The organism is Pseudomonas sp. GT1P32 (genome assembly GCF_054897805.1).
The window spans coordinates 2208954-2438053 of sequence record NZ_CM142704.1 but is presented as its reverse complement, the minus strand read 5'-3'; the positions used below and the strand labels follow the sequence as shown (position 1 = coordinate 2438053).

The 229100-nt window shown below is 58.6% G+C and carries 205 protein-coding genes, 2 other RNA genes and 7 pseudogenes (1 of these 214 only partly in view); 121 read left to right on the top strand and 93 right to left on the bottom strand.

The window, feature by feature from the left end; translation table 11 throughout:
• The 4 genes from ACYZUC_RS11150 to ACYZUC_RS11135 form a co-directional block, all read right to left on the bottom strand.
• Window positions 1-54: the 5' portion of a toprim domain-containing protein gene (locus ACYZUC_RS11150; RefSeq protein ID WP_461995705.1), read on the bottom strand. Its footprint begins 2742 nt before the window's first position; 54 of the gene's 2796 nt are visible here — the first part of the coding sequence; the start codon lies at window positions 52-54; the stop codon falls past the left edge of the window.
• A gap of 2 nt (window positions 55-56) precedes the next feature.
• A complete protein-coding gene (locus ACYZUC_RS11145) occupies window positions 57-302 on the bottom strand; it encodes a hypothetical protein (RefSeq protein WP_008042212.1) in 246 nt (81 codons plus the stop codon).
• Between the two features lie 73 nt (window positions 303-375).
• A complete protein-coding gene (locus ACYZUC_RS11140) occupies window positions 376-741 on the bottom strand; it encodes a hypothetical protein (protein ID WP_461995703.1) in 366 nt (121 codons plus the stop codon).
• Between the two features lie 16 nt (window positions 742-757).
• Entirely contained in the window at window positions 758-949 is a 192-nt protein-coding gene (locus ACYZUC_RS11135) for a hypothetical protein (protein ID WP_461995702.1), read from the bottom strand.
• Here ACYZUC_RS11135 and ACYZUC_RS11130 point away from each other — a divergent pair.
• Window positions 948-1166, top strand: coding sequence for a hypothetical protein (locus ACYZUC_RS11130; protein WP_461995700.1), 219 nt, complete (start codon window positions 948-950; stop codon window positions 1164-1166). The two genes, ACYZUC_RS11135 and ACYZUC_RS11130, sit on opposite strands and share 2 nt — an antisense overlap.
• A 13-nt stretch (window positions 1167-1179) precedes the next feature.
• Here ACYZUC_RS11130 and ACYZUC_RS11125 read toward each other — a convergent pair whose 3' ends face one another.
• Together ACYZUC_RS11125 and ACYZUC_RS11120 are read right to left on the bottom strand one after the other, a co-directional pair.
• Window positions 1180-1656, bottom strand: a complete 477-nt coding sequence (locus ACYZUC_RS11125) for a YmfL family putative regulatory protein (protein ID WP_461995698.1) — start codon at window positions 1654-1656, stop codon at window positions 1180-1182.
• A 29-nt stretch (window positions 1657-1685) separates the two neighbouring features.
• Entirely contained in the window at window positions 1686-1886 is a 201-nt protein-coding gene (locus ACYZUC_RS11120; RefSeq protein ID WP_461995696.1) for a DNA-binding protein, read from the bottom strand.
• Window positions 1887-1973: 87 nt separating this feature from the next.
• Here ACYZUC_RS11120 and ACYZUC_RS11115 point away from each other — a divergent pair, with 87 nt between their 5' ends.
• Both ACYZUC_RS11115 and ACYZUC_RS11110 read left to right on the top strand, forming a co-directional pair.
• Window positions 1974-2342: a helix-turn-helix domain-containing protein gene (locus ACYZUC_RS11115; protein ID WP_414911074.1), complete on the top strand. Its 369-nt coding sequence runs from the start codon at window positions 1974-1976 to the stop codon at window positions 2340-2342.
• 104 nt (window positions 2343-2446) lie between these two features.
• A complete protein-coding gene (locus ACYZUC_RS11110; RefSeq protein ID WP_461995694.1) occupies window positions 2447-2632 on the top strand; it encodes a hypothetical protein in 186 nt (61 codons plus the stop codon).
• Between the two features lie 52 nt (window positions 2633-2684).
• Here ACYZUC_RS11110 and ACYZUC_RS11105 read toward each other — a convergent pair whose 3' ends face one another.
• From ACYZUC_RS11105 to ACYZUC_RS11095, 3 genes are all read right to left on the bottom strand, one after another.
• The gene (locus tag ACYZUC_RS11105) at window positions 2685-2942 is read right to left on the bottom strand and encodes an Ogr/Delta-like zinc finger protein (RefSeq protein WP_461995692.1); all 258 of its coding nucleotides are present in this window, start codon (window positions 2940-2942) and stop codon (window positions 2685-2687) included.
• 74 nt (window positions 2943-3016) lie between these two features.
• On the bottom strand, window positions 3017-3859 hold the full coding sequence (locus ACYZUC_RS11100; RefSeq protein ID WP_461996701.1) for a phage portal protein: 843 nt from the start codon (window positions 3857-3859) through the stop codon (window positions 3017-3019).
• Window positions 3798-5855: a terminase large subunit domain-containing protein gene (locus ACYZUC_RS11095; protein WP_461995690.1), complete on the bottom strand. Its 2058-nt coding sequence runs from the start codon at window positions 5853-5855 to the stop codon at window positions 3798-3800. The genes ACYZUC_RS11100 and ACYZUC_RS11095 overlap by 62 nt, the downstream gene beginning before the upstream one ends.
• A gap of 162 nt (window positions 5856-6017) precedes the next feature.
• Here ACYZUC_RS11095 and ACYZUC_RS11090 point away from each other — a divergent pair, with 162 nt between their 5' ends.
• The 25 genes from ACYZUC_RS11090 (at window position 6018) to ACYZUC_RS10970 (ending at window position 23492) form a co-directional block, all read left to right on the top strand.
• Window positions 6018-6938 (top strand): GPO family capsid scaffolding protein, encoded by a 921-nt coding sequence (locus ACYZUC_RS11090; RefSeq protein ID WP_461995688.1) that lies wholly within the window; start codon window positions 6018-6020, stop codon window positions 6936-6938.
• Window position 6939: 1 nt separating this feature from the next.
• Window positions 6940-7959 (top strand): phage major capsid protein, P2 family, encoded by a 1020-nt coding sequence (locus tag ACYZUC_RS11085; RefSeq protein ID WP_461995686.1) that lies wholly within the window; start codon window positions 6940-6942, stop codon window positions 7957-7959.
• Window positions 7956-8681, top strand: a complete 726-nt coding sequence (gene gpM / locus ACYZUC_RS11080; protein ID WP_461995684.1) for a phage terminase small subunit — start codon at window positions 7956-7958, stop codon at window positions 8679-8681. The genes ACYZUC_RS11085 and gpM overlap by 4 nt, the downstream gene beginning before the upstream one ends.
• A gap of 97 nt (window positions 8682-8778) precedes the next feature.
• Entirely contained in the window at window positions 8779-9240 is a 462-nt protein-coding gene (locus ACYZUC_RS11075; protein ID WP_461996700.1) for a head completion/stabilization protein, read from the top strand.
• On the top strand, window positions 9237-9680 hold the full coding sequence (locus ACYZUC_RS11070) for a phage tail protein (RefSeq protein ID WP_461995682.1): 444 nt from the start codon (window positions 9237-9239) through the stop codon (window positions 9678-9680). The genes ACYZUC_RS11075 and ACYZUC_RS11070 overlap by 4 nt, the downstream gene beginning before the upstream one ends.
• Window positions 9670-10350, top strand: a complete 681-nt coding sequence (locus ACYZUC_RS11065) for a phage virion morphogenesis protein (protein WP_461995680.1) — start codon at window positions 9670-9672, stop codon at window positions 10348-10350. Before ACYZUC_RS11070 ends, ACYZUC_RS11065 begins: the two co-directional genes overlap by 11 nt.
• An 11-nt stretch (window positions 10351-10361) precedes the next feature.
• A complete protein-coding gene (locus ACYZUC_RS11060; protein ID WP_461995678.1) occupies window positions 10362-11477 on the top strand; it encodes a DUF2586 domain-containing protein in 1116 nt (371 codons plus the stop codon).
• Between the two features lie 6 nt (window positions 11478-11483).
• The gene (locus ACYZUC_RS11055; protein ID WP_461995676.1) at window positions 11484-11933 is read left to right on the top strand and encodes a phage protein; all 450 of its coding nucleotides are present in this window, start codon (window positions 11484-11486) and stop codon (window positions 11931-11933) included.
• A complete protein-coding gene (locus ACYZUC_RS11050) occupies window positions 11933-12145 on the top strand; it encodes a TraR/DksA C4-type zinc finger protein (RefSeq protein WP_461995674.1) in 213 nt (70 codons plus the stop codon). The genes ACYZUC_RS11055 and ACYZUC_RS11050 overlap by 1 nt, the downstream gene beginning before the upstream one ends.
• Window positions 12142-12534 (top strand): D-Ala-D-Ala carboxypeptidase family metallohydrolase, encoded by a 393-nt coding sequence (locus ACYZUC_RS11045; protein ID WP_461995672.1) that lies wholly within the window; start codon window positions 12142-12144, stop codon window positions 12532-12534. The genes ACYZUC_RS11050 and ACYZUC_RS11045 overlap by 4 nt, the downstream gene beginning before the upstream one ends.
• Entirely contained in the window at window positions 12535-12765 is a 231-nt protein-coding gene (locus tag ACYZUC_RS11040) for a hypothetical protein (protein WP_461995670.1), read from the top strand.
• Window positions 12755-13117 carry a DUF1353 domain-containing protein gene (locus tag ACYZUC_RS11035; protein WP_461995669.1) on the top strand — a complete coding sequence of 121 codons (363 nt, stop codon included), beginning with the start codon at window positions 12755-12757 and terminating at the stop codon, window positions 13115-13117. The genes ACYZUC_RS11040 and ACYZUC_RS11035 overlap by 11 nt, the downstream gene beginning before the upstream one ends.
• Window position 13118: 1 nt before the next feature.
• Complete coding sequence (locus ACYZUC_RS11030; protein WP_008042257.1) at window positions 13119-13388, top strand: hypothetical protein; 270 nt, start codon at window positions 13119-13121, stop codon at window positions 13386-13388.
• Window positions 13385-13672 carry a putative phage tail assembly chaperone gene (locus ACYZUC_RS11025; protein ID WP_461995668.1) on the top strand — a complete coding sequence of 96 codons (288 nt, stop codon included), beginning with the start codon at window positions 13385-13387 and terminating at the stop codon, window positions 13670-13672. Before ACYZUC_RS11030 ends, ACYZUC_RS11025 begins: the two co-directional genes overlap by 4 nt.
• Window positions 13673-13692: 20 nt before the next feature.
• Entirely contained in the window at window positions 13693-13836 is a 144-nt protein-coding gene (locus ACYZUC_RS11020) for a DUF6890 family protein (protein ID WP_154401798.1), read from the top strand.
• Window positions 13837-13842: 6 nt separating this feature from the next.
• Window positions 13843-15828, top strand: coding sequence for a phage tail tape measure protein (locus ACYZUC_RS11015; RefSeq protein ID WP_461995667.1), 1986 nt, complete (start codon window positions 13843-13845; stop codon window positions 15826-15828).
• The gene (locus tag ACYZUC_RS11010) at window positions 15825-16142 is read left to right on the top strand and encodes a DUF2590 family protein (protein WP_461995666.1); all 318 of its coding nucleotides are present in this window, start codon (window positions 15825-15827) and stop codon (window positions 16140-16142) included. Before ACYZUC_RS11015 ends, ACYZUC_RS11010 begins: the two co-directional genes overlap by 4 nt.
• Window positions 16139-17314: a baseplate J/gp47 family protein gene (locus ACYZUC_RS11005; protein WP_461995665.1), complete on the top strand. Its 1176-nt coding sequence runs from the start codon at window positions 16139-16141 to the stop codon at window positions 17312-17314. The genes ACYZUC_RS11010 and ACYZUC_RS11005 overlap by 4 nt, the downstream gene beginning before the upstream one ends.
• Entirely contained in the window at window positions 17307-17831 is a 525-nt protein-coding gene (locus tag ACYZUC_RS11000) for a phage tail protein (protein ID WP_008042270.1), read from the top strand. Before ACYZUC_RS11005 ends, ACYZUC_RS11000 begins: the two co-directional genes overlap by 8 nt.
• A 9-nt stretch (window positions 17832-17840) precedes the next feature.
• Window positions 17841-19679, top strand: a complete 1839-nt coding sequence (locus tag ACYZUC_RS10995; RefSeq protein WP_461995663.1) for a phage tail-collar fiber domain-containing protein — start codon at window positions 17841-17843, stop codon at window positions 19677-19679.
• Window positions 19680-19686: 7 nt separating this feature from the next.
• On the top strand, window positions 19687-20373 hold the full coding sequence (locus ACYZUC_RS10990; RefSeq protein WP_461995661.1) for a DUF4376 domain-containing protein: 687 nt from the start codon (window positions 19687-19689) through the stop codon (window positions 20371-20373).
• Window positions 20355-21296: a hypothetical protein gene (locus ACYZUC_RS10985; protein WP_461995660.1), complete on the top strand. Its 942-nt coding sequence runs from the start codon at window positions 20355-20357 to the stop codon at window positions 21294-21296. The genes ACYZUC_RS10990 and ACYZUC_RS10985 overlap by 19 nt, the downstream gene beginning before the upstream one ends.
• Entirely contained in the window at window positions 21293-21835 is a 543-nt protein-coding gene (locus ACYZUC_RS10980; RefSeq protein WP_461995659.1) for a baseplate complex protein, read from the top strand. Before ACYZUC_RS10985 ends, ACYZUC_RS10980 begins: the two co-directional genes overlap by 4 nt.
• Window positions 21832-22536: a hypothetical protein gene (locus tag ACYZUC_RS10975; protein ID WP_461995657.1), complete on the top strand. Its 705-nt coding sequence runs from the start codon at window positions 21832-21834 to the stop codon at window positions 22534-22536. The genes ACYZUC_RS10980 and ACYZUC_RS10975 overlap by 4 nt, the downstream gene beginning before the upstream one ends.
• Entirely contained in the window at window positions 22509-23492 is a 984-nt protein-coding gene (locus ACYZUC_RS10970; RefSeq protein WP_461995655.1) for a hypothetical protein, read from the top strand. Before ACYZUC_RS10975 ends, ACYZUC_RS10970 begins: the two co-directional genes overlap by 28 nt.
• Here the strand turns inward: ACYZUC_RS10970 and ACYZUC_RS10965 are convergent.
• Window positions 23482-24930, bottom strand: coding sequence for a hypothetical protein (locus tag ACYZUC_RS10965; protein WP_461995653.1), 1449 nt, complete (start codon window positions 24928-24930; stop codon window positions 23482-23484). The two genes, ACYZUC_RS10970 and ACYZUC_RS10965, sit on opposite strands and share 11 nt — an antisense overlap.
• 1728 nt (window positions 24931-26658) lie before the next feature.
• Between ACYZUC_RS10965 and ACYZUC_RS10960 the strand changes: the two genes are divergently transcribed.
• The 12 genes from ACYZUC_RS10960 (at window position 26659) to ACYZUC_RS10905 (ending at window position 36538) form a co-directional block, all read left to right on the top strand.
• Entirely contained in the window at window positions 26659-27849 is a 1191-nt protein-coding gene (locus ACYZUC_RS10960) for a hypothetical protein (protein ID WP_461995651.1), read from the top strand.
• Window positions 27846-28427: an adenylyl-sulfate kinase gene (locus ACYZUC_RS10955; RefSeq protein ID WP_461995649.1), complete on the top strand. Its 582-nt coding sequence runs from the start codon at window positions 27846-27848 to the stop codon at window positions 28425-28427. The genes ACYZUC_RS10960 and ACYZUC_RS10955 overlap by 4 nt, the downstream gene beginning before the upstream one ends.
• On the top strand, window positions 28424-29173 hold the full coding sequence (locus tag ACYZUC_RS10950) for a class I SAM-dependent methyltransferase (RefSeq protein ID WP_461995648.1): 750 nt from the start codon (window positions 28424-28426) through the stop codon (window positions 29171-29173). Before ACYZUC_RS10955 ends, ACYZUC_RS10950 begins: the two co-directional genes overlap by 4 nt.
• 5 nt (window positions 29174-29178) lie before the next feature.
• Complete coding sequence (locus ACYZUC_RS10945; RefSeq protein WP_461995646.1) at window positions 29179-31494, top strand: PEP-utilizing enzyme; 2316 nt, start codon at window positions 29179-29181, stop codon at window positions 31492-31494.
• Window positions 31491-32105: a gamma-glutamyl-gamma-aminobutyrate hydrolase family protein gene (locus ACYZUC_RS10940; protein ID WP_461995644.1), complete on the top strand. Its 615-nt coding sequence runs from the start codon at window positions 31491-31493 to the stop codon at window positions 32103-32105. The genes ACYZUC_RS10945 and ACYZUC_RS10940 overlap by 4 nt, the downstream gene beginning before the upstream one ends.
• A 28-nt stretch (window positions 32106-32133) precedes the next feature.
• The gene (locus tag ACYZUC_RS10935; protein ID WP_461995642.1) at window positions 32134-32847 is read left to right on the top strand and encodes a phosphocholine cytidylyltransferase family protein; all 714 of its coding nucleotides are present in this window, start codon (window positions 32134-32136) and stop codon (window positions 32845-32847) included.
• A gap of 119 nt (window positions 32848-32966) precedes the next feature.
• Entirely contained in the window at window positions 32967-34253 is a 1287-nt protein-coding gene (locus ACYZUC_RS10930) for a serine hydrolase domain-containing protein (RefSeq protein ID WP_461996699.1), read from the top strand.
• A gap of 27 nt (window positions 34254-34280) precedes the next feature.
• Window positions 34281-34601, top strand: a complete 321-nt coding sequence (locus tag ACYZUC_RS10925) for a YbjQ family protein (protein WP_008027329.1) — start codon at window positions 34281-34283, stop codon at window positions 34599-34601.
• Between the two features lie 178 nt (window positions 34602-34779).
• A complete protein-coding gene (locus tag ACYZUC_RS10920) occupies window positions 34780-34968 on the top strand; it encodes a hypothetical protein (protein ID WP_032828671.1) in 189 nt (62 codons plus the stop codon).
• A gap of 312 nt (window positions 34969-35280) precedes the next feature.
• Window positions 35281-35652: a bacteriocin gene (locus tag ACYZUC_RS10915; protein ID WP_461995640.1), complete on the top strand. Its 372-nt coding sequence runs from the start codon at window positions 35281-35283 to the stop codon at window positions 35650-35652.
• Window positions 35653-35842: 190 nt separating this feature from the next.
• Window positions 35843-36265, top strand: coding sequence for a glycine zipper domain-containing protein (locus ACYZUC_RS10910; RefSeq protein ID WP_461995639.1), 423 nt, complete (start codon window positions 35843-35845; stop codon window positions 36263-36265).
• 123 nt (window positions 36266-36388) lie between these two features.
• A complete protein-coding gene (locus ACYZUC_RS10905) occupies window positions 36389-36538 on the top strand; it encodes a hypothetical protein (RefSeq protein ID WP_461995637.1) in 150 nt (49 codons plus the stop codon).
• Between the two features lie 95 nt (window positions 36539-36633).
• Here ACYZUC_RS10905 and ACYZUC_RS10900 read toward each other — a convergent pair whose 3' ends face one another.
• Both ACYZUC_RS10900 and ACYZUC_RS10895 read right to left on the bottom strand, forming a co-directional pair.
• Window positions 36634-37059, bottom strand: coding sequence for a DUF6896 domain-containing protein (locus tag ACYZUC_RS10900; RefSeq protein ID WP_461995635.1), 426 nt, complete (start codon window positions 37057-37059; stop codon window positions 36634-36636).
• Window positions 37056-41852: an RHS repeat-associated core domain-containing protein gene (locus ACYZUC_RS10895; protein WP_461995634.1), complete on the bottom strand. Its 4797-nt coding sequence runs from the start codon at window positions 41850-41852 to the stop codon at window positions 37056-37058. Before ACYZUC_RS10895 ends, ACYZUC_RS10900 begins: the two co-directional genes overlap by 4 nt.
• A 261-nt stretch (window positions 41853-42113) precedes the next feature.
• On the opposite strand from ACYZUC_RS10895, the gene ACYZUC_RS10890 reads away from it, so the two are divergent.
• On the top strand, window positions 42114-42809 hold the full coding sequence (locus ACYZUC_RS10890; protein WP_461995632.1) for an HAD-IA family hydrolase: 696 nt from the start codon (window positions 42114-42116) through the stop codon (window positions 42807-42809).
• Between the two features lie 142 nt (window positions 42810-42951).
• Here the strand turns inward: ACYZUC_RS10890 and ACYZUC_RS10885 are convergent, their stop codons facing one another.
• On the bottom strand, window positions 42952-43698 hold the full coding sequence (locus ACYZUC_RS10885) for a 3-oxoacyl-ACP reductase family protein (RefSeq protein ID WP_008042294.1): 747 nt from the start codon (window positions 43696-43698) through the stop codon (window positions 42952-42954).
• 126 nt (window positions 43699-43824) lie between these two features.
• On the opposite strand from ACYZUC_RS10885, the gene ACYZUC_RS10880 reads away from it, so the two are divergent.
• Window positions 43825-44748, top strand: a complete 924-nt coding sequence (locus ACYZUC_RS10880) for a LysR family transcriptional regulator (RefSeq protein ID WP_461995630.1) — start codon at window positions 43825-43827, stop codon at window positions 44746-44748.
• 107 nt (window positions 44749-44855) lie between these two features.
• Here the strand turns inward: ACYZUC_RS10880 and ACYZUC_RS10875 are convergent, their stop codons facing one another.
• The 3 genes from ACYZUC_RS10875 to ACYZUC_RS10865 all read right to left on the bottom strand — a co-directional run bounded on the left by ACYZUC_RS10875 (window position 44856) and on the right by ACYZUC_RS10865 (window position 48474).
• Entirely contained in the window at window positions 44856-45584 is a 729-nt protein-coding gene (locus tag ACYZUC_RS10875; protein WP_008027338.1) for an aspartate/glutamate racemase family protein, read from the bottom strand.
• A gap of 57 nt (window positions 45585-45641) precedes the next feature.
• Window positions 45642-47168, bottom strand: coding sequence for an NCS1 family nucleobase:cation symporter-1 (locus ACYZUC_RS10870; protein WP_461995629.1), 1527 nt, complete (start codon window positions 47166-47168; stop codon window positions 45642-45644).
• A 565-nt stretch (window positions 47169-47733) separates the two neighbouring features.
• Window positions 47734-48474 carry a phosphoadenylyl-sulfate reductase gene (locus ACYZUC_RS10865; RefSeq protein WP_461995628.1) on the bottom strand — a complete coding sequence of 247 codons (741 nt, stop codon included), beginning with the start codon at window positions 48472-48474 and terminating at the stop codon, window positions 47734-47736.
• Between the two features lie 173 nt (window positions 48475-48647).
• On the opposite strand from ACYZUC_RS10865, the gene thrH reads away from it, so the two are divergent.
• Window positions 48648-49265, top strand: a complete 618-nt coding sequence (gene thrH / locus ACYZUC_RS10860; protein ID WP_407010626.1) for a bifunctional phosphoserine phosphatase/homoserine phosphotransferase ThrH — start codon at window positions 48648-48650, stop codon at window positions 49263-49265.
• Window positions 49266-49377: 112 nt separating this feature from the next.
• On the opposite strand, the gene pabB is transcribed toward thrH, so the two are convergent.
• From pabB to rloA, 4 genes are all read right to left on the bottom strand, one after another.
• On the bottom strand, window positions 49378-50715 hold the full coding sequence (gene pabB / locus ACYZUC_RS10855; protein ID WP_461995626.1) for an aminodeoxychorismate synthase component I: 1338 nt from the start codon (window positions 50713-50715) through the stop codon (window positions 49378-49380).
• A gap of 215 nt (window positions 50716-50930) precedes the next feature.
• Complete coding sequence (locus tag ACYZUC_RS10850; RefSeq protein ID WP_008027343.1) at window positions 50931-51917, bottom strand: alpha-L-glutamate ligase-like protein; 987 nt, start codon at window positions 51915-51917, stop codon at window positions 50931-50933.
• Window positions 51917-53452, bottom strand: a complete 1536-nt coding sequence (gene rloB / locus ACYZUC_RS10845) for an osmotic stress tolerance membrane protein RloB (protein ID WP_280163380.1) — start codon at window positions 53450-53452, stop codon at window positions 51917-51919. The genes ACYZUC_RS10850 and rloB overlap by 1 nt, the downstream gene beginning before the upstream one ends.
• 5 nt (window positions 53453-53457) lie before the next feature.
• Window positions 53458-53994, bottom strand: a complete 537-nt coding sequence (gene rloA / locus ACYZUC_RS10840) for a retropepsin-like aspartic peptidase RloA (protein ID WP_008042313.1) — start codon at window positions 53992-53994, stop codon at window positions 53458-53460.
• A 1127-nt stretch (window positions 53995-55121) separates the two neighbouring features.
• Between rloA and ACYZUC_RS10835 the strand changes: the two genes are divergently transcribed.
• From ACYZUC_RS10835 to prpD, 6 genes are all read left to right on the top strand, one after another.
• Complete coding sequence (locus ACYZUC_RS10835; protein ID WP_177318157.1) at window positions 55122-55841, top strand: GntR family transcriptional regulator; 720 nt, start codon at window positions 55122-55124, stop codon at window positions 55839-55841.
• Complete coding sequence (gene prpB, locus ACYZUC_RS10830) at window positions 55838-56728, top strand: methylisocitrate lyase (RefSeq protein WP_008027432.1); 891 nt, start codon at window positions 55838-55840, stop codon at window positions 56726-56728. The genes ACYZUC_RS10835 and prpB overlap by 4 nt, the downstream gene beginning before the upstream one ends.
• A gap of 136 nt (window positions 56729-56864) precedes the next feature.
• Window positions 56865-57992: a bifunctional 2-methylcitrate synthase/citrate synthase gene (gene prpC, locus ACYZUC_RS10825; protein ID WP_008027431.1), complete on the top strand. Its 1128-nt coding sequence runs from the start codon at window positions 56865-56867 to the stop codon at window positions 57990-57992.
• A 194-nt stretch (window positions 57993-58186) separates the two neighbouring features.
• Window positions 58187-60784 carry a Fe/S-dependent 2-methylisocitrate dehydratase AcnD gene (gene acnD, locus ACYZUC_RS10820; protein WP_461995622.1) on the top strand — a complete coding sequence of 866 codons (2598 nt, stop codon included), beginning with the start codon at window positions 58187-58189 and terminating at the stop codon, window positions 60782-60784.
• A 56-nt stretch (window positions 60785-60840) separates the two neighbouring features.
• The gene (gene prpF, locus ACYZUC_RS10815; RefSeq protein ID WP_461995620.1) at window positions 60841-62031 is read left to right on the top strand and encodes a 2-methylaconitate cis-trans isomerase PrpF; all 1191 of its coding nucleotides are present in this window, start codon (window positions 60841-60843) and stop codon (window positions 62029-62031) included.
• A gap of 197 nt (window positions 62032-62228) precedes the next feature.
• The gene (gene prpD, locus ACYZUC_RS10810; protein ID WP_461995618.1) at window positions 62229-63713 is read left to right on the top strand and encodes a 2-methylcitrate dehydratase; all 1485 of its coding nucleotides are present in this window, start codon (window positions 62229-62231) and stop codon (window positions 63711-63713) included.
• Window positions 63714-63786: 73 nt separating this feature from the next.
• Here prpD and ACYZUC_RS10805 read toward each other — a convergent pair whose 3' ends face one another.
• Window positions 63787-64725: a DMT family transporter gene (locus ACYZUC_RS10805; RefSeq protein WP_461995616.1), complete on the bottom strand. Its 939-nt coding sequence runs from the start codon at window positions 64723-64725 to the stop codon at window positions 63787-63789.
• Window positions 64726-64819: 94 nt separating this feature from the next.
• On the opposite strand from ACYZUC_RS10805, the gene ACYZUC_RS10800 reads away from it, so the two are divergent.
• Complete coding sequence (locus ACYZUC_RS10800; RefSeq protein ID WP_461995615.1) at window positions 64820-66229, top strand: aminotransferase-like domain-containing protein; 1410 nt, start codon at window positions 64820-64822, stop codon at window positions 66227-66229.
• A 96-nt stretch (window positions 66230-66325) separates the two neighbouring features.
• On the opposite strand, the gene ppsR is transcribed toward ACYZUC_RS10800, so the two are convergent.
• Entirely contained in the window at window positions 66326-67144 is an 819-nt protein-coding gene (gene ppsR, locus ACYZUC_RS10795) for a posphoenolpyruvate synthetase regulatory kinase/phosphorylase PpsR (RefSeq protein ID WP_008027418.1), read from the bottom strand.
• 174 nt (window positions 67145-67318) lie between these two features.
• On the opposite strand from ppsR, the gene ppsA reads away from it, so the two are divergent.
• From ppsA to ACYZUC_RS10755, 8 genes are all read left to right on the top strand, one after another.
• Window positions 67319-69694: a phosphoenolpyruvate synthase gene (gene ppsA / locus ACYZUC_RS10790; RefSeq protein ID WP_461995613.1), complete on the top strand. Its 2376-nt coding sequence runs from the start codon at window positions 67319-67321 to the stop codon at window positions 69692-69694.
• 163 nt (window positions 69695-69857) lie between these two features.
• On the top strand, window positions 69858-70847 hold the full coding sequence (locus ACYZUC_RS10785) for an alpha/beta fold hydrolase (RefSeq protein ID WP_032832384.1): 990 nt from the start codon (window positions 69858-69860) through the stop codon (window positions 70845-70847).
• Window positions 70848-70968: 121 nt separating this feature from the next.
• A complete protein-coding gene (gene rraA / locus ACYZUC_RS10780) occupies window positions 70969-71460 on the top strand; it encodes a ribonuclease E activity regulator RraA (protein WP_461995611.1) in 492 nt (163 codons plus the stop codon).
• Between the two features lie 26 nt (window positions 71461-71486).
• Window positions 71487-72482: a zinc transporter ZntB gene (locus ACYZUC_RS10775; protein WP_461995609.1), complete on the top strand. Its 996-nt coding sequence runs from the start codon at window positions 71487-71489 to the stop codon at window positions 72480-72482.
• A gap of 63 nt (window positions 72483-72545) precedes the next feature.
• Entirely contained in the window at window positions 72546-72794 is a 249-nt protein-coding gene (locus ACYZUC_RS10770) for a hypothetical protein (protein WP_007944521.1), read from the top strand.
• A 2-nt stretch (window positions 72795-72796) separates the two neighbouring features.
• Window positions 72797-73621: a mechanosensitive ion channel family protein gene (locus ACYZUC_RS10765; protein ID WP_008027407.1), complete on the top strand. Its 825-nt coding sequence runs from the start codon at window positions 72797-72799 to the stop codon at window positions 73619-73621.
• Between the two features lie 86 nt (window positions 73622-73707).
• Entirely contained in the window at window positions 73708-74298 is a 591-nt protein-coding gene (gene sigX / locus ACYZUC_RS10760) for an RNA polymerase sigma factor SigX (RefSeq protein WP_461995607.1), read from the top strand.
• A 107-nt stretch (window positions 74299-74405) separates the two neighbouring features.
• Window positions 74406-75440: an OmpA family protein gene (locus ACYZUC_RS10755; RefSeq protein ID WP_008027405.1), complete on the top strand. Its 1035-nt coding sequence runs from the start codon at window positions 74406-74408 to the stop codon at window positions 75438-75440.
• A gap of 125 nt (window positions 75441-75565) precedes the next feature.
• Here ACYZUC_RS10755 and cobA read toward each other — a convergent pair whose 3' ends face one another.
• The 7 genes and pseudogenes from cobA to ACYZUC_RS10720 all read right to left on the bottom strand — a co-directional run bounded on the left by cobA (window position 75566) and on the right by ACYZUC_RS10720 (window position 85705).
• Window positions 75566-76336 carry a uroporphyrinogen-III C-methyltransferase gene (cobA, locus tag ACYZUC_RS10750; protein ID WP_461995605.1) on the bottom strand — a complete coding sequence of 257 codons (771 nt, stop codon included), beginning with the start codon at window positions 76334-76336 and terminating at the stop codon, window positions 75566-75568.
• 10 nt (window positions 76337-76346) lie between these two features.
• Entirely contained in the window at window positions 76347-79064 is a 2718-nt protein-coding gene (locus tag ACYZUC_RS10745) for a nitrate reductase (protein ID WP_461995603.1), read from the bottom strand.
• 20 nt (window positions 79065-79084) lie between these two features.
• Window positions 79085-80284, bottom strand: a pseudogene (locus ACYZUC_RS10740) (NAD(P)/FAD-dependent oxidoreductase); the annotation flags it as partial.
• A 413-nt stretch (window positions 80285-80697) separates the two neighbouring features.
• Window positions 80698-82368, bottom strand: coding sequence for a protein kinase domain-containing protein (locus tag ACYZUC_RS10735; protein WP_461995601.1), 1671 nt, complete (start codon window positions 82366-82368; stop codon window positions 80698-80700).
• Between the two features lie 7 nt (window positions 82369-82375).
• A complete protein-coding gene (locus tag ACYZUC_RS10730) occupies window positions 82376-83587 on the bottom strand; it encodes a nitrate/nitrite transporter (RefSeq protein WP_461995599.1) in 1212 nt (403 codons plus the stop codon).
• A gap of 315 nt (window positions 83588-83902) precedes the next feature.
• Window positions 83903-84478, bottom strand: coding sequence for an ANTAR domain-containing response regulator (locus ACYZUC_RS10725; protein ID WP_008027390.1), 576 nt, complete (start codon window positions 84476-84478; stop codon window positions 83903-83905).
• A 15-nt stretch (window positions 84479-84493) separates the two neighbouring features.
• Window positions 84494-85705 (bottom strand): CmpA/NrtA family ABC transporter substrate-binding protein, encoded by a 1212-nt coding sequence (locus ACYZUC_RS10720; RefSeq protein ID WP_461995597.1) that lies wholly within the window; start codon window positions 85703-85705, stop codon window positions 84494-84496.
• A gap of 229 nt (window positions 85706-85934) precedes the next feature.
• On the opposite strand from ACYZUC_RS10720, the gene ACYZUC_RS10715 reads away from it, so the two are divergent.
• The gene (locus tag ACYZUC_RS10715) at window positions 85935-86954 is read left to right on the top strand and encodes a quinone-dependent dihydroorotate dehydrogenase (protein WP_032832392.1); all 1020 of its coding nucleotides are present in this window, start codon (window positions 85935-85937) and stop codon (window positions 86952-86954) included.
• Window positions 86955-87317: 363 nt separating this feature from the next.
• Here the strand turns inward: ACYZUC_RS10715 and rmf are convergent, their stop codons facing one another.
• A complete protein-coding gene (rmf, locus tag ACYZUC_RS10710; RefSeq protein WP_003223300.1) occupies window positions 87318-87533 on the bottom strand; it encodes a ribosome modulation factor in 216 nt (71 codons plus the stop codon).
• 531 nt (window positions 87534-88064) lie between these two features.
• Between rmf and rlmKL the strand changes: the two genes are divergently transcribed.
• Together rlmKL and ACYZUC_RS10700 are read left to right on the top strand one after the other, a co-directional pair.
• Window positions 88065-90335, top strand: a complete 2271-nt coding sequence (rlmKL, locus tag ACYZUC_RS10705) for a bifunctional 23S rRNA (guanine(2069)-N(7))-methyltransferase RlmK/23S rRNA (guanine(2445)-N(2))-methyltransferase RlmL (protein WP_461995595.1) — start codon at window positions 88065-88067, stop codon at window positions 90333-90335.
• Window positions 90336-90478: 143 nt separating this feature from the next.
• The gene (locus tag ACYZUC_RS10700; protein ID WP_461995592.1) at window positions 90479-92869 is read left to right on the top strand and encodes a sensor domain-containing diguanylate cyclase; all 2391 of its coding nucleotides are present in this window, start codon (window positions 90479-90481) and stop codon (window positions 92867-92869) included.
• 143 nt (window positions 92870-93012) lie between these two features.
• Here the strand turns inward: ACYZUC_RS10700 and dacB are convergent, their stop codons facing one another.
• Window positions 93013-94473 (bottom strand): D-alanyl-D-alanine carboxypeptidase/D-alanyl-D-alanine endopeptidase, encoded by a 1461-nt coding sequence (dacB, locus tag ACYZUC_RS10695; RefSeq protein ID WP_461995591.1) that lies wholly within the window; start codon window positions 94471-94473, stop codon window positions 93013-93015.
• A gap of 233 nt (window positions 94474-94706) precedes the next feature.
• On the opposite strand from dacB, the gene ACYZUC_RS10690 reads away from it, so the two are divergent.
• Window positions 94707-95051, top strand: a complete 345-nt coding sequence (locus ACYZUC_RS10690) for a YggL family protein (protein WP_008027379.1) — start codon at window positions 94707-94709, stop codon at window positions 95049-95051.
• Window positions 95052-95235: 184 nt separating this feature from the next.
• Here the strand turns inward: ACYZUC_RS10690 and ACYZUC_RS10685 are convergent, their stop codons facing one another.
• Window positions 95236-96426: a benzoate/H(+) symporter BenE family transporter gene (locus ACYZUC_RS10685; RefSeq protein ID WP_461995589.1), complete on the bottom strand. Its 1191-nt coding sequence runs from the start codon at window positions 96424-96426 to the stop codon at window positions 95236-95238.
• Between the two features lie 374 nt (window positions 96427-96800).
• Here ACYZUC_RS10685 and ACYZUC_RS10680 point away from each other — a divergent pair, with 374 nt between their 5' ends.
• Window positions 96801-97565 (top strand): GntR family transcriptional regulator, encoded by a 765-nt coding sequence (locus tag ACYZUC_RS10680; RefSeq protein WP_008027375.1) that lies wholly within the window; start codon window positions 96801-96803, stop codon window positions 97563-97565.
• 180 nt (window positions 97566-97745) lie between these two features.
• On the opposite strand, the gene guaD is transcribed toward ACYZUC_RS10680, so the two are convergent.
• The 4 genes from guaD to xdhA all read right to left on the bottom strand — a co-directional run bounded on the left by guaD (window position 97746) and on the right by xdhA (window position 103895).
• Window positions 97746-99050 (bottom strand): guanine deaminase, encoded by a 1305-nt coding sequence (gene guaD, locus ACYZUC_RS10675; RefSeq protein ID WP_461995587.1) that lies wholly within the window; start codon window positions 99048-99050, stop codon window positions 97746-97748.
• A gap of 8 nt (window positions 99051-99058) precedes the next feature.
• Window positions 99059-99904, bottom strand: coding sequence for a xanthine dehydrogenase accessory protein XdhC (xdhC, locus tag ACYZUC_RS10670; protein ID WP_461995585.1), 846 nt, complete (start codon window positions 99902-99904; stop codon window positions 99059-99061).
• A 144-nt stretch (window positions 99905-100048) separates the two neighbouring features.
• Window positions 100049-102448 (bottom strand): xanthine dehydrogenase molybdopterin binding subunit, encoded by a 2400-nt coding sequence (xdhB, locus tag ACYZUC_RS10665; RefSeq protein ID WP_461995583.1) that lies wholly within the window; start codon window positions 102446-102448, stop codon window positions 100049-100051.
• Window positions 102441-103895, bottom strand: a complete 1455-nt coding sequence (gene xdhA, locus ACYZUC_RS10660) for a xanthine dehydrogenase small subunit (RefSeq protein WP_461995582.1) — start codon at window positions 103893-103895, stop codon at window positions 102441-102443. Before xdhA ends, xdhB begins: the two co-directional genes overlap by 8 nt.
• 266 nt (window positions 103896-104161) lie before the next feature.
• Between xdhA and ACYZUC_RS10655 the strand changes: the two genes are divergently transcribed.
• From ACYZUC_RS10655 to ACYZUC_RS10625, 7 genes are all read left to right on the top strand, one after another.
• A complete protein-coding gene (locus tag ACYZUC_RS10655; RefSeq protein ID WP_461995580.1) occupies window positions 104162-104821 on the top strand; it encodes a GntR family transcriptional regulator in 660 nt (219 codons plus the stop codon).
• A gap of 2 nt (window positions 104822-104823) precedes the next feature.
• Window positions 104824-108312 carry a chromosome segregation protein SMC gene (smc, locus tag ACYZUC_RS10650; protein ID WP_461995578.1) on the top strand — a complete coding sequence of 1163 codons (3489 nt, stop codon included), beginning with the start codon at window positions 104824-104826 and terminating at the stop codon, window positions 108310-108312.
• A 258-nt stretch (window positions 108313-108570) separates the two neighbouring features.
• Window positions 108571-109425, top strand: a complete 855-nt coding sequence (gene zipA, locus ACYZUC_RS10645) for a cell division protein ZipA (protein WP_461995576.1) — start codon at window positions 108571-108573, stop codon at window positions 109423-109425.
• A gap of 179 nt (window positions 109426-109604) precedes the next feature.
• Window positions 109605-111962, top strand: coding sequence for an NAD-dependent DNA ligase LigA (ligA, locus tag ACYZUC_RS10640; protein ID WP_461995574.1), 2358 nt, complete (start codon window positions 109605-109607; stop codon window positions 111960-111962).
• Window positions 111963-112134: 172 nt separating this feature from the next.
• Window positions 112135-113301, top strand: coding sequence for a zinc-binding metallopeptidase family protein (locus ACYZUC_RS10635; protein ID WP_461995572.1), 1167 nt, complete (start codon window positions 112135-112137; stop codon window positions 113299-113301).
• A 137-nt stretch (window positions 113302-113438) separates the two neighbouring features.
• An RNA gene (gene ffs, locus ACYZUC_RS10630) (signal recognition particle sRNA small type) lies at window positions 113439-113535 on the top strand.
• Between the two features lie 80 nt (window positions 113536-113615).
• Window positions 113616-115022 (top strand): tyrosine-type recombinase/integrase, encoded by a 1407-nt coding sequence (locus tag ACYZUC_RS10625; protein ID WP_461995570.1) that lies wholly within the window; start codon window positions 113616-113618, stop codon window positions 115020-115022.
• Between the two features lie 274 nt (window positions 115023-115296).
• Here ACYZUC_RS10625 and ACYZUC_RS10620 read toward each other — a convergent pair whose 3' ends face one another.
• From ACYZUC_RS10620 to ACYZUC_RS10600, 5 genes are all read right to left on the bottom strand, one after another.
• Window positions 115297-115911: an HNH endonuclease signature motif containing protein gene (locus tag ACYZUC_RS10620; RefSeq protein ID WP_461995568.1), complete on the bottom strand. Its 615-nt coding sequence runs from the start codon at window positions 115909-115911 to the stop codon at window positions 115297-115299.
• 540 nt (window positions 115912-116451) lie between these two features.
• Window positions 116452-117186, bottom strand: coding sequence for a hypothetical protein (locus tag ACYZUC_RS10615; protein ID WP_461995566.1), 735 nt, complete (start codon window positions 117184-117186; stop codon window positions 116452-116454).
• 7 nt (window positions 117187-117193) lie between these two features.
• Window positions 117194-117439, bottom strand: coding sequence for a hypothetical protein (locus ACYZUC_RS10610; RefSeq protein WP_461995565.1), 246 nt, complete (start codon window positions 117437-117439; stop codon window positions 117194-117196).
• 512 nt (window positions 117440-117951) lie between these two features.
• A complete protein-coding gene (locus ACYZUC_RS10605; RefSeq protein WP_461995563.1) occupies window positions 117952-118521 on the bottom strand; it encodes a recombinase family protein in 570 nt (189 codons plus the stop codon).
• 445 nt (window positions 118522-118966) lie between these two features.
• Complete coding sequence (locus tag ACYZUC_RS10600; RefSeq protein WP_461995561.1) at window positions 118967-119200, bottom strand: hypothetical protein; 234 nt, start codon at window positions 119198-119200, stop codon at window positions 118967-118969.
• A gap of 68 nt (window positions 119201-119268) precedes the next feature.
• Between ACYZUC_RS10600 and ACYZUC_RS10595 the strand changes: the two genes are divergently transcribed.
• Complete coding sequence (locus tag ACYZUC_RS10595; protein WP_461995559.1) at window positions 119269-119571, top strand: hypothetical protein; 303 nt, start codon at window positions 119269-119271, stop codon at window positions 119569-119571.
• 1921 nt (window positions 119572-121492) lie between these two features.
• An RNA gene (gene ffs, locus ACYZUC_RS10590) (signal recognition particle sRNA small type) lies at window positions 121493-121589 on the top strand.
• 183 nt (window positions 121590-121772) lie between these two features.
• On the opposite strand, the gene ACYZUC_RS10585 is transcribed toward ffs (ACYZUC_RS10590), so the two are convergent.
• The gene (locus ACYZUC_RS10585) at window positions 121773-122087 is read right to left on the bottom strand and encodes a helix-turn-helix domain-containing protein (RefSeq protein WP_008028568.1); all 315 of its coding nucleotides are present in this window, start codon (window positions 122085-122087) and stop codon (window positions 121773-121775) included.
• 416 nt (window positions 122088-122503) lie between these two features.
• Between ACYZUC_RS10585 and ACYZUC_RS10580 the strand changes: the two genes are divergently transcribed.
• The gene (locus ACYZUC_RS10580; protein ID WP_461995558.1) at window positions 122504-124204 is read left to right on the top strand and encodes a putative bifunctional diguanylate cyclase/phosphodiesterase; all 1701 of its coding nucleotides are present in this window, start codon (window positions 122504-122506) and stop codon (window positions 124202-124204) included.
• A gap of 117 nt (window positions 124205-124321) precedes the next feature.
• Here ACYZUC_RS10580 and ACYZUC_RS10575 read toward each other — a convergent pair whose 3' ends face one another.
• On the bottom strand, window positions 124322-125059 hold the full coding sequence (locus ACYZUC_RS10575; protein ID WP_461995556.1) for a substrate-binding periplasmic protein: 738 nt from the start codon (window positions 125057-125059) through the stop codon (window positions 124322-124324).
• A gap of 144 nt (window positions 125060-125203) precedes the next feature.
• Between ACYZUC_RS10575 and dnaX the strand changes: the two genes are divergently transcribed.
• The 5 genes from dnaX to ACYZUC_RS10550 all read left to right on the top strand — a co-directional run bounded on the left by dnaX (window position 125204) and on the right by ACYZUC_RS10550 (window position 131000).
• Complete coding sequence (gene dnaX, locus ACYZUC_RS10570; RefSeq protein WP_461995555.1) at window positions 125204-127294, top strand: DNA polymerase III subunit gamma/tau; 2091 nt, start codon at window positions 125204-125206, stop codon at window positions 127292-127294.
• Window positions 127295-127360: 66 nt separating this feature from the next.
• Window positions 127361-127699, top strand: a complete 339-nt coding sequence (locus tag ACYZUC_RS10565) for a YbaB/EbfC family nucleoid-associated protein (RefSeq protein ID WP_008028561.1) — start codon at window positions 127361-127363, stop codon at window positions 127697-127699.
• Between the two features lie 261 nt (window positions 127700-127960).
• Window positions 127961-128995, top strand: coding sequence for an NADP-dependent oxidoreductase (locus ACYZUC_RS10560; RefSeq protein WP_461995553.1), 1035 nt, complete (start codon window positions 127961-127963; stop codon window positions 128993-128995).
• Window positions 128996-129060: 65 nt separating this feature from the next.
• On the top strand, window positions 129061-129663 hold the full coding sequence (recR, locus tag ACYZUC_RS10555; RefSeq protein WP_223434374.1) for a recombination mediator RecR: 603 nt from the start codon (window positions 129061-129063) through the stop codon (window positions 129661-129663).
• A 188-nt stretch (window positions 129664-129851) separates the two neighbouring features.
• Window positions 129852-131000: an acyl-CoA dehydrogenase family protein gene (locus ACYZUC_RS10550; protein WP_223555453.1), complete on the top strand. Its 1149-nt coding sequence runs from the start codon at window positions 129852-129854 to the stop codon at window positions 130998-131000.
• A gap of 111 nt (window positions 131001-131111) precedes the next feature.
• Here ACYZUC_RS10550 and ACYZUC_RS10545 read toward each other — a convergent pair whose 3' ends face one another.
• Together ACYZUC_RS10545 and fnr are read right to left on the bottom strand one after the other, a co-directional pair.
• Complete coding sequence (locus ACYZUC_RS10545; RefSeq protein WP_008028553.1) at window positions 131112-131660, bottom strand: adenine phosphoribosyltransferase; 549 nt, start codon at window positions 131658-131660, stop codon at window positions 131112-131114.
• Window positions 131661-131739: 79 nt separating this feature from the next.
• Window positions 131740-132474 (bottom strand): fumarate/nitrate reduction transcriptional regulator Fnr, encoded by a 735-nt coding sequence (gene fnr, locus ACYZUC_RS10540; protein WP_008028550.1) that lies wholly within the window; start codon window positions 132472-132474, stop codon window positions 131740-131742.
• A 154-nt stretch (window positions 132475-132628) separates the two neighbouring features.
• Here fnr and ACYZUC_RS10535 point away from each other — a divergent pair, with 154 nt between their 5' ends.
• On the top strand, window positions 132629-133108 hold the full coding sequence (locus ACYZUC_RS10535) for a hypothetical protein (RefSeq protein ID WP_461995549.1): 480 nt from the start codon (window positions 132629-132631) through the stop codon (window positions 133106-133108).
• On the opposite strand, the gene hemN is transcribed toward ACYZUC_RS10535, so the two are convergent.
• From hemN to ACYZUC_RS10495, 8 genes are all read right to left on the bottom strand, one after another.
• Window positions 133105-134487, bottom strand: coding sequence for an oxygen-independent coproporphyrinogen III oxidase (gene hemN / locus ACYZUC_RS10530; RefSeq protein ID WP_461996698.1), 1383 nt, complete (start codon window positions 134485-134487; stop codon window positions 133105-133107). The two genes, ACYZUC_RS10535 and hemN, sit on opposite strands and share 4 nt — an antisense overlap.
• Before the next feature lie 194 nt (window positions 134488-134681).
• The gene (locus ACYZUC_RS10525) at window positions 134682-135365 is read right to left on the bottom strand and encodes a sulfite exporter TauE/SafE family protein (RefSeq protein ID WP_008028545.1); all 684 of its coding nucleotides are present in this window, start codon (window positions 135363-135365) and stop codon (window positions 134682-134684) included.
• Complete coding sequence (gene ccoS, locus ACYZUC_RS10520) at window positions 135358-135576, bottom strand: cbb3-type cytochrome oxidase assembly protein CcoS (protein WP_008028543.1); 219 nt, start codon at window positions 135574-135576, stop codon at window positions 135358-135360. The genes ACYZUC_RS10525 and ccoS overlap by 8 nt, the downstream gene beginning before the upstream one ends.
• Window positions 135577-135600: 24 nt before the next feature.
• Window positions 135601-138051 (bottom strand): heavy metal translocating P-type ATPase, encoded by a 2451-nt coding sequence (locus tag ACYZUC_RS10515; RefSeq protein ID WP_461995546.1) that lies wholly within the window; start codon window positions 138049-138051, stop codon window positions 135601-135603.
• A gap of 128 nt (window positions 138052-138179) precedes the next feature.
• Window positions 138180-138719 carry a FixH family protein gene (locus ACYZUC_RS10510; RefSeq protein WP_008028539.1) on the bottom strand — a complete coding sequence of 180 codons (540 nt, stop codon included), beginning with the start codon at window positions 138717-138719 and terminating at the stop codon, window positions 138180-138182.
• A gap of 11 nt (window positions 138720-138730) precedes the next feature.
• Window positions 138731-140146, bottom strand: a complete 1416-nt coding sequence (ccoG, locus tag ACYZUC_RS10505; RefSeq protein WP_207285061.1) for a cytochrome c oxidase accessory protein CcoG — start codon at window positions 140144-140146, stop codon at window positions 138731-138733.
• Between the two features lie 207 nt (window positions 140147-140353).
• Window positions 140354-140764 carry a PIN domain-containing protein gene (locus ACYZUC_RS10500; RefSeq protein ID WP_461995543.1) on the bottom strand — a complete coding sequence of 137 codons (411 nt, stop codon included), beginning with the start codon at window positions 140762-140764 and terminating at the stop codon, window positions 140354-140356.
• Window positions 140764-141018 carry a type II toxin-antitoxin system Phd/YefM family antitoxin gene (locus ACYZUC_RS10495; protein WP_192226576.1) on the bottom strand — a complete coding sequence of 85 codons (255 nt, stop codon included), beginning with the start codon at window positions 141016-141018 and terminating at the stop codon, window positions 140764-140766. Before ACYZUC_RS10495 ends, ACYZUC_RS10500 begins: the two co-directional genes overlap by 1 nt.
• A gap of 412 nt (window positions 141019-141430) precedes the next feature.
• Between ACYZUC_RS10495 and ACYZUC_RS10490 the strand changes: the two genes are divergently transcribed.
• Entirely contained in the window at window positions 141431-142426 is a 996-nt protein-coding gene (locus ACYZUC_RS10490) for a metallophosphoesterase family protein (RefSeq protein ID WP_461995541.1), read from the top strand.
• Between the two features lie 77 nt (window positions 142427-142503).
• Here the strand turns inward: ACYZUC_RS10490 and ccoP (ACYZUC_RS10485) are convergent, their stop codons facing one another.
• From ccoP (ACYZUC_RS10485) to ccoN (ACYZUC_RS10450), 8 genes are all read right to left on the bottom strand, one after another.
• Window positions 142504-143487, bottom strand: coding sequence for a cytochrome-c oxidase, cbb3-type subunit III (gene ccoP / locus ACYZUC_RS10485; RefSeq protein WP_461995539.1), 984 nt, complete (start codon window positions 143485-143487; stop codon window positions 142504-142506).
• Window positions 143484-143669: a CcoQ/FixQ family Cbb3-type cytochrome c oxidase assembly chaperone gene (locus ACYZUC_RS10480; RefSeq protein ID WP_003175465.1), complete on the bottom strand. Its 186-nt coding sequence runs from the start codon at window positions 143667-143669 to the stop codon at window positions 143484-143486. The genes ccoP (ACYZUC_RS10485) and ACYZUC_RS10480 overlap by 4 nt, the downstream gene beginning before the upstream one ends.
• Window positions 143670-143674: 5 nt before the next feature.
• Window positions 143675-144283, bottom strand: a complete 609-nt coding sequence (gene ccoO, locus ACYZUC_RS10475) for a cytochrome-c oxidase, cbb3-type subunit II (RefSeq protein WP_008028530.1) — start codon at window positions 144281-144283, stop codon at window positions 143675-143677.
• Entirely contained in the window at window positions 144283-145725 is a 1443-nt protein-coding gene (ccoN, locus tag ACYZUC_RS10470) for a cytochrome-c oxidase, cbb3-type subunit I (RefSeq protein WP_461995537.1), read from the bottom strand. Before ccoN (ACYZUC_RS10470) ends, ccoO (ACYZUC_RS10475) begins: the two co-directional genes overlap by 1 nt.
• Before the next feature lie 483 nt (window positions 145726-146208).
• Complete coding sequence (gene ccoP, locus ACYZUC_RS10465) at window positions 146209-147162, bottom strand: cytochrome-c oxidase, cbb3-type subunit III (RefSeq protein ID WP_207285065.1); 954 nt, start codon at window positions 147160-147162, stop codon at window positions 146209-146211.
• Entirely contained in the window at window positions 147159-147356 is a 198-nt protein-coding gene (locus tag ACYZUC_RS10460) for a cbb3-type cytochrome oxidase subunit 3 (RefSeq protein ID WP_461996697.1), read from the bottom strand. Before ACYZUC_RS10460 ends, ccoP (ACYZUC_RS10465) begins: the two co-directional genes overlap by 4 nt.
• 21 nt (window positions 147357-147377) lie before the next feature.
• Window positions 147378-147986 (bottom strand): cytochrome-c oxidase, cbb3-type subunit II, encoded by a 609-nt coding sequence (ccoO, locus tag ACYZUC_RS10455; RefSeq protein ID WP_008028522.1) that lies wholly within the window; start codon window positions 147984-147986, stop codon window positions 147378-147380.
• Between the two features lie 10 nt (window positions 147987-147996).
• On the bottom strand, window positions 147997-149421 hold the full coding sequence (ccoN, locus tag ACYZUC_RS10450; protein WP_008028521.1) for a cytochrome-c oxidase, cbb3-type subunit I: 1425 nt from the start codon (window positions 149419-149421) through the stop codon (window positions 147997-147999).
• Between the two features lie 108 nt (window positions 149422-149529).
• Here ccoN (ACYZUC_RS10450) and ACYZUC_RS10445 point away from each other — a divergent pair, with 108 nt between their 5' ends.
• Together ACYZUC_RS10445 and ACYZUC_RS10440 are read left to right on the top strand one after the other, a co-directional pair.
• Window positions 149530-150216 (top strand): alpha/beta family hydrolase, encoded by a 687-nt coding sequence (locus ACYZUC_RS10445; RefSeq protein ID WP_461995535.1) that lies wholly within the window; start codon window positions 149530-149532, stop codon window positions 150214-150216.
• 113 nt (window positions 150217-150329) lie between these two features.
• Window positions 150330-150746, top strand: a complete 417-nt coding sequence (locus tag ACYZUC_RS10440) for a hypothetical protein (protein ID WP_461995533.1) — start codon at window positions 150330-150332, stop codon at window positions 150744-150746.
• A gap of 124 nt (window positions 150747-150870) precedes the next feature.
• On the opposite strand, the gene ACYZUC_RS10435 is transcribed toward ACYZUC_RS10440, so the two are convergent.
• The 3 genes from ACYZUC_RS10435 to acnA form a co-directional block, all read right to left on the bottom strand.
• Window positions 150871-152436, bottom strand: coding sequence for a methyl-accepting chemotaxis protein (locus ACYZUC_RS10435; RefSeq protein WP_192416896.1), 1566 nt, complete (start codon window positions 152434-152436; stop codon window positions 150871-150873).
• 104 nt (window positions 152437-152540) lie between these two features.
• Entirely contained in the window at window positions 152541-153332 is a 792-nt protein-coding gene (locus ACYZUC_RS10430) for a CPBP family glutamic-type intramembrane protease (protein WP_461995530.1), read from the bottom strand.
• A 233-nt stretch (window positions 153333-153565) separates the two neighbouring features.
• Window positions 153566-156307, bottom strand: a complete 2742-nt coding sequence (gene acnA, locus ACYZUC_RS10425; protein ID WP_461995528.1) for an aconitate hydratase AcnA — start codon at window positions 156305-156307, stop codon at window positions 153566-153568.
• 488 nt (window positions 156308-156795) lie between these two features.
• Between acnA and rlmM the strand changes: the two genes are divergently transcribed.
• Both rlmM and tusA read left to right on the top strand, forming a co-directional pair.
• Window positions 156796-157869, top strand: coding sequence for a 23S rRNA (cytidine(2498)-2'-O)-methyltransferase RlmM (gene rlmM, locus ACYZUC_RS10420; protein WP_192226279.1), 1074 nt, complete (start codon window positions 156796-156798; stop codon window positions 157867-157869).
• A gap of 173 nt (window positions 157870-158042) precedes the next feature.
• Window positions 158043-158294, top strand: coding sequence for a sulfurtransferase TusA (tusA, locus tag ACYZUC_RS10415; RefSeq protein ID WP_214381966.1), 252 nt, complete (start codon window positions 158043-158045; stop codon window positions 158292-158294).
• Window positions 158295-158339: 45 nt separating this feature from the next.
• Here the strand turns inward: tusA and ACYZUC_RS10410 are convergent, their stop codons facing one another.
• Complete coding sequence (locus ACYZUC_RS10410) at window positions 158340-159749, bottom strand: MATE family efflux transporter (protein ID WP_461995526.1); 1410 nt, start codon at window positions 159747-159749, stop codon at window positions 158340-158342.
• 274 nt (window positions 159750-160023) lie between these two features.
• Here ACYZUC_RS10410 and pdxB point away from each other — a divergent pair, with 274 nt between their 5' ends.
• On the top strand, window positions 160024-161166 hold the full coding sequence (gene pdxB / locus ACYZUC_RS10405; RefSeq protein ID WP_461995525.1) for a 4-phosphoerythronate dehydrogenase PdxB: 1143 nt from the start codon (window positions 160024-160026) through the stop codon (window positions 161164-161166).
• Between the two features lie 176 nt (window positions 161167-161342).
• Here the strand turns inward: pdxB and ACYZUC_RS10400 are convergent, their stop codons facing one another.
• Window positions 161343-161522: a PA1571 family protein gene (locus tag ACYZUC_RS10400; protein WP_008037721.1), complete on the bottom strand. Its 180-nt coding sequence runs from the start codon at window positions 161520-161522 to the stop codon at window positions 161343-161345.
• Between the two features lie 247 nt (window positions 161523-161769).
• On the opposite strand from ACYZUC_RS10400, the gene ACYZUC_RS10395 reads away from it, so the two are divergent.
• Together ACYZUC_RS10395 and ACYZUC_RS10390 are read left to right on the top strand one after the other, a co-directional pair.
• Window positions 161770-163545, top strand: a complete 1776-nt coding sequence (locus ACYZUC_RS10395; RefSeq protein WP_461996696.1) for an ABC transporter transmembrane domain-containing protein — start codon at window positions 161770-161772, stop codon at window positions 163543-163545.
• A 67-nt stretch (window positions 163546-163612) separates the two neighbouring features.
• Window positions 163613-164638, top strand: coding sequence for a Fic family protein (locus ACYZUC_RS10390; RefSeq protein ID WP_461995522.1), 1026 nt, complete (start codon window positions 163613-163615; stop codon window positions 164636-164638).
• A gap of 72 nt (window positions 164639-164710) precedes the next feature.
• On the opposite strand, the gene ACYZUC_RS10385 is transcribed toward ACYZUC_RS10390, so the two are convergent.
• Entirely contained in the window at window positions 164711-166639 is a 1929-nt protein-coding gene (locus ACYZUC_RS10385) for a transglycosylase SLT domain-containing protein (protein WP_461995520.1), read from the bottom strand.
• Between the two features lie 213 nt (window positions 166640-166852).
• Between ACYZUC_RS10385 and ACYZUC_RS10380 the strand changes: the two genes are divergently transcribed.
• Window positions 166853-168772: an ATP-binding cassette domain-containing protein gene (locus ACYZUC_RS10380; RefSeq protein ID WP_461995519.1), complete on the top strand. Its 1920-nt coding sequence runs from the start codon at window positions 166853-166855 to the stop codon at window positions 168770-168772.
• A gap of 166 nt (window positions 168773-168938) precedes the next feature.
• On the opposite strand, the gene ACYZUC_RS10375 is transcribed toward ACYZUC_RS10380, so the two are convergent.
• Window positions 168939-169379, bottom strand: coding sequence for a universal stress protein (locus ACYZUC_RS10375; RefSeq protein ID WP_008028495.1), 441 nt, complete (start codon window positions 169377-169379; stop codon window positions 168939-168941).
• A 104-nt stretch (window positions 169380-169483) separates the two neighbouring features.
• Here ACYZUC_RS10375 and ACYZUC_RS10370 point away from each other — a divergent pair, with 104 nt between their 5' ends.
• The 7 genes from ACYZUC_RS10370 to ACYZUC_RS10340 all read left to right on the top strand — a co-directional run bounded on the left by ACYZUC_RS10370 (window position 169484) and on the right by ACYZUC_RS10340 (window position 177993).
• Window positions 169484-169921: a hypothetical protein gene (locus ACYZUC_RS10370; RefSeq protein WP_008028493.1), complete on the top strand. Its 438-nt coding sequence runs from the start codon at window positions 169484-169486 to the stop codon at window positions 169919-169921.
• Between the two features lie 585 nt (window positions 169922-170506).
• A complete protein-coding gene (fadB, locus tag ACYZUC_RS10365) occupies window positions 170507-172654 on the top strand; it encodes a fatty acid oxidation complex subunit alpha FadB (protein ID WP_461995517.1) in 2148 nt (715 codons plus the stop codon).
• 32 nt (window positions 172655-172686) lie between these two features.
• Complete coding sequence (gene fadA, locus ACYZUC_RS10360; protein WP_008037712.1) at window positions 172687-173862, top strand: acetyl-CoA C-acyltransferase FadA; 1176 nt, start codon at window positions 172687-172689, stop codon at window positions 173860-173862.
• 98 nt (window positions 173863-173960) lie between these two features.
• Window positions 173961-174197: a DUF1653 domain-containing protein gene (locus ACYZUC_RS10355; RefSeq protein WP_008028485.1), complete on the top strand. Its 237-nt coding sequence runs from the start codon at window positions 173961-173963 to the stop codon at window positions 174195-174197.
• Between the two features lie 114 nt (window positions 174198-174311).
• On the top strand, window positions 174312-176939 hold the full coding sequence (topA, locus tag ACYZUC_RS10350) for a type I DNA topoisomerase (RefSeq protein ID WP_461995514.1): 2628 nt from the start codon (window positions 174312-174314) through the stop codon (window positions 176937-176939).
• A 141-nt stretch (window positions 176940-177080) separates the two neighbouring features.
• The gene (locus ACYZUC_RS10345) at window positions 177081-177605 is read left to right on the top strand and encodes a DUF6586 family protein (protein WP_008028481.1); all 525 of its coding nucleotides are present in this window, start codon (window positions 177081-177083) and stop codon (window positions 177603-177605) included.
• A 154-nt stretch (window positions 177606-177759) separates the two neighbouring features.
• Complete coding sequence (locus ACYZUC_RS10340) at window positions 177760-177993, top strand: hypothetical protein (RefSeq protein WP_008028479.1); 234 nt, start codon at window positions 177760-177762, stop codon at window positions 177991-177993.
• An 86-nt stretch (window positions 177994-178079) separates the two neighbouring features.
• On the opposite strand, the gene sulA is transcribed toward ACYZUC_RS10340, so the two are convergent.
• Together sulA and lexA are read right to left on the bottom strand one after the other, a co-directional pair.
• Complete coding sequence (gene sulA / locus ACYZUC_RS10335) at window positions 178080-178553, bottom strand: SOS-induced cell division inhibitor SulA (RefSeq protein WP_461995511.1); 474 nt, start codon at window positions 178551-178553, stop codon at window positions 178080-178082.
• Window positions 178554-178563: 10 nt separating this feature from the next.
• Entirely contained in the window at window positions 178564-179172 is a 609-nt protein-coding gene (gene lexA / locus ACYZUC_RS10330; protein ID WP_007944149.1) for a transcriptional repressor LexA, read from the bottom strand.
• A gap of 229 nt (window positions 179173-179401) precedes the next feature.
• Between lexA and ACYZUC_RS10325 the strand changes: the two genes are divergently transcribed.
• The 3 genes from ACYZUC_RS10325 (at window position 179402) to ACYZUC_RS10315 (ending at window position 182028) form a co-directional block, all read left to right on the top strand.
• A complete protein-coding gene (locus tag ACYZUC_RS10325) occupies window positions 179402-180109 on the top strand; it encodes a TetR/AcrR family transcriptional regulator (RefSeq protein ID WP_008028474.1) in 708 nt (235 codons plus the stop codon).
• Between the two features lie 158 nt (window positions 180110-180267).
• Window positions 180268-181278 (top strand): beta-N-acetylhexosaminidase, encoded by a 1011-nt coding sequence (gene nagZ / locus ACYZUC_RS10320; RefSeq protein ID WP_461995509.1) that lies wholly within the window; start codon window positions 180268-180270, stop codon window positions 181276-181278.
• Between the two features lie 12 nt (window positions 181279-181290).
• Complete coding sequence (locus tag ACYZUC_RS10315; RefSeq protein ID WP_223413923.1) at window positions 181291-182028, top strand: S-methyl-5'-thioinosine phosphorylase; 738 nt, start codon at window positions 181291-181293, stop codon at window positions 182026-182028.
• A 126-nt stretch (window positions 182029-182154) separates the two neighbouring features.
• Here ACYZUC_RS10315 and ACYZUC_RS10310 read toward each other — a convergent pair whose 3' ends face one another.
• Genes ACYZUC_RS10310 through mfd form a run of 3 tightly spaced genes read right to left on the bottom strand, consistent with a single transcriptional unit; the run spans window position 182155 to window position 188883 of the window.
• The gene (locus tag ACYZUC_RS10310; protein ID WP_461995506.1) at window positions 182155-184845 is read right to left on the bottom strand and encodes an SNF2-related protein; all 2691 of its coding nucleotides are present in this window, start codon (window positions 184843-184845) and stop codon (window positions 182155-182157) included.
• Window positions 184846-184856: 11 nt separating this feature from the next.
• Entirely contained in the window at window positions 184857-185423 is a 567-nt protein-coding gene (locus ACYZUC_RS10305) for a CsiV family protein (RefSeq protein ID WP_461995504.1), read from the bottom strand.
• A gap of 10 nt (window positions 185424-185433) precedes the next feature.
• Window positions 185434-188883, bottom strand: coding sequence for a transcription-repair coupling factor (mfd, locus tag ACYZUC_RS10300; RefSeq protein ID WP_253402498.1), 3450 nt, complete (start codon window positions 188881-188883; stop codon window positions 185434-185436).
• Between the two features lie 363 nt (window positions 188884-189246).
• Here mfd and ACYZUC_RS10295 point away from each other — a divergent pair, with 363 nt between their 5' ends.
• Window positions 189247-190710, top strand: coding sequence for a glyceraldehyde-3-phosphate dehydrogenase (locus ACYZUC_RS10295; RefSeq protein ID WP_461995501.1), 1464 nt, complete (start codon window positions 189247-189249; stop codon window positions 190708-190710).
• A 172-nt stretch (window positions 190711-190882) separates the two neighbouring features.
• Here the strand turns inward: ACYZUC_RS10295 and tcuC are convergent, their stop codons facing one another.
• A complete protein-coding gene (gene tcuC, locus ACYZUC_RS10290; RefSeq protein ID WP_461995499.1) occupies window positions 190883-192181 on the bottom strand; it encodes a tricarballylate/proton symporter TcuC in 1299 nt (432 codons plus the stop codon).
• A 55-nt stretch (window positions 192182-192236) separates the two neighbouring features.
• Between tcuC and ACYZUC_RS10285 the strand changes: the two genes are divergently transcribed.
• Together ACYZUC_RS10285 and sthA are read left to right on the top strand one after the other, a co-directional pair.
• On the top strand, window positions 192237-193286 hold the full coding sequence (locus ACYZUC_RS10285) for an FAD:protein FMN transferase (RefSeq protein WP_461996695.1): 1050 nt from the start codon (window positions 192237-192239) through the stop codon (window positions 193284-193286).
• A 207-nt stretch (window positions 193287-193493) separates the two neighbouring features.
• A complete protein-coding gene (gene sthA / locus ACYZUC_RS10280; RefSeq protein WP_008028455.1) occupies window positions 193494-194888 on the top strand; it encodes a Si-specific NAD(P)(+) transhydrogenase in 1395 nt (464 codons plus the stop codon).
• 42 nt (window positions 194889-194930) lie between these two features.
• Here sthA and ACYZUC_RS10275 read toward each other — a convergent pair whose 3' ends face one another.
• Both ACYZUC_RS10275 and ACYZUC_RS10270 read right to left on the bottom strand, forming a co-directional pair.
• Window positions 194931-195653 carry a glycerophosphodiester phosphodiesterase gene (locus ACYZUC_RS10275; RefSeq protein WP_008028453.1) on the bottom strand — a complete coding sequence of 241 codons (723 nt, stop codon included), beginning with the start codon at window positions 195651-195653 and terminating at the stop codon, window positions 194931-194933.
• A 20-nt stretch (window positions 195654-195673) separates the two neighbouring features.
• Window positions 195674-196252: a PilZ domain-containing protein gene (locus tag ACYZUC_RS10270; protein ID WP_461995497.1), complete on the bottom strand. Its 579-nt coding sequence runs from the start codon at window positions 196250-196252 to the stop codon at window positions 195674-195676.
• A gap of 94 nt (window positions 196253-196346) precedes the next feature.
• Here ACYZUC_RS10270 and ACYZUC_RS10265 point away from each other — a divergent pair, with 94 nt between their 5' ends.
• The 3 genes from ACYZUC_RS10265 to ACYZUC_RS10255 all read left to right on the top strand — a co-directional run bounded on the left by ACYZUC_RS10265 (window position 196347) and on the right by ACYZUC_RS10255 (window position 199597).
• Window positions 196347-197597, top strand: a complete 1251-nt coding sequence (locus tag ACYZUC_RS10265) for a lipoprotein-releasing ABC transporter permease subunit (RefSeq protein WP_461995495.1) — start codon at window positions 196347-196349, stop codon at window positions 197595-197597.
• A 7-nt stretch (window positions 197598-197604) separates the two neighbouring features.
• Window positions 197605-198288 (top strand): lipoprotein-releasing ABC transporter ATP-binding protein LolD, encoded by a 684-nt coding sequence (gene lolD, locus ACYZUC_RS10260; protein WP_167362922.1) that lies wholly within the window; start codon window positions 197605-197607, stop codon window positions 198286-198288.
• A 64-nt stretch (window positions 198289-198352) separates the two neighbouring features.
• On the top strand, window positions 198353-199597 hold the full coding sequence (locus ACYZUC_RS10255) for a lipoprotein-releasing ABC transporter permease subunit (protein ID WP_461995492.1): 1245 nt from the start codon (window positions 198353-198355) through the stop codon (window positions 199595-199597).
• A gap of 123 nt (window positions 199598-199720) precedes the next feature.
• Here ACYZUC_RS10255 and ACYZUC_RS10250 read toward each other — a convergent pair whose 3' ends face one another.
• Window positions 199721-201070 carry a heavy metal sensor histidine kinase gene (locus ACYZUC_RS10250; protein ID WP_461995490.1) on the bottom strand — a complete coding sequence of 450 codons (1350 nt, stop codon included), beginning with the start codon at window positions 201068-201070 and terminating at the stop codon, window positions 199721-199723.
• A complete protein-coding gene (locus ACYZUC_RS10245; protein ID WP_461995488.1) occupies window positions 201070-201750 on the bottom strand; it encodes a heavy metal response regulator transcription factor in 681 nt (226 codons plus the stop codon). The genes ACYZUC_RS10250 and ACYZUC_RS10245 overlap by 1 nt, the downstream gene beginning before the upstream one ends.
• Before the next feature lie 155 nt (window positions 201751-201905).
• Between ACYZUC_RS10245 and copI the strand changes: the two genes are divergently transcribed.
• Both copI and queF read left to right on the top strand, forming a co-directional pair.
• Window positions 201906-202427 (top strand): copper-resistant cuproprotein CopI, encoded by a 522-nt coding sequence (gene copI / locus ACYZUC_RS10240; RefSeq protein WP_223452202.1) that lies wholly within the window; start codon window positions 201906-201908, stop codon window positions 202425-202427.
• Window positions 202428-202488: 61 nt separating this feature from the next.
• A complete protein-coding gene (queF, locus tag ACYZUC_RS10235; protein ID WP_461995485.1) occupies window positions 202489-203319 on the top strand; it encodes an NADPH-dependent 7-cyano-7-deazaguanine reductase QueF in 831 nt (276 codons plus the stop codon).
• 164 nt (window positions 203320-203483) lie between these two features.
• Here the strand turns inward: queF and ACYZUC_RS10230 are convergent, their stop codons facing one another.
• Window positions 203484-203747, bottom strand: coding sequence for a DUF4404 family protein (locus ACYZUC_RS10230; RefSeq protein WP_008028435.1), 264 nt, complete (start codon window positions 203745-203747; stop codon window positions 203484-203486).
• A 109-nt stretch (window positions 203748-203856) separates the two neighbouring features.
• The gene (locus ACYZUC_RS10225) at window positions 203857-204477 is read right to left on the bottom strand and encodes an HAD family phosphatase (protein ID WP_461995483.1); all 621 of its coding nucleotides are present in this window, start codon (window positions 204475-204477) and stop codon (window positions 203857-203859) included.
• 201 nt (window positions 204478-204678) lie between these two features.
• On the opposite strand from ACYZUC_RS10225, the gene ACYZUC_RS10220 reads away from it, so the two are divergent.
• Window positions 204679-205368 (top strand): MlaA family lipoprotein, encoded by a 690-nt coding sequence (locus tag ACYZUC_RS10220; RefSeq protein ID WP_461995481.1) that lies wholly within the window; start codon window positions 204679-204681, stop codon window positions 205366-205368.
• 62 nt (window positions 205369-205430) lie between these two features.
• On the opposite strand, the gene ACYZUC_RS10215 is transcribed toward ACYZUC_RS10220, so the two are convergent.
• On the bottom strand, window positions 205431-205730 hold the full coding sequence (locus ACYZUC_RS10215; protein WP_008037695.1) for a PilZ domain-containing protein: 300 nt from the start codon (window positions 205728-205730) through the stop codon (window positions 205431-205433).
• 276 nt (window positions 205731-206006) lie between these two features.
• Here ACYZUC_RS10215 and rssB point away from each other — a divergent pair, with 276 nt between their 5' ends.
• Together rssB and rssC are read left to right on the top strand one after the other, a co-directional pair.
• The gene (gene rssB / locus ACYZUC_RS10210; protein ID WP_032828718.1) at window positions 206007-207188 is read left to right on the top strand and encodes a two-component system response regulator RssB; all 1182 of its coding nucleotides are present in this window, start codon (window positions 206007-206009) and stop codon (window positions 207186-207188) included.
• Window positions 207188-207670, top strand: coding sequence for an anti-sigma factor antagonist RssC (gene rssC / locus ACYZUC_RS10205; protein ID WP_007935262.1), 483 nt, complete (start codon window positions 207188-207190; stop codon window positions 207668-207670). The genes rssB and rssC overlap by 1 nt, the downstream gene beginning before the upstream one ends.
• A gap of 200 nt (window positions 207671-207870) precedes the next feature.
• On the opposite strand, the gene tal is transcribed toward rssC, so the two are convergent.
• Together tal and dusA are read right to left on the bottom strand one after the other, a co-directional pair.
• The gene (gene tal, locus ACYZUC_RS10200; protein ID WP_008028427.1) at window positions 207871-208797 is read right to left on the bottom strand and encodes a transaldolase; all 927 of its coding nucleotides are present in this window, start codon (window positions 208795-208797) and stop codon (window positions 207871-207873) included.
• Between the two features lie 178 nt (window positions 208798-208975).
• Entirely contained in the window at window positions 208976-209995 is a 1020-nt protein-coding gene (dusA, locus tag ACYZUC_RS10195) for a tRNA dihydrouridine(20/20a) synthase DusA (protein WP_461995478.1), read from the bottom strand.
• Window positions 209996-210096: 101 nt separating this feature from the next.
• Between dusA and ACYZUC_RS10190 the strand changes: the two are divergent.
• From ACYZUC_RS10190 to ACYZUC_RS10170, 5 genes and pseudogenes are all read left to right on the top strand, one after another.
• Window positions 210097-211255: pseudogene (locus ACYZUC_RS10190) on the top strand (tyrosine-type recombinase/integrase).
• A gap of 209 nt (window positions 211256-211464) precedes the next feature.
• Window positions 211465-212787, top strand: a complete 1323-nt coding sequence (locus ACYZUC_RS10185; RefSeq protein ID WP_461995476.1) for an Eco57I restriction-modification methylase domain-containing protein — start codon at window positions 211465-211467, stop codon at window positions 212785-212787.
• A 2-nt stretch (window positions 212788-212789) separates the two neighbouring features.
• Entirely contained in the window at window positions 212790-214856 is a 2067-nt protein-coding gene (locus ACYZUC_RS10180; protein ID WP_461995474.1) for an ATP-binding protein, read from the top strand.
• Window position 214857: 1 nt separating this feature from the next.
• Window positions 214858-215541, top strand: a complete 684-nt coding sequence (locus ACYZUC_RS10175; protein ID WP_461995472.1) for a hypothetical protein — start codon at window positions 214858-214860, stop codon at window positions 215539-215541.
• On the top strand, window positions 215538-216545 hold the full coding sequence (locus ACYZUC_RS10170) for a ComEC/Rec2 family competence protein (RefSeq protein WP_461995470.1): 1008 nt from the start codon (window positions 215538-215540) through the stop codon (window positions 216543-216545). The genes ACYZUC_RS10175 and ACYZUC_RS10170 overlap by 4 nt, the downstream gene beginning before the upstream one ends.
• Before the next feature lie 39 nt (window positions 216546-216584).
• On the opposite strand, the gene ACYZUC_RS10165 is transcribed toward ACYZUC_RS10170, so the two are convergent.
• From ACYZUC_RS10165 to ACYZUC_RS10155, 3 genes are all read right to left on the bottom strand, one after another.
• Window positions 216585-216851 (bottom strand): pyocin activator PrtN family protein, encoded by a 267-nt coding sequence (locus ACYZUC_RS10165; RefSeq protein WP_461995468.1) that lies wholly within the window; start codon window positions 216849-216851, stop codon window positions 216585-216587.
• A 169-nt stretch (window positions 216852-217020) separates the two neighbouring features.
• The gene (locus tag ACYZUC_RS10160; protein WP_461995467.1) at window positions 217021-217263 is read right to left on the bottom strand and encodes a hypothetical protein; all 243 of its coding nucleotides are present in this window, start codon (window positions 217261-217263) and stop codon (window positions 217021-217023) included.
• The gene (locus ACYZUC_RS10155) at window positions 217260-217586 is read right to left on the bottom strand and encodes a hypothetical protein (RefSeq protein WP_461995465.1); all 327 of its coding nucleotides are present in this window, start codon (window positions 217584-217586) and stop codon (window positions 217260-217262) included. Before ACYZUC_RS10155 ends, ACYZUC_RS10160 begins: the two co-directional genes overlap by 4 nt.
• 20 nt (window positions 217587-217606) lie before the next feature.
• On the opposite strand from ACYZUC_RS10155, the gene ACYZUC_RS10150 reads away from it, so the two are divergent.
• The 3 genes and pseudogenes from ACYZUC_RS10150 to ACYZUC_RS10140 all read left to right on the top strand — a co-directional run.
• Entirely contained in the window at window positions 217607-217780 is a 174-nt protein-coding gene (locus tag ACYZUC_RS10150) for a tail protein X (protein WP_461995463.1), read from the top strand.
• Between the two features lie 96 nt (window positions 217781-217876).
• Window positions 217877-218470: pseudogene (locus ACYZUC_RS10145) on the top strand (phage late control D family protein); the annotation flags it as partial.
• A 48-nt stretch (window positions 218471-218518) separates the two neighbouring features.
• Window positions 218519-218983, top strand: a pseudogene (locus ACYZUC_RS10140) (DNA adenine methylase); the annotation flags it as partial.
• Between the two features lie 117 nt (window positions 218984-219100).
• On the opposite strand, the gene ACYZUC_RS10135 reads toward ACYZUC_RS10140, so the two are convergent.
• The 4 genes and pseudogenes from ACYZUC_RS10135 to ACYZUC_RS10120 form a co-directional block, all read right to left on the bottom strand.
• Complete coding sequence (locus ACYZUC_RS10135) at window positions 219101-220252, bottom strand: hypothetical protein (RefSeq protein WP_461995461.1); 1152 nt, start codon at window positions 220250-220252, stop codon at window positions 219101-219103.
• A gap of 140 nt (window positions 220253-220392) precedes the next feature.
• Window positions 220393-220601, bottom strand: a pseudogene (locus tag ACYZUC_RS10130) (hypothetical protein).
• A 441-nt stretch (window positions 220602-221042) separates the two neighbouring features.
• Complete coding sequence (locus ACYZUC_RS10125) at window positions 221043-222119, bottom strand: hypothetical protein (RefSeq protein WP_461996831.1); 1077 nt, start codon at window positions 222117-222119, stop codon at window positions 221043-221045.
• A gap of 61 nt (window positions 222120-222180) precedes the next feature.
• A pseudogene (locus tag ACYZUC_RS10120) lies at window positions 222181-222381 on the bottom strand (hypothetical protein); the annotation flags it as partial.
• 333 nt (window positions 222382-222714) lie between these two features.
• Here ACYZUC_RS10120 and ACYZUC_RS10115 point away from each other — a divergent pair.
• The 3 genes and pseudogenes from ACYZUC_RS10115 to ACYZUC_RS10105 form a co-directional block, all read left to right on the top strand.
• A pseudogene (locus tag ACYZUC_RS10115) lies at window positions 222715-222879 on the top strand (DNA adenine methylase); the annotation flags it as partial.
• Between the two features lie 141 nt (window positions 222880-223020).
• A complete protein-coding gene (locus tag ACYZUC_RS10110) occupies window positions 223021-223896 on the top strand; it encodes a hypothetical protein (protein WP_461995459.1) in 876 nt (291 codons plus the stop codon).
• 665 nt (window positions 223897-224561) lie between these two features.
• Window positions 224562-225344: a hypothetical protein gene (locus ACYZUC_RS10105; RefSeq protein WP_461995457.1), complete on the top strand. Its 783-nt coding sequence runs from the start codon at window positions 224562-224564 to the stop codon at window positions 225342-225344.
• A 133-nt stretch (window positions 225345-225477) separates the two neighbouring features.
• Here the strand turns inward: ACYZUC_RS10105 and ACYZUC_RS10100 are convergent, their stop codons facing one another.
• On the bottom strand, window positions 225478-225846 hold the full coding sequence (locus tag ACYZUC_RS10100; RefSeq protein ID WP_461995455.1) for a helix-turn-helix domain-containing protein: 369 nt from the start codon (window positions 225844-225846) through the stop codon (window positions 225478-225480).
• 411 nt (window positions 225847-226257) lie between these two features.
• Here ACYZUC_RS10100 and ACYZUC_RS10095 point away from each other — a divergent pair, with 411 nt between their 5' ends.
• Window positions 226258-226806, top strand: coding sequence for a hypothetical protein (locus ACYZUC_RS10095; protein WP_461995454.1), 549 nt, complete (start codon window positions 226258-226260; stop codon window positions 226804-226806).
• Window positions 226807-227079: 273 nt separating this feature from the next.
• On the opposite strand, the gene ACYZUC_RS10090 is transcribed toward ACYZUC_RS10095, so the two are convergent.
• Together ACYZUC_RS10090 and ACYZUC_RS10085 are read right to left on the bottom strand one after the other, a co-directional pair.
• Window positions 227080-228090, bottom strand: coding sequence for a hypothetical protein (locus ACYZUC_RS10090; RefSeq protein WP_461995453.1), 1011 nt, complete (start codon window positions 228088-228090; stop codon window positions 227080-227082).
• A 79-nt stretch (window positions 228091-228169) separates the two neighbouring features.
• Window positions 228170-229054: a hypothetical protein gene (locus ACYZUC_RS10085; RefSeq protein WP_461995451.1), complete on the bottom strand. Its 885-nt coding sequence runs from the start codon at window positions 229052-229054 to the stop codon at window positions 228170-228172.
• Window positions 229055-229100 lie beyond the last annotated feature (46 nt).

The window sequence follows — 229100 nt, the reverse complement described above, 5'->3', positions numbered from 1 at the left end:
ACCGTAGTCGGACTGAAGGCGTTGCAGGACGTCGTGACGCAGATCGTCTCTCATGATTATTTCGCTGCTTTCAGGCTGAGGCCGAGGCTTTGGGTGAGGGCGCCGATCAGGTGTTTCTGAGCGGCCATCACCGGGCTGTTGGCAAGGATCGATCCGTGGCGCAGGCCATCGGGAATCTGGCGGTACTGGTCTGCGTACCAGAGGTCATTGAGGCTGAGACGGTATTGCTCGCGCAGGTTGGCCAAGAGCGCTTGAGCCTGATCGGGCGTCAGTTTTGCGTTGATGTTCATGGCGTTTTCCATCGTCAAACCTCAATTTCGGGCGCAGTTCACCCAAACCCACGAGGGTGGGGCAGGCGGGTTTATGGGTTGGGCGTTACGGTGCGGCTACGCGGAAACGACCGTTGTCCGGTGCGTTGAGAATGCGTTCGTAGATCAGGCTGACCGGGACGGCCCACGCGTTACCGGTGGCCGGGTCGATGATCACGGTGTGGGTCGATGTGCTGCTGACGATGTCTAGGCGTTGCCGATCGCGGACCGCGGTCATGTCGCTGCAGGCCAAATGCACCAATTTTTCAGCGGTCTGTGTCGGCACGTCATAGTCGCTGACCAGGTGCTGCACGGCACGGCCAAACAACTGTTGATCGTCGCCTAGGTGTTCACAGTGGTGGCGCTCGAGGAAAACAAGCGCGGCGGCTTTGAGCACGTCCTGGTATTCCTGTACTGCCGACAAATCGATCATTTGAAACCTCGGGTGCTTAGAGTGTTTCTGCCGCTTCATAGGCAATGTTCAATGGGGTGATTGCATCGCCAATGGCAATTCGGATGTCCGACGCTGAGGCAGTCTCGTTGGCGCTGGATACGGTTTGTTTTAGTGTGTCCAACCGTTGCTGGGCGACCACTAGCAGTGCACTTAAATAATTCAGGTCTTTATCAAGGAAATTGTTCATGGCGATTCACTCAAAAAAAGATGTTGAAGGATTGATGGTCCGCCTGCAGGACCGATATGACGCGCTGGTAAAAATCATGCAGGGGCGAGAAACGACGAAGATGACCGCAACAAGCGAAGTGCCTGGATTAGCTGTGAAGGCAGAAGACATTCGGTTCGCAGTGGACGACGTTGCTACGGCCTTGAAAGAGATAAAGGCGCGACTCGGTAAAGGTTGAAAACTCCCCATGACTAGCTCCCCACCTTTGCTCTGCTGTGCAACTGAATGACGGCGAGCACTTCCGCATGTCTGGCCGCCAGATGCAGGGAATCGGCATGCAGGATCGCCTCAGCCTCGACTTCGTTAATTGTTCCGTCGTTCAACGCCTCGGCGATGAGGTGGTCGACCGTGCCCTTTTTAGCTGCAGCCTGGACACACCGGGCATACATCTCGACGTTGTCCAGCGAACCGGGCTCAGCTACGGGCACGAACATTCCGCTGTACATGGCGGCGATGTATTCGGGTAAGAAAGTGGTACCTGCATCGAGCTCGAGTTGATGGATCTGTGCGTCGGTCAACGGGCTGCTGTTATTGTTCTCGTAGGCGCGGTTATCAAACTTCTTGAGTGACAGACCGATGCGAGCCGCCGCACATTCGCGTCCGCCTAGGTAGGCGCAGATAACTGCGCTGACTACCTGACGACGAGTCTTTAGAACTGAGCTCTTCATGTTCTGTTTTCTCCCTTGGTCCAGTGCCATTACTCTTCAATCACGCCGTCTTTGATCCCAAGCAAAACGGCGGCGCGATGTGCCTCCCCCCGGCGACCTTTTTTACGACCGTTCAAAAGGTCGCTGACCAAATTCTTATTCAGTGAGTGAGTCCGACAGAACTCAGCAATGCTCATTCCTTTGTGATCCAAGGCCTCACGGGCTTGCTCGGGTGTAAGGGTGGCGGGCATAGTGTTCGCTCGTGTGCGTTTGTGTGGGTTCGTGTTCGTACGGCGCTGATTATGACCAGTTTATTTGTCCTGTAAAGGGGCTAAAGTTTGAAAAAGTTGTCATCGAGTGAGATCTCGGAGTTAAGTGCGGGCGAATGCTTGCGCGAAGAAAGGGTTCGATTGGGGCTTAAACAAGAGGAAATGGCCCAGATCGGGGGCGTAACCCGGAATACACAAGGGAGTTACGAACGAGACGAGCGCCGCCCGGATACTGGCTATTTGAAAGCTTTGAACGCCGTGGGTCTCGACATTCTCTACGTCGTCACTGGGGTCCGAACTCCTGCGCCTGTTGGAGGGTTGAGTGAGGATGAGGAGGTGATGGTCAAGCGCTATCGCAGCATGCCACCAGATGACCAAAAATCTGTGCGTCGCTTCTTGCAGGCGATCGCGGACGACGTAGCGAAAAACTCGAATTAGCTTGTAACAAAGTATGTAAAACATTCGCTCCACTCTCAGTTTTAAAGCCGTTTCCCGTCCCCGATAACCTCGATTCAGCAATGCACTTATATGGAGTAGTGAGCATGTTGGATCGCGCAAAAATCGATAACGGTCATTTCCAGAATGTTGAGTTTGAGTGGCACAGCCTTTCGAAAATCGAACGTCGCCTAGTCGATCTTTACCGTCAGTTGACCGAAGAAGATCGAAAACAATTACGACGCCTTACCGAGGCATTGGCGACCATTCCAGAAGAATCGGCAGTTGCCTAATCGCTCATCGATGTAACCGATCGCCGACAACACTGAGTCGGCGGTTTGCGCTTCACGCCACCGCCTGTGATCCAAGCTGCTCAAACAGTTCCCGCTGCTTAGCCTTGGACATGTCTTTCAACCGATCAAACAACATCCTCTCGTAAGACTGAGCCGATGGACTGAGCGTGTGAGAAAACGTCAGGTTCGACACCCATGTGTGCCCGCACCTTGCGTCCAGGCATTGGCAATAGAGCTTTGCAAAGTCTTCAGATAACTGTTCGCGTGAAGCGATCCGACCCTTGTGTCCGCACTTGCATGTAACTCGCATTGTGTCCCTCCCCAGGGCAGCCAATCGCCACTAGTCTGCCACAATATGTAGTGGCAATCTCTTAGCTGAGAACCTTATGCAGTGGAATCGGCTGCCTTTGGTGGCTCTACCCAGTTAATGCTCCTGTCGTTGCGTAAGGTGTCGTTGACCTGGTTAAACAGCTGACAGATCGGTCGGATCTCGTTGCTGGTGTAGACGCGATCAATCTTCTCGATGTCGCCAAAGCCGGCGTTGTTTTCCGGGATGATCCCGGCCAGTGCAGGGTTCATTCGCCAGGCGGCGATCACGTCGTTGCGGGTGATGTTCTTGACCTTCTCCAGCTCGTCCTTGGCCTGAAAATCCCCCACGGGGATGATCTGAATGGCGTTCTCTTTGCCGTTGGGAATGTTGACGAACATCGAGCGGAAGTTGCCCACGCCCTTGCTGGCACTGATCTGGGCGCGCAGGTTTTCTTCGTCCTCCTCGGTCAAGTCCGGATCGTTGGTATAGAAGATGTAACCGGCGTGCGCGCCGTTGCTGTAGTAGCGCCGGCGGAACAGGGTCGCGGCTTCGTTGAGCAACAGCGCCTGCAGGCCGCCCAGGTAATCCGGGATGCCATAAATGGTCTGCTCGACGTCGTAGTCCATGACGTGCTCGATCTCGCCCTGGTCGAAGTCCATGAACTTGTTGTCCGGCAGCAGCATCCTGAACCCGCCGTTCACTTTTACCCGCATGTTGATTGCCGGCAGGTGCTGCAGCTCCAGGACCTGGCCGAATGCGTTGGTGTCGCGGTAGAAGAAAGCATCGCCAAACACCATGTAGTCCAGGCCCGCGCAGCCCATGGTCCGAGCGCTGCAGCCGGCCGAGGGGATGAACTCACGCAGCAACAGGTTGCGCTTGAACTTCGGAATGGCGCCGTGGTGCGCATTGGCGCGCAGCAGCTTGGCCAGGCCGGTGCGCGACACCGGTGGCTTGTAAATCTCGCCGTCGTCGCTGGGAAACACTCCCACGTACTCTCCGATGTTGCCCGACAACACCTGCTCGGGCTCCCCGAAGGTGAATGCCCGCATGGACTGTTGCTGTCGCACCTGTTGGTTGACCTGGCGTTTTTTGTGTCGAGGCTTGGGCATTGTTTCCACTCGTGACGTAGCGGCTGCGTCGCCGCTTGTTGGTGTTTAAGGGTTCATTGGCCAGGGCGTGCATGACCGCCCAGGCGATATCGGCGTGGCCGGTGGCGTCGGTGCGCGAAGCGCTGTAGGTGACCTGGCCGCTGTTGGTGGTGCCGCGCTTGATGGTCAGGAACGCCTGGGCGATGTCGGTCCAGCCGGCTTCCCACTCGATGCGGCTGCCCGAAATCGTGTCTTGAGCCTTGAGCACCAGGGCGTTTTTGGCCTCGAGGCTGTAGTGGATCGGCGTGGCCTTCGCGTAGAAGTCGCGCACCAGGTCGAACACGCCGTAACCCACGCCGGTGACATCGATGCCGATGTGCTGGACGTTGAAGCGCTCGGTGAGCTTCTTGACCTGGGCGGCCTGGTAGGTGAACGAATGCCCTCGCCAGCTGTGTTTCTCCAGGATGCGGAATTTCGCCCCGGGTTCCAGCGGCGGGGCGATGACCACGCAGGTGGCGTCGTCGCGGGTGCGGCTTGGGTCGTAGCCAAGCCAGACCGGGCTGTTGCCAAATGGCCGATCGTCGTCGGGCTTGTAGTCCTCCCACAGCGACAGGTCGGAATAGCAGCGTTCCAGGTCCTTGAGGCTGAATGCGCTCTGCGTGCTGTCGATGAATTTGCAGTAGAACAGCTGCTGGAATTTGTCTTCGTCGTACTCCAGCTGCAGCTGCTCGAGGTCGAACAGGTCGCAGCCGCCATCGATCGCGTCTTGGATGGTGATGGTCTTGCGCCACTGACCGTCCGGACACAGCGCGCCCTGGGTGTATGTCGCTTCGATCGGCCAGGTGCCGCCGGCCTTTTTGCCGCGTTTGCTGTTGCGGAATTCATCGCCAGACCAGAACGGGTACGCCTGGTGTGATACGGCGCTGGGCGTCGAAAAATAGGTTTTACGCCACTTCTTGTGGGTGCCCATGGCGCTGGCCACAGTGCTCAGTTTCTCGAAGTCGCGGATCCAGAAATATTCGTCGACGTAGACGTGCCCGTGGTAGCCCTGGGCGGTGCTGCTGTTGGTGCTGAGGAAGCGCAGTTCCGCGCCGTTGCTCAGGGTGATGGGGTTGCCGGTCAGCTCGATGCCGAACCACTGCTGGGCGAACTGGATGATGTAACTGCGGAAGATCTCCGACTGCGATCGGCTGGCCGACAGGAACACCTGGTTATCCCCGCTTAGTACCGCGTCCATAAACGCTTCGCCGGCAAAGTAGTAGGTCAGGCCCACCTGGCGGCTTTTGAGGATGTTTCGGATCCGGCATGTCAGCGGGTTTTGCTTCGCCGCGAACAACTCCTGCTGATAGCGGTACATCTTGCTGATGAACTTATCCAGGAAGTCGACCTCGGTCAGGCCGCTGATGTCGTTCTTGGCCTTCTTCTCCCGCTTCCTGCCGCTACCCTCGCCACGGCCGGAGCGTTCGCCACGCGAGCGCTGGCGAGGCTCTTGGGGCTCGCCCTGGTCATCACCAAACGTTGCCGGCGCCGGCACCGGTTTGGCTGCTTGCTTGAGCAGTCGTTCGCGCACGGCGGTGAGCCGGTCCAGCTCGTTCAGATCGTCCTTCGACAAACTGCCGACCTTGTCCAGGAGCAGGGTGATGCGCCGGCCGACGGCGGTCAGCGGTTCCTCATCCGACAGCATGTCTTCCCAGCCACCCTGGCGGATCCAGTAGTAGACGATCCGGATGTTGGGCAGGTTGAGTTGCGCCTGAATTTCCTTGGCCTTACAGCGGCGCAGAAACAGACGTTTGGCGGCTTCTTTAACTTCGGTCGAGTAGTACATGGGCCGCAGTCTATGCGGCGAAAACGCTGGAAACGCGGGGTTAAATTCCGCGTTTCACCTAGATCGTGAATCTAGGAGAAACGCGCAATTGAACCGTTTGTTAGAGGGCGTTTGGCTCCATATCTTGGCGGCTCAAATCACCGATTGAGCGCAGTTAAACCCATGCCCCGTTCCCTTGTTTCGTTCTGGAAACGTGTCGCCACCAGCGGCGCCACCGTTGATGGTCGAGTGATCCTTCCCCAGGAACTGCGCGATATCGCTGAAACCTACAAGCCGTCCTTTTACACGGCCGTGATCTGGTGCGATCACGAACGCTGGCCTGGCTCCCACGGCACGGTTTACGCCGTGCGCCTGGTGGAAGAAGCCGAAGATCTGGAGCCGGGTGAAGTTGCGCTGGAAGCGCAATTGAAGCCCAACGACCGCTTGCTGTACCTGAACGACCAGGGCCAAAAGCTGTTCAGCAGCATCGAAATCACCCCGGACTTCCGTGGCAAGGGCAAAGCCTACCTGACTGGTTTGGGTGTTACTGACCAGCCCGCCAGCGTCGGCACCCAGGAACTCTACTTCACGCACAAGAACAACCGCGCTTCCTATTACGCCGCCTCGGTCGAACTCGGCCGCCTGCAGGACGACAGCCCAAACACCGCCGAAACCGGATTGATCAATGCCCTGACCGGCTTTTTCAAACGTTTCGCCACGGAAGTGCTGCCCACCGAAACCACTCCACCCCAAACAGAGAGCAAACCCCCAATGGATGAAGCTACAGCAACGGCTTTGACAGCCCTGGTGGCGCAGCTACTGGTTGTCGCTGCCGGCCTCCAAGCCGTGATTGAGCCTGCCGCCGCAGATGCACCCGAACCCGATCAGGACCTGATCGACGATGTCAGCACGGCTGTTGACGACATCGTGGCCACCGCCGAGGCAGAGCGCGAATTCCGCCGCAATGGCAAGGGTAACCAAGCCGTCCTGGCGAAACTGGACGCACTGCAGAAGCAATTTTCCGCACTGCAGAACACCCCGACTGGTCGCCAACTGCCGCGCAATCCCGGCCCGGTAACCACCGTCAAAAAGCGGGTGCTCTAACATGTCCTACTCCCTGAGCGCCTTCGGCGCCCAAATGTTCGCGGAGCTGCAACTCGCCATCGCGGAAGGCTACGGCGTCGACCTGGCCACCAAGATGTTCAGCGTCGATCCGACCATTGCCCAGGAGCTGAACGAAGCCATCACGGCCAAGTCCGACTTCCTGCAGCGTATCAACGTCATTCCGGTCAACGAGATCAAGGGCCAGAAAGTCTTTCTGGGTGTGTCGGGTCCGGTCTCTGGCCGCACCAACACCAAGACCACCGATCGCGAAGCCAAAGATGCGTCCTCGCTGGATCAGGACACCTACGAGCTGTCTTCCACCGAGTCCGATGTGGGCTTGCCCTACGCCAAGATCGACGCATGGGCTAAGTTCCCGGACTTCCATCAGAAGTACTCCGCTGCCGTTCAGAAACAGATTGCCCTGGACCGCATCATGGTCGGCTTCCACGGCACCCACGCTGCCCCGCAGACCGACATCGAGCAATACCCGATGCTGCAGGACGTCAACAAAGGCTGGCTGCAACAGGCCCGTGAGCAGATCCCGGCCCAGGTCCTCAAGGAAGGCAAAGTTGCGGGCAAAGTCACCCTCGGCGCCGGTGGCGACTACGCCAACCTTGATGCCCTGGTGCATGACACCAAGCAACTGGTGGACGAGCGTCTGCGCGATGCCGGCGACCTGATCGCGATCATCGGCACCGACCTGCTGGCCGCTGACAAGGCGAAGCTGTATTCGAAGCAGGGCGATACCCCGACCGAAAAAGAGCGCATCGAAGAAGCCCAGGTCATCGCCACTTACGGCGGCCTGCCGAGCTTTAGCGTGCCGTTCTTCCCGGTCAACGGCGTGGTGGTTACCAGTTGGGACAACCTGTCGATCTACTTCCAGGAATCCAGCTGGCGCAAGCAAACCATCGACAACCCCAAGCGTTCCCGCGTCGAGGACTACAACAGCCGCAACGAAGGTTATGTGATCGAGCAGTTGGAGAAGTTCGCCATGACCGAAAACGTGGAGCTGATCGCGTGAGTCTGGCCCTTGCGCACAAGCGCCGCACCATCGCCCTGGGAGGCGCCGCCGTTGTGGCGGCCGCCGTCTCCGCAGCTCTGCCTTACTCGCCGGCGGAGGCCCTGAGCAGCCCCGCCAATGCGCGCAAGCACCTGTTGCTGCAGGAAGCGGCGCTGGATGTGGATCTGGAGCGCCTGAGCGCGCTCAAGAACCTGGCCAGCAAACAGGCGCTCAAGCGTGAAGAGCTGCTGCCCAAGTATCAGGACTACGTCCAGCGCTACTGCGAATCGGGGCTGAACTTCCCAAACCGCGTAGTGGTGCAGGTGATGGTCTGGCTGTTCGACACCGCCCAGTTCGATGACGCCCTGGAACTGGCGGATTTTCTGATCGAGCAGGGCCAGCAGATGCCGGAGCGCTTCAAGCGCCGAGACATCCAGACCTTTGTCGCGGATGCCGTCATCGACTGGGCTTACGCCGAATACAACGCCACCCGCAGCCCGGAGCCGTATCTGTCCGACCTGCTGCCGCGCGTGGACGGCGAATGGGACCTGACGGAGCAGATCCCGAGCAAGTACCACAAGTTGATCGGCCTGCGCGCCATAGAGGCGAAGCAGTGGGACGTCGCTCTGAAGCACTTGGAACGCTCGACCGAGCTGTACGCCCAGGCCGGAAACAACACACGCATCAAAGAGGTCCGCAGGGCCTTGGAAAAACAAGCGGCTGCTAACCCAGCCTCCGAATAACCGACTACCCCCCCAGCGGGGACCTGTGGAAGTGAGCCGCCCATTTATGGACCGTCCCACTGAAAACAGGCTCCCCGCCCTATTTGAGTGGCCAGCAATGAGCTTTTCCGGGAACCCCACCACCTTTGTGGAAAAAGCGATCGAGAACGACGGCTTCTGGCCGAACCTCTCGCTGGCTGAATTCCAGAAGGCTTACCGCCTGCCGGCGGAGCACCTGGTTGAGATGCTGGTCACTAACCTGACCACTGCAATGGTCGAGGTCAATCGCGACCTGGCCAAGTTAAAAGCGAGCTGGCAGGACGCTGGAGTGTCAAGCGTTGAGTCTGCAGACACCACCGTTCTGCCGGAGCGCACCTTTCAAGCGGAGACGTACAAGCGCGCTGTGTATTGCCGCGCCAAAGCCAACTTGCTCCCGGAGTTTGCCTCGGTCGTCCGTCGTGAAAGCGCCGAGAACCTGGGCAAGGAAGCACCGGAGCGCAAGGAAACCTTCCTTGAGTTCAGCCAGCAGGCCGTCCGCTCGCTGCAGGGCCGTGGCCGCATTACGGCGGCGCTCCTGTGATCAAACTCCGCGCCTTGACCAAGTACCTGATCGACACCCGACTGGTGCTCGCTGAGCAGGTCGACAGCTGGCCCGAGCAGGTCAACCTGGACTTGATCTGGAAACCCAGCATCAACGGCATGCACCTGGGCGACATGAGTTACAGCGCCGTCATTGTGCTGGAGCGTTTTGGCGCTAACCCGGCGTTGTTGATGGCTCTGGTTGGTAGTTGGCTGGAGGACAACGACGACGATCGCGACGATCTGCCCGCGCCGAGGTTCGCGATCGAACCCCTGGACAAAGATTTGGCCGACGTCGAGCTGACCCTCGAATTCGTCGAAGCCCAACACATGGCCGAGGATCCCAACGGCTCGATCGTAGCCCATGGCAAGACATGGGGCCTGGTGCCGTTCGATCTGTGGACCGCCGAGCAGGGCGAGGTGCTGAACCGTGGCGCGTAGCACCTTCGAACTCGATACCCGGGGCTACCTCGGTGTGCGCGAGCAGTTGGCTTTGCTGAGCCTGCCGCCGCAACTGCGCCGTCGCCTGCTCAACAACGTCAGCAAGCGGATCCGGACCATGGGACGCAAGCGGATCCGTGATCAGCAGAACCTGGACGGCTCGCCGTTCGAAGCCCGCAAGGGCGACGGCAAGGGCAAAAAGAAGATGGAGGCCGGCCTGGGCAAGTTGCTCCAGGTCACCGCCCTGACCGCTGACAGCGCGACATTGGGCTGGCGCAACGGCTTGACCAGTTGGGTCGCCGCGCAGCAGCACAACGGTACTTCGGAGCGCCGAACCGCCGCGCAGATGCGCCGTTGGAACCGGGTGCCGGAAGGCTTAGCCGCGACCGACAAGCAGGCCAAGCGCTTGCGTCGACTGGGCTTCAAGGTGCGCCAGGCGGGCAAAAAGAGCCTTACACGGCCGTCCGTAGCGTGGATTCAAGAACACGTGAACTACGCCAAGGCCGGGCTGCTGATTCGCATCCTGTCCGACGAAAAAGCCGAGGGCACGGGCGCACAAAGCTGGGAAATCACCCTGCCCAAGCGCCAGTTCCTCGGCGTCAGCACCGACCGGGACACCAGCCTGCTGGTTAACCAGGTGCTGCAACAAATCCTCAACTCTCCCCGCTAACGAGGCACTGCATGGCACTTGGCAAAGTCAGCGTAAACAATCTCAACCTCGGCCAGGGAGCCGTGACCGAGATCGAGCGCTATTTCCTTTTCATCGGCCCCGGCGCAAAAAGCGTCGGCAGCCTGATTCCTTTGAACACTGACAGCGACCTGGACGTGATGCTGGGTGTCCCGCCCAGTGACCTGAAAACTCAGGTCATCGCAGCCAAGGCTAATGGCGGCGATCGCTGGGCGTGTCTGGCCGCTCCGATCGCTGCCGACGGTGAGTGGGCCGATGCTCTCGAAATGGCCCAGCAACAGGGCTTCTCCGTCGAAGCAGCGGTGATCACCAAACCGGTGACCGCTGGAGCGGAGCTCTCCGTGATGCACGACGCTGCAATTGCCATCAACAACACCTACGGGCGCCGCCTGTTCGTCATGGCCAGCTCCGTCGGCATCGCTGCCCAGCAGACCTGGCCCGAATACCTCACTGAGCAAAAGGCAATCACCAAGGACTTGGCTGCGCCGCGAGTCCTGGTCGTGCCGCAACTGCATGGCAATGACCAGGGCGTTCTCGCAGGGCGTCTTGCCAATGCGGCCGTCAGCATTGCCGACACCCCAATGCGTGTGGCCAGCGGTGCTGTGTTGGGGCTGGGCCCCGCGCCCAAAGACAAGGACGGCGTGCCGCTGCCATCGGCCATCCGATCGGAACTCGACACGGCTCGTTTCTCTGTCTCTCAGACATATGCGGATTACCCGGGCGTGTTCTGGGGCGACGGCAACATGCTGGATGCGCCGGCGAGCGACTTCCAGGTGGTCGAACACCTGCGCTTGGCCGACAAGGCCGCCCGCCAGGTGCGCCCGCTGCTGATTCAGCGCGTAGGTGACCGACGCCTGAACAACACGCCCAACAGCATGGCGGCCGCCGTCAGCGCGTTCATGAAGCCGCTGCGTGTCATGGCCAAGTCCGCAAAGTTCGCCGGCCAGGTGTTCCCGGGCGAGATCGAGTCTCCCAAAGACGGCGACATCGTCCTGGTGTGGCACACCAAAACCAAGGTCGAGGTGTACATCAAGATCAAACCCCTCAATTGCCCGAAAGACCTCACGGCGAACATCGCCCTGGATCTTTCCAACGACGATTCGGAGTAACCCCCTATGTCCCGTATTGGCGGTAAAAACTTCGACATCAACCTGGGTGATCTGCAGATCCATGTCGAAAGCTGCACCCTGGATGTCACCGACAACACTGCCGTGGCGCAATCCCGGGGCGTGCCCAATGGGCATGTCGACGGCGACGTGTCGTGCAGCGGCGAATTTGAATTCGACACCAGCAACTTCAACCTGCTGATCGAGGCCGCCCGCACCGCCGGCAGCTTCCGCCAGTTGGAGCCCTTTGACTCTATGTTCTTCGCTAAAGCAGGTGACGAAGAGCTGCGTATCGAGGCCTTCGGCTGCAAGTTGAAGGTATCCAGCCTGCTGAGTGTCGATCCTAAGGGCGGCGAAAAGACCAAGCACAAGGTGCCGTTCGACGTCACCAGCCCGGACTTTATCCGCGTCAACGGCGTGCCGTACCTGGCCGCTGCAGAGATCGAGGGCCTGCGCTGATGGTGTGCCCGTTCGACCGTGCCCAGGCGCTGGAACAACGCCAGCGTGACCAGGCGATCGCAGCCCAGCTCGCCCGAGCGCGTCCGATCGGGCCCAGCCGGACCCACTGCCTGGACTGTGAAAAAACGATTCCCGAGAAGCGCCGTGCCCTGGGCGGAAAAGTCCGCTGCACGCCCTGCGAGTCTCTTTCCGAGCAAGGACAACGCCGATGAGCCTTATCACCTGGCCGCACTTCGCCGCGGCTGAACTGCGCTGCAAGTGCGGCAAATGCAACAGCACCGGCGCCGAGATGGATCCGGCCTTCATGACCGAGCTGGTGACCCTGCGTCAGCAGTTCGGCCGGCCGATGGCGCTGAGCAGTGCCTACCGCTGCCCGAAGCACCCGGTGGAAGTGAACAAGCCTGCACCAGGTGAACACTGCACCGGACTGGCCGTCGACGTGGCCTGCCGTGGCGCTGACGCCGTGGAGATCCTGCGCCTGGCGATGAACCTCAAGTTCACCCGATTTGGGATCAGCCAGCGTGGAAACGTTCGTTTTCTTCACCTGGGCATGGCGCCGGCCGGTGGCCGATTCCCCAGCCCTGCGATCTGGAGCTACTGAATGCACCGTACGCGAGTGGTGGCAGTTATTGGGGTGCTCGCTGCATTGGCGGGCAACCAGATGGACAGCGTTGCCGATTACTTCGAAAGCACTTACGCGGACTACGTGGGCACCGTGGCCGGTGCGTATTGCCTGTCGCCTGCAGAACTGCGTGACACGTTCCGTCAGATCATCGACGAAAGCGCGGCCCCCAACAAAATCCGCGTGGAGTGCGCCGCCGATGCCCTTTAAAACCTCCCTGGTCGTAAAGGCTGTAATGGGCACCAAGCAATGGCAATTGGTTCAGCCGCTGATGTACCTGACCGCCAGCAACCAGTGGGTGACGGTGCCGCAGTGCTACCGCACTGACCTGGCCAGCGTACCCCGTCCGGTCTGGTGGTTGATCCCACGTGACGATGAATGCGCCCGCCGGCCATCGGTGGTGCATGACTTCATTTACACCAACGCCACCGACCGATTCACCAAGGCCGAGGCCGACCAGGTGTTTTACGACGCCCTGCTCGAGGAGGGTATGTCCAAGCCTCTGGCCTGGCTGATGTACATCGCCGTCCGGATCGGCGGCCGTGGCAACTGGAGCGCATGACATGGAACTTTCCGCGATGGCTATCAGCGTGCTGCTGATGCTGACCGAGCTGGTGTTGACCGGCGTGGTGGGCTTCCAGGTGTTCCTTTTCAAGCAGGTCAGTGCGGCCCGCCGTGAGCACCTGGAGCTGCGCATCGAGATAGCCACGCACAACGGGCGAATGGAATCGTTCGACAAAGCCCTGGAGAAGCTGGAGGCGCGATTTGAGAAGCGCCTCGAGCAGTGCCTCGACACCTATTTCAACAACCTTAATCAGAGAACCAGACCATGACCCAATCCCGCGAAATCACCCTGGAAGTCGGCGCCAAAGAGTTTGCTTTCACCCTGTCGCCCCAGGACGTGACCAAGTACTTCAACGCCATGACCGCCAACAACAAGGTCGCACCGTCCTTCAACCTGCTGAGCAGTACCGTGCTGTCGGCCCAGAAGGCCGACCTGCGCCTGCTGCTGGAAAACCCGGTGATGACGATGCAGATCGCTGGCGCGCTCCTCGAGGAGTACGCCCCTGACGTCGAGATCATCGTAAAAAAGCCCTCGAGCACGCTGACCGCCTAAGCGAAGACGGCCTGGGCCAGTTGCTGGCCCTGACCAACCGATGGCTACCCGGTGCCGAGCCCAGCATTGAAAACATGGGCACGGCCAAGTGGCTGGAAGACGAACACTGGAAGCGCATGGAATTCGCCGTGGCCAACGGCATAGCCCACGCCTTGAATGGATAGCACCACATGGCTGACCGTAGCGCCCGCCTGGATTTCATCCTGGCCCTGACCGACAAGGTCACTGCACCGCTGGGCAAGGTGAAAATGGGCTTTTCCGAGCTGACCGAGCAAAGCGAAAAGAACATCAAGACCATGGGTATGGGCTTGGCGGGCGTCACCGGCGGCTTTGTCGCCATCAACGAATCGCTGCAGCCTGCTCTGGAGATGAACCGCGCCCTGGGCGAGGTCAAATCCTTGGGCGTGGCCGAGGACGCCCTGCAGGCGCTCAATCAAAAATCCCTGGAATTCTCGGTGGCCTACGGTGAGAACGCGAGGGATTTTGTCGCATCGGCGTACACGATCGAGGGCGCCATCAAGGGCCTGACCGGCAGTCAGTTGGCTACTTTCACCAACACCAGCAACCTGTTGGCCAAGGCCACCAAGTCCGACGCCGACACCATGGGGCAGTACGTCGGCACCATGTACAACCTGTTCAAGGGCCAGGCTGATGCCATGGGCAAAACTGAGTGGGTTGAAAAACTCGGTGGCCAGACCGCGCTGGCGGTGCAGCTGTTCCGCACCGACGGTGCCCAGCTCAAGGACGCTTTCAAGGAAGTGGGCTCGATCGCCACCGCCGCCGGCGTGGATATCGCCGAGCAGTTCGCGGTGATCGGCTCGCTGAGCAGCACCATGGAGGGAGGCGATGCCGGCGGGCGCTACAAAGCGTTCTTCGAGAACCTCGGTGCCGCTTCCGAAAAGATGGGTATGAAGTTCACCGACTCAAACGGCAAGGCCCTGCCCATGCTGCAAATCATGGAAAAGCTGCAGGGCAAGCTGGGCGACCTGACCAGCGCGTCGGCTGCCACCAAGTTGATGGAGGCGTTCGGCGGGGAAGGGGCTCAGGTCATCACTTCCCTGGCTAAGGACACCGATCGCCTACGCAACGGCATGGACAAGCTGGGCAAGGTGCGCGGCCTCGAGGACGCCGAGAACATGGCCAAGGCCATGGTCGACCCGTGGCAGCAGTTCGCGGCGGCTGTCGAAGCGCTGCGCATTGCCTTTGGCCAGGCGCTGATCCCGATCCTGACGCCGCTGATGGCCAAGCTTTCCGGCATCGCCGGCACCATGACCCGCTGGACCCAGATGTTCCCGAACATCACCCGCGTGATCGGCATTGTCACGCTGACGATCTTTGCGCTCATTGCGGCCATGTCCCTGCTGACCTTTGCCGTCGGCGCCGGCCGCATGGCTTGGACGGCCATCGTGACCGTGTGGAAAGTGGTACAGCTGCTCAACCTGCGCGCTGTCGCCGGCTTCCTCCTGCAGGTGGCTGTCATCGCGGTGTACGTGGCTGGCCTCACGCTGCTGTACACGACGATGGGGATCATTCGCACGGCCATGCTGCTGTGGCAGGGAGCGATCTGGTTGGTCAACGTTGCCCTGACCGCCAACCCGATCGGCGTCATCGTGATGGGGATTGCTGCCCTGGTCGCGCTGGTCGCCGTCGCCATCTACTACTGGGACGACTGGACGTCCGCGCTGATGGACACCGAGGCCTTCAAGTGGATCAGCGATCAACTGACTGCGTTGTCGGATTGGTTCACGTCCATGGGCGGCTGGAGCGGCATGGCCAAGGCTGCATGGGATGGCATCGTCGCGATCTTCCACACGTCGATCAACAGCCTGATCGAGATGCTGAACAAGATCCCCGGCGTCGACATCGAGACCAAGTTCGGCGCCATGCCCGAAGTGCCCGGCACCGACATTGGCGTCAACACCGTGGACGGTTCTGCAGCGGCGCAGAAAGCCCGGGACAACATCAATGCGGCCATTCCAAGCCTGTCGCCGGCGCGCCCCAACGCCGTGCCCCAGGGCGGCCTGCTGACCAGCATTCAGAACAACAACAGCAGCCAGAACAGAGGCACGCACGTGGAGAAAGTTGAGATCCACAACAGCAAGCCTATGACTCAGCTGGAGATGGAAAACATGATGAGCATGGCGGTGCCCGGATGAGCGAATACATCGACCTGCTGATCCAGGACAACGACCTGGTGCTGGATCTATCCCGCCAGCCGCAACTCATCGATGACCGGGGCAGCATCGCCCAGGACATCGCTCACATGATCCGCGACAGCGGCCTGCTGGTGACTCTGGTTGCCGAGCGCGATCGGCTCAGGCAACGCGACTGTATCCAACAAATGGAGCTGCTCGTGGAGGCGGACGAACGCCTGGTACCGGGCACGGCTTTGATCACCCAACTGGAGCCAGGTCAGTACCTGGTCACGGCCACCACCCTGAAATTCGGCACGATCGAGGTAACGTTGTGAGCGACGTAGATTTCAAGCAGGCCTTGGCTGACGCCGGCATCCCGACCACTGAGGCCGGCCTGCGTCAGGCCTGGGAAACCGAAGTCGCCGCACAGGGCAGCAAGCTGAGCAACACCAGCGCCTATTCGCCGTTCTGGCGGGTGGTCACCGCCCTGGTCACAAAACCGGTGCTGTGGATTCTGGAGTTCTTTGTGGCCACGGTGCTGCCGAACTTCTTTGTCAAAACCGCCGTGGACGCCTGGCTGGATATGCTGGTCTGGGGCGTGAACGTCGAGCGCAAGGGCGCAACAAAGGCCAAGGGATTCTTACTGTTCACCCGCGTGGCCGCCGGCGGTGCCCTCGAGGTCGCCAAGGGCACGATGGTGCAGTCGGCCGCGATCAATGGCCACGTGTACCAGCTGGTGACGACGGCGGTCGGCACCTTCACCGATGGTGTGATGCAGTTGCAGATCCCGGTCGAAGCGATGGATGTCGGCAGCGGGTTTAACCTGGCGCCGGGGTATTACGCCGTGTTGTCAGTGCCAATCCCCGGTATTGCCCAGGTGGCCAACGCCGATGGCTGGTTGACCACGCCCGGGGCGGACAAGGAACCCAACGACGAGCTGCGCCTGCGCGGACGTAATCAGTTTTCGGCGGTCAACCAATGGCACACCGACGCCGTGTATCGGGCGATGATTTCCGCCTTCCAGGGTGTGCGTCCGGATGGTGTGTATTTCGAGCACGGCGCACCACGTGGGCCGGGCAGTGCCAACGCCTTTGTGCTGTTCGATGCGGGTGTACCGGCGGCGACGTACCTGGCGCAAATCAACGCGCACATCCGTGACCTGGGCAACCATGGCCACGGCGATGATTTGCTGGTGATGGTGATGCCGGAAACCCTGCATGCGCTGAGCATCGAGATCTGGCCCCGTACGACCCTGACCGCCGAGCAGCGCCAGGCCCTTGAGGAAGACGCGGCCCAGTTCATCCGCGCCGCGTTTCGCGAGAGCACCGTGCGCGACTACCAACCGACCCTGACCTTTCCCCAGTCGCGGTTTTCGTTCAGCCGGCTGGGTGAGGAGCTGCACCAGCAATTCGCCGGCATCGAGTCGCTGCACTTCGCCAATGCCGACATCGTGTCCGAGCTGAACATCCCCCGGATCCAGAGTCTGCAGGTGCTGCTCCATGATTAAGCTCGATCTCAAATTCTGGCTGGCCGGCACCGAGCTGACCAAACTCAAGGACGCCGCCCAGAGCTGGTGGGAAAAGGTTGAGGGTTGGCTGCGCTGGCCTTTGCTGCAGATGGACGCCGACACCTGTCACCTGACCATGCTCGACCTGCTGGCCTGGCAACGCGACATCACCCGCTTCAAGGGCGAACCCGAAGCGCTTTACCGCCTGCGCGTAAAGCACGCCTTCATCAATTCGGTAGACGCCGGCAGCACCGCCGGCATGAAACGCATTCTGCAGCGACTCGGCGTCGGTTACGTCGAGATCGAGGAGCGTATGCCCGACCGGGATTGGGACGTGGTGCTGCTGCGTTTCTCCGATTCGCAGCTGTCGAAAAACCCCGAGCTGCTGCGTGTGTTGATTCAGCAATACGGCCGCACGTGCCGCCGCTATGACTTTGTGACCCTGACCCCCGTGAATCTTCGGGTGGCCCTGGTCGACTTCAACGACGACCAGCAAACACTGGTTGCCAGCCTGTAGGAGCCCCCCATGGGAGCCAGCATTACCCTTGCGGGTGAAAGCCTGATCGCGCAGAAACACGCCGCCCAGCAGGGCCTTGATGTGGTGCGATTCATTTTCGCCAGCGTGCCCGGCCTTGATCCGAATGGCCCGGTTGATCGCGCAGCGCCGAAGCCGGCCGCAGGGCAGATCGTCCACGTCTACGACATCCCCGACGGCAACGCCGGCTACGTGAACCCCAACCAGGTGGTGTACAGCTCGCAGATCGGCTCCGACGTCGGCGACTGGGATTTCAATTGGATTGGCCTCGAGTCCGCCGAAGGCACCTTGATTGCAGTGGCCTATGTGCCGCTGCAGATCAAACGCCGCAACATTCCGCCGCTGCAGATCGGCAACAACCTGACCCGTAACTTCCTGGTGGCCTTTGACGGCGCCCAGGCGCTGACCGGTATCACGATCGATGCCAGCACTTGGCAGCATGACTTCACCGTACGCCTGGCCGGCATCGATGAGCGTGAACGCCTGAGCAACCGCGACGTGTTCGGGCGGGCCTGTTTCTTCGGCAGCTCGCTGCAGGTGGAAAAGGTCGGTGGTGTTTATCAGGTTAAAACTGGCACCGCTTACGTGGAGGGTATTCGGCTGGAGCGTTCGGTGGTGTTGCCGATCGTGTCGCCGGCGTTTCCGACGACAGCCTGGCTCGATGTCGCACTGCAGCGCGAATTGAGCGATGTGGTGGCCAGCTGGCAAGTGGTGTTCGCTGCCGCTCGCCCGGACTACACCGACAGCGCCGGCGTGAAGCACTACTGCGTGGCCATCGCCGATCTGACCAATGCCAACACCATCATCGACCGGCGTCCGGTCGAGCCCATTGATGGACCGCTAGTGGGCCACTTTGCCGCTCGCACCGGTGACTATCCGAATCTGCGTGCAAGGGCGACTACCAAAGACGACGTGGACCTGGGCAATTTGCCCAACGCCAAGAGCGACAGTTTTACCCTCGAAGACAGCGAATCGCTGGCTTCGTCCAAAGCCGTGGCCAGCCTGTGGAAATCCATTCAGATGCATGTCTCCAGTTTTGCTGAAGACAAGGTACTCACAGCGGCGGAACGAGGCCTAGTTGTCGTCGATGCCAGCCTGGCGAACCGAGCGTTCACGTTGCCAAAATCAGATGCAGCGCTGGGGGTGGTCGATTTCATTATTCGTCGGGCTGACAACACCACCAACCGCTTGGTCGTCCAGGCCAACGGCAGCGACAAAATCAAGTTTCATACGCACCTCAAGGCTGACGGCTATGGATTCGTGGTGCTGATGGGGGCGGGTGACTGGTGGCATTTCCGCAGTGACGGCGCGGGCAGTTGGTGGCCGATTGGACGACTCGATGCGACGCCCTTGGGGCGTCCAGTGTTCGAGACCACCACGTTGTTCAACCCGGGTGGCTACGGTGCCTTGGACGGTCCGTTGATCCTTCGGGCGGAATGGCCATGGCTATGGGATCACGCCCAGCAATCGGGAATGCTCGCGACCGAAGCGACACGCGCAGGCAAAGAAGGCTGCTGGACAGCCGGTGATGGCATGCAGACGTTTCGAGGACCAGAAGGGCGCGGTGAGTTCCTGCGCATTTGGGATGAAAACCGAGGCATCGATATAGCTCGAGTCGCGGGCAGCTCAAAACTGAGCCAGAACAAGGAACACCAACACGCCGCACGACAGGGACTCGGCTTGAATCTGAGCTCCGGGTCCAATGCCCTGGTCGCTTTCGGCAACGTTGTCATCGGCACTCCCTTGGTCAATGGCGCTGTCAGCTTAGAAGGCGGCAGCGAAGCGTACCCACGCAACCTGGCCTACCCCGGCCGAATCAAAATGATTTGAGGTATCTATGACTAATTATCAATTCGACGACGTCGGTGTCCTGTTTGGCCCTGTGGTGCTTCGTGGTGTTCCAGGTATGGGCTCGTATTTGCCCAGCAACATTGTTCCATTCGAAACAGCGCTGCCCGCTCCAGAGCCCGACCATGTGTGGGTGCTGGTCGACGGCGAGGCTCATCAGCTGGAGGATCATCGCGGGCCTGTGTATCGCACGGAAACCGGCGAAGCCGAACATCATTCCGACCTCGGACCATTGCCTGACGGGTACACAGCGACTCCGAAACCCTCGCCAACGCATCACTGGCAAGACGGTGGTTGGATTAACGATCAAACATCCTTGCACGCGACAAAGGTGATCGAGATCAACAACGCTTGCATGGTCGCTATCACTGGCGGTTTCTGGTCATCGTCACTTGGTAAACCTCATCAATACAGCAGCGAGTTGGACGACCAACTGAACCTCACCGGTGTGATTTTGGCCGGTCTGGACAGCCCATATGCCTGCCGTGATGAACAGGGTGTAAAGGAGTTCAGGCCCCACACCTTCACCCAACTGCGTCGCGTTGGTGACGACTTCACCTTGTTCAAGCTGCAGCTGCTGCAGCGCGCCAATGCGCTCAAGCAGCAACTCGACCAGGGACTGGCCGCCAACGACGTGGACGCCCTGGAAGCAATCAGATGGGAGTCGCTGACGTGACGGGCTGGGCACCGGTGACCATGTGCTGGCCTGAGCAGGCCACGCAATGGATGGATGGGTTGGGCGCGGCCAAGGAGCTGGCCGGCGGCGAGCTGGCCAGTACCGCTTTGCGCCTGGCGAGCCTCGACGGCATGACCAGCACCAACCCGGGGCCGGTCGGTGATGCGGCAAAAGGTGCGATTGCCGCCGGCCGTGCCGCAATGAGCCAGCAGATGGGCGAGGCGCCGGCCTGCCTGGTGGTGACCCCGTTTCAAAGCGGCATTGGCCAGGGCCGCGGAAATCAGCGTTTCCTGTCGGCACCGAACCTGCTGCAGCAGCTGGCCAGCAAACTGACTGACGGCACCGACTCCGGTCGTCCAACCGGACCGCAATACGCGCTGTCGCTGCTGTTCCTGGGCACGAATTTCGCCCAGTGGGCCGGCACGTTGTCACGCTTCAATGCGTTGCTGCCGATTCCTGACCTAGTGCGGGCTGAACGACGAGCACAACACCTGTCGACGCTGGAAACGGAAAAGTGGGTGATCCCCAGTTCTGGCCCGTTGCCGCGCTGGCAATCACTGCCGCTCGAGCGCTGCACCGTGGTCAAGGCCGCCAAGCAATCGATGTCCGGTCAACTGGCGATGTTGGAGAGCTACGCGGCCGACAGCTCGCCGATGGGGGATCTCGCCGCACTGGCAACCCGCAAGGCAGCCCAGCAGCAGGGCCGTGATCAACAGCTGAATGACCTCAAGGCGTTACTCGCCGGCGGAGCGGCTGACGGCAGTATGCGCGCGCGGCTGATCGGTCCTGGTGACGTCAACGAACTGCGCCGATCGCTGCTCGAGGGCGACGCCCCGGGGCACGAATGGGTGCTTTCTGCCGGCGTGCTGCTGGTGGGATCGCTCGAGGGCTTGAGCTTTGTCCGGGAGTTGGTCGGCCTATGACCCTACTACTCGACGGCGAACAGGTCCTGGGCAAGAAGATGAAGATCACCGCTAACCTGCGGATCGAGAGCGACGACATGTCCGGGCAGACCAGCAACACCCAGACCGCGCACAAGGGCTTCAAGCCCAAAACCCTGGCGGTGTCGCTGATGATCCCTTTTGTCGACCTGGTGCAGTTGCGCACGATCATGCGCTTGGCTGAAGCCACGGCCGGCGGTGGCCAGTTGAAAATGTACCGAATCGTCAACGATACCGCTGCGGCGTTCGGCATCCGTGAGGTGCAGTTTTCGGACGGCGTCAGCGCCCGGGAGGACGACACGCTGGCCGCGTGGCTGGTGCAGTTCACCCTGTCGGAAAAGGCTTCGAACCCCGAGAAGGTCGAGGCGCGGCGCGCTTCCAATGGCGTCAGCTCGCAGTCCGCACCCGGCCAGGCGGTGGGTGGATCGGGCGCCGCCGGCGAGTCCGGCAGCGGTCAGGAGTTGAGCGGCTTTGAAAAGACCCTCAAGAAACTGGACGACTACCTGGCGCCGGCAACATGAAACTACACAAGGTTTTGACGATCGCCGGCCAGGCCTACCCGCTGATCAAGGACGAAGTGCGCCTGGACATCAAAAGTCCCGGCCGGGCGACGTTCACGGTGCAGGCCGGGCAGACGCTGAAAGGGCTGGTGACGCTGGATATCGGCTACAACGAGCGCATGTTGCAGCGCCACTTCCTGGGCTATGTCGAACGCTCGACGGCTGCCAATAGCACTCAGCAACTGGTGGCCTGTCGTGAACTGGCCTCGATCCTGGCCAACCCCCTGCCGCTGAACTTGCGGCACGTCGACCTGCAGGCCGTGTTGGCCGAGATCAGTGATAAGACCGGGCTGAGGTTCCGGGTTCCGGACAAGGCCTATGCCAAGGTTAAGGCGCCGTTCTTCTACAGCCTGGCAGCCGGCTATTTGGCCATGGACAGCCTGTCCAGCGTGTTCAGCATCCCCGACTTTATCTGGCAGCAACAGGGCGACGGCGAGGTGTTCGTGGGCAGTTGGGCCGACAGTTTTTTTGGTACCCGCCCTGCACTGCAGTTGCCCGTCGAACTGTTCGATGGCTACCAGGGCAATCAGAGCGCCATGATCGCGCCCCTCCCCGGGCTTCGACCAGGTGCAACCATCAACCAGGGCGAGCGGATCACCAGTGTGACCCTTGCCGGCAATCAAATGGCGATCAAATGGACGACGCAATCCGGCGCAGTGTAGTGCGCCAATTTCCCGAGTTGAGCGGCGGCTACCACCTGCCGCGCTTTGGTCGTGTTGTCGCGGTGCCGGATGCGCCAGCGGCCCCCGGGCTGTGCGATGACTTCCGGCCGCGCTTCGGTGTCGACGTTGAAGTCCTGTTGCCGGATGGCGAGCCGGATCCAGACCTGCCGATTCTATCTGGTCTGCCGTTGCCGGCGCCGATGGGGGGGCAGGAAGCGGGCATGTTTGGCTTTCCGGAGGAGGGCACCACCGTGGTGGTCAGCTTCGCCTATGGTCTGCCCAGCAAGCCCTTTATCACCCAGATCCTGCCCCATGGCCTGAGCCTGCCCCGGGTACCGAAAGGCGACCAGGTGTGGCAGCACAGCGAGGCCTGCCAGCAGCGCGTCGACGCCGATGGCAACTGGTTCCGCCAGACTGACGGCAAGATTCAGGACAAGGCGATCGAGCGCGAAATCGAAGCCCTGGACAACAACGAGAGCTTCCAGAATCACACCAGGACGGTGGACGACCATTCTACCGAGTCAGTGGGGGGCATCAAGACAATCGAGGCGCTGGGCGCGCTCAAGCTGCTGTCGGGCGGATCCGCAAGTCTGGCGGCGGTGGACGATCTGCACCAGGCTACTGGTCGTGACCTGAACCTGGTGGTCGGGCAGAAACACAATGCCACGGTGGGTGGCGATATGCAGGAACGGATTCAGGGCCTGCGCAAAAGCGTGGCCGGGGTCAGCCAGCAATTGCAGGCGCCGAAAAACTGGGTCGGGTCCAGCGATGTAAACCTGTTTCAAGTGGTGTGTGACATGCTCGATCTGCTGCAGCAGATGAATACTCAATTGGCGGTGCACACTCATGTTCCAGGCCCAATGCCTAATCCGACTGATGCGAAAGAGTTTACGACCAAGGCGGGTCAAGCCTTGGCGCTGTCCGTGAGTTTGAAGTCGGTAACGCTTATGAGTTAGTTTTGTCTGAGATGGAATCTTTTAATCCAGTGCATATGAATTCAAGCTTCTCATATATTATTTCGCTTGACTCGTGATCATAGCGAGATTGGTAAAAATTAAATTCGCTACGTCCAAATTTCGTACAAAGGGATTCAATTTTTTTTATTATCTCTAACTTGTTTTCCATAGAGGTATTTATTCCAAAAATAATCCCCTCTAATGAATTGAAGTCGTAGCGAAGTTTTCTATGTTCATCGCACTCTAGATCTCCGGTTGAGGATGTTTGTATCAGACGGAATTCTTTCTCTCGGTCCCATGCCCTAAGTTTGACTGTCACCGAGCTATAAAATCTATTCCAGTAATCGGCTCGCCACTTTTTTTCATCCTTAAACATGTCCTTGGCACAGGTGCTGATTACTTTGTTGTCTCCCATGAACCATGATTTTATCAATGTTGGGGTAGGAAGTTGGCCTAATGATCTGAAAAAATCAATCTCAACAAACTGTTTTCCATATGAAACCTCATGGAAGTTAAATTCTACCGGTCCCCAAGTTTTGCCATTTTTGTCCTCGCCATTTGGGGCGCTTAGCGTTAAAGAGGTGCCGCTTCCATCTTTTTTAGTCTTGAATTTAAGGCAAACATCTTTGTGGTATCCGCCGTAGCTTCCCCATATTGAAGAGTCAGAGCACGAGGTCATAAAGCATGCCGTATACCAACTGGGATATATTAGTCGCTCTATATCTCTGCAAAATATTTCAGGGTACTCGAATAACAAAAAAAACCAGTGCTCGCGTCCAGTGTGGTCGATTTTATATCTAGTCCATAGTAATCGATCAGCATTGCGTCGGGAGGACGTCTGAAACTCGGCCTCTTGCTCTGATGTTAGATGTCCCCCGGGGACGATTGTCAACGAGGCCGTTTTGATGTATTCAAGTATCTGATTTCGATCAGCGGTGAAGTAATTTAAACGCTGGGTTACTACGCCGTGAGTATAGAAAGATTCAAGTATGATATCTATGAAGTAATAGTGCAGTATTTGTATGTAGGCGAGCATCTCCCCACGTTTTGCTTTTCTGTCTACAGCGATTTTCGAAATGAATTCATTGATGCAAGGCTCTGATGTCAGTTTCTCGAAAATGCTTTCGTTGAGATTGTTTAATTTTTCGGAGGAAGAAGTAGCAGAGGCAAATACATCAGACTGCTTAATTAGGGGGTCTCCCTGTTTGGCGTTTAGGAAATGAAAGCAACTATCTATCAAGCATCTGAGATAATGCTTTATTAGATTTCTCCAAATTATTTTATCGCCATAGAAAAATATCTCGCGGTATCCTTCAAGCGGATCATTTAATTGTTCTGGTGACGCGAAATAAATGTATTGTCCGTCTAGCTCGCCAATGTTGATGTCGTCACCCAGTAGCCGTCCTACTGGTCTAAATCTATACATGAACTCGGTCATTATAATCCCTTATGAATGCACTGGCGTACGGGCGGAAAGTAAAAATTAATCTACCAAAAATGTGTTTGATAAAACACAGATTATCGCTTGATGATGGCTAGAAGCTCTACGATTCAGTCCAATCGACACCACCATGATTGAGCGTTCGCGCAGCTATCAATGTACTCAATTCCATTGAGGACGAGCCCGGTCACGGCCATTCCATCCAAATGCGAGCAGTGCGTCCTCATCCCGCAGCATTACCTCCCACCGCACAATCGCATTTGTCTTCAATGATCCTGAACTCTTGGTGCGCATCGGCTACTCCTTACCACTCAATCAGTGCTGTATAAATAGACCGAATGTCGAGTGGCGCTGACAGGCAACAAATGTCCGATGAGGCGCAGATAGGTTGACAGGGGAAAGATGTGCTAGCCCCAAAAATAATCGGCCGAGAAATCACTTATCCCCCTCCCGCCGACGGGCTTTACGTCCCTTTTTTGTGCAAAGCGGGGTGGGGTGCAAACGGTGGCTCCGCCTAGGCCCGCTGCGGGGGCTGTGGGCTGTTTCGCAATTGCACGGAGTGCAAGGTTTTGCGAAGAAGTGCAGCGGCCTTGCACTGCGTTATGGGACGGCGGCAAATTGGTCTGGGGAGTGAGACGCCCGGTTTACAGGAGCTACGTCTGCGAAAACCAGCTGCAGACGGAGTTTTCGTTTTTGGAACCGTTCGCACCAGGTGCGAATTAGTCACTGTCCAACCCAATAGAAAAACAGCTGTGAGGCCCAGCCCATGCGGTTTTCCTGTGTTCTGCGGCATTGCACAGCTTCACCACAAATTGCGTGGCTATTAGTGCCGATTTAGAAAACGCGAAAAAAACACAAAAACGGATGGCGCACAGCCATTTTTCAGACGTGGGGCGGGAAAAGGGTAATTTTAGTAAGCGAGGGATCAAAACGGGCTGGAGCCCTTATAGCTCGTGGCTTTCGCCTATTACCTCAGAGGGTAATTTCAGGTAAGGGGAGGGGTAATATTTTGTTCAAGTCCCCATTTTATTGGGTTTGGCAGCTCACTGGCATTACTCGCAATGAAAGTAATTTTCTAACCATCTAGTTACCTTATTATTACCTCTATAAAACCATGTCTACTACCTGAATTTATTAGGTTTTATCCGGTTTTTCACAGCTCATTACCAAAATTACCTTTTTCCCATCCCTCAACATAAATCGCTCAAAACGCCTGTTGTGACCGTTTTCTGCAACTTGGTGCATTTAGCCATGGGACTGCCATGGGACAGATCCTGCGCGCACCACCAGGCTGCAGCCCTTATAAACCGTGGGGCGTTGTTCCGAAAATCGAGAACGGGTAGTTTCGAATCTCTCCTTCACCGCCAAATTCGATGTAACCAGAACCCCTGATTTCGAAAGAAGTCAGGGGTTTTGTGGTTTCTGGGTGTCTGGATTTCGAGGCAGCACGTTGGCCGCGACAAGGGTAAAAAATGCTCGCCTGGTGGGGTGTCAATTTGCCAGCGTATGATATATTGGCGCCGTTTATGTGACCAGGATCAAAGCCTTATCATTGATTTTCAACGAAAATTAATACGACTTTAGTCTGATTCGCTTAACAACAAGGATGTACACGTGCGAAAGGGATATGCACTTAGGCAGGATCAAATGCTTTCCCCCTTTTCTGTGCGTTTACTTGGCCTGAGCCTGGCTTGCCTGGGACAGCTTTGAAGGTGCGCGTTTTATATGCAAAGCGTTTATTTGATCAGTAACGTCAATAATGGCGGAAAAACCTATCTTGAGTACTTGCTGCCAGCGCTAAATGCACTTCGCAATCACTACAGCTGCATTGTGCTTCAGACAAATATTGTCGGTATCAGCAAGTTTGAAGCGGAACAGTTTCTAGGCTGTCCAGTTGAAGAGGTAGGGCTGGATGATATTGGAAAACTGAAATCACAAGTAGTTATCTCGAACGATGCTTCTATCGGGAAGTTACTTGATGAATCAAATTTCACCATTTTTATTGCGCATGGCAATGTAGGGATGCCCCTCGCGGATGTTTACTACTGTTCCGGCTGGACATCCTATTGGGATGCAATTGTTTCCTCCTCCAGATCGCTTTTTGATTTGATTAAAACAGGCATGTACTACTTCAGGCGGGACAGAGTCGCCTTGCGTCTGGAGCTTGAGCCGGACCGATCGCGTACGGACCTTCGCAACACTAGCGCAGTATCCGTACTGCCAATCAAAATCCCCGAAGTGTTCAGTGCTCCCCCTGAGTTTCGGTGCATGTCCGAGGAGTATGTTGTTGGCCTTCTGCCTACCCAGATAGGTATTTGCCCGAGTGGCGCTTCTCTGTTTGAAAACATGGAAGTGGTCATTAATTCGGTGAAGTCCCAGATTCCTCATGCGAAGATTATTTTTCGACCGTATATGACGGATTTTGAACGTCCCTATGTAAAAGAGCTGTGTGAGCAACTTGCCCAGTATCCATGGGTTTCAATTGACGATACTAAAGGCAGCAGTAAAGACTTCTATCGGATATGTGACACGATCATCACTGATGCCTCCAGTGGTGGCGTGTCCTTTATGCTGAATACGTGCAAGCTGCCCATTTATTATGTTCCAGTGGGTCACGATAGCAGTCCAATCGTCAAAGCCTGGCTGGAACAAATGGAGGGCTTGTTGCCGATCGCTAAAAATGGCGATGAGCTTAAGGATATGGTGCTTGGATTTAAACTGCTTACCTCAGAGCAAAAGTACTCCATTTATAAGAAGTTCTACGACTCAGAGTATGGCGGGCTTCATCATCCGGATGAGGTGTTTCTTGAATTGGTTGAAAACCGACATGAGTCCCGTTTTCGTTACTGTGTGATCGACTCTTTTGGGGGCGCTCACGACAATTTCATCAGCAATCCTGAAAGAGCGCTGCAATGATCGTGAGTAACTTCCAGACTCCCAGTGTTGATATGAATAACTCTATCGGCGAGGTCGTGTGGATTACCGGTTTGTCGGGTGCCGGTAAATCAACGCTGGCCCATGAGTTTGTTGCCAGGCTTAGAAAGGATGGTCATCCGGTTGTCATGCTGGATGGCGATGAACTGCGTGATGTGTTTGGCGCAAGTGCGGCCAATGCGCAAAACCATGGGCGTGAAGGGCGGTTGGCGTTGGCCATGCAATACGCTCATTTATGCAGGGTCATAGCGGCGCAGGGGTTCACGGTGGTGATCGCCACGATTTCGCTGTTCCGCGAAGTTCATGCGTGGAACCGTGCCCACCTGCCTGGTTATTTCGAAATCTTTTTGAAGGTGCCGGTGGAGGAACTTCGCCGTCGGGATCCCAAGGGTATCTATCGCCGGTTCGATGCGGGCGAGTTGCACAACGTCGCGGGGCTCGATTTGTCGATTGATGAACCGGGCGCGGCGGACTGGGTGGTGGAGTTCGACCCCCACCGCCCCCTATCTATGTTGACTGATGACTTACTGCACCATTTTTATAAAAGGAAATTGGTATGAAAACGGAATGGGATTACACCACATTGGCTGACGCTTACTTGAAGCGTCCTGACTACGCCGATGCTGCGATCGATGCGATGCTTTCGATTGCAGGCGCCGAGAAAGGCGACAAGTTCTGCGACGTTGGAGCCGGGGTTGCGCACCTGACCTTAATGTTGGCTGCGCGAGGCCTGGACGTTGTTGCGGTGGAACCTAATGATGCGATGCGCGCGAATGGCATCAAGCGTACCTCGGACCTGACTAATGTCAGTTGGCATGAAGGGACAGGCGAAGTAACAGGGCAGCAGTCGCAAGCTTTCGACATGGTCACTTTCGGCAGTTCCTTCAATGTCTGTGACCGTGAGCAGGCTCTCAAGGAAACCGCGCGCATTCTCAAGCCGCGGGGCTGGTTCGCCTGTATGTGGAATCATCGTCATCTTGATGATCCTGTCCAGGCCCGAATTGAAGCGATCATTAAAGAACGGGTTCAGGGTTACGGCTACGGTACTCGTCGTGAAGATCAAACGGCAGTGATTGATGCCAGTGCGCTATTCGGTCCTGTTGTTCATCTTGATGCGCGTGTCATTCACGAGCAAACCATTGAAGAGTGTCTGGAGGCGTGGCGTTCTCACGCAACGCTTGAGCGTCAGGCCGGTGCGAATTTCCATGAGGTGATTAGTGCAATCGATGACTATTTGAAAGGCCTGGGGACTGCCTCGATCCAGATTCCGTACTCAACCAACATCTGGGTTGCTCAGCTGAGATAATCCTGATGGCTCTGCGATTTTCCACCAAGGCCGGTACGCTTGCCGGCCTGCAAGAGCGGCTGACTTCGGCGCGCATTGCTCCGTTGCTGTCTTTCACCGTAAGGGACTGGCAAATGGGTCGGCAAGCCTGTTTTCGCGACATTCAGGGACGCTTGGAAGCCGGCCCCTGGATCGTGCGCTCCAGTTGTCTGCGCGAAGACGGCGTACAAGCATCCGGTGCGGGGGCGTTTCTCTCTGTACTTGACGTTAATGAAGCAGGGTTGGAATCGGCGGTTGAACAGGTCATCGCCAGTTATGGCGATGCCAACCAGGCAGACGAAGTTCTGATTCAACCGATGTTGAATAATGTCGTTCGGTCCGGCGTTGCCTTCTCCCACGACCCGAATACCTGTGCGCCCTATCGGGTGGTGAACTGGACGGAGGGCCGTGACACCGCCTCTGTCACTGGCGGTCTGGGTGGCCGGCTTTGGCAGCAGGCGGCCCGCAGCAAAGTGCCGCCACCGCCAGATATGCTGCCCGTCATGACCTTGCTCGAAGAGTTGCTGGCGTTGTTCGAGGGGGTACCGGTCGACTGTGAGTTCGCTGTCACGCGGGAGACTGAAGGCGAGGTGTTGTGGTTATTGCAAGCCCGACCACTGATTTTGCCAGCACACCCGGAATCCGAAGCAACTCAAGCCGAACGACTGGAAAATATTCAGTGCAAGGTGGCGCGGGGCATGCGACCGCACCCGTTCCTGATCGGCCAGCGTACCGTTTATGGCGTGATGCCTGACTGGAACCCGGCCGAGATTATCGGTATCCGTCCCAAACCATTGGCGCTTTCGCTTTACCGGGATTTGGTTACTGACTCGATCTGGGCCTATCAGCGCCATAATTACGGCTACCGCAACTTGCGCAGCTTTCCGCTGATGCCGCATTTTTTCGGGCTGCCGTACATCGATGTTCGATTGTCTTTCAACTCGTTCATCCCGGCAGATCTGGATGAGGGGTTGGCGGGGCGTCTGGTCGATCACTATATCGATCGGCTGCTGTCCGAGCCGACGCTGCACGACAAAGTGGAGTTCGAGATTGTGTTCTCGTGCTACACACTGGATTTGTCGCAGCGACTGGAGCGCCTGGCCAGTGCCGGTTTCCTGGAGCATGAGCTGGAGGCCATCAGCAGCAGTTTGCGCAAGTTGACCAACCGCATCGTCCATCCCAAGGATGGCTTGTGGCGCGCTGATGCCAACAAACTCGATACGCTGAATGCGCGACGTGAGGCGTTGCTGGCCTCCAACGCCGACCCTCTGGAACGGATTTACTGGCTGTTGGAGGACGCCAAACGCTACGGGACCCTGCCATTCGCCGGTCTGGCCCGCGCCGGCTTCGTCGCGGTGCAGATGCTCAAATCCCTGATGACGGTGGGCGTGCTCTCGCAGGCTGACTACGATTGTTTCATGGGTGGGGTGTCGACTGTCAGCGGCCAGTTGGCACGTGATCGCGCGACATTGGACAAGGCGACGTTCCTCGCGCGCTATGGCCACTTGCGCCCGGGCACCTACGACATCCTTTCGCCGCGCTACGATGAAGCGCCGGAACTTTACTTTGACTGGACTCAGCGCCCGTCCGTCCCGGAGCCCGTACAACCGTTTTCGCTCACCCTTCCACAAATGCGTGAAATCGTGAAGCAACTGGAGTCACACGGCTTGCAGCCCGACCCCGTCGGCTTGCTGGACTTCATGCAAGCAGGAATCGAACTGCGCGAGCTGGCCAAGTTCCACTTCACCCGCAATCTCTCGGATGCCCTGGCATTGATCGCGCAAGTGGGGGCGCAGCACGGCATCAGCCGTGAAGACATGGCCTATTGCGACATCAGTGTCTTCAAGGAGCTGCACGTTGCGGCAGCCAACACGAACGATGTGCTGTTGCGCAGCATTGAGCAGGGCAAGGCGCGCCACGCAGAGACACTAAAGGTATCGCTACCGCCGGTGATCACCCGGCCTGAGGATGTCTGGTCTTTCGAATGGCCGGAAACAGCCCCCAACTTTATCACCCAGAAGCAGGTGACTGCCCCCGTGGTGGGCAGTGACGACCGAGAAATACTCGCCGGCGCGATTGTCTGCATTCCCAACGCGGACCCCGGATTCGATTGGTTGTTTGCCTACCCGATTGCCGGGCTGATAACGGCTTGGGGCGGCGCGAACTCGCACATGGCGATTCGTGCAGGAGAACTTGGCTTGCCGGCAGTGATCGGTGCCGGCGAAGTTCTCTATCGGCGCTGGTCGGCGGCTCAACGCTTGCACCTGGACTGTCCGGGGCGCTGCGTGGAGATGCTGGCATGAAAGTCGTTGCCCTCAGCCAGCGTGTGGACGTATTTCCCGAGCGTGGTGAAAGCCGCGATGCAATAGACCAGCGTCTGATCAGCTTTCTACTGGATGCCGGCTTTTTGCCGGTGCCGGTACCCAACGGGTTGTGTCTGCAAACCGCTGACGGACGGCTGACTCAGGACGCCCTGCATGACTGGCTGCACACGGTATCGCCACAAGCCATTGTGCTTTCGGGGGGAAATGATATCGGCCAGTGTCCGGCGCGCGACCTGACTGAAGGCCGATTGCTCGCCCATGCACAATCCCTCCGCCTACCCGTACTTGGAATTTGCCGGGGCATGCAGATGATTGCGCACTGGTCGGGCGGCGAGCTGAAACCGGTGAACGGTCATGTGCGAACCCGGCATGAGCTGTCAGGAAAAATCGTTGCCGAGGTGAACAGTTATCACGGTTTTTCGCTTGCCGCTTGCCCGGAAGGTTTTGAGGTGCTGGCGTGCAGTGGGGATGGGGAAATCGAAGCCATCCGGCACCGCAACCTCCCTTGGGAGGGCTGGATGTGGCACCCGGAGCGAGAGGACGTCTGGGCTGCGCACGACGTTCATCGACTGAAGCAGTTGTTCGGTTAATAAAGACATTTCATGAGGTAGGACTGTTGTGAAAGCCATTATTCTGGCTGCCGGACGTGGCAGCCGCATGAAAAGTCTCACGGATGAACGTCCGAAATGCATGGTCGAATTGCGTGGCAAGACACTGCTGGAGTGGCAACTTTTGGCGCTGCGCGGTGCAGGCATCAGCGAGATAGCCATCGTGACCGGCTACAAGCGCGAGGTGTTGGCAGACCAAGGGCTGATCGAGTTCCATAATCCTCGCTGGGCGCACACCAACATGGTCTCGTCATTGGCGTGTGCTGAAGCCTGGTTGCAGGACGCTCCGTGCATCGTGAGTTATTCCGACATTTTTTATAGCCCCGCAGCAGTCCAGTCGTTAATGACATGCAAGGCTTCCCTGGCCGTCACCTATGACCCCAACTGGCTGGCACTCTGGACGCAGCGCTTTGGTGATCCGTTACTGGATGCCGAAACGTTCCGCCTTGACTCTGCCGGCACCTTGACCGAAATCGGCAACAAACCGACATCAGTCGATGATGTTCAGGGTCAATACATGGGGCTTCTACGCTTCACGCCTGAGGGATGGGCAGAGGTCGTCCGGCTTCGCCAGGCCTTGACCCCGGAACAGAGTGACAAGGTGCATATGACGAACACGCTGCAACACGTCATTGACGCGGGGCGGGTCCCGATACACGCCGTTGCATACACTGGAGAGTGGGGAGAGGTGGACTCTTCAGAGGATCTTTTTGTGTATCAATAATTGGGGGTTCAGGATCTGAGTTCTTGCCCCTTGAAAGATAGTCAGTCTGCTTGAAGGGAATCGGAACCATGTCTCGTTCTACCACTGCAAACCGTTGGTTAGCCGTACCTGCCACAGCCATGATGATGTCCATCGTTTCATCACTGGCCACCGCATCCACCCCTGCAAACTTCCCTGACGCAAATGCCAGCGACCCCGCGAAACTAGGATGGATGGTCGGCGCGCCACCGCCGGCCGATCGCACCGTGCGCTTTGAAGATGGCAGTTATTTCCAGTTCCCGGCAATGCGCTGGAGTGTCTCCAATTTCCGCCAGCTCATGCCGACGATCAATGTTTCACGGGGTCTGGGTGCACCGATTCCGTTGGAATCGGCGTTGCGTAAAGACATCGACGCGATCACCTTCACACCGCTCGGCGCGAAGGCGTCGATGACTTGGGATCAATCGCTGGCAGCGACTTACACCGACGGGATTGTGGTGATGCACCGCGGCAAGGTGGTGTACGAGCGATACCTCGGTGTACTGAAACCGGAAGGGCAGCACGCGGCGATGTCGGTGACTAAATCTGTGATCGGCACGTTGGGAGCGATGTTGGTCGCGGAAGGGAAAATCGATGCGAACAAGCCTGTCGCCGATTACGTCCCCGAATTGACCGCCTCCGCCTTTGGCAGCGCCACGGTGCGCCAGGTCCTCGATATGACCACTGCGCTCCGGTACAGCGAAGACTACGCCGACCCGAATGCCGAGGTCTGGGCGCATGCAAAAGCCGGAAGCCCACTGCCCAAGCCGAAGGACTACACCGGCCCGAGAAGTTACTACGAGTTTTTGCAGACGGTTCAGCTGCAAGGTGAGCATGGAAAGGCGTTCGGTTATAAGACCGTCAATACCGATGTCTTGGGTTGGATTATCGCCCGAGCCACCGGCCACAACGTTGCGCAGTTGTTGTCCGAACGTATCTGGAGTCGGCTGGGTAACGAGCAGGATGCTTATTTCACCGTGGACTCCATCGGCACGCCGTTTGCCGGCGGCGGCTTGAATACCGGCCTGCGTGATTTGGCGCGATTCGGTGAAATGCTGCGCAATGAAGGTCGGTTCAATGGTCAACAGATCGTACCGAAAGCGGTGGTGGACGATATCCGTCGTGGCGGCGACAAACAGGTTTTTGCCAAGGCCGGGTATGACTTGCTGAAAGGCTGGAGTTACCGGTCGATGTGGTGGGTGACGAACAAAGAAGGCGGGGCGTTCATGGCGCGCGGCGTTCATGGACAGCGCATCTATGTCGATCCGCAGGCCGAGATGGTGATTGTTCGCTACGCCTCGCACCCTGTTGCCAGCAATTCGGCTAATGATCCTGTTACGTTGCCTGCTTTTGATGCGTTGGCAAACTATCTGTCCAGGCTGCCTTGAGTGACTATTGATGAAGAAGGAATGCCCATGATCACCACCACAACCCACGCCATCGAAGGCCGCCAAATCACCGCTTACCTCGACATCGTCAGCGCCGAGTCGGTGCAGGGTGTCAACGTTATCCGCGACATGTTCGCCGGGATGCGGGATTTTTTCGGCGGGCGCTCTCAAACATTGGAGCGTGCATTGAAGGAGGCCCGGATTCAGGCCACCGACGAGATCAAGGAACGGGCGCGGGCGCTGCAGGCTGACGCAGTGGTGGGGCTCGATTATGAGATCAGCATGCCGGCCGGCAAGGGCGGAATGGTGGTGGTATTTGTGACCGGGACGGCGGTCAAACTGAGGTGATTCAGGTAGCGGTTTATGTGTTTGTTTTGTAGGAAACCGTGCAGGCCATTCGTCGGGTGTTGGGAAATCTGAATTACAAGTCCGGTAATGACCGGCTAGTCTCGAAAGCTTGGTGGTCGATATGTTTCAGGCAAAAGGGCTTGCCGGTATCGATCCCGCTTTTGAAAGGGGCGAAAAGATGGCTGATCCGTATATCGAAGACGACGGTGCTGAATTTCCAATCAACAATAGCGTGCGGTGTGGCCAGACAGACTATGTGGTGGCTTACGGTGACGATCAGGTCAAGCTTGGCAAAATGAAATCCCAGGTGCCCCAAGGGCCGAAGGCGAAATTTTTACCCAAGGTTGCGGCCCCCGTCAGGAAGTAATCCATCATCCCCAGACCCCGTCATTGAGCGGGGTTTTTTATGCCTGAAACCTTTTTTTCGGCGTGTGTTTTTCGGCCAGGGTTTTCACAAAGTTTTCACAAGGCCTTACGTAGTCTCAACTCATCCGTTAGAAAGCAACACCTGGCCCGTCTCCCCAGCGGGCTTTTTTTTGCCTGTCATAAAACCTTTTCCATAAAAGCTGTCCAACCGTCGCCGATGGTGAGGTTGGGTCTGTGTGTCTGGACTTTCTCGCTGCTAAAGCATTCAATCTCGACCCTTTTTGATTTCCCCCTATTTTTTGAGGTTCTTGTCATGCGTTTAACACTGCCCGCTCTGGTTCTGGGGCTTTTGGTTGCTCAAGGTGCAATGGCTGCTGGCGACGGCACTGCCGCACTGGGTGGCGGTCTGGGTGGCGCGCTGGGTAATGTGGTCGGCCAAAGCATGGGCGGCAGCACTGGCGCTGCGATTGGTGCAGGTGTCGCGGGCGCCGCCGGCAGTGCTGTTGCAGCACGCAAAGGCAGCCGCACCAAAGCGGCCATCGGCGGCGGCGTGGGTGCTGCGGGCGGCTCGATAATCGGCAACAGCCTGGGCGGCAAGACCGGTTCGACCATCGGCGCAGGCCTGGGCGGTGCTTTGGGCGGCGGCGTGGGCAGCAACCTGGCCAAGGGCCACAAGCGCCACTGATCCTGATCGATCCGCTCAAAAAGCCCGGCTTGATGCCGGGCTTTTTGTATCTGGCTGTTTCTCTTTCGCAGCTTTTGCATCTTTAGCGGTCCAACCGTCATCGCTGACCGGATTCAGTGGGGGCAGGTGCTAGACTCCGCCCATCCGCAGCGCGTTCTTTTCCCCCGATGCGGAATTAGAGGTTCATATCATGCGTTTGACATTGTCCACGTTGTTTCTGGGACTTTTGGTTGCTCAAGGTGCGATGGCTGCCGGTGATGGCACCGCTGCTGTTGGCGGTGGTATTGGCGGTGCGCTGGGTAATGTGGTCGGCCAAAGCATGGGCGGCAGCACCGGTGCCGCGATTGGCGCAGGTGTGGGCGGCGCGGCCGGCAGCGCTGTTGGCGCGCCTAAAGGCAGTCGCACTGAAGCAGCGATCGGTGGTGGTTTGGGCTCGGCGGGCGGCTCGGTGATCGGTAACAGCCTTGGCGGCAAGACCGGTTCAACCATTGGCGCAGGTCTCGGCGGCGCAGCGGGTGGTGCGGTGGGCAACAACCTCGGCACCGACAGCGGCAGCTCCCATTCCGGCAACGGGTACAAACACAAGCATAAGCACAAGAACAAACACCACTGATTCCACGATCAGTGACAGCAAAACCCGGCCTGGTGCCGGGTTTTTTATTTTCGGGAGCGTGACATCGGAACGTTTGACCCCGCCTCGAACCTCATGCACACCTGAATGTTATTGAGGCATGCCATGACTCCCGAAACCGAAGGCAAGGAAGAAACAGGCCCAAGTGGACATCCGTTCATCAACGACCCTGGCAACGAAGATCCTGAGATGATGACGTGCGGCGCACTGATGTTGAGGCTGACGCTGACGATCCGGATATTGCGGGGGGAATGATTGCGTGGGCGAGCCGAGTTGATACATGTATTGCCGGGTAGCCGCTTGTCGTTTGAGCGGCTATTCATGAGCCAGGTATGTCGAGTACGGCAAACTCAAATATCGCGACCTTTAAATATGTATAAGTAATCTGTAGGTCCTGACATTTTTTCGAGAAATCCTGCTGCTATATAGTTTTGAAAATCAGCCTTCAAAACATTTTTGTCTGTGTACTTTTTATATTGTTGAGGCAGCTCGCAAGCAAACAAGTAAAGACGCCAGACATCGAAGCCATCTATTCTCCCATCTGTCCCGTAATCAAAATCTATGCATGCCTCAGGCAGATAAATCGCACAGCCAACTCCGTGCAGCTCGTATGTAATGTCTCCAACAATTGTTCCGCATCGCTCGATTTCATTGGTTCGCCATAACCCAAGAATGCAGCGCGTGCCAAATTTTTCTTCCAGCAAAGCAGTAGCTTTTTCTACTTTGGCAAGAAAATCAAAAATCAATTGTTCTAAATCCAAGATTCTTTCACTCATCGTCTACGAGGCTCCAGTCTGTCATGTCCTACGTTGTTGGCTGACTCTAAGACTTCATCAATGTTGTTGAGGTAGCCCCTGTGACCCTTGATGTCTTTCACTAGCTTTATTATTACGTCAGTTGATGTCTGCCTTGCGGCAGAGGCGCGATGGTGCCCGTCAAGTATATAAAGCTCCCCGTCATGTTCAGCTACATCGATAGGGTATGTAGTGTCAAAACCACTGTCGCGCATATCTTTTGCCAGATTTTCTACTTTTTTAGTCGAGCCTTTACCTGAAATGGCGTGCGTTCTGTTCAAGTTTTTTGGGTCGACCCCATAGGCCACAGTGGGTAGATCGGGTTCACTAATAATAACCGCGACCTTACCCGCCGGATCCTCAACCCCCTCAACCGACCCGCACCCACCCATCCCCGGACAATCACTCAACCCCAACGGATCAACCCACCCCGTGGGGCTCAACACATACCGATACCCATTCAATCCACCCGCCAATCCGACCGGGTCCGGCGTCAGATACCGCCCCACATCCGGTTGGTAATACCGATGCCGGTTGTAGTGCAAACCTGTTTCCGGGTCGAAGTACTGGCCCTGAAACCGCAGCGGCTGGTCGAGGATCTGGTGGGTGTCGCGGTTGAGGCGGGTGAGGCGGCCGTAAGCGGTGTATTGGGCGGACCAGACGATTTCGCCGCTGTAATCGGTGAGTTCTTGCGGTGTGCCGAGGTGGTCGAGTTGGTAGTAGAACGGGCAGGCGTTGCGCGGGCCTTTGCCGTCGAGCATGGCCAACGGGCGAAAACTGCCGGGTTCGTAGACGTAGCTGCGGTAGTGCTCGCGACTGCTTTCGGCGACGAGGTTGTCGCCCTGCCAAAAAAACTCGGTGGTGTTGCCATCGACGTTTTTGCTAATGCGGCGGCCGAAGGCATCGTAGCGGTAGGTTGCCAGGCTGCCGTTGGGCAAGGTGACGCCGATCAGGCGATGCTGGCAGTCGTAACGGTATTCGGTGACCAGTTTTTGTGCAGTGCCGCGGCGTTCGCGGATCAGGTTGCCGAAGGCGTCGTAATCGTAGTGGCGGTCGCCTTGCATCAGCAGGCGATTGCCTTTGACCGCGGCCGGGCCGGGGCGGTCCTGCATCAGCAGATTGCCGGTCGGGTCGTGGGCGAAGTTTTCCGGTTGGTGATCCCGGGAGTGGCGGACGCGGATCAGGCGATCGAGCGAATCGTAAAGGTAGCTGCGCTGGCCGTGGCGCGTGTCAGCAATGTGGTCGAGGTTGCCGTTGGCGCTGTAGGCATAGTCGCGACGATACAGCGGTTGCAGGTTTTGGCGGACAGCGTGGGCGTTCAGTCGACCTTGATTGTCATACTGATAATCGCTGAGCAGCAGGCCTTGTTGACGGTTCTGTTCGCGGCCGGCGAAAAAGGTGTGAGCGGTCAGTCGGGCGCCATTGAGGTCAATGGCCGTCAGCGCGCCGCCCTTGGCATGGTGGTAATCGAGTTTGCTGTTGTCGGGCAGGCGCAAGTGGTTGAGGTGGCCACAGGCATCGTAGCCATAACGCAATGTGCCCCAGCCTTGGTGTTCGGTGACTAGCCGACCCAGCTTGTCGTACTCGAACTCCAGCGGGTGATCGTGACTGTCATCGACGCTGACCAGTCGGCCAAGGCTGTCGTATCGGTACTCGACATTGACACCGTCGGGCAGCGTCTTGACCAGCAGCCGTCCCGCCGAATCCCGTTGATAGCCCGTGACCCATTGCGATCCGTCGTCGCCGAACTCGGTTTTTTTCAGCAGCTGTCCATTGAGGTCGTAGGCATACGCGGTGCGTTGGCCATCGAATCCGGTTTCCTGTCGGATCAATCCATTGAGCGTGTAGTCCAGCAGATATTTCCCGCCGGACTCATTCTCGATTTCGGTCAGCAACAACCGTGCGTTGTCGTACCGATAAAGCAGTTGTGTGCCATCGGGATTGATCCGGCGGCTGACCAGATGCAGATCATCGGCATATTCAAAGCGCGTGGTGCGACCCAGTTCATCCCGTTCGGCGGTGACCTTGCCGTAGGCGTTGTAGCTGAAGGCGCGACTGGCACCTGTAGGAAGCGTCGTCTGAACCAGTCGTCCAACGGCATCCCATGAGTAGCGTGTGACGGCACCGTGTTCGTCCTGACGGGTAACCTGCCGGCCCAACGCATCGTAGGAAAAGCGCCGCTGACCGCCACCCGGCAAGGTCTCTTCGATCAGTTGACCCAAGGCATTCCGCACGAAGACATGCCGACTGTTGTCCGGAAAGCGGATCGACAGCAGCAGGCCTTTTTCGTCGTGGTAGTAGTGGGTGACATGCCCCTCGGGATCGGTCGCCTCGATGACCTCACCCTGAGCATTGCGCTGATACTTCCAAACGGCGTTTCCGCGATACCGCGCATGCAGGAAACCATTGCGGTACTCGTAGGACGTTGGCTCACCTTCGGGTGGAATCAGGGCAATCAGCCGTCCGACATCGTCATAGCGGTAGTGGGTAATTGCCCCGAGCGGATTCCTTTCGGCAATCAGCCGCCCCTGGCCGTCATAGACATTGAGGTGTTCCGCCCCGTCGGGTTCGACCCTCCGCACCAGGCGTGCTCGGTCGTCGTGCTGGTAAAACGCTTCGCTGCCATCAACGTTTTTAACCTGCACGCCGCCGTTGTCATCCCAGACATAGCGCGTGTCCATCTGCGAAAACGACGCCCAATGTCGGACGCATCGCGCAGACTTGCCGGACCTTTCCCACTCCCAAAAGAAGCTCGCGCCACCGGCCAATTGCCGCTGCAGGATGACGTGCTGGTCGTCATAGTCGTAGCGTTCGCTTTCGCCGGCGGCGTTGGTCGCTTCGATCAAGCGATGACAGGCGTCGTAGCGGTAGGTCACCAATGTCTGTTCAGTGCGCCAGGCATCTTCCAGGGTGTCGGCGGGATGAAAGCGCTGATACTCGACGGCGGCGAGGTGTCGGCGGTCGTAGCGCAATCGCAGCGAGCGTCCGGCACCGTTGTCGAGGCGCATGACTCTGTCGGCGTTGTCCCGTTGCACTGTCAGACGGTTGCCATAGGCATCGCTGATTGCTGTCAATCGACCTGTACGAAAGTGGTAAAAACGTGTCGCTTCGCCTGCCATTGCGAGGATCAGTTCCTCCGGCTCATCCCCCAGGAAAATCGCCGCCCGCGACAGGCTGTTATGAATGCTCGGGCGTTCAACCTTGGGCAAAGGGAAGGTCGTGCGACGGTTTTCGTGGTCGATCCAGCTAACCTGATCGCCGTCGATTTCCAGCCGATGTGCAAGGGCATGACTCCAGCCAAATCCGAGCCCGCAGTCGATTCCGACAGCACTGGTGCGATACACGCGGATGAACTCGAACGGCAATCGCCCATCCAGCGAACCATCGATCAGTGTCAGCAGTTCTTCGCCGGTGACCATCGATACCGGGCAGCCGTTGGTTGTGGTTCTATCCGCTGAATCGACGTTGTCTCCGTTTGGGTTTCGCGCGGGAGCGGGGGCGTCATCGCGATGTTCCTGGCGGCTCAGGCGGGTCTTGGCTTCGGACTTGTCACGGGCAAGGGCGACCGGGTTGTTCACCTGTACGATCGGTGATTCACCGGTGGTGATGTGCAACGGAGTGGCCGGCGCGGGTTTGAGTGGCACGCTCCGCGCGTTGACCATCAGCGGTTTGAGGGCGCGGGCGTGGCTGGTCAGATCAAATCTGTTCGGAAGATCGGCCAGGCGCAAACTCGCGGCAGTCAGCCATTGTCGGGCTCGCTCGGACTTGATCTTGCCCAGCACCTTGGTACTGATGCCGAGTTTCAGGCCTGTAGGACCTGTGAGGCGCACCAGCAGGAAAGCGATGAGTATTTCTGTACGAATTTCCGCGACCACTTCGGCGATGTACTGCGGCGGCAACATCCGCAGCCAACTGGTGAAAGCCGCGAGATGAATGAACATCAGCGGCTCATCACTCAACACCAGCATCACATTGGCGATGGCTTCGGCCGAAGCGTTAAGCAGTGTCTCGAGCTCAACCTCGGTCAGGTATTCAAGAAGCTTTTCACTGTTGGCCTGCAGGTCCGCGATCAGGGCGTAGATCTGCTTTACGTCATCCCACAAGCCGTGCAGCGACTTCTCGAATCCGCGCCAGTCGGCCCGTTGCAGCATGCCGTAGCGTTCAGCGAAACCGGCCTCGGAAAACCCCGCCCATAAAGGCTGGAATTCACTCGTCCACTCGTTGCGCAACCAGCCTTCAAGCTCATCGATCACGCTTAGATAGGAGGCATGAAGTGCTTTGACGTGAGCGGTGGAAACATTGGGAAAGAATGTGATGCGGTAACGATGACCGCGCCAACACTCAGGAATTTCGAGGATGCCGCTGGGGCCGATGGTGTGATGCACCGGTTCGCCAAAGGTAATCTCGCCGTTGCTCTCTTCAATGATCGGTTCGAGCATCACCGGCGTATCACCAATGGGCACAAAGCGAGTCGCGTCGAACATATGCACGAGGGTCAACGGACCGCTGGCCGGGCATGTGGCGATCGTCGAACTGACGGGGGCGGTGGAATCCCTCGGTGTGCTCAAACGAACGTCGTTGCCGACCTTGAACACTTGCTCGACATCCAGCGCCCATCCTGTCCAGAAATTTTCCGCCCAGGCCTCGTAGTCGTTGAGGCTCAGGCGAAAATCGCCGAGCAGTGCTTCAACGTCCGGTTGCTCGGGGTTCATGGCTGCCACCACCAACAGGCCGATGGCGTTGTTCAAGGCCAGGACCTTGTCAGGGTTGAACATTCGCAGTCCCTCGCGCGGATAAATTGGGGTCGCGAGACTTTGCGGGGGATCAACGAGGAAAGAAGTCGGGAAAGGAGGTGTTTGGTGTAGGGCGAATCGCTAAATCATGCTCAGCGATTCGGCGAAGGTTTTGTCACCGTCGGGAGATTGCCCGTTGCTCTCTGCCGGCCGCGCTCGCTATGCTGCTGAACCCTTTAATCAAATCCCGGAATCAGCTATGCCTGAGCCGACCGGGGTGTCATTAAAAACGGATCAGATGCGATGAATGCACCGCTGAAAGAGTTCGGCCCGATCAAAGCCGTGATTTTCGACATGGACGGCTTGCTGCTGGACACCGAGGGCATTTACACCGAAGTCACGTCGATGATCGCCGAGCGATATGGCCGGACTTTCGACTGGAGCGTCAAACAGAACATCATCGGTCGTGGCGCGGGTGACCTTGCGCGTTATGTGGTTGAAGCGCTGGATCTGCCGATTACCGCCGAGGAGTTCCTGGTGATCCGCGAGCCGCTGATGCGCGAGCGTTTTCCCACCGCGCTGGCGATGCCCGGTGCCGAAGAGCTGGTGCGGCACTTGAAGGCCAACAACATTCCGATCGCGGTGGGCACCAGTTCGTCGCGTCTGTCGTTCGGCCAGAAAACCACGTTGCACCGTGACTGGTTTGCGCTGTTCGACTTCGTCGTGACAGCCGATGATCCGGAAGTCGGCGCGGCCAAACCGGCGCCGGACATCTTCCTCACCGCAGCGCGCCGCCTGGGCGTGGCGCCCGGGGATTGCCTGGTGTTCGAAGATTCGCCGTTCGGCGTGACTGCGGCGAAAGCGGCGGGGATGACGGCGATTGCGATTCCCGACGCCGCGATGGCCGACGAAAAATACGCACACGCCGATGGCATTCTTCGTACGCTGAAAGCGTTCAAGCCGAGTGAGTGCGGTTTGCCGGCGCTTGAGTGGGCTTAATGCACAAATGTAGGAGCGAGCGGTGCGGCGATCCGACTTGCCCGCGAAGGCGTTGTGTCAGTCAACATTAGTTCCGACTGAAACTACGCCTTCGCGGGCAAGCCTCGCTCCTACATTTATTTTGCGTTTTGAATGACTCGAATCAGGCGCCGAAACCACCGTCGATGGTCAGGCTGGCACCGGTGATGTACCCGGCTTCCGGGCCTGCCAGGTAGGCGACGAAGCTGGCGATTTCTTCAGCTTTACCATAACGACCCACAGCCATCAGCGGGATCAGGCTTTCGGCGAAGTCGCCGCTGGCCGGGTTCATGTCGGTGTCGACCGGGCCCGGTTGCACGTTATTGATGGTGATGCCCCGTGGCCCAAGGTCGCGTGCCAGGCCTTTGGTCAGACCGACCAGCGCCGCTTTGCTCATGGCGTACGGGCCACCGCCGGCGAAGGGCATGCGGTCGGCGTTGGTGCTGCCGATGTTGATGATGCGACCGCCTTCGGTCATGTGTTTCGCGGCGGCCTGGGTGGCGATGAACACGCTGCGTACGTTGATCGCCAATGTCTGGTCGAAGTCTTCGAGTTTGAAATCTTCCAGCGGGGCAACGGCCAGCACGCCAGCGTTGTTGACCAGGATGTCCAGGCGACCGAAGGCTTTGACGGTGGCGCTCACCGCATCGCGAATCGCCTCGGCGTCGGCACTGTCAGCCTTGATGGCCAGCGCTTTGCCGCCGTTGGCGGTGAGGCTGTTTTGCAGTTCTTCGGCCTTGGCCGTGGAGCTTACGTAGGTGAAGGCAACAGTCGCGCCTTCAGCGGCCAGGCGTTTGACGATGGCAGCGCCGATGCCGCGGGACCCGCCTTGAATCAAAGCCACTTTGCCGCTGAGGTTCTGAGTAGTCATGTCGATCTCCAAAGTCGCCGTGGCGAGATGCCGCGGTTGATGGAGCCTAGTATTGATTCAGGATTACAGGCTGTGTAGACGGTAATTGCGATAGTCTGTGTAAACCAGAAGTTTATAGTGGTGCTTATGGAAACCTTCAGCAGTATCGAATGCTTCGTGCGAAGCGCTGAAGTCGGCAGCTTTGCCGAGGCTGCGCGACGACTGAGCCTGACTCCGGCGGCGGTGGGCAAGAGTGTGGCAAAACTTGAGGCGCGGCTCGGTGTGCGGCTGTTTCAGCGCAGCACCCGTAGCCTGACGCTGACCGAGGCCGGCCATCTGTTTCTCGGCGAAGTCAGCTCCAGCCTGCACACGATCCAGAATGCCGTGGCCAATCTCGCGAGCGCCGAAGGGCGGCCGGCGGGAACGCTGAAAGTCAGCATGGGTACGGTGTTCGGGCGGTTGTATGTGGTGCCGTTGCTGGGCGAGTTTCTGAGGCGATTTCCGGCAATCAATCCGGACTGGCATTTTGATAACCGTCAGGTCGATCTGATTGCACAAGGGTTCGATGCCGCGATTGGCGGTGGATTCGAGCTGCCGCAGGGCGTGGTCGCGCGCAAGCTGACGCCGGCGCATCGGGTGTTGGTGGCGTCAGCCGAATATCTGGCGGGGCGTGAAGTGGTTGTTGAACCGGATGATCTCAAGCATCACGACGGAATTCTGATTCGGTCGCCGCAGACGGGGCGAGTGCGGTCCTGGCAATTGACCAGCCGCACTCAGCAACACAGCCCTTTGACGCTAAAGGCGCGGATGACCATGAGCGATTCTGAAGCGGCGTGTGCGACGGCGGTTCAGGGGTTGGGCATTGCATTGGTGAGCATGCCGTTCGCTTCGGGTTATCTGGAGGCCGGGACGTTGCAGCGGGTGTTGCCGGACTGGTACGTCGACGATGGCAACATTTCCATTTACTACGCTGAGCACAAATTGTTGCCGGGCAAGACCCGGGCGTTTGTGGATTTCATTATTGAGCAGTTTGCGGTGCAGGGGTTGGCGTCGCGGTTTAGTGCGGTTTGAGCCAGGATTGAGACCGAGTCGGCCCTTTCGCGGGCAAGCCTCGCTCCTACAGGGAGCACACGTATTCTGTAGGAGCGAGGCTTGCCCGCGAAAAACGATAACGCGGTCTACCGGCCAAACCGCCCCGGCCAACCAATGATGTGTTTCGGCCGAGGCGTCGCATACGTCCTTACCTTCGACGTCGACAACCCCAGTCGCACCAGCGACTCGGCAATCGTCACCGCCGCCGTCACGCCATCTACGACCGGCACGCCAGTGCGCTGACGAATCTGCTCGTCCAGCCCGGCCATCCCGCCGCATCCGAGGCAAATCACCTCAGCCTTGTCCTCCAGTACCGCCAATTCTGCCTGACGAACAATCGCCTCGAGCGCCCGTTGTGGATCGGATTCCAGTTCCAGCACCGCCAGGCCACTGGCCCGCACGGATGCGCAACGGTCCCACAACCCTGAGAGTTTCAGCCGATCCTCAATCAATGGCACGGTACGGTCCAGCGTGGTGACCACCGAATAGGCATGACCGAGGAACATCGCCGTGCTGGCGGCAGCGTCGGTGATGTCCACCACCGGTACGTTGAGCAGTTCCTGCAACCCTTCGCGACCGTGCTCGCCGTAACCGGCCTGGATCACCGCATCGAAGGGTTGATCGTAGGACATCACTCGATCCATCACGGCGATGGCAGCCAGGTAGCTTTCGAAATTGCCTTCGATGGAGTCGGCGCCGAAGTGCGGTGTCAGGCCGATGATTTCGGTGCCAGGCGCGGCCACGGCTTGAGCCGAACGGGCGATGGCCTGGGTAATGGATTCGGTGGTGTTGACGTTGACCACGAGAATTCGCATGGAAAGTCCTTATAGCGGGGTGGTTCTGCGGCCCGACGGTGCCGGGCCGTCATGGGGTTAATGGCTGACGTTATCGACCGCGATGGCTTCGCCGCTGACATCCGCGTAGTGCGGCTGCCGTTTGGCGATGATCAGATAGAGCATCCCGGCGATCCCGGCACCTATCAGCCAGGAGAACGGCGATACGAGATGGAAACCCGGCACCAGCGCCAGGACGATGGCAATCAGCGCCGCAGGAATGAACACCGCGACCGCACGTAAATTGACGCCACGGCTGTAGTAATAAGCGCCGTCGGGGTCTTCGCTGTACAACTGCGGCACGTTGATCTGACCTTTTCGTACAAGCCAATAGTCGACCATGATCACCCCGTACAACGGGCCGAGCAGGGCGCCGAGGCCGGACAGGAAATACACGATCACCAACGGGCTGTTGTAGAGGTTCCACGGCAGGATCAGCACGGCGATGGTCGCGCTGATCAGCCCGGCGCGGCGGAAGGTCAGGTATTTCGGTGCCAGGTTGCTCAGCACGAAGGCCGGGGCGACGAAGTTGGCCATGATGTTCACCGCCACGGTGACGATGAGGAAGGCCAGGCAACCGAGGACCAGGAAGAAAGTATTGGGGATCGACGCGATGATTTCCGTCGGGCTTTCGATGATCCGGCCATTGATCTGAAATTGCGCACCGCAGAGCAGGACAGTGATGGCGGCGAATACCAGAATGTTCACCGGCAGGCCCCAGAAATTTCCGACCTTGATCGTCTTGCGGCACGGCGAAGAGCGGGCGAAGTCGCAGAAGTTGAGGATCAGCGTGCCGTAGATCGCCAGCCACAACGCGCCACCGGCGAAGATGTTGCGCCACATCTCGCCGCCAGTGAGCGGCTCACGGATCGACCAGGCGATGGTCGCGTTGGCCTGAAAGTACATCCACGCGGCCAGGGCGGCGACGGTCAGCAGAATCACCGGACCGGCGAACGCTTCATAGCGCCGCACCATCTCCATCCCGTAGGCAAGAATCGCCAGTTGCACCAGCCAGATCGCCACGAAACACACCCAGCCCAGGCTCGACAGACCGAGGATCGAGTTGTGGTCGTAGTCGGCGAATCCCGGATGCACCGCCGTCAGCAGCACGCGAAACACCACCGAGGCGAGGTACGTCTGAATGCCGAACCAGGCGATGGCGATTACGGCGCGGATCAATGCAGGAATTTGCGCCCCATGGATACCGAAACTGATCCGGCTGATGACCGGAAACGGCACACCGGTTTTCTGGCCCATGTAGCCGGAGAGGTTCATGAAGCAATACACCAGCGCCGCACCGATCCCGAGCGACAACAGAATCTGCCAGCCGCCCAGGCCTAACGCATACAGTCCGATGGCGAAGGAGTAGTTGGCGATGTTGTGAACGTCGTTGGTCCACAGGGCAAAAATGCTGTAACGGCCCCATCGCCGGCCTTCGGCCTTAGTCGGCGCCAGGTCTTTATTGTGCAGGCGCGGGCTGAGCACCACGGGGTCTTGAAACGTTTGAACGGGGGAAGAGGAGGGCAGATCCAGCGCGATGTTGTTATTGGAGAGGCTAGTACGCATTCCGGCAGGCTCCGAGCTTGGCGTCGCGATGACTGTGCATGAGCGTGGGCTCGACAAATCTTCGTCGCGGACAACAAGCATCATTGGTTACGGGGCATCTGCAGCCTGTACGGGATAGGGCGCTTCAGGCTTGCGGATCTAAAGTGTGTGTATGTTTTGAATTGATTGTATACAAAACATGTATGCACTTAAGCCAGATCCATGCCAGTCAGCGATCTATGAAATTCACCGGTAATTTCGTTTTGTTATCTGTAATTGGTAAGTGACTGAAGTTAAGACGATATAAATTGACCGGTTGAACAGGTATTTATTTTCGGCGGGATTCGCGGAGGTGTGAACGAGGGAGTGTCAGGCGGGATGAATGTAACTTTTCAGGGCGCAGAAACGAAAAGTGCACACATAAATGGCACCTATGGTGACATTCGTGTGTACACATTTTCTCGGGTCGATCACGACACCTGTAGGAGCCGGCTTGCTGGCGATTGCAATCTTTCAGTCAATGCAGCTGTGACTGGTACACCGCTATCGCCAGCAAGCTGGCTCCTACAGGGGGGGCTGGATGGGATCAGGCTTTTGACTTGCTGATGATATTCCCCGCATGCAGCCCGCATTCTTTCTGCGTCGCTTCTTCCCACCACCAGCGACCTTCACGCTCGTGCTGGTTCGGCAGCACCGGGCGGGTGCACGGTTCGCAGCCGATGCTGATGAAGCCGCGCTCATGCAGGCTGTTGTACGGCAGTTCGAGCATGCGGATGTAGCCCCAGATCTCTTCGCTGGTCATTTGCGCCAGCGGATTGAATTTGTACAGGGTGCGTTCCGGGGTGGAGAAGGCGCTGTCGATTTCCAGCACCGCCACGGCGCTGCGGGTGCCGGGGCTCTGGTCCCGACGCTGGCCGGTGGCCCAGGCGGTCACGCCCGAGAGCTTGCGGCGCAGCGGCTCGATCTTGCGGATGCCGCAGCACTCGCCATGGCCGTCCTTGTAGAAACTGAACAGGCCTTTTTCCTTCACGAACGGTTCGAGTTTCGTGTAGTCCGGCGACACCAGTTCGATGTCGATCTTGTAGTGCTCGCGCACTTGATCGATGAAGCGGTAGGTCTCGGGGTGCAGGCGGCCGGTGTCGAGGCTGAACACTTTGACGTTCTTGTTCAGCTTCCAGGCCATGTCTACCAGCACCACGTCTTCGGCGCCGCTGAAAGATATCCACAGGTCATCGCCGAACTCGGCAAACGCGAGTTTCAGGATGTCCTGGGCGGATTTGTTGGCATAGGTCGTGGCGAGTTCCACGACATCGAACGATGGGCTCATCAGGGCGGCTTCCTACAGGTCGGTGGCGCTGGGCGCTCTATATGGGCCTGATGGTAACAAAATTCTGCAACCACTGGCGCGCCCTCTGCGTTGCGCCGGTCAGTGCGAGTCGCTAGAGTTCGGCAGTCCTTTTGCTCGCTCGACTCAATAATCAATACAAATGGGAGTGTCTTGTGGAAATTGCCTGTCTGGATCTTGAAGGTGTGCTGGTCCCGGAAATCTGGATCGCCTTCGCCGAAAAAACCGGAATCGAATCCCTCAGGGCGACCACCCGGGATATTCCCGACTACGACGTGCTGATGAAGCAGCGCCTGCGGATTCTCGACGAGCATGGCCTGAAGCTCACCGACATCCAGGAAGTGATCGCCACGCTCAAACCACTGGACGGCGCCATCGAGTTCGTCAACTGGCTGCGTGAGCGCTTTCAGGTGGTGATTCTGTCGGACACGTTCTACGAGTTCTCCCAACCGCTGATGCGTCAGCTGGGTTTCCCGACTTTGCTCTGCCATCGTCTGATTACCGACGATGCCGGGCGGGTGACGAGCTACCAATTGCGTCAGAAAGATCCGAAACGTCAGTCGGTTCTGGCGTTCAAGAGTCTTTACTATCGGGTGATTGCGGCGGGGGATTCCTACAACGACACCACGATGCTGGGCGAGGCGGATGCGGGGATTCTGTTCCATGCGCCGGATAACGTGATTCGCGAGTTCCCGCAATTCCCGGCGGTGCATACGTTTGAGGAGTTGAAGCAGGAGTTCATCAAGGCTTCGAATCGGGCGTTGAGCCTGTAGGCGTTTTCGAGGACGCCTTCGCGGGCAAGCCTCGCTCCTACAGGTTTTGCGTCGTTCCCGTTACGTGCGAACGACACAAGATCTGTAGGAGCGAGGCTTGCCCGCGAAGCTTTCAAAGGTTTTGCAGGGTATCGAGCAACACCTTCACCTTGGTGATCGACTCCTGATACTCGGCCTGCCACTGCGAATCCGCAACGATCCCGCCACCGCCCCAGCAACACACCTGCCCATCCTTGACCAGCAAGCTGCGAATCGCGATTGAACTGTCCATCTCGCCGCGCACATCCAGATACAGCAACGAACCGCAGTACAAACCGCGTCGGGTCGGTTCCAGTTCATCAATGATCTGCATCGCGCGAATCTTCGGTGCTCCGGTAATCGAACCGCCGGGGAAGCTGCCAGCGATCAGGTCCAGCGCATCCCGGTCATCCGCCAGTTCGCCGGTTACGCTGCTCACCAGGTGATGCACGTTCGGATAGCTTTCGAGACTGAACAACTCCGGCACCCGCACCGAGCCAATGCGGCACGTACGGCCGAGGTCGTTGCGCAGCAGGTCGACGATCATCAGGTTTTCTGCGCGATCCTTGGGGCTGGCCATCAGTTCGGCGGCGTTCGCCGCATCTTCCGCTGCGTTCTGGCCACGAGGGCGAGTGCCCTTGATCGGGCGGGTCTCCACGTGGCGGTCGCTGACTTTGACGAAGCGCTCCGGCGACAGGCTCAGCACTGCGCCACCGTCGGGCAGGCGCTGAAAACCGGAGAATGGCGTAGGGCACGCCGCGCGCAACGCGCAGTACGCGGCCCACGGATCACCTTGGCACTCGGCGCGAAAGCGCTGGGCAAAGTTGACCTGGTAGCAGTCTCCCGCCTGAATGTATTGCTGGATACGTTCTATCGCCTGGCGATAGTCATCAGCGCTCAGGTCGGCGCTCATCGGTGCCTTGAGCTTGAACGATTCGATCGATTCAGCCACGGGATGACTGAACAGCGTGATCAGGCGCTGACGTTCACTGTCGATCAGCGATGGGTGGAACACCAACTGACTGGTCATCCGTTGGTGATCGCTGATCAGTGCCCAGTCGTAGAGCCCGAAACGCGCATCCGGCAATTGCAGATCGTCCTGCGCCTGGCTCGGCAGGTTTTCCAGGTGGCGGCCGAAATCGTAACTCAGGTAGCCGATCAGGCCACCGGCGAAGGGCAGGTCAGAGGCCAGCGTCGCCTCACCGAGTCGTGTCAGATTGTCGCGAAGGCGTTGCAGGAAATCGCCACCGCTTTCGTCAGGCATCACCGCCAGTTGTTCCAGTGGCCAGGCACTGAGCAGGTCATAACGCCCGCGATCAGCCGTTGGCCGGCCGCTGTCGAGCAGCACGGCGCCGGGGGCATGACGGATCGCCGCGAAGTACTCGGCGGGGTTGGCGCGATAGGGGAGCGGATGTACGGAACAGGTCAGCATGGGCGGGGCAGATCAGCCATCGAGGCGGGGTGGCGATTGTAGTCCCCTCGGGGAATTGCTCCTAGAGGGGATGTCGGGGATTGGCAGATTGGGGGCAGGGTTGAATGGTTTGGTGACTGTGAGTAAGTCTTCGCGGGCAAGCCTCGCTCCTACTGGGGGCACGCGTATTCTGTAGGAGCGTGGCTTGCCCGCGAATGGCGCACCACGGTCCCGGATCAACCCTCAACCGCAGGAATATGTCCGAACATCTCCTGCACAAACGCCATGCGTTCCTCGACGGTCTCGGTAATCCCGCGTGCTTTCAACTCTTCCAGCCGCGCCTCGACCGCATGGGTGCGCAACGTCAGGCCGCAATCATTGGCGATCTGAATGTTCAACCCTGGCCGGGCATTCAGCTCAAGAATCAGCGGACCTTTCTCCTGGTCCAGCACCATGTCGACCCCGATGTAACCCAGTCCGCACAGCTCGTAACAGCCGGCCGCGAGTTTCATGAAGCCGTCCCAGTAGGGCAGTTGCACACCGTCCACCGCGTTGGTGGTGTCCGGGTGCTTGGCGATGATGTTGTTCAGCCAGGTGCCGCGCAGGGTCAGGCCGGTGGCGAGGTCGACACCGACGCCGATGGCGCCCTGGTGAAGGTTGGCCTTGCCGCCGGACTGGCGCGTCGGCAAGCGCAACATCGCCATGACCGGATAGCCCATCAGCACGATGATGCGAATGTCCGGCACGCCTTCGTAGCTGATGCTCTTGAAGATCTGGTCGGGGATCACGCGGTATTCGATCAGTGCACGGTCACGGTGGCCGCCCAGCGAATACAGGCCGGTGAGGATGCTGGAGACATGGTGCTCGATTTCCTCATGACTGATGATCTTGCCGGACACCGTGCGATAGCGCCCCTCGAAGCGGTCGGCGATGACAATGATGCCGTCGCCACCGGCGCCCTGGGCCGGTTTGATCACGAAGTCGCTGCGCCCGCCGATGATTTCGTCGAGGTTGTCGATTTCCTTCTCGGTGGAAATCACGCCATACAGTTCCGGCACATGAATGCCGGCGGCGATGGCGCGCTCCTTGGTGATGATCTTGTCATCGACAATCGGGTACAGGCTACGCTTGTTGTACTTGAGCACGTAGTCCGCGTTGCGCCGATTGATCCCCATGATGCCCCGGGCTTCCAGGGCTTTCCAGGTCTTCCAGAAGCCGAACATCAGGCGTCAGCCTTCTTCAGGAAAGCCTTGAAGCGCACCAGTTCGGTCAGGCGGTAGCCGCGATAACGGCCCATCGCCAGCATGAAGCCCACCAGGATCAGCAGGATCGCCGGGAAGGTGAACACGAAGTAAACCAGCTCCGGCACGCTCATGATCAGGTGCGCCAGGGACGCGGCGAACAACGTGCCGATGGCCACTTTCATCGCATGCCCGGAGCCGCGTTCTTCCCAGGTGATCGACAGGCGTTCGATGGTCATGGTCAGAATCACCATCGGGAACAGCGCCACGGACAACCCGCGTTCCAGGCCCAGCTTGTGGCTGAACAGGCTGATCGCCGCGATCAGCACCACGACGAAGGTCAGCACCACCGACAACCTCGGCAGCATTTGCAGCTTCAGGTGTTCAAGGTAGGAGCGCAGCGACAGCCCCAGCGCGGTGATGATGGTGAACAGCACAATGCCGAACCCGAGCTGGGTTTCGCGGAAGGCGAGGGCGATCAGCACCGGGGTAAAGGTGCCGAGGGTCTGCAGGCCGATCAGGTTGCGCAGGATCAGGATCACCAGCACGCCGATCGGGATCATCACCATGATCATGAAGGTCTGTTGGGTTTGCAGCGGCAGGCCGTACAGCGAGTATTCGAGGAAATTGGCGTCGGTATTTTCGTCGGTCAGCTTGGCCAGGCGAATGGCGTTCATTTCGCTGTTGTTCATGCTGAAGGTGACAGTGGCCTTCTTGCCGCCATCGACGGTGATCAGGTTTTCGTCGCCGGTCCACCACAACAGGCGGTCGGTCGGCAGGCCTTGTTCGCCGGTTTCCGGGTTGAAATACAGCCAGTCGGTGCCGTTGAAGCTGCGCAGCCAGAGTTCCGGGGTTTGCGGCTGGTCGGCCACGAGGCGGATGGTGTGGACCTTTTCCACCGGCACGTGGGCGATGGACAGGACCAGCTCAACGATTTTGGCCTTGTGCCCGCTGGACGGATCGCCGCCCAGCAACAGTTTCACGTTGTCATCGTTGACGTTGTTGACCCGCTTGATCGCTTCGCCGATGAAGGTTTCGACGTCGGCCGAGTGCTGGCGGATCGGCGCGAGCAGGGCTTCAGCGGCAACTTTTTCCGCGCCTTCGACGGCGATGCTGTCGCGGAAGGTAGGGCCTTTGATCTTGGATTTTTCACCGGTGTAGCGCTTGGTCAGCACCAGGCGGTAATAAAGGGTCTGGTTGCCCTTGGCTCGACGTGCCGACCAGGTCACCTTGCGGTTGCCGTCGATACGGTTCACGGCCACGCCATAATTATTGGAGATGAAGCTTTCGTTGAGGCTGACGAAATCACGGCTCAGCGGTGGCACGAACATCTGGATCTTGACCGGGTCTTTGGCACTGGCGACGAACTCGACCTTGGCGTCGATGTTCCACAAGTCGTCGGTGGCGTCTTCGGTCACGGGAATGCCGAGCACGAAGATCTGATAGGCCGTAACTGAAATGCCCAGCACCACCAGGATGGCGATCAGCATTTTCAGATGGAGGGTAAGAGAGCGCATTGGAATTACTCTGCGGTATGAGCGTCGGTGGCGCAGGCGGGTTTGCCAGCAGCGTATTTAAGACTGGGGTCGACCAGCGCATCAAAGCGCTTGAGCGCTTCGGAGCCGATCAGGAGCGGGTATTGGAAAGCGCTGCGGTCAGTAAGGTTCACTTCGATGCTGCGTAACGCCGAGCCCATGCAGATATCCAGCTCGATCACCGGACGGGCGGTGTACTTCTTGCCTTCTTCCGGATCGTAGTCGCCGGCACGGCGCTTGATCTTGCTGACGCGGGCCAGTGGTCGTTCGATCGGGTGCGAGTGTGCTGCGTCGATCGCCAGATAGAAGCGCACCCAGGACTCGCCATTGCGTTTGAAGCGTTTGATGTCGCGGGCACTCAGGGAGGCGGTTTTCGCCCCGGTGTCGAGTTTGGCCGCGACTTCCAGATTGATGCCGTCCAGCGAGGCGTACTCGTTGAGGCCGTACACGGTTTTTTCCCCCGCCGCGGCGACACCGGGCAGGCAAAGCAGATAAAGGAAGGTGGGGAAGGGCTTGAGTCTCATAAATCCTGGTGCGCAGCGGTCCGTGTTCGATTCAAGGCCCTGGCATTGCTGCGCAAGCTCCCTCGTATGCCTATCAACTATTTGTGACAGTTCGTGCAGATGTCACAAACAAATGCGGGCGGCATTCTAGCACGGTGGTTTTATGGCGCCAGCGCTGGGCTCTTGGGTTTGGTGATTGGGTGATGGGGTGTATATCCGTTGTTGGGGTAACGGCGGCTATTGGTTTCGCCCTTACGGCGAGTCACTTTCGAAAAGCGCGAAAGTAACCAAAGCGCTCTTGCCCCTTTCGTTCGGTGCCTCGCTGTGGCTCGGCATGCCCTCGCTCCGGCCCTGCTCCGTGGGCCCGCCGCGATCGGCCATCCCTGGCCGTGCGCGGCTAACCCGGCATCCATGCCGGGTTGCCCACTGCGCAGAACCTGCGCTCGGCCTCTCGAGGGGGCGTGTACCGCAAAAGCCAGATCAAAAGCTGAAGGCGAGCTAACGCTCGGCCTGATGAGTCGTGAGAAGCAAAAGCGTACGCGATTCCCTGTAGGAGCGAGGCTTGCCCGCGAAAAACGACCGGACAACGCGTTCATTCAGACAGCCCGCGTTATCGTTGACGCCCATCGCCAGCAAGCCGGCTCCTACAGGGAATCGCGTACGCTTTTGATTTCCACCACTCATCAGGCCGAGCGTTAGCTCGCCTTTGCTTTTGATCTTGCGGTGCACGCCCCCTCGAGAGGCCGAGTGGAGGTTCTGCGCAGTGGGCAACCCGGCATGGATGCCGGGTTAGCCGCCCCCGGCCATGGATGGCCGATGGCGGCGGGCCCACGGAGCAGGACCGGAGCGAGGGCATGCCGAGCCTAGGCGAGGCACCGAACGAAAGGGGCAAGAGCGCTTGGTTACTTGGCGCTTTTCCAAGTGACCCGCTGTAAGAGCGGAACCAATAGCCGCCGTGACCGCAGCAACGGATATGTACACCCTCAAAAAACCGACCGCCTGACACACAGCCTTCGCGAGCAAGCTTCGCTCCTACAAGGAACAGATAGGTTATTAGACGATTGTCGACAATACCTATTTATCCTTTGACTAATATCCCCGTATTCGCTAGTTTTTGCCGCATCAGCTTTCAAGGTGTCGACAATATGCTGGATCAACTCGATCCCCCGGTCATAGCCCAAGACGATTCGGAAACACTTTCCGAGAACGTCTTCCGGCGCATTCAGGCGGCCATCGTCAAGGGCGAGATCGCCCCGGGCAGCAAGATCTCCGAACCGGAACTGGCGCGCACCTACGGCATCAGCCGCGGCCCGTTGCGCGAAGCAATCCACCGTCTGGAAGGCCAGCGCCTGCTGGTTCGAGTGCCGCACGTCGGCGCACGAGTGGTTTCCCTGAGCCATGCCGAGTTGCTGGAACTCTACGAAATCCGCGAATCCCTCGAAGGCATGGCCTGTCGCCTGGCCGCCGAACGCATGACCGTCGAAGAAATCGACGAACTGCGCCGGGTCCTCGAAACCCATGAGCGCGACGCCGCGTTTCAGGCCGGTGTCGGCTACTACCAGCAGGAAGGCGATTTCGACTTCCACTACCGAATCATCCAGGGCAGCGGCAACCGCACCCTGACGCAGATGCTCTGCGGCGAGCTTTATCAACTGGTGCGCATGTACCGCATCCAGTTTTCCACCACGCCCAATCGCCCGCGTCAGGCCTTTGCCGAGCACCACCGGATTCTCGATGCCATCGCCGACCGTGACGGTGAACTGGCCGAGTTGTTGATGCGCCGTCACATCGGCGCCTCCAAACGCAATATCGCCCGTCACTACCAGGACGGCGCTAACCCGACAGCCACTGAACGAGGTGAGTCATGAGTTCCAACAAGAGCACTCCAGGCCAGCGTTTCCGCGATGCGGTCGCCAGCGAACATCCGCTGCAAGTGGTCGGCGCGATCAACGCCAACCACGCGTTGCTGGCCAAGCGCGCCGGTTTCAAGGCTATTTACCTGTCGGGCGGCGGCGTCGCTGCCGGCTCCCTGGGTGTGCCGGACCTGGGCATCACCGGCCTGGACGACGTGCTGACCGACGTACGCCGTATCACCGACGTCTGCGACCTGCCGTTGCTGGTCGACGTGGACACCGGTTTCGGTTCCTCGGCGTTCAACGTCGCCCGTACCGTTAAGTCGATGATCAAGTTCGGCGCGGCGGCGATTCACATCGAAGACCAGGTTGGCGCCAAGCGCTGCGGTCACCGTCCTAATAAAGAAATCGTTTCGCAGCAGGAAATGGTCGACCGCATCAAGGCGGCGGTTGATGCGCGCACCGATGACAGCTTCGTCATCATGGCGCGCACCGACGCCCTGGCCGTTGAAGGTCTGGAATCCGCACTGGATCGCGCTGCGGCGTGCATCGAGGCCGGCGCCGACATGATCTTCCCGGAAGCCATCACCGAACTGGAGATGTACAAGCTGTTCGCCAGCCGTGTGAAAGCACCGATCCTGGCCAACATCACCGAATTCGGCGCGACACCGCTGTACACCACCGAGCAGTTGGCCGGTGCCGATGTGTCGCTGGTGCTATACCCATTGTCCGCGTTCCGCGCCATGAACAAGGCCGCAGAAAATGTCTACACCGCGATCCGCCGCGACGGCACGCAACAGAACGTGATCGACACCATGCAGACGCGCATGGAGCTTTACGATCGCATCGACTACCACACGTTCGAGCAGAAGCTCGATGCGTTGTTCGCTGCTAAAAAGTAATGAAAGCCCTGTAGGAGCGAAGCTTGCTCGCGAAGACGGACTGACATTCAAAATCAATGTCGTCTGAGGCACCGCTTTCGCGAGCAAGCTTCGCCCCCACAAGTTTCCCTAACAAATTCAAAAACTGGAGACAGCAATGGCCGAAGCAAAAGTACTCAGTGGCGCCGGGCTCCGTGGCCAGGTTGCCGGGCAAACCGCACTGTCCACCGTGGGCCAGTCGGGCGCAGGCCTGACCTATCGCGGTTACGACGTTCGCGAACTGGCGGCTGACGCCCAATTCGAAGAAGTGGCCTACCTGCTGCTGTACGGCGAACTGCCTACCCAGGCGCAACTCGCCGCTTACGTGAGCAAACTCGGCAAGCTGCGCGACCTGCCGCAAGCGCTGAAAGAAGTGCTGGAACGCATCCCCGCCGACGCCCACCCGATGGACGTGATGCGCACCGGTTGCTCGTTCCTGGGCAACATCGAACCGGAGAAAGACTTCTCCGAGCAGCACGACAAAACCGACCGCCTGCTGGCCGCGTTCCCGGCGATCATGTGCTACTGGTATCGCTTCAGCCATGACGGCAAACGCATCAGTTGCGTGAGCGACGAGCCCTCCATCGGCGGCCACTTCCTGCACTTGCTGCACGACAAGAAACCGAGCGAGCTGCACGTCAAAGTGATGAACGTTTCGCTGATCCTCTACGCGGAACACGAATTCAACGCTTCGACCTTCACTGCTCGGGTCTGTGCATCGACCTTGTCCGACCTGTTCTCCTGCATCACCGCCGCCATCGGTTCCCTGCGCGGTCCGCTGCACGGCGGCGCCAACGAAGCGGCGATGGAAATGATCGAGCGCTTCAAATCGCCGGAAGAGGCGATCAAAGGCACCCTCGGCATGCTTGAGCGCAAGGACAAGATCATGGGCTTCGGCCACGCGATCTATAAGGACAACGATCCGCGCAACGAGGTGATCAAGGGGTGGTCGAAGAAGCTCGCTGAAGAGGTGGGTGATACCGTCTTGTTCCCGGTTTCCGAAGCCATCGACAAGACCATGTGGGAGCAGAAGAAACTGTTCCCCAACGCCGACTTCTACCATGCGTCGACGTACCACTTCATGGGCATCCCGACCAAGTTGTTCACGCCGATTTTCGTTTGCTCGCGCCTGACCGGCTGGGCGGCGCATGTGTTCGAACAGCGTGCCAACAACCGCATCATCCGCCCGAGCGCCGAGTACACCGGCGTCGAACAGCGCAAGTTCGTGCCAATCGAACAACGCTGAATGGTGGGGGCGATGGTACTGAATGAACCAAGCCCCCTGTAGGAGCGAAGCTTGCTCGCGAAGACGCATTGACATTCAACATTGATGTCGACTGACAGACCGCTTTCGCGAGCAAGCTTCGCTCCTACAGGATTGTGTTCACTTCAGCAGCAGTGGCCCCGCCTTATTGTTATTACCGTGACCGAGTCCTGACGATGAACACTGAATTCCGTAAACCGCTGCCCGGCAGCCATCTGGATTTTTTCGACGTCCGTGCGGCAGTCGAAGCCATCCAGCCCGGCGCCTACGACACTCTGCCGTACACCTCCCGCGTGCTGGCGGAAAACCTGGTGCGTCGCTGCGACCCGGCCACGCTCACCGAATCCCTGAAGCAATTCATCGAGCGCAAACGCGACCTCGATTTCCCATGGTTTCCAGCCCGTGTGGTGTGCCACGACATCCTCGGCCAGACCGCATTGGTCGACCTCGCTGGCCTGCGTGACGCTATCGCCCTGCAAGGTGGCGACCCGGCGCAAGTGAACCCGGTGGTGCCGACGCAACTGATCGTCGATCACTCGCTGGCCGTCGAGCGCGGTGGCTTCGATCCACAGGCGTTCGAGAAGAACCGCGCCATCGAAGACCGTCGCAACGAAGACCGTTTCCACTTCATCAACTGGACCAAGAAGGCCTTCAAGAACGTTGACGTGATCCCACCGGGCAACGGGATCATGCACCAGATCAACCTGGAGAAAATGTCGCCGGTGATCCAGGTGCGCGACGGCGTGGCGTTCCCTGACACCTGCGTCGGCACCGACAGCCACACCCCGCACGTCGATGCGCTGGGCGTGATCGCCATCGGCGTCGGTGGCCTCGAAGCGGAAAGCGTCATGCTCGGCCGCGCATCGTGGATGCGTCTGCCGGAAAGCGTCGGCGTTGAACTGACCGGCAAGCTGCAACCAGGCATCACCGCCACCGACATGGTACTGGCGCTGACCGAGTTCCTGCGCAAGCAAAAAGTTGTCGGCGCATGGCTGGAGTTCTTCGGCGAAGGCGCTTCCGCGCTGACCCTCGGCGACCGCGCAACTATTTCCAACATGGCCCCGGAATACGGCGCCACGGCGGCGATGTTCTACATCGACCAGCAGACCATCGACTACCTCAAGCTCACCGGCCGCGAAGACGAGCAGGTGCAGTTGGTCGAGAACTACGCCAAGACCACGGGCCTGTGGGCCGACAGCCTGAAGGGCGCGGAATATGAGCGCGGCTTGACCTTCAACCTGTCCTCGGTGGTGCGCAACATGGCCGGCCCGAGCAACCCGCACGCTCGCGTCGCGACCTCGGATCTGGCCGCGCAAGGTATCTCCGGCCAGTGGGACGACGTGCCGGGCCAGATGCCGGACGGCGCGGTGATCATCGCCGCCATCACCAGCTGCACCAACACCAGCAACCCGCGCAACGTGATTGCTGCCGGCCTGCTGGCGCGCAATGCGAACAAACTCGGGTTGACCCGCAAACCGTGGGTCAAATCGTCCCTGGCGCCGGGCTCGAAAACCGTAGCCTTGTACCTCGATGAAGCGGGCCTGACTGACGAACTGGAACAACTCGGTTTCGGCGTCGTGGCTTTCGCTTGCACCACCTGCAATGGCATGTCCGGTGCGCTCGATCCGGTGATCCAGCAAGAGATCATCGACCGCGACCTGTACGCCACGGCCGTACTCTCCGGCAACCGCAACTTCGATGGCCGGATTCACCCGTACGCCAAGCAAGCGTTCCTCGCTTCGCCGCCGTTGGTGGTCGCTTACGCCATCGCCGGCACCATCCGTTTCGACATCGAAAAAGATGTGTTGGGCCTGGATGCGAACGGCAAGGAAATCCGCCTGAAAGACATCTGGCCGAGCGATGAAGAAATCGATGCGGTGGTGAAAGCGTCGGTGAAGCCAGAGCAGTTCCGTCAGGTCTACATCCCGATGTTCGCCATCCACGAAGACACCGGCCCGAAAGTGACGCCGCTGTACGACTGGCGCGAGATGAGCACCTACATCCGCCGTCCGCCGTACTGGGAAGGTGCGCTGGCCGGTGCGCGTCCGCTCAAGGGCATGCGCCCGCTGGCAGTGCTGCCGGACAACATCACCACCGATCACCTGTCGCCGTCGAACGCGATCATGCTCGACAGCGCCGCCGGCGAATACCTGGCGAAAATGGGCCTGCCGGAAGAGGACTTCAACTCCTACGCGACGCACCGCGGTGACCACCTGACCGCGCAACGCGCCACCTTCGCCAACCCGAAACTGTTCAACGAAATGGTCCAGGAAAACGGCAAGGTCAAGCAGGGCTCGCTGGCCCGCGTCGAGCCGGAAGGCCAGGTCATGCGCATGTGGGAAGCCATCGAAACCTACATGGAACGCAAGCAGCCGCTGATCATCATTGCCGGCGCCGACTACGGTCAGGGTTCGTCCCGCGACTGGGCGGCCAAAGGCGTGCGTCTGGCCGGTGTAGAGGCGATTGCCGCCGAAGGTTTCGAGCGCATCCACCGCACCAACCTGGTGGGCATGGGCGTGTTGCCGCTGGAGTTCAAACCGGGCACCAATCGTCACACCCTGGCCATCGACGGCAGCGAAACCTACGACGTGATCGGCGAGCGCACCCCGCGCGCCGAGCTGACGCTGGTGATCAATCGCAAGAACGGTGAGCGCGTCGAAGTGCCGGTCACCTGCCGACTCGACACCGCCGAAGAAGTGTCGATTTATGAGGCGGGTGGCGTGCTGCAACGCTTCGCCCAGGACTTCCTCGAAGAATCGGCCGTCGCCGTCTAAAACACGCTGTGCGGGCACGGAGTTTCAAATTCCGTGTCCGCTTTGAAGGAGCACCAATGGCTCACGCACCTCAAATCAAAATCCCCGCCACCTACATGCGTGGCGGCACCAGCAAAGGCGTGTTTTTCAGCCTGAAAGACTTGCCCGAAGCGGCGCAGGTTCCAGGCCCGGCGCGCGATGCCTTGTTGCTACGGGTGATCGGCAGTCCCGACCCGTACGACAAGCAAATCGACGGCATGGGCGGCGCGACCTCCAGCACCAGCAAAACCGTGATCCTGTCGAAAAGCATCAAGGCTGATCACGACGTCGATTACCTGTTCGGCCAAGTCTCCATCGACAAGCCTTTCGTCGACTGGAGCGGTAACTGCGGCAACCTGTCCGCAGCGGTCGGTTCGTTCGCCATCAGCAACGGTCTGGTCGATGCCAGCCGCATTCCGCACAACGGTGTGGCGGTGGTGCGCGTGTGGCAGGCCAATATCGGCAAGACCATCATCGCCCACGTGCCGATCACCAACGGCGAAGTGCAGGAAACCGGTGATTTTGAACTCGATGGCGTGACCTTTCCGGCGGCCGAAGTACAGGTCGAATTCATGGACCCGGCGGCAGAAGAAGAGGGCGGCGGTGGTTCGATGTTTCCTACCGGCAACCTGGTGGATGACCTCGAAGTGCCCGGCGTCGGGACCTTTAAGGCGACCATGATCAATGCCGGCATTCCGACCATCTTCGTCAATGCCGAAGACATCGGTTACACCGGCACCGAGTTGCAGGGCGCCATCAACGGTGATCCGAAAGCGCTGGCGATGTTCGAGACCATTCGTGCGTATGGCGCGTTGCGCATGGGGCTGATCAAGTCGCTGGACGAAGCGGCCAAGCGTCAGCACACGCCGAAGGTGGCCTTCGTTGCCAAGCCTGCGGCGTACGTGTCCTCCAGCGGTAAAGCGATTGCTGCGGGTGACGTCGACTTGTTGGTGCGCGCGTTGTCGATGGGCAAGTTGCACCACGCCATGATGGGCACCGCAGCGGTGGCCATCGGCACGGCGGCGGCGATTTCCGGCACCCTGGTCAACCTTGCTGCGGGGGGCATCGAACGCAACGCCGTACGCTTCGGTCATCCGTCCGGCACTTTGCGTGTGGGTGCTGAAGCCAGCCAGGTGAACGGCGAGTGGACTGTCAAGAAAGCCATCATGAGCCGCAGTGCTCGGGTGCTGATGGAAGGCTTCGTGCGCATACCTGGCGACGCCTTCTAACCCGACACCAACCCCTGTAGGAGCCGGCTTGCCGGCGATGGCGTCCTTTCAGGCGATACATGTATCGCTGACCCACCGCTATCGCCGGCAAGCCGGCTCCTACAGTTGATTGCATTTCAGAATAAGAGAGCAGTTACCGGCTTTGATTTACCTGAACCGAGGTCCCATCAACGAACCACTTCACGAGTGAATCGAACATGAGCACCAACGTCGACCTGAACAACCGCCCCGACTACGACACGGTCCTGCAGGACATTGCCGACTACGTCCTCAACTTCAAGATCGAATCCAGAGAAGCCCTCGACACCGCCCGTAACTGCCTGATGGACACTTTGGGCTGCGGCCTCCTGGCCTTGCGCTTCCCCGAATGCACCAAGCACCTTGGCCCGATCGTCGAGGGCACCGTCGTCCCGTTCGGCGCTCGCGTGCCGGGCACCAGCTTCCGTCTCGACCCGGTCAAAGCGGCCTGGGACATCGGCTGCATCGTGCGCTGGCTCGACTACAACGACACCTGGCTCGCCGCCGAATGGGGACATCCATCCGATAACCTCGGGGGGATTCTCGCGGTGGCCGATCACCTGTCGCAGAAGCGCCTGGCCAATGGCGATGCGCCGCTGACCGTTCGCGCCGTACTCGAAGCGATGATCATGGCCCACGAGATTCAAGGCGTGATTGCGCTGGAAAACTCCTTCAACCGCGTAGGCCTCGACCACGTCATCCTGGTGAAAGTCGCCTCGACCGCCGTCACCGCCAAACTCATGGGCGCCAATCGCGAGCAGCTGCTGTCGGCGTTGTCCCATGCTTTCGCCGATGGTCAGGCGTTGCGCACCTATCGGCATGCGCCGAATGCCGGGTCACGTAAATCCTGGGCGGCGGGCGACGCCTCCAGCCGGGGCGTGCGTCTGGCCGACATCGCGATGCGTGGCGAGATGGGCATCCCCGGCGTATTGACCGCCAAACAGTGGGGCTTCTACGACGTATTGTTCAGTCACAGCAACAACGACCTGGCGCTCAAGCCTGAAGGCAAACGTGTGTTCAGTTTCTCCCGCTCGTACGGCAGTTACGTGATGGAAAACGTGCTGTTCAAGATCAGCTTCCCGGCCGAATTCCACGCACAAACCGCCTGCGAAGCCGCCGTCACCTTGCACCCGCAAATCCGGAATCGCCTGCACGACATCGACAAAATCGTCATCACCACCCACGAGTCGGCGATCCGCATCATCTCCAAGGTCGGCCCGCTGGCCAATGCGGCGGACCGCGATCATTGCCTCCAATACATGGCCGCGGTGCCGCTGGCGTTCGGCAATCTGGTGGCCGAGCAATACGAAGACGAGTTCCACGCGGCGCACCCGATCATCGATGTGCTGCGCGAGAAAATGGTCATCGTCGAAGACCCGCGCTTCACCCGCGAATACCTGGAGGCTGACAAACGCTCGATCGCCAATGCGATTCAGGTGTTTTTCAAGGACGGCTCCAGCACCGAGAACGTGGTGGTGGAATACCCGATCGGCCATCGCCGGCGCCGCACCGACGGCATTCCGTTGCTGGAAGACAAGTTCAAAGCCAATCTGGCGACACGCTTCACCGCCCAGCGCAGTGCCGAGATTTTTGCCTTGTGCAAGGATCAGGCAGCGCTTGAAGCCACACCGGTGAACCGCTTCATGGACTTGTTCGTAATCTGACGGAACCCCTTGTAGGAGCCAGGCTTGCCGGCGAAGGCGTCCTTGAATACGCCTTCGCCGGCAAGCCTGGCTCCTACAGGGTCCGTGTCAGCCATTTCTCCAGCGGTAATTTTGTGATCGCAAACCCGGTCAGCAGGATCGCCGAATACATCATTAGCTCTCGCGAAAGGCTTTGCCCCTCGTACCACGCGCCGATGATCACCGCGAACACCGGAAAGATGATGAACACAAACGACAAGATGATCGGGCTCAGTCGTTTGAGCAGCAAAAAATAAACGATAAACCCACCCACCGACGCCACCAGTCCGAGGTAGAGCAGGGCGCTCCACGAGCGCACGCTGATGGCCGCGAACACCGGTGCTTCAACATTCAGTCCCGCAACAAACAGCATCAGACCGGCGATGCCGATCGGCAGCGTGTTGTAGGTAATCACGCTGATCGCCGAGCCGTGTTTCTTGGTCACCACGTAACACAACGCATGCATCACTGCCGCGCAGAGAATCGCCAGCACGCCGAACAGTTCGGCGTGGTCCAGATGCAATCCCTGGCTGCGAATAATCATGAACAGGCTGCCGAAGCCGATGGCAATGCCGAGCACTTGTGACGGGTAGATTTTTTCCCGCAGAAACAGCGCGGAAAACACCAGGATGAACACCGGCATGCAACTGAACAGCAGGGCCGTGAGCCCGGACGAAACATGCATCTCGCCGTAGTTGAGCAAGTAATACGGCAGGCTGAAATACGACAGCGTCACGAACAGGAAAAACCAGCGGCTTTCCTTGGGGAACATCAACGGTTCACGACGGATGAGGGCGAAAGCAAGGAACAACGGAAAGGCGATCAGGAACCGCAGCCCGGCGGCCGTCAGCGGTGGCACCGTTTCAACCGCAATCTTGATCCCGAGCCATGTCGTTCCCCAGCTCAGGCACACGATCAGAAACAGGACGCTGGTGATCAGCGCGGCTAACCAGGGTTTTCCAGTGCTTGAATTCACGCTGAGAGCGATGGACATGATCGAGTTCCTTTTTTGTTGTCGGAATTGACCTGCATCTGCAAAAGGTCTATCCCTGATTGAACCTGTTTAAAGCACGCTATTCGGGACTGAAATGAGTGTCAAAGTAAGTATTGCCATGGTGTCAATCCTGCGCGACGGGCTCGTCAACGGACTGGGCGTGAAGTACAAGCGCCTGGCGGACGCCGTGGAAAAAGCGATCGTGGAAGGCGTGATCGAGCCCGGCTGCAAACTGCCGCCGCATCGGCTGTTGGCCGACAGCCTCGGCGTGACCATCGGCACCGTCAGCCGTGCTTACGGCGAACTCGAACGCGTAGGAAGGGTGGTCGCTCGCGTAGGAGATGGCACTTACGTGCGTCAGCGTGGGATGGAACGTCAGCGCGATGCTGGTTTTCGCAATGTCAGCGAAGAGCCGCAGGTATGTTTCGACATGAGCCGTAATCAACCGATTCCGGGGCAGGAAGCACTGCTTTTAAGCCAGAGTTTGCAGGCGTTGGCGCTCGATCCCGATGCCTTGCAGAGCATCAGCGGCTACACCGCCGATGCCGGATCGCTACGCCATCGTGCGGCGGGCGCGCACTGGTTGCGGCACCTGCAATTTGTGCCGGACGCCGAGCAGGTCGTCTGCGTGAACGGCGGCCAGCACGGTCTGTTGTGTGCCTTGATGGGGTTGCTCAAGGCGGGCGATACCGTGGTCACGGAACACCTGACTTACCCGGGGCTGATCAGCGTTGCACGCATGCTTGGGATCAAACTGATCGGCGTCGCGATAGATGACGAAGGGCTGATGCCGGATGCGCTGGAAGACGTTTGCCGCAACCATCGTGTGTCGGCGCTGTACTGCACACCGACGATCCAGAATCCTACGGCGGCGGTGATGTCTGTCCCACGGCGTGAGGCGATTGCCGAGGTCTGTCGGCAGCACAATCTGCTGATCTTTGAGGATGAAGCCCACGCGGTGTTGGCTCGGCAGCGACCGTTACCCTTGAGTTATTTCGCCCCGGAGCGCTCTGTGTTGATCGGCAGCCTGAGCAAAGCGGTTTCGGCGGGCTTGCGCGTCGGTTATCTGCATGCGCCGCAACCGTTGATCGGGCGCTTGAGCGCGGCGGTACGCGGAACGTGCTGGATGGCCAGTCCGTTGGCGCTGGAGGTGGCGAGCCTTTGGATCGAAAACGGTAGTGCGGCGCAGTTGCTGGCTCAACAGATTATCGAGATCGGCCGGCGCAAGGCGTTGGTCAGTGGGGTGTTGGAGGGCGTGGCGTACAAAACCCATCCCGACAGCCCGCACTTCTGGATCGAAGTGCCCGAGCCGTGGCGGGCGTCGCAGATTGCGGCGGAGCTGAAGGAAAACAATTACCTGGTCGCCACCGCCGAGGCGTTTGCGGTCGGGCATGGGGCGGTGCCGCAGTTCATTCGGGCGAGTGTGTGTAATTCGGCGGGGGATGATGGATTGTTGACTCGAGGGTTTGAAGCGTTGGTCGGAGCAATAACAGAGACCGTGTGATCGTTCTTCGCGGGCAAGCCTCGCTCCTACAGGATGTCCGCGAACCCTGTAGGAGCGAGGCTTGCCCGCGAAGGCGGCCTGAAGGGCGCTACAAATCTACTTGAACCGCCGCTCCACACCTTTCTCCACCAGAATCTTCGCCGAAATCTCTTCCACCGAAAAATGCGTGGAGTTGATGTGCGCAATATTCTCGCGGCGGAACAGGTTCTCCACTTCGCGCACTTCAAACTCGCACTGCGCGTAGCTCGAATAGCGGCTGTTGGGCTTGCGCTCGTTGCGGATCGCGGTCAGGCGGTCCGGGTCGATGGTCAGTCCGAACAACTTGTGCTGGTGGGCGCGCAGGGCGTTTGGCAACGTCAGGCGCTCCATGTCGTCTTCGGTCAGCGGATAGTTGGCCGCGCGGATGCCGAATTGCATCGCCATGTACAGGCACGTCGGTGTCTTACCACAACGCGACACCCCCACTAGGATCAGGTCGGCCTTGTCGTAATAATGCGTGCGCGCACCGTCGTCGTTGTCGAGGGCGAAGTTCACCGCCTCGATACGCTCCATGTAATTGGAGTTGCCACCGATAGAGTGAGACTTGCCGACAGTGTAGGAAGAATGCTCGGTCAGTTCCTGTTCAAGCGGTGCCAGGAAAGTCGAGAAAATGTCGATCATGAAACCATTGGACGTCGCGAGGATCTCACGAATGTCCTGATTGACGATGGTGTCGAATATGATCGGCCGGAAGCCGTCGGTTTCGGCGGCCTTGTTGATTTGTTGTACCATGGCCCGCGCTTTATCCACGTTGTCGATGTACGGCCGCGTGAATTTGCTGAAGGTAATGTTTTCGAACTGCGCCAGGAGGCTTTGACCCAGGGTTTCGGCGGTAATGCCGGTGCCATCGGAGATAAAGAAAGCAGATCGTTTCATTTGCACCTTGGGCCTTAAGCTAGTGACGAATCTTGGATATGATAGGCGCGGTTTGCCGGCCTCGAGTGGCCCGCATTCTCACTTATTTTCCAGGTCCAGGCCATACAGCCGGCAAATGCTCCTTTAGAGCGCCGTCTTCTGAGCTTTTCCAACACAGTTAGTGGAGAGATCACCTTGGTAGAGTACGTAGTTTCCCTCGATAAGCTCGGCAAACACGATGTTGAGCATGTGGGGGGCAAGAACGCATCCCTGGGCGAGATGATCAGTAACCTTGCAGGTGCCGGTGTATCGGTGCCCGGTGGCTTCGCCACGACAGCTCAGGCTTATCGTGATTTTCTGGAACTGAGCGGCCTGAACGATCAGATCCACGCCGCCCTCGACGCCCTGGACGTCGATGATGTCAACGCCCTGGCCAAGACCGGTGCCCAGATCCGTCAATGGATCATGGAAGCCGAGTTCCCCGAGAAGCTCAACGCCGAGATCCGCACCGCGTTCGCCACGCTGTCGGCCGGCAACCCTGACATGGCCGTGGCCGTGCGCTCTTCCGCTACCGCCGAAGACCTGCCGGACGCTTCCTTCGCCGGTCAGCAGGAAACCTTCCTGAACATCCGTGGTGTCGAAAACGTCATTCGCGCCGCCAAAGAGGTGTTCGCTTCGCTGTTCAACGACCGTGCGATCTCCTACCGCGTGCACCAGGGCTTCGACCACAAGCTGGTCGCCCTGTCGGCTGGCGTGCAGCGCATGGTCCGCTCCGAAACCGGCACCGCCGGCGTGATGTTCACCCTCGATACCGAATCGGGCTTCCGTGACGTGGTGTTCATCACCGGCGCCTACGGCCTGGGTGAAACCGTCGTACAAGGCGCGGTGAACCCGGATGAGTTCTACGTCCACAAAGGCACGCTGGCCGCCGGTCGTCCGGCCATCCTGCGTCGCAACCTGGGCAGCAAAGCCATCAAGATGATCTACGGCGAAGTCGCCACGGCCGGCAAGTCGGTCAAGACCATCGACGTCGACAAGGCCGATCGCGCACGTTTCTGCCTGAGCGACGCCGAAGTCAGCGAACTGGCCAAGCAAGCGATGATCATCGAGAAGCACTACCAGTGCCCGATGGACATCGAATGGGCCAAGGACGGCGACGACGGCAAGCTCTACATCGTTCAGGCCCGTCCTGAAACCGTGAAGAGCCGTACCCAGGCCAACGTCATGGAACGTTACCTGTTGAAAGAAACCGGCACCGTGCTGGTTGAAGGTCGCGCCATCGGCCAGCGCATCGGCGCCGGCAAAGTGCGGATCATCAAGGACGTGTCCGAGATGGACAAAGTCCAGCCAGGCGACGTGCTGGTTTCCGACATGACCGACCCGGACTGGGAACCGGTCATGAAGCGCGCCAGCGCCATCGTCACCAACCGTGGCGGTCGTACCTGCCACGCGGCGATCATCGCTCGCGAACTGGGCATTCCGGCCGTGGTCGGTTGCGGCAACGCCACCCAACTGCTGAAAGACGGCCAGGGCGTGACCGTTTCCTGCGCGGAAGGCGACACCGGTTACATCTTCGAAGGTGAGCTGGGCTTCGACATCAAGAAAAACTCCGTTGATGCCATGCCTGATCTGCCGTTCAAGATCATGATGAACGTCGGCAACCCGGACCGCGCCTTCGACTTCGCGCAACTGCCGAACGCCGGTGTGGGCCTGGCCCGTCTGGAGTTCATCATCAACCGCATGATCGGTGTGCACCCCAAAGCGCTGCTGAACTACGACGGCCTGCCGCAGGACATCAAGGACAGCGTCGACAAGCGCATCGCCGGTTACGACGATCCGGTTGGCTTCTATGTCGATAAACTGGTCGAAGGCATCAGCACCCTGGCCGCCGCGTTCACGCCGAAAAAGGTCATCGTGCGTCTGTCGGACTTCAAGTCCAACGAATACGCGAACCTGATCGGTGGCAAGCTCTACGAGCCGGAAGAAGAAAACCCGATGCTGGGCTTCCGTGGCGCTTCGCGTTACATCAGCGAATCGTTCCGTGACTGCTTCGAACTCGAGTGCCGCGCCCTCAAGCGTGTGCGCAACGAGATGGGCCTGACCAACGTTGAAATCATGGTGCCGTTCGTCCGTACCCTGGGCGAAGCGAGCCAGGTCATCGACCTGCTGGCCGAAAATGGTCTGGCCCGTGGTGAAAACGGCCTGCGCATCATCATGATGTGCGAACTGCCGTCCAACGCGATTCTGGCGGAAGAATTCCTTGAATTCTTCGACGGTTTCTCCATCGGCTCCAACGACCTGACTCAGCTGACGCTGGGCCTGGACCGTGACTCCGGGATCATCGCTCACTTGTTCGACGAGCGTAATCCTGCGGTCAAGAAGCTGCTGGCGAACGCAATCGCCGCGTGCAACAAGGCGGGCAAGTACATCGGTATCTGCGGTCAGGGCCCTTCGGACCACCCTGATCTGGCCAAATGGCTGATGGAGCAGGGCATCGAAAGCGTTTCGTTGAACCCCGATTCCGTACTGGAAACCTGGTTCTTCCTGGCTGAAGGTCAAGCTTCGGCTTAATAGTGTGGGAATGGCTCGCTCACTGTAGGAGCACAGCTAGCTGGCGATGGCGTCTTCAAAATCGCCATCGCCAGCAAGCTGTGCTCCTACAGGGGGTGGCCGTTTTAAGAGATTGAAGTAGGGCGGGCTCCTCTGGATGCCGCCCTTTTTTGTGCAAGAGACTATGCAAAGCAGCAGCAACCTATTTCCTGTCGCCCTGATCAGCGCCGAGCGGCGCGGCGATCTGAGCGAAGACGTCTATCGTTTGAAACCCGGCAACAGCCCTGACGGCACCGTGGAGCTGGCCGTGACCCGTCTGGGCATGGCGGACGCGCCCGCGCACGGTGGTGTGCCGGTAATTCTGTTGCACGGCAGTTTTTCCAATCGGCGATTCTGGTTCTCCCCTAAAGGTCTGGGGCTGGGCGCCTATCTGGCGCGTCTGGGATTCGATGTGTGGATTGCAGAAATGCGCGGCCATGGCCTGTCCCAGCGCAACCAGAACTATCGCAAGAACCGCGTCGCCGACTACGCTCGTTATGATCTGCCGGCCATTGGCGCGTTCGTGCGCGAGCAGAGCGGCCAGGTTCCGCACTGGATCGGTCACTCGCTGGGTGGCATTACCCTGGCGGCAGCGCTGGGTGGCGGGTATATCGGCGAGCCGGTCGTCGCGTCTGCGGCGTTTTTCGGTACGCAAGTCAGCCGCACCTATTGGCCGTTGAAAATTCCGCCGGTGGAGTGGAGTGGGCGCTTCATTCTCAAGCGTTTCGCCCAACTGTCCGGTTCACGGCTCAAGCGCGGCCCGGAGGACGAGCCGATTGGTCTGGCCCTGGAAAGCATGCGCTGGTATGGCCTGTTCGGGCGTTTTGGCGATGCCGACAAGGATTGGTGGGCCGGATTGGCTGACGTTCAGAGCCCGGTGTTGGCTGTGAGTGCCGTCAGCGATCATCAGGATCCAGCGTGGGCGTGCCGCAAGTTGTTTGATCAGATCGGTTCAGAGCACAAGCAATTCATCAACCTTGGCCGCGAGCAGGGCTTTGGCGACAATTTCGGTCACGTGGAAATGTTGGTCAGCAAAGCCGCTCAAGCCGAAGTCTGGCCGTTGGTGGCGCGTTGGCTGTCGGATCAGCACACGCCTTTGCTGGGTGAAAAAGCGGATTTGGCCTCGGCAGTCTGAGCCCGATGCTCTATCAAGGGCATTCCGCTCTGATCGGCTTGCGGCTAAGATATGACGCATTGAGCTTTTCTGGTCACTTTGCGACATCCTCGATTGTCTTCCTCTTTACAGGAGTTTCTCGATGAACCATTACATCACGCCTGACCTGTGCGACGCCTATCCGGAATTGGTACAGGTGTTGGAACCGATGTTCAGCAATTTCGGCGGCCGTGATTCCTTCGGCGGCGAAATCGTGACCATCAAGTGCTTCGAAGACAACTCGCTGGTCAAGGAGCAAGCCGAACTCAAGGGTAATGGCAAGGTGTTGGTGGTCGATGGTGGTGGTTCCCTGCGTCGTGCGCTGCTGGGCGACATGATCGCCGAGAAAGCCGCTAAAAACGGTTGGGAAGGGATGGTGATCTACGGGTGCATCCGCGACGTCGATGTCATCGCGCAGACTGATCTGGGCGTTCAGGCCCTGGCCAGTCACCCGATGAAAACCGACAAACGTGGCATTGGCGATCTCAACGTTGTGGTGACGTTTGCCGGTGTGACGTTCCGTCCAGGCGAATACATCTATGCGGACAATAATGGCGTGATCATCTCGCCAAGCCCGCTGAAGATGCCTGAATAAGCGTTGCACCAACCAAAGGGGTGAGGATGTTCGAGGAAGAAAACGCGCAGTGGGGGCTGGTGCATGCCCTGGTGCTGGATGGTAAAGGCGGCGCGCGTTCGATAGCCCGGACTGAACTCGATGACTTGCAGCTTCAGGCCCATGAAAGCCTGTGGCTGCACTGGGATCGCAGTCATCCGCAAACCCAGACCTGGCTGCGCAAATCCAGCGGTCTGAGCGAGTTCAGCTGTGATCTGCTGCTGGAAGAAAACACCCGTCCGCGTCTCTTACAGCTTTCCGACAGCGAACTGCTGCTATTTTTGCGTGGGGTCAACCTCAACCCTGGGGCCGAGCCGGAAGACATGGTCTCGGTGCGGATCTTCGCCTCGGCACAGCGGGTTATTTCCCTGCGCCTGCGTCCATTGCGCGCCACCGACGAGTTGATGGTGCAGCTCGCGGAAGGCAAGGGGCCGAAGACCGCCTCCGAACTCATCCTTTATATGGCCCAGTACCTCACCAACAAAGTGCAGGATCTGGTCAGTTGCCTCTCGGAAGTGGTCGATGAGGAAGAAGAAAAACTGGATGCCGACGAACGGTATTCACCCGAGCATGACTCCATTTTGCAGATCCGTCGCAGGGCTGCTGCGCTGAAACGTTTCCTGGCACCGCAGCGGGATATTTTCGGACAACTGACCCGGATAAAACTGCCCTGGTTTGTCGAAGATGACGGCGACTACTGGAACGAATTGAACAACAGCCTGACCCGCTATCTCGAGGAGCTGGAATTGACCCGGGAGCGTGTGGGGCTGGTCCTCGAGGCCGAGGACAGGCGTTTGAGCGTGCGCATGAATCGCACGATGTACCGCTTCGGGATCATCACCGGAATCTTTTTGCCGATGAGTTTTCTGACCGGTCTTTTGGGTATCAACGTCGGCGGTATTCCGTTCTCTGCCAGCCCGTATGGCTTCCTGATTGCCTGCCTGATGATGATCTCGGTGGCACTGGGGCAGTGGTGGTTATTCCGACGTTTGCGCTGGGTATGACGATGCGCCATGTGACCCGGGTAAATTTGACCGCGTCTTTCACAGACATCACGAGAGGTGCGTATGCACGATCCGTTTGAACAGTCTTTGCGTGACATGCTGAACGCTTCGCCGTCCACCCGCGACGACGATGCGTGCCTTGGGCGTGTCCTGAAAACCGCCAACCGCCAGGTCGGCGCCGGCGATCTGTTCAGCCTGCTGGGCCGCTGGTTGCCCGCGCTGATGATCGCCTTGAACAACGGATCGGCTCACGTCTCGCCGGTTTCCCGTCACCGTAAACCTACCGTTCGCACTGCTGATAAGGCTGATTGAATATGGAACTTGATCTCTGGACTCAGAGCCTCGTCACTGCAATGACTGCGTTATGGACCAAGGTTGCGAATTTCATTCCGAACCTGTTCGGCGCACTGGTCGTGCTGCTGTTGGGTTTCGTCGTGGCGAAACTTTTGGATACTTTGCTGTCCAAGTTGCTCGCCAAGCTCGGTCTCGACCGCTTGATGGGCGGCACCGGTCTGACAAAATTGCTGTCCCGGGCCGGCCTTCAAGTGCCGATTTCGACGCTGATAGGCAAAATTGTCTACTGGTTCGTTCTGCTGATTTTTCTGGTTTCCGCAGCAGAATCGCTTGGACTTGAGCGAGTTTCGGCTACGCTGGACATGCTTGCGCTGTATTTGCCGAAAGTATTTGGCGCCGCGCTGGTGCTGTTGGTAGGTGTTTTGCTGGCACAACTGGCCAATGGGCTGGTGCGAGGTGCGGCAGAGGGCGTAGGGCTGGATTACGCCGCCGGGCTGGGGCGAATTGCCCAGGGCCTGGTGATTATCATCAGTATTTCGGTCGCAATCAGCCAGTTGGAGGTCAAGACTGACCTGCTCAACCATGTGATTGTGATCGTTTTGATTACCGTTGGTCTGGCAGTAGCGCTGGCCATGGGGTTGGGAAGCCGGGAAATTGCCGGCCAGATTCTTGCGGGAATCTATGTGCGTGAGTTGTATCAGGTTGGGCAACAAGTGCGTGTTGGCGAGGTCGAAGGTCAGATCGAAGAGATCGGCACGGTTAAGACCACATTGCTGACCGATGAGGGTGAGCTAGTCTCTCTCTCCAATCGGATTCTCCTGGAGCAGCATGTGAGTAGCCGCTAACCCGGCAAACCCTGCTAATGTATGCCGCCGCAAAATGCCCTGAAGGGCTGCGGCGGACATTGACCTGACTGTCGGCCCGACTTGTTTTGAATAAAGCTCAATCGCTAACCACGCGCTACGACCCCCGCGAGCTCTCTGATGAGGAGTTGGTCGCGCGCTCGCATACCGAGCTGTTTCACGTAACGCGCGCCTATGAAGAATTGATGCGGCGTTACCAACGAACATTATTTAACGTTTGTGCGCGGTATCTTGGGAACGATCGCGATGCAGACGATGTCTGTCAGGAAGTGATGTTGAAGGTGTTGTATGGCTTGAAGAACTTCGAAGGTAAATCGAAGTTCAAGACATGGCTATATAGCATCACGTACAACGAGTGCATCACACAGTATCGGAAAGAACGGCGAAAGCGTCGCTTGATGGACGCATTGAGTCTGGACCCCCTCGAGGAAGCGTCTGAAGAGAAGGCGCCGAAACCCGAGGAGAAGGGCGGACTTGATCGCTGGCTAGTGTATGTGAACCCGATTGACCGTGAAATTCTGGTGCTACGATTTGTCGCAGAGCTGGAGTTTCAGGAGATCGCAGACATCATGCACATGGGTTTGAGTGCGACAAAAATGCGTTACAAACGCGCTCTAGACAAATTGCGTGAGAAATTTGCAGGCATTGCTGAAACTTAGTTCGGCGCAAATATCTCTTACGTGTAGGCAAGTTCTGATAGACTTGCCGCCGAGTTGTCCCCCGGTTTGCGGGACTGCTTCACAATCACCAGATGGGGATTTAACGGATGAAACTGAAAAACACCTTGGGCTTGGCCATTGGTTCTCTTATTGCGGCCACTTCGTTCGGCGCATTGGCACAAGGCCAAGGCGCAGTTGAAATCGAAGGCTTTGCAAAGAAAGAGTATTACGATAGCCAGCGCGATTTCAAAAACGACGGCAACCTGTTCGGTGGTTCGGTTGGTTACTTCCTGACCGACGACGTTGAACTGCGTCTGGGCTACGACGAAGTGCACAACGTTCGTAGCGAGTCGGGCAAGAACATCAAGGGCTCCAACACTGCCCTGGACGCTCTGTACCACTTCAACAACCCAGGCGACATGCTGCGTCCGTACGTATCCGCTGGCTTCTCCGATCAGAGCATCGGTCAGAACGATCGCGGTGGTCGTAACGGTTCCACCTTCGCCAACGTTGGCGGCGGTGCCAAGCTGTACTTCACTGACAATTTCTACGCCCGTGCCGGTGTTGAAGCTCAGTACAACATCGACCAAGGTGACACCGAGTGGGCTCCAAGCGTCGGTATCGGTGTGAACTTCGGTGGCGGCTCCAAGCCTGCAGCTGCTCCAGTTCCAGCACCAGCTGAAGTCTGCTCCGACAGCGACAACGATGGCGTTTGCGACAACGTTGACAAGTGCCCGGACACCCCAGCCAACGTAACTGTTGACGCTGATGGCTGCCCAGCAGTTGCCGAAGTCGTTCGTGTTGAGCTGGACGTTAAGTTCGATTTCGACAAATCTGTTGTTAAAACCAACAGCTACGGCGACATCAAGAACCTGGCTGACTTTATGAAGCAGTACCCATCCACCACCACTACTGTTGAAGGTCACACTGACAACGTCGGTCCTGACGCTTACAACCAGAAACTGTCCGAGCGTCGTGCAAACGCCGTTAAGCAAGTTCTGACCAACCAGTACGGTGTTGAATCGTCCCGCGTTCAGTCTGTTGGCTACGGCGAATCCCGCCCAGTTGCTGACAACAAAACTGACGCTGGCCGCGCTGTAAACCGTCGCGTAGAAGCGCAGGTTGAAGCTCAAGCTAAGTAATTAGCCCGCAGCTCTGAGAAAAGCCCGGCTTAGGCCGGGCTTTTCTTTGCCTGCGATTTGGGTTTTCGAATCACCGGCCCCCTGTAGGAGCCGGCTTGCCGGCGATGGTCGTCAACGATGACGCGTTAAGCCTGACACGCTGAGGTGATCTCAGGTTCTTCGCCAGCGAGCTGGCTCCTACAGGTTTCGGGGTGTGCCGCTACAACACCGATCACCAGAATCGCCGGGCTTTTCAACTCAAAGTCGCAGGCATCTTCCTCCATCGCTGTCAGATCGCTCCGACATTCCCGTTGATGCGGCAAGGAAGCGTTTTCAATCATCGCCACCGGCGTATCCGCCGCCATCCCTCCGGCCAGCAGTTGCTCGCGAATTTCACTGAGCTTCGCCACGCCCATGTACACCACCAGCGTTGTGCCACTTTGCGCCAGGGCTTGCCAATTCAGGCTGCTGCCATCCTGAGTGTGGGCGGTGACCAGCGTCACGCCGCGCGCCACGCCCCGCAGGGTCAATGGAATATCGCATTGCGTCGCACCGGCGAGCCCGGCGGTGATGCCATTGACCAACTCCACGTCGACCCCGCGTTCGCGCAGCCACTGCGCTTCTTCACCGCCCCGCCCAAAAATGCACGGATCGCCACCCTTGAGCCGCACGACGCATTTGCCGTGGCGGGCATAACGCAGCATCAATCGATGAATGAACGCCTGAGGCGTCGAGCGACAACCACCGCGCTTGCCCACCGGAATGATCCGCGCCTGCGGGCAATGTTCCAGCACGGCGCCATTCACCAGATCGTCGATCAGCACCACATCCGCTTCGCTCAGCGCCCTGACGGCTTTGAGGGTCAGCAATTCCGGGTCACCAGGACCCGCACCCACCAGCCAGACTTTTGCGTTCATAGTGTTTTCCTCACGAGATGACGGCGATCGGCTGTGCCGTGGCGGCCAGCAAACGCTTGATTTCCGGTACGCACGAGCCGCATTGCGTGCCGCAGCCCAATTCCTGTTTCAACCCCTGCAAATCCAGGCCTCGACGGATACCGGCACAGACCGCGCCTTGGCTGACGTTTTTGCAGTTGCACAGGGTTTTAGTGCCGGCAACCGATGTGGTGGCGTTGCCCGGTGGTGCGCTCAGCGGTGCAAGCAGCCACCGCCGCAGCTGTTCATCGGCGCGACCTTCCAGCCAAAGGTCCTGCAGCCAGTGCTGCGCGAGTGTTTCGCCGGCCAGGCGAATCGCGGTGATCCGGCCGTGCTCGATCCGCACCCGTTTGCCGATGGCGCGCCGTGGGTCGTCGTACGCCAGGACCGGACCTTCATTGAGCCCAAGGCAACGGTCGATTTCGCATAACAATTGCGGATCTGGCGCTGTGGCGCTGGCAGCGCGTATGAGCAACGCAGGGCGCTCACGACCGGCGAGGCTGAGGCTGACGTAGGAAAACGCCTCACAGAGCGGTCGTAGCGTCTCAAAATGCTGTTGAACATCGCCCTCAATCAGTACGAAAAGGTTCCAGGGCAAATGCACGGGGTCGATTCGTACGCCGCTGTGTTTGAGTTCCGGTTGTTTCGACAACGGATCGAATGCCGGTTGGGTGAGCGCATTGACCCCGCCCTTCAGGAACCGGTCGCCCCAATGCATCGGCAGAAACGCCTGTCCCGGACGCACGCTGTCGTCGCTGCCGACGGCGACAATCACCGCGCCGCGACGGCTTTTCAAACTGACCAGTTCTCCCGGTTGCAGTCCATGGCGATGCAATTCATCCGGGTGCAGGCTCAGCACGGCTTCGCTGACATGACCGAACAACTGCGCGGCAGTGCCGGTGCGGCTCATGCCGTGCCATTGATCGCGCAGGCGGCCGGTGATCAGGGTCAGCGGGAATTGCCCATCGCGTTGTTCCTTGGCGGCAAGGTACGGATCGGCCAAGAACCGGGCACGCCCGTTGGCAGTCGGGAAAATTCCGTCCCGATACAGTCGGGCCGTCCCTTCACGGGCGCCGGCGGGAAACGGCCATTGCTGTGGACCGAGACGATCAATCAGCTCATGACTGATGCCGGACAAGTCCAGATCCCGGTCGCGCGTCAGGAGTTTGTACTCATCGAAGACCTGTGCCGGGGTGTCGAACGCAAACAGACTGGGTTGTCCGGGACGCAGGTATTTTTCCAGGCGTTGTGCGAAATCCACTGTAATTGCCCAGTCGGAACGCGTTTCTCCGGGGGCGACAATCGCCCGGCGAACGTGGGAAATCCGCCGTTCGGAGTTGGTCACCGTGCCGTCCTTTTCACCCCAACTGGCGGCAGGCAGCAGCAGGTCGGCGAACGCGGCGGTTTCGGTGGTGCGAAAGGCTTCCTGCAACACCACGAACGGGCAGGCTTGCAGCGCCTCGCGCACGGCGCTCTGGTCTGGCATCGATTGCGCGGGGTTGGTGCAGGCGATCCACAGGGCTTTGATGGTGCCGTTGCGAACCTGCTCAAACAGTTCGATCGCCGTGAGCCCGGTGTTTGCCGGCAGTTGATCCACGCCCCAGTAGGCTGCGACTTCTGCACGATGCTCGGCATTGGCCGCTTCGCGATGGCCCGGCAGCAGGTTCGACAGGCTGCCGGTTTCGCGGCCACCCATGGCATTTGGCTGACCGGTCAGGGAGAAAGGTCCTGCGCCAGGACGGCCGATCTGCCCGGTGGCCAGGTGCAGGTTGATCAAGGCACTGTTTTTTGCACTGCCGGCGGTGGACTGGTTCATACCCATGCACCACAGCGACAGAAAGCTTGGCGAGGTACCGACCCACTCGGCGCATTGCTGCAGTTGCTCGACGCTGATCCCGCACAGCTGCGAGACCATTGGCGGCGTGTAATCGCGTACCAGGTTCTTCAGTTCGGCCAGGCCTTCGGTGTGGGCCTCGATGAAGTCGCGGTCGATCCAGTCTTCCCACAGCAGCAGGTACAAAATCCCATGGAACAAGGCGACATCGGTGCCCGGAAGAATCGCCAGATGCAGGTCAGCCAGGTCACAGGTATCCGTACGACGCGGATCGATGACGATGACTTTCATCTGTGGTCGGCGGGATTTGGCCTCTTCCAGGCGACGAAACAGGACCGGGTGGGCGTAGGCCATGTTACTGCCGACGATCATCACGCAGTCGCTTGACTCAAGGTCTTCGTAACTACATGGCGGTGCATCGGCGCCGAGGCTGCGCTTGTAGCCGACCACTGCCGATGACATGCACAGGCGCGAATTGCTGTCGATGTTGTTGGTGCCGACCAACGCTCGCGCCAGTTTGTTGAAACTGTAGTAATCCTCGGTCAGCAACTGCCCGGAGATGTAAAACGCCACGCTGTCCGGGCCGTGTTCGGCGATGGTTTCGGCGAACACGCTGGCAGCGTGATCAAGGGCGGTGTCCCAGTCGGTGCGGCTGCGGGCCAGGCCTTTGCCCAGGCGCAGTTCCGGGTACAGCGCTCGGGCCGCGAGGTCGCCGGTCAAGTGCAGGGTCGAGCCCTTGCTGCACAGCTTGCCGAAGTTGGCCGGGTGGGCCGGATCGCCGCTGACGCCGAGGATGCGCTCGCCGTCATGCTCGATCAGCACGCCGCAGCCGACCCCGCAGTAGCAACAGGTGGAGGCGGTGATCTGGCGGTTCATCAGCTGGCTTCCCGCAGGGTTTCACCAAACATCAGGTGATTGCGGATTTCGTCGATATTTCGGTTCTCGCGAATCTGCCGGAAATACCAACCACCATCGGTCGTGTCGCCGTACAGGCAGGCCCCGACCAGCACGTCGTCCTTGATCACCAGTTTTTTGTAGATCCCGCCGATCGGGTCGGAAAGGGTGATGGTTTCGGTGCCTTCGCCGCCCATGAAATCGCCGGCGGAGAACAGGTCGATGCCGGTGACTTTCAATTTGGTCGAGGTCACCGAGCCTTTGTAGCTGGCGAAGCCAAGCTGTGCGAGATGGTTGGCGCAGACCTTGGCCTGTTCGAACAGCGGCGCCACCAGGCCGTAGGCGATGCCGCGATGGCTGGCGCATTCGCCGATGGCGTAAACCCGTGGGTCGTAGGTTTGCAGGGTGTCGTTGACCAGAATCCCACGGTTGCACGGGAGCCCGGAGCGTTCCGCGAGTTCGGTCGCGGGGCGGATGCCGGCGGCCATCACCACCAGGTCGGCGGGGATGCGCTCGCCGTTCTTGAACTCGACCGAGCCGACCCGGCCATTGCCGGTATCGTGCAGGGTCTGGGTTTGCTCGCGCAGGCGAAAGTGCAGGCCACGGTCTTCTAGCGCGGTTTGCAGCAATCGGCCGCTGATGTTGTCCAGTTGCCGTTCCAGCAACCATTCGCCGTTGTGCACCACGGTGACGTGCATGCCGCGCAGCATCAGGCCATTGGCCGCTTCCAGGCCGAGCAGGCCGCCGCCGATGACCACCGCGTGCTTGTGGGTTTTTGCGGTGTTGATCATGGCTTGGGTGTCGGCGATGTCGCGGTAGCCGATTACGCCGTGCAACGTGTTGCCCGGGATCGGCAGGATGAACGGGGTCGAGCCGGTGGCAATCAGCAGGCGGTCGTATTCGGCCTCGGTGCCGTCGTCGGCGATGACCCGACGTTTGATCCGGTCGATCTCTACGACTCTGCGGTTGAGCAGCAACTTGATGTTGTTGTCCAGGTACCAGTCCAGGTCGTTGAGCGCGATCTCTTCGAAGGTTTGCTCGCCGGCCAGTACGGGCGACAGCAGGATGCGGTTGTAGTTGGTATGGGGTTCGGCACCGAAGACCGTGATGTCGTACAGCTCGTTGCTCAGCTTGAGCAGCTCTTCCAGGGTGCGAACCCCGGCCATGCCGTTGCCGATCATCACCAGTTTTAGTTTTTTCATCAGGTTCTCCGGGGAGCTCGGACCTGCCTCGACAGGGCGTTCAGGTCGTGCTCGACAAATTTTGCGCAAACAAAAAAAGGCGTCTCGCTAGTTGCCTAGCGAGGACGCCTTTGTCCTGGTCCCGTTCTCTCGGGAAGCGCATCCTTCGTCGTTGAAGGCTGGGCTTTATGTCTGTTGAGAGAGGTAATGCAGTGGTTGTGCCAAGTTGTCCTGCACCCGGTTTTGTTGGCTCGGAGTGCTTAATCAAAGGGGGCTTCTGCACCGAATCGAAGCGTGGTGCCCGCTAATGGAGCGGGTTGTTGATGGATGTGTGGTGGCTGTCAGTCCGCCTTCGCGAGCAAGCTCAGCTCCTACAGGTCGATCAACCCGCAACCTGTAGGAGCTGAGCTTGCTCGCGAAGGACGCGACTCGGTCTAGCCGCGAAACAGCAAAACCAGCAGCACCACATTCACCAGCAGCGCCACCAACGCCAACGTCCGCCAGACCTTCACTGGCTCGCGCTCCAGCAGCGGCCGGGGCCGCACGCTCAAACTGCGTCGTTCACCCTGTTCCAGCACCAATAACCATTCTTCCGCGGTTTCGAATCGCTCCGCGGGGTCCGCCGCCACCGCGCGCTCCAGGCTTTGTGCGATCCACTCGGGCAGGTCCGGGCGGTAGCGACTGGCGCTGACCGGTACACCAAACCGTGGACGCTGGAACGCTTCGATTTCGCCGTAGGGATAATGCCCGGTGAGCAGGAAATACAAGGTCACGCCGGCCGCATACAGATCCTGTTGCGGGCTCGGCGCGTCACCGCGAAAAGCTTCCGGCGCAATGTAACTGGGGGTTCCGGGCAGGGTCGAGGCCTGATCTTCAGACAGGCCAGGGCAGTAGGCCAGGCCGAAATCCAGCAATCGCAGCTCGCCGTCATCCCCCAGCAGCAGATTCTCTGGTTTGATGTCGCGATGCAGAATCTGCCGTCGATGCAGCATACCGACCGCCCGCAGCAAACGTTCCGCCAGATCCTGCCATTGGGCCAGCGGCAGCGTTGTGGTTCGCTCAGCCAGTTGCGCCAAAGTCGAGCCGGAATATTCACGCATCACGTAGTACAAATGCTGACGCTGACTGGCGGCATGGACTTCAGGGAAATGCCGGCCGGCCACGCGCTTGAGAAACCATTCCTCCGACAGCAAGGCTTGCCCGGCCAGGTGATCGTCGCGCAACGCGCCGGGCAGGGTTTTCAGCAGCCAGGGTTGTTGCTGAGCGTCGCGCACCCGATAGAGCAGCGACTGCTGGCTTTGGCCGAGTATTCCTTCGACGTGCCAGCCCTCAAACGTCTGGCCCGGTTTCAGCGCTGGCGGCAGTGGCCATTGCTGCACATGAATCAACGCATCGCCGATGCTCGTTTCACCGAGGGCGTCGACCCGCACCAATAATGCGCTGGCGTTGTCCTGACTGCCCGCCAGATGCGCCGCATTCACCAGGGTTTGCGCGGCGCTGTGCAGATCCGGTTGATCGCGCAGAATCGCCGAAATAGCGGTGTCGCCCAGCACAGCCCAGATGCCGTCGCTGAGCAGCACGAAATGCTCATTCAGCCGCAGTTCGCCATCGAGAAAATCCAGCACCAGATGCTGGTCGAGGCCGAGCGCCCGTTTGAGCACATGCTGCATGCCCGGTTGGTCCCAGACGTGGTCCTCCGTGACCCGCTGCAATTGATCGGCGTGCCAGCGATAAACCCTGCAGTCACCGACATGCGCCAAGGTAAAACGCCTGCCGCGCATGACCAGGGCGCTGACAGTGGTCAACAGCGGTTGCCCACCGCCATTGGCCTGCAACCAGCGATTTTGCGCCAGCAGCAAACGATCCAGTGCCTGGGCGACACCCCAGGTTTCCGGGGTGGCGTAGTAGTCCAGCGCCAGTGCCTGCAAGGTCGAGCGCGCCGCGAGACCGCCATCGGCGCACTGGCTGACGCCGTCGGCGATGGCGAACAGGTAACCCTTGCTCGCCGCCAGTGCCGGGGCCGGCGTCACCAGGCGCAGGGCGTCCTGGTTCTCCTCGCGCGGACCGATGGCGCTGGCTTCGGCAAAACTCAGTTGCAGGCTCATTCAGCCCTCACACCCGCGCAGCAGTGACGGCCGCCGAACCCCAAGTCGTTCTCCAGCGACGCTTCACGCCGTGCAGGCCGAACCAGGCGAGGACGCCGAGGCTGGCGAACAACCACAGCGCCAGTTGATAACTGCCGGTGCTTTGCTTGATCGCGCCCATGCCTGCCGCGAGGGCGAAGCCGCCGATGCCACCGGCCATGCCGATCAAACCGGTCATCACACCGATCTCTCGACGAAAACGTTGCGGGACCAATTGGAAAACCGCGCCGTTACCGGCACCCAGACCGAGCATCGTGCAGACGAAAAGTGCCAGCGCCGCGTAGGAACTCGGCAAGTTGAAACCCACTGCCGCAATGCAGATCGCCGCCACCGTGTACATCGCCAGCAATGTGCGAATCCCGCCGAAGCGGTCGGCCAGTGCGCCGCCCAGAGGCCGCATCAAACTGCCGCCAAACACGCAGGCTGCCGTGTAGTAACCGGCAGTCACCGGACTCAGGCCGTATTGGTCGTTGAAGTAGCCGGGCAGGGCGCTGGCCAGGCCGATGAAGCCGCCAAAGGTCACGCTGTAGAAAAACATGAACCACCAGCTGTCGCGGTCGCCCAGGGCTTTGAAGTAGTCGGACACCGACTTGGCTTTCGGCCGCTCAGGCGCGTTTTTGGCCAGCCAGGCGAAGACGATGATGGTCAGGATCAGCGGAATCAGCGCGAAGCCAAACACGTTGCTCCAGCCGAACGCGGCAGCCAGCACCGGAGCGATCAGCGCGGCGAGCACGGTGCCCGAGTTACCGGCCCCGGCGATGCCCATGGCCTTGCCTTGATGCTGCGGCGGATACCACTGCGACGCCAACGGCAGGGCCACGGCGAACGACGCGCCCGCCATGCCGAGGAACAGGCCCAGCAGCAGCGCTTGTTCGTAACTGTGGATGCCGTGCTTCCAGGCAACGAACAGGGCGCAGATGACGATCACCTGGCCGATCAGCCCGGCGGTTTTTGGCGACAGGCGATCCGCCAGCATGCCCATGATAAAGCGCAGTACGGCCCCGGCCAGAATCGGCGTGGCCACCACCAGCCCGCGTTGTTGGGTGGTCAGGTGCAGGTCGGCGGCGATCTGCACCGCCAGAGGGCCGAGCAGGTACCAGACCATGAAACTCAGGTCGAAATAGAGGAAGGCCGCGAACAGGGTCGGGGTATGGCCGGATTTCCAGAAGCTTGAATTCATCGCGCACCTCAGCTGTGAGTCGTCTCGAGAAGGAGTCATGAGCTTGCAGGTGGGGCGCCGCAACGGCCGCACCACCGGCCCCGGTCTGTGGGGCCAAAACAAAAAAACGCCGCCACCCGATTCGCCATGGGCAAATGAGGTGAGCGACGTCTTTGTCGTAGGTGGGGCAACCGCCGTTGGTTACCTGTAGTGATTGCTTAGCGAGATTTGTGCCAACAGTGTGAGACCGAGTCGCGTCGATTCGCGGGCAAGCCTCGCTCCTACAAGTATTGCGCTTGCTCTTGTAGGAGCGAGGCTTGCCCGCGAAGGCGTCCTTCAGCCGAGCAATTCACTCATCGCAATGATCTGCTCCGCCACCTGAATCAGCTTCTGCTGCCGGCTCATGGCCTGGCGGCGCATCAGCGTGTAGGCCTCTTCTTCGTTGCAGTCCTTCATCTTCATCAGCAGCCCCTTGGCCAGCTCGATGCGCTTGCGCTCGGCCAGCTGCTGGTCGCGGGCGTGCAGTTGCGCGCGCAGGGCCTGGTCGCTTTCGAAGCGTGCCATGGCCACGTCGAGAATCGGCTGCAAGCGTTGTGCGTGGATGCCTTCGACGATGTAGGCGCTGACCCCGGACTTGATCGCCTGACGCATCACGTCGGGGTCATGTTCGTCGGTAAACATCACAATTGGCCGTGGCTGGTCTCGACTCACCAGCACCACTTGCTCCATCACATCGCGGCTCGGTGACTCGGTATCGATCAAAATCACATCCGGACGCACCGTTTCGACGCGCGCGGGCAGGTCGATGGTCAGGCCGGACTCGTCGATGACCTCGAATCCGGCTTCGGTCAGGGCGGCCTTCAAGCGGCCGACTTTCTTCGCGGTGTCGTTGATCAGCAGGATACGCAACATGTTCGCAGTCTCCTGTCAGCGGCTGGCGAGTAGGGGCGAGCTGTCGCTCATGGCGTGCAGTTTGAAGCTGCGGGCATACCCGGCCGGGTCCGAGCCGTCCCAGATTTTGCCGTCGATCAACTGGCTGCTGCGCATTTCCCTGGCCGAAGAATCGACACCGACCGCGCTGGCGGCCTCTCGATACAAGTCTAGTTGCTGGACCTGACGGGCCACGGCGAGGTAGTCCGGGTCGTCGCGCAGCAAACCCCAGCGGCGGAACTGGGTCATGAACCACATGCCATCGGACAGGTAAGGCTGATTGACCTCGCCGGCGCCATGGAAGCGCAGCGCGTGCGGGTCTTGCCATTGGTTGCCGAGGCCGTCGGCGTAGTCGCCGAGCAAACGCGGTTCGATGCAGTCGAGCGGCGCGTCCAGGTATTGGGGGGCGCTCAGCAACTGCGCGGTGCTGCGGCGATTCTCGACGCTTTCTTCAATGAAGCGGCTGGCCTCCAGAATCGCCTTCACCAGCGCCCGGGCGGTGTTGGGGTATTGCTCGACGAAGGCGCGGGTGCAGCCGAGGACTTTTTCCGGATGATCGGGCCAGATGGTCTGGGTCGTTGCCATGGTGAAGCCGAGATTGTGTTTCACGGCGCTGGCGGACCACGGTTCACCGACGCAGAAACCATCGATTCGCCCGGCTTGCAGGTGCGCGACCATTTGCGGCGGCGGCACCACCACACTGTCGACGTCGTGCAGCGGATGAATGCCTTGGCTCGCCAGCCAGTAATACAGCCACATGGCGTGGGTGCCGGTCGGAAAAGTCTGGGCGAAGGTGAGTTTTGGGCGAGTTTGGTGCACGTGTCGATCCAGTGCTTCAGGACCGGTCACGCCCAACGCCTGCAAACCGTGGGAAAGGTTGATGCTCTGGCCGTTCTGGTTCAGGCCCATGAGCACCGCCATTTCGGTCGGCGCCACGCCGCCGATGCCCAGGTGCACGGCGTAGATCAAACCGTACAGGCTGTGGGCGGCATCGAGTTCGCCGCTGACCAGTTTGTCCCGCAGGTTGGCCCAGGAAGACTGGCGCTTGAGATTCAAGGTCAGGCCGTAGGGCTGGGCGAAGCCCTGAGTGGCGGCGACCACCACCGAGGCGCAATCGCTCAAGGCCATGAAACCGAGGTTGATGTCGGTCTTTTCCGGGGCATCGCTGCCGTTGACCCAGGCCAGAGGGCCCGCTGTGGTTTCATTCATGGCAAAACACCTTCCAAAAAAAGCGTCGTCCCAGGCCTTCGCGCAAGCAAAGCCGGGTGACGACGCCATTGTCCTTCCACTCATCCCGCCGTTGGCATGAGTGCTGATGCCTGTGTTGGTGCAAGGCATATGCCATCGCTTGCTGATTTTGTCGCGCGCCTCGCTTGCGACCCCGATGCCCGGCTATAATCGCCGCCTCATTTCGCCGCCATTCGAGTCAACGCCGCCCATGTACACCCTGGCCCGTCAGCTGTTGTTCAAACTTTCCCCGGAAACCTCCCACGATCTGTCCCTGGACCTGATCGGCGCGGGCGGGCGTTTGGGCCTCAACGGCTTGCTGTGCAAGGCGCCGGCAAAAATGCCGGTAAGCGTCATGGGTCTGGACTTCCCGAACCCGGTGGGTCTGGCAGCCGGTCTGGACAAGAACGGCGCGGCCATCGACGGTTTTGCCCAGTTGGGTTTTGGTTTTGTCGAAATCGGCACCATCACGCCGCGTCCGCAGCCGGGCAATCCGAAGCCACGGATTTTCCGTCTGCCGGAAGCCGAGGCGATCATCAACCGCATGGGCTTCAACAACCTCGGCGTCGATCACTTGCTGGCCCGCGTGGCTGCGGCCAAATACAAGGGCGTGCTGGGCATCAACATCGGCAAGAACTTCGATACCCCGGTCGAGCGTGCGGTCGACGATTACCTGATCTGCCTGGACAAGGTCTACGCCCACGCCAGCTATGTGACGGTCAACGTCAGCTCGCCGAATACCCCGGGCCTGCGCAGCCTGCAGTTCGGCGATTCGCTCAAGCAATTGCTGGCTGACCTGGCGACTCGTCGTGCCGAGCTGGCATTGCGTCACGGCAAACATGTTCCGTTGGCGATCAAGATCGCACCGGACATGACCGACGAAGAAACCGCACAAGTCGCGCAAGCGCTGATCGAAACCGGGATGGACGCGGTGATCGCCACCAACACCACCCTGAGCCGCGTCGGCGTCGAAGGCATGGAATACGGTGACGAGGCGGGCGGTCTGTCCGGCGCACCGGTTCGTGACAAGAGCACCCACACCGTGAAGGTGCTGGCGGCTGAGTTGGCGGGTCGCTTGCCGATCATCGCCGTGGGTGGCATCACCGAAGGCAAGCATGCCGCCGAGAAAATCGCGGCGGGTGCGAGCCTGGTGCAGCTCTATTCCGGCTTCATCTACAAAGGCCCGGCGCTGATTCGCGAGTCCGTGGACGCCATCGCCGCCCTGCGCTAAACCCCGTACCTGTAGGAGCGGCCGGGCGGCGTTCCGTTTGCCAGCGAAGGCGTCCTGACGATCGCTTTCGCCGGCAAGCCGTGCTCCTACAAGGTCGTTGGCGTCTTCGAGATCGCTTTCGCAGCATTGCATAACCCTTGTAGGAGCCGGCTTGCTGGCGATAGCGGTGGGTCAGCGACACATGTATTGCCTGATAGGACGCCATCGCCGGCAAGCCGGCTCCTACAGGGGGGGCTGGCCAAAGAGCAAGCATAAAAAAGGGCTCCTCGAAGGAGCCCTTGGGCCGAAGCCCGCCGCCCGGATGGGGCGTGCGTGGTAAGTCGTTACGTAATCAGGTTGTCGTGTCGGAGTGTGTGCCCTGTGTTAGCCGACGGCGTGAAGTTCGTTGAGTCTATGGATTCCCGCAGTGCCGGTCATACCGTCCCAGTTGTCGCCGCGTCCTTCTCGCCAGCCGTTAATCCAGGCTTGGCGTACTGACGGTAGAGTAAATGGGCAAAGCTCACGGGATTTGCCACCAACGCCATATTGATATCCGCGTAAAAATGCTCTTTCCAACGGATCACGCTTAAGTCTTCTCATAGGGTGTTGCCCTCACTTGTTGACTGTATGTATCGCGTTGACCTCAATCGAGGTCTGGCAGAAATGTCTGCCGTTGGGGGGCTCGCTGCCGGCGTGGCGAGCCAAGGTGTTGACGTCCGTTGTGGCGCCAACCTGTATTGAGTTCTAACCAATGCGTCACATCGAGGGAATGATCGTTTTGTCATAAGGACGTAACCATAAAGATGCTATGGCCATAAGTAACACGATGTTTGTCCCGTGTTTATTGGCCAAAGCCCTGTATGATCGGCCCCCCGCAGGATGAAGGGGTTAATCCTTTAGTGAGAATGCCTCGCGTTGGTCCCGGGCATTATTCGACGAAGGGTCGAGTTATGACATTTTGTTGCATCAACTTTTTTATCTGCCCGTGCATCTAAGCTCTTCTAACCTGAGCAGCACGGGTGGGACGGCACACCTTCGTGCCACGCGGGCGCTCTTTTAGAAAAGCGCCTGATTGAAAACCGGGCCGGCAATGCGTTGCCGGTTCACTTAGCCAAAGGCTCTGAAATTCCAATGTCCGATCAATTCGAAATCTTCCTCACTTGCCCAAAAGGCCTCGAAGGCCTGCTCATCGAGGAAGCCGTCGGGCTTGGCCTTGAAGAAGCGCGTGAGCACACCTCTGCCGTGCGCGGCATGGCGACCATGGAAACCGCTTATCGCCTGTGCCTGTGGTCGCGTCTGGCGAACCGGGTGCTGTTGGTGCTCAAGCGTTTCCCGATGAAGGACGCCGAAGACCTGTATCACGGCGTGCTCGATATCGAGTGGCAAGACCACATGCTCAACGACGGCACCCTGGCCGTCGAGTTCAGCGGTCACGGTTCGGGCATCGACAACACGCACTTTGGCGCCCTGAAAGTCAAAGACGCCATCGTCGACAAGCTGCGCACCCCGCAGGGCGGCCGTCCGTCCATCGACAAACTCAACCCGGACCTGCGTATTCACCTGCGCCTGGACCGTGGCGAAGCGATCCTGTCCCTCGACCTCTCCGGCCACAGCCTGCACCAGCGCGGCTATCGCCTGCAGCAAGGCGCGGCGCCGCTGAAGGAAAACCTCGCGGCCGCCATCCTGATCCGTTCCGGCTGGCCGCGCATTGCCGCCGACGGCGGCGCGCTGGCTGACCCGATGTGCGGTGTCGGTACGTTCCTCGTCGAAGCGGCGATGATCGCCGCCGATATGGCACCGAACCTGCGTCGCGAGCAGTGGGGTTTCACCGCGTGGCTTGGCCACGTGCCGGCGTTGTGGAAAAAGCTTCACGAAGAAGCCACCGAGCGCGCTGCGGCCGGTCTGGCCAAGCCACCGCTGTGGATTCGTGGCTACGAAGCCGACCCGCGCCTGATTCAACCGGGCCGCAACAACGTCGAGCGTGCCGGCCTGAGCGAGTGGATCAAGATCTATCAGGGCGAAGTCGGTACCTTCGAGCCGCGTCCGGACCAGAATCAGAAAGGCCTGGTGATCTGCAACCCACCGTACGGCGAGCGTCTGGGCGACGAGGCGAGCTTGCTCTACCTCTACCAGAACCTCGGCGAGCGTCTGCGTCAGGCCTGCCTGAACTGGGAAGCGGCGGTGTTCACCGGCGCGCCGGACCTGGGCAAGCGCATGGGCATCCGCAGCCACAAGCAGTATTCGTTCTGGAACGGCGCGTTGCCGTGCAAGCTGCTGCTGATCAAGGTCACGCCGGATCAGTTCGTCACCGGCGAGCGTCGTACCCCGGAACAGCGTCAGGTCGAGCGCGAACAGGCGGAATACGATCAGGCGCCGAACGAGCCGCAGGAACGCCAGTACAACAAAAACGGTAATCCGATCAAACCAGCCGCGGTACCCGCTCCGGTGATCGAGCAACCGCGTTTGAGCGAAGGCGGGCAGATGTTTGCCAACCGTCTGCAAAAGAATCTCAAGGCGCTGGGCAAATGGGTCAAGCGTGAAGGCATCGACTGCTACCGCGTCTACGATGCCGACATGCCGGAATACTCGATGGCCATCGACCTGTATCAGGATTGGGTTCACGTTCAGGAATACGCCGCGCCGAAATCCATCGACCCGGAAAAAGCCTCGGCGCGCATGTTTGATGCACTGGCAGCCATTCCGCAGGCGTTGAACATCGACAAGAACCGCGTAGTGGTCAAGCGTCGCGAGCGTCAGAGCGGTACCAAGCAGTACGAGCGTCAGGCGGCGCAAGGCAAGTTCGTCGAGGTCAACGAAGGCGGCGTGAAGCTGCTGGTCAACCTCACCGACTACCTCGACACCGGGCTGTTCCTCGACCACCGGCCAATGCGCATGCGCATCCAGAAAGAGGCGGCCGGCAAGCGCTTCCTCAATCTGTATTGCTACACCGCGACGGCCAGCGTCCACGCAGCCAAGGGCGGCGCGCGCAGCACCACCAGCGTCGACTTGTCGAAAACCTACCTCGACTGGGCGCGTCGCAACCTGTCGCTGAACGGTTTCTCCGACAAGAACCGTCTGGAGCAGAGCGACGTGATGGTCTGGCTGGATGCCTGCCGTGACGAGTTCGACCTGATCTTCATCGACCCGCCGACCTTCTCCAACTCCAAGCGCATGGAAGGGATCTTCGACGTGCAGCGAGATCAGGTGCAGTTGATCGACCTGGCCATGGCGCGACTGGCGCCGGGTGGCGTGTTGTACTTCTCCAACAACTTCCGCAAGTTCGCGCTCGAGGAAAACCTCACCGAGCGTTACGCGGTCGAGGAGATTACGACCCAGACCATCGATCCGGATTTCGCCCGCAACGGCAAGATCCACCGGGCCTGGAAAATCACTGCGCGCTGACAGTTTTTTGCATTGGATCCACAGAGCCTTGATTTTTAAAGGCTCTTGGCTTCTTTCAGTGCTGGTCAAATTGATGGCTAATAGCTATAACTCATCGCATGGCCAATGGGCTTTTCCGGCACCTGGCGTTTTGAGTTGCCTCTATGTCGTTGCACGCCGTGCGCCCAAAGATCCTGGGTTTTATCAGTGAAGACGTCTCGGCCTGGCTGGTCGCGTTGTTTGTATTGGTCGTCGGCGGGATTCTCACCGGGTTGCTCGCCTGGTCGACCCTGAATCTGTTTCACCAACAATTGCGGCAACGTTTCCAACTGCTGGCCAGTGAACGTTACAGCCGTATCGAAGAACGTTTCGAAGATCAGGAGCAGCGCCTCGATGGCCTGCGCCGATTCTTTGTCAATTCCGATTCGGTTGCCCGCGAGGAATTCGACGGTTACACCCAACCTTTGCTGCACCGGACACAGGCCTATTCGTTCGCCCTGCGGGTCAGTCGTGCCGAGCGGGCGGAGTTTGAGCGTCGGGTACGTGCAGAAGGTTTATCCGATTTCAGCATTCGTGAGCTCAATGCCGACGGTCAGCTGCAATTGGCAGCGGAACGCGATGAGTATGTCGTGGTGCTGTACAGCCAGACCCAGAGCAAGCTCGGCTCACCGTTGGGTTACGACCTGGCGGCGCAGCCCCTGCGTCGTGCCACCCTGGACCGGGCGGACCAGCATGGCCAGATGGCGGTGTCGCAACCGATGCATCTCGTCGCCATCGAGCCGGCCTATGCGCGGGGCGTGTTGCTGGTGGCGCCGGTCATTCCACGCAGCAGTCCAGACACGAAACCTTACGGTTATGTGATGGCGGTGATCAGCATGCGTCAGTTGCTTGCCGATGGCTTGCCGGAAGCGGGTCGTGATTATCTGTCGGTGCGAATCCTCGACCTGTCCACCGACGATCAGCACGAAGTGCTTTACGAATCGCCCAACGGCCCTGCCGTCAGTGAGTTGTCCGCGACCCGGCTGCTGCGGCTGGCCGACCATGACTATCAGGTCGACATCCAGCCCAGCGAGGCTTTTCTGCAAGCCAACCACTCTTCGGTCAGCAGCCTGGTGGTGCTGGGCGGGTTGCTCAGTCTGCTGCTCAGCTCGCTGCTGTATGTGTTGGTCAGTCAGCGGCAACGCGCGCTGAAAATGGTCGAGCAGCGGACCCAGGAGTTGCGCGCCCGTGAGCAGGAGCTGCGCGGTACTCATGGTCAACTGCGTGGCGTATTGAATGCCGCGACCCAGGTGGCAATCATCGCCACCGACCTGCGCGGCGTCATCAGCACGTTCAACGCCGGGGCGGAGCAGATGCTCGGCTACTCGAGCGTGGAAGTGGTGGGGCACATGACCCTGGAAAACCTGCACCTGCCCCGGGAACTTGCTGCGCGTTCGGCCGAGTTGAGTACACGTTATGGCAAAACGATTCCGACCTGCCAGGCGATGTTGGTCGAGGGCGGCGAGGAGGGCGGTCACGAGGCGCGGGAGTGGACGCTGGTGCGTGGCGATGGCAGTCAGTTGACGGTGAACATGCTGGCGACCCCGGTGCTCGACGAGCAAGGTTTGTGGGTCGGGCACCTGGCGATCTGCATCGACGTCACCGAGCGCAAGCGCGTGCACGAAGCGCTCGCTGCTCGGGATTTGCTCTTGAAGAAACTCAGCGCCCATGTGCCCGGCGGGATTTACCAGTTCAAGATGGAATTCGACGGGCGCTTCAGTGTGATCTACGCCAGCGATGGTATCCGCGAAATCTATGAGCTCGAACCGGATGTGATGCTGCTCAACGCAGAAGCCATTTTCACCCGGATTCACCCCCAGGACACCACCCGGGTCCGCGCCTCAATCCGGGCGTCGGCGGACACGCTCAGCCCGTGGCGCGAAGAGTACCGCGTGCAGTTGCCGATGCGGGGTCTGCGCTGGGTGCGTGGTGAAGCGACGCCGGAGGAACTGCCCGGTGGCGGCGTGCTCTGGCATGGCTACGTCTCGGACATCTCTGACCTCAAGCGCGTCGAAGAAGAGCTGAGGGCGCTGTCGATCACCGACTCGTTGACCGGGATCCATAACCGTCGCTACTTCCAGGAGCGGCTGACCACCGAGATGGCTCGTGTGGAGCGCGGTGGCGGCGAGTTGTCGGTGATCATGCTCGACATCGACCATTTCAAACGCATCAATGACCAGCATGGTCACGCCGTGGGCGATCGGGTGTTGCAGGCGGTGTGCGAGCGCATCGGCAATCGCCTGCGCCGCACCGATGTGTTCTGTCGCCTGGGCGGTGAAGAGTTTATGGTGCTCTGCCCGGACATCGACGGCGAACAAGCCTTTGGGCTGGCGCTGGAACTGTGGCAGGGCTTGCGCAGTTCGCCGATCGACGACGTCGGGATCGTCACGGCGAGTTTCGGTATCGCCAGTTGGCGTGCCGACGAAGGCGCGGATGCGTTGCTGCTGCGGGCGGACTCGGGGGTGTATGCGGCGAAACAGGCGGGACGGGATCGGGTTCAGGGGGAGATGAATTAACCCCCCCGGCTGCACGCAAACGTTCTGTAGGAGCCGGCTTGCTGGCGATGGCGTTCGTTCAGGCGATTCACCTGTCGACTGACCCACCGCTATCGCCAGCAAGCCGGCTCCTACAGTTGATCTCCAGTGTTCTTCAGATCGGGTTACAGAACCGAAGCCGTATCAGGCAGTTTCGGCTGGCGATACAGGTCCAGCAGCACCTGATCCAGCACTGACGATGCGCCAAACGGGGCCTTGTCGTTGAGGATCGCCACCACCGCCCAGGTGTTGCCATTGACGTCGCGGCTGAAGCCGGAGATCGCGCGCACGGTGTTCAGGGTGCCGGTCTTGACGTGGGCTTCACCGCGCATCGCGGTGGTCTTCAGGCGTTTGCGCATGGTGCCGTCGGTGCCGGCAATCGGCATCGAACTGATGAACTCGGCAGCGTACGGGCTGCGCCACGCGGCTTGCAGCATTGCCGCCATTTCACGGGCGCTCACGCGTTCTGCGCGGGACAGGCCGGAACCGTTTTCCATCACCAGGTGCGGCGCGGTAATGCCTTTCTTCGCCAGCCACTGACGCACCACGCGCTGGGCCGCTTTGGCGTCATCGGCATCGGCATCGGTGCGGAATTTCTGGCCCAGGCTCAGGAACAGCTGCTGCGCCATGGTGTTGTTACTGTATTTGTTGATGTCGCGGATGACTTCCGCCAGGTCCGGCGAGAAGGCGCGAGCCAGGACCTTGGCGTCTTTCGGCGTGGGTGCCAGAACGTCCTTGCCCTGAATGCTGCCGCCCAGTTCCTTCCAGATCGCCCGGACGGCACCGGCGGTGTACGTCGCGTGGTCGAGCAGCGACAGGTAAGTCTGCGAGCTGCAGCCTTCGCCCAACTGCCCGCCGACGGTCACGGTGACGCTGCCGTCGGCCTGGGTCACCGGGTTGTAACGCACGCCACCGGTGCATTGCTTGGTGTTGACGGCCTTGACCTGGTTTTCGATGCGGATGCTGGCAATCGGCGGCTCTACCGAGATCAGCACACGGCCGTTGTCGTTGCGCGCGACGAAACGCAGGGCCTTGAGGTTGACCAGCAGCGAATCGGGTTTGACCAGGAACGGTTTGTTCTCGTCATTGCCGTCATCGTTGAACTCCGGCAGTTGCGGTTGCACGAAGAAGCCGCGATCGAGCACCAGGTCGCCGGTGACTTGCGTCACGCCGTTGGCCCGCAGGTCGCGCATCAGCAGCCAGAGTTTTTCCATGTTCAGTTTCGGATCGCCGCCACCCTTGAGGTAGAGGTTGCCGTTGAGAATGCCGCCGCTGAGGGTGCCGTCGGTGTAGAACTCGGTTTTCCACTGGTGGTTCGGGCCGAGCATTTCCAGCGCTGCATAGGTGGTCACCAGTTTCATGGTGGACGCCGGGTTGACCGAGACGTCAGCGTTGAAAATGGTCGGGGTGCCAGGGCCGTTGAGCGGGATCATCACCAGGGACAGGGCGTTGTCCTGCAGCTTACTGGCCTTGAGGGCTTTTTCGACGTTGGGCGACAGCGCGGTATTGATGGCAGCAGCGGAAACGGGGAGGGCCAGCGGGAGAAGAAGACTGGCCAGCAACAGTGGACGCAAAGATTTGATCATCTGAAATAAAACCCTACAGCCGAGGGGAAAAAGACGAGGGCATGAAGATAATTTCCCTCAGTGGTCATGAAAGTGTCGGCATTATGCCCCAAGGTGTAGCGGCTTGTGCCGTGCCCGCGCCTTCTAATCCGCTATTTTTTTACCGGCGGTAACGCGTTGCGCCCAGAGAGTCGGGCAATTGGCGGCTTAAACTGCTAAAGTGCCGCCCGTTATTACTTATGAGGATTGTTCCAATGGCGACTAACCGTTCCCAGCGTCTGCGCAAAAAACTGTGCGTCGATGAATTTCAAGAGCTGGGTTTCGAACTGAACCTGGATTTCAAAGAAGATTTGGCTGATGAAGCCATTGATGCTTTCCTCGACGCGTTCCTGAAAGAAGCCATGGAAGCCAACGGTCTGGGCTATGTTGGCGGCGACGACTTCGGTCTGGTTTGCCTGCAGAAACGTGGCTCGGTGTCCGAAGAGCAGCGTGCAGCTGTTGAAGCCTGGCTCAAAGGCCGCAGCGAACTGACTGAAGTCACCGTCAGCCCGCTGATCGACGTCTGGTACCCGGAAAAGCCGATCAATCCGGTAGCTTGATGTCATAAAAAACGGCGACCCAAGGGTCGCCGTTTTTTTATGCCTGCTTTTTGATGGTGCATGGCTTGGCCGCCATGGCGATCTCGGGAATGCCTTCGCGGGCAAGTCGGATCGCCGCACCGCTCGCACCTACAGGTACCGCGCAAAGCCCTTGTAGGAGCGAGGCTTGCCCGCGAAGGGGCCCTCAGGCCTTGCGCCAATTCAGAATCACCAGCGTCAACACCCCCGCCACAATTCCCCAGAACGCCGAACCCACGGAAAACAGCGTCAACCCCGACGCCGTGACCATAAAGGTGATCAGCGCCGCTTCGCGCTCCTTCACCTCGGTCATGGCAATGCTCAAGCCATTGATGATCGAGCCGAACAACGCCAGCGCTGCAATCGACAGCACCAGTTCTTTGGGCAGCGCGGCAAACAGCGCCGCCAGCGTCGCGCCGAACACCCCGGCGATCCCGTAGAAAACCCCGCACCACACGGCGGCCGTGTAACGCTTGTTGCGGTCTTCGTGGGCATGCGGCCCGGTGCAGATCGCCGCACTGATGGCGGCCAGGTTGATCCCGTGGGAACCGAACGGCGCCAGCAGCAGCGAGGCGATGCCCGTCGTAGTAATCAGCGGCGAGGCCGGCACGGTGTAGCCGTCGGCGCGCAGCACCGCAATGCCCGGCATGTTCTGCGAGGTCATCGCCACCACGAACAGCGGAATGCCGATGCTGATGGTCGCGGCCAGGGAGAAGTGCGGCGTGGTCCAGACCGGCGTCGCCACTTCCAGGTGAAACGCGCTGAAATCCAGCAGCCCCATGAACCCTGACAGCGCCGTACCGATCAGCAGCGCAGCGAGTACCGCGTAGCGCGGCGACAGGCGCTTGACCACCAGGTAGGTGAAAAACATCCCCAGCACCAGCGCGGTGCGATGTTGGGCGGCGACGAAGATTTCGCTGCCGATCTTGAACAGAATCCCGGCCAGCAACGCGGCGGCCAATGAGGCTGGAATCTTCTTCACCAAGCGTTCGAAGCTGCCGGTCAAGCCACACACGGTGACCAGCACTGCGCAAGTCATGTAGGCGCCAATGGCTTCGCCGTAACTCACACCGCCCAGGCTGGTGATCAGCAACGCCGCACCGGGTGTCGACCAGGCAATGGTGATCGGCGTGCGATAACGCAGGGACAGGCCAATCGAACACACCGCCATGCCAATGGAAATCGCCCAGATCCACGACGAAATCTGCCCGCTGGTCAGGCCTGCCGCTTGCCCGGCCTGGAACATCAACACCAGGGAGCTGGTGTAGCCGGTCATCATCGCGATAAACCCGGCGACGATGGCAGAAGGGGACGTGTCCGCTAATGGGCGGAGCTGCGTGTGCGTGGCGTCGTTCATGACAACGGTGTTCCTTAATACGTACGAAAATACCCAAAGCAACACAAACCCATGTAGGAGCGAGCGGTGCGGCGTTCCGACTTGCCCGCGAAGGCGTCGTGTCATTCAACATTGATGTCAACTGACACGACGCCTTCGCGGGCAAGCCTCGCTCCTACAAGGAGATCGTATTCGCTGCGGATCCTGCGGATAAGCCTAAACTCAAACGTAAGCAATCGTTGCAATACAGCAAAGGCGACAAACAGCCGTACAGTCGTGTTGCCACCATCCATTGTGTACAATCGCGGTGTTTTTTACGCGATACTTGCCAGCGACCCACTGTGCCGTATTACAGTCACGGTCAATTCGCCGCAGTTCTCCCGACTCGAGTGCCCATGAACGAACAGTTGCAACCCCTCAAGAAACAACCGCGAGCAGGCAAAGCCGGCCGCAGCGGTACCCAGGACGATATTGTCTACGCGCATATCTTCGAGGCCATCCTCGAACAGCGCCTGGCGCCCGGCACCAAGTTGAGCGAAGAAGCGCTGGGGGAAATTTTCGGGGTCAGTCGCACCATCATTCGCCGCGCGCTGTCGCGCCTGGCCCATGAAGGCGTCGTGCTGTTGCGGCCGAATCGCGGCGCGGTAGTTGCCAGCCCGAGTGTCGAGGAAGCGCGCCAGGTGTTCCTCGCCCGACGTCTGGTCGAGCGCGCAATCACTGAACTGGCCGTGCAGCACGCCACTGCCGAGCAGATCGCCGAATTGCGCCAGATGGTCAACGACGAGCGCGACAGCTTTTCCCGTGGCGATCGCGGTGCCGGCATTCGTCTGTCGGGCGAATTCCACCTGAAACTGGCCGAAGCAGCGAAGAATGCACCGCTGATCAGCTTCCAGCGCAGCCTGGTGTCCCAGACTTCGTTGATCATCGCGCAGTACGAAAGCGGCAACCGTTCGCACTGTTCCTATGACGAACACACCCAACTGATCGACGCCATCGAAGCGCGCAACGGTGAGTTGGCGGTGAACCTGATGATGCATCACATGGACCACATCGACAGCAAACTCAACCTCGACGAAGAAAGCGCGTCGGATGATTTGCATGCGGTGTTCTCGCATTTGTTGCAGACCAAGAAGCCAGGGCGTTCGCCGGCGAAAATCTGATAGACCGAGTCGCCTGCTTCGCGAGCAAGCCCGCTCCCACACTGGATCTTCAGCGCACACATTGTTTGTGTACGACAGAGATCCAATGTGGGAGCGGGCTTGCTCGCGAAGGCGATGTGACAGGCAACAAAAATCCCCCGGGCTGAAAAGCGATGGGGGATTTTTTATGCCCGAAAAACCTTACCGCTGATGCACCTGATTCCCCGCCGCATACGTCTGCAGCACCGTCCGGTCATCCCCCAGCGTCATCAACACAAACAACGTCTCGGCAATGTTGTTCGCCTGCTTCAAGCGGTAGCTCAGCAACGGCGTGGCGTTGTAATCCAGCACCAGGAAGTCCGCGTCGGTGCCCGGTTGTAGTGTGCCGATCTTGTCCTCAAGCCGCAGTGCTCGTGCGCCGCCCAGCGTCGCCAGGTACAACGATTTGAACGGGCTCAGTCGTGCCCCTTGCAACTGCATGACCTTGTACGCCTCGTTCAGCGTTTGCAGCAGCGAGAAACTGGTGCCGCCACCCACATCGGTGCCGATGCCGACATTGAGTTTGTGCTTCTCGGCCATCGGCAGGTTGAACAGGCCGCTGCCAAGGAAGAAGTTCGAAGTCGGGCAGAACGAGATGGCCGAGCCGGTTTCTGCCAATCGTGCGCATTCGTCATCGCACAGGTGCACACCGTGGGCGAAGACCGAGCGCTCGCCGAGCAACTGGTAGTGATCGTAAACGTCCAGGTAGCCCTTGCGCTCCGGGAACAGTTCCTTTACCCACTCGATTTCCTTGAGGTTTTCGCTGATGTGGGTCTGCATGTACAGGTCCGGATATTCACTCAGCAACTGACCGGCGAGGGTCAGTTGTTCCGGGGTGCTGGTCGGGGCGAAACGCGGCGTCACGGCGTAGTGCAAGCGACCCTTGCCGTGCCAGCGCTCGATCAACGCCTTGCTTTCGACGTAGCTGGATTCGGCGGTGTCGGTCAGGTAGTCCGGCGCGTTGCGGTCCATCATCACCTTGCCGGCGATCATCCGCAGGTCCAGCTGTTCAGCTGTTTCGAAGAACGAGTTCACCGATTGCGGGTGCACGCTGCCGAACACCAGCGCAGTAGTGGTGCCGTTGCGCAGCAGTTCCTTGATGAAAATGTCTGCGACTTCGTCGGCGTGAGTCTTGTCGGCGAACTGGCTTTCACACGGGAAGGTGTAGGTGTTGAGCCAGTCCAGCAACTGCTCGCCGTAGGCACCGACCATGCCGGTTTGCGGCAAATGGATGTGGGTGTCGATGAAACCGGGGGTGATCAGCGCGTCCTGATATTGAGTGATCTCGATATCGGCGGGCAGGGTTGGCAGCAATTCGCTGGCGTGACCGAGGGCACTGATCTGGCCGTTATCGACCACCAGCAAGCCGTCTTCGAAATACTCGTACGAGGCTTCGATACCCACTTCAGCGGGGTCGGCGATGCTGTGCAGGATGGCGGCGCGGTAGGCTTTGCGAGTCAGAGGCATGGGCGTTCTCAATTAGAGGCTTGGCTGCGGCGTGAAGCAGGCAGCAATTTGGCAATCGACGATCCGGCGCTGGCGGTGTGCTGGCCGAAATTCGCGTTATAGGTGGCGATGATTTCGCCGGCGATGGAGATGGCGATTTCCACAGGCAATTTGCCTTTGACTTCGCCGATGCCCATCGGGCAGCGCATGCGTTGCAGCACGCGGCTGTCAAAACCACGGTCGCGCAGGCGATGTTCGAACTTCACCCGTTTGGTCTTCGAACCGATCAGGCCGAAGTAGGCGAAGTCGTTGCGCTTGAGGATCGCGGCGGTGAGTTCGAGGTCGAGCTGATGATTGTGGGTCATGACGATGCAGTAGCTGCCGGCGGGCAGGTCTTCGATTTCATCCACCGGTTCTTCGGCGACGATTTTGCGCACGCCGTGGGGGATCTGTTCAGGGAATTCATCTTCCCGCGAATCGATCCAGCGCACCCGGCAGGGCAGGCTGGCGAGCAGTGGCACCAGTGCGCGACCGACATGGCCGGCGCCGAACACGGCGATCTGCGCCTGGACCTGGCCCATCGGTTCGAACAGCAACACGGTCACGCCGCCGCAGCACTGGCCGAGGCTGGCACCGAGGCTGAAGCGCTCCAGATGCGTGTCCTGTTTGCCGCTGGCGAGCATTTCGCGGCCGATCTGCATGGCCTTGTATTCCAGATGCCCGCCACCGATGGTGTCGAAGGTCTGGTTGGCACTGATGACCATTTTCGAACCGGCATTGCGCGGCGTCGAGCCGAGCTCTTCGATGATGGTCACCAACACGCAGGGTTCGCCCCGGTTTTGCAGGTCGGCGAGGGCGTCGATCCAGTTGTACATGTTTCACCTCGACATCTGTGTTGTCTGTTCCGGCCTCTTCGCGGGCAAGCCTCGCTCCTACAGGTTTTGTGTCGTCCGCATAATCGCGATTCAACATCTGACCCGTAGGAGCGAGGCTTGCCCGCGAAGGGCGCGTCTCGGTTTCTAGAGCGAAGCCAACTCGGTTTCGGCTTCCACGGCCTTCGCCGCCTTCAACTGCCGCATCTGCTCACAGCCCCACAACACCCGCTCCGGCGTCGCCGGCGCATCGATTTTCGGTTGATGTTTGTAATCGCCCAGACTCGCCACAGCGTCCTTGATCGCACACCACGACGCGATGCCGAGCATGAACGGCGGCTCGCCCACAGCCTTGGAATGGAACACCGTGTCTTCTGGGTTCTTGCGGTTTTCCACCAGCTTCACCCGCAGGTCCAGCGGCATGTCGGCGACCGCCGGGATCTTGTAGCTAGCCGGGCCGTTGGTCATCAGTTTGCCCTTGGCATTCCAGACCAGCTCTTCCATGGTCAGCCAGCCCATGCCCTGGATGAAACCGCCCTCGACCTGACCGATGTCGATGGCCGGGTTCAGCGAGGCGCCGACGTCGTGGAGGATGTCGGTGCGCAGCATTTTGTACTCGCCGGTCAGGGTGTCGACGATCACTTCGCAGCACGCTGCACCAAACGCGTAGTAGTAGAACGGCCGACCACGGGCCTGGCTGCGGTCGTAGAAGATTTTCGGGGTCTTGTAGAAGCCGGTGCTCGACAGCGACACCTGGGCGAAATACGCCTGCTGGATCAGCGCTTCGAACGTCAGGATGTGATCGCGAACCCGTACGTGGCCGTTGTGGAATTCCACGTCCTCTTCGCTGACCTTGTATTGCCGCGCGGCGAATTCCACCAGGCGCTTCTTGATGATTTCCGCCGCGTTTTGCGCGGCTTTACCGTTCAGGTCGGCACCGCTGGACGCGGCGGTCGGCGAGGTGTTCGGCACCTTGTCGGTGTTGGTCGCGGTGATCTGCACGCGGTCCATTTCCACCTGGAACACTTCGGCCACGACCTGCGCGACTTTGGTGTTCAGGCCCTGGCCCATTTCCGTGCCGCCATGGTTCAGGTGGATGCTGCCGTCGGTGTAGACGTGCACCAGCGCACCGGCCTGGTTGAGGAAACTGGCGGTGAAGGAAATACCGAATTTCACTGGGGTCAGCGCCAGGCCTTTTTTCAGGATCGGGCTGTTGGCGTTGTAGCGGCGAATCGCTTCGCGGCGTTCGGCATACTGGCTGCTTTCTTCCAGTTCGGCGGTCATTTCCTCGAGCATGTTGTGCTCGACGGTCTGGTAGTAATGGGTGACGTTGCGTTCGGTCTTGCCGTAGTAGTTGGCCTTGCGCACCGCCAGCGGATCGAGTGCCAGATGCCGGGCAATCGCGTCCATGACTTCTTCGATGGCGACCATCCCTTGCGGGCCGCCGAAGCCACGGTAAGCGGTGTTCGACGCGGTGTTGGTCTTGCAGCGGTGACCGTTGATCGTCGCATCGCCCAAGTAGTACGAGTTGTCAGCGTGGAACATCGCACGGTCGACAATCGAGTTCGACAGGTCCGGCGAGCAGCCGCAGTTACCCGCCAGTTCCAGCTGGATGCCGTGCAGGCGCCCGCTGTCGTCAAAGCCCACGTCGTACTCGACATAGAACGGGTGACGCTTGCCGGTCATCAGCATGTCTTCAACACGCGGCAGGCGCATTTTGGTCGGCTGGCCGGTGAGGTGCGCGATGACGGCGCACAAGCATGCCGGGCTCGCCGCCTGGGTTTCCTTACCACCAAAACCACCGCCCATGCGGCGCATGTCGACGACGATTTTGTTCATCGACACGTCCAGCACTTCCGCCACCAGTTTCTGTACTTCGGTGGGGTTTTGCGTGGAGCAGTAGACGATCATCCCGCCGTCTTCAGTGGGCATCACCGACGAGATCTGCGTTTCGAGGTAGAAGTGCTCCTGGCCGCCAATGTGCAACGTGCCCTGGATACGATTTTTCGCTGTCGCCAGCGCGTTGACCGAATCACCGCGTTCATGGGTGTGGCTGTCGAGCACGTAATGCTTTTTGCGAAAGGCTTCGACCACGTCCAGTACCGGTTCCAGGTCTTCGTATTCGATCACTGCGGCCATGGCGGCTTTGCGTGCGGTCTCCAGGTCGCGGGCGGCCACGGCCATGACGACCTGACCGACGAACTGCACCGTGTCGATGGCCAGCAACGGATCACCCGGCATCAGCGGGCCGATGTCTTTCAGGCCCGGCACGTCTTCGTGAGTAATGGCGATGCGCACGCCTTCGAAGGCGTAGCAAGGCTTGGTGTCGATGCTGATGATTTTCGCGTGGGCGCGGTCCGACAGCCGTGCGTAAACGTGCAGCTGGTTCGGAAACTCCAGACGGTCGTCGATGTACTGCGCCTCACCGGACACATGCTTGGCGGCGCTGTCGTGCTTGACGCTGCGGCCGACGCCGGTGGTCAGGTCCTTGGCGAACAGTTCAGCCAGTTCGGCTTGGGTCTTCTCTACAGCGTGATGATTAGACATAAGCGGTCACCCGAGTCTCGATGTGCGGCGTTTGCAGTTCGATGAAGTATTTGCGCAGCAGGTTTTGCGCGCTGAGCAGGCGGTATTCCTTGCTGGCGCGGAAGTCCGAGAGCGGCGTGAAGTCTTCGGCCAGTGCAGCGCATGCGCGTTCGACGGTGGCGTTGTTGAAGGGGGAGCCGAGCAACACGGCTTCGCAGTTGGCGGCGCGTTTCGGGATGGCTGCCATGCCGCCAAACGCCACGCGTGCGTCGGCGATCACACCGTTTTCCAGGCGGATGTTGAAGGCGGCGCAAACGGCGGAAATGTCATCGTCCAGACGCTTGGAAACCTTGTAGGCGCGGAACAGTTGTTCGGCGCTGGCACGCGGCACGATGATCTTCTCGATGAACTCGCTTTCCTGACGCGCCGTGACGCGGTAATCGATGAAGTAATCTTCCAGGGCCATGGTGCGACGGGTTTCACCCTTGCACAAAACGATCTGCGCGCCCAAGGCGATCAGCAGCGGTGGTGAGTCACCAATCGGCGAGGCGTTGCCAATGTTGCCGCCGAGGGTGCCCTGGTTGCGGATCTGCAACGAAGCGAAGCGATGCAGTAATTCGCCGAAGTCCGGGTACTCGGCGTTCAAGGCCTCATAGCAATCGGAGAGGGCGGTGGCGGCGCCGATTTCCAGGCGATCGTCAAAGCGTTCGATGCGCTTCATCTCGGCGACGTTGCCGACGTAAATCATCACCGGCAGCGTGCGGTGGAATTGCGTGACTTCCAGCGCCAGGTCTGTGCCGCCGGCCAGCAGCCGGGCCTGTGGATAAGCGTCGTAGAGGTCGGCCAGGTCGGCGACGGTCAGCGGCACCAGGCAGCGCTTGTCGCCGCTGTTGAGTTCGCCGATATCGGTCGGCGCGATGGCCTTCAGGCGTGCAATGGTCTCGGCTTCGCGAGCGTCGAATTGATCGGGTTGCTTGCCGCAGCAGGATTGCTCGGCGGCTTGCAGAATCGGCCGATAGCCGGTGCAACGGCAGAGGTTGCCGGCCAGTGCTTCGTGCGCTTTATGCGAGTCCGGTTGTTCGCTGTTCTTTTGCAGCGCGAACAGCGACATCACGAAACCGGGGGTGCAGAAGCCGCATTGCGAGCCGTGGCACTCGACCATGGCTTTCTGCACGCTGTGCAGTTCGCCTTTGTGCTTGAGGTCTTCGACGCTGATCAGTTGCTTGCCGTGCAACGACGAAACGAACGTCAGGCACGAGTTGAGGCTGCGATAGCGAATGTGTTCGCGGCCATCGTCATCCGTTTGCAACTCGCCGACCACCACGGTACACGCGCCGCAGTCACCGCTGGCGCAGCCTTCTTTGGTGCCGGGTTTGCCCACATGGTCGCGCAGATAATTGAGCACGGTCAGGTTTGGGTCCAGGGCGTGCTCGCTACGGAGTTCCTGGTTAAGTAAAAACTGGATCACGGAAGGCCTCGCAGACTCATTATTGTTGTTAACCGACTTGGACCGAATTTATCAGGTCTGACTTTGCGGTCAATGATTTTCTGACTTAAAGGTCAGGAAATAGCATTTTGTCGATCAACGACTCGTTCCTTCATTATTGACCCTTGCGGGTTAGCCTGCTTTTTGCGGGATTCGTGCCAAAAACCGCCGAGTGGGCACTCCGCCATGACCCCTCATGTGCGCTACACTGCGCCGCTTGTACAGATCGAAGAATTTGAAGGACACCCATGACGTTCAAGGCGCCGGACAGCCTCGCCGAGCAAATTGCTCACCACCTCGCCGAACGCATCATTCGTGGCGAAATGAAGCCCGGGGAGCGCATCCAGGAACAGAAGGTCACGCTGGCCCTCAATGTCAGCCGCGGTTCGGTCCGCGAAGCCTTGCTGATCCTCGAGCGTCGCCACCTGATCGCGATCCTGCCGCGACGCGGTGCCCACGTGACCGAGCTCACCGCCCACAAGGTGCAGAGCCTGTGCACGCTGATGGGCGAGATGTACATCCTGCTCGCCAATGCCGTGGCCAAAGGCTGGCAAGTCCAGGCCGACCTGGCGCCGTTCGTGCAGATCCAGCAGCGCCTGACCGCGAGCTACGAGCGCCAGGACATCCATGCCTTCGTCGACGACAGTTTCAATGTGATGCGCGCCACGTACGGGTTTGCCAACAACCCGTACTTGCAGGAAACCGTCGAGAATCTGCAACCGGCCATGAGCCGTGCGTATTTCCTCGCCCTGGAACAGCGCAAGGCCTCGATGAGCGAGTATCTGGAACTGTTCGAGCGCTTGCTCGCGGCCGTGATCGCCCGTGATCATGCGCTGATTCGCACCGTGCTGACCGCGTATTGCCAGCGCAGTTGCGATCTGGTGATCTCTGCCCTGACGGACGCTTAAGCGTGCGGCTAAAGTGCATCAAGCTGGCGGGGTTCAAATCCTTCGTCGACCCGACCACGGTGAACTTCCCCAGTAACATGGCGGCGGTGGTCGGGCCCAATGGCTGCGGCAAATCGAACATCATCGACGCCGTGCGCTGGGTGATGGGCGAGAGCTCGGCCAAGAACTTGCGCGGCGAGTCGATGACTGACGTCATCTTCAATGGTTCGACCAGCCGCAAGCCGGTGAGCCAGGCCAGCATCGAGCTGGTGTTCGATAACTCCGACGGCACGCTGCTCGGCGAATACGCCGCCTATGCGGAAATTTCCATTCGCCGCAAAGTGACCCGCGACAGCCAGACCACCTATTACCTCAACGGCACCAAGTGCCGTCGCCGCGATATCACCGACATCTTCCTCGGTACAGGCCTGGGCCCGCGCAGCTACTCGATCATCGAGCAGGGGATGATCTCCAAGCTGATCGAGTCCAAGCCCGAAGACTTGCGCAACTTCATTGAAGAAGCGGCGGGCATTTCCAAGTACAAGGAGCGCCGGCGCGAGACCGAAAACCGCATTCGTCGCACCCACGAAAACCTGGAGCGCCTGACGGACCTGCGCGAAGAGCTGACGCGTCAGCTTGAACGCCTGCACCGCCAGGCCGAGGCGGCCAAGAAGTATCAGGAATACAAGGGCGAGGAGCGTCAGCTCAAGGCGCAACTGTCGGCCCTGCGCTGGCAGGCCTTGAACGAACAGGTTGGTCAGCGCGAAGCGATCATCGGCACCCAGGAAGTCACGTTCGAAGCGCTGGTGGCCGAGCAGCGCAACGCCGACGCGAGCATCGAACGCTTTCGCGACGGGCACCATGACCTGTCGGAGCGCTTCAATCTGGTGCAGGGGCGTTTCTATTCGGTCGGTGGCGACATCGCCCGGGTCGAGCAGAGCATCCAGCACGGCCAGCAGCGCTTGCGTCAGCTACAGGACGATCTGAAAGAAGCCGAGCGCGCGCGTCTGGAAACCGAGTCGCATCTGGGTCACGACCGCACGTTGCTGCTGACTCTCGGCGAAGAGCTGGACATGCTCACGCCGGAGCAGGAAGTCACCAGCGCCGCCGCTGAAGAAGCCGCCGCCGCGCTGGAAGAATCCGAAACCACCATGCACGGCTGGCAGGAGCAGTGGGATACGTTCAACCTGACCGCCGCCGAACCGCGTCGCCAGTCCGAGGTCCAGCAGTCGCGCATCCAGCAGCTTGAAACCAGCATGGAGCGTCTCGCCGACCGTCAGAAGCGCCTCGGCGAAGAACGCGCCTTGCTTTCGGCGGACCCGGAAGACGCGGCGATCATGGAACTCAGTGAGCAGTTGGCCGCTTCCGAGGCCACGCTCGAAGACTTGCAGGCCAGTGAAGAAGCGCAGGTCGAGCGACTTGAGCAACTGCGTCAGGAATTGCAGCAAGCGTTGTCGGCGCAGCAACAGGCGCAGGGCGATTTGCAGCGTCTCAACGGGCGTCTCGCCTCGCTTGAAGCCTTGCAGCAAGCCGCGCTCGATCCGGGCACCGGCACCGCTGAATGGTTGCGCGAACAGCACTTGGCGGACCGCCCGCGACTGGCCGAAGGCCTCAAGGTTGAAGCCGGTTGGGAGCTGGCGGTGGAAACCGTGCTTGGTGCCGATCTGCAAGCGGTGCTGGTGGATGATTTCGGCGGTTTCGATCTGGCCGGTTTTGCCCAGGGCGATTTGCGTTTGCTCAGCCCCGCCAGTGATGGCGTGCGCGTGCCTGGCAGTCTGCTCGACAAGGTCGAGGCGCAGATCGATCTGTCGCCGTGGCTGGGGCAGGTCAAGCCGGTTGAAAACCTCGAACAGGCCTTGGCATTGCGCAGTCAGTTGAGCGCCGGCCAGAGCCTGATCAGCCGTGATGGTTACTGGGTTGGCCGGCACTTTTTACGGGTGCGCCGCGCCAGCGAAGCGGAAAGCGGCGTGCTGGCTCGCGGTCAGGAAATCCAGCGTCTGAGCATCGAACGCGAAGAGCGTGAAGCCACGGTCGAAACCCTCGAAACCCAACTTCAGAATCTGCGGGCGCAGCAACGACAGCAGGAAAACGGTCGCGAACACTTGCGCCGTTTGCTGCAGGACGAAGCGCGTCAGCAAGGCGAATTGAAAGCCCAGTTGTCCGCCGGCAAAGCCAAGGTCGAGCAACTGACCTTGCGCCGCACGCGGCTCGATGAAGAGCTCACCGAACTGGCCGAACAGCGCGCACTGGAGCACGAAAATATCGGCGAAGCACGCCTGCAATTGCAGGAAGCTCTCGACGCCATGGCGCTGGACACCGAGCAGCGTGAGCTGCTGCTGGCCCAGCGCGACAGCCTGCGCGAGCGCCTTGATCGCGTGCGTCAGGAAGCCCGGCAGCACAAGGATCACGCGCATCAATTGGCGGTGCGCCTGGGTTCGCTCAAGGCGCAACACGACTCGACGCGTCAGGCGCTGGAACGGCTGGAAATGCAGTCCGAGCGCCTCACCGAAAAACGCGAACAGCTCAGCCTCAATCTGGAGGAGGGCGAGGCGCCGCTGGAAGAGCTGCGCCTGAAGCTTGAAGAGTTGCTCGACAAGCGCATGACCGTCGACGAAGAACTCAAGACCGCACAGATTGCCCTCGAAGACGCCGACCGCGAATTGCGTGACGCCGAAAAACGCCGCAACCAGGCCGAGCAGCAATCGCAGTTGATTCGTGGCCAGATGGAAACCCAGCGCATGGAATGGCAAGCCCTGACCGTGCGCCGCAAGACCCTGGAAGATCAGTTGCTGGAAGACGGTTACGACCTGCACGGCGTACTCGCCACGCTGACAGTCGAGGCCAACGAAAAGGACGCCGAAGAGGAGCTCGAACGCATTGCCGCACGCATTCAGCGCCTCGGCGCGATCAACCTCGCAGCTATCGACGAATATCAGCAACAATCAGAGCGTAAACGTTATCTGGATGCGCAGAACGACGATCTGGTCGAAGCGCTGGACACCCTCGAGAACGTGATTCGCAAGATCGACAAGGAAACCCGCAACCGCTTCAAGGATACCTTTGATCAGATCAATGGCGGTTTACAGGCGCTTTTCCCGAAAGTTTTCGGTGGTGGTCGCGCGTATTTGGAACTGACGGGCGAAGATCTACTCGATACAGGGGTGACGATCATGGCGCAGCCGCCCGGAAAGAAGAACAGCACCATCCATTTGCTCTCCGGTGGCGAAAAAGCCCTGACCGCATTGGCCCTGGTTTTTGCGATCTTCAAGTTGAATCCGGCGCCGTTCTGCATGCTCGATGAAGTTGACGCGCCACTGGATGACGCTAACGTTGGACGCTACGCACGGTTGGTGAAAGAGATGTCGCAGACGGTGCAGTTCATCTATATCACCCACAACAAGATCGCCATGGAAATGGCCGATCAATTGATGGGGGTGACGATGCACGAACCGGGTTGCTCGCGTCTGGTGGCAGTGGATGTCGAGGAGGCGATGGCGATGGTGGATGCCTGAGTCGGCGTCTGTAGGGTGGGTGTTTTTTGTCCGTAGGACTTATTTACCTTCCTCTACTTGCTGGCCAATCGACATATTCGCGCAAGCCATTGTGACAGACGGTGTAAAGTTGCCTTTGGTCGTGCTAGTTTAATGTCAATTTTTCGTATACGTGGGCAAAACGCCTGTCAGAACATAGAGTTGGCGCCACGTTTTAAAGCGGTTTACGAGTTGTAAACCCCTTATTTTTCAGCATTTTTTATAGAGGCACGGGATTACATGGAAATCGGTCTGCGCGAGTGGCTGATCGTCATCGGCATTATTGTCATTGCCGGTATTCTTTTCGATGGCTGGCGCCGTATGCGCGGCGGAAAGGGAAAATTGAAGTTCCGTCTTGATCGAAGTCTGTCCAATTTGCCGGACGAGGACACCAGCGCCGAGCTGTTGGGCCCGCCGCGCGTTCTGGATACCCACAAAGAACCGCAACTGGACGAGCACGATCTGCCGTCAGTGAGCATGCCTGCCCGTGAACCCCGTGAGTCGGGTTCCAAGCGTGGCAAGCGTGGCCATGGCGAACCGTCGCAAGGCGACATGAACCTTAGCCTGGACCTGGACGGCGGCCCGAGCTTCAGCAGCCGTGACGATGATTTCCCGGTTGATACCAAGGCCGCGCCTGCGGTCAGCGACAAGGAACAACCGCAAGCCGAAGAAGTGCTGGTAATCAGCGTGATCTGCCGCGACGCCGCCGGCTTCAAAGGCCCGGCGCTGTTGCAGAACATTCTGGAAAGCGGTCTGCGCTTCGGCGAGATGGACATTTTCCACCGCCACGAAAGCATGGCTGGCAACGGCGAAGTCCTGTTTTCGATGGCCAATGCGGTCAAGCCGGGCGTCTTCGACCTGGACGACATCGACCACTTCAGCACACCGGCCGTGAGCTTCTTCCTCGGCCTGCCAGGCCCGCGTCATCCGAAGCAGGCCTTCGACGTGATGGTGGCTGCGGCGCGCAAACTGTCCCAGGAGCTGAACGGCGAACTGAAAGACGACCAGCGCAGCGTGCTGACCGCGCAGACGATCGAGCATTACCGTCAACGCATCGTTGAATTCGAACGCCGCGCCCTGACCCAGAAGCGCTGATATTGGCAATGTGCGGGCGTTCATGACGCGACGTCCACACCCTGTAGGAGCCAGGCTTGCCGGCGAAGGCGATTTCAAATACGCCTTCGCCGGCAAGCCTGGCTCCTACAATTAAAATCACCGCCGTATTTACAGATTGAGCAGCCTCGGCTGCTCTTTTGCTTTATGAGAGAACACCCATGACCGCCGCCAAAACCCGCATTCTAGAGCTGCGCGCTGAGCTGGATCAGCACAACTATCGCTACCACGTGATGGACGAGCCGAGCATTCCGGACGCCGAGTACGACCGGTTGTTCCATGAGCTCAAGGCCCTCGAAGCGGCCAACCCAGACCTCATCACCAGCGACTCGCCAACCCAGCGTGTCGGCAGCGCGGCGCTGTCGGCGTTCACCCAGGTGCGTCACGAAGTGCCGATGCTCAGCCTCGGCAACGCCTTCGAAGAAACCGACATGCGTGAGTTCGATCGTCGGGTGACCGAAGGCCTCGACCTGCCAGCCGGCGACTTGTTTGGTGGTGGGGCGGCGGTGGAGTACAGCTGCGAACCGAAGCTCGATGGCCTGGCGGTCAGCCTGCTTTATCAGGACGGTGTGTTGGTGCGCGGCGCAACGCGCGGTGACGGAACTACCGGTGAAGACATCAGCGTCAACGTACGCACCGTGCGTAACATTCCGCTCAAACTGCAAGGCACCGGCTGGCCGGCGACCCTGGAAGTGCGCGGCGAAGTGTTCATGTCCAAGGCCGGTTTCGAACGGCTCAACGCCACGCAACTGGAAGTCGGCGGCAAGACCTTCGCCAACCCGCGCAACGCGGCGGCGGGCAGCTTGCGGCAACTGGATTCGAAGATCACTGCCAACCGTCCGCTGGAATTCTGCTGCTACGGCATTGGCCAGGTTTCGGCGGAGATTGCCGACACTCACATCGGCAATCTGAAGCAGCTTCAGGCATGGGGCATGCCGATCAGTCGCGAGCTGAAACTGGCGCACGGCATCGATGAATGCCTAGATTACTACCGCGACATCGGTGAGCGCCGCAACAGCCTGGCCTATGAAATCGACGGCGTGGTGTTCAAGGTCAACAGCATCGCCTCCCAGCGTGAATTGGGCTTCCGCGCTCGCGAACCGCGCTGGGCGATTGCCCATAAATTCCCGGCGATGGAAGAACTCACCGAATTGCTCGACGTGGAATTCCAGGTCGGTCGGACCGGTGCCGTAACGCCGGTGGCGCGCTTGAAACCGGTCAAGGTGGCGGGCGTCACCGTGGCCAACGCGACGCTGCACAACATGGACGAAGTGGGGCGTCTGGGGCTGATGATCGGCGACACCGTGATCATCCGCCGCGCGGGCGACGTGATTCCGCAGGTGGTGCAAGTGGTCATGGAGCGTCGCCCGGAAAACGCACGGCCAGTGCAGATTCCTGAACAGTGCCCGGTGTGCGGTTCGCATGTCGAACGCACACAATTGGTCAAGCGCAGCAAGGGGCGCGAGACCATCAGCGAGGGCGCGGTGTATCGCTGCGTCGGTCGCCTGGCCTGCGGCGCGCAACTCAAGCAGGCGATCATTCACTTCGTTTCCCGTCGCGCGATGGACATCGAAGGGTTGGGCGAGAAGAGCGTCGAGCAGTTGGTGGACGAAGGCCTGGTGAGTTCGCCGGCCGATCTGTACGCCCTGACGTTCGAGCAAATCGTCGATCTCGAAGGCTTTGCCGAGCTGTCGAGCAAGAACCTGCTCAGCGCCATTGAGGACAGCAAAAAGCCAGGCCTGGCGCGCTTCATCTACGCCCTCGGCATTCCCGATGTCGGCGAAGAGACGGCCAAGGTGCTGGCGCGCTCCCTCGGCTCGCTGGAGCGGGTTCAGCAGGCGTTGCCGCAAGTGCTCACGTACTTGCCGGATGTCGGCCTGGAAGTGGCTCACGAGATTCACAGCTTCTTCGAAGATGCGCATAACCAGCAGGTGATCGCCGATCTGCTCAAGCATGGCCTGCAGATTCAGGATCAGGGCGAGCTGGGCGCCGAGTTTGCGGCGAGCACCACGCTAGGCGGTTTCCTCGACAAGCTGCACATTCCTTCCGTCGGGCCGGGCGGGGCACAGAAACTGGCGGACAAGTTCGGTTCGCTGGAGGGCGTGTTTGGCGCTGACTGGCTGGACATGCGCCAGGCCTTGCCAGAGAAACAGGCCAATTCGGTTCGCGAGTTCTTTGCCATCGCCGAAAATCGTCAGATCGCTGAAGCCGCTGAAAAGCAGCTTCGCGATTTCGGCATGCATTGGCAGAGCGAGAAGAAGGTCGTCGAAGGCTTGCCGTTGGCTGGGCAGACCTGGGTGTTGACCGGCTCACTGGAGCTGATGAGTCGCGATGTTGCCAAGGACAAACTGGAAAGCCTTGGCGCCAAAGTGGCCGGTTCGGTGTCGGCCAAGACCCATTGCGTGGTGGCCGGGCCTGGCGCGGGTTCGAAGTTGGCCAAGGCCAATGAACTGGGGTTGAAGGTGCTGGATGAAGAGGCGTTTGTCGCGTTTCTGAGCAAGCACGGTATTTCTGTGTGATGCCAATCGCGAGCAAGCCCGCTCCCACAGTTGACCGCGCTCTTCCTGTGAGAATGCGGTCAACTGTGGGAGCGGGCTTGCTCGCGAAGGCGATATTCGCCATCACGCAAAATCCGGGAACGATCAACAACCAATCATGATCTAGTCTTGGCAAGCCCAGGGAGAGATCGCCATGCACCGCTTCTTCGAACAGCTCAGTTCACGCATCGCCGCGCCTTTCATTGGCGAAAGCTCGCGCAACAGCAAGGTCTGGCATTGTCGCTGCGGGCAGTCACTGTTCTTTCGCAACAGCCAGTGCCTGGCCTGTTCGGCGGCCTTGGGCTATCAGCCTGAACAGAGTCGCTTATCGTCGTTACAGCCCGGTTTGCAGGCCGATACCTGGATTCTCGATGCCGATCCTGAAGCGGGTATTCTCCGACGCTGCGCCAATCTCGACACCCCGGCCGCGTGCAACTGGCTGTTGCCGGCCAACGATCACGAATCCTTGTGCATCGCCTGTAGCCTGAATCACACCATTCCTGACCTATCGCTTCCCGAGAATCACGAACGCTGGCGCAAGGTCGAAATCGCCAAGCGTCGGCTGGTCGCGCAACTGGTCAGCCTGGGTTTGCAGGTCATCCCCAAAACCGTGGACGAAGAGAGCGGGCTGGCCTTCGATTTCATCGGCGTCGACCTCGAAGGCAAGCCACCGACCACCGGTCACGCCAACGGTTTGATCACCCTCGATATCAAAGAAGCCGACGACGCGCACCGCGAGCAGGTGCGGGTGCAGATGCACGAACCGTATCGCACGTTGCTCGGCCACTTCCGTCATGAGGTCGGGCATTATTATTGGGACCGGCTGATCGCCAACAGCCAATGGCTGGAACCGTTTCGCGACGTGTTCGGCGACGAGCGCGCGAGTTACGCCGATGCGCTCGACCGGCATTACCAGCAAGGCGCGCCGCTCGACTGGCAGCAACATTTCGTCAGCGCCTATGCCACCATGCATCCCTGGGAAGACTGGGCCGAAACCTGGGCGCATTACCTGCACATGATGGACGCGGTGGACACCGCCCTCGGCTTCGGCATGAGTGCGCGGGAAATGGATTTCGACTACCAGCCATTCCCGTCCAGCACCCTCTATGATCCGCAGCATCCCGGCGGCGCGGCCTTCCTGTCATTCGTCAATGCGTGGATCGAACTCGCCGGCATGCTCAACGAACTGTCGCGCAGCATGGGTCAGCCGGATTTCTACCCGTTCGTATTGCCGCCGGCGGTGATTGCCAAGTTGCACTTCATTCATCTGGTGATTCAGCAGGAGGGTGGCAGGGCGGATGAAGTGGTGCAGGACCTGTAGGCGCCTGCGCACTTTTCAGGACTGCGCATGTCCTTGAAGCCGCTCATATTTTTTAATCCGCCCGAACGGTTGTAACTTCGCCTCAGATAGGTACAATGGCGCGGCTCGCCGTCAGGTGAGCGTCGTTATGGTGACCCCATCGGTCCCCCCGCAACGATTACCCGTGAACCTGGTCAGATCCGGAAGGAAGCAGCCACAGCGGGAACATTGTGTGCCGGGGTGTGGCTGGTGGGGTTGCCTCCAGTTACCTAAGTAGCTGATTCTTAACGGTTTTTCACCCTTTTCCACGTGGTGGTACAAGGAGTGATACATCCGTGTCGAACATCCCGTCTTACCTAATGTTGTCCCGCCACTCGGTCTATTACTTCCGAATCGTGGTGCCGGATGTCATTCGTCCGTTATTCCCCCAAAGAGAAATTCGCCGCTCCCTGCAGACCCGCTGCAAGAGGGAGGCGTTGATTCGTGGGCGGGACATTCTGGCTCAGGTCCAAGGCCTGTTCACGCAGGCGTTCCAGGGTAGTAGACCCTCTGTTGAGCTTCTTCGCGGGGCGTGGGAGGCGGGGGGCAAGCGGCTTGCTTGCTGGGCGTCGTGGTTGCGTCAGCAGCAATTGCTTGGTACTGCTATGCCTTTGCCTCAACTCTTACGTGAGGCGCCACCAGTCGACTTACAGGCCCCTACAGTTGTCCGCTCCGTGATAGCAACGGTGCCAGTCCAACAATCGCCCGGCTTCCTTGCGGTGGTCGATGAACAACTAGTCCAGCAGCGCCGGGAGGGTGTTGCGGTCAAGTCGCTGGACGACAAGCGTGCGGTAGCAGTGCTGCTGACCCGCATCATCGGTGACATGCCCATCGACCAGATAACCCGGAAGGACGCCCACCTGTTCCGGGAGACTGCGTTGAAGCTTCCCCCGCGTCTTCATCAGTTGCCGGACCAACCCCTGGAGCAGTCCATCGCGGAGGCGACCAGCACCATCAGCGTGACGACCTTCAACAACTACGTGAAGAACTTGACGACGTTTTTTTCGTATGCGGTGAGGGAGGGCTATTGCAGACGCAATCCGTTCGATGGTCTGCGTGTACGTATACGGCGCAAGGTGAGCGAGGAGCGAAGCGCTTTCAGTGTTGATGACCTGAAGGCGTTGTTTAACACCGCCACGTATGCGCCGGCTCATGGTCGTAAGCCAAATCAATACTGGCTGCCCCTCCTGGGGCTCTACACAGGGGCAAGGCTCAACGAACTGTGCCAGCTTTACACTGACGACGTGGTTACCATCGACGGCATTGCCTGTATCCACATACGAGCTACTAGGCCAGACCAGAAGCTTAAGACGGCCTCATCCGAACGTCTTGTGCCCATACATTCCAGGCTCCTTGCGTTGGGTTTCCTGGAGTACGTAACGAAGGTAAAGGCGACAGGGAGCGAGCGTGTCTTCCCGGAGCTGACCTGCCATAGGAAGCATGGCTACAGTGCTGCTCCGTCGAAGTGGTTCACCAGGGTGCGTGAACAATTGGGCTTCCGTGATGATGTCGCCAAGAAGGACTTCCACAGTTTCCGCCATACGTTGGCCGACCACCTCAAGCAGAAAGGTGTCTCCGAGGCACTGGTTGGAGGAGTGCTCGGTCATCAGTCAGGCGGAATCACATTCGGTCGTTATGGTAAGGATTTCAGGCCTGATGTGCTTGCGCCTGTTATAGAAATGGTAAGCCTCGATTCACTATGAATTCGGCGGCTGGCAAGTTCCCCTAATTGCTGGATGGCCTTCTGGAAGCCCTTCAGAATGCTGCTAAAGGTCTTCATACACTGGCCCCGTTCATTTCCACGTCGATGCGGATAACCCGCCCCGAACTCCGGTTTCGATGCTTTGAAAACAACAGGGGGTTATAGATGTATGGCCCCGACTGAAACGAAAGGGGCCCGCTTCGGGATTCAGCGAATCCGTCGGCGGGTCTTTCCCACTACGACTAGGGAATCGGGGAGTGGGGCGAGCGCGCTACCTACAGTGGCGGCGAGAAGCGGGTCATCCCGTCAAGGACATTGCGCACCGACTGACGGGGCAGGCCAGATGCTCTCTCCATTTGGGCTATTGAGAAACCCAGCATATTCAGTTCGGCGACAAGGAGCCGCTGTTCAAAACTTAGCTTCATCAGCTTACGACCTTCTGAGCGACGCAAAGCGTTTGCATGCTTTACATTTTCGGGCTGGGTAACCCACTCCAGATTGCTGACGCAGTTGTTCCATGGACGTCCATCCTTATGGTTTACCTGAGGCTTTCGTTCGGGGTTTGGAATGTGCGCACGCGCATGGAAGCGATGAGTCAGGGTGCTTGGTGGGTGGCCTTTTCGGTATAGATTTACGAAGCGGTAATCACCCGCCTTTCCAGGCTTTAGGATCTTGATTTTTTTGCCTTTCAAACTTAGTACTCGACCGTCTCGCACACTGGCGTAACCGGGGTACTCCAGTAAGGTGCGAGCTATTTCGCCTTCAAAATCGAATTCAGATGCAGCTTCAGTTTCGTCTCGAACAAGTCGATATTTTATGGACGCCACGTCGACGGAGCTATGGTTGGCGGGGGTGTTGTTAGCTTTGGAGCGGGTTTCGTTAGAGGTCATGGGATTATGTGTTGCGTAGTGGCTGGGATGCCGTTGGGAGAAACCAGCGCCCACGCGAATACGACGCCCTGACGTTGCGTCTATGGGCGTATGCGAGGACCTGGGGGTTTTGGTGCCGACGACGGAAAGGTGCCGGCGGAGTTTGGCTAGAGCGTGATAGCAGTCGTGCCTAAGTCTGGGTTTTGGTGGGCGGGCGACAGCGACACGGATGAGGCTTTAGAGGAGGGAGCAATGCACCGGACCAGTTCTGCACATATGTATAGAGGCAAACCGACCGGGCCAGTGATTGGAATCTCGACACAAGGGCGGCCGTGGTAGCTGGCAGTAGCGAAGCTGCTGTCGGCTGCCCAGCGAGGTCGACCAGTAAGTAGCAAATCTTATGGTTTTGTGTTCGAGGTCAACCCCATTAAAGGGAAAATAAGTTTCAGGTTTGGATGGTAACCACTAACCTTTTTCCCCTTGTTCGAATTGATTTCTGGTCAGGCTCTACGTACCCATACAGCAGCTTCGCTACTGCCTGGCTAGCGCCTGTCCATATCTTCAAATGCAATGGGCGTCAAAATCAGCGTTGTATGCTGCGGGGTGAATTTTCCGTACTGGGCTGACCGATTTTGAGCCTTCGCCCAACCTTTCCCGAAGCTGCTCGGCGGTTGTCATATTGCGTACGCATCGGGTTTCTACTGGCTCTTTTGTTGATTGCCATAAGGCAATAAATATGAGTTCTTCGTAGAAGCGGCGAGGGTGTGAGTCTGGATACTGCTCGCAGAAGTCCATGACCATATCCGTGATTCGGTCTTGGAGCGCGCTCGCATACCTAAGCAGCGTATTGCAGGCCTCTACAGGGTCGACTCGCGGCAGCCAATCAGGGACAAAAAGAGGCGGCCGTACGGCTCCCTCAATCTCCCGCGCTTTTTTCTTCAAATAGTCAGATTGCCCTCTTGTCATGTTCAGCTCGTTCAGTCCCGTTTCGTCGTTTCGTTTGTATCCAAAGTGGTCGGAAAAGGTCGGGTAGAGTTCGGACTTTTTTACCCCCTGGGGTCTTACGCTGAGTGCATGGGTGGTTTTAATGGCAACGGCTTTGGTCATCAACGCTGGTTGGTCATCGGACAACGCGTCATTGTCCGCTTTTGACGCAGCTTCCTTTGTTGCGACCTTCGCGACTTGTCTCCGGCTCAACCCGGTTTCAAGTGCTACTTCACGTTGTTTCATATTGGACGAGAGGAGTGTCTTAATCCTGGAAATTTCATCCGGGGTGAGTGTCTTTTCTTTTGTCATGACTACTTCACTGCGTCCGCACAACGGGACCGAGGGCGCGCCAGTAAGGAGCTTCCCAATCGGACTGGAGAAGATCGAGCATGTCAGCATCGGTCCATGTCAGGCCGCTAACCAGGGCCAGCTCCAAGGCTTCTGCGAGCCGCGTATCGCGCCCTTTCCGTTTGCTGATGGCATTAGCCAAGCGGGTCAGTCGGTAGAGGTGGTCTTTGCGCAGGTGCAGGTTGAGGCGCACCAAGGGGAATGGGTGTTTCAAGGGATGGATGTCCTGTGATGGCAAACGCAAACGCCCCGCCGTGGTTGCCCAGGCAGGAATGGGAGTTCATTGGCGTTTTCCGTTATTGAGGTATTAGCGAAGCCTTCCTGCGGAGTGAGTTGGGCAGGTAGCAGTCGCAGGTAGATTGAGAGGATGGGTATGTGTATCTGTAGACTGGCCCTAAATACTTCACGTTTTGCCCTAGGCCATGTGGGACGGGGCTTTCAGGGGGGGGAGTGATTTGATTACGGGGGCATTTTTGCAACGCGCAGCCGGAGCCGTGGCTAGCTGTTCAAGGGATGGATGTCCTGTGATAGCAAACGAAGACGCCCCGCCGTGGTTGCCCCGGCAGGGTTGTTAAGGCGCAGGTGTTGGTATGGTTGTTGCCTAGCCTGGCGTGATGCCGGGTGGGTTATACAAAGACTGGCCGTAATTCAAGAACAGCGAAAAACCACGCCTTCCGGTTTATACAATGACTGGCCGTAATTCACCTGGAGACCTCGCACGCAGCGTCAGACGGGTTCTGCGAGGTACTTGTAAAGCGTGGACTGGCCAATCTTAAGCTGGGCCGCAACCGCAGCTTTCGCCATGCCCTTGTTGACCAGCTCACGGGCGGTTTTCACTAGGACAGGGTCCAGCGCCTTGCGGCCGGTGTACTTCCCGTCAAGCTTGGCTTTCGCTATGCCAATGCGTTGCCGTTCAAGCATTAGCTCCCGCTCCATCTTCGCCATGCCCGCCATGATGGTGAATACCATCTCCCCCGCTGGGGTGGTGATGTCGATGCCCAGGTTGTCGATGGTCAGTTTGACGTTACGCGCCTTCAACTCCTCCGCCAGGGCCAGCACTTCAGCGCTGTTACGTCCCAAGCGCGATACCTCTCTTACAACGAGTCCATCGCCCGCCTGGAGGCTCGCCAGCAGTTTCTTGAACTTGGGGCGGTCAGTGGTCGTGCCAGTGAAGCGTTCTTCTACGATGACGCCGTGGGGGTAAAGGCCCTTCAAGAATTCGGCCTGGGCATCGGGGTCTTGTTCGTCGGTCGAGACGCGGGCGTAGAGGTAGGTAGTCAAGGCCAGAAATTCCATATAGGGTCTAAGATGTTGTGAGAATGCGTGATTCTACGATGGAAAACAACCCCAAATAGAGGCTCTGCCGGATTCTCTATAGGGGATGCTCTAAATGGAATGATTGCGGTCTGGCAAAGAATGACGTGGGGGCAGTACTCGTTGAGGTGCAGAGTCCTCAGGTTCAAATTCCCTTGTGCGCGGTTGTCAGGCCAGCATCAGAGCTAGGCTCAAAGGATGTGGGTCCGCCCTCCAGCACTCAATACACATGCAAACCGATATGACAGGTGCTCAGGTCGCCACGCCTCAGGGAGGGCTAGCTTGACTGCGTTCGTCTGGCCGATGTTGGTGCTTCGTGACGGATAGGACGGGGATGCCCCTCACGGGGGGAAAGTGCCGATCGCCATCTATTACATGGGACAACAGATTTTTGGGCAGAAAGTAGTCCTAGCATTTCCGGTATAAGTTACTCGTCTTCGTCTTCGTCTTCCCCATCCTCATCGTTAGAGACGCTGGAAGCGGTCTCTTCCACATAGTCCTCGCAGCCCTGGTTGAAGGATGACGAGGGGGTGCTGCAACTTGAAGTGTCGTCTATGTCGTTGTCTTCCGCCCATTGATAGCCAGCGTCGTAGCCTTCTCCCGCAAAGGCGGGACTGAGGATGACTCCGGCGAATAGGGAGGCGATTAGGAGCGGTCTCATAGGTCCTTCCTGAGTGAAGTGTGTCAGTATGATGTTGGTGGCGCATTGCCATGGTAATGGGGGATGGAATGAAAGGTGTATTGATCTTCTCGACGCTGCTACTCGCAGCGCTCACCACCACGGCCTATGCCGATAAATACGTGACCGGCTACACCAAGAGCAGCGGGACGTATGTTGCTCCTCACGTCCGGTCCTCGGCAGACTCCAGCTACAACAACAACTGGACCGTGAAAGGCAACACCAACCCGTATACTGGGCAGAACGGAACTCGGCAGCCTCAGTATGGTGGCAGTCAGTCATACGGCTCGTCCGTCGGCTCGACGCGCTCGACCGGCAAAACCGGCTCCACCTACCGCGCCCCTCGGTACTGATTTGATGCACAGCCCGGCTGGTCCGTTGCTGGCCTTTCTGTGCGATTGTTGGCCGACTCGATAGCAAATATCCGCGTCCACCAACTCTGGAGGAAGGTATAGACACTCATCGAGTTCGGATTGCCGGCCTCTGCTGATGCTGCATCTGCTTGATTAGTGCCACTGCCGCTCCTTCCACTGGCGAGGAGGCCGTTCATTGCCCGGTTGCTGGTGCATTGAGACGTCAATCAGGCGGAGACTCTAAGTAAAGGCTACCGATGGCCGTGGCAAGGAAGTCAGCGTTCTTGTCCAGATGCGACAGACAATCCCGGACGTGGCCAGCGACCGTGTGGGAACCGCGTTCTGCCGCCCATTTGGATAGCTCCTCGACGGCAGCAGCTATGGCCAGTTGGTTTTCGTTTAGGACGCGAAGGATGTCGGGTAGTACGTGAGGTGCAGACATGATGGATTTCCATTCCAATGGGGGGCTGGGGCAGGGTAGCTCATTGTCGTCGGTTACGTGGCTAAACCCACCTGGAGGGGGGGAGTACGATTTATCCGTATTACCTAAAGGCCTCACAGATTTTTGATAATTTTTAGTTCCGCATTAATAATGCTTATGCTGCGACCAATAGTGTTTTCCAGCGACAGCAAATGTTCATTAAAAGAACTTAAACACAATATCAAAAATGCCTGGATTACTGAGTGTCTAGAGCTATTGACATAGGTTGCTTGATAAGGGTAAATTTTTTCTACTACCCACCGGGTAGGCGACTCCAAGGAACAGAGTTGGGCGGTAAATACACTAAAGCGATACGCCTTCAGAACGCTCCTGTCGTGTGGTATCGCATCTAACCTGCATCGCAGGTGGAGTGTGTATGCCTAACCCTAAGACTTTTTCCATTGAACCCTACGTGCTGCTGTGCTTTGTCGTCTCAGCCGCTGGTTTCGTCGCGCTTTCGGAATCGCCTGCTTTTGCCCTCCAACAAATATGTACTTGGTGCGTGTACATATTGTCCGGCCGTATCCTACTGAAGGGAATCTAAATGGGCATGACCTGCGAATAGACCTTTGAATGGCCGCCGGACCTTGGGCTGCGAGTGGTTGGCTGCAAGGCCCGGCTTATTCAAGTCAATCATATTGTTGGTATAGCCGTGTCCTAACTTCCTCCACAGTTGCCACCAAGTTGTTTCTTTCCCCGTGCCGGTACAGTCCGAATCTGGCTCCGAACGCTTCAGAGTCTTTATTGGTAGATTCAATCCCGATTTTGCTGTAGCCGATACGTTCTGCGCACTCAACAAGGAAAGCCATGAAGCGTCGGCCGTGGCCTTTGCGAGCAGGCTTAAACGCGATCCGAGCAATGACAAGGGTGTCAGGCCCCCAGAGATCACCTTGAGGTGGCGTAACACGAAGGTAGAGGTCGTATTTGCTGGTCCTTGCGTTGACCAAAGCCCCTAAGCCCAACGTCACGTGGTTACGCTTGTACCTGAATTGGTCGGCTAGATAGGGGGCGAGTGTAGTTGCGAACAATTCGGCATTAGCTCGGGCCCTTCTTCTCTCCTCGCGCTCCGTTTCTTCGAATTCTGAAGTCCCCAAAGTTTGCTCCTTATGTTGACTGTGACGGGTGCCATGAATCGGGCTACCCACAGGTTAGTGAGTGAGCAACTTATAGAGGACATATGCGGACTTTTCAAACAAAAAGGAATAGACCCGCTTCCGTTTATATTAATTAGTTATATTTAATGTTTGGAAGTGGAAGGCGTTCTTATAAATGAAGCACAGGAGGGGGTGGTACAAAAGGGAGGCAAGTAGGTGATACAAACTGCTTGCGTGGTCACTCTGCTCGGACGTTACAATGCCGCCAAATTCACATCCGCGTGATGGTGAAGAATCGTACGTCGCTCCTGCTGGAAGCCCCAGGTGAGCGTCGTTATGGTGACCCCATCGGTCCCCCCGCAACGATTACCCGTGAACCTGGTCAGATCCGGAAGGAAGCAGCCACAGCGGGAACATTGTGTGCCGGGGTGTGGCTGGTGGGGTTGCCTCCATAACGCACCGCGAGCCTTCTCTCGCGTTTTTCATCAAAAAATACCGTCTTGTTGCTCTGCCATGGATTTCGTCCAGGGCGGATTTTTCGTCGTTTCCGTTTTGAAAACAGGCGCAAAAAAGGAGGCCGACCTGTCGAATCACGACAAGTCGGCCTCCTTTTTTCATTTCTGCCACTAAGGCTTGGACATGGCCTGGTCAACCGCTGCAATCAGCTTTCCCAGATCCTTCGGGGTGGCTTTGTGGATGACTCCGAACAGGTACGCCCGCTGTTCATCCTCATCGCCCAAATCTGCGAAGAAGGCTTTCAGTTTCACCCCCAGCACGCCGGCAAGCAGGAACAGGGCTTCCACGCTGGGGGTGTAGGTGCCGGTTTCAAAACGGCTGATGGTTTTCGGGTCAAAACCGGTTTTTTCGCCGAGTTCAGCCTGAGTAAGCCCCGCGACCTTGCGGTAACGCCGAATGGCTGAACCCAAACTTGAAATTTGCATCGCTCAATTCCCATTTAGAATCAAGAACTTAACGATAGATTTTTGCATTAGACAACTGCATGATCCATCACCTTGCTTTGCAAAATGTGATGCATTTCGTAGAATTGCCTCCTCCGAAGGGTATTTGGTGACCTGTTTGCGTAAGTTTGGCTGATGCGAAAGAGCCAGTGCGGCGCTCCCTTGAACAATATGTGGAGTGCTGAAGCCTCCCTGCAGCCTTGCAAAATGTCATCGAAATCGTTGTTGCTGCCCTTTGTCCGGGTCTTTGAGCCTAGTTGATCTTCGGCGGCCAAAGGGCCATCAATCGCTGTTCCTGGAGTGATCACGTGGCTCTGCGCAGTACGAATCAAAACATCTCTTCCGGGCATTTTGCGCTGGTCGAGCGGTACCACCGCTAGCGACAGTGAGCCTGACTCATGGATGAGAAATACCGCAGGGCCGTGGACGCCGCCGCAATTTTTTCCGAGACCGATCTGACCGGCCGGATTACCTACGTCAACGATCAGTTCTGTGCCGTGTCCGGTTACAGCCGCGACGAACTGCTCGGGCAGAACCATCGCCTGCTCAATTCCGGCCTGCACTCCGCTGATTTCTTCGCTGGCATGTGGCGCACCATTGCTCTGGGCAATGTCTGGAAGGGCGAGATCTGCAATCGCGCCAAGAATGGCAGTCTGTATTGGGTCGAAAGCACGTTGGTGCCGCTGCTGGATGACGCCACCGGGCGGATTCATCGTTACCTGGCGATCCGTTTCGACATCAGCGAAAAACGCCAATTGCTGCATTCCCTGCAATGGCGGGTCGGCCATGACGTGCTGACCGGGCTGCCCAATCGCGCGTTTCTCTCGGACCTGCTGGATCAGGCGCTGGCGTTCTCGCGTGAGGAAAACATCCCGCTGGCGGTGTGCATGCTCGACCTCGACGGCTTCAAGGCGGTCAACGACGGCTACGGGCATGCCAGTGGTGATCTGTTGCTGGTGGAGGTGGCCAAGCGTTTGCGCGACATTGTTCGCGGCGAGGATGTGGTGGCGCGGCTGGCGGGTGACGAGTTCGTGCTGGTGTTGCGCTATGTGCGTGATGTGCCGGAGTTACGCGCGGCGCTGAACCGTGTGCTGGGCGCGATTTCGGCGCCGTACCAGCTGCGGGGCAAGACCCTGAATGTATTTGCCAGCATCGGCGTCACCCTGTTCCCCGATGACAATCAAGATGCCGAAACCTTGCTGCGTCACGCCGATCAGGCGATGTACGTGGCCAAGCAGAGCGGGCGCAATCGCTTTCATTTATTCGACGTGTTCCGGGATCGAGAGGTCAAGGCCACTCACCAGACCGTCGAACGGGTTCGACAGGCGTTGGCCGCCGGCGAGCTGCGTGTGCATTTCCAGCCAAAAGTGAACATGCGTCGTGGTGTCGTCGTCGGCTTCGAGGCGCTCTTGCGCTGGGAGCATCCGCAAAATGGCATGGTGCCGGCCCGGGAGTTTTTACCGATGGTGGAGGAGACGGACCTGATCATCGATATCGGTGAATGGGTGATGGATCAGGTGTTGATCCAGTTGGACTGTTGGCAGCAAACGGGGCAGGGCTGGCCGATCAGCGTCAACATCGCTGCCCGGCATTTCCAGCGAGCGGATTTCGTCGACCGGCTCAGGCAGGTGCTCGCCCGGCATGCCAGGGTCGCGCCGCAGATGCTCGATCTGGAAATCGTCGAGTCGGTGGCGATAGAAAACATCCAGCATGTCAGCGCCTGTCTGCAGGCCTGTCAGGCACTCGGCGTGCAGTTTTCACTGGGCGACTTCGGCACCGGTTATTCGTCCTTGAATTACCTCAAGCGCTTGCGCACCCAGACCATCAAGATCGACAAGTCGTTTATCCGCGACATTCTGCATGACCGCGACGACTTGGCTCTCACCACCGCGGTGATTGGCCTGGCCCGCGCGTTTGGCCGACAAGTGATCGCCGAAGGGCTGGAAAGTATCGAGCATGGCGAGCTGTTGATGCAGTTGGGGTGCGACGTTGCCCAAGGTTATTTCATTGCCCGGCCGATGCCAGCAGTTGAAGTGCCGGGCTGGGTCGAAGGTTTTGTCGCGCCGCCGCAATGGCGAGCGCTCGATCAAACAGTCTGAGACTGTCAGACCTATGAAGATCAAATGTGGGAGCGAGCCTGCTCGCGATGACGGTGTGTCTATCACGCAAGTGCTGGCTGAAAGTACGCAATCGCGAGCAGGCTCACTCCCACAGGTTCAGGGTTTGCCGACATAGAGGCGGATGATGTCATCGATCTCCCCGGACATTTTCATCCTCAGCAACGTGCGCAGGATGCGTTGCACGGGCACTTTCGGGTCATTACGCACGTAACAACCGACACTCTGCACTTGCAGCACCGCCACGCCTTGCAGTTGTTGCTCAGGCAGCAGACGCTGATTGAACCAGTCCAGCGTCCATTGATTGCTCACGGCATAGCGGTAGCGTCCGGCCATGAGTTTTTCCAGGACCTGTTCCTGATTGCGCGCGTCCTCGCGAAGCAGGCGCCCGGCGTCGAACAGTGGTTGCAGGGTAGGGTAACTGTAGCCGAGCACCGTGCCGATGGATTGTCGCGGCAAATTCGCCGGATCGATTGAGGTCTGCAACTCGTGCCGGCTGATCAGTACGTCCGGCTGAGTCCAGAGCGGAATACTCCAGATGTAGTCCCCGGACTGGTTTGGCGACCACGATTGCGCGGCGTAGCAGCGGACATCGATCTCGCCGTGCTCCATGGCATTTTGCACCCGGGCCCGCGGCAGTACGTGAAACTCGGCCGGAACGCCAACCTGGGTCGCGAGGCTGACCATCACGTCATGCAGGATGCCCTGGGTCGGCCGGCCTTGATCAAGCTGCACCATCGGCATCGCCCAACTGTCGGGCACCACGAAGCGCAGCGGCGCGTTGGCAGCCATGACGTTCAGACTCATCAACAGCAGTGCCCCCAAGGCCAGCCGCATAATCGCTCCGCTATCGATGAAAACCGAGCCGATAAAAATCACCCCAAGTGCAGCTTAGCCAGATTAGACGAGCGCGCCGGATGCAATTTTGGCCTTGCTCCGCTAGCATTAGCCGCTTCTGCTTCCCAGTGGCGATGGTTTTCGATGAGTTATCAGGTTCTTGCACGTAAATGGCGTCCGCGCTCGTTCCGCGAAATGGTCGGCCAGACCCATGTGCTCAAGGCTCTGATCAATGCCTTGGACAGCCAGCGGCTGCACCACGCCTACCTCTTTACGGGCACACGCGGGGTCGGCAAGACCACCATCGCGCGGATCATCGCCAAATGCCTGAACTGTGAAACGGGTATCACTTCGACGCCGTGTGGCGAGTGTTCGGTGTGCCGCGAGATCGATGAAGGCCGTTTCGTCGACCTGATCGAGATCGACGCCGCGAGCCGGACCAAGGTCGAGGACACCCGCGAGCTGCTCGACAACGTGCAGTACGCCCCGAGCCGCGGGCGCTTCAAGGTCTACCTGATCGACGAAGTGCACATGCTTTCCAGCCATTCCTTCAATGCGCTGTTGAAAACCCTCGAAGAGCCGCCGCCCTACGTCAAGTTCATCCTGGCGACCACCGACCCGCAGAAACTTCCTGCAACGATTCTTTCGCGTTGCCTGCAGTTCTCGCTGAAGAACATGACCCCTGAACGGGTGGTCGAGCATTTGACCCACGTGCTGGGCGTCGAAAACGTACCGTTCGAAGACGACGCGCTGTGGCTGTTGGGCCGCGCCGCCGATGGTTCGATGCGCGATGCCATGAGCCTGACCGACCAGGCGATCGCCTTCGGTGAAGGTCGGGTGATGGCCGCCGATGTGCGGGCGATGCTCGGCACGCTCGATCACGGTCAGGTCTATGACGTTCTGCACTCGCTGATCGAGGGCGACGCCAAGGCGTTGCTCGAGGCCGTCCGCCATCTGGCGGAACAGGGTCCGGACTGGAACGGTGTGCTCTCGGAAATTCTCAACGTGCTGCACCGTGTCGCCATCGCCCAGGCCTTGCCTGAAGGTGTCGACAACGGTCACGGCGACCGTGATCGGGTGCTGGCGCTGGCCCAGGCCTTGCCGGCCGAAGACGTGCAGTTTTATTACCAGATGGGCCTGATCGGCCGCCGCGATTTACCGCTGGCGCCGGACCCGCGCGGCGGCTTCGAAATGGTCTTGCTGCGGATGCTCGCGTTCCGCCCGGCGGACACCGCGGATGCGCCGAGGCAACCGCTAAAGCCAGTGGGGATCAGCCAGGCCACAGTTGATTCCGCAAACTCAGTGGCTGCCGCGCCGGTTGTGGCGCCGGTAGTCGCTGCGGCAGTTGCACCGGTTGTCGCCGCGCCGGTCGCGCCGGTGGTTGCTCCCGAGCCTGAGCCGGTTGCAGCCGTTGTTGTGCCTGAACCGGTCATCGTGTCGGAGCCCGTTGTTGCGCCGGTAGCGGTCGAAGCGGTCGTCGATCTGCCGTGGAATGACCCGGTAGAGCCCGAAGTTGTCCAGCAGCCGGCCGTCGAGCCGGTGCTGGAAACCGCCGCTGAACAACCCGAATTGCCCCCGATGCCGTTGCCGACGCCTGACAGCGTTGTGCCAGACGCGCCGGAATGGGCTGCCGCGCCGATCCCGGAACCTTCCGTGGCCGACGTCGACGCCGCGACACGGGGCATCGACCCCGACGACGAGCCGCCGCTGGACGAGGATTACATCGAACCGGACATGGATTCGGCGTACAGCTACCTCGACGAACTTGCCAGTGAACATGCCGCCGAACCCGCGCCGGAACCCGAACCTGAGCCGGCGGCCATGCCTGCCACAGGTCTGGCCCTGCAATGGCTGGAACTGTTCCCGAAACTGCCGATTTCCGGCATGACTGGGAGCATCGCCGCCAACTGCACGCTGATCTCCGTGGAAGGTGACCATTGGCTGATGCACCTGGATCCGGCCCATAGCGCCTTGTTCAACGCGACCCAGCAACGTCGTCTCAACGATGCGCTGAACCAGTTTCACGGGCGCACGCTGACCCTGAGCATGGAGCTGATCAAGCCCGAGCAGGAGACCCCGGCCCAGGCCGCCTCCCGGCGTCGTGCCAACCGTCAGCGTGAGGCGGAAGAGTCGATCCACGGTGATCCGTTCATCCAGCAAATGATGCAGCAGTTCGGTGCGGTGGTCCGTAACGATACTATTGAACCTGTCGAAGCCCTGGTCAGTCAGGGCTAATAACTGAAGGCGTTCGGCCGAAAGGGCCGGGCGCTGTTTTTATCCAAGTACTTTGAGGTGATTCCCATGATGAAAGGTGGCATGGCCGGCCTGATGAAGCAGGCGCAGCAGATGCAGGAAAAAATGGCCAAGATGCAGGAAGAGCTGGCCAACGCCGAAGTCACCGGCAAGGCCGGTGGCGATATGGTCACCGTGGTGATGACCGGTCGTCACGACGTCAAGCGCGTGACCATCGATCCGAGCCTGGTCGAAGGCCTGAGTGAAGACGACAAAGAGATGCTGGAGGCCGTATTCGCCGCCGCCGTCAACGACGCCGTGCGCAAGATCGAAGCCAACAGCCAGGACAAAATGTCCGGCATGACCGCTGGCATGCAACTGCCACCGGGGATGAAGCTGCCGTTCTGATTCGCCAAAGCGCGTCGGATGAGCTACAAAAAAATGCCAGGCATTGCGCCTGGCATTTTTGTTTCTGCCTGTTGGAGATGTAGTGTCTGTGGGGGCGCCTTCGCGGGCAAGCCTCGCTCCTACAGGGCACACTGTTCCTGTAGGAGCGAGGCTTGCCCGCGAAGAGGCGACTCGGTCCCGAACAGAAACATCGAACACCCGACCGCCACAAAGGTCTGCTCCCCTATACCGCCAAATTCATCGATCAAAGGAGACGCTCACATGCCACAAGCATTGACCCTCAACCAACGTATCGTCCTGGCGTCCCGCCCGGTGGGCGCACCGACGCCGGAGAATTTTCGCCTGGAACGGGAAGCGCTGCCGGACCTGGCGGATGGCCAGATATTACTCAAAACCCTGTACCTGTCGCTGGATCCCTACATGCGCGGCCGCATGAGTGACGCACCGTCCTACGCTGCGCCGGTGGCAATCGACGAAGTGATGACCGGTGGCGCCGTCAGCCGTGTCGAGCGCTCGCTGAATCCGAAATTTCAGCAAGGTGACCTGGTCGTCGGCGCTACCGGGTGGCAGAGCCACAGCATCAGTGACGGTCGCAATATCATTCCGGTGCCGTCCGGGCTGCCGAGCCCGTCGATGGCGTTGGGCGTGCTCGGCATGCCGGGCATGACCGCTTACATGGGCTTGATGGACATCGGCCAGCCAGCCTCCGGAGAAACCCTTGTGGTCGCGGCGGCGTCCGGTGCGGTGGGTTCGGTGGTCGGGCAAGTGGCGAAGATCAAAGGCCTGCGTGTGGTCGGCGTGGCCGGTGGCGCGGACAAGTGCAGCTATGTGGTGGATGAGTTGGGTTTCGATGCCTGCATCGACCACAAGAGTCCCGACTTCGCCGCTGAGCTGGCTCAGGCGTGTCCCCAAGGCATCGACATTTATTACGAGAACGTCGGTGGCAAGGTATTCGACGCGGTGGTGCCGTTGCTCAACCCCAAGGCGCGGATTCCGCTGTGCGGCCTGATCGCTTCCTACAACGCCAGCGAGGCGCCGACCGGTCCGGATCGCCTGCCGCAATTGCAGCGCACCTTGCTGACCAAGCGTGTGCGGATTCAGGGCTTCATCGTGTTCGACGACTACGGTGATCGTCAGCCGGAATTCGTCAGCGCCATGGCGCCGTGGGTGCGCGACGGCAAGGTGAAATTCCGCGAAGATGTGGTCGAAGGTCTTGAGAATGCGCCCGAGGCGTTCATTGGTCTGCTGGAGGGACGCAACTTCGGCAAACTGGTGGTGCGGGTCACGCAGGACTGAGTATTTGACGCTAAAGAGAGGCGCGGGTATAAACCGCGTCTCGTTGTTTTGTCGGACGTTTCCCCATGAGCTTCAGCCCTTTGATTCGCCAACTGATCGATGCCCTGCGAATTTTGCCAGGTGTGGGTCAGAAAACTGCCCAACGCATGGCGTTGCAGCTGCTCGAGCGTGATCGCAGCGGTGGCTCGCGACTGGCCCTGGCACTCAGCCAGGCGATGGAAGGGGTGGGCCATTGCCGGTTGTGCCGCACGCTGACCGAAGACGACCTGTGCCCGCAATGCGCCGATAACCGTCGCGACGATACCTTGCTGTGCGTGGTCGAAGGGCCGATGGACGTCTACGCGGTGGAGCAGACCGGTTTCCGCGGTCGCTACTTCGTGCTCAAGGGCCACCTGTCGCCGCTCGACGGGCTCGGGCCGGAAGCCATAGGGATTCCGCAATTGCTGGCGCGGATCGAAGAGGCAGGCACTTTTACCGAAGTCATCCTTGCGACCAACCCGACGGTCGAGGGTGAAGCCACGGCGCATTACATCGCCCAGTTGCTCAGCAACAAAGGCCTGATCGCCTCGCGCATTGCCCACGGCGTGCCGTTGGGTGGCGAACTGGAACTGGTGGATGGCGGGACGTTGGCGCATTCGTTTGCGGGGCGTAAGCCGATCGCTTTGTAATTTTCGGTGTTTGGGCTGACGCCTTCGCGGGCAAGCCTCGCTCCTACAAGAGCAGAGCGCGCCTCTCCCTTGTAGGAGCGAGGCTCGCCCGCGAAGGGAGCGACTCGGTCCATCTGATTCACACAATCCTGTTGAAAACCAAGCAAGCGCTCGGTTAACGTCGCGGAACCCTTCCATGGAGTTCGCCGATGCCTGCCTTCCAGGAATACTTCGACCCCAGCCACCAATTGGTCCGCGACAGCGTCAGACGTTTCGTCGAGCGCGAGATTCTTCCGGACATCGACCAGTGGGAAGAAGCCGAAAGCTTTCCCCGCGAACTCTACCTCAAGGCCGGTGCCGCCGGGATCCTGGGCATCGGTTATCCCGAAGCCCTGGGCGGCAGCCATGAAGGTGATCTGTTCGCCAAGATCGCCGCCAGCGAAGAGTTGATGCGCTGCGGCTCTGGCGGTCTGGTCGCCGGGTTGGGGTCGCTGGACATCGGCCTGCCGCCCATTCTCAAATGGGCCAGGCCGGAAGTTCGCGATCGCATCGTGCCGGCCGTGCTGGCTGGCGAGAAGATCAGCGCCCTGGCCGTCACCGAGCCCAGCGGTGGTTCCGACGTGGCCAACCTGCAAACCCGCGCCGTGCGCGACGGCGACGTCTACCGGGTCAGCGGCAGCAAAACCTTTATTACCAGTGGCGTGCGTGCGGATTACTACACCGTCGCGGTGCGCACCGGTGCGCCCGGTTTCGGTGGCATCAGCCTGTTGCTGATCGAGAAGGGCACGCCTGGGTTCACCGTAGGCCGTCAGTTGAAGAAAATGGGCTGGTGGGCGTCGGACACCGCCGAATTGTTCTTCGATGATTGCCGCGTACCTGTAGGCCATCTGATCGGCGCCGAGAACATGGGCTTCGCTTGCATCATGGGCAACTTCCAGAGCGAACGCCTGGCGCTGGCGCTGATGGCCAACATGACCGCGCAACTGGCGCTGGAGGAAAGCCTGAAATGGGCCCGTCAGCGCGAAGCGTTCGGCAAGCCCATCGGCAAGTTTCAGGTGCTCAAGCATCGCCTTGCGGAAATGGCTACGGCGCTGGAGGTGTCACGGGAATTCACCTACCGCCAGGCGGCGAAAATGGCGGCGGGGCAGAGTGTGATCAAGGAGATTTCCATGGCGAAGAATTTCGCGACGGACACCGCGGATCGGATTACCACGGATGCGGTGCAGATTCTGGGGGGCTTGGGTTATATGCGTGAAAGCCTGGTGGAGCGGCTGTACCGTGACAATCGCATCTTGTCGATTGGAGGCGGGACGCGGGAAGTGATGAACGAGATCATCAGCAAACAGATGGGGCTTTGAGTGTTGTGGTGTTGCGGCTGACGCCTTCGCGGGCAAGCCTCGCTCCTACAAGGGGTTGCATTATCCTGTAGGAGCGAGGCTTGCCCGCGAAGAGGCCGGTACAGACGCCGCTTATTTATCAGCCAGGGCAAACTGCGTCAGGCAAAACGTCGGAATCCCCATGTCTTCCAGGCGTTGCGACCCACCCAACTCCGGCAGATCAATAATCGCCGCCGCTTCATGCACTCGTGCGCCCATGCGTCGAATCAGGTTCGCTGCGGCAATCAGCGTGCCGCCGGTGGCGATCAAATCATCGAACATCACCACCGAGTCGCCTTCACACAAGCTGTCGGCGTGGACTTCAAGGAACGCTTCGCCGTACTCGGTCGCATAACCTTCGGCCAGCACATCCGCCGGCAGTTTGCCTTGCTTGCGGAACAGCACCAGCGGCTTGTTCAACTGATAGGCCAGCACCGAACCGATCAGGAAACCACGGGCATCCATGGCGCCGATGTGGGTGAAATCGGCCTCGACATAACGGTGGGCAAAGCTGTCCATCACCAGGCGCAGGGCGGTGGGCGATTGGAACAGCGGCGTGATGTCGCGAAAGATGACACCCGGTTTCGGGAAGTCGATCACCGGGCGGATCAGGGATTTGATGTCGAAGGAGTCGAAGACCATTGTCTAGGTGTCCTGGCAGGCTGCAAACGTCGCAGTATAACGGCGGCTGAACCGTTTCGCTCAGCCGCCGTGGTCGTAATCAGCCTTCGATCGAACCGCCGGCGAGGGCGCAGAGCTGGATCGGGTCGAGGATGTGGATTTCCTTGCCTTCGGCGGCGATCAGCTCGTTCTGCTGGAAGCGCGTGAACACCCGCGACACGGTTTCCACCGCCAGGCCCAGGTAGTTGCCGATTTCATTGCGCGACATGCTCAGGCGAAACTGATTGGCCGAGAAACCGCGAGCGCGGAAGCGTGCCGAGAGGTTGACCAGGAAGGTGGCGATGCGCTCGTCGGCGGTTTTTTTCGACAGCAGCAACATCATCTGTTGATCGTCGCGGATTTCGCGGCTCATCACGCGCATCAACTGACGGCGCAGTTGCGGCAGTTGCAGCGCCAGTTCGTCGAGGCGTTCGAACGGAATTTCGCAGACCGAGGTGGTTTCCAGTGCTTGCGCCGAGACCGGATGCTTTTCGGTGTCCATGCCCGACAGGCCGACCAGCTCGCTCGGCAGATGGAAACCGGTGAGCTGTTCTTCACCGCCATCGCTGAGACTGAAGGTTTTCAGGGCGCCAGAGCGTACTGCATAAACGGAGTCGAAAACGTCGCCCTGACGGAACAGGAACTCGCCCTTCTTCAGTGGGCGGCCACGTTTAACGATTTCGTCCAGCGCATCCATGTCTTCCAGATTCAGAGAAAGTGGCAAGCAGAGGGGAGCCAGGCTGCAGTCCTTGCAATGGGCCTGGTTATGAGCGCGCAGTTTTACTGGCTCGGACATTTCTTAAATCCTTGTGGGAAAGCACACATAAGACGTAAGGGTAACTCACGGGAAGACGTTCAGGCCAGCGCTGTGCCGATTTGTCACGCCATGGTAAAGCGCCGCTATCGGTGGCCGATAACCTGGCATCAGCCTATGCGCAGGTACTCGTTTCGTGGCCACCATCGGCGTGCTCAACCCCGGCAACAGTGGTGTGCAAACACTGCATGAGCCTGCAAACGGCTTGGCCGGCGAAGACTCGGCAATCGCCATTGGCCCGGGCACTTCGTCCGTGGCTGAAGGCATCAAAGTCTCGTTGTCTGGCGCCGGTTTGACCAAGGCTGCCAGTTCCCACGGTGACAACAAGGACATTGAAGAAAGCGGGTTGCCGGAAAACATTCAACAGATACTGAAAATAATTCGTCGAATACAGAAGCAGATCGCCGAGAAAGTCGCGAGCATGCAAGCGGTAATGGCAGACAAGCGACTTTCGGCCGAAGAACGCAGGGCCAAGCTCGGCGCACTGCAAGCGACCATCACCACCCTCAATGGCGGGCTGATCACGGCCAATATGGCGCTGTCCAAAGCCATCTCGCAGGCCAACCTGACCCCTGAGCAAGTGCTGAAGACGACTTCCCTGCTGTTGGAACGTTAGATGACCCGCGAAAACCGCTGGCGATTCTGTTGCTCCAGGTACGCGTCGAACACCATGCACACCGAACGCACCAGCAATCGTCCGGCCGGCAATACGGTGATCCGTTCATTGTTCAGTTCGATCAGTCCGTCTTCGGCCATGCGTTGCAGTTGCGGCCACAATTCGCCGAAGTAACCGCGAAAATCAATGTTGAAAGCCTTCTCGATCTCAGCGAACTCCAGGTTGAAGCTGCAAATCAATTGTTGAATCACCGCTCGCCGCAGGCGGTCATCGGCATTGCACAGCAGGCCGCGATTGGTGGCCAGTTGTGCTGAGGCCAAGGCGTTCTGGTACTGATTCAGGTCGCTGCTGTTCTGGCAGTACAAGTCGCCAATCTGGCTGATGGCCGAGACGCCGAGGCCGATCAGGTCGCAATGACCGTGAGTGGTGTAGCCCTGGAAGTTGCGTTGCAGGGTTGACTCTTCCTGAGCAATTGCCAGCTCATCGTCGGGCAGGGCGAAGTGATCCATGCCGATGTAACGGTAGCCGGCGGCGGTCAGCTGTTCGATGGTGCGCTGGAGCATTTCCAGCTTCTGTGCCGGCGTCGGCAATTCATCGCTGTTGATTCGCCGTTGCGGCATGAAGCGTTCTGGCAAGTGCGCGTAGTTGAACACTGACAGGCGGTCCGGTTGCAGGTTGATCACTTCGTCGACCGTGCGGGCGAAGTTCTCCGGTGTCTGCCTTGGCAAGCCGTAGATCAGGTCAATGTTGATCGAGCGAAATTGCAGCGTCCGTGCGGCGTCGATCACCGCCCGGGTTTCCTCCAGGCTTTGCAGGCGATTCACCGCGCGCTGGACGGCCGGGTCGAGGTCTTGCAGGCCGATGCTGACCCGGTTGAAACCCAGTTCTCGCAGCAGGCCCATGGTCGACCAATCGGCTTCGCGCGGGTCGATCTCGATGCCGTAGTCGCCGGAATCGTCATCCAGCAAGTTGAAACTCTTACGCAACTGGGCCATCAGCTGACGCAGCTCGTCATGGCTGAGAAAGGTCGGTGTGCCGCCACCGAAGTGCAATTGCTCGACCTTCTGCGCCGGGTCGAGATGGCAGGCGATCAGCTGGATTTCCTGCTCCAGGCGCTGCAAGTAGGGCAGGGCGCGGCCGCGATCCTTGGTGATGACTTTGTTGCAGGCGCAGTAGTAGCAGATGTTCGCGCAGAACGGCACGTGCACATACAGCGACAAAGGACGCAGGGCCTTGCGGCTTTCGCGCAGCGCATGGAACAGGTCGAAGGTGCCGACATGACCATCGAACTGCACGGCGGTCGGGTAGGAGGTGTAACGCGGTCCCGCCAGGTCATAACGGCGGATCAGATCGGTATCCCAACGAATGGCGTCGAGCATCATGCGGGCATTCCCCCGGATAGGCTGGCAGTGTCGGCAAGTCTATGGGGTGCGGCGTTGGGGCATCTTGATTTGCATCAACGGTCAGGATTTGTGTTGTTGGTGAGGGCCCTTTCGCGGGCAAGCCTCGCTCCTACAGGGGATCTCCAATTCCTGTAGGAGCGAGGCTTGCCCGCGAAGGGCGCGCCGCCGATTTAGTGCCCCATGAGCCAATGCTGATGCGGCCCCGGCAAGGTCCAGATGCCAAACAGCATCACCAGCAAGCCCCCCGTCATCCGTACATACCGTTTGCGCAACAGCGCCGTGACCCGCTCGGCCGCCAGCCCCGTGGCAAGCAACACCGGCCAGGTACCCAGCCCGAACGCGAGCATCAGCAATGCACTGTCCAGCGCATTGCCCTGGCTCGCCGACCACAGCAACGTGCTGTAAACCAGCCCGCACGGCAGCCAGCCCCAGAGCGCGCCGAGCAACAAGGCCCGAGGCAGGCTCGACACTGGCAGCAGCTTGTTCGCAACGGGCTGGATATGCCGCCACAGACCGCGACCGAGGCTTTCGATGCGGGTCAGTCCGCTCCACCAACCGGCGAGATAAAGCCCCATGGCGATCAGCAGCAATCCGGCGAGGATACGCATGAACATCGCCGCCGGGCTGTTCGCCACCGCCCAACCCGCCAGGCCGATCAGCAGGCCGGCCGCTGCGTAACTGAGAATCCGACCGAGGTTGTAGGCCAGCAGCAATCGAAACCGACGGCTGCGCTGTTCCTTGGGAATGGCCAGGGTCAACGCGCCCATCAAGCCGCCGCACATGCCCAGGCAATGCCCGCCGCCGAGCAGGCCCAAAATGACCGCCGACACCAGCAGGGGCGCCAGCTCAAACATGCGGGGGCGCCTTGTCGTCCGGTTTGGCCGGATGGCCGCTGGCCTCGTCGACCGCTGCGGTGTGGTTCGGGTCCTGGTCGTCGAACAGGATGCTGTGGGCCGGGCCGTCGAGGTCGTCGTACTGACCGCTGTCGACCGCCCAGAAGAAGATGTAGACCGCGATGGCGACGATCAGCAGTGCGGCCGGGATCATCACGTAGAGAGCTGGCATGGTGAGGCTCCATGCCCGCGCGGCTCAGGCCGGCAGCGGGCGGGTTTCTGGCGTGGCGCTGGCGGCCGGCGTGCTCGGCAGGCGAGTCAGGCGCAGGGCGTTCAGCACCACGGTCAACGAACTGATGGACATGCCGACCGCCGCCCACACCGGCGTAATCCAGCCGAGGGCGGCGAACGGCAACATGAGGCCATTGTACAGCCCGGCCCACAACAGGTTCTCGATGATGACCCGACGGGTGCGCCGAGCGAGGCTGAAGGCTTGCACCAACGCGTCCAGGCGGTTGGACAACAGCACCGCGTCCGCACTGGTTTTCGCCAGGTCGGTGGCCGAACCCATGGCGACGCTGATGTCGGCGGCGGCCAGCACCGGCACGTCATTCACGCCGTCACCGAGCATCAACACCTTGCGCCCTTCCTTGTGCAACTGTTGCAGGACCTGCAATTTGTCGTCCGGACGCAAACCGCCACGGGCCTCGTCGATGCCCAGCTCGGCGGCGACGCTGGCGACCATCGGCGAGCTGTCACCCGACAGCAGCAATGTGCGCCAGCCGCGCGCCCGGCAGGCTTCCAGCAACGCGGGTGCATCGGCGCGCAAACGGTCGTCGAGGACGAACCATGCCAGCGGTCCGGTATTGTCGCCGAGCAGCAGCCATTGGCCGGCTTCATCCGGCATCAGCGGGATGGCAGCGCCACTGAGTTCGCAGACAAAGCCCGGTTGGCCGATGCGCAGGCGTTGCTGACCGACCACGCCTTCCAGGCCCAGGCCTGGCGTGCTGTGGACTTCTTCGGCGGCCAGTGGCGCGCGGCCAAACGCACGGGCGATCGGGTGTTCGGAACGGTTTTCGAGGGCGGCGGCGAGGCCCAGGCATTGATCGCTGTCGAGCGCGCCGAGGGGGCGGATCGAGCGCAGCGCCAGGCGCCCTTCGGTGAGGGTGCCGGTCTTGTCGAAAATAACCGTGTCGATCTGGTTCAGGCCTTCCAGCACATGGCCGCGGGTCAACAACAAACCCAACTTGTGCAGCGTGCCGGTGGCGGCGGTGAGGGCGGTCGGCGTGGCGAGGGACAAGGCGCACGGGCAGGTCGCGACGAGCATCGCCAGGACAATCCAGAAGGCGCGCGATGAGTCCAGCTCCCACCACAGCAGACCAATGCAAGCGGATGCGATCAGCGTCAGCAGCAGGAACCATTGCGCGGCGCGGTCGGCGATCTCCGCCAGTCGTGGCTTCTCGGCCTGGGCGCGGTCCAGCAGACGGACGATGGCAGACAGTCGGGTGTCCTGGCCGAGGGCGAGGACTTCCACAGTCAGCGCACCCTCGACGTTCAGGGTGCCGGCGGTGACGGCGTCACCGAGCGTGCGCGGCTGTGGCAGGTATTCGCCGGTCAGCAGGGATTCGTCGATGCTCGACTGGCCGTCGAGGATCTTGCCGTCGGCCGGCAGGATCGCGCCGGGATGCACCAGCACTTGTTCGCCGACGCGCAGTTCGCTGAGCAGGATCCGCTCACTCTGTCCGTCGGCGCTCAGGCGCAAACACGAGGCAGGCAGCAGGTTGACCAGCTGTGCGGTGGCGGCGGCGGTGCGTTCTCGGGCGCGACGCTCCAGATAGCGCCCGGCCAGCAGGAACAGCGCAAACATGCCGACGGCATCGAAATACAATTCGCCGACCCCGGTGATCGAGGTCCAGATCCCGGCGATGTAGGCACTGCCAATCGCCAGCGACACCGAGACGTCCATGGTCAGGTGACGGGTACGCAGATCGCGCATCGCCCCTTTGAAGAACGGCGCACAGCTGTAGAACACGATCGGCGTGGTGAGGAACAGCGCGACCCAGCGCAGGATGGTGTGCAGCTCGGGGCTGAGGTCGATGTTGAATTCCGGCCAGGTGGCCATGGTCGCCATCATCGCCTGGAACCACAGCAGCCCGGCAACCCCGAGTTGGCGCAGGGCCAGGCGGTTTTCGCTGGCCAGTTGTTCGCTGGCGCGGTCGGCTTGATAGGGATGGGCGGCGTAACCGATGTGGCGTAACTCGCTGAGCACCTGGCTCAGCGGCAATTGCGCATCAGCCCAGCGTACGTGCAGGCGATGGTTGGACAGGTTGAGGCGCGCTTCGGCCACCGCCGGCAAGCCGCGCAGGTGTTTCTCGATCAGCCAGCCACACGCCGCGCAACTGATGCCTTCCATCAGCAGCGTGGTTTCGGCGAGTTCGCCATCGTGGCGCACGAAGGGTTTTTGCACGTCGGCGCGATCGTACAGCGCCAGTTCATCCACCAACTGTACCGGCAACGCTTCGGGGTTGGCCGAGGCTTCGCTGCGGTGCTGGTAATAACTTTCCAGCCCGCCGGCGACAATCGCTTCGGCCACCGCCTGACAACCCGGGCAGCAGAACTCGCGGGTTTCACCGAGGACGGCCGCGGTGAAGCGGCTGCCGGCCGGGACGGGCAGGGCGCAGTGGTAGCAGGGGGTCGGGGTGGTCATGGGGCAATCACTAATACCGCTGAATCTCTATCGTCGGATATGGCCTCTTCGCGAGCAAGCCCGCTCCCACATTGGAATGCGTTTCAAATGTGGGAGCGGGCTTGCTCGCGAATGCGCGAAGCGCGACTTTACTTTTTCAGGTCTTCGGCGCCCTGCAGCGGTTCGTCACCCAGCAGCAGATCCTTGTCATGGCTGACCAGCTCTTCTTCGAACATGCGCCAGATATGGTCGTCCTGAGTGCCCAGCAGCTCGACAAAACGACGACCTTCAACCTTGTCGCTCAACTGGCCGATGTAGCGGCCCTGTTCGGTTTCGCTTTGGGCGAGGGTGATCTTGCGATCCTTCTCCGGCTGGGTCGGCGAGATCAGGTTCAGTTCGAGGGTTTTCGGTTGGCTGTTGCCGCTCAGGCGCAGGTCGACTTCGCCGGTCACGTCATCCAGGTGCACGCTGGCGCGCAGGAGCAGGGTTTGCGCCAGCAGTTCACGGTCGAGGGAGCGGTTGATGCCTTTGCCGGCCTCGTAGTAGTTGTCGTTGACCAGGTTATCCGGGTTGTTTACCGCGATGGTCACCATGGACAAGGTCAAGGTCACCGAACAGGCGAGGATGGCAATGATGATCCACGGCCAAAGATGCTTGTACCAGGGACTTGCGGCGTTTGCTGCGGGCATGATCACTTCTCTTAACGAATTTGTGGGCCGATGAACCGGCTCTTGGCTTCAACGTGGATGCTCTCGTCATCGGCATCCTTGAGGATGAATTTCACCTCGTTGGTGCTCGATGGCAGTTTTTCCGGCGCGATGGACAGTTCCACCGGCTGGCTGAAAATTTCGCCGGCGGCGACCTTGATCTCGCGTTTGCCTTGCAGCTTGAGATCCGGCAGGCCGGCGGCTTCCAGCACGTAGGTGTGGTCGCGCTGATCCTTGTTCATGATCTTCAGGCTGTAGACGTTTTCAATCCGGCCTTCGGCGTTCTCGCGGTACAGCACGCGGTCTTTGCTGACGTCGAAACCGACCAGCGAACGCATGAAGAACGCCGTCGCCAGCAACGCCATCATCGCCAGCAATACAGCGGCGTAGCCGATCAGGCGCGGGCGCAGTTTATGGGTTTTTTGCCCGGACAGGTTGTGCTCGGTGGTGTAGCTGATCAGGCCCCGCGGGTAATCCATCTTGTCCATGATGCTGTCGCAGGCATCGATGCACGCAGCGCAACCGATGCATTCGATTTGCAGGCCGTCGCGGATGTCGATGCCGGTCGGGCAAACCTGGACGCACATGGTGCAGTCGATGCAATCGCCCAGGCCCTGAGCCTTGTAGTCGATGCCTTTCTTGCGCGGGCCGCGGCTTTCACCGCGACGCGGATCGTAGGAAACGATCAGCGTGTCCTTGTCGAACATCACGCTCTGGAAGCGCGCGTACGGACACATGTAAATGCACACCTGCTCGCGCAACCAGCCGGCGTTGCCGTAAGTGGCGAGGGTGAAGAAACCGACCCAGAAATACGACCAGCCATCCGCTTCGCCAGTGAAGAATTCGATGGTCAGTTCGCGGATCGGCGAGAAGTAACCGACAAAGGTCATGCCGGTTGCGAAGCCGATCAGCAGCCACATCGAGTGCTTGCTGAATTTACGCAGGAACTTGTTGGCGCTCATCGGCGCCTTGTCGAGCTTGATGCGCTGGTTGCGGTCGCCTTCGGTGACCTTCTCGCACCACATGAAAATCCACGTCCAGACGCTCTGCGGGCAGGTATAACCGCACCAGACACGACCGGCGTACACGGTAATGAAGAACAGGCCGAACGCGCTGACAATCAGAATGCCCGAGAGCAGGATGAAATCCTGCGGCCAGAACGTTGCACCAAAAATAAAGAATTTACGCTCCGGCAGGTTCCACCAGACGGCTTGATGACCGCCCCAGTTCAGCCAGACCGTGCCGAAATACAACAGAAACAAAAACGCGCCGCCCATCATCCGCAGGTTACGGAACAGGCCAGTGAAGGCGCGGGTGTAGATCTTTTCTCGAGAGGCGTAGAGGTCGACGCTGTTGTTCGCGTTCTTGGCAGGCGGGGTAACGTCGTGTACCGGAATCTGGTTGCTCATCAGTTGCATCCCACGGCAGTGGAAAAATGCCTCGGTCAGTACATGCCGACCGCGGTCAAAAAGGGGTGTTGCAGTGGCGCAATGATACGCCTGTAGCTCTAGATCAAGGGTGCGACCTTTGGTCACGTTGGTGGAAACCAACTGACGGTGTAATGACTTGAATCAATTGACTGGTGAAATTATGGACGGTTTTACGGGTGTCGACGTTCAATCGGCCCATGGATTGATCAGTGCAACGCCGCTGAACTGAAAATCGTTGATGTTGCGCGTGACCACGGTAAGGCCATGAACCAGCGCGGTTGCTGCGATCCAGGCATCGCTTTCGTTGGCACGGTTTGGAGCATGCAAACTGGCACACCGCAGCGCGACGGCGGCATCAACCGGCAAAATTCTGCCATCGAAGGCCGGCATGACGTGGCGCTTCAGCCAGGTACGCAAGACCTTGCCCTGCGCGGGGTCACGACGCTCCATGCGCAGAACACTCATCTCCAGCTCCTGCAAGGTAATGGCGGAAATAAACATTCGTGGGGCAATGACACTTTTGGCCCAGGCGACGACGTTTGCATCCGCCCGGGGTTTGCGCAATTCAGAAATCACATTGGTGTCGAGCAAAAACATCAGGACAGGTCCACGGGTCGATGAATGATCACGGCGCGCTCGGTTTCGAACTCGATGTCTGCCGCTTCCGGCATCACCAATAGATCGACAATGCTGGCGTTGCTGCCGGTGAGATTTTGATAGTCCTCAATGCTTAGCAGTACATGGGCCGGCTTGCCACGATCGGTGATGATAACCGGTCCCTGGCGCGTGGCTTTTTTGGCACTACTTGTGTCCTGATTGAATTCGCGGCTCGAGATAGTGGTGATGGCCATCATGGTTGGCCTCCTGAAAGCGGTAATGTAGAAACGTTACTACTTGGTCCTATGCTTCGGCAACCTGAATCCATGAAGAAGGTCGTACCGTTCGTCGTTGCAGTGACGAAGGTCAGCTGCCAGCGCCGAGGTCACTCAGTTTGTTCTCAATGTGGCTGGTAGTGCGTAGATACTCATAGAGATCCATTCATATTGAAGTAGCGATTATATTGAGCGTTTGGCGGAATTTAGAATAAATGATCTGTTGTGTGAACTAGTGGGTTGAATTGGTTTTATGGTTTGTATTTCATAATTCTAAATATGTTGTTTATTGAAGTCTGGATAAGTGTTGTTGTAGTTTGCTTTTCGTAGGTGAGTTTCAAATGGATTTTGTGTGAGTGTGCTCACTTTTAAATATTAGGGAAAAGGCAATATGGGAATAAGCAAAGGATGGCAGTGGTTGGTGTTGCTCTTAAGTATGTGGGCAGTTCCTGTGGTGTATGGGGCTTCGTCGGCGGAAATGCCGCGGCATATCGTGTTCGCTTCGGACCCGCAGTTTCCCTGGACCGATAACACTGATGCCCAGTTGCCGGAGTCCGATTCACAGAAGCGGGAGCGCTCCCGGTGGCTGATCGAAACGCAATACGACAGCATTGCCGAATTCAGGCGGCAACAGGGTGGGGGCGCGGCGGTTCCCGTGATGATCAATGGCGATATGACTGCCTTCGGTCATGCGGATGAGCGTTCCTATATCCAGCAGACACTGGAGGCGAAACTTCAAGGGGATTATGACTACGGGCTGGGTAATCACGACTATCAAAATAACGTGAATGATTGTTTTCTGAATAATTGCGCCGCTGGAAGCATTGAAGATCTGAAGGAACGCTATTGGGGAAAGGTCGGTAATATGGATCTGGCGGCGCGGGCTTCAGGGTTGAGCACCATTTATTACGGCAGCCTCGCGTACTCCAGGGATTATGGCGATGTGCACCTGGTGCAGTTACATAATGAGCCGACTTACTCAGTGACCTTCTCTTCGGGCACTATTTTCAGTTCGAAGGATTTTGAAATTACCCCGGCACTCGATTGGCTTGAGCGTGATCTTCAGCAGGCACGCGCGCAGGGGAAAATTATTCTACTGAACATGCATAAACCCAATGATTTTATGGGCGACTGGAGCCAGGAAAAACGGTTCAGGGACATGATCGATAAGTATGAAGTGACTGCAATATTCGCCGGTCATCTCCATGGGAGTAGCGGCTCCATGTGGTACACGAGCAGTGTGCCCGGTTTCATCAGTGGCAGTGCATCCCAGCAGACCTATCTGATCGCCAGTTTTTCCGAGGATCGCAAAAACCTGCACGTCTATGCGGTCGACAACAACCAGTGGCAAAAACGTGAGCTGATCGCGACAGTGCCGGTGACATGAATTCAGGCCAGTCGCCCATAAAAAAGGCCCCGCCAGATCACTGGCGGGGCCGTTTTTTTTTGCATCAAGCGTTTGCCTTACTGGGCATCCGCCGCCGGAGCTTTCTCACCGTGAGACAAGCTGTAGACGTAAGCGGCCAGCAGGTGAACCTTGTCGTTGCCTTGCAGCTGTTCTTGCGCAGGCATCTGGCCCTGACGGCCGTAACGGATGGTCTGCTGCAGTTGAGCGAAGCTCGAACCGTAGATGAACGCGCCGGGGTGGGTCAGGTCAGGTGCGCCCATCGCTGGCGTCCCTTTGCCGGCCGGACCGTGGCACGCCACGCAGTTGGCGGCGAACAGTTTCTGCCCGGCAGCCGGGTCAGCCTTGGTGCCTTCCGGCAGCTTGCGGCCATCGAGACTGGTCAGGACGAACGCAGCAACGTCCGCAACGCCTTGCTCGCCGATCACTTCAGCCCACGCCGGCATGACCGCATGACGGCCGCCCATGATGGTGGTCTTGATGGTTTCCGCTTCACCGCCCCAGCGCCAGTCGGCGTCGGTCAGGTTCGGGAAGCCATAAGCGCCTTTGGCATCGGAACCGTGGCAGACCGAGCAGTTGGAGGCGAACAAACGGCCACCCATCTTCAGGGCTTGCGGGTCCTTGGCGACTTCTTCGATCGGCATGGAAGCGAATTTGGCGAAGATCGGGCCGAACTTGGCGTCCGACTTGGCCATTTCCTTTTCCCACTCGTGAACGCCGGTCCAGCCGCTCTGGCCGTTGGCGAACGCGGTCTGCTTCTCGTTATCCAGGTAGTTGTAACCCGGCAGAAGGCCTTTCCAGTTGCCCAGGCCCGGGTACAGCACCAGGTAACCCAAGGCGAAAATGATGGTGCCCACGAACAGCATGAACCACCATTTCGGCAGCGGGTTGTCGTACTCCTCGATCCCGTCGAAGGAGTGGCCAACCGTTTCGTCCGTTTGCTCGGCGCGCTGGCCCTTGCGGGTGGACAGCAGCAGCCAGGTCAGGGCGAAGATGGTGCCGAGACTGAGGACTGTGACGTACAGACTCCAGAACGTAGTCATTCTTTGTTACTCCTAGAAGCTTGCTCGACGTGCTTGATGGCTTCGGGATCATCCGCGAAAGGCAGCAAGGTCGCGTCTTCAAACTCCGACTTGCGCTTGGGGCTGAACACCCACAACGCCAGACCGATGAAGGCCACCATCACAACAACGGTGCCCAGGCCACGAATCATCCCGATATCCATCTAAATCACCGTTTGCTTTTGATGATGGTGCCCAGGCCTTGCAGATAGGCCACCAGCGCGTCCATTTCGGTTTTGCCCTTCACAGCATCCTTGGCGCCGGCGATGTCTTCGTCGGTGTAAGGGACGCCGAGCGTGCGCAAGACTTCCATTTTCTTGGCGGTGTCTTTGCCGTCGAGCTTGTTTTCCACGAGGAACGGGTAGGCCGGCATTTTCGACTCGGGCACTACGTTGCGCGGGTTGTACAAATGCGCACGCTGCCAGTCATCGGAGTAACGACCGCCGACACGGGCCAGGTCCGGACCGGTACGCTTGGAACCCCACAGGAACGGGTGGTCCCAGACGCTTTCACCGGCAACCGAGTAGTGGCCGTAGCGTTCGGTTTCAGCACGGAACGGGCGGATCATCTGCGAGTGGCAGCTGACACAACCGTTGGCGATGTAGATGTCGCGGCCTTCCAGTTCAAGGGCGGTACGAGGCTTCATGCCTTCGACCGGCTTGTTGGTGACGTCCTGGAAAAACAGCGGAACGATCTGGGTCAGGCCGCCGATGCTGACGGCGATAACCATGAAGAAGGCCAGCAGGCCAATATTCTTCTCGACTGCTTCATGCTTCATCAGTGAGCTCCAACTACAGCAATCTGTTCGGCGGCTTCAGCTTCGGCCGGGTTCGAGGCACGTACGGTACGCCATACGTTGTAGGCCATGAACAGCATGCCGGTGGCAAAGAACGCACCGCCCAGGGCGCGAACGATGAAACCTGGGTGGCTGGCTTGCAGCGCTTCGACGAACGAGTAGGTGAGGGTGCCGTCGTCGTTGATTGCACGCCACATCAGACCCTGGGTGATGCCGTTGACCCACATCGAAGCGATGTACAGCACGGTACCGATGGTCGCGAGCCAGAAGTGTGCGTTGATCAGGCCGATGCTGTGCATCTGCGCGCGACCGAACAGTTTCGGGATCATGTGGTAGATCGCGCCGATCGAGATCATCGCTACCCAGCCAAGAGCGCCGGCGTGTACGTGGCCGATGGTCCAGTCGGTGTAGTGCGACAGCGAGTTGACGGTCTTGATCGCCATCATCGGGCCTTCGAAGGTCGACATGCCGTAGAACGCCAGGGAGACCACGAGGAAACGCAGGATCGGGTCGGTGCGCAGCTTATGCCAGGCGCCCGACAGGGTCATCATGCCGTTGATCATGCCGCCCCAGCTTGGCGCCAGCAGAATGATCGACATGGCCATGCCCAGCGACTGCGCCCAGTCCGGCAGCGCGGTGTAGTGCAGGTGGTGCGGACCGGCCCAGATGTACAGGGTGATCAGCGCCCAGAAGTGCACGATGGACAGGCGATAGGAGTAGATCGGACGCTCGGCCTGCTTCGGAACGAAGTAGTACATCATCCCCAGGAAGCCGGTGGTCAGGAAGAAACCTACGGCGTTGTGGCCGTACCACCACTGGATCATCGCATCCGTCGCACCGGCGTAGGCCGAGTAGGACTTGAAGAAACTGACCGGCAGCGAGGCGTGGTTGACGATGTGCAGCATCGCCGTCACGACGATGAAGGCACCGTAGAACCAGTTGCCCACATAGATGTGCTTGGTCTTGCGCTTGGTGATGGTACCGAAGAACACCAGACCGTAGGTGACCCAGACGATGGCCAGCAGAATAGCCAGGGGCCATTCCAGCTCAGCGTATTCCTTGGTGGTGGTGTAACCCAGCGGCAAGGTAACGATGGCGCCGACGATCACCGCTTGCCAACCCCAGAAGGTGAAGGCCGCGAGGCTGTCGGAAATCAGTCGCGTTTGGCAGGTTCGCTGCACGACGTAATAAGAAGTGGCAAACAGTGCACAACCACCAAAGGCGAAAATCACCAGGTTTGTGTGCAACGGGCGCAGGCGTCCAAAGCTCGTCCACGGCAGACCGAAGTTCAACTCCGGCCAGACCAGTTGCGAGGCGATGAAGACACCGAGCCCCATGCCAAGGATCCCCCAGACCACCGTCATGATGGCGAACTGGCGGACTACCTTATAGTTATAAGCAGTCGGACTGATTGCTGTGCTCATTCTAAGGTTCCACGGTTTGGGTGTTTTATTAGGAGTAAAAATCGGCCGCAAGTATGGAGAAAGCAGGGGGTCATTGCAACGCGCCATGACCTGGGTCAATGCTTTCAAAAGCTGATTCTGCGGCCTTTCCATGCGCCGCGTAAGGACAAAATCGCCCTCGGACAAAATGTCGCAGCGAACGAAAATGATGAGAGGGTCAGGTCAGTTGTAACGGGGTGTGTTCAAACGCAACGATCGGGTGACCGATGGCAATTGGCACGACAGCCGGTATCTACCAGCCTTTGCGGCTTGTCATCGAGCTGATTCGTCGAACACATCGGGTCGGGTCGACCTGGAACCGGCTCAAGCCAGTCCGCATCGGGGCAAGCTTAGACCCGAATCTGGTGAACCGAAAGGCGGACTAACGGAGGGTGCGACAATGGGTCGCAAAGGGGCAGGGAACTGCCGCATCCGAGAAGAATGCGGCAGCAGAGCGGTCAAGAATTATTCGCTTTTGCCTTCAGCCTGCAAACGCTCTGTATTCAGACCGTGGGACAGGCTGTACACATAAGCGGCCAGCAGTTGCACCTTGTCGTTGCCGAGCAGTTCGTTCTGCGCCGGCATATGGCCCTGGCGGCCATGGCGGATCGTTTGTTGCAGTTGCGCCAGGCTTGTACCGTAGATAAAACCGGCCGGTTGCGTCAGGTTCGGCGCCCCCATGGCTTCAGTGCCCTTGCCGTTTGCCCCATGACAGGCTACGCAGGTGGTGCTGAACGCTTGCTGTCCGGCTTGCAGGTCAGCGGTGTCGCCAGCCGGCAATGGCAGGCCGGCCAGTTCATGACGCACATACGCGGCAACGTTTTTCACGCCGGCTTCACCGAGGATTTCACCCCAGGCCGGCATCGCCGCCATGCGTCCACCCATGATCGTGGTCTTGATCATCTCGGCGTCGCCGCCCCAGCGCCAGTTGCTGTCGGCCAGGTTCGGGAAGCCGAAAGCGCCCTTGGCATCCGAGCCGTGGCACACCGAGCAGTTCGAGGCGAACAGGCGACCGCCCATTTTCAGCGCTTGCGGGTCCTTGGCCACTTCTTCCACCGGCATGGCGGCGAATTTGGCGAAGATCGGTCCGAACTTCGCGTCGGCCTTGTTCATCTCCTTTTCCCATTCGTGAACGCCGGTCCAGCCGTTCTCGTAACCCGGCAGGATGCCTTTCCAGTTGCCCAGGCCCGGGTAAAGAATCAGGTAGCCCACGGCGAACACCAGCGTGCCGGCGAACAGCATGAACCACCACTGCGGCAGCGGATTGTCGTACTCCTCGATGCCGTCGAAGCTGTGGCCCATGGTCTGGTCGACGCTGCCCTTGGTTTCGCCCTTGCGGGTGCCGATCAGCAGCCAGGTCAGGCCGATCAGGCTGCCGATGGTCAGTACGCAGATCCACGTACTCCAGAAAGTGGTCATGACCGGGTACTCCTTGCTTCAGGTTCTTGGGTGCTATCGGCTTGTGGCTCATCGGCGAACGGCAGCAAACGTGCTTCGGCGAACTCCGGATTGCGCTTGCTGTTGAACACCCACAACGTCAGGCCGACGAAGGCCACGAACACCACGACCGTGCCAAGGCCGCGAATCATTCCACTGCTCATTACGCTCACTATTTCAAAGGGCACGGCCATGGCTCACCTCTTGCTCTTGATGGCAGTGCCGAGCACTTGCAGGTAGGCGACGAGCGCGTCCATTTCGGTCTTGCCCTTGAGCGATTCGACCGAGCCTGCGATGTCGGCATCGGTGTACGGCACGCCGAGGGTGCGCATCGCCTTGATCTTGGTTTCGGTGTGGCTGCTGTCGAGCTGATTGGCCACCAGCCATGGGTAGGCAGGCATCTTCGATTCCGGCACCACGTTGCGCGGGTTGTACAAGTGCGCGCGGTGCCAGTCTTCGGAGTAGCGGCCGCCGACACGGGCGAGGTCCGGACCGGTACGCTTGGAGCCCCACAGGAACGGGTGATCCCAGACGCTTTCCCCGGCCACCGAGTAGTGACCGTAGCGCTCGGTCTCGGCGCGAAACGGACGAATCATCTGCGAGTGGCAGCCGACGCAGCCTTCGCGGATGTAAATGTCGCGACCTTCCAGTTGCAGCGCGGTGTAGGGCTTCATGCCTTCCACCGGTTTATTGGTCACGTCCTGGAAGAACAGCGGGACGATCTGCGTCAGACCGCCGATGCTCACGGCCAGGACCATCAGCAGCATCAGCAGGCCGACGTTTTTTTCGATTGTTTCGTGTTTCATCTCGGACTCCTCAGGCCATCTGCGCGGCAGCGGCGACTTCGGCAGGCTGCGAGGCCCGCACGGTGCGCCAGGTGTTGTAAGCCATCAGGAACATGCCGCTGAGGAAGATCGCACCGCCCACCAGTCGCACGATGAAGCCTGGGTGGCTGGCCACCAGGGTTTCGACGAAGGAGTAGGTCAGCGTGCCGTCTTCGTTGACTGCGCGCCACATCAGGCCCTGGGCGATGCCGTTGACCCACATCGAGGCGATGTACAGCACGGTGCCGATGGTGGCGAGCCAGAAGTGCGCGTTGATCAGGCCGATGCTGTGCATCTGCGGGCGACCGAAGATTTTCGGGATCATGTGGTACAGCGCGCCGATGGAAATCATCGCCACCCAGCCGAGTGCGCCGGCGTGTACGTGGCCGATGGTCCAGTCGGTGTAGTGGGAGAGGGCGTTCACGGTCTTGATCGCCATCATCGGCCCTTCGAAGGTCGACATGCCGTAGAACGCGAGCGAGACCACGAGGAAGCGCAGGATCGGGTCACTGCGCAACTTATGCCAGGCGCCGGAGAGCGTCATCATGCCGTTGATCATGCCGCCCCAGCTTGGCGCCAGCAGAATCAGCGACATCACCATGCCCAGCGACTGCGCCCAGTCCGGCAGCGCGGTGTAGTGCAAGTGGTGCGGGCCGGCCCAGATGTACAGGGTGATCAGCGCCCAGAAGTGCACGATCGACAGGCGATAGGAATACACCGGACGCTCGGCCTGTTTCGGCACGAAGTAATACATCATCCCGAGGAAACCGGCGGTGAGGAAAAAGCCTACGGCGTTGTGGCCGTACCACCACTGCACCATGGCATCGGTCGCACCGGCGTACAGCGAGTAGGACTTGGTGAAACTCACCGGCAGTTCAAGGTTGTTGACGATGTGCAAAATCGCCACGGTGATGATGAAGCCACCGAAGAACCAGTTGCCCACATAGATGTGCTTGGTCTTGCGCTTGGCCAGCGTGCCGAAAAACACGATGGCGTAGGCGACCCAGACGATGGTGATCAGGATGTCGATCGGCCATTCCAGCTCGGCGTATTCCTTGGAGCTGGTGTAACCCAGCGGCAGGCTGATCGCCGCGAGCAGGATCACCAGTTGCCAGCCCCAGAAGCAGAACGCGGCGATTTTCGGCGCAAACAGTTGCGTCTGGCAGGTGCGTTGCACCGAATAGAACGAACTGGCGAACAGGGCGCAACCGCCGAACGCGAAGATCACCGCGTTGGTGTGCAGTGGGCGCAAGCGGCCGAAACTGGTCCACGGCAAATTGAAGTTGAGTTCGGGCCAGACCAATTGAGCCGCGAGAAAAACCCCGAGCCCCATGCCGACGATGCCCCACACCACCGTCATAATGGCGAATTGGCGGACCACCTTGTAGTTGTAGGCGGTACTGATAGAAGTGTTCATGGTTCCCCATCCACGGTTCAGCCGAAGTGAGGCCTGTCTTAGCGAGTAAGCCGCAAGGCAGACGCTCCCTTCGCCTGGAGTTATAGGCAGACTAAAAGCGAGGCAAGCATGGACAAAGAGCACAAGGCCAGTATTGACGGGGATCAATGGGCGCAGTGTGTGCGGGAGCATGGATGGCTGTGGAATGAAGCCGCTTCAACGGTTTCGGTTGAACCTGTGACGCTGATTCTTGCGCATGGCGCCGGGGCACCGATGGACAGCGCCTGGATGAACGACATGGCCGCACGCCTTGCTGCGCAGGGCGTCAACGTGTTGCGCTTCGAATTCCCGTACATGGCGCAACGACGTGTCGATGGCGGCAAGCGTCCCCCGAACCCGGCGCCGAAACTGCTGGAGTGCTGGCGTGAGGTGTACGCCGTGGTGCGACGCCATGTCACTGGCCGCCTGGCCATTGGCGGCAAGTCCATGGGCGGGCGGATGGCCAGTCTATTGGCCGATGAGCTCGAAGCCGATGCGTTGGTGTGCCTCGGCTATCCGTTCTATGCCGTGGGCAAACCGGAGAAACCACGGGTCGAGCATCTGGCTGCGCTGAAGACCCGGACGCTGATTGTCCAGGGTGAGCGCGATGCGCTGGGGAACCGTGAGGCGGTCGAGGCTTACGCGTTGTCGCCGAGCATCGAAGTGTTCTGGCTGGTGGCGGGGGATCATGATTTGAAGCCGTTGAAGGCTTCGGGGTTTACGCATGAGCAGCATTTGGCGGCTGCAGCGATGAAAGTGGCCTCATTCCTTCAGTGATTTTTGTGGTGCTGCTTAAGGCCTCTTCGCGGGCAAGCCTCGCTCCTACAGGTTATCGGTGTCCGCATGATCCCCCATAACCTGTAGGAGCGAGGCTTGCCCGCGAAGGGGCATTGCCAGGCAACATCACTTCCAGACTGACAATTAAAAAAAACGGAGCCTCTACTGTCCGGGTTTGTCTTCCAGAAAAAGTTTTGTCAGCTGCCTATTTGTTCAAAAAGAGCAGAAATTTTGACCGCCGGCATTTAGGCCTACTTCGTAACAGGAAGCCTGCCAGTGATCACAAATTTATCGAACGCTTTCTGTCCATCACGCGCGGCTTGCCGAACATCAAGGAAAGTCAGTTCATCACGAACATCCTTTTTGTTGGGCTTGTCGATCTTTTTCGTGGTGGCCATTGGAGCCTTCGAAGAGTGTGTATTCATGCTGACCAGCTTATGGGGGAAAATTTTGACCGGCAAACGATAGAGCGCGGCCCTGGGGCGGACAAGTCGGCGGATTCGGGCATGTTTGTAGGTAGGGGCGTATAGATGTGTAGTCTGAGGTAGGAGCGACGATGCCCGCGAAGGCGCTCCAACAGGCAACATCCCATTCAGTGAGGCAATAAAAAACCCGGAGGCTTTCACCGTCCGGGTTTTGTTTTTCCAGCATCAATCAGCGGTTAAACCGCTCCACCAACGAATACTGGGTATTCGCCGTCTTGGTCAGCTCTTCACTCAACAACGCCGAGTGCTGCGCCTGTTCCGACGTCTGGTCGGCCAGTTGCGAGATGTTGCTGATGTTGCGGCTGATTTCTTCGGCCACCGAGCTTTGCTCTTCGGTCGCGGCCGCGATCTGGGTGGTCATGTCGGTGATGTGTGCCACCGCTTCGCTGATGCCGACCAGCGCCTGATCCGCTTCGAGTACCCGTGCCACACCTTCTTCCGCCTGGCGATGCCCGGATTCCATGGTTTGCACGGCGGTGCTGGCGGTTTGCTGGAGCTTGGCGATCAGGGCGTGAATCTGCCCGGTGGATTCGCTGGTGCGCTGCGCCAATTGGCGAACTTCGTCGGCAACCACCGCAAAGCCGCGACCCATCTCACCGGCACGCGCCGCTTCGATGGCGGCGTTCAACGCCAGCAGGTTGGTCTGGTCGGCGATGCCTTTGATCACGTCGACCACGCCCCCGATTTCATCGCTGTCCTTGGCCAGTTGCGTCACGGTCAGACCGGTTTCGCCGACCACCTCCGACAGGCGCTGAATGGCTTGGCGGGTTTCCCCTGCGATGTCACGGCCGCGCCCGGTCAGGCGATTGGCTTCCTGAGTCGCGTCCGCCGTGCGTTGCACGTGGCTGGCGACTTCCTGGGTGGTGGCGGCCATCTGATTGACAGCGGTGGCCACCTGCTCGGTTTCGACGCGCTGACGTTCCAGGCCGGTGGAGCTGCTGTGAGCCAGGGTGTCGGACTGTTTCGCCTGGTCGCTCAGGTGCTCGGCGGTGTCCTGCAGACGGGTCAGGCAGGTTTTCAGGCGGGCTTCCTGGCTGAGGATCGACATCTCCAGACGAGCCTGGGCACCACGGCTGTCGGTGTACATCTGCGCGATCAGCGGGTCGGAGGTGGTCTGCTCGGCCAGGCGCAGCAAGCGTTTGAGACCGCGCTGTTGCCAGCTCAACCCCAGCAGGCCCAATGGCACCGAAAGACCGGCGGCCAAGGCAAAACCCCATTGGGAGTTGAGCGTGGCACCGATCATGAAGCTCAGCTGGCTGACCAGAATGAACGGCAGCCAGTCTTGCAGGACCGGCAGCCATTTATCGGTGGAAGGAATCGCTGACTTGCCCTGGTTGATGCGTTGGTAGAGCGCTTCGGCACGCTGGATCTGCTCGGCGGTGGGTTTGACCCGCACCGACTCGTAACCGATCACCTGGTTGCCATCGAACACCGGTGTGACGTAGGCGTTAACCCAGTAGTGGTCACCGGTCTTGCAGCGATTCTTGACAATGCCCATCCATGGCAAGCCTTGTTTCAATGTGCCCCACATGTGCGCGAACACCGCGGCCGGAACGTCAGGGTGACGAACCAGGTTATGCGGTGCACGGATCAGTTCCTCACGGGAATACCCACTGATTTCGACGAAAGCGTCGTTGCAGTAGGTGATCACGCCCTTGGCATCGGTGGTAGAAATCAACCGTTGCTGAGCCGGGAAGGTCCGTTCGCGTTGTGTAATGGGCTGGTTGTTACGCATGGCTTTTTTCAATCCGCAAGGCTTTGAGAGGTTGTCGGCACCGTCAGGGATTTATTGAAAATATTTTTCAATAATCAGCGGCGCGTCGCAAAACGACCGTTGCGTCAGCCCGCCAGCATCGGATAGGTGAACAGGCTGAAATGCAGCAGGTTCAAACCGAAATGCGTGGCAATGGCCGCACCTAACCCGCCGAAACGGTAGGCCAGACCATAGCCGACACCTGCCAGACTCGCCAACAACGCCCATTGCCAGCCAGCGCCCGCATGCACCAGGCCAAACAACAGCGAGGCGAGCAGCAGCGCCAGGTTTTCACCATAAGGCAGGTGTTTAAAGTGCCGGCTGAGGCCGCCCTGAAGGTAGCCGCGAAACAGCGCTTCTTCCACCAGCGTCACCAGCAGCAGGTTGTTGAACAGCCACAGCCAGGCCTGATCAGGCCATTTTGGGGCCCAACTGATCACGCCCAGCAACAGCGCGCCACCCAATGCCAGCACGCTGCTCAGTGTCAGCCCCAACAGCGCGGCGGGAATGGAAAGCCGCAGCGAATGCCGGCCGACAATCCACGGGCAGACCAGCAACAGCCAGAAACCAATCAGCGGTTTGTCCAGATTCAGGTACAGCGCAAACAGTACGGCATCGTCGGTAATACGATGCGGATTGATACCGCGACCGTTGTAGAAGCCTGGGAGCCAGTGCATCGCCAGTGCCAGCGCCATGAAAATGAACAGGCCGTGACCGAGGTAATGACCGACCCGGACCTGTTGCTGACGCACGGCGAAACCGGCGATCAACAGTAATGCGACCGAGATAAGCGCCAGCCAGCCGAGGTGACCGTAGGACAGCGCCAAGGTGTAGCCAAGGGAGAGGAGGGCCAGGAACGTCCATGGCAAAGCAAACATCTGAAATCCTTGTGTCGGAGATTCTGCGGGTCGCCTCGGTCCACTGTAGGAGCAAGCTTGCTCGCGATGGCGGAGTTTCAGGCGGCACTGATATTGGATGTTACGGCCTCATCGCGAGCAGGCTCGCTCCTACAGTGGTGTGGTGTCCGGTATACAAAAGCGCGGCGATTATAGGGACATACACCCCACAAACAAAAACACCGCCCGAAGGCGGTGTCTTTTTCTGCAGATACTTACGACGCAATCAACTGCCGCAGCACGTAATGCAAAATTCCCCCTGACTTGAAGTACTCGACTTCATTCAGCGTATCGATCCGGCACAACACCTCGATCTTCTCGCGGCTGCCGTTTTCGCGAGTGATGATCAGCGTCAGGTTCATTCGCGGCGTCAGCTCGACGCCGCTAAGGCCCAGTATGTCCAGGGTCTCCTTGCCAGTCAGATTCAGGCTCTTGCGGTTCTGATCCAGCTTGAACTGCAAGGGCAACACGCCCATGCCGACCAGGTTGGAGCGGTGAATCCGCTCGAAGCTTTCGGCGATGACCGCTTTCACGCCCAACAGATTGGTGCCCTTGGCCGCCCAATCGCGGCTCGAACCGGTGCCGTATTCTTGCCCGGCAATCACCACCAGCGGCGTGCCCGAGGCTTGATAACGCATGGCCGCGTCGTAGATCGCCAGTTTTTCCCCGGTAGGAATGTAAATCGTATTCCCGCCTTCCTCGCCGCCGAGCATCTCGTTGCGAATGCGGATGTTGGCAAAGGTGCCGCGCATCATCACTTCATGGTTGCCGCGACGGGAGCCGTAGGAGTTGAAGTCCCGCGGTTCCACACCTTTCTCGCGCAGGTAATGGCCGGCCGGGCTCTCGGTCTTGATGTTGCCGGCGGGGGAGATGTGGTCGGTGGTCACCGAGTCGCCGAGCAACGCAAGAACCCGTGCGCCCGCGACGTCCTTGACCACGGGCGGCGGTCCGCCGATGTCGTCGAAAAACGGTGGGTGCTGGATGTAAGTCGAATCGTCCTGCCAGACATAGGTCGCCGCTTGAGGCACTTCAATCGCCTGCCATTGCTCGTCGCCGGCAAACACTTCGGCGTATTCCTTGTGGAACATCGCGGTGTTGACCTGATTCACCGCGTCGGCGATTTCCTGGGTGCTCGGCCAGATGTCTCGCAAGTAAACCGGGTTGCCGTCCTTGTCGTCACCCAATGGTTCACTGCTGATATCAATGCGCACCGTGCCGGCCAGCGCATACGCGACCACCAGCGGCGGCGAGGCCAGCCAGTTGGTTTTCACCAGCGGATGCACGCGGCCTTCGAAGTTGCGGTTGCCCGACAGCACCGAAGCGACGGTCAGGTCGGCTTTCTGGATGGCTTTTTCGATCGGCTCCGGCAACGGCCCGGAGTTGCCGATGCAGGTGGTGCAACCATAACCGACCAGGTCGAAACCGAGTTGATCCAGGTATTGCGTCAGCCCGGCAGCCTTGTAGTAGTCGGTCACCACTTTCGAGCCCGGTGCCAGCGAACTTTTCACCCACGGTTTGCGCTTGAGGCCTTTCTCCACGGCTTTTTTTGCCACCAGACCGGCGGCCATCATTACGCTCGGATTGGAGGTGTTGGTGCAAGAGGTGATCGCGGCAATCACCACCGCACCGTTTTTCAGGCGATAGGTCTGGCCGTCGTACTCGTAGTCCGCTTCGCCGACCAGATCGGCATTGCCGACTGCGACGCCGCCACCGCCCTCACTTTCCAGGCGACCTTCTTCCTTGCTGGTGGGTTTGAATTGCAGGCCGAGAAAGTCGCTGAACGCTTGCGCGACGTTGGGCAGCGAGACCCGGTCCTGTGGGCGTTTCGGCCCGGCGAGGCTGGCTTCGACGCTGCGCATGTCCAGCGCCAGGCTGTCGGTGAACACAGGTTCCTTGCCCGGCAGGCGCCACAGGCCTTGCGCCTTGCTGTAGGCCTCGACCAGTTTCACCGTTTCAAGTGGGCGGCCGGATAAACGCAGGTATTCAAGTGTCACGTCGTCCACCGGGAAAAAGCCGCAGGTGGCGCCATATTCCGGGGCCATGTTGGCGATGGTCGCGCGGTCGGCCAGCGGCAGGTCGGCGAGACCGTCGCCGTAGAACTCGACGAATTTGCCGACCACGCCTTTCTTGCGCAACATCTGGGTCACGGTCAGCACCAGGTCGGTGGCCGTGATGCCTTCCTTCAATTTGCCGGTGAGTTTGAAGCCGATCACTTCCGGAATCAGCATCGACACCGGTTGGCCGAGCATCGCCGCTTCCGCCTCGATCCCGCCGACGCCCCAGCCGAGCACGCCAAGGCCGTTGATCATGGTGGTGTGGGAATCGGTGCCGACCAGCGTGTCGGGGAACGCGTAGGTGCGGCCGTCTTCATCCTTGGTCCAGACCGTGCGGCCGAGGTATTCGAGGTTCACCTGATGGCAAATCCCGGTGCCCGGCGGCACCACGCTGAAGTTATCGAAGGCACTCTGGCCCCAACGCAGGAAGGCGTAGCGCTCGCCATTGCGCTGCATTTCAATGTCGACGTTTTGTTCGAAGGCGCTGGCGCTGCCGAACTTGTCGACCATCACCGAATGGTCGATCACCAGGTCCACCGGCGACAGTGGATTGATCCGCTGCGGGTCGCCGCCGGCCTTGGCCATGGCGGCGCGCATGGCGGCCAGGTCGACCACGGCGGGAACGCCGGTAAAGTCTTGCATCAAGACGCGGGCGGGGCGGTACTGGATCTCGCGGTCGGAACGGCGCTCCTTGAGCCAGGCGGAAATCGCTCGCAGGTCGGCGCCGGTGACGGTCTTTTCGTCTTCCCAGCGCAGCAGGTTTTCCAGCAGTACTTTCAACGACATCGGTAGCTTGTCGAGATCACCGAGGCTTTTGGCGGCATCGGGCAGACTGAAGTAATGGTAGGTCTTGTCGTCGACTTGCAGGGTTTTAAGGGTTTTCAGGCTATCGAGGGACGGCATTACGATCACTCCTTAAAGTCCGCACGGCTACGGACTGAGGGGACGGACAGAGCTTTCAACCTAGCCCCGTTTGAACGTTAAAGCTAATAACCGGACTCTATGGGCAAGTCCCAGGGTCTGTTAACGCTTGCTGACGAACCGCGTTGCGATGCCAAAGTGCGCGAGGCAAGGCGCGGGATGCCGCCAATGGTTGTTCCCTTGGCAAATCCCGCAACGCAGCCTCGCACACTTTGGCGCGCAACCCGAAGGGACGCGCCCCATTTGGCGCTGGGCGGCGTTGCTCGGAACTTATTTGGAACAACCAAACTGCGTTCCTCGCGCCTTGCCCAGCGCCAAATGGGGCTGCGTCGCGGTCGTCAGCAAGCGTTAACAGACCCTGGGTTCCGAACTCGGCTATCATGCGCCGGTTTTCGTGACAGGCTTTGCTTCAACGCAAGTCTGGGCATCGCGCAGTGGCTGAATTCTTCGCCAACTGCCCAGGAGTAAGAATGAACACCCTCTTTATGCATTGCCGGCCGGGCTTCGAAGGCGAAGTCTGTTCCGAGATTTCCGAACACGCCGCACGGCTGAACGTGGCCGGTTATGCCAAGGCAAAAACCGCCAGCGCCTGCGCCGAATTCATCTGCACCGAAGAAGACGGCGCCGAGCGCCTGATGCGCGGTCAGCGTTTCGCCGAGCTGATCTTCCCGCGCCAATGGGCGCGGGGGATTTTCATTGACCTGCCGGAAACCGATCGCATCAGCGTGATCCTCGCGCACATGGCGGATTTCCCGCTGTGCGGCAGCCTGTGGCTGGAAATGGTCGACACCAACGACGGCAAAGAGCTGTCGAACTTCTGCAAGAAATTCGAAGTGCACCTGCGCAAGGCGCTGATGGCGGCCGGCAAGCTGGTGGAAGATGCGAACAAGCCGCGTTTGCTGCTGACGTTCAAGAGTGGTCGCGAAGTGTTCATGGGCCTGGCCGAGTCGAACAACTCGGCAATGTGGCCGATGGGCATTCCACGCCTGAAGTTTCCGCGCGAGGCGCCGAGCCGTTCGACGTTGAAGCTGGAAGAGGCGTGGCACCATTTCATCCCGCGCGATCAGTGGGACGAGCGCCTGCACAGCGACATGACCGGCGTCGACCTCGGCGCGGCACCGGGCGGCTGGACCTGGCAACTGGTCAATCGTGGCATGCTGGTGACCGCCATCGACAACGGTCCGATGGCTGAAAGCCTGATGGACACAGGTCTGGTGCAGCATTTGATGGCCGACGGCTTCACCTTCAAGCCACGGCAGCCGGTGGACTGGATGGTCTGCGACATCGTCGAGAAACCGGCACGCAACGCGGCGATGCTGGAAGAGTGGATTGGCGAAGGGCATTGCCGCGAAGCGGTGGTCAACCTCAAGCTGCCGATGAAGCAGCGTTACGCCGAGGTGAAACGCTTGCTGGAGCGCATTGCCGACGGTTTCAAGGAGCGCGGGATTCGCGTCGAAATCGGCTGCAAGCAGCTGTACCACGACCGCGAAGAAGTGACGTGCCACCTGCGCCGCCTGGACGTGAAGAAACCCAAATCCCGCTGATGTACACAACCTTGTAGGAGCGAGGCTTGCCCGCGAAGAGGCCCTTAAGGACGCCAAAAGCTTCGCGGGCAAGTCGGATCGCCGCCCGCTCGCTCCTACAGGGGCTGTGTACGCTACAGATGACGTTAAACCCGGCAATGCGCGACAATGCCGGCCAGTTTCAGGAGTGAATCATGAGTGAAATGCTTGATACGCCGGTAGACGGCACCCTCGACGCCACCGGCCTCAACTGCCCGGAACCGGTGATGATGCTGCACCAGCACATCCGTGACCTGGCGCCCGGCGGCCTGCTCAAGGTGATCGCCACCGACCCGTCGACCCGTCGCGACATTCCCAAGTTCTGCGTGTTCCTCGACCACGAGCTGGTCGCGCAGCACGAAGAGGCCGGCACCTACCTGTACTGGATTCGCAAGAAGTCGGATTAATCGATTCGAAAAAAAGGCCTGCATTTGCAGGCCTTTTTTGTGCGGTCAACCCATCGAATGGCTGATGCGGATCCGCTTGCGTGCACTGCGCGTCAGGCGGATCGACAGCATCAGGGCGGCGCAGCTCAGGCCGACGATCAAGCCCTGCCACAGCCCGCTCGGGCCACGGGGTTCGCCGAACCAGTCGGTCAGTCCGAGGGCGTAACCCACCGGCAAGCCGATGCCCCAGTAGGCGAACAGGGTGAGGATCATTGTCACCCGAGTGTCCTGAAAACCGCGCAGGGCGCCGGCCGCTGTCACCTGGATGGCGTCGGAAAACTGGAACAGCGCCGAGTACACAATCAGCATCGCCGCGATATGGATCACCGTCGGGTCTGCGGTATAGATCGCAGCGATGTGCTCGCGCATCAGCAACATCATGCTCGCCGACAGGCAGGCGTAGGCCAGCGCGGTGCCCATGCCGACACCCGCCGCAAAGCGCGCCTCGCGCGGCTCTTCACGCCCCAGTGCCTGACCGACGCGCACGGTCACGGCCATGCCCAAGGAGTAAGGGATCATGAACACCAGCGAGCTGACATTCAGGGCAATCTGATGCCCGGCCACCACGGTGGCGCCGAGGCTGCCGATCAGCAGGGCAATCACCGCAAAGATGCTCGATTCGGCAAACACCGCGATGCCGATCGGCAAGCCGATGCTCAGCAGGCGTTTGATCACCGCCCATTGTGGCCAGTCGAAACGGCTGAACAACTGGCTCGACTGATACGCCGGCGCCCAGCGTTCCCAGCCGGCCATGCCCAGCGCCATCACCCACATCACAATCGCCGTAGCCCAGCCACAACCGACACCGCCCATGGCCGGCACACCGAAGTGGCCATAAATGAAGACGTAGTTCAACGGAATGTTCAGCGCGAGCCCGCACAACCCCAGGACCATCGCCGGGCGCGTGCGTCCCAGGCCGTCACTGAAACAGCGCAACACATGGTAGAGCGCGACAGCGGGCAGCCCGCTGGCGATACCGTGCAGGTATTGCATGCACGGGCCGATCAGCTCGGGATCGACCTTCATCAGGTGCAAAATCGGTTCGGCACTGAACAGCATGCCAGTCGCCATCAGGCCCACCACCAACGCCAGCCACAATGCCTGCCGTACGATCGGGCCGATTTCGCTGTGGGTGCCGGCACCAAAGCGCTGGGCGACTTTCGGCGTGGTGGCCAGCAGCGTGCCGGTCATCAATAGAAACACCGGGACCCAGATCGAGTTGCCCAACGCCACCGCCGCCAGATCCCGTGACCCGACGCGACCGGCCATGACCGCATCGACGAAGCCCATCGCCGTGGTGGCCAGCTGCGCGATCATGATCGGCAACGCCAGGCCGAGCAGGTTCTTCAGCTCGAGGCGAACCCGGGCGGGGCGATTGAGGGACACGGCGGCGGGGCGGTCAGTTACGGAATTCAAGGGCAAAACGTCCGAAAGATTTTGATACATGAGGCGGCGCATTCTACGCGTTGACGCAACGGTCAGGAAAAGTCCTGTGTTACCTATTTGTAATCACACAAAACCCTGTAGGAGTGAGCCTGCTCGCGATGGACGTGAGGGCGCCGCGTTCAGTCAGGCAGCCCTCGTCATTGTTGACGCCCATCGCGAGCGGGCTCACTCCTACATTAGGGATGTGTGCTAGGCGTTGAGTGCTTTATCCGCCTACACTGCCGATCCGCCAAAGGAGCCTGCCATGCTGATTGTTGCCGACGAAAATATTCCGCTGCTCGATGCCTTCTTCGAAGGTTTCGGCGAAATCCGCCGGGTGCCGGGACGTTCAATCGACCGCGCCACCGTCGAGCAGGCCGATGTGCTACTGGTGCGCTCGGTGACCAACGTCAATCGCGCGTTGCTCGAAGGCAGCAAGGTGCGCTTTGTCGGCACCTGCACCATCGGCACCGATCACCTCGACCTCGATTACTTTCAGCAGGCCGGCATCACCTGGTCCAGCGCCCCCGGCTGCAATGCCCGTGGCGTGGTCGACTACGTGCTGGGCAGTTTGCTGACCCTCGCCGAAATCGAAGGCGCCGATCTCACCCGGCGCACGTACGGCGTGGTCGGTGCCGGCGAAGTAGGCGGGCGGTTGGTCAAGGTTCTGCAAGGGCTGGGCTTGAACGTGCTGGTCTGCGATCCGCCACGGCAAGCTGCTGAAGGGGGCGATTTCGTCAGCCTTGAGCAGATCATCGAGCAGTGCGATGTCATCAGCCTGCACACACCGTTGAAAAAACACGGTGCCGGATCGACCTGGCATTTGTTCGACCAAAACCGTTTGAATCAACTCAAGCCCGGTGCCTGGCTGATCAATGCCAGCCGTGGCCCGGTGGTGGATAACGCCGCCCTGTGCGAGGTGCTGCTGCAACGCGAAGACCTGCAAGCGGTGCTGGATGTCTGGGAGGGCGAGCCTGAGGTCGATGTGGCACTGGCCGATCTCTGCGTGCTGGCCACGCCGCACATTGCCGGTTACAGCCTCGACGGCAAGCAACGCGGGACGGCGCAGATCTACCAGGCATACTGCGATTTTCTCGGGCAACCGGCGCAGGTCCGCTTGAGCGATTTGCTGCCGTCACCGTGGTTGTCGCAGGTAACCTTGAACGCTGAGAGCGATCCTGCCTGGGCGCTGGCGATGTTGTGCCGTGGCGTGTACGACCCGCGCCGCGATGACGCGGATTTCCGCCGCAGTCTTGTGGGCAGTGTGAGTGAGCAGCGTGCGGCGTTTGATGCGTTGCGCAAGAATTATCCATCGCGGCGCGAGATTGATGGGTTGCAGGTGCGGATTGAGGGGGATTCGCCTGCGTTGCTGAAGATTGTGGCGGCGTTGGGCGCATCGGCTGTCTAAAAAACCGAGGTGACCCATTCGCGGGCAAGCCTCGCTCCTACAGGATCCGCATAATGTTGAAAATGGCGCCGATCCTGTAGGAGCGAGGCTTGCCCGCGAACAGCCGCACCACAATTCCGGATCAACACCCACAAAAAACCCGGCCATCAGGGCCGGGTCAAGAAGACGGGGCTATATCAATCTTGTTTGGCAGGCTTGACCAATCGCTTTTCCAGTTCGCGGCAAGCGTCCTGGATCATGCCCTCAGTGATCGGTACTTCGCGGCCTTTTTCGTCAATGATTGAGCAACCCAGAGACTGATCTGGCTGTGTGCGGATCACTTGAATCTTGTCATCGCTGCTATTTTGCAAGGACATGGCCTGTCTCCTCTTCAGGTGTGTGCTTACTGTAGAACCGTCAGGTGACCGGGCTATGACAACTCCCTGCGATCTTTCCAGAGCGGCAACACCAGTCCACCAGAAATACCCAGACGTTGCCACCCGGACTTTAGACCAATAGCGTCTAGGACCTAGTCATCGCGGTCATAATTAACCTGACTCATTGTGATTTACAGCGTTCAACCCCATTGAACCGTCAGGCTGGCCCTATCAATTGCGTAACTGGATGAACCCGATGCTCTCTGCCCGTCACCGCCGCGCGATTCGCCTGACCAGCCTTTTTCTCGCGCCCTATCGTTGGCAGGCCTTCGGCGCCTTGCTCGCGCTGATCGTCACGGCCGGCATCACCTTGTCCATGGGGCAGGGGATTCGCTTGCTGGTGGATCAGGGGTTCATGACCCAGTCCCCGCACCTGCTCAACCAGACGATCGGTTTGTTCATGTTGCTGGTGATTGGCCTGGCGATTGGCACTTTCGCGCGTTTCTACCTGGTGTCGTGGATCGGTGAGCGTGTGGTCGCCGACATCCGCCGTCAGGTGTTCAATCATCTGGTTTATCTGCATCCCGGGTTTTATGAAGACAACCGCAGCTCTGAAATCCAGTCGCGGTTGACCGCCGATACCACGCTGCTGCAATCAGTGATCGGCTCATCGCTGTCCCTGTTCCTGCGCAATCTGCTGATGGTGATCGGCGGGATTGTGTTGCTGTTTATCACCAACCCCAAACTCACCAGCATCGTCGTTGTGGCTTTGCCGCTGGTGATTGCGCCGATCCTGATTTTCGGTCGCCGGGTGCGCAGCCTGTCGCGCCTGAGTCAGGACCGGATTGCCGATATCGGTAGTTATGTTTCGGAAACTCTTGGCCAGATCAAAACCGTGCAGGCCTACAACCATCAGACCCAGGACGAACAACGTTTTGCCGTGACCGTGGAAGAGGCGTTCAACACGGCACGTAAACGGATTTTCCAGCGGGCCTGGCTGATCACCTTGGTGATCGTGCTGGTGTTGGGGGCGGTTGGCGTGATGCTCTGGGTGGGCGGCATGGACGTGATGGCTGGGCGAATTTCGGCGGGGGAACTGGCGGCGTTCGTCTTCTACAGCCTGATTGTCGGCAGTGCGTTCGGCACGTTGAGTGAGGTCATTGGTGAGCTGCAGCGCGCCGCCGGCGCCGCCGAGCGGATTGCCGAACTGCTGCGTTCGGAAAACATCATCCAGCCACCGGCGACTGACCTGGTGACGTTGCCCGCGCGGGTGACGGGCAATCTCGTTCTGCAGGACGTGCGTTTTTCCTACCCGTCGCGCCCGGAAAGCTACGCCGTCGATGGCTTGAATCTGACCATCAAGGCGGGCGAAACCCTCGCGCTGGTCGGGCCGTCCGGTGCTGGCAAATCGACGGTGTACGACCTGCTGCTGCGTTTTTACGATCCCGCCGAAGGGCGCATCCTGCTCGACGGCGTGCCGCTGACTCAACTCGATCCATTGGACTTGCGCCGTTGCTTCGCGCTGGTTTCACAAAGCCCGGCGCTGTTCTTCGGCAGCATTGAAGAGAACATCCGCTACGGAAACCCGACAGCGACGCTGGAACAGGTTCAGGAAGCGGCGAAAATCGCCTACGCCCATGACTTTATCGAGGCCATGCCCCACGGTTATCAAACTCATTTGGGTGACGCAGGCCTCGGTTTGTCCGGCGGCCAGCGCCAACGCCTGGCCATCGCCCGAGCGCTGCTGGTGGACGCGCCCATCCTGCTGCTCGACGAAGCCACCAGCGCCCTCGACGCCCAGAGCGAACATCTGATCCAGCAAGCCCTGCCCAGCCTGATGAAAAATCGCACCACCCTGGTCATCGCCCATCGCCTGGCCACAGTTAAAAACGCCGACCGGATTGCGGTGATGGATCAGGGGAAACTGGTGGCGGTGGGCACGCATCAGGAGCTGATTGCGAGCAATGCGCTGTATGCGCGGTTGGCGGCGTTGCAGTTCAGTGATGGGCATGAAGCGGCATGAATGAACGCTGCTGAATACTGTCGGGTTCGGGCATTATGTCGAGCTCAGTGCGAGCATGGATGAGGATATGAGCCGTTATCAACCACCGTTGACCCTGACCACTAAGATGCTCACGTTGATTGCCGAAATCAGTGAGCGGATCGGTCAACTTTCGGCTGTGGATGATCGACGGCAGACGCCTCAACTGCGGCGGGGTAATCGGATTCGCACGATTCAGGCTTCATTGGCGATCGAGAACAATACCCTCAGCATCGAGCAGGTGACTGCTGTTCTGGCAGGGCAGCGAGTGCTGGGATTGCCTCGGGAAATCCAGGAGGTGCGTAATGCCTTCACGGCTTACGAAGCCATGCCGGATTGGCAGCCGAGTAGTCGTGTTGATCTGCTTCGGGCGCATGAGTTACTGATGGGCGGCTTGATTGACGACTGTGGGCAGTTTCGCCGAGCCGGTGTGGGCATTTGCCGTGGCGAGAAATTGGTTCACATGGCACCGCCACCGAGCCGCATTACGCATTTGATGGATGATTTGCTGGCGTGGCTCGGCGCTTCTGATTGGCATCCGTTGATTATCAGTTGTGTCTTCCACTATGAATTCGAGTTCATCCATCCCTTCGCCGACGGCAATGGACGTATGGGTCGTCTTTGGCAGACATTGATTCTCAGTCGGTGGCGCCCGGTGTTGGCTTATCTGCCGGTCGAAGCCGTGATTCGAGAGCAGCAGGATGCTTATTACGCGGCGTTGTCGGCAGCCGACCAAATGGCCGAATCGACGCCTTTTGTCGAGTTCATGCTGCAAGCGTTGAGCCTTGCGCTTGATGAGGCGGTTAGAAACGAACCGGTAACCGACCAAGTAACCGATCAAGTAACCGACCAAGTAGCGAAACTGCTTCGTGCTCTGCGCGGAAGCGCTCCTGTGAAGGTTAACGATCTGATGGCAGAGCTCGGATTGGCTCACAAGGCGACATTTCGGGCCAACTACCTCAAGCCTGCATTGGTAGAAGGCTTGATTGAGATGACTGATCCTGATTCTCCCCGTAGCCCGGTGCAACGCTACCGCTTGACCGCGCAGGGCGAGCTTGTTGCAGCGCGGTGCTGATCCAGGTAGATACGCCAAAAAAAATGCCCGCATTTCTCAATGCGGGCATTTTCGTTTTCGCCTCAGACAGGCTTATTGATCATCAAAATAGCGCTCATGCCAATCCACCAACGGCTGTGGCGAGTTGAGCTTCTGGCCGTAGATCACCGAGTAAGACAGCACGTTTTGCACGTACTGGCGGGTTTCGTCGAACGGGATGCTTTCCACCCAGACGTCGAAGCTCAGGTGATCCGCACCGCGCAGCCACTGACGCACGCGTCCCGGGCCGGCGTTGTAGGCGGCGGAGGCGAGGACGCGGTTGCCGTTGAACTGGCTGTGTACCTGGCTGAGGTACGCGGCGCCGAGCTGGATGTTCTTGTCCGGGTCGAACACCTGCTGTGGCGAGGCCAATGGAATGCTGAACTTGCGTGCGGTTTCCTTGGCGGTGCCCGGCATCAGTTGCATCAGGCCGCTGGCGCCGACGCCGGAGCGGGCGTCGTCCATGAACGCGCTTTCCTGGCGGGTAATGGCGAATACCCAGCTCGAATGCAGACCGCGAACCTTGGCTTCACGCACGAGGGTTTCGCGGTGGGCCATCGGGAAACGGATGTCCAGATCGTCCCAATACTGCGCCTGACTGATGGTGCGGATCGCCGGGAAATACCATTTCAGATCGTAGGCCAGTTTGGCCTGAGCGACCATTTCGTCACGGTTGAAGTGGCGGCTGACGTGATACCACTCGCGACGCCCATCAACGATCTGCCCGCGCGCATGGAATTCCAGGGCGCGACGCACGCCCGGCGTGTTGCGAACCTTGTTGATCAACGCCTGGCTCAGCACCAGCGGCTTGTTGACCAGCGAGTAAGGCAGCTGCGAACGGTCGGCAGCGAGGAAACCGTAGAAGTCACGTTCGCGAGCGAGGCCTTTGTACAGCGTCTGCGCCTCCGGGTTTTGCGGTTGCGCCAGTTCCAGGCTGCGGGCCTGCCAGTAACGCCAGCGGTTGGTGGTCGCCAGGTCTTGAGGTAAGCGGCGGGTCAGCTGATAGGCATCGTCCCAGCGGGCCAGGCGCAGCAGCAGGCGCAAGCGCCACTCGGACACCGTGTTGTCACGCAATTCCGGGTCGTACTTGGTCATCACGTCCAGCGCGCGACTGTCGAAACGGCGAGCGAGGGTCAGGCCGATTTCCCGGGCGATCGCGACTTTTTCGTCACGGGAGAAATGCATGCTGCTGGCATAGCCATCGAGCATTTCCATCGCCTTGTCCGGATCTTGTTTGGCCAGGCGGCGCAGGCCGAGGCTGACAATGTCGGACATCGGCTCGTCAGCTGGCGTGAAGCGCGACGGCTGGTTGAGCAGTTCGGGTTTCTGCGCCACGTCCACCAGCAAACGGCCGCGAGGGGCGAGGGTGGTCAGGCCGTTGACCAGGCTGTTGGCCAGCGGATAGTTGCGCGCCTGGGCGGCAAGCTTGGTGCGTTCCCAGCGTTTCTGTTCGGTCAGTTGGCCTTCGGCAGCCCAGATTCCGAACAAACCGTCGCACGCCGCTGGCAGGGATTTGCCGGTCAACCAGAGCTTGTTGGCGTTGGCGTAGCCTTCGGATTTCAGGTTGTGTCCGATCTGGTACTGCGCATTCAGGCAGTCCAGCTCGGTGAAATTCAGCTTGGGATCGTAGTACTTGACGAAGGTCGCCCAGTCGCCGCGATCGGCCAGCCAGCGCAACCAGCGCAATTTCATCCAGTTGGCTTGCGGCAAGTCACCGTGTTCGGCGAGGAATTTTTCGATCTCGGCGTTGCTCGCCGTTTTCAGGCGTGCGGTCAGTTCGTCATAGGCCAGGTACGGCTCCAGCGGGTAGTCGTTGAGCGCCTGGCTATAACGGAAGTACGGACCGGTATCACCCTTGGCCAAGGCGCGCTTGGCTTCATCGTAATACTGGCGTTGGGTGGACAGGTCCACCGCCTGGGCAGTTTGAACGGCAGCGGCAGAGAGAAGAAAACAGGATAAAAGACTGAAAAGGCGACTGCGCATGAGACGTCCGGGCAGAGAAATCATGACAAGTGCGAGGCATGCCCGCACTGAATAATCTGTAGCTTAGCCTTTTGCCAGCAACCGGCGAAAGCTTTGCGGGCCTGTCAGCATCAGTTCGCAACATTTGTCATGCAGAGTGCCCCGAAGGTGAAATTGCCGGCCTTCTGAAGCCTCAAGTCAGGTAGAATGCGCGCCCGGTTTTTGGAGAAGCTCATGACCCTGCTCAAATTCAGCGATGTGTCCCTTGCTTTCGGCGCTATGCCGTTGTTGGACAAGGTGTCCTGGCAGATCGCCCGTGGTGAGCGGGTGTGCATCATCGGCCGCAACGGCACTGGCAAGTCCAGCATGATGAAGCTCGTCAAGGGCGACCAGAAGCCTGACGAGGGCTCCGTGTGGCGTGCACCCGGCCTCAAGATTGGCGAATTGCCGCAAGAATTGCCGGTAGCCGACGAGCGGACCGTGTTCGACGTAGTGGCCGAAGGCCTGGACGGTGTCGGCGAGCTGCTCGCGCAGTATCACCACCTGAGCCAGAACATCGTCACCGACGCCGATCTGGACAAACTGATGCACGTCCAGCACGACCTCGAAGCCCGTGACGGCTGGCGTTTGCAGCAACTGGTCGACAGCACCTTGAGCCGTCTGCAGTTGCCGGCCGACAAGACCCTCGCCGAGTTGTCCGGTGGCTGGCGTCGTCGCGTCCTGCTGGCGCAGGCGCTGGTTTCCGAGCCGGACCTGTTGTTGCTCGACGAACCGACCAACCACCTGGATATCGGTGCGATTGCCTGGCTCGAAGAAGCGCTGAAGGATTTCCAGGGCGCCGTGCTGTTCATCACGCACGACCGTTCTTTCCTGCAGAACCTCGCGACCCGTATCCTCGAACTGGATCGTGGCGGCCTGATCGACTGGAACGGCGACTACGCCAGTTTCCTCGTGCACAAGGAAGCCTCGCTGGCCGCTGAAGAAACTGCCAACGCGTTGTTCGACAAGAAACTGGCCCAGGAAGAAGTCTGGATCCGCCAGGGCATCAAGGCCCGTCGCACCCGTAACGAAGGCCGCGTCCGTGCACTGAAAGCATTGCGCGTCGAACGTAGCGAGCGTCGTGAGCGCACCGGCAAGGCCAACATTCAGCTGGATACCGCTGACAAGTCCGGCAAGCAGGTGATGGTCCTCGAGAACGTGAGTTTCGCGCATCCGGGCGGCCCGTTCCTGATCAAGGATTTCTCGATGGTCCTGACGCGCGGCGACCGTATTGGCCTGCTCGGCGCCAACGGTACCGGCAAGACCACGCTGTTGAAGCTGATGCTCAGCGGTCTGCAACCGACCAGCGGCAAAGTGGAAGAGGGTACGCGCATCGACGTGGCGTACTTCGACCAGTTGCGCCATCAGCTGGACCTGGAAAAGACCGTGATCGACAACGTGGCCGAAGGCCGCGACTTCATCGACATCGATGGTCAGAGCCGTCACGTGCTGAGTTACCTCGGCGACTTCCTGTTCAGCCCTCAGCGTGCCCGCACGCCGGTCAAGGCGCTGTCAGGTGGTGAGCGTGCGCGCCTGTTGCTGGCGAAACTGTTCAGCAAACCGGCCAACCTGCTGGTCCTCGACGAACCGACCAACGACCTCGACGTGGAAACACTCGAACTGCTGGAAGAGGTCCTGCTGACCTTCAACGGCACCGTGCTGATGGTCAGCCACGACCGGGCATTCCTCGACAACGTGGTCACCAGCACGCTGGTCTTCGAAGGTGAAGGCAAGGTTCGCGAATACGTCGGTGGTTATCAGGACTGGCTGCGTCAGGGCGGTTCGCCGCGCCTGCTGGGCGTGACCGAGAGCAAGTCCGGCAAAGCCGACCTGACGTCGGCGGTCGTGACGGCTGAGCCTGCACCGGTTGCGGCGGCGGTCGAAGCGCCGGTGGCGAAGAAGAAACTCAGCTACAAGTTGCAGCGTGAGCTGGAAATGTTGCCGGGCCAGATCGAAGCCATGGAACAGCAGATCGCCGTCGTTGAGGCCCAGATGGCCGATGCTGGCTTCTATCAGCGTCCTGCTGCCGAGACTGCCGCAGTGATCGCTCAATTGGAGCAGTTGCAGGCTGAGCTCGACGTGATGGTCGAGCGTTGGGCCGAGCTGGATGCCTGACTGATCCTGCAATAAAAAAGCCCGGCGCTCAGTGATGAGCGCCGGGCTTTTCGTATGCGATCCCTTGTAGGAGCCGGCTTGCTGGCGATCGCGGTTTGTCAGCTGGCATTGATGTCGACTGATGCACCGTGATCGCCAGCAAGCCGGCTCCTACAAGGGTCAGTTATCAGCTTTTGTTTTGCAGGCGCACGGCAAGTACGTCGCAAGGTGCGCCGTGCAGTACGTCATTGGCGGTGGAGCCCAGCAGCAATGCCAGGCCATGCCGGCCATGGCTGCCCACCACGATCAGGTCGCAGGTCTGCTCTTTGGCCAGGTGATGAATCTCCTGGCGTGGCTGGCCGTAGGTCAGGTGGCTGTACTCTTTGGAGAGTTCCGGGTACTTCACGATCAGCCGGTCAAGACGTTCCTTGGCCTGATCGAACTGTTGCTGCTGCAACTGGGAAAGGTCCATCGGCACGTCGCCGCCAAAGGCCATAGCCATGGGCTCGACAATGTGCACCAGGGACAATTTCGCGCCGTTGCTCACCGACAGTTCGCGAGCGCGGTGGATTACAGGATCGCACTCTTCGGTTAGATCTACAGCGACCAGAATGTGGTTGTAGGGCATGAGGTGCTCCTCCTGAGGATTGCAATATTGGTAAGTATGGCTGGTTTCAAGCGCAGTGTTTTCAAAGTGACCCAAAGCGCTCATCAAGAATCGGGAGTACAGATATGACGGTCTGGATAGTGGTGTCAATCCTGTTGGTGGTTCTCAGTCCGCTGGCGTGGTTGCGTCCGTCCCGTGGGCAGAGCGGCCGCATGGCCCTGCGCATGGAGGCACGACGCATCGGGCTGGCCATGCAACTGGCGCCTCAGGAGTGGCCGCACTGGCTGAGCCAGGAACCGCCAAGCCCTTGCGCGCAGTACCATCGACCGCGTCGCGGCAATCAGCCTGCGTGCTGGAGTTACTGGCAAAAGTCGCCGGGCGTTTGGGTGAATCAATGGCAGGAGGTCTGCGAGGATCCGGCGTTGCTGATTCATTTCGAAAAGTTGCCGGCCAACGTCTACAAGGTCGAAGCGGACAAGCAGATGATCACGTTGTACTGGGGTGAGAAGGGCGAAGCGACAGTTTTGCAACAAATCGATGCAACGCTCAAAGCCCTCGCCTGACCCCCGATCCCTGTAGGAGCCGGCTTACCCGCGAAGGCGTCCAACCTGACACACCGCTTTCGCGGGCAAGCCTCGCTCCTACGATTGACCAGGCAATAAAAAGCCCGACATTCAACATCGGGCTGGAGTTGGCCAGGCAGGCCGGTAATTCGCTGTGCGCTGATCTTACGCCGGGCATTCGCCGACGCGTTCATATTTTTTCCTCTATCTCCTGCCCAGCGTAGCCCGTTAAACAAAGGCTGCCGTGAATTAGGGCGACTTTTCTAACTATTGATTCTATGAATGGCCTCACATGCAGCCGGGTGTTGCAGGTCTTCGTGTTACGGAAATGACCGGAAAGTCGCGTTTCAACCCGTGTTTTGGGCGATTGACAATTGTCGGAAATTCCGTGAAGGTGACGTACCCAAATCAAACGGGCGTATGAATTGAGCGTTTGTATTTCAGATCGCTCCTACAGAATCCCGACTATCGCGTTGGCGGGTGTGCCGGGTGGATTGGCGTAGCATCGACGATAAACGTCACTGCCAAGCCATTCGCCTGCGTCCGACGTGTACTGTTCAGCTTCCATATCGTGGAGATCAGTTGATGATTTACGAAGGTAAAGCCATCACGGTTAAGGCTCTTGAAAGTGGCATCGTCGAATTGAAATTCGACCTCAAGGGTGAGTCCGTCAACAAGTTCAACCGTCTAACCCTGAACGAACTGCGTCAGGCCGTAGACACCATCAAGGCAGATGCTTCGATCAAGGGTGTGATCGTCAGCAGCGGCAAGGACGTGTTCATCGTCGGCGCCGACATCACCGAATTTGTCGAGAACTTCAAGCTGCCGGATGCAGAGCTTGTCGCTGGCAACCTCGAAGCCAACAAGATTTTCAGCGATTTCGAAGACCTCAACGTCCCGACTGTCGCCGCGATCAACGGCATCGCCCTGGGTGGCGGTCTGGAAATGTGCCTGGCGGCGGACTACCGCGTCATGGCCGTCACGGCCAAGATCGGTCTGCCGGAAGTCAAACTGGGCATCTACCCAGGTTTCGGCGGCACTGTACGCCTGCCGCGCCTGATCGGTGCCGACAACGCCATCGAGTGGATTGCCGCCGGTAAGGAAAACCGTGCTGAAGACGCGCTGAAAGTCGGCGCAGTCGATGCAGTGGTTGCACCTGAGAAACTGCAGGAAGCCGCTCTGGAATTGATCAAGCGCGCCATCTCCGGCGAGTTCGACTACAAGGCCAAGCGTCAGCCGAAGCTGGAAAAGCTGAAACTGAACGCCATCGAACAAATGATGGCTTTCGAAACCGCCAAAGGTTTCGTGGCCGGTCAGGCTGGCCCGAACTACCCGGCGCCGGTCGAAGCGATCAAGACCATCCAGAAAGCCGCGAACTTCGGTCGCGATAAAGCGCTGGAAGTCGAAGCCGCCGGCTTCGTCAAACTGGCCAAGACCTCTGCCGCGCAGAGCTTGATCGGTCTGTTCCTGAACGACCAGGAACTGAAGAAAAAGGCCAAGGCCTACGACGAAATTGCCAAAGACGTGAAGCAGGCTGCCGTATTGGGCGCCGGCATCATGGGTGGCGGTATCGCTTATCAGTCGGCCTCCAAAGGCACGCCGATCCTGATGAAAGACATCAACGAGCACGGTATCGAGCAAGGCCTGGCTGAAGCCGCCAAGCTGCTGGTCGGCCGCGTTGATAAAGGTCGCATGACCGCGGCGAAAATGGCCGAAGTGCTCAACGGCATTCGTCCGACCCTGTCCTACGGCGACTTCGGTCACGTTGACCTGGTGGTTGAAGCGGTCGTCGAGAACCCTAAGGTCAAGCAGGCTGTGCTGGCTGAAGTGGAAGACAAGGTCAAAGAGGACACCATCCTCGCGTCCAACACCTCGACCATTTCCATCACCTTGCTGGCCAAAGCCCTCAAGCGTCCGGAAAACTTCGTCGGCATGCACTTCTTCAACCCGGTGCACATGATGCCGCTGGTTGAAGTGATTCGTGGCGAGAAGTCCAGCGAGCTGGCCGTTGCCACTACCGTTGCCTACGCCAAGAAAATGGGCAAGAACCCGATCGTCGTCAACGACTGCCCGGGCTTCCTGGTCAACCGCGTCCTGTTCCCGTACTTCGGCGGCTTCGCCAAACTGGTCAGCGCCGGTGTGGACTTCGTCCGTATCGACAAGGTCATGGAGAAGTTCGGCTGGCCGATGGGCCCGGCGTACCTGATGGACGTGGTCGGCATCGACACCGGCCACCACGGTCGCGACGTAATGGCTGAAGGCTTCCCGGACCGCATGAAAGACGACCGCCGTTCGGCTGTCGACGTGCTCTACGAAGCCAAGCGCCTGGGCCAGAAGAATGGCAAGGGCTTCTACGCCTACGAGACCGACAAGAAGGGCAAGCAGAAGAAAGTTGCCGACCCGTCGGTACTGGAAGTGCTCAAGCCAATCGTCTTTGAACAGCGCGAAGTGACTGACGAAGACATCATCAACTGGATGATGATCCCACTGTGCCTGGAAACCGTGCGTTGCCTGGAAGACGGCATCGTCGAAACCGCTGCCGAAGCCGACATGGGTCTGGTCTACGGTATTGGTTTCCCTCCATTCCGTGGCGGTGCGCTGCGCTACATCGATTCGATCGGTGTTGCCGAGTTCGTTGCCCTGGCTGACCAGTACGCTGATTTGGGCGCGCTGTACCACCCGACCGCAAAACTGCGTGAAATGGCCAAAACCGGCCAACGGTTCTTCGGTTAAGCGTCCCAACTTTTGAGCGAGAGTGAAATTTTATGAGCTTGAATCCAAGAGACGTCGTGATTGTCGACTTCGGTCGTACTCCGATGGGCCGCTCCAAGGGCGGCATGCACCGCAACACCCGTGCTGAAGATATGTCGGCACACCTGATCAGCAAGTTGCTGGAACGCAACGTCAAGGTCGACCCGAACGAAGTCGAAGACGTGATCTGGGGCTGTGTGAACCAGACCCTGGAGCAGGGCTGGAACATCGCTCGCATGGCGTCGCTGATGACTCAGATCCCGCACACCGCTGCCGGCCAGACCGTCAGCCGCCTGTGCGGCTCGTCGATGAGCGCCCTGCACACTGCTGCGCAAGCGATCATGACCGGCAACGGTGACGTGTTCGTTGTTGGCGGCGTCGAGCATATGGGCCACGTGAGCATGATGCACGGTGTCGATCCGAACCCGCACATGTCTCTGCACGCGGCGAAAGCCTCGGGCATGATGGGCCTGACCGCTGAAATGCTGGGCAAAATGCACGGCATCACTCGCGAACAGCAGGACGCTTTTGGCGTGCGCTCCCACCAGCTCGCCCACAAGGCGACTGTGGAAGGCAAGTTCAAAGACGAAATCATCCCGATGCAGGGCTACGACGAGAACGGTTTCCTGAAACTGTTCGACTACGACGAAACCATTCGTCCGGAAACTACCCTGGAAAGCCTGGCGGCGTTGAAGCCAGCGTTTAACCCGAAGGGTGGCACCGTGACAGCCGGTACTTCGTCGCAAATCACCGATGGTGCTTCGTGCATGATCGTAATGTCGGCGCAGCGTGCACAGGACCTCGGTATTCAGCCTCTGGCGGTGATTCGTTCGATGGCAGTGGCAGGTGTGGACCCGGCAATCATGGGCTATGGTCCAGTACCGGCAACACAGAAAGCACTGAAGCGCGCGGGCCTTGGCATCAACGATATCGACTTCTTCGAGCTCAACGAAGCTTTCGCCGCACAGGCCCTGCCAGTGCTGAAAGATCTGAAAGTGCTCGACAAGATGAACGAGAAGGTTAACCTGCACGGCGGCGCGATCGCCCTGGGTCACCCGTTCGGTTGCTCCGGTGCACGTATCTCCGGCACTTTGCTGAACGTGATGAAGCAAAATGGCGGCACCTTCGGGGTAGCCACCATGTGCATTGGTCTCGGCCAAGGCATCTCCACCGTCTTCGAACGCGTTTAAGCGTTCCGTTGACGGAAGCCGGGGCCAAGTGCCCCGGTTTTTGTTTTTCCGGATTTATTTTGTTTTTATTTTGAAAAAATTTGAGTGAGGGCCAAACCATGCCGATACAACCTGGGCTCTACCAACATTACAAAGGTCCGCAGTACCGCGTATTCAGTATTGCGCGGCATTCGGAAACGGAAGAAGAAGTGGTCTTCTACCAAGCCCTGTATGGCGATTACGGCTTTTGGGTCCGCCCCTTGAGCATGTTCCTGGAGTCGGTCGAGGTTGACGGTGAACAGGTGCCACGCTTTGCTTTGGTGCAAGCCGAACCGAGCCTTTTTACCAAGCCATAAGCTGAGAGCGCGCAGAACCCTGCGCTTGACCTCACCTTGTAGCCACTATATATAGCGGTGCCGCGTCAGGCGCCAACCGCCTTTCACTTCTAGAATTCAGGAATTTTCTGATCCATGGGCAAATCGCTGGTCATTGTGGAATCCCCGGCTAAGGCCAAGACCATCAACAAGTATCTGGGTAACCAATACGTGGTGAAGTCGAGTATCGGCCATATCCGAGACCTGCCCACCAGCGGTTCGGCTAGCGCCAGCAAAGAGCCAGCCGCCAAGCGCGGCAAAGCCGCTGCGGGTGAAGGTCCGGTGCTCTCGCCTAAAGAGAAAGCGCGCAAGCAGCTGGTCTCGCGCATGGGTGTCGATCCCGATCATGGCTGGAAAGCCAAGTACGAGATCCTCCCGGGCAAGGAAAAGGTTATCGAAGAGCTGCGCCGGCTCGCCAAGGATGCTGACACCATCTATCTCGCAACCGACTTGGATCGCGAGGGGGAAGCCATTGCCTGGCACCTGCGCGAAGCCATCGGTGGTGACGACAGCCGCTACAAGCGCGTGGTGTTCAACGAAATCACCAAGAAGGCGATTCAGGAAGCCTTCTCCAAACCAGGCGAACTGGACATCGACCGTGTCAACGCCCAGCAGGCGCGTCGTTTCCTCGATCGCGTGGTGGGTTACATGGTTTCGCCGCTGCTGTGGGCCAAGATCGCCCGTGGCCTGTCCGCCGGTCGCGTGCAATCGGTTGCCGTGAAACTGGTGGTCGAGCGTGAGCGTGAAATCCGCGCGTTCAACCCGGAAGAGTACTGGGAAGTCCACGCTGACCTCGGCACTGCCAAGGGCGCTACCGTGCGCTTCGACGTGGCTCGCGAGAAGGGCGAAGCCTTCAAGCCGCTGAACGAAGCCCAGGCCATGGCTGCGCTGGAGAAGCTCAAGGCTTCCAGCTACAGCATCGTCAAGCGCGAAGACAAGCCGACCAGCAGCAAGCCGTCGGCGCCGTTCATCACGTCCACCCTGCAGCAGGCCGCGAGCAACCGCCTGGGCTTCGGCGTGAAGAAAACCATGATGATGGCCCAGCGCTTGTACGAAGCCGGCTACATCACTTATATGCGTACCGACTCCACCAACCTCTCGGCCGATGCCGTGACGATGGCGCGTACATATATTGAAGGCGAATTTGGCAAGAAGTACCTGCCGGAAACCCCGAACGTCTACAGCAGCAAGGAAGGCGCACAAGAGGCTCACGAAGCGATTCGTCCGTCCGACGCCAACACCGAGCCAAGCAAGCTGTCGGGCATGGAGCGTGATGCAGAGCGGCTTTACGAGCTGATCTGGCGCCAGTTCCTCGCCTGCCAGATGCTGCCGGCGCAATACCTGTCGACCACGGTCACCGTCGGTGCCGGCGATTTCGAGCTGCGCGCCAAGGGCCGCATCCTCAAGTTCGACGGTTACACCCGCGTCATGCCGCAAATCGCCAAGCCTGGCGATGATGACGTGCTGCCGGACATGGCCCAGGGCGACGCGATGAAGCTGATCAAGCTTGATCCGACCCAGCACTTCACCAAGCCGCCGGCGCGTTACTCGGAAGCGAGCCTGGTGAAAGAAATGGAAAAACGCGGTATCGGTCGTCCTTCGACCTACGCGGCGATCATTTCGACCATCCAGGACCGTGGTTATGTAGCGCTGCACAACCGTCGTTTCTACTCGGAAAAGATGGGTGACATCGTCACCGAGCGTCTATCCGAGAGCTTCTCTAATCTCATGGACTACGGCTTCACCGCCGGCATGGAAGAGAACCTCGATGACGTGGCTCAGGGCGAGCGCGACTGGAAAAACGTGCTGGACGAGTTCTACGGCGACTTCAAGAAGAAGCTCGAAGTAGCCGAAAGCCCGGAAAACGGCATGCGTGCCAACCAGCCGGTGATGACCGACATTCCGTGCCTGACCTGTGGCCGTCCGATGCAGATCCGTACCGCATCGACCGGCGTGTTCCTCGGTTGCTCGGGTTACAGCCTGCCGCCGAAAGAGCGCTGCAAGGCCACCGTCAACCTGGTGCCGGGTGATGAAATCGCCGCGGACGACGAGGGTGAGTCGGAATCGCTGGTGCTGCGTGGCAAGCATCGTTGCCCGATCTGCAGCACGGCGATGGACGCTTACCTGCTCGACGAGAAGCGCAAACTGCACATCTGTGGCAACAACCCGGATTGCGACGGCTACGAAATCGAAGAGGGCACCTATCGCATCAAGGGCTACGAAGGTCCGAGCCTGGAATGCGACAAGTGTGGCAGCGAGATGCAGCTCAAGACTGGCCGTTTCGGCAAGTTCTTCGGTTGCACCAACGCAACGTGCAAGAACACCCGCAAACTGCTGAAAAGCGGTGATGCGGCGCCGCCGAAGATGGACCCGGTGAAGATGCCTGAGCTGAAATGCGAAAAGGTCAACGACACCTACATCCTGCGCGACGGTGCTTCCGGTCTGTTCCTGGCAGCCAGCCAGTTCCCGAAAAACCGCGAGACCCGTGCTCCGCTGGTCATGGAAATTATCCCGCACAAAGATGAAATCGATCCGAAGTACCACTTCCTCTGTGAAGCGCCGAAAAAGGACCCGGACGGTCTCCCTGCCGTGATCCGTTACAGCCGCAAGACCAAGGAGCAGTACGTGCAGACGGAAGTCGACGGTAAGCCGACTGGCTGGAAAGCGTATTACGACGGTGGCAAGTGGACGGTTGAAGACAAGCGTCCAGCAGCCAAAGCTTAAACAGCGCTGTACTTGAAAGGCCGCATGACAACCCTCGGGTTTTCATGCGGCCTTTTTGTTTTGGGCTTGCGGTGTGCTTGGGTGATCCACGACACTGTCTGACCTGCGTGAAGCAATTATTTCGTTGTGGAGGCTGCCGTCATGGCCCACGAACTCTATACCCGTACCAATCAGAAGATTTATTTCGCCGGCCTGTCGCTGGAGGCCCTCGCCAAGGCTGAAGAGGGGCGGGCGATGAACTCCCTGGCGCTGATTCAGGCCGGGCGCGAATCGGCGTTGTTTCACTTGTACGGTGCGTTACTGGGGCTGTGCCATGAAATTGCCGGTTTCTATCGCTTGCCTCAGGCCAATGCGCCTCGGGCGGAGATGTTGCTGACTCGGGAAGTGCTGGAAGCCATTGCCATTCCCGAAATGGCCGAGATGGTCGAGTTGGCGCAAAACCCGGAAACCTGGCTGGCCAAGCTGCTGTCGGCTCATGCTGCGTTGTTCCAACCGCCGCGTGCACCGCACAAACCCAAGGGGGACGTGACACAGCCGCTGATCCTGGCCGTTAATCTGGATGAAGAAGATTCGCCGGAAGAGCTGAGCCGGGAGGAGTTGGAGAGCTGGCGTCAGAACCTGAAAGGCTTGGCGATTCGTTTCCGCGAAGGGTTGAACGAGTGCTGAAGGATTGAGTGTTTAACGGAGGGGCCGATGGGCTGTCCGTTTCAGGGATGAGTGCTGTGAGAAATGTCTCTTCGTAATGGCATCTGGTCAAGATCCTGAGCGAAGCCTGTCCGATGCCTATATAATCGCCGCCTTTCGTGGAGAACAGACCTTTATGCCAACGTCCTTTCTAGAAATTGTCGAGTTACCAGACGGCCGAATCGAGCTGCGCAGGGCCGAGGACGAGGGTTCTCTGGTTACTTTGGATTTCTCTGAGGATGCCAAAGCGTTCCTGCAGGGCCAACACGTGGAAGTCGCCAAAGCGATGTTGAGCGTCGGCGTTCAGATGGCTGGCCGCTTGGTTGAGGGTGATTTCAATACGGATGAGAGCTCGCGGGTCCTTCATTGATCCCGTTCGTCGCTTTTTCCTGATACCGCTACAGACCGGCTTCTCTATCCTTGGAGAAGCCCTGCGCAGTTCAGTGCGTGCTTCGTTTAACCCAGTCGAATGTTCAGACTTTGTGCGTCCCCGGTCCGGGCAGCGCTGATCAACTGTTGCCGTGAAGTGGTGCTCAGTGGATTGAGCCAGCTGACGACCGTGTGGCTGCGACCCAGACGCAACGCTTCGCAGGTCAGCTGTTGTGCACTCTGGGTGCCACGCGGTTGCAGCAACAGAATGCGTTCACGATTCAGGCCAGCTTCTCGAAGCCAGGTTTGTGTCAGGCTGGCCGGCGGGGCGATCAATGTCAGCCAGCGCGCGTCCTGATCCTCGCTCAGTTCCCTGAGGATCGGTGCCAGAAGGTTCAGGCAGTTCCCGGCCGCACCACGCAATGACAGCTCACTGAAAACTTCAGGTTCGACGCTCCAGGGCGACTCGACCACATCCTTCAGAATCGGTGCCATCGGCTGCACCATGAATGCCTCGAACAACGGCAGTTGGGCTTGCTGTGATGTGTGTGGGAACTGCATAAAGCCTCCTTTAGCGGCGAATGACGCCGACACTCAAGCCTTCGATCACCAGTTCCTGATCTTTCAGGTTCACTTCGATAGGGGCGAATTCAGGGTTTTCTGCAATCAGCCAGACTTTGCTGCCGTCACGCTTGAAGCGTTTGACCGTTACTTCGTCGCCGATCCGCGCCACCACAATCTGGCCGTTGCGGGCCTCACGGGTGGTATGGACCGCCAGCAGGTCGCCGTCGAAAATGCCCACGTCCTTCATGCTCATGCCATGAACGCGAAGTAAATAGTCAGCGCGAGGATGGAAAAAGGCAGGGTTGATGTTGCAGGATTCTTCGATGTGCTGCTGGGCAAGGATCGGTGCACCGGCAGCCACTCGGCCAATGATGGGCAGGGTGGATTCGTCGGCCTTGGCTTCGAAGCCAGGGATGCGGATGCCGCGGGATGCGCCCGGCGTCATCTCGATCGCACCCTTGCGAGCCAGCGCCTTGAGGTGTTCTTCCGCTGCGTTGGGCGATTTGAAACCCAGTTCCTGAGCGATTTCCGCGCGGGTCGGCGGGTAGCCGTTGTCTTCCAGGCAGCGTTTGATGAAGGCCAGAATCTCGGCTTGGCGTGGCGTCAGCTTTAGCATATTGATCGCTCTGTCTTTTTATACAGTGACTGGGATTATATACAGTGAAAGCGACTTGGCAATGCCCCTTTTTTTACCGGCCGCCAGACGGTCGATCAGCCGGCTGATTAAAGCGTCGTCGTTGTATGGTTAAATAGCTGACCGGCCATTCCCAAAACGAACCGCCAGACTTGACAAGGCCTGGACTGAAACGTATGTTTCAAACAAGTGTTTGTCAGGCGGAGTAGCCATGGCCCAGTCGGAAACCGTTGAACGCATTCTTGATGCTGCCGAGCAGTTGTTCGCGGAAAAAGGTTTCGCAGAAACCTCGTTGCGTCTGATCACCAGCAAGGCCGGTGTCAATCTGGCGGCGGTGAACTATCACTTCGGGTCGAAGAAGGCGCTGATTCAAGCCGTCTTCTCGCGCTTTCTCGGGCCGTTCTGTTTAAGCCTTGATAAAGAGCTGGAGCGGCGTCAGGCCAAGCCCGAGAACAAGCCGACACTTGAAGAACTGCTCGAAATCCTCGTCGAGCAAGCCCTCGTGGTGCAACCACGTAGCGGCAACGATCTCTCGATTTTCATGCGTTTGCTGGGGCTGGCGTTCAGTCAGAGCCAGGGTCATCTGCGTCGTTATCTGGAAGACATGTACGGCAAGGTATTCCGTCGATACATGATGCTGGTCAACGAAGCCGCGCCACGCATTCCGCCGATCGAGCTGTTCTGGCGTGTGCACTTCATGCTGGGTGCTGCGGCGTTCAGCATGTCCGGTATCAAGGCCTTGCGCGCGATTGCCGAGACCGATTTCGGCGTCAACACCTCCATTGAGCAAGTGATGCGCCTGATGGTGCCGTTCCTGGCCGCTGGCATGCGTGCCGAAACCGGCGTGACCGACACGGCCATGGCCACTGCGCAATTGCGTCCGCGCAGCAAATCGACACAGGTTGCCGCCAAGGTTTAACCGCGCACGGGTGGGCGCGGCAGCTGACATCCGCTAAGCTAGCCGCCCATGCCGACTCTCGTTCTGAACCCGCTCCCCATAGATATCGCCGACCTGCCGGGCAAAGCCCACGGCGGCGAACGCGTGCGAGTCGGGTTTATCGTTATCAAGGAATCTCTATGACTGCTCGCCTGCAAGGCTCGTTGATGGTGGACGTCGCCGGTACCTGGCTGACGGCTGAAGATCGCCAATTGTTACGCCAGCCGGAAGTGGGTGGCCTGATCATTTTTGCCCGCAACATTGAACACCCGCGCCAGGTGCGCGAACTGAGCGCCGCCATCCGTGCCGTTCGACCTGATCTGCTGCTGGCAGTGGATCAGGAGGGCGGTCGGGTGCAGCGCCTGCGCCAGGGCTTCGTGCGACTGCCGGCCATGCGCGCCATTGCCGACAACCCGAACGCCGAATACCTGGCCGAGCAGTGCGGCTGGATCATGGCGACCGAAGTGTTGGCCGTCGGCCTGGACCTGAGCTTTGCCCCGGTGCTGGACCTGGATTACCAGCGCAGTGCCGTGGTCGGTACCCGTTCTTTCGAAGGTGACCCGGAACGCGCCGCGCTGCTGGCGGGTGCATTTATCCGTGGCATGAACAGCGCCGGCATGGCCGCTACCGGTAAGCACTTCCCTGGCCACGGCTGGGCGGAGGCCGATTCCCACGTCGCGATCCCGAATGACGAGCGCAGCCTCGATGAAATCCGCGCCAACGATCTGGTGCCGTTCGCCAGGTTGAGCAAGCAACTGGCCGCCGTCATGCCGGCCCACGTCATTTACCCGCAAGTCGACTCCCAGCCGGCAGGCTTCTCCCGTCGCTGGTTGCAGGACATCCTGCGCGGCGAGTTGCAGTTCGACGGCGTGATCTTCAGCGACGACCTGTCGATGGCCGGCGCTCACGTGGTCGGCGATGCTGCCAGCCGTATCGAAGCCGCGCTGAGCGCTGGTTGCGACATGGGCCTGGTGTGCAACGACCGCGCCGCTGCGGAGCTCGCGCTGAGTGCCGCCCAGCGTCTGAAGGTCAAGCCGTCCGAGCGCATTGCCCGGATGCGCGGCCAGTCGTATGCCAGCACTGAATACCGTCAAGACCCGCGCTGGCTGACGGCCATTGGTGCGCTCAAAGACGCTCAACTGATTGAATAAGGACTTTACGTTATGACGGTTTACGCGATTATCGGTGGCACCGGCCTGACTCAACTGGAAGGCCTGAGCATTCGTCAGTCACTGGCGGTGGACACCCCTTACGGCACGCCTTCGGCCGAGGTGCAGATCGGTGAGTACGCCGGCAAGGAAGTGCTGTTCCTCGCACGTCATGGTCACCCGCACCGTTTCCCGCCGCATCAGGTGAACTACCGCGCCAACCTCTGGGCGCTAAAGCAGGCTGGCGCCGAAGCGATTCTTGCGGTCAATGCTGTCGGCGGAATTCATGCCGCGATGGGCACCGGGCATTTCTGTGTGCCGCATCAACTGATCGATTACACCAGCGGTCGCGAACACACCTATTTTGCCGATGACCTGGAACAGGTTACCCATATCGACTTCAGCTATCCCTACAGCGAACCGCTGCGCAAGCAATTGATCGCGGCATTGGCGGCTGAAGGCGTTGGCTACAGCAGTCATGGCGTGTATGCCTGCACGCAGGGACCGCGCCTGGAAACGGTGGCGGAGATCGCGCGTCTGGAACGCGACGGTTGCGACATCGTCGGCATGACCGGCATGCCGGAAGCGGCATTGGCGCGTGAGCTGGAACTGGATTACGCGTGCTTGGCGCTGGTGGTGAACCCGGCGGCGGGCAAGTCGACGGCGGTGATTACCATGGCCGAGATCGAGCAGGCGTTGCATGACGGGATGGGCAAGGTGAAGTCGACGTTGGCGCGGGTGTTGAAGGGCTGAGATAGCCTTTAGGCCGAGTCGCTCCCTTCGCGGGCAAGTCGGGTCGCCGCACCGCTCGCTCCTACAGGTATCGAGTTATCCCTTGTAGGAGCTGGCTTGCCAGCGATAGCGATTTAACTGCCGCCACTACTTATCGATTTTCTCCGGCAGCGGCGCAAACAACGCCTCAATATCATCACTCTGCAACTTCCAGTCCCCAGCCTTGCGCCCATCCAGCACGCCTGCCGCCAAGTCGGATTTTTCCTTCTGCAGGTGCTGAATTTTCTCTTCCACCGTGCCCCGGGCAATCATCTTGTAAACGAACACCGGTTTCTCCTGGCCGATGCGATACGCGCGGTCAGTTGCCTGGTTTTCCGTCGCCGGGTTCCACCACGGGTCGTAGTGAATCACCGTATCCGCTTCCGTCAGATTCAAGCCAACACCGCCTGCCTTCAAGCTGATCAGAAAGATCTGACGCTTGCCACTCTGGAAATCTTTCACCGGGGAGCGTCGGTCGCGAGTCTGTCCGGTCAGCAACGCATACTCCACGCCGCGCTTCTTCAGTTCGACCTCGATTAACGCAAGCATCGAAGTGAACTGCGAAAACAGCAGAATCCGTCGGCCTTCCTCGAACAACTCCTCAAGCATTTCCATCAGGCTGTCGAGCTTGCCCGAGGTACTTCCGCGCGTCGGCAGGGCCGCGTCGTTGACCAGGCGCAAGTCGCAGCAGACCTGACGCAGCTTCAGCAACGCCTCAAGGATGATGATCTGGCTGCGTGCCACACCTTTGCGGGTGATTTCGTCGCGGACTTTCTTGTCCATCGCCAAGCGCATGGTTTCGTACACGTCACGCTGGGCTTCGTTGAGCTCGACCCAATGGATGATCTCCGTTTTCGGCGGCAATTCCGTAGCCACCTGCTCTTTTGTCCTGCGCAACAGGAACGGTTTGATCCTGCCGTTGAGGTGTTGAAGTCGTACTTCGCTGGCGCGCTTTTCAATCGGCACGCGGTAATCGCGGTTGAAGCTCTTCACGTCGCCGAGCCAGCCGGGCAGCAGGAAGTGAAACAGCGACCACAGCTCACCCAGGTGGTTTTCCAGTGGCGTACCGCTCAGGCACAAACGCTGACGTGCATTCAGTTCGCGCGCGGCGTGGGCGGCTTTGCTGTTGGGGTTCTTGATGTATTGCGCTTCGTCCAGCACCAACACATGCAGTGGCTGTGCGGCCAGGCGTTCGACGTCCTTGGGCAGCAGCGCGTAGGTGGTCAGGATCAGGTCGTAATCGGCCAGACTGTCGAAATGCTTTTTACGACTGGCGCCGTACAGTGCCAGCACTTTCAGTTGCGGCGTGAAGTGCGCCGCTTCGTCGAGCCAGTTGGGAATCAGGCTGGTGGGCATCACTACCATGCACGGACGATCGAGGCGCCCGGCGTTTTTCTCACTGAGAACATGCGCCAGGGTTTGTAGGGTTTTGCCCAGGCCCATGTCATCCGCGAGAATCCCGCCAACCTCCAGTTGTCGCAGCGACTGCATCCAGCTCAAGCCTTCCAGCTGATAGGGACGCAAGGTCGCGTTCAAGCCTTCCGGCGCTGTCGCGGTGTAGTCCTTGATGTCCCGCAGGCGCTGGGCAAAGCTGCGCATCTGTTCGCCACCTTCCCAGAGCAGCGGCAGGTCTTCCAGCGGATTCAGGCGCGTCGCGTCGGCCTTGCTCAGGCGTAGCGTGGTTTCGCCGGGCTCTTGCAGATAGAACTCGCCGAGGGTCGCCAACACCGGTTTCAATCGGCCAAAGGGCAGGGCGACTTGCAACGGCCCATGCTCGGAGTTCGGGCGATGGGGAATGTTCACCAAAATCAATTCATCGTCGCGACGTCGTGCGAGGCGTTCCGGGTTGAGGATCTCGGTGTGGGAGCGCATCAGGTTCAACAGGATGGGCAGCAGACTCAGCCGCTCACCATTGACGATGATCCCCAGTTCCAGATCAAACCAGTCGCGCTCCGGCGCCTGTTCGACGGTGGCGTACCAGTCGTCCACGGCGGTCAGGTCGAAACCGAAATCCTCGTCGATCTGCAACTCCCAGCCTTGGGTGCGCAGCTTCGGCAACTCATTGAGCGTGAAGGTCAGCCAGGCACTGTCATTGACCATCTCATAGAGTTCGCCAGCACTTTCCGGCAAGGCTTTACTTTGGCGGGTGGCGATCTTGAAGCCGAGGATTCGTAACTGTTCCCTGTAGGCCTGTTCGACTTCCGGGTGGCGTTTTATCCGTAATGTCTGCGCCTCCTGACGTATCAGGATGTCGGCGTTTTTCTGCCCGCTAACGTATTCATCCAGATAGCTGAAGGACAACGCAGCGCGATGCTGGATGTAACGCTGCATCTTGCCGTTGCGCGGCTCGAAGGCGCTGAACTCAATGCTCGCCAGCCACAGGCGCGGCACCGGTTGCACGTTGTCCACCAGCACTTGCGGCGGTGCTTTCGGGCTGCGGTTTTCCAGTACGGCCTGGAGTTTTTCCAGCAATTCGGCGTCTTGAGCGGCGGCGGGGTAGGCGAGGGTTTCCTGCACCTTCAACAGCACGGCTGCGCAATGTTTGCAGTTGCTGCGGACCGGGCATGTACACGTGGCATCTACCATCAGCAGAGTGCTTTTTGCTGACTCGCGCAGGCGAATGGTCTGACGGTAAACGTTACCGCCAGAACCTTCGCACGCGGCCGTAATGGTTGCGTCGCCGACTTCCACGATCCTGACGCGGTTCTCCAGCGCATAGCGGCGGCCGCGCTCCAGGCTTTGTTCCTTGAATCGACTGACCCATGAAGGTGCCAGGGGTTTGCTCAGGGTCGCGGGCATAGGGACTTCAATCAGTCCGGAATTTGTTCGGGGACTGGCCGAGGCGCAGGGGCGGTGAGCGAGGTGATCTTGATCAGCAGGCCGAGGTGGCCGTTGTCGAGGAAGTTCAGCAGGCCGTTCTTGGTGTGGCTTTCTTGCTTGAGGCGTTCGCTGGCGGTCACCATGCCGTTGGCGTCGATCTGGTTGACCCAGAAGTCGGCGTCAACGTCGGTGAAGCGCCCCAGTTTCAGGTTCAGCGTGCCTTCGATCGGGAACTGACCGAACTGTTCCTTGCCATCGCTGATTGCAATTTTGCTGGCTTCTTCGCCGAGATTTTGCTGCCAGGCCTTGTGCAGCAACACCGTGTATTCATTGCTGGCGGTGAGTTTTTCCACTTCGCCATTCAGGCTCGGCGTACGCAGGCTCTCGGGGCGGATTTGCTGGGCGCCGGCGGCCCAGTCTTCCGGCGCGGCGCGGCTGACGATGGCGGGCACGGCGTTTTGCCGGACCAGAATCATTTCGATCTGATACAGGTCATCGGCAAACGCCGTGGGGGTGACCAGGGTGGTCAGCAAGGTCAGTAAACGAAACAGGCGCATGCGGCGTCCTTCAAGCAGTTTTCGGAATGAGGCATTCAAGCAACGCCTCTACAGTATTAAAGCGCTCTTCCGGGCGCTCCATCGGGACCATGAATTTAAACATCGTGGCCCCTTCGAATTTGTAGCGTTTAGGCTGGCCCTGAATCAGTTTGATCAGGGTCAGCGGATCGACCGGTGTCTGCGCCGCGAACTCGATCCGGCCGCCTTGCGGGCCGCCGTCGACTTTCTTGATACCCAGCACTTCGGCCTGCAACTTCAGCCCAGTGATGCGCATCAGGTTCTTGGTCGGCTCCGGCAGCAGGCCGAAACGGTCGATCATCTCCACTTGCAGGTCCTTGAGGCCTTCCTCATCGGTGGCCGAGGCGATGCGTTTGTAGAGAATCAGCCGCGCGTGGACATCCGGCAGATAGTCTTCGGGAATCAGTGCCGGAACACGCAGATTGACTTCCGGACCACCGCCCAGCGGCTGATCGAGATTCGGTTGTTCGCCCTTGCGGATCGACTTCACTGCACGCTCGAGCATCTCCATGTACAGGGTGAAGCCGACCGCCTGAATCTGTCCGCTCTGACCGTCGCCCAGCAGTTCGCCGGCGCCACGGATTTCCAGGTCGTTGGTGGCGAGCACGAAGCCCGCGCCGAGGTCCTGAGTGTTGGCGATCGCTTCCAGGCGCTTTTCTGCATCCGGGGTGATTTGCTGGCGCGGCGGTGTCAGCAGATAAGCATAGGCCTGGTGGTGACTGCGACCGACGCGGCCGCGCAGTTGGTGCAACTGTGCCAGGCCAAATTTGTCGGCGCGCTCGATGATGATGGTGTTGGCGCTTGGCACGTCGATGCCGGTCTCGATGATGGTCGAGGCGATCAGCACGTTGAAGCGCTTGTGGTAGAAGTCGCTCATCACCTGTTCGAGTTCACGCTCGCGCATCTGCCCGTGGCCGATGCCGATCCGCGCCTCCGGCACCAGTTCGGCGAGGTCAGCGGCGCATTTCTCGATGGTCTTCACGTCGTTGTGCAGGTAGTAGACCTGGCCGCCACGGAGCAGCTCACGGAGCAAGGCCTCTTTGACCGTACTTTTGTTTTGCTCCATGACGAACGTCCGCACCGACAGGCGACGGGCCGGCGGCGTGGCGATGATCGACAGGTCACGCATGCCGGACACTGCCATGTTCAGCGTGCGCGGAATTGGCGTGGCGGTCAGCGTGAGGATGTCGACTTCACTGCGCAGGGCCTTGAGCTGTTCTTTCTGACGGACACCGAAACGGTGTTCTTCGTCGATGATCACCAGCCCGAGGTTTTTGATTTTCACGTCGTCTTGCAGCAGCTTGTGCGTGCCGATGACGATATCGATCTTGCCTTCGGCGAGGTCGGCGACGGCGGCGTTCACTTCCTTGGTCGACTTGAAGCGGCTCATCACTTCCACGGTCACCGGCCAGTCGGCGAAGCGGTCGCGGAAACTGTTGTAGTGCTGTTGGGCGAGCAGGGTGGTCGGCACCAGGATCGCCACCTGACGACCGCCGTGCACCGCAATGAACGCTGCGCGCATTGCCACTTCGGTCTTGCCGAAACCGACATCGCCGCAAACCAGGCGGTCCATCGGTTTTGGCGCGAGCATGTCGGCGCGCACGGCTTCGATGGTGGTTTGCTGGTCCGGGGTTTCTTCGAACGGGAACCCGGCGCTGAAAGTGGCGTAATCGGCTTTCGGATCTTCGAAGGCATAACCTTCGCGAGCAGCGCGGCGGGCATAGATGTCGAGCAATTCCGCCGCCACATCGCGCACCTGTTCGGCGGCTTTGCGTTTGGCTTTCTGCCAGGTTTCCGAGCCGAGACGGTGCAATGGGGCCAGGGCATCGTCGCTGCCGGTGTAACGGGCAATCAAATGCAGGTTGGCCACCGGCACGTACAGTTTGGCGCCTTCTGCGTATTGCAGGGTCAGGAACTCGGCGGCTTGATCGTCGATTTCCAGCGTCGCCAGGCCCAGATAGCGGCCAACGCCGTGATCGATGTGCACCACCGGCGCGCCTTCGCGCAGTTCGGTGAGGTTTTTGATCACGGCGTCGTTGTTGGCGTCGGCGCGTTTTTCACGGCGACGACGCTGCATCACGCGCTGTCCGAACAACGGACTTTCGGCGACCAGCGCCAGGGCCGGATCGTCGAGCACCAAACCTTCGTCGAGCGGTGCGATGGTGATCGCCAAGCGCTCCTTGCTCGCGACAAAGTCGGGCCAGCTGTCGACGGTTTTCGGTCGCAGCTTCAGGCGCTCCAGCAGTTCCAGCAGCACTTCGCGACGGCCCGCAGATTCGGCGGTAAACAGCACACGACCCGGGAACTCGTCGAGGAAACCGGCCAGCGCGGCCAGCGGTTGAGTAGCCTTGGCTTCGATGGCCAGGTTCGGCAGTTCTCGCGCCGGGAAGCGCTCGCGGCCGACACCGGTTTCAACGTCCTGTTGGCTGGCGACGACGCGCGGCCAGTTCTTCAGGCGTGCGAAGCAGTCCTCCACCGGCAGGAACAATTCGGCTGGCGGTAATAAAGGACGGGACGGATCGACACGGCGCTCTTCATAACGATTACGCACGTCGTTCCAGAAATTTTCCGCCGCCTGCTCGATGCCCGGCAGGGAAAACACCTGGGTGTCCTGGGGCAGGTAATCGAACAGGGTCGAGGTTTCGTCGAAGAACAGCGGCAAGTAGTACTCGATACCCGCCGGTGTAATCCCGCTGCTTAAGTCCTGAAAGATCGGGCAGCGGCGGAAATCGACATCGAAGCGCTCGCGAAAGCGTGCCTTGAAACGGGTGACCGCATCTTTCTGCAGCGGGAATTCCCGTGCAGGCAGCAAGCGGACGGTGTCGACTTTATCGATGGAGCGCTGGTTTTCCGGATCGAAGGTACGCAGCGTCTCGATTTCGTCATCGAACAGGTCAATCCGGAAGGGCAGTTTGCTGCCCATCGGGAACAGATCGATCAGCGAGCCGCGGACGGTGAATTCGCCGTGCTCGTACACCGTGTCGACGTAGCGATAACCGCTGGCCTCAAGCCGGGTGCGCATTTGTTCGACGTCGAGCTTCTGGCCAACGTCCAGCACCAGGCTGCTGCCGAGCAGGAATTTGGTCGGCGCCAGGCGGTGCAGGGCCGTGGTGATCGGCACCACCAGCACGCCATGACTCAACTCCGGCAATCTGTATAGAGCAGAGATGCGCTGGGAAATGATGTCCTGGTGTGGCGAAAACAGATCGTAGGGCAGGGTTTCCCAGTCCGGGAAATGCAGCACCGGCAAATCCGGGGCGAAGAAACCCAGCTCCTGCTCCAGCCGCTCGGCACTTTGGCTGTCGGCGGTCAGTAGCAGGGTAAAGCGCTTGGCAGCGCTGGCAGCCTCGGCAATGGCCAGGCTCAGGGCGGCACCGGGCAGGTTGCCCCAGTGCTGTTTACCTGCCGCGGCAGGGAGAAGCGGTAGACGCAGAACGGGCACGGAAGGTTGAGCTCCAAGCGTTGCGACAAAGTCGGTAATTGTAGCGGCCCCGGGTGCCGCCTGTCAGTTGCTGACTGTGTCTATTACGCAGGTTTGGCGAAATGTAGTGGTAAAGACAAAAAACGCCGGTTTTTTGCTGAAAATTACTGATTATGTAGTGGCAAAACGACCGAGTGTTACGGAGGGTTACGGACAAGACAGCGATGTCTCCAAAAAATTGACTTCGCTGAAAGCCGCGGTTTTACTGGGCTTCGGCGGTGCGTAATTTTTTTGAAGAAGAAATTGTTACGGATCGCACGACAGGCGCGCATTGCTACGAGAGGCACTCGGCGGCATAATGTAGCCCCTTTTTTCTGCCCCTACATGTGGAAGGTTCCCGTGACTCAGAAGCCCGACCAGTGTCTTGGTGAATGGATCGACCGTGAAGCACTCGCAGAAGCGATGATTCCGCTTATCGGTCAGCTCTACCGCAATAACAACGTGGTGAGCTCGATCTATGGCCGCAGCCTGATCAACCAGTCTGTCATCGCGATTCTCAAAGCTCACCGCTTTGCTCGCCATCGTTCTTCCGACGATAGCGAACTCTCCGTCCACGAAACATTCCCTCTGCTGAAAGCCATGAGCGAGCTCAAGCTCGGCGCTGCTTCGGTAGATTTGGGCAAGTTGGCGTACAAATTCCGCGTCGAAGGCAATGGCCGTACTGCCGAGCAGTTCGTTCGTGAAGAAATGGCTGAAGTGGTTGGCCAGCAAAACGCCTCCGCTCGCAAAGGCACCGACGTTGTGCTGTACGGCTTCGGTCGTATCGGCCGTCTGCTGGCGCGCATCCTGATCGAAAAAACCGGTGGCGGCGACGGCCTGCGTCTGCGTGCCATCGTGGTGCGCAAGGGCGCCGAGAACGACCTGACCAAGCGCGCCAGCCTGCTGCGCCGCGATTCGGTACATGGTTCGTTCAACGGCACCATCACCATCGATGAAGAAAACAACACCATCACCGCCAACGGCAACCTGATCCAGGTTATCTACGCGAAGACCCCGACTGAAGTGGATTACACCCAGTACGGCATCAAAGACGCGCTGCTGGTGGACAACACCGGTGTATGGCGTGACGCCGACGGCCTGGGTCAGCACTTGGCCTGCCCGGGTATCGACCGTGTTGTTCTGACCGCGCCTGGCAAAGGCAAGCTGAAGAACATCGTTCACGGCATCAACCACGGCGAAATCACCGCTGACGACAAGATCGTGTCCGCCGCTTCCTGCACCACCAACGCCATCGTGCCGGTGCTGAAGGCAGTGAATGACAAGTTCGGCATCATCAATGGTCACGTCGAAACCGTTCACTCGTACACCAACGACCAGAACCTGATCGACAACTTCCACAAAGGCGATCGCCGTGGTCGTAGCGCCGCGTTGAACATGGTGATCACCGAGACCGGTGCTGCCACCGCTGCTGCCAAGGCTTTGCCTGAGCTGGCCGGCAAGCTGACCGGTAACGCGATCCGTGTTCCGACGCCAAACGTGTCGATGGCCATTCTCAACCTGAACCTTGAGAAAGCCGCCACCCGTGAAGAGATGAACGAGTACCTGCGCTACATGGCGCTGCACTCCGATCTGCACAAGCAAATCGACTTCGTCAATTCGCAGGAAGTGGTTTCCACCGACTTCGTTGGTTCGCGCCACGCAGGCGTTGTGGACGCTGAAGCGACCATCACCCAAGACAACCGCGTTGTTCTGTACGTTTGGTACGACAACGAATTCGGTTACAGCTGCCAGGTGGTTCGCGTGATGGAAGACATGGCCGGTGTAAACCCGCCAGCATTCCCGCGCTAAGCCTTAGCTGCACATGAAAACGCCCCGACTTTGGTCGGGGCGTTTTTGTTTGTGCAGGCTTTTGAGCCGTGTCGCCAGGTCGGGCCTCATCGCTAGCAGGCTAGCTCCCACAGGGGGCTTGTGAACGACACAGGCCCAATGTGGGAGCTAGCCTGCTAGCGAAAGCGGTCTGTCAGGCGCCGCCAACCACCGCCGCCTGCGCCGTCCGCAACTCATGCCGATTACCACGGAACAACACCAGCGTCGCAATCAACCCCAGCACTGCCGCGCCGCTGAGCCAGATCCCCGGCGCAGCCTTGTTATCCAGCACATGAATCAAGTACGTACAGGCTGCCGGCGTAAACCCGCCGAAGGTTGCCGTTGCCAGGCTGTAGGCCAGAGAGAAACCGGTCGTACGAACTTCCACCGGCATGATCTCGGTCAGCGCCACGACCATGGCGCCGTTGTACGAGCCATACAGGAACGATAACCACAACTCGACGATCAGCAAATGGCTGAAGCTCGGGTTTGCCACCAGCCACGACAGGGCCGGGTAAGCGGTGAGAATTGCCAGAATGGTCGCCGCGAGAAGCAGGGGTTTTCGCCCGATCTTGTCGGACACAGCACCCATCACCGGCAGCCAGAAAAAGTTCGACAGGCCGATACAGACTGTCACCAGCAGCGCATCCAGATCCGACAGGTGCAGTTCGGCCTTGCCGAAGGTCGGGGTGTAGGCGGTGATCAGGTAGAACGACACCGTCGTCATCACCACCAGCGCCATGCCGGCGATGACAATGCCAAAGTTCTGACCGATCGAGTGGATGATTTCCCGCAGGGTAGGGCGATGTTTTCGTGCCTGGAACTCAGGCGTTTCTTCCAGCGAACGGCGAATCACGAAGATCACCGGCACGATCATGCAGCCGATCAGGAACGGCACGCGCCATCCCCATTCACCCATTTGTTCCGGGCTGAGCCAGTGGTTCAAACCCACCCCCAGCAGGCCGGCAAACACCACCGCTGCTTGCTGGCTGGCAGACTGCCAACTGACGAAGAATCCTTTGCGCCCCGGTGTGGAAATCTCCGCGAGATAGACCGATACACCGCCCAGTTCCACGCCGGCAGAGAAACCTTGCAGCAGTCGGCCGAACAGCACGATCAGCGGCGCGGCCACGCCCAGCGTGGCGTAACCCGGCACGCAGGCAATCAACACCGTGCCGGCCGCCATCATCGCGAGGGTGATGATCAGGCCTTTGCGGCGGCCATGACGGTCGATGTAGGCACCGAGGAAAATCGCCCCCAACGGGCGCATCAGGAAGCCGGCACCGAAGGTGGCCAGCGACAGCATCAGAGAAGCGAAAGCGCTGTCGGCGGGGAAGAAGGTTTTGGCGATGGCTGTGGCGTAAAAGCCATAGACCATGAAGTCGAACATCTCGAGAAAGTTGCCGCTGACAACGCGAAAAATCGCTTTGCCTTTGCCGGTCGTGGAGGACATGTCTGGATACTCACTTTTTAAATCTTGTAAGAAAGCGTTTCGCGTGTGTCCCATAATGGCTGGCGTGCTTTTACTGGGAGATGAAGATTTGTTAACTGGACGTTGGAAGGTAGTTGTGACGCTGGCTGGTGTTTTGGCTGGCTGCGGCAATGGCGATTCCATGGAAAGCATCGGCGGCCCGACTATGGGCAGCACTTATTCAATCAAATACGTGCGCCACGCCAATCTGCCCGCGCCCGCACAGGTGCGCAGCGAGGTGGAGAAGATCCTCGCCGAGGTCGACAAGCAAATGTCTACCTATCGCAGCGATTCGGACATCGAACGCTTCAACGATCTGCCCGCCAATCGCTGTCAGAAAATGCCCGCGTCCATCCTCAAATTGATCCGCGTTGGTGAACAACTGTCGGAGCAAAGCGAAGGATCCTACGACCTGACCGTGGAGCCACTGCTCAATCTCTGGGGATTCGGCCCTCAGGCGCGTGAAGAAAAAGTGCCCAATGCCCCAGCGCTTGCCGAGGTGCGGCAGCGAGTCGGTTATCAGCATCTGCGCATCGAAGGCGATCAGTTGTGCAAGGACGCTGCCGTTGAAGTCGACTTCAACAGCATCGCCGCCGGCTACGCCGTCGATACGATTGCCGCAAAACTCGACGCGATGGGCATCCACAACTACCTCGCCGAAGCCACCGGAGAGCTCAAGGCTGCTGGCAAGAAACTTGATGGCTCACCGTGGCGCATCGCCCTTGAACAACCCCGAGACGATCAGCAAGTCGCAGAACGCGTCATCGCAGTCGACGGCTTCGGCGTGTCCACTTCCGGCGACTATCGCAACTATTTTCTGCAGGACGGTCGGCGTTATTCCCACACGTTCGATGCTCACACCGGTGCGCCCGTCTCACACACCCTGGCGTCAGTCACGGTCATTCATCCTTCAGCGTTGATGGCCGATGGCCTATCGACGCTGTTGCTGATTCTCGGTCCTGAACGGGGTTGGGACTATGCCGAAAACCACAACATTGGTGCATTCTTTGTGATTCGTGCCGATACAGGTTTCGTCATACGGACCAATCAGGCTTTTGAACGCCTCAGTGGCGGCAAAACTGAATGATTACGGTGATTCGCGCATTGAAAACTGGCGTTGTAGTGCAGGCAAAAGTAGCCTACGACGCGACCAAGGGTTAATGTGCGCGGCGTTGACGCTTCTATAGACTGTGTCCGGGTTCTGCACTGGCCCCAAATTGTTCCTTCACGCCGCAGATCGGCGTGATTTAGCCGCAGGTGCCGAGAGCGCCGCGGCCTGTTCTGAGGAGTATGCATGGCTGTCTACAACTACGACGTGGTGGTGCTGGGTTCCGGCCCGGCGGGAGAAGGCGCGGCAATGAACGCCGCCAAAGCAGGGCGCAAGGTGGCGATGGTCGATAGTCGTCGCCAGGTTGGCGGCAACTGCACCCACCTGGGCACCATCCCGTCCAAGGCACTGCGTCACTCCGTCCGGCAGATCATGCAGTTCAACACCAACCCGATGTTCCGGGCCATTGGTGAGCCGCGCTGGTTCTCGTTTCCGGACGTACTGAAAAGCGCCGAGAAAGTCATTTCCAAACAAGTCGCTTCGCGCACCGGCTACTACGCCCGTAACCGCGTCGACGTGTTCTTCGGCACCGGCAGCTTCGCCGACGAGCAAACCATCGAAGTGGTCTGCGCCAACGGTGTAGTTGAAAAACTGGTGGCCAAGCACATCATCATCGCCACCGGCTCGCGTCCTTATCGCCCGGCGGACATCGATTTCCATCACCCGCGTATCTACGATAGCGACACCATCCTCAGCCTCGGCCACACCCCGCGCAAACTCATCGTTTACGGCGCCGGCGTGATCGGTTGCGAATACGCGTCGATCTTCAGTGGTCTGGGTGTACTGGTTGAGCTGGTAGACAACCGCGGTCAGTTGTTGAGCTTCCTCGACTCGGAAATCTCCCAGGCGCTGAGCTACCACTTCAGCAACAACAACATCACGGTTCGCCACAACGAAGACTACGACCGCGTCGAAGGCGTGGACAACGGCGTGATCCTGCACCTCAAGTCCGGCAAGAAGATCAAGGCCGACGCCTTGCTCTGGTGCAACGGTCGTACCGGCAACACCGATCAGTTGGGTCTGGAAAACATCGGCGTCAAGGTCAACAGCCGTGGCCAGATCGAAGTCGACGAAGCCTACCGCACCTGCGTGCCGAACATTTACGGCGCCGGTGACGTGATCGGCTGGCCGAGCCTGGCCAGTGCCGCGCACGACCAGGGCCGTTCGGCCGCTGGCAGCATCGTCGACAACGGCAGCTGGCGCTTCGTCAACGACGTACCGACCGGCATCTACACCATTCCGGAGATCAGCTCGATCGGCAAGAACGAGCAGGAGCTGACTCAGGCCAAAGTGCCGTACGAAGTGGGCAAGGCGTTCTTCAAGGGGATGGCGCGTGCGCAGATCGCCGGCGAGCCTCAGGGCATGCTGAAGATCCTGTTCCACCGCGAAACGCTGGAAGTGCTGGGCGTGCACTGCTTCGGTTATCAGGCGTCGGAGATCGTGCACATCGGTCAGGCGATCATGAACCAGCCGGGCGAACTGAACACGCTGAAGTACTTCGTCAACACCACGTTCAACTACCCGACCATGGCCGAAGCCTATCGGGTAGCGGCGTACGATGGCCTCAACCGGCTTTTTTGAGCGGCTCCGGCCGGTGGCCTGAGCCGGCCGGGGAGACCGATTTCAGCAATTCTCGAGCGTGGCGGTGGCCAAACCGGGAAAGTCTGTAATCAGGCTGTCAACGCCGAAGTCGGCGAGTCTGCGCATCAGCGCGGGCTCGTTGACTGTCCACACCGACACATGCAACCCCTGTCGCTGTGCCTTCTCCAGGCGCTCCGGCGTACACAGGGTCCAGTTCAGCGCCAGAATCTCACAGCCATAGCTTGCCGCGACCTTCAATGGGTCGAGCCAGGCGTACTCGGCTACCAATCCGCGGGACACGTCCGGCACCAGGTCCAGCGCGGCTTTCAGTACTTCGCGCGAGCTTGAAGTGATGGTCACCTTGTCGAGCAGGCCATGACGCACGGCCATTTCACGAATCGCCAGAACGGTGGTCGCGGCGCGGGTGCGTGAAGCGCTTTTGACTTCCAGTTGCCAGTGCTCGAAATCGCATTTCTCGAACAGCTCTTCCAGCGTAGGAATAGGGCACGGCTTGATCCAGCCCGGTCCGCCCTTGCGCGCGTCGTAGGTCACCAGCTCGGCGGCCGTGTGCTCGACCACCTTGCCGCGTCGGTCGGTAGTGCGCTTGAGCGTCGGGTCGTGGATGACCATCAGCTCGCCGTCCATGGACAGGTGCAGGTCCAGTTCGCAACGGCGCACGCCGTGCTTGAGGCATTGCTGAAAGCTGTTCAGCGTGTTTTCCGGTGCTTCGCCCTTGGCGCCGCGATGGCCGTAGATGAGGGTCACGGTTCTTCCTTAAAAAAAATTTAAAGGCCTGATTCGTTTTCGCGGGCCAGGCGTCGTTCCTGGGCCTGCTTTTGCAGAATGTAACGGGCCAGCAGTTGGCGCTGGGCATCGGTCGGGCGTTCGAACTCGGTGCCGATGTCGAAGCCGTCGCCCTTGCGGTCGCAATGGGTGACGCGCGCCCGAAGCAACAGGCCGAGGGCTTGTGGCATCAACACCAGTTTCACCGACAAGTGAGTGCCTTCAGCGATAGCGGTCGGATACTGGAAGTCGATGCCGCCTTCCGAGATGATCACTGGCTGCGGCTCGCCAATCTGTCCGAGCACGGTGATGGCGATCACCTGGCTGAGCAGATCGATGCGTTTGTTCTGGGATTTCAGGAACGCCGCGAGGGTGCGGTCGCGTTCACTGATCTGGCGCAGCAGGTGTTGCGACTCGAATTCGCTCAGGTGCAATTCGCTGAGCAGGTTGAAGAGTGGGGAAGCATCCTGCAACACTTCCTGGCCTGCGGCTTCGGGAGCGGACAGGGGCCGAATTTCCAGTGCGATCGTGTCCTCGATACGGTAGTATTCGCGGCGATCTTCTTCATCTAATGTCGACATGGCGAACCCATGGTAGCGGCGGTGGTCTGAGTGTAAAGCTGGTTATCGACCCCCGCCACAAGGACGTTCCTTTTCCCTCCGAACAAGCCCCGACATGTTCAGACCTCTCTTCGTATTTATTGGCACGCGTTATACCCGTGCAAAGCGTCGCAATCATTTTGTGTCGTTCATTTCCCTGACTTCGATGATCGGTCTTGCCCTCGGCGTGATCGTGATGATCGTCGTGCTGTCGGTCATGAACGGCTTCGATCATGAGATGCGCACGCGCGTGTTGGGCATGGTGCCCCACGCGACCATCGAGTCCGGTGAGCCGATCAGCGACTGGCAGGGCCTCGCCGCCAAGGTCAAGCAGAACCCGCAAGTGACGGCCGTGGCGCCGTTTACCCAGATGCAGGGGTTGCTGACCAACAACGGCAAGGTCTCCAAGGTGCTGCTCAATGCCATCGACCCCGCGTTGGAACGCCAAGTGTCGATCATTGACAAGTTCATGCTGCAGGGCAAACTCGACGACCTCGCGCCCGGCAGTTTTGGCATCGTCATCGGCGACAAGGCGGCCGCCAAGCTCGGCGCGGCCATTGGCGACAAGCTGACCTTCGTTGCGCCGGAAGTCACCGTGACCCCAGCCGGCATGTTCCCTCGCATGAAACGCTTTACCGTGGTCGGCATCTTCCATGTCGGCGCCGGTGAAATCGACGGTTACCTGGGCGTCACCAACCTGCAGGATCTGGCCAGATTGCACCGCTGGAAACCGGATCAGGTGCAGGGCATCCGCCTGAAGTTCGACGACCTGTTCCAGGCGCCACGCACCGCGTGGAACATCGCCCAACAGCTCGGTGAAGACCATTTCTACGCCCGCGACTGGACCCGCACCCACGGCAATCTGTATCAGGCGATCCGCATGGAAAAAGCCATGATCGGTCTGCTGTTGCTGCTGATCGTTGCCGTGGCCGCGTTCAACATCATTTCCACGTTGGTGATGGTGGTGAACGACAAGAAGGGCGACATCGCCATTCTGCGTACCCTCGGCGCCACGCCGGGTTCGATCATGGCGATCTTCATGGTGCAGGGCACGGTCATCGGTGTGGTCGGTACGCTGATCGGCGCCGTGGTCGGGATCTTCGCCGCGCTGAACGTCAGCGCCGCGATCTCGGTGCTCGAAGGCCTGATCGGACACAAGTTCCTCAACGCCGACGTGTACTTCATCGATTACCTGCCGTCGCAAGTGCAGAGCCAGGATGTGTTGATGGTCTGCGCCGCCGCGTTGGTCCTGAGTTTCCTCGCCACCCTGTATCCAGCCTGGCGTGCCGCGCGCACCCAGCCTGCGGAGGCGCTACGTTATGAGTGAGTCGGGCATGAGTGATAAAGCAATCTTGAGCTGCCGCAACCTGGGCAAATCCTACGAGGAAGGCCCGGAGTCGGTAGAAGTGTTGGCCGGTCTGCAACTGGAGCTGCATCCGGGTGAGCGCGTGGCGATTGTCGGCACCTCGGGTTCGGGCAAAAGTACTTTGCTCAACCTGCTGGGCGGTCTCGATACGCCGACCAAGGGCAGCGTCTGGCTCGACGGCGAAGAGCTGTCGGCACTCAGCGAGAAGAATCGCGGCCTGTTGCGCAATCGGTCGCTGGGTTTCGTATACCAGTTCCACCATTTGCTGCCGGAATTCACCGCGCTGGAAAACGTCTGCATGCCGTTGCTGATCGGCAAGACCGCGATCCCGGAAGCGCGTCAGCGTGCGACGGCGTTGCTGGAGCGGGTAGGGCTGGGCCATCGCCTGGAACACAAACCGGCAGAATTGTCCGGTGGCGAACGTCAACGCGTGGCCATCGCCCGCGCGCTGGTGAACAAGCCAGGGCTGGTGATGCTCGACGAGCCGACCGGCAACCTCGACTCCCACACCGCCCAGGGTATTCAGGATTTGATGCTGGAGCTCAGCACCTCGATGCGCACGGCGTTCCTGGTGGTGACTCACGACATGAACCTGGCTCGCCAGATGGATCGCGTCCTGCATTTGCAGGAAGGTTGCCTGACGCCTATCTGATTGGCCGAAACCCGATGTCTGAAAAGACGTCGGGTCTTTTTGTTTTTATACGGTGCCCCAGCGAATGTTCAGACCGTTATCGATCTTTATCGGCACGCGCTATACCCGCGCCAAGCGCCGCAATCGCTTTGTTTCGTTCATCTCGATGACCTCGATGATCGGCCTCGCCCTCGGTGTGCTGGCGATGATCGTGGTGTTGTCGGTGATGAACGGCTTCCAGCGCGAAATGAGCTCGCGCATCCTCGGCATGGTGCCTCACGCGACCATCGTCGGCGTGAACCCGATCGACGATTGGCAGCCGGTGGCCGACGCCGCGATGAAAAACCCGGAAGTGACCGCCGCCGTGCCGTTCACCGAGATGGAAGGCATGCTTTCCTATAAAGGCACGATGCAGCCGATCCAGGTCAGTGGCGTCGATCCGGCGCTGGAAGGCAAGGTCTCGATCGTTGCCCAGCACATCGTCCAGGGGCGTCTCGATGCCTTGAAGCCGGGCGAGTTCGGTGTGGTGATCGGTGAGATCACCGCACGACGTTTCCGTTTGAATGTTGGCGACAAGATCACCCTGATCGTGCCGGAAGTCAGCACCGCACCGGGCGGGATCACCCCGCGCATGCAGCGGCTGAACGTGGTGGGCGTGTTCAAGGTTGGCGCAGAGCTGGACGGCTCGATGGCGCTGATCCACGTTGCGGATGCCGCGCAGATGCAGCATTGGGAACCGAATCAGGTGCAGAGCGTGCGTCTGGCGGTGAAGGATTTGTACGCGGCGCCGAAGGTCTCCAGCGATATCGCTGGCGGCTTGGGCACGGCGTACAAGGCTGACGACTGGACTCACACCCAGGGCAGTCTGTTCAGCGCGATGAAGATGGAAAAAACCATGATCGGCCTGCTGTTGCTGATGATCGTTGCGGTGGCAGCGTTCAACATCATCGCGACCTTGATCATGGTGGTGAACGACAAGGGCGCGGACATTGCGATCCTGCGTACCATCGGTGCCACGCCACGACAGATCATGGCGATCTTCATGGTCCAGGGCACGGTGATCGGCGTGGTCGGCACCTTGATCGGTGGCGTGCTCGGCGTGATTGCCGCGCTGAACGTCAGTGAGCTGGTGGGCTGGATGGAGCGGGTCAGCGGGCAGCATATCTTCAGTTCTGACGTGTATTTCGTCAGCAACCTGCCTTCGGAACTGCAGGGCGGGGATGTGTTGCTGATTTGCTCTGCGGGGTTTGTGTTGAGCTTCCTTGCGACGGTTTACCCGGCATGGCGGGCGGCGAAGATCGAGCCGGCTCACGCGTTGCGGTATTCGTAGGTCGTTACACCGCTTTCGCGGGTAAGTCGGGTCGCCGCACCGCTCGCTCCTACAGGTTTTGTATCGACGCAATAAAACCTGTAGGAGCGAGGCTTGCCCGCGAAGGGGCCGGACCTGCCGGCTTCAATCCCCCTTCGGCAACTCAATCACAAACCGCGTCCACCCATTCTCCGATTCGCAACGAATCTGCCCGCCATGGGCCCGAATGATCGACTGGGTAATCGCCAACCCCAACCCCGCATGTTCACTGCTGCCTTCCTGACGCGCCGGATCTGCGCGGTAGAAGCGATCAAACAAACGCGGCAGTAATGCCCCGTCAATGCCTTCGCCGCTGTTCTCGACCGTCAGACTCAAACCTTCAGGCCGCTCGATAATCTGCACCCGAACCTCACCCTCGGCCGGCGTGAATCGCAGCGCGTTATCCAGCAAATTCGAAAGTGCCCGACGCAACATGCTCCGGTCTCCCTCCAGGCGCGCGTTGCCTTCGCGGCTCAACGTCACCTGGGCGTCTTCGGCCAATGGCGCAAAAAACTCCAGCAACACATCCGCTTCTTCCGCCAATTCCAGGGGTTCACGTTTGGGCATCAGCAACCCGTGATCAGCCTTGGCCAGGTACAACATGTCGTTGACCAGTTGCGCCATCCATTGCAGTTCTTCGAGGTTGCTGTGCAGTGCTTCGCGGTAATCCTCAAGGGGGCGTGGGCGGGTGAGGGTGACCTGGGTGTGGGTCAGCAAATTTGACAGGGGGGTGCGCAGTTCATGGGCAATGTCGGCAGAAAACGCCGAGAGCCGCTGAAAAGAGTCGTCGAGGCGTCCGAGCATGGCGTTGAAGTTGTGGGCCATTTCCGCAAGTTCGGGGGGCATGTTCTCTTCGGGCAGTCGGGCATTCAGCGACTGCGCGGAAACGCCACTGGCGATTGCACTCATGCGCCGTAACGGACGCAGCCCGCTGCGGGCCGCCCAGGCGCCGAGCAGTGCAGTGGCCAGGGCCGACAAACCGACGGTCAGCCAGATCAAGTGCTGCATGCGCTGCAGAAAGTGCTGGTGGTGGGTGATGTCCAACAGCAGGGTCAATTGCGGTGAGTCAGGCTTGTCGACAAACAACGGCGCATTGAGGACGCGGTAGTCGGTGCCGTTGTCGTTCATGGTCGACAAACCCGGCCTCTGCGGAAGTTTATCGGGCAGGCTCGCGGCGCTGTCGTACCAACGCTTGCCGTCGCTGCCGGAAATGCGCAGGGACAAATCAGCCTGACGGTTCAATTCATCCGCCAGTCTGACTTCGCTTTCACTGGACTGAAGATCGTGAAGCGCTCGGCGCAAGCCAATGAGCTTGCCGTCCAGCAATTGCTGGTCCAGTTCAACGAAGTGCGCCTCGCTGGCTCGACTGAACAGCACGCCCGCGAACAACGAAACCACGGCGGTGCAAGCTGCAAACAGCAGCGCCAGACGGCTGCTCAATGAAAGTCGGCGCATCAGGCCGGGCGCTCTTCGAGGACATAACCCATGCCGCGCACGGTATGGATCAACTTGTTCGGAAACTCGTCGTCGATTTTCAGGCGCAAACGGCGGATGGCGACTTCGATGACGTTGGTGTCGCTGTCGAAATTCATGTCCCAGACCTGGGAAGCGATCAGGGATTTGGGCAGCACTTCGCCCTGACGGCGCAGGAGCATTTCGAGCAGGGCGAATTCCTTGGCGGTCAGGTCGATGCGCTGGCCACTGCGTTCGACGCGACGGCGGATCAGATCCAGGCGCAAATCGGCCAGTTGCAGGCTGGTTTCCTGTGGCGTGGTGCTGCCGCGACGCAACAGGCTGCGAACCCGGGCCAACAGTTCGGAGAAGGCAAACGGCTTGACCAGATAATCGTCGGCGCCCAGTTCGAGGCCGTGAACCCTGTCTTCCACCGCGTCTCGCGCTGTCAGAAACAGGACCGGCGTGTCGAGGCCCGCGCTGCGCACTGCCTGGAGGATTTGCCAGCCGTCGCGACCGGGCAACATCACATCGAGGATCAACAGCGCGTAGTCACCGCTCAGGGCCAATTGCTGGCCAGTGCCGCCGTCGGCCACCAGTTCGGTGTTGAACCCGGCTTCGGTCAGACCCTGACGCAGGTAATGGCCGGTTTTCGGTTGGTCTTCGACGATCAGCAGTTTCATGGGCGACTCGAGGCAAATGGAACGAACGCTTTATACCGTGGGCAGCGGTTGTGCAGGCCAACCTGACAAAGTTGTAATCTGGCTGTCAGGTTACGGGCAGTGGCAGCAGTTTAGTGTTTTCCACAGGCTGAACTTTATCTTGTTGGAGTACGACTATGTTTTTGCGCAAACCCCTGGTGCTGGCTGCGTGCCTGCTGGTGCTGAGTTCGCCGGTGTGGGCATCGCCGGCGCACACCTACGACTTCGGGCAGCCGGCCCCGGCTGCCAAGGCGACCCGCAGCGTTGAAGTGGTGATGGGCGACATGTCGTTCACCCCGAAGGCCATCGATATCAAGGCCGGTGAGACGGTTCGCTTTGTGCTGGTGAATAAAGGCCAGTTGCTGCACGAATTCAACCTCGGTGACGCGGCGATGCATGCAAAACATCAGCAGGAAATGATGAAGATGCAGCAGAGCGGCATGCTTACGCCTACAGGGATGAAAGAAATGGACCACGGCGCGATGGCGGGAATGGATCATGGTATGAAGCACGATGACCCCAATAGCGTGCTGGTCGAGCCGGGCAAAACCGCCGAACTGACCTGGACCTTCACCAAGGCCACCAACCTTGAATTTGCCTGCAATATTCCAGGCCACTATCAGGCTGGCATGGTCGGTAAATTGACTGTCAGTCAGTAAGCACTCTAAGGCGCGAGCAAAGGCTGGTAGAATCCGCTGATTCTTCAGTCAGGTTTCCGCCATGCATCCCGCAGCCGAACACTCGCCGCTGGGTAAATCCAGCGAATACATCGCCACTTACACGCCGTCCTTGCTGTTTCCTATCCCGCGCACCGCGAAATGGGCCGAGTTGGGGCTGACGGCTGAAACCCTGCCGTATAAAGGCGTGGATTTCTGGAACTGCTTCGAGCTGTCGTGGCTGTTGCCGTCCGGTAAACCCGTGGTGGCGATCGGCGAATTCTGCATTCCGGCGGATTCGCCGAACATCATCGAATCCAAGTCGTTCAAGCTGTATCTGAACTCGCTGAATCAGACTCCGTTTGCCGATATCGCAAGCCTAGAAGCGACGCTGGTGAACGACCTGTCCGCTGCGGCAGGCAAGCCGGTCGGCGTGCGGGTTCGCCGCCTGAAAGACGTTGAAGCCGAAGGCGTCGTGGCGCTGCCGGGTGTGTGCATCGATGACCTGGATATCAGCGTCAGCAACTATGAGCAGCCGCGTCCGGAGCTGCTGCGTTGTGATGATTCGCGCATCGTCGAGGAGAGCGTGCACAGTCATTTGCTCAAATCCAACTGCCCGGTGACCAGTCAGCCGGACTGGGGCAGCGTGGTGGTGGAATACCGTGGCGCGGCGCTGGATCACGCGAGTCTGCTGGAGTACATCGTGAGCTTCCGTCAGCACTCGGACTTCCATGAACAGTGCGTGGAGCGGATTTTCCTCGACCTGCAACGCTTGCTGAAACCGGAGAAATTGACGGTGTACGCGCGGTATGTGCGTCGCGGCGGGTTGGACATCAATCCGTATCGCAGCACTGAAGACGTGCAACTGCCGAACCATCGGCTGGTCCGTCAGTAAAGATTACTTGTAGGAGTGAGCCTGCTCGCGATGGAGGGTCAGATACATCGATGTCGGCTGACCCTCCATCGCGAGCAGGCTCACTCCTACAGAGGTTGCATTGCAAATCCAGGCTATGAAAAAGCCCCGCTATCACTAGCGGGGCTTTTTTGTATTTGGCGGGTTCAGATCCCCATGCTGACCAGGGATTGCACAATATTGCGCAAGGTGCCGGCAATGGCGGGGTGCTCAAGTTCAAAGCGTTCGACGGCCAGGTTTACGCCATCGGCGAGGCTGGAGTCCTGGGTTTTGGTTTCGAGCTCAAGCTCAAGTTCGATCTGTTGCATCAGCGCATGCAGGTCGGCGCGCTCTGCTTCGGTCAGCGGAGGATTCTGTTCCAATTGCTCGCGCAGGGCATTGAGCTGTTGTTGCAGTTCGCGGGCAGGCATGGCGTTCTTCCTTTTATCGATAGGCACTGGCATAGACCGTGGCAGCGCGCCAAAGGTCTATGGCTGACCTTTAGATTAATCCACTCGCGCGCAACCTGCATGATCTCGATCAGGGCTTTTCACCCTTGAGCCGACGCAGGCTGATGTCGGCCAGGCAGGTGTCGAGTTCTCCAAGGTGATCGATCACTGAATGCACGCCCAGGCTGAACAACTGCACGGTAGCCTTGCCGCGCAGGTGTTCCCGTTCCTTTTGGCTCAAGGCTTGCCATTCACTGGGTGCCAGCCCGCAGAGCGAGCCGCAGGACGCCAGGCCGATCGTCCACAGCCCGGCATTCAGGCCCGATTGCAGCAATCGCGGTTCGCCGCTGACCAACACGCAACCATCCAGTTGCCCGACATTCAACGCCATCAAGGCTTGCCAGCATGCATTCGGTGCTGGCCACGGATTGATTGTTGCGGGGTGTTGCGACGGCTTGACCCAGTCGGGCAGGGCGGTGGCCAGGGAGTGGCTCAATGCGGGGGGGAGTTCGTCGAGCCAGGCACATGGAATCTGCTGGCGCTGCAAACTGTGCAGGCTGTCCAGAGCGCCAGGTGTGACTTCGGCATGCTCGGCGCAATGGTCGCCGTGCTGGCGCGTGCGGGCGCCGAAGTCCACCAGGCAACCGCTGAGGCCAAACAGGACGGCGGTCAGGCTGGGGGCGGCGAGGGGCAAGGTTTCGGCGTGCGGCATGTCAACATCCCTGAAATAGCGTCAAGGCTATGCGCCGCCGGTGACAGTTGAGTGACATTGATGTGAATCGCTCACAGTCATGACGAATCATCCGTAGGCCATCGCGCACGATGCTGCCTAAAGCGACTTTTCCGTCTTATACTAGTTAGCTTAATGCCCGGGCCAAGACGCTCGCGCCAGTACAATCCAAGGAGTTTTTCTATGCGCTGGAGCAATCATCTAGCTCAGTTTTGTGTATGCGCCAGTGTGTTGCTGGCCCCGTTCGCTGCCCAGGCAGCCACGGAAGAGGACCCTTGGGAAAGCATCAACCGTCCGATCTACAAGTTCAACGACGTGCTCGACACCTATGCGCTGAAGCCTCTGGCTCAGGGCTACCAGTTCGTGACCCCGCAATTTCTCGAAGACGGCATCCACAACATGTTCCGCAACGTCGGTGATGTCACCAACCTTGCCAACAACATCTTGCAGGCCAAACCGGCCGCTGCCGGCGTCGACACCGCACGCCTGATCTTCAACACCACCTTCGGCCTGCTGGGCTTCTTCGATGTGGGCACCAAGATGGGCCTCAATCGCAGCGACGAAGACTTCGGTCAGACGTTGGGCTACTGGGGTGTAGGAAGCGGCCCGTACGTGATGCTGCCGTTGCTGGGCCCAAGCACTCTGCGTGATGCGCCTGCCAAGTTTGTCGACGGCTACACCGGCCCGTACCCGTACATCAACGACGTACCGGTACGTAACTCGATCTTCGCCCTGAACATCGTCGACACCCGCGCCAGCCTGCTGTCGGCCGAGAAGCTGATCAGCGGCGACAAGTACACCTTCATCCGCAATGCGTACTTGCAGAACCGCGAGTTCAAAGTCAAAGACGGTCAGGTCGAAGACGATTTTTGATCCAGACCGGTAAAAACGAAGAAGGCGGCCCGTTGGCCGCCTTTTTTGGTGTTGGATCCGGGTTATTTCATTTTCAAGATTGTAAGGCCGAGTTTCTGACTGGCGCCGTCCTGTTCTTTGACCCGGACCACTTCAGTGTCGGCTTCGAGCCCTTTTAGTGCCGCATGATCGGAGTCGATCCGCACGCTGAGCCGGTCGCCGACCTTGAACCGACGCGGTGCCTCAACCTGCATGCCACTGCTGGAAAGGTCGATGCAGACGGCTGCAACCTCGTCCCCTTCATGAATCAGCGCGACATCGGCATCGACTCGCATGCGGATGAAATCACGCTTTTCGCTGTAGTCCCGTTCGGTTTGGCTCATGGGCTTCATCCTTCCATTGGGTTACGGTTTTATCAGTTCTTATAACTCTCGGTGATTTGACAAGTAAAGACGTCAAGCGACCATCGGCGTGAGCTTGAAACGCCCCGCGGATGGGAGTACCGTCTGCGCCTTAGAAGGGCACCTCTGGTGTGCCTGTCAGTAGGGTCTATGCCCGAAAGCGGTGCAACAGAGAGGCTAGAAAGCGAATCCAGTAGTGTGTGCGGGGTCAATTGCCCAGCCTGCTACGCCAACCTAATTCTGGCGCCGTTTGCCCACATGCCAAAAACCAGTGCCACGCTGCTGATAATCGATGATGACGAAGTAGTGCGCGCGAGCCTCGCCGCCTATTTGGAAGACAGTGGTTTCAGCGTCTTGCAGGCCAGCAATGGCCAGCAGGGTCTTCAGGTATTCGAGCAAGACAAGCCCGGCTTGGTCATCTGCGATCTGCGCATGCCGCAGATGGGCGGACTCGAACTCATTCGCCAGGTCACCGAGCGGTCACCGCAAACCCCAGTGATTGTGGTTTCGGGGGCCGGCGTGATGAACGACGCGGTCGAGGCCTTGCGCCTGGGCGCGGCGGATTACCTGATCAAGCCTCTCGAAGATCTGGCCGTGCTCGAGCACTCTGTGCGCCGGGCCCTGGATCGCGCGCGTCTGTTGCTGGAAAACCAGCGCTACCGTGAGAAGCTGGAAAAGGCCAACCGCGAGCTCGAAGCCAGCCTAAACCTGCTCCAGGAAGACCAGAATGCCGGTCGCCAGGTGCAGATGAACATGCTGCCGGTCAGCCCCTGGACCATCGACGAGTTCCAGTTTGCACACCAGATCATCCCGTCTTTGTATCTGTCGGGTGATTTCGTTGACTACTTTCGGGTCGACGAGCGTCGGGTAGCGTTCTACCTGGCGGACGTTTCCGGTCATGGCGCTTCTTCAGCCTTCGTCACGGTGCTGCTGAAATTCATGACCACGCGCTTGCTGTTCGAATCCAAGCGCAACGGCACATTGCCGGAATTCAAGCCTTCAGAGGTCCTTGGTCATATCAACCGGGGCCTGATCAGTTGTAAGCTGGGTAAACACGTCACAATGGTCGGTGGAGTCATCGACGAGGAGACAGGTTTGTTGACCTATAGCATCGGTGGTCATTTACCGTTGCCTGTGTTGTACACGCCAGACAGTGTTCGATATCTGGAAGGGCGTGGTCTGCCGGTGGGCCTCTTCAATGAAGCCACCTACGAAGATCACGTGCTGGAGCTGCCGCCGACGTTCAGCCTGACGCTGATGTCCGATGGCATTCTGGACCTTTTGCCAGAACCTACACTCAAAGAAAAAGAAGCGGCTTTGCCCCAGCGGGTCAAGGCAGCGGGCGGCACCCTGGATGGGCTGCGGCAGGTTTTTGGATTGGCCACGCTAGGGGAGATGCCGGATGATATCGCCCTGTTGGTGTTGAGCAGGAATCTTTAATGAGTACCGGTAGAATCCAGTTCGCCGAGCAGGACGGCACCTTCGTCTTGAAGTTCGTCGGTGAAGTTCGCCTGACCCTGTGTTCGGCGTTGGATGCGACTATTGAGCGGATCTTCACGGCGTTGAACTTCAACGCGATCGTGATCGACCTGACCGAAACCCGCAGCATCGACAGCACCACCCTTGGCCTGTTGGCCAAACTGTCGATCCTGTCGCGGCAGAAAGTCGGCCTGCTGCCGACCGTCGTCACCACGCACGAAGACATCACCCGTCTGCTGCAGTCCATGGGCTTCGAGCAGGTGTTCAACATCGTTGACCGCCCGATCCCGTGCCCTGAGTGCCTGACCGACTTGCCTGACCAGGACCAGTCGGAAGAAGTGGTGCGGATCAAAGTGCTGGAAGCGCACAAGATCCTCATGGGGCTGAATGATTCGAATCGTGAAGCGTTTCATGATCTGGTGAATGCGCTGGAGCGTCATTGATCCTTTGAAAGGATAGGAAGCCTGCACTGGCCTCATCGCCAGCAAGCCGGCTCCTACAAGATCATCATCTGTGTAGGAGCCGGCTTGCTGGCGATGGCGGCCTGACAGCCCCCACATCCCCAAAGCGAGCACCAAACAAACGCACACAAAAAAGGGCGAACCCATCAAGGTTCGCCCTTTTTGCATTGCGCTGAACTAGATCACAGCTTGGCCTGCAACAGCGCCTCAAGCTTCTCCTGGTCCCGGGCAAACTGACGAATCCCTTCCGCCAGTTTCTCGGTCGCCATCGCATCTTCGTTGGACAACCAGCGGAACTGCGCTTCATTCAGGCTCAAGCGCGCTTCACCGGTATGACCCGGCGCCAATTTACGCTCCAGCTTGCCAGTGTCCGCCGCCAGTTTATCGATCAAGTCCGGGCTGATGGTCAGACGGTCGCAACCGGCCAGTTGCTCGATCTGATTCAGGTTACGGAAGCTCGCGCCCATGACCACGGTCTTGTAGTCATTGGCCTTGTAGTAGTTGTAGATACGCGTCACCGACTGCACGCCCGGATCATCCGCGCCGGTGTAGTCGTTGCCGTTGGCCTTCTTGTACCAGTCGTAGATACGGCCCACGAACGGCGAAATCAGGAACACACCCGCATCGGCACACGCCGCCGCCTGGGCGAACGAGAACAGCAATGTCAGGTTGGTCTGGATGCCTTCTTTTTCCAGGATTTCGGCAGCGCGGATGCCTTCCCAGGTGGAAGCGATCTTGATCAGCACGCGGTCACGGCCGATGCCGGCCTTTTCATACAGCTCGATCAGACGGTGCGCACGCTTCAATACGGCGTCAGTGTCGAACGACAGGCGCGCGTCCACTTCAGTGGAAATACGGCCCGGAATCACTTTCAGGATCTCTTGCCCTACCGCGACGCCAAAACGGTCGCTGGCCAGGCCCACATCACCCTTGCAGTCGCTGACGCAAGCGTTCAACAACTCGGCATAGCCGGGAATGGCCGCTGCCTTGAGCAGCAGGGAGGGGTTGGTGGTAGCGTCCACCGGTTTAACGCGAGCGATCGCTTCGAAGTCGCCGGTGTCGGCAACCACGGTGGTCATCTGTTTGAGTTGTTCCAGCTTGGAAGTCATGGGCGTGCTCTGTCCTATGGGTCTAATGACATTACCCGAGCGCTGACAGCCACTCAAGGGCACATGTACGTATCGAAGGCCCCGGCGGCAACATCTGGAAAACGGATGTTTGAAAGGCGGGGCGCGGTGTCCGTAAATACGATGCCAAATCCGGGCGCAGGTTCAACGCGGGTGACCGTTAACGCCCTTCAAGCATCTCCGCCGCCTGATCCAGCAACGCCAAAGGCTCCTTGGCCTTATGAATATCCACCGACAACAACTGCCGAAACTTGCGCGCCCCCGGAAACCCGGTGCCCAATCCCAGCACATGCCGGGTGATGTGGTGCATCGAACCGCCTGCATCAATATGCGCCGCAATATAAGGCCGCAACTGCGCCAGCGCTTCGGCCCGAGTGATCACCGGCGCCGTGCTGCCGAACAGCTGCTGGTCCACCTCAGCCATCACATAAGGATTGTGATACGCCTCACGACCGAGCATCACACCGTCAAAGGTCTGCAAATGCTCGTGACAGGCCTCCAGCGTCTTGATCCCGCCGTTGAGAATAATCTCCAGCTCCGGAAAATCCGCCTTCAACCGCGCCGCCACGTCATAACGCAGGGGCGGAATGTCGCGGTTCTCCTTCGGCGACAACCCCTCCAGAATCGCTATCCGCGCATGCACCGTAAAACTCGTGCACCCGGCATCCCGAACCGTGCCGACGAAATCACACAGCTCTTCGTAACTGTCCCGTCCGTTAATCCCGATCCGGTGCTTCACCGTCACCGGAATCGACACCGCATCACGCATCGCCTTCACACAATCAGCCACCAAGTGCGGATGCCCCATCAGCACCGCGCCGATCATATTGTTCTGCACCCGATCACTCGGGCAGCCGACATTCAGATTCACCTCGTCGTAACCGTGCTCCTGCGCCATGCGGGCGCAAGCAGCCAGGTCCAGCGGGACGCTGCCGCCGAGTTGCAGGGCGAGCGGGTGTTCGGCTTCGTTGTGACGCAGGAAGCGGTCGTGATCGCCATTGAGGAGCGCGCCGGTGGTGACCATTTCGGTGTAGAGGAGGGCGTGCTTGGAGAGCAGGCGCAGGAAGAAACGGCAGTGGCGGTCAGTCCAGTCCATCATCGGCGCCACACTGAAGCGGCGAGACGGCTCAGAACGGGTAAGGCTAGTATTTACAGGCGCTTTAGGTTTTTCGAAATTCATTGATACTGTTCTTTTATACAGCGGTTTTTACCCATTTTCCTTGTTTTTCGAACTCGGTTGCTACAATGTAGCAATCGACTTCAGCAATGTTGCAACTGGAAATGGGCACGATCACATCACGCAAGCGCAAGGACAACTCGACGGCCTACACGGCGCAGATACGGATCAATCGGGACGGGCGAACAGTTTATCAGGAAAGCCAAACCTTCGACCGTAAGCAGGTCGCCCAAGCCTGGATCAAGCGTCGGGAGACTGAGCTGGCGGAACCGGGTGCGATCGAGCGTGCAAACCGTAAAGGCGTGACGATTAAGAAAATGATCGAGCAGTACCTAGACGAATACGAGAAGATCCGGCCGCTGGGCAAGACCAAGAACGCCACGCTCAACGCAATCAAGGACACCTGGCTGGGTGATCTCGACGACTCGGCGCTGACCAGTCAGAAGCTGGTGGAGTTCGCGCAGTGGCGGATGGGCAAGGGAGGGCGGTAGCGTCCAGGCGCAGACGGTTGGCAACGATCTCTCGCAACTGGGCGCGGTGCTGTCTGTGGCGCGGCCGGCGTGGGGCTATGAGGTGGATCCGCTGGCCATGCCTGACGCACGCAAGGTGTTGCGCAAGCTGGGCATGGTGAGCAAGAGCAAAGAGCGCAACCGCCGGCCGACTCTGGAAGAGCTGGACAAGCTCACGGGGCATTTCTTGGAGATGCAGGCGCGCCGCAAAGCCGAGATCGACATGCCAAAGATGATCGCCTTCGCGATTTTCTCAACCCGCCGGCAGGAGGAGATTGCGCGGATTCTCTGGGAGGATCTGGATGAGTCCCGTCAGGCTGTATTGGTGCGGGACATGAAAAACCCCGGGCAGAAGATCGGCAATAACGTGTGGTGTCATTTGCCGGATGAGGCCTGGGCAATTTTGCAGTCCGTGCCAAAGACGGAGAAGGAAATCTTTCCCTACAACGCCAAGTCGGTATCGGCGTCCTTTACGCGGGCCTGTCCGATGCTAGGAATTGAAGGCCTGCATTTTCATGATCTGCGACACGAAGGAGTGAGCCGGCTGTTCGAGATGGACTGGGACATTCCGAGAGTCTCCAGTGTGTCAGGGCACAGGGATTGGAATTCGCTGCGTCGTTACACTCTTCTTAGGGGGCGAGGAAATGCGTACCGCGATTGGAAATGGCTAAGCTTCGTAACAGATGAGGATCATCGGGTTAGCAATCGTAGCAAGCGACCGGAAAACACGGATAAGAAAGTCGAAATGAATTAATATGAAAAATAGGTAATTGTGCTAGTGGCAAAAAAGAATAAAAAATGCTTCGCTTATGTCTTTTTGTCTAGGGAAGGAGGGGGAAATGACTTATGCGGTTGAAACCCGAAATCCCCGCAGTAAACAACTAGTTTTTCTCACTCGATTGTCGATGGCAGAAAGAGCTAGTTTTTTAGTTATTGTTAGTCTCGATTTCGGAAACTTATAAAGTGACGATCGCTCAGTCATTAACTACAACAGCAAGTCTTCATTATACTCCGTTCATTAGAGAGCTATTTGATACGCTTCTAACAGACTCATGGTGCGAAGTCAGCTCAAGTAGAGCGATAGAGTTTGTTGGAGGTGAAGCCGATGTTGCTGTAGAAAAGCTCGTGCCTTATGAGACTCGCTCTGAGCAAGGGATTTTTTTTACTGCAGACGATATTACGCTAAAGATAGTTAACTCTCTGGCGGGAGAGATTTTAGCTGAGAAGTCGTTTTTTGATCCTTCCTGCGGTGCAGGTAATCTTTTGTTGGGTGTTGCAAAAAACTACCCTATCAAAAAAGATCTTATTTGTACGATAGAATATTGGTCAAAAAAGTTTGGTGGTTGCGATTTGCATGATAATTTTGTAATTGCCGCTAAGTTGCGTTTAATTGCGCTTGCTGCAATTCGGCACGGGCTTCCAAGTATATCGGAGGGGCAGTTGGCGAGTTTTGTTCGCCAATTTGATAAGTTTTATACCGGGGATTACCTGGAAGCAGATGTTGGCGGTGATTTTGATTGTGTGGTTGCCAATCCCCCCTTTGGGCATGTATTAGCAAGTAAGTCGAACAAATGGAGTAGCGGTAAAACGCAACTTGCGGCAATTTTCGTGGAAAAAATTATTTCTTTGGCGAAGAAAGGTCAAAGAATTGCTGCCGTACTTCCCGATGTGCTCAGAAGTGGCTCCAGATATGAGCGTTGGCGGGAGACGTTAGCTAAAGAAACTGATCTTGGTAGTGTCGAATTACATGGGCGTTTTTCAAAAAATGTTGATGTGGATGTATTCATATTGCGCCTGATTACATCGTCAGGAAAGGGGCAAACTATAGAGTGGGTACCTCCTTTGTCCGACACAGAGGATTGTGTGGTATTAGGCGATCTATTTCAAGTAAGAGTTGGGCCTGTTGTGCCACATAGATTGGAAGAGGGGGTTGAAGACTTTCCTTTTCTTTGTGCGAAGAATGCTCCAGCATTTGGCGTCGCCGTTCCAGAAGAAAAAATAAAATTTAGTGGGACTAAGTTTCTACCGCCTTTCGTTGTCGTACGGCGTACTTCAAATCCGTGTGATAAAAACCGTCTAATAACAACTTTGGTCAAAGGAACTGAGCCAGTGGCAGTTGAGAATCACTTGATAGTGATGAAGCCGTTCAAGGGGGGAGTCGGTATATGCTTAAAACTCATAAAGTCTCTCAAAGATCCAAAGGTTTCTTCTCGTTTAAATAATGTCATTCGGTGTCGTCACCTTACGACTAAGAGCATTTCTTCGATGGCTTTACGGGGGATCTAGATGTGAGTGATGTTCACTTTAGGTTTTCACCCAATATTTTGGTGCGTCTTGGCGAGGAATTAAACCAAGGTAGCGATCAAAGTATTTTGGAACTAATTAAGAACTCCTACGATGCGGACGCTAAAACGTGCACAGTTGAGCTTGTTAATACTACTGTTCCAGGTGGTTCTATCATCGTAAGTGATGATGGAGATGGGATGTCTGTTGAAAGTATTAAAAATTCATGGCTCGTGCTCGGTAAATCTTCGAAGAATAGTTTGCAAACGACAAAGCTGGGACGTACGCCTTCAGGTAGCAAAGGTTTAGGCCGTCTTGCAGCGCTTAGAATGGGCCGGTCTGTTCTTCTTGAATCCACGTTAGCTGACTCCGCCACCAGTAGCGTTTTAGATGTGGATTGGGATGAGTTTGATAACGCTAGCACTGTTGAAGATGTAGCTCTCACTATACAATCGTTAGCTTTGAAAAAAAGCAAAGGAACAAGAACGGAATTAAATGGATTGAGATCGGCTGTTCGTTCAGAAGAGCTACAGCGCTTAGCTCGTGTGGTGTTACTACTGACAGATCCTTTTGAGGATAAAGAGTCTGGTTTTAAGGTCGATTTGAAATCTAAAGAGTTCGAAGAGATTAAGAAGCTTTTAAGTAATAAATACTTCGATAATTGCGAGTATCACCTGTCTGCGAACTTAAGTGAAGATGGCCGAGCGAGCGCCCAAATTCTAGATTGGCAAGGTAAAGTTCTGCATGTAGCAGAGCATGAAGATATTCGGCGTAAAAAGGATTTAAGTGTCTATCTGTCGCCAAGTTGTAAGTTTGATTTCTGGGCTTTTCTGTTGAAGCCAGAAGGTTTTACATCCGGAAAAGGTGTGAATCTTAAAGACGTGAAGGAGTGGCTAAAGCATTTCGGTGGTGTGCATGTATACCAAGACGAAGTGCGAGTTTCTCCATATGGAGGGGGTGGTGACGATTGGTTGGGTATAAACTTAATTCGAACACAAAATCCCGAAGAAAGGCCTAGTACTAACAACTCGATTGGTAAGATTTCCCTGAGCAATAAAGGGTTGAGAGTACTAACCCAGAAGACGGATCGTTCAGGTTTTATCGAAGATGACACCTTTATCGAGTTAAAGACTTTTGCACTGGATTGCCTAGAGTGGATGGCCAAATGGCGATTGAGTCAGGCCGAGCGCAGAAGACAGGGCGAAAGAGCCTCCGCTCCAGCGGCTGCAACTAAAGAAAAGGCTAATCTTACAGAGATAATATCTGAAGCACCGCCAAAAATCCGCCAAAAAATTACTGCAGCTTTTGATCAGTATGCGAAATCTCGTGACAAAGAAGCTGATAACCTCCGCAAAGAGATTCAGCTCTATCGAACGCTGAGTACGGCAGGTATTACAGCTGCGACTTTTGCGCATGAGTCGCACGGCAACCCGTTGAAAGTAATTGAGCTATCGACATCGGTTTTGGAAATAAAGATGAAGCAGGCAATAGCTTCCGAAAAGCAGCCGATCATAGTTACACTCATTGATAAAATCCGGAAAGCCCTAGACGCATTATCTACTCTGAGTTCAGCCACATTGAGCCTGGTTCGCGCGAACAAACGTCGCATTGGGAAGGTTGAAATAAACTCAGTAATTGTGCAGATCGAAAAAATGATGCTGCCTTTTTATAAGGCGCGCGATACCTCAATCAAGTTGAAACTCACCACCAAAGACCCTTATTTACGGTGTTCAGAGGCTGCAATCGAGTCTATTCTAACAAATTTATTGAATAATGCATTGAATGCATTTAGGCGCGAGAACTCAAATAACAGAGTTATCGAAATATCTACAATTGTAGAGGGCGATACTTGTGTTGTTGTAGTTGCTGATTCCGGTCCCGGCATATCGCAAAGAAACATATCTGAGATATGGTTGCCAGGTATAACTTCCGATCCAGATGGCACAGGTTTAGGTCTCACGATTGTGAAAGATACTGTAAAGGATTTAGGAGGAGAAGTGCATGTAACTGCTCGGGGAGAGCTGTTGGGTGGTGCTGAGTTCAGGATTACTCTGCCAATTATAGGGAGTTGATATGCAAGCCGTTAATATCGAGGGAAGAGAAATATCCCGTGTGTTTTTGATTGATGATGATCCGTCGGTTAGGGAATTGTACGAGTATCATTTGGATGGTTTTCGTGTGGATACAGAGGAGGTGCTACATATAGCAGGTATGGAGCAATTGCTTAAGGCCTCCAATGATCATGACGGCTTTGTATGCGACTTTCATTTGAATAATTCAAGGTATTCACCAATTAACGGGGATGTGATTGTCTCGAATTTGTATAAGAAAAACATTCCTGCAGTGCTCTGCTCTAGAGATGTAGATACGATATCTTCTGTTAGGCGATTGCGACACTCTATTCCATGTATTATTGAGGCTCGAAACCTTAATGGTGAGAGTGTTATGGAGGCGTTTGCTACCTGCATTCGTGAGTTTTCAGGGAATTTTTCTAGCATCAGACGTCCTTGGCCAACACTTATACGAATAGAAAATGTTGTGCAGGAGTCGCCGTCCATCCTTCGGGTGGCCGTAGTGGTGCCGGGATGGGAGGCGCAATCAATTATCGAAGTGGATATTTCCAAAGCTGAAGTTGGCTTTTGTGCGGATATAGTTCGGTCTATCAAAAGCGGCGATGTTTATAGGTGTAAAGCTCAGGTTAATTTGGATGCGGAAAGTCAGACAGATATCTATATAAAGGACTGGCTTTCCATATGACGTCCACTCTCGCCGTTTTAGATGTAGGTCATGGTAGCTCGTGCGTTTTAACGAGTTGCGGCAAAACAGTGGTTATTGATACCGCTGATCGCACCCATCTACTTCATTATCTTGAATGTAAGGGTATTGAAGAAATTGAGATGATTATAATCTCGCATACGGACTCAGATCACGTCGGCGGGTTAATAAATATTCTGGCTAATCCCAAGTATGTTGTTAAGCACTTAGTCTTGAATTGCGACTCCCAAAAGCAAAGTAAGTTGTGGGGAGATGTGCGTACGCTGGTTGATGACCTCATGGGTCGTGGTGCAATCAGAGTCACAATGGGTGTAAGTGCTAATCAGGCATATGGGTGGGCAAGGGTATCGGATGAGGTTTCCATCGAAATTGTTTCTCCTACTCCACTAATGGCGTTGACCGGCGCCGGCTCTGCATTGCCTAAAGGTACTAAGGCTCTAACAAGTAATTCTGTAAGTATCGTTGCTAGGATAGTTTTCAAAGGCATTCCCGTTGCACTGGTTACTGCTGATATGGACCGCTTGGCACTAGATGAAATGATACGAACAGAATGTGCCGCGGATTCAAAGTATTTGATATTTCCGCATCACGGCGGATTGCCAGGAACTGATGATCCGGTGAAGTTTACCTCCGATTTACTCTCGGTGGTGAAACCAGACGCGATAATTTTCTCAAATGGCCGTGGCCGTCATGGTACTCCTCGGGCGGAAATAATAGATGCGGTTAGAGCTTCCTTGCCAGGCGTTAAAATTGCTTGTACTCAACTCTCGGTTAAATGCTGTGAGAAACCATTGAGTCGCGATGACTATAGGCCTTATGTGTATTCAGCCGGCGCAGAAAGCCATTCCTTCTGTGCAGGCACGGTGGAAATCGACCTGGAAACTGGTCTAGCCGACAAAAGAATGCTTCAAGCGCACGCTAACTTTGTTTCTGGTTTGCCATCTTCGCTTTGTTCTATACCTGTTGTTGTGTTGCCAATTGTATAGTCTTGCCGAGGCCCCTTTTGGGGCCTTTTTCTAGGTTTATTAACTTTTTTCTAATAACTTGTTCTGCTCGTCAGTCGCTTTGGCTCGCTGTCGATCTATATATTCAGCTAAATCTTTTACATGGACGCCTAGCGACGCCTTTTGAGAGTTGGCTCCTAATCTTGTTATGGGTATTTGTATTTCGCCCGATAGGCATTTGCTTTTGAATTTTTCTACGGTTAATCCCATGTAGTCAGCGCACACTTGGCTCAGCGGTATGACTGCCTGACCTCTATATTGAGCTATTAAAAGAAATAGGGTGTTCATGCTGCCTCCTGCATTGCTGGTTCCAGGAGTGCCGCCATGGCGAGAGCCTGGTCGCGGAGCTCCAAGGTGTCTCGTTCAAGTTTTTTGCCCGTACTAAATGCGCTGAATGTCTCGGCCGCGATTCGCAGTTTTTCTACGATCTCCAGCAGAGTCTGCCGATCTCGTTCCCCTAGTTTGACGCTGCCAGTGCCCGCTCGTAACGGGCGTAAAGCTGCTGGTAGTGTTCCCGTGTCTGGTTAAGTGACAGCTCCAGGTTGCGGACGGTTTGCGAGTTGTCGGATTGCTGAATGGTCATGCCTTCATCAATGCCCTCAAGACGGCCATCGAAATGGCCGCCGCGATAGCCTGGCCAGTAGGTTAGGCCGACGAGCAAGATGAGGACGATCAGCGCGCAGATCTGAATTGCGGTCATGTGGTGTGCACCTGTTGATGTAGTTGGCTGGTGGTGTCACCGACGCGGATCTGGCCGGCCTGAAGATCAAGGACTACAACCGCCTGCAGGCCGGCTATTTTCGTCTGGTTGAAGAAGACGACCTGTAACGAAGCCACGTTGAAGACGCTGGCCCGACGCTTGGCCAAAGAGACCGGTTTCTCGGCGGCCGAGATCAAGGCCATGTCGTTTTCGGAAATGGTGTGGTGGCTCACGGATTGAGCCGCCTTTGATTGACCCGACGTAAAGGGCACGCACATGGCGAACAAACTCGCGCTCGGCCTGGTGATTGGCGGGGCGGTCATGCAGAACATCTGACGGGGACTTGCTCGACACCATTTGCCATAACTTCTATGGCCACCTCAACGGCAGCGTCGAGGCGGTGCTTGATACCAATGAGGGGCTGGCCGAGGAAGAGCAGCCATTCCGCACCGGCTTGTTCATTGTGTTGCCGGATCTGCCGAGCCCGATCACCGAGGCGGTCACGCTGTGGGACTGACCCCGTCCGGAGCCGCCGCCGGTGCCTGATCGCGTTAAGCGTAACGCCCATCCCTCCCCAACCCGCCCTGTGCGGGTTTTCTTTTGGATGTTTTCCATGACTCCTAGGTTTCGCGTCGTCGCCGATGGCGCCGACATCACCGGCTTGATCAATGACCGGCTGATCCAGCTCAGCACCACCGACAAGCCCGGGATGGACTCCGACGAATTCGAGTTGCGCATTGATGACCGTGACGGGCTGGTGACGCTGCCCCCGCGCGGTGCCGGCATCGAAATTTACCCGGGGTATGTCGAGACCGGGCTGGCCCGCCTGGGCCGCTACGTGGTCGATGAAATCACGGTGTCGGGCCCGCCGGATACGATTTCAATCAAGGGCAAGGCCAGCGACATGCGCGGTAGTGGCAAGACCATTCGTAGCGGGTCGTGGGAGGACGTGCCGCTGTCGAAGATCGTGAGCGATATCGCCGCGCGTAACGGCTGGGAGCCAGGCTGCCCGGTGGCCACCAAGGTCGCCCGGGCGGACCAGCTCAGTGAATCTGATTTCAATTTCATCACGCGCCTGGCTAAGCAATACGACTGCACGGCCAAGGTCGCGGACGGCAAGCTGTTGGTGATGCCGCGTCAGGGCGGGCAAAGCGCAAGCGGCAAGGAGTTTGGCGCGATCACCATCACCCGCAAGGACGTCAGCCGCTAGCAGTTTCGCCTCGGCGATCGCAACACACACGGCAAGGTGGCCACCAAGCACCATGCCTTCGCCGGCAAGGTTACCGGGCAGACATTCGGTACCGCGACCATTGGCCCGGCCATCAACCTGCTGCGTATTGAGGAAAACCTTTCGGCCGCCTGGCAGCGCCTGGCCGGCACCTACGTCGAAAATCTTCCTTGGCTTGAATGCGCTGAGCGCTACGACCGCGCTCACACCTTCCACTACATGGACCCGCCTTACTGGCAGACCGCCGGCTATGGCGCGGACTTTCCGTTTGAGAACTACGAGCGGATGGCCGACTTCATGCGTCGCTGTAAGGGCAAGGTGATGGTCAGCATCAACGACCATCCGGACATCCGCCGTGTCTTCGAAGGCTTCCATTTCGAGACGCTGGACATCCGCTACTGCAACACCAACCAGCGGCAAGGAAAGGCCGAAGTCAGCGGTGAGCTGATTATAATGAACTGGGAGCCGGCAGCGTTAGGAGGGCTATTCTAGTGCTGCTTGCGCTCAGTGAATTGATGGTGTTTCTGATACTAGTACCAAGGACTCCCGTTATTTTTTTATAGCCTTCTAGACGTGCGGAAGAAAGGCAGAGTGTCTTGTCACTTATGCTCAAACTAATATCGGGCTGGTCTTGTCTTCAGAAAAGCGCGATGCAAAGTGATGAAAGCCCTCCTTATCTACTTCTACAATCAGATTGGCTCCCGAAATATTGATTTTTAGCAGTTTCGAAAAATCAGGGTGGCTGCTGATGAAGCGCCTCGTAACTGGGCCGTTGTCGTTTTTTCGGATTGCCATCCGTATTTGCGAGGCGCCCGTTAACTGAGTAGCTACGCGGTGAATCGTCCACTTGGAGCGGTTAAGTTTAGGGGCTAGGGAGGGAACCTCGAAAAGCGTGCATTCCGACAAAGGAATACTGATCGGAGAGGCAGCAGAAACTACTACGTCATGCCTCATCGAAAATACATATAAATAATCGTCTCTATAGCAGTGATACATTAATCGACGAACCAAAACGGATTCGTCGCGCGCCTTACCAATTATGTCGGCGAATATTGTGAGCCACCCGCCGATAGGAACAAGCTGTCCGTGCAATATTTCATAAGCTTCGTAAAAGCCGCCGACGCCGTTTTTGATGGTTCTTTGCCTTGGGCCCAAATCCTCCTCCATAAGAAGAAGGGGGATGTTGTTTGCTATATGGAAGCGTCTTTCATATAAATCTGAGTGAGAGTAGTGGGTGGCGTAAGTTTTACCTCTAAGTTCAAGCCAGCTCAGGAGGTCTGATGCCCCGCTACCTGCAATCCATACAGTCCCGAAGTACGGGATAGTTGTAGCTATCCGATTAGCATCAAATGTATGTGCGCACATCTTGTCGCCAGCTATTCCGAGAACTTCAAATTCATTGTGGTCGGCTGCATTTGCAATCAGTGCTGCAACTTCGAGACATCCTAACGCGCCTTTTTCGCGCACTATATCGTATAGCTCCTCTGGTAAATTTTTTTGATTACGAAAAGCTTTAATTAATTCGGAGGCAAAATACTCGATATGGGTTACGGTTCCTGCAACTAAAAGCTCTGCGCGTCCGGCAGGGCCGTCTGCCGCTACCACCTTGCGCACGAGCCGGCTGACACCAAGTTTTAGATCGGAGATTAGAGCTGTATCTCCGGTTGTAGGTGTTACAGCGGTAACAGCACGGTCGTTTACCGTGAGAAGCAAGTCAGAGATTGCAAGCTGGTAATCTTCAAATATTACAATGACTGTCATAAACTTTTAGTCTCAGAGCAAAGGAAGCATTGAATGTGACAAGATGATGCACGTGTCACAGGTGGACGGTTAATTCTCGAATAGAGTAACTGTGACTTGAGTATATGCAGATGCTAATGATCGCTTCTGGCCGAAAGCAGTCACTCCGGAGCCATCATCACCGCGAGCGTCATTTTGATGAATTCCTCGTTACGGTTGATTGCGCAGAGGGCTCCGCGAACATTGTTGCCAGTTTCTGTTGCACCTTGGGTCTCTACAAGCAATGTGAGCTCCATGATGGCCGCTTCCAAGGCGAGCTAATTTCGTTGATCTTGAGCATCAGGGAAGGGAGCAGATCTGAATTCGGCATGATGATTTCCTCCGTGAAAAGGTCAGCGTAGCAGCCAAAATGTTGAGACACGCGATCTTGGCAATCGAAAGGACGGTAATTGAGTGCGTTCTGACACTGTTCGCCGAAATGCGGGCCTGGTGCAGGCAGGTCACGATACACCTCCGATGGATTACGGGCTCAGGGTCCGCTGGTGCAGAAAAGGTTTAGGGCATATTTAGGGTAAGATAAGGGCCGCCGTAGGCCGCAGCATGCCTCGGATAGATTGCTGAGCAGCCGTTTTTTTGGCCCATGGCGGACTATGGGGACGCTAGAAGGGGTTCGAATCCCTAATCTTTATGATGAAACCGCTGCAGTAGACCGATACCTGCGGTTTGCGTAAGGCTGCTACCGGCAAAAAGCTGCTCTGTTGATACCGGCTGAAATCGACCCGGCGCAGCCCTTCGCTTCAGAAAACAGGGATCAGCGCAACCACATGACGAAATCCATTGTACTTGCGATCGGATCTAAGTGATCTCCGACCATCACAGCTTCTAGCGCATCGATGATCTCCTGCGGTAATTGCCTTTTGGCAAACTCGTTGGGAGAGAAGGTAGGATTCACCGGTGTGTTTGGCTTCCAATATGAGCCGTAATCCAAGTCAGACGCTAGGTGGCTGGGGCGGTGCCCGGCAAGTGCGCTTTTTAAGCAGCTCTGTTGCTGAGTTGTGATAACGCCAGATACGTGCGCAAACTGCACCACTTCATCATCTTTACGATAGAAACTGGCCGAGGTGAGCAGGCCACATCCCTCATTCGACAACGGTGACACAGCTTCGAACATGCGCTCCGTCCAGCAGACTACGAGCAAGCCGTAGGTAGGGACGGAAACCTCTTGAAAACTGGAAAACTTCCTTTCAGCACTGACGAGGAAGTCCTTCAGTTTATTGTCAAGCGGGAGCGCTGGTTCGGTGCCTGATAGTTCGGAAATAACGTCCTTGAGTCCGGGAAGCCTGGCCGCGACTTGTTGTGTTGCCGTGCGGTTCTTAGTCTCGTATTCATGCAGCGAGGGGCACTTCACTTCTACCAATGCGCGCCATTTTGGTCCCTCGAGCATGAACTCGGGATTCGCTTTGCCCATGTCCGTGGGTTCCCAATGGAGCTTGAACCCTTCAACTGCGGGGAACGCTTCTATAAACCTCTTACCGATAATTAACTCGCAAAGCGCTTGAACGATCTGCTCATACGTTGCTCGATCCTCCCCACGCAAGGATGAAATCTTTTTCACCGTGGCGCAGCCCGCTCCAGGGCAGAGGTCTTCCAGAACGCACATCAGTTCGATGAATTCTTGCGCGAATTCATTATGGTTGGCGAAATGGTAGTCCAAAAAATGGCGACCTTTGCCGCCAAGGATTGCGGCGTCAATGTCTTCGCGCATGGCCTGAAAATTCTTGTGCGTCATGTCTTTTAATCTCTGTTGGGCGCAGATGCCCGGCGGATGAAGATAGCCTACTCGAAATCCGACGCCCACCACTGAAAGCTCTTGGCCGAAGGCGGACATACGGAGATTTCCCGATATGACATGGAATCGCCCGAAATGATACGAATCTAACCCGCACTCTTTCCCTCAGCCAGGTCCGCCCGTGCTTGATGTGCCCGGCGCTCTTGCCAATCGTCCACAAGGCACCTCGAACGTTGTCTCCGACTTAGGCCAAACCTTGTTGTTCAGCATGAAGCGCTAGCTCCATCAGGGCCGCTTCCAGACCGAGCTGATTCTGATACATCCTTTCCAGCACATCCGATAACGAATATTCGTCCGACATAGCATCGACTCCTTTCGAAAAGGACAAGAATGTACCGGTAGCGCCCTTGGTGGGCGGTAATAGCTGCATGCTTAGAAATTGCTACAAAGCAATGTATTTACGAGGGATTAGGTAGGCTGCCCGGGGGGGGGGGCGACGAGCGACTACGCCCAATCCATCATCGGTCCGATTCAGTGAGCTTAAAAGATATGGGGCAAAAATGGGGCAAACCAATCGCCAATCTATGCCATTCAATGCCCACTGACCGCTTTCATCGAACTGTCAAATTAACCCTACAGGCCCTATAGGTAGGGCCTTTGAGGCTTTTTAACCTTAATACTCCAACACAATTGGCGTATGGTCGATTTCATGCGACGCTGCAAAGGAAAGGTGATGGTTGGCATCAACGATCACCCTGACACCCAGAGGGTGTTTGAGGGATTTGACATCGAGCAGATTGAAGTTCGCTACAGTGTTACTAATCAGCGCGGCGGTAGTTCAGGTACTGGCGGCAATTGGGTGAATTTGGGCCGCTTTTATAGAGTTTATTTGGGGGGAGGTTTTTTAATTTTGAATAAAGAATGGAGAGATATCGAAAAGCTCGCTCGTGCAATAGAGTAATCTGTTTCGCCAGGTGCTAGCGTACAGCATAATGTAAACTTGCCTCATGTGGACTCTATATCTGGCGCTACATCGCAATGTGATATTGTTATTACGGAGGGTGGTGGCGCGCGCACGTTTACAACAATTGTTGAAGTTCAAAGTAGAAATGTCAAAGTTAAAGTTGGTGAATTCCTCGGATGGCTGGGAAAGAGGAAGCTTGTTGGGGCGGATAAGCTCGTTTGTGTTTCTAGAAAAGGATTTTCTTCGACCATTAAAGAGCTAGCGGCAAAGGAGGGTAAAGTTGTTGTGCTGGTGATGTTGCATGAACTTGATCTGTCGTCGCTGCCAATGAATTTCATCAGTTTTCACCTTCAGTATAGGCACTTCATTTTGCGCGATGTATTGAATATCCGCGCCGGGATTAGTCGGGTGGACCTTGACAGTCTGGGCATCCGCGAAAGTTTCTACGAGCAAAGGCAGCGGCAGAGCAGGGCTGATGCGAAAGAATGGTCCCTTGATGGGATATCAGTTATAACATTAGAAGCGCTAATCAGAGAGTCTGTCGATTGCAAAGAAGATTTTAGTGGGGTTTCCAGATTAAAAATTGAGTTTGATTCGGAGGTTCCTCTTTATACTTTCTTCGAAGGCGCATTTATAAGGGCGGCTATCGATGTGGAGTTTGATTATCTCAATCGTTTCTATTCCGTTCCAATGTCTACTTTAGCGTACGAACAGTTAGAGCACGGTGTTTTGGGTTGGGTAATGGTTGGCGATCTAAAAACAGACTATGGAGATTTGGCAGTTAAAATTCCAATTTATCAAGACAAAGATGGCATCTACAGTATGAAAGATGAGGATGTCATCGTTAGTGGAATGGAAGGCGTGAGCATGCACGTTTCCCAGGCTAGCTCTGAGGTGTCCTGGTGCAGTTGAAACTGGTGGCATTTGCCAGATACGCGAATGCAACTGGCGACAACGTTTGCAAATCACAACTGGTTATGTGCGGGCGCAGAAGAGATGGGTGGTACGAAAGAGGTACGCGCGGAAAGTACGTAGTTTGTAAGCCTTTGTTTGTAAGGCTTTCAGGATTAGATGGTCCAATCCATCATCGGCACAGGATGAGCCCGCACCAGGTGGTTTGCTCGTGGTGAGCTTTCGCTTAGGGCATTTTTAGGGCAAAACAAGGACCGCTTTAGGCCGCATCAGGCCTTCACGTCACCGAGAAAACCGTGAATTCTAAGGTCCACGGCGGCCTATGTGAATCACTGAAGGGGTTCGAATCCCTATCTATGCCTCTGATGTTTCGAGCGACCCCTTACGACGCACAGGAGACGGTCGCGGTTCCAATTTACCAGCCCGACAATGGCCGCAATCGATAGGTAGCGCTCGCTGCATCGCGGCCGAATGACAACGCCGTTCGCCGCTGAACAAGCAGTTCGACGCAGACGCGCGCCATGTACATTGATAAGACGCCGTACCGGCGCGACCTTGAGCATCGTCCTGCGTCATCGGCTACTCGCACTGCGGAAGCTGCTTCTCCCCTCGCCGAAATTGAATCTGTAGGCTGCGCGTGTTCGAATCAATATTGAGATTGGCTCATGACCCCAAAAAAAATAGTTCTTCTAGTTAAGGTGTTTGATAAGGAGGAATACGCTGATGCATTCATTCAGACGGGAGAGATGTTCTGTAAGACGATTGGACAGTTCAAGCGGATAGAGGGTGATGTCGCACGAGGCGACCAATTCGAGGCGCCCTCGGATTGGCATCAACCCGACCGCATAAAATCTCTGACGATTTCATTTAAGACGCCGGACGGGGAGGAGAAGTCCTTTCCAATAGAAGAGCTAGCCGGCCCGCTAGTGATGCAGAGTACGGCGCACGATCGTTTGAATGCTTTCTGTATGTACGCTGTTACCGTACCGGACTTCGAGGAATCGTATGAAACAGAAGAGGAGCGACTGCGCGCGGTCGAGAAAATCAATTCAATGTTGAAGGAACACGCAAGGCTAGGCGAGGAAATGCTTTCGCTTGGAGAGCATGCCGTTCTCATCATCAAGGTCGAGGATTTCATCGATAAAGTAAGCAAAGCCGCCAAGTCGGAAGGCTATTCGTCTTGGCGAGGCCTTGTCGATTATTTTGATCCCGAGACCTTTCACGGCAGTTTCAGAGAGGTTGAGTCCGTTTTTAAAAAGCGGAACATCTACTCCTATCAAAAAGAGTTCAGATTTGTTTTCGACTCGAGCAAGCCCGAGGGAGCGAAAAAGCTTCATGCCGGTCCTCTGGATGGAATTGCTTTCAAGCTCAAAACCAGCGAAATCAACAGCAAGCTTGAACTGAAGCTCTCCGAGGATCAACGCGCCAACGGGGACTCACTTGGTTAGCAGTTTGCTGCTTTGCAGCGGGTGCTAACGCCTACCTAAAACACGGTCAGTGAGTTGCTTGGAAGCAGTCGTTGTTGGGCGACAGCTCCTGGCCGTTTTCTGCCTGTGGCGGCCAGCCGAAAATGGCCAATGGCTACTCGAGCAGATGGTAGTCGTCACGGTTTCTTGGATCGGTGGTTCCACCTCGGCAGTTATGGCCGCGCATGGGCTTCAGTCCAGGAAGGAAGACGAGAGCCTCCGCTTCGAAGGCGAACGACAAAGCTTGCATCGTGACCGGCCGCAATGTGCGCCGGCCTTCTTCAAGCCCCCTGATTGCTTTGACTGAAACACCAGACCGGAATGCGAGTGCCTCCGCTGACCAGTTCAGCATGGCGCGGGCAGGGGCGCAGTGGGCTGCCGAGAAGGACAGCGGTAGGTCACCTATAAACGGGCCGGGTCCCCATTCGATTCCCGCTTCTTTCAAGGCTCTGATCTGCTGCAGGTCGATAACTTTCCCCGCCATCACACACTCCTCATAATACTGTTTGTATATACAGCAAAACACGCAGGCGCGAACCATTCTAGAGCCTCACATCGAAATTGCAGGGGGCACGGTGGTATGGAAGACTGCGGGGTGCGCAAATGATGGTGCGGTGATTGGCTGACAGGACGCGGGGATATTTCAACGCGGAGTGTTGAGGTGCGGGTGTCTGTTCAGTTCATGCGGAGTCTGCGAAAAACAGAAACAGACACCTAGTTGACGCGGGGTAGGCTGGAGGCCTTGAAAATAGTGGAGCGGGTGAAGGGAATCGAACCCTCGTTATCAGCTTGGGAAGCTGAGTTTTGGGTGATATTGTTTTGATGGCGCGAGCGCAACTGTCTGAGTAGAAGTTCGCACAGTTCAATACGTACTACTGAAGGTAGGAAAGGCTTGATGAATAAAGCTGTTCTTTTGCTTGTCCCTGTTTTGCTGAGTTCTTGTTCCGCAATCCAGCATAAGCCGGTCCAGATTACCCCGCATACCGTTGAATTTCACGGTGCTAAGAACGCCATCAGTCCTGCAGCATCCGGGACGCCGATGAGTGAATATCCATCCAATGGCCAGCCCAGGGCTACCCCGTATGAGGTAGTTTTTCCTCTGTCATACGCGGTGGAATGTAACGCCGCGAGGACTGCCTGCAAGCATGCTGTCGTTCAGACAGGCCTGACATATGAAATTCACGAGGTAGATTCTGAAGTTGAGATTACCGGGAACCTCAAGTCGACAATGGGCAGGAAGTTGACACAAAGGGTTGGGGACCAGAATGGCTCATACCACCAAACCTCCTTGTCGGTGAGCGAAGATGTGGAGGTGATTAGAACTGGAACAGTTATCAAGTCATTTTCGTTCACCTACAGTCCTGGGAAGCGAGTAGTGGTCGACGGGCTTGGAGGCGTACAGGTCATCATCACCTTCGATCCTTTGAAGAAACCATCGGTATAGTCTCCTATTCGCTGATGAGCAGCGGAGATGGATGGTTAAGTTTTAGGGCAAATTAAGGGCAGAACGTAGACCGTTGAGGGCCGTTTCTGGCCCATCAATCTGACGAGTTCTCCCCATAATCACGGCCTGCAGCGGTCTGTGATATGGGTCGCTCGGGTTCGAATCCCTATCCACACCCCAACTCAAAGTCATGCCTAATGACCCAAGACGCTAACTAAACGGTTGAGTTCCCAGGCCTGAGCTGCTTTTAGCGCAGGCCTGGTGAATCATCGGTTAGGCCTCAGCTGCAAAAATTGCAACGATTTCTCTATCAATTTGTTCTTCACTCGGAAAATCGATCATTAAGCTTTGACAATCGAATGTCCGAAGGCGATTAAGCAAGCCGAGGTTTTTCAGATTATCCGCCCCGGCGACTTTTCCATCGTTACCAGCAAGCAAGTAGAAGAGTATTACTACCTCGTAGCGCGTGAGTTGCGATTGAGCATATCGTGCGTACTGACGCGAATTTGAACTCGCTGCGCATACATCGGTGATATAGAGGATGGTGCTTAAATAACCATCTAGAAACTCGCCGTGATCCTTCAGTATTCTATGGAGTGCGGCTGCGTAGTGATGTTGACGATCTTTGAATGGGATCTTATAAAAGTTAACGCTGCCTGTCGCTCGCAGCGCCTCCTTTATTGATTCCGATTCTTCGCCACGAGACCCGATGTAGTATTTCAGTTGTTCCCAGCGCCCACTGAAGTGCCCTTGTGCTGTGATATCAGCAATGAAAGCTGCGCGGTCTTCTTGAAATGTCTTGATCCAGCTCCGCCCATTGATCGCCTCGAACAACTTCGTATAGTGAACATCTGCCACATTTTCCGGTTCCTTGCACAGAAGCATACGGCCGATTTCGACAGCCTCGTCGGAAAGCTCCCTGTGAATCCTGTCAGCAATATACTTCAGACTCTTGTGGGCTGAGAATTCATTGCCATTTATGGTAATTGAACTGTGCTGAATTCTATATTGCAGAGAGTCGAATAACTTATAGAAGATGCTGTCTTCATTCTGGCGTTTGAATTGAGTCTGAGTGAGATATGTTGTGTATGCCAGTACGAGGAGGGCAAGGCTTCCATATATACCGCTGAAATATGAACCGAGCTCTCCCCAGCGCGCGTGCTGATCTGTTAGACCACCGTGGAATTTCGAAAGGTAAAGGGCGATTGGAGCTAGAACAATTATAGTTATAGAAAATACACTTAGTTTGTTTTTCATTTGCCTGGGTTCAGTGTTGATGGTCATTTAAAGCCCAACGATTAGCCTTGCGTAAAAGCGCCTCAAAGAGCACTTGGGCGATGGCTACGCATGAAGAGCTTGAGGTTCAGGTGAAGAAAGCCGGTCGAGGCGCTGTCGCTTCCATATCTTTCGCCAAGTCATAGGAGCTGATGCGGCGTACTGCAGACGCTGCGACAAACTGCACTCCTAGGGCCAACTCGATAATCTGCAGTCGCGTAAGCCCAGTGACGTCGTACCGACTAGCCACCAGTTGCGGCAAGCTCGCAATCACCCGCAAGACTTCTGAGTCATCTCGATGCGGGCATAGTTGGACCAATTTCTCGGCGAGCGCTTGGTAATCATGCCCGTACATTCTTTTGGTTAAGTCCTCCGGGGGCATGCCCAAATGGATAAGCGTCCCTTTGAGGGATAGTTCAGCGGTGAGGCCGATAGGCTGGAGAATGGCTTCGCCCAGGTTGCCCGAGTCTGCCAACCGAGAGGAAAGATCGGCCAGGTTTTCGGTCGCTCTGACCCATCGCTCCATGGCTACCGGATGTCCACCCTTATGTTCCTCGATGCCATAGGCAAGGTCATAGAGGTCGGCGAAGGCGAAGGCCGACCGTGCGATGATACGGGGATTTCTACGGCACCATTCGTACCACTCTTTGTCACTAGCAAACTCGAGCCCCTTCCCGATGTCAATCATTGCGCTACCCATCACAACGGGGACTGTGACCTTCCTGATCCGATCGAGTGAGCCAATCAGGCCATTGCCGGCGCCCGGCCAGGTGGTGTCGCATTCGGAAATCAGACGTCGGTAAGCCTGACAGACTTCGTTTACCTGAGGGTTATGGAAAGGTGCCCCCCCCATGGCGAACTCACCTTTCAAAATTTCCATTGCGGCTCTGAGTGGGCGTGCATGGAATGCCACTCCTTCCTTCGCGAACTTTTCATCCAATTGAAGCAGGTCTTCATCGGTAAACGTCGCCATCGCAGTTCCTTGCGCCCATGAAAGTTAGTTTGATAGATCTGGGGGG

Bases quoted from the DNA above. Each gene is read 5' to 3' on its own strand.
- ACYZUC_RS11025 (WP_461995668.1), top strand. From the start codon at position 13,385: ATGACCCAATCCCGCGAAATCACCCTGGAAGTCGGCGCCAAAGAGTTT.
- rloA (WP_008042313.1), bottom strand. From the start codon at position 53,994: ATGAGACTCAAGCCCTTCCCCACCTTCCTTTATCTGCTTTGCCTGCCC.
- ACYZUC_RS10270 (WP_461995497.1), bottom strand. From the start codon at position 196,252: ATGTCGACATTAGATGAAGAAGATCGCCGCGAATACTACCGTATCGAG.
- ACYZUC_RS10690 (WP_008027379.1), top strand. From the start codon at position 94,707: ATGGCGACTAACCGTTCCCAGCGTCTGCGCAAAAAACTGTGCGTCGAT.
- ACYZUC_RS11040 (WP_461995670.1), top strand. From the start codon at position 12,535: ATGCACCGTACGCGAGTGGTGGCAGTTATTGGGGTGCTCGCTGCATTG.
- ACYZUC_RS10285 (WP_461996695.1), top strand. From the start codon at position 192,237: ATGGCTGGCGTGCTTTTACTGGGAGATGAAGATTTGTTAACTGGACGT.
- tal (WP_008028427.1), bottom strand. From the start codon at position 208,797: ATGACTTCCAAGCTGGAACAACTCAAACAGATGACCACCGTGGTTGCC.
- ACYZUC_RS10085 (WP_461995451.1), bottom strand. From the start codon at position 229,054: ATGGCGACGTTTACCGATGAAGACCTGCTTCAATTGGATGAAAAGTTC.
- ACYZUC_RS11075 (WP_461996700.1), top strand. From the start codon at position 8,779: ATGAGCTTTTCCGGGAACCCCACCACCTTTGTGGAAAAAGCGATCGAG.
- ACYZUC_RS10220 (WP_461995481.1), top strand. From the start codon at position 204,679: ATGCGCTGGAGCAATCATCTAGCTCAGTTTTGTGTATGCGCCAGTGTG.
- ACYZUC_RS10990 (WP_461995661.1), top strand. From the start codon at position 19,687: ATGACTAATTATCAATTCGACGACGTCGGTGTCCTGTTTGGCCCTGTG.
- ACYZUC_RS11135 (WP_461995702.1), bottom strand. From the start codon at position 949: ATGAACAATTTCCTTGATAAAGACCTGAATTATTTAAGTGCACTGCTA.
- ACYZUC_RS10595 (WP_461995559.1), top strand. From the start codon at position 119,269: ATGAAAGGTGTATTGATCTTCTCGACGCTGCTACTCGCAGCGCTCACC.
- ACYZUC_RS10295 (WP_461995501.1), top strand. From the start codon at position 189,247: ATGTGGAAGGTTCCCGTGACTCAGAAGCCCGACCAGTGTCTTGGTGAA.
- ACYZUC_RS10900 (WP_461995635.1), bottom strand. From the start codon at position 37,059: ATGAGTGAAAGAATCTTGGATTTAGAACAATTGATTTTTGATTTTCTT.
- ACYZUC_RS10960 (WP_461995651.1), top strand. From the start codon at position 26,659: ATGCAAAGCGTTTATTTGATCAGTAACGTCAATAATGGCGGAAAAACC.
- ACYZUC_RS10250 (WP_461995490.1), bottom strand. From the start codon at position 201,070: ATGCGCCGACTTTCATTGAGCAGCCGTCTGGCGCTGCTGTTTGCAGCT.
- ACYZUC_RS11010 (WP_461995666.1), top strand. From the start codon at position 15,825: ATGAGCGAATACATCGACCTGCTGATCCAGGACAACGACCTGGTGCTG.
- ccoO (WP_008028530.1), bottom strand. From the start codon at position 144,283: ATGAAGCATGAAGCAGTCGAGAAGAATATTGGCCTGCTGGCCTTCTTC.
- ACYZUC_RS10940 (WP_461995644.1), top strand. From the start codon at position 31,491: ATGAAAGTCGTTGCCCTCAGCCAGCGTGTGGACGTATTTCCCGAGCGT.
- ACYZUC_RS10510 (WP_008028539.1), bottom strand. From the start codon at position 138,719: ATGCCCGCAGCAAACGCCGCAAGTCCCTGGTACAAGCATCTTTGGCCG.
- ACYZUC_RS10480 (WP_003175465.1), bottom strand. From the start codon at position 143,669: ATGGATATCGGGATGATTCGTGGCCTGGGCACCGTTGTTGTGATGGTG.
- copI (WP_223452202.1), top strand. From the start codon at position 201,906: ATGTTTTTGCGCAAACCCCTGGTGCTGGCTGCGTGCCTGCTGGTGCTG.
- ACYZUC_RS10230 (WP_008028435.1), bottom strand. From the start codon at position 203,747: ATGCCTGCCCGCGAACTGCAACAACAGCTCAATGCCCTGCGCGAGCAA.
- ACYZUC_RS11085 (WP_461995686.1), top strand. From the start codon at position 6,940: ATGTCCTACTCCCTGAGCGCCTTCGGCGCCCAAATGTTCGCGGAGCTG.
- ACYZUC_RS10880 (WP_461995630.1), top strand. From the start codon at position 43,825: ATGGAAACCTTCAGCAGTATCGAATGCTTCGTGCGAAGCGCTGAAGTC.
- ccoG (WP_207285061.1), bottom strand. From the start codon at position 140,146: ATGAGCAACCAGATTCCGGTACACGACGTTACCCCGCCTGCCAAGAAC.
- ACYZUC_RS10565 (WP_008028561.1), top strand. From the start codon at position 127,361: ATGATGAAAGGTGGCATGGCCGGCCTGATGAAGCAGGCGCAGCAGATG.
- ACYZUC_RS10875 (WP_008027338.1), bottom strand. From the start codon at position 45,584: ATGCGAATTCTCGTGGTCAACGTCAACACCACCGAATCCATTACCCAG.
- ACYZUC_RS11030 (WP_008042257.1), top strand. From the start codon at position 13,119: ATGGAACTTTCCGCGATGGCTATCAGCGTGCTGCTGATGCTGACCGAG.
- ACYZUC_RS10515 (WP_461995546.1), bottom strand. From the start codon at position 138,051: ATGACCACCCCGACCCCCTGCTACCACTGCGCCCTGCCCGTCCCGGCC.
- sulA (WP_461995511.1), bottom strand. From the start codon at position 178,553: ATGCAGTTCCCACACACATCACAGCAAGCCCAACTGCCGTTGTTCGAG.
- fnr (WP_008028550.1), bottom strand. From the start codon at position 132,474: ATGTCCGAGCCAGTAAAACTGCGCGCTCATAACCAGGCCCATTGCAAG.
- ACYZUC_RS10315 (WP_223413923.1), top strand. From the start codon at position 181,291: ATGACGGTTTACGCGATTATCGGTGGCACCGGCCTGACTCAACTGGAA.
- rssC (WP_007935262.1), top strand. From the start codon at position 207,188: ATGAGTACCGGTAGAATCCAGTTCGCCGAGCAGGACGGCACCTTCGTC.
- ACYZUC_RS10895 (WP_461995634.1), bottom strand. From the start codon at position 41,852: ATGTTCAACCCTGACAAGGTCCTGGCCTTGAACAACGCCATCGGCCTG.
- ACYZUC_RS11120 (WP_461995696.1), bottom strand. From the start codon at position 1,886: ATGCCCGCCACCCTTACACCCGAGCAAGCCCGTGAGGCCTTGGATCAC.
- guaD (WP_461995587.1), bottom strand. From the start codon at position 99,050: ATGCCTCTGACTCGCAAAGCCTACCGCGCCGCCATCCTGCACAGCATC.
- ACYZUC_RS10800 (WP_461995615.1), top strand. From the start codon at position 64,820: ATGAGTGTCAAAGTAAGTATTGCCATGGTGTCAATCCTGCGCGACGGG.
- ACYZUC_RS10375 (WP_008028495.1), bottom strand. From the start codon at position 169,379: ATGCCCTACAACCACATTCTGGTCGCTGTAGATCTAACCGAAGAGTGC.
- ACYZUC_RS10340 (WP_008028479.1), top strand. From the start codon at position 177,760: ATGCCAACGTCCTTTCTAGAAATTGTCGAGTTACCAGACGGCCGAATC.
- ACYZUC_RS10965 (WP_461995653.1), bottom strand. From the start codon at position 24,930: ATGACCGAGTTCATGTATAGATTTAGACCAGTAGGACGGCTACTGGGT.
- ccoP (WP_207285065.1), bottom strand. From the start codon at position 147,162: ATGACCACTTTCTGGAGTACGTGGATCTGCGTACTGACCATCGGCAGC.
- ACYZUC_RS10160 (WP_461995467.1), bottom strand. From the start codon at position 217,263: ATGACCGCAATTCAGATCTGCGCGCTGATCGTCCTCATCTTGCTCGTC.
- ACYZUC_RS10600 (WP_461995561.1), bottom strand. From the start codon at position 119,200: ATGAGACCGCTCCTAATCGCCTCCCTATTCGCCGGAGTCATCCTCAGT.
- ACYZUC_RS10125 (WP_461996831.1), bottom strand. From the start codon at position 222,119: ATGTCCGCCTTCGGCCAAGAGCTTTCAGTGGTGGGCGTCGGATTTCGA.
- ACYZUC_RS10995 (WP_461995663.1), top strand. From the start codon at position 17,841: ATGGGAGCCAGCATTACCCTTGCGGGTGAAAGCCTGATCGCGCAGAAA.
- ACYZUC_RS10430 (WP_461995530.1), bottom strand. From the start codon at position 153,332: ATGTTTGCTTTGCCATGGACGTTCCTGGCCCTCCTCTCCCTTGGCTAC.
- ACYZUC_RS10175 (WP_461995472.1), top strand. From the start codon at position 214,858: ATGCAAGCCGTTAATATCGAGGGAAGAGAAATATCCCGTGTGTTTTTG.
- ACYZUC_RS11110 (WP_461995694.1), top strand. From the start codon at position 2,447: ATGTTGGATCGCGCAAAAATCGATAACGGTCATTTCCAGAATGTTGAG.
- ACYZUC_RS10380 (WP_461995519.1), top strand. From the start codon at position 166,853: ATGACCCTGCTCAAATTCAGCGATGTGTCCCTTGCTTTCGGCGCTATG.
- ccoO (WP_008028522.1), bottom strand. From the start codon at position 147,986: ATGAAACACGAAACAATCGAAAAAAACGTCGGCCTGCTGATGCTGCTG.
- ACYZUC_RS10575 (WP_461995556.1), bottom strand. From the start codon at position 125,059: ATGCGGCTGGCCTTGGGGGCACTGCTGTTGATGAGTCTGAACGTCATG.
- prpD (WP_461995618.1), top strand. From the start codon at position 62,229: ATGAGCACCAACGTCGACCTGAACAACCGCCCCGACTACGACACGGTC.
- ACYZUC_RS10770 (WP_007944521.1), top strand. From the start codon at position 72,546: ATGCACGATCCGTTTGAACAGTCTTTGCGTGACATGCTGAACGCTTCG.
- ACYZUC_RS10925 (WP_008027329.1), top strand. From the start codon at position 34,281: ATGATCACCACCACAACCCACGCCATCGAAGGCCGCCAAATCACCGCT.
- ACYZUC_RS11145 (WP_008042212.1), bottom strand. From the start codon at position 302: ATGGAAAACGCCATGAACATCAACGCAAAACTGACGCCCGATCAGGCT.
- acnA (WP_461995528.1), bottom strand. From the start codon at position 156,307: ATGCCGTCCCTCGATAGCCTGAAAACCCTTAAAACCCTGCAAGTCGAC.
- ACYZUC_RS10885 (WP_008042294.1), bottom strand. From the start codon at position 43,698: ATGACTACTCAGAACCTCAGCGGCAAAGTGGCTTTGATTCAAGGCGGG.
- ACYZUC_RS10910 (WP_461995639.1), top strand. From the start codon at position 35,843: ATGCGTTTGACATTGTCCACGTTGTTTCTGGGACTTTTGGTTGCTCAA.
- ACYZUC_RS10605 (WP_461995563.1), bottom strand. From the start codon at position 118,521: ATGGAATTTCTGGCCTTGACTACCTACCTCTACGCCCGCGTCTCGACC.
- ACYZUC_RS10980 (WP_461995659.1), top strand. From the start codon at position 21,293: ATGACCCTACTACTCGACGGCGAACAGGTCCTGGGCAAGAAGATGAAG.
- ACYZUC_RS10245 (WP_461995488.1), bottom strand. From the start codon at position 201,750: ATGAAACTGCTGATCGTCGAAGACCAACCGAAAACCGGCCATTACCTG.
- ACYZUC_RS11055 (WP_461995676.1), top strand. From the start codon at position 11,484: ATGTCCCGTATTGGCGGTAAAAACTTCGACATCAACCTGGGTGATCTG.
- ACYZUC_RS10720 (WP_461995597.1), bottom strand. From the start codon at position 85,705: ATGAATGAAACCACAGCGGGCCCTCTGGCCTGGGTCAACGGCAGCGAT.
- ACYZUC_RS10170 (WP_461995470.1), top strand. From the start codon at position 215,538: ATGACGTCCACTCTCGCCGTTTTAGATGTAGGTCATGGTAGCTCGTGC.
- ACYZUC_RS10265 (WP_461995495.1), top strand. From the start codon at position 196,347: ATGTTCAGACCTCTCTTCGTATTTATTGGCACGCGTTATACCCGTGCA.
- ccoP (WP_461995539.1), bottom strand. From the start codon at position 143,487: ATGACTACGTTCTGGAGTCTGTACGTCACAGTCCTCAGTCTCGGCACC.
- ACYZUC_RS10215 (WP_008037695.1), bottom strand. From the start codon at position 205,730: ATGAGCCAAACCGAACGGGACTACAGCGAAAAGCGTGATTTCATCCGC.
- ACYZUC_RS11060 (WP_461995678.1), top strand. From the start codon at position 10,362: ATGGCACTTGGCAAAGTCAGCGTAAACAATCTCAACCTCGGCCAGGGA.
- ACYZUC_RS10945 (WP_461995646.1), top strand. From the start codon at position 29,179: ATGGCTCTGCGATTTTCCACCAAGGCCGGTACGCTTGCCGGCCTGCAA.
- ACYZUC_RS10560 (WP_461995553.1), top strand. From the start codon at position 127,961: ATGCCACAAGCATTGACCCTCAACCAACGTATCGTCCTGGCGTCCCGC.
- ACYZUC_RS10930 (WP_461996699.1), top strand. From the start codon at position 32,967: ATGATGATGTCCATCGTTTCATCACTGGCCACCGCATCCACCCCTGCA.
- ACYZUC_RS10400 (WP_008037721.1), bottom strand. From the start codon at position 161,522: ATGTCCTTGCAAAATAGCAGCGATGACAAGATTCAAGTGATCCGCACA.
- ACYZUC_RS11000 (WP_008042270.1), top strand. From the start codon at position 17,307: ATGATTAAGCTCGATCTCAAATTCTGGCTGGCCGGCACCGAGCTGACC.
- ACYZUC_RS10730 (WP_461995599.1), bottom strand. From the start codon at position 83,587: ATGAATTCAAGCTTCTGGAAATCCGGCCATACCCCGACCCTGTTCGCG.
- rlmKL (WP_461995595.1), top strand. From the start codon at position 88,065: ATGTCCGATCAATTCGAAATCTTCCTCACTTGCCCAAAAGGCCTCGAA.
- ACYZUC_RS10105 (WP_461995457.1), top strand. From the start codon at position 224,562: ATGACCCCAAAAAAAATAGTTCTTCTAGTTAAGGTGTTTGATAAGGAG.
- ACYZUC_RS10685 (WP_461995589.1), bottom strand. From the start codon at position 96,426: ATGAACGACGCCACGCACACGCAGCTCCGCCCATTAGCGGACACGTCC.
- ACYZUC_RS10735 (WP_461995601.1), bottom strand. From the start codon at position 82,368: ATGAGCCTGCAACTGAGTTTTGCCGAAGCCAGCGCCATCGGTCCGCGC.
- ACYZUC_RS10305 (WP_461995504.1), bottom strand. From the start codon at position 185,423: ATGCGCCTGTTTCGTTTACTGACCTTGCTGACCACCCTGGTCACCCCC.
- ACYZUC_RS10500 (WP_461995543.1), bottom strand. From the start codon at position 140,764: ATGTTTTTGCTCGACACCAATGTGATTTCTGAATTGCGCAAACCCCGG.
- prpB (WP_008027432.1), top strand. From the start codon at position 55,838: ATGAGTTCCAACAAGAGCACTCCAGGCCAGCGTTTCCGCGATGCGGTC.
- ACYZUC_RS10545 (WP_008028553.1), bottom strand. From the start codon at position 131,660: ATGGTCTTCGACTCCTTCGACATCAAATCCCTGATCCGCCCGGTGATC.
- rmf (WP_003223300.1), bottom strand. From the start codon at position 87,533: ATGAGAAGACTTAAGCGTGATCCGTTGGAAAGAGCATTTTTACGCGGA.
- ACYZUC_RS10765 (WP_008027407.1), top strand. From the start codon at position 72,797: ATGGAACTTGATCTCTGGACTCAGAGCCTCGTCACTGCAATGACTGCG.
- ACYZUC_RS10135 (WP_461995461.1), bottom strand. From the start codon at position 220,252: ATGACAGTCATTGTAATATTTGAAGATTACCAGCTTGCAATCTCTGAC.
- fadA (WP_008037712.1), top strand. From the start codon at position 172,687: ATGAGCTTGAATCCAAGAGACGTCGTGATTGTCGACTTCGGTCGTACT.
- ACYZUC_RS11045 (WP_461995672.1), top strand. From the start codon at position 12,142: ATGAGCCTTATCACCTGGCCGCACTTCGCCGCGGCTGAACTGCGCTGC.
- pabB (WP_461995626.1), bottom strand. From the start codon at position 50,715: ATGCTGACCTGTTCCGTACATCCGCTCCCCTATCGCGCCAACCCCGCC.
- ACYZUC_RS10870 (WP_461995629.1), bottom strand. From the start codon at position 47,168: ATGCGTACTAGCCTCTCCAATAACAACATCGCGCTGGATCTGCCCTCC.
- ACYZUC_RS10850 (WP_008027343.1), bottom strand. From the start codon at position 51,917: ATGTTCGGCTTCTGGAAGACCTGGAAAGCCCTGGAAGCCCGGGGCATC.
- recR (WP_223434374.1), top strand. From the start codon at position 129,061: ATGAGCTTCAGCCCTTTGATTCGCCAACTGATCGATGCCCTGCGAATT.
- ACYZUC_RS10755 (WP_008027405.1), top strand. From the start codon at position 74,406: ATGAAACTGAAAAACACCTTGGGCTTGGCCATTGGTTCTCTTATTGCG.
- ACYZUC_RS10090 (WP_461995453.1), bottom strand. From the start codon at position 228,090: ATGACCATCAACACTGAACCCAGGCAAATGAAAAACAAACTAAGTGTA.
- ACYZUC_RS10325 (WP_008028474.1), top strand. From the start codon at position 179,402: ATGGCCCAGTCGGAAACCGTTGAACGCATTCTTGATGCTGCCGAGCAG.
- ACYZUC_RS10495 (WP_192226576.1), bottom strand. From the start codon at position 141,018: ATGGCCATCACCACTATCTCGAGCCGCGAATTCAATCAGGACACAAGT.
- ACYZUC_RS10715 (WP_032832392.1), top strand. From the start codon at position 85,935: ATGTACACCCTGGCCCGTCAGCTGTTGTTCAAACTTTCCCCGGAAACC.
- acnD (WP_461995622.1), top strand. From the start codon at position 58,187: ATGAACACTGAATTCCGTAAACCGCTGCCCGGCAGCCATCTGGATTTT.
- ACYZUC_RS11125 (WP_461995698.1), bottom strand. From the start codon at position 1,656: ATGAAGAGCTCAGTTCTAAAGACTCGTCGTCAGGTAGTCAGCGCAGTT.
- ACYZUC_RS10310 (WP_461995506.1), bottom strand. From the start codon at position 184,845: ATGCCCGCGACCCTGAGCAAACCCCTGGCACCTTCATGGGTCAGTCGA.
- ACYZUC_RS10490 (WP_461995541.1), top strand. From the start codon at position 141,431: ATGGGAATAAGCAAAGGATGGCAGTGGTTGGTGTTGCTCTTAAGTATG.
- xdhB (WP_461995583.1), bottom strand. From the start codon at position 102,448: ATGTCTAATCATCACGCTGTAGAGAAGACCCAAGCCGAACTGGCTGAA.
- hemN (WP_461996698.1), bottom strand. From the start codon at position 134,487: ATGCTCGACGCCATTCGTTGGGATACCGATCTGATCCGCCGTTATGAC.
- rssB (WP_032828718.1), top strand. From the start codon at position 206,007: ATGCCAAAAACCAGTGCCACGCTGCTGATAATCGATGATGACGAAGTA.
- ACYZUC_RS10100 (WP_461995455.1), bottom strand. From the start codon at position 225,846: ATGGCGGGGAAAGTTATCGACCTGCAGCAGATCAGAGCCTTGAAAGAA.
- rlmM (WP_192226279.1), top strand. From the start codon at position 156,796: ATGAACACCCTCTTTATGCATTGCCGGCCGGGCTTCGAAGGCGAAGTC.
- ACYZUC_RS10345 (WP_008028481.1), top strand. From the start codon at position 177,081: ATGGCCCACGAACTCTATACCCGTACCAATCAGAAGATTTATTTCGCC.
- lexA (WP_007944149.1), bottom strand. From the start codon at position 179,172: ATGCTAAAGCTGACGCCACGCCAAGCCGAGATTCTGGCCTTCATCAAA.
- pdxB (WP_461995525.1), top strand. From the start codon at position 160,024: ATGCTGATTGTTGCCGACGAAAATATTCCGCTGCTCGATGCCTTCTTC.
- queF (WP_461995485.1), top strand. From the start codon at position 202,489: ATGCATCCCGCAGCCGAACACTCGCCGCTGGGTAAATCCAGCGAATAC.
- ACYZUC_RS11105 (WP_461995692.1), bottom strand. From the start codon at position 2,942: ATGCGAGTTACATGCAAGTGCGGACACAAGGGTCGGATCGCTTCACGC.
- ACYZUC_RS10385 (WP_461995520.1), bottom strand. From the start codon at position 166,639: ATGCGCAGTCGCCTTTTCAGTCTTTTATCCTGTTTTCTTCTCTCTGCC.
- ACYZUC_RS10785 (WP_032832384.1), top strand. From the start codon at position 69,858: ATGCAAAGCAGCAGCAACCTATTTCCTGTCGCCCTGATCAGCGCCGAG.
- ACYZUC_RS11095 (WP_461995690.1), bottom strand. From the start codon at position 5,855: ATGTACTACTCGACCGAAGTTAAAGAAGCCGCCAAACGTCTGTTTCTG.
- ACYZUC_RS10435 (WP_192416896.1), bottom strand. From the start codon at position 152,436: ATGCGTAACAACCAGCCCATTACACAACGCGAACGGACCTTCCCGGCT.
- ACYZUC_RS11035 (WP_461995669.1), top strand. From the start codon at position 12,755: ATGCCCTTTAAAACCTCCCTGGTCGTAAAGGCTGTAATGGGCACCAAG.
- dusA (WP_461995478.1), bottom strand. From the start codon at position 209,995: ATGAATTTCGAAAAACCTAAAGCGCCTGTAAATACTAGCCTTACCCGT.
- dnaX (WP_461995555.1), top strand. From the start codon at position 125,204: ATGAGTTATCAGGTTCTTGCACGTAAATGGCGTCCGCGCTCGTTCCGC.
- ACYZUC_RS10635 (WP_461995572.1), top strand. From the start codon at position 112,135: ATGCACCGCTTCTTCGAACAGCTCAGTTCACGCATCGCCGCGCCTTTC.
- ACYZUC_RS10580 (WP_461995558.1), top strand. From the start codon at position 122,504: ATGGATGAGAAATACCGCAGGGCCGTGGACGCCGCCGCAATTTTTTCC.
- ACYZUC_RS11090 (WP_461995688.1), top strand. From the start codon at position 6,018: ATGCCCCGTTCCCTTGTTTCGTTCTGGAAACGTGTCGCCACCAGCGGC.
- ACYZUC_RS10225 (WP_461995483.1), bottom strand. From the start codon at position 204,477: ATGCCGCACGCCGAAACCTTGCCCCTCGCCGCCCCCAGCCTGACCGCC.
- ACYZUC_RS10395 (WP_461996696.1), top strand. From the start codon at position 161,770: ATGAACCCGATGCTCTCTGCCCGTCACCGCCGCGCGATTCGCCTGACC.
- ACYZUC_RS10970 (WP_461995655.1), top strand. From the start codon at position 22,509: ATGGACGACGCAATCCGGCGCAGTGTAGTGCGCCAATTTCCCGAGTTG.
- ACYZUC_RS10390 (WP_461995522.1), top strand. From the start codon at position 163,613: ATGAGCCGTTATCAACCACCGTTGACCCTGACCACTAAGATGCTCACG.
- tusA (WP_214381966.1), top strand. From the start codon at position 158,043: ATGAGTGAAATGCTTGATACGCCGGTAGACGGCACCCTCGACGCCACC.
- ppsR (WP_008027418.1), bottom strand. From the start codon at position 67,144: ATGAAACGATCTGCTTTCTTTATCTCCGATGGCACCGGCATTACCGCC.
- ACYZUC_RS10700 (WP_461995592.1), top strand. From the start codon at position 90,479: ATGTCGTTGCACGCCGTGCGCCCAAAGATCCTGGGTTTTATCAGTGAA.
- ACYZUC_RS10585 (WP_008028568.1), bottom strand. From the start codon at position 122,087: ATGCAAATTTCAAGTTTGGGTTCAGCCATTCGGCGTTACCGCAAGGTC.
- ACYZUC_RS10550 (WP_223555453.1), top strand. From the start codon at position 129,852: ATGCCTGCCTTCCAGGAATACTTCGACCCCAGCCACCAATTGGTCCGC.
- ACYZUC_RS11015 (WP_461995667.1), top strand. From the start codon at position 13,843: ATGGCTGACCGTAGCGCCCGCCTGGATTTCATCCTGGCCCTGACCGAC.
- nagZ (WP_461995509.1), top strand. From the start codon at position 180,268: ATGACTGCTCGCCTGCAAGGCTCGTTGATGGTGGACGTCGCCGGTACC.
- ACYZUC_RS11140 (WP_461995703.1), bottom strand. From the start codon at position 741: ATGATCGATTTGTCGGCAGTACAGGAATACCAGGACGTGCTCAAAGCC.
- ccoN (WP_461995537.1), bottom strand. From the start codon at position 145,725: ATGAGCACAGCAATCAGTCCGACTGCTTATAACTATAAGGTAGTCCGC.
- dacB (WP_461995591.1), bottom strand. From the start codon at position 94,473: ATGATCAAATCTTTGCGTCCACTGTTGCTGGCCAGTCTTCTTCTCCCG.
- prpC (WP_008027431.1), top strand. From the start codon at position 56,865: ATGGCCGAAGCAAAAGTACTCAGTGGCGCCGGGCTCCGTGGCCAGGTT.
- ACYZUC_RS10445 (WP_461995535.1), top strand. From the start codon at position 149,530: ATGGACAAAGAGCACAAGGCCAGTATTGACGGGGATCAATGGGCGCAG.
- ACYZUC_RS11050 (WP_461995674.1), top strand. From the start codon at position 11,933: ATGGTGTGCCCGTTCGACCGTGCCCAGGCGCTGGAACAACGCCAGCGT.
- ACYZUC_RS10655 (WP_461995580.1), top strand. From the start codon at position 104,162: ATGACGTTCAAGGCGCCGGACAGCCTCGCCGAGCAAATTGCTCACCAC.
- zipA (WP_461995576.1), top strand. From the start codon at position 108,571: ATGGAAATCGGTCTGCGCGAGTGGCTGATCGTCATCGGCATTATTGTC.
- ACYZUC_RS10255 (WP_461995492.1), top strand. From the start codon at position 198,353: ATGTTCAGACCGTTATCGATCTTTATCGGCACGCGCTATACCCGCGCC.
- ACYZUC_RS10620 (WP_461995568.1), bottom strand. From the start codon at position 115,911: ATGACCTCTAACGAAACCCGCTCCAAAGCTAACAACACCCCCGCCAAC.
- ACYZUC_RS10775 (WP_461995609.1), top strand. From the start codon at position 71,487: ATGTTCGAGGAAGAAAACGCGCAGTGGGGGCTGGTGCATGCCCTGGTG.
- ACYZUC_RS10615 (WP_461995566.1), bottom strand. From the start codon at position 117,186: ATGACAAAAGAAAAGACACTCACCCCGGATGAAATTTCCAGGATTAAG.
- ACYZUC_RS10950 (WP_461995648.1), top strand. From the start codon at position 28,424: ATGAAAACGGAATGGGATTACACCACATTGGCTGACGCTTACTTGAAG.
- xdhC (WP_461995585.1), bottom strand. From the start codon at position 99,904: ATGTACAACTGGATCGACGCCCTCGCCGACCTGCAAAACCGGGGCGAA.
- lolD (WP_167362922.1), top strand. From the start codon at position 197,605: ATGAGTGATAAAGCAATCTTGAGCTGCCGCAACCTGGGCAAATCCTAC.
- ACYZUC_RS10915 (WP_461995640.1), top strand. From the start codon at position 35,281: ATGCGTTTAACACTGCCCGCTCTGGTTCTGGGGCTTTTGGTTGCTCAA.
- ACYZUC_RS10805 (WP_461995616.1), bottom strand. From the start codon at position 64,725: ATGTCCATCGCTCTCAGCGTGAATTCAAGCACTGGAAAACCCTGGTTA.
- ACYZUC_RS10525 (WP_008028545.1), bottom strand. From the start codon at position 135,365: ATGTTTGAGCTGGCGCCCCTGCTGGTGTCGGCGGTCATTTTGGGCCTG.
- ACYZUC_RS11130 (WP_461995700.1), top strand. From the start codon at position 948: ATGGCGATTCACTCAAAAAAAGATGTTGAAGGATTGATGGTCCGCCTG.
- ACYZUC_RS10680 (WP_008027375.1), top strand. From the start codon at position 96,801: ATGAACGAACAGTTGCAACCCCTCAAGAAACAACCGCGAGCAGGCAAA.
- ACYZUC_RS10890 (WP_461995632.1), top strand. From the start codon at position 42,114: ATGAATGCACCGCTGAAAGAGTTCGGCCCGATCAAAGCCGTGATTTTC.
- ACYZUC_RS10975 (WP_461995657.1), top strand. From the start codon at position 21,832: ATGAAACTACACAAGGTTTTGACGATCGCCGGCCAGGCCTACCCGCTG.
- ACYZUC_RS10865 (WP_461995628.1), bottom strand. From the start codon at position 48,474: ATGAGCCCATCGTTCGATGTCGTGGAACTCGCCACGACCTATGCCAAC.
- rloB (WP_280163380.1), bottom strand. From the start codon at position 53,452: ATGCGCTCTCTTACCCTCCATCTGAAAATGCTGATCGCCATCCTGGTG.
- tcuC (WP_461995499.1), bottom strand. From the start codon at position 192,181: ATGTCCTCCACGACCGGCAAAGGCAAAGCGATTTTTCGCGTTGTCAGC.
- sthA (WP_008028455.1), top strand. From the start codon at position 193,494: ATGGCTGTCTACAACTACGACGTGGTGGTGCTGGGTTCCGGCCCGGCG.
- ccoS (WP_008028543.1), bottom strand. From the start codon at position 135,576: ATGCCAGCTCTCTACGTGATGATCCCGGCCGCACTGCTGATCGTCGCC.
- ACYZUC_RS10355 (WP_008028485.1), top strand. From the start codon at position 173,961: ATGCCGATACAACCTGGGCTCTACCAACATTACAAAGGTCCGCAGTAC.
- ccoN (WP_008028521.1), bottom strand. From the start codon at position 149,421: ATGAACACTTCTATCAGTACCGCCTACAACTACAAGGTGGTCCGCCAA.
- rraA (WP_461995611.1), top strand. From the start codon at position 70,969: ATGAACCATTACATCACGCCTGACCTGTGCGACGCCTATCCGGAATTG.
- ACYZUC_RS10745 (WP_461995603.1), bottom strand. From the start codon at position 79,064: ATGAACCGCCAGATCACCGCCTCCACCTGTTGCTACTGCGGGGTCGGC.
- ACYZUC_RS10155 (WP_461995465.1), bottom strand. From the start codon at position 217,586: ATGACCGCCCCGCCAATCACCAGGCCGAGCGCGAGTTTGTTCGCCATG.
- ACYZUC_RS10725 (WP_008027390.1), bottom strand. From the start codon at position 84,478: ATGTTGCGTATCCTGCTGATCAACGACACCGCGAAGAAAGTCGGCCGC.
- prpF (WP_461995620.1), top strand. From the start codon at position 60,841: ATGGCTCACGCACCTCAAATCAAAATCCCCGCCACCTACATGCGTGGC.
- ACYZUC_RS10985 (WP_461995660.1), top strand. From the start codon at position 20,355: ATGGGAGTCGCTGACGTGACGGGCTGGGCACCGGTGACCATGTGCTGG.
- ACYZUC_RS10165 (WP_461995468.1), bottom strand. From the start codon at position 216,851: ATGAACACCCTATTTCTTTTAATAGCTCAATATAGAGGTCAGGCAGTC.
- ACYZUC_RS10920 (WP_032828671.1), top strand. From the start codon at position 34,780: ATGGCTGATCCGTATATCGAAGACGACGGTGCTGAATTTCCAATCAAC.
- ACYZUC_RS10370 (WP_008028493.1), top strand. From the start codon at position 169,484: ATGACGGTCTGGATAGTGGTGTCAATCCTGTTGGTGGTTCTCAGTCCG.
- ACYZUC_RS10095 (WP_461995454.1), top strand. From the start codon at position 226,258: ATGAATAAAGCTGTTCTTTTGCTTGTCCCTGTTTTGCTGAGTTCTTGT.
- ACYZUC_RS10955 (WP_461995649.1), top strand. From the start codon at position 27,846: ATGATCGTGAGTAACTTCCAGACTCCCAGTGTTGATATGAATAACTCT.
- cobA (WP_461995605.1), bottom strand. From the start codon at position 76,336: ATGAACGCAAAAGTCTGGCTGGTGGGTGCGGGTCCTGGTGACCCGGAA.
- ACYZUC_RS10905 (WP_461995637.1), top strand. From the start codon at position 36,389: ATGACTCCCGAAACCGAAGGCAAGGAAGAAACAGGCCCAAGTGGACAT.
- ligA (WP_461995574.1), top strand. From the start codon at position 109,605: ATGACCGCCGCCAAAACCCGCATTCTAGAGCTGCGCGCTGAGCTGGAT.
- fadB (WP_461995517.1), top strand. From the start codon at position 170,507: ATGATTTACGAAGGTAAAGCCATCACGGTTAAGGCTCTTGAAAGTGGC.
- topA (WP_461995514.1), top strand. From the start codon at position 174,312: ATGGGCAAATCGCTGGTCATTGTGGAATCCCCGGCTAAGGCCAAGACC.